Origin of the sequence: Acinetobacter sp. ANC 3929, assembly GCF_000369405.1 — a bacterium.
In the GTDB taxonomy this organism is placed as follows: domain Bacteria; phylum Pseudomonadota; class Gammaproteobacteria; order Pseudomonadales; family Moraxellaceae; genus Acinetobacter.
Window position 1 is genome coordinate 114,482 of record NZ_KB849999.1, and the last position, 230,686, is coordinate 345,167.

205 protein-coding genes, 6 tRNA genes, 5 pseudogenes and 1 riboswitch (1 of these 217 only partly in view) are annotated in these 230,686 nt (G+C 41.1%); of the genes and pseudogenes, 111 read left to right on the forward strand and 105 right to left on the reverse strand.

Features of this window, described 5'->3' with window-relative positions:
* Window positions 1-95: 95 nt before the first annotated feature.
* A complete protein-coding gene (locus F909_RS12095) occupies window positions 96-410 on the reverse strand; it encodes a winged helix-turn-helix transcriptional regulator (RefSeq protein WP_005149907.1) in 315 nt (104 codons plus the stop codon).
* A 108-nt stretch (window positions 411-518) separates the two neighbouring features.
* Between F909_RS12095 and F909_RS12090 the strand changes: the two genes are divergently transcribed.
* Both F909_RS12090 and F909_RS12085 read left to right on the forward strand, forming a co-directional pair.
* The gene (locus F909_RS12090; protein WP_005149909.1) at window positions 519-935 is read left to right on the forward strand and encodes a carboxymuconolactone decarboxylase family protein; all 417 of its coding nucleotides are present in this window, start codon (window positions 519-521) and stop codon (window positions 933-935) included.
* A gap of 167 nt (window positions 936-1,102) precedes the next feature.
* Window positions 1,103-2,566, forward strand: a complete 1,464-nt coding sequence (locus tag F909_RS12085) for a phospholipase D family protein (protein ID WP_171067284.1) — start codon at window positions 1,103-1,105, stop codon at window positions 2,564-2,566.
* 33 nt (window positions 2,567-2,599) lie between these two features.
* On the opposite strand, the gene F909_RS12080 is transcribed toward F909_RS12085, so the two are convergent.
* Window positions 2,600-3,040, reverse strand: a complete 441-nt coding sequence (locus F909_RS12080; RefSeq protein WP_005149913.1) for a hypothetical protein — start codon at window positions 3,038-3,040, stop codon at window positions 2,600-2,602.
* Window positions 3,041-3,218: 178 nt separating this feature from the next.
* Here F909_RS12080 and F909_RS12075 point away from each other — a divergent pair, with 178 nt between their 5' ends.
* On the forward strand, window positions 3,219-3,710 hold the full coding sequence (locus F909_RS12075; RefSeq protein WP_005149916.1) for an RcnB family protein: 492 nt from the start codon (window positions 3,219-3,221) through the stop codon (window positions 3,708-3,710).
* 153 nt (window positions 3,711-3,863) lie between these two features.
* The gene (locus F909_RS12070; protein WP_005149918.1) at window positions 3,864-4,235 is read left to right on the forward strand and encodes an RcnB family protein; all 372 of its coding nucleotides are present in this window, start codon (window positions 3,864-3,866) and stop codon (window positions 4,233-4,235) included.
* Between the two features lie 41 nt (window positions 4,236-4,276).
* Here F909_RS12070 and F909_RS12065 read toward each other — a convergent pair whose 3' ends face one another.
* The 4 genes from F909_RS12065 to F909_RS12050 form a co-directional block, all read right to left on the reverse strand.
* Window positions 4,277-4,774, reverse strand: a complete 498-nt coding sequence (locus F909_RS12065) for a phosphate-starvation-inducible protein PsiE (RefSeq protein WP_005149920.1) — start codon at window positions 4,772-4,774, stop codon at window positions 4,277-4,279.
* A 121-nt stretch (window positions 4,775-4,895) separates the two neighbouring features.
* On the reverse strand, window positions 4,896-6,677 hold the full coding sequence (locus tag F909_RS12060; protein WP_005149924.1) for an acyl-CoA dehydrogenase C-terminal domain-containing protein: 1,782 nt from the start codon (window positions 6,675-6,677) through the stop codon (window positions 4,896-4,898).
* Window positions 6,678-6,839: 162 nt separating this feature from the next.
* Entirely contained in the window at window positions 6,840-8,642 is a 1,803-nt protein-coding gene (locus tag F909_RS12055; protein WP_005149927.1) for an acyl-CoA dehydrogenase C-terminal domain-containing protein, read from the reverse strand.
* A 312-nt stretch (window positions 8,643-8,954) separates the two neighbouring features.
* The gene (locus tag F909_RS12050; protein ID WP_005149929.1) at window positions 8,955-9,329 is read right to left on the reverse strand and encodes a hypothetical protein; all 375 of its coding nucleotides are present in this window, start codon (window positions 9,327-9,329) and stop codon (window positions 8,955-8,957) included.
* A gap of 131 nt (window positions 9,330-9,460) precedes the next feature.
* On the opposite strand from F909_RS12050, the gene baeS reads away from it, so the two are divergent.
* Both baeS and F909_RS12040 read left to right on the forward strand, forming a co-directional pair.
* Complete coding sequence (gene baeS, locus F909_RS12045; protein ID WP_005149931.1) at window positions 9,461-11,131, forward strand: sensor histidine kinase efflux regulator BaeS; 1,671 nt, start codon at window positions 9,461-9,463, stop codon at window positions 11,129-11,131.
* Between the two features lie 45 nt (window positions 11,132-11,176).
* Window positions 11,177-11,863, forward strand: coding sequence for a response regulator (locus tag F909_RS12040; RefSeq protein ID WP_005149936.1), 687 nt, complete (start codon window positions 11,177-11,179; stop codon window positions 11,861-11,863).
* 591 nt (window positions 11,864-12,454) lie between these two features.
* Here F909_RS12040 and F909_RS12035 read toward each other — a convergent pair.
* The 3 genes from F909_RS12035 to F909_RS12025 all read right to left on the reverse strand — a co-directional run bounded on the left by F909_RS12035 (window position 12,455) and on the right by F909_RS12025 (window position 15,857).
* Entirely contained in the window at window positions 12,455-13,036 is a 582-nt protein-coding gene (locus tag F909_RS12035) for a L,D-transpeptidase family protein (protein ID WP_005149939.1), read from the reverse strand.
* 73 nt (window positions 13,037-13,109) lie between these two features.
* Window positions 13,110-14,552 (reverse strand): protein adenylyltransferase SelO, encoded by a 1,443-nt coding sequence (locus F909_RS12030; RefSeq protein ID WP_005149941.1) that lies wholly within the window; start codon window positions 14,550-14,552, stop codon window positions 13,110-13,112.
* A gap of 135 nt (window positions 14,553-14,687) precedes the next feature.
* The gene (locus F909_RS12025; protein ID WP_005149942.1) at window positions 14,688-15,857 is read right to left on the reverse strand and encodes an acyl-CoA desaturase; all 1,170 of its coding nucleotides are present in this window, start codon (window positions 15,855-15,857) and stop codon (window positions 14,688-14,690) included.
* 211 nt (window positions 15,858-16,068) lie between these two features.
* Between F909_RS12025 and F909_RS12020 the strand changes: the two genes are divergently transcribed.
* Window positions 16,069-16,596: an META domain-containing protein gene (locus tag F909_RS12020; RefSeq protein ID WP_005149943.1), complete on the forward strand. Its 528-nt coding sequence runs from the start codon at window positions 16,069-16,071 to the stop codon at window positions 16,594-16,596.
* 34 nt (window positions 16,597-16,630) lie between these two features.
* Here the strand turns inward: F909_RS12020 and F909_RS12015 are convergent, their stop codons facing one another.
* The 3 genes from F909_RS12015 to F909_RS12005 form a co-directional block, all read right to left on the reverse strand.
* Window positions 16,631-17,347, reverse strand: coding sequence for a glycerophosphodiester phosphodiesterase (locus F909_RS12015; protein ID WP_005149946.1), 717 nt, complete (start codon window positions 17,345-17,347; stop codon window positions 16,631-16,633).
* A 22-nt stretch (window positions 17,348-17,369) separates the two neighbouring features.
* Window positions 17,370-17,957, reverse strand: a complete 588-nt coding sequence (locus tag F909_RS12010) for a cob(I)yrinic acid a,c-diamide adenosyltransferase (protein ID WP_005149948.1) — start codon at window positions 17,955-17,957, stop codon at window positions 17,370-17,372.
* Between the two features lie 103 nt (window positions 17,958-18,060).
* Complete coding sequence (locus F909_RS12005) at window positions 18,061-19,884, reverse strand: TonB-dependent receptor plug domain-containing protein (protein WP_005149950.1); 1,824 nt, start codon at window positions 19,882-19,884, stop codon at window positions 18,061-18,063.
* 36 nt (window positions 19,885-19,920) lie between these two features.
* A riboswitch (cobalamin riboswitch) is annotated at window positions 19,921-20,135 on the reverse strand.
* 119 nt (window positions 20,136-20,254) lie between these two features.
* Here F909_RS12005 and F909_RS12000 point away from each other — a divergent pair.
* From F909_RS12000 to F909_RS11990, 3 genes are read left to right on the forward strand one after another with little or no spacing between them, the layout of a single operon-like run.
* Window positions 20,255-20,911 carry a phosphoribosylanthranilate isomerase gene (locus tag F909_RS12000; RefSeq protein ID WP_005149952.1) on the forward strand — a complete coding sequence of 219 codons (657 nt, stop codon included), beginning with the start codon at window positions 20,255-20,257 and terminating at the stop codon, window positions 20,909-20,911.
* Complete coding sequence (trpB, locus tag F909_RS11995; RefSeq protein ID WP_005149954.1) at window positions 20,895-22,124, forward strand: tryptophan synthase subunit beta; 1,230 nt, start codon at window positions 20,895-20,897, stop codon at window positions 22,122-22,124. Before F909_RS12000 ends, trpB begins: the two co-directional genes overlap by 17 nt.
* Window positions 22,125-22,133: 9 nt before the next feature.
* Entirely contained in the window at window positions 22,134-22,661 is a 528-nt protein-coding gene (locus tag F909_RS11990; RefSeq protein ID WP_032877842.1) for a DUF1543 domain-containing protein, read from the forward strand.
* A gap of 45 nt (window positions 22,662-22,706) precedes the next feature.
* Here the strand turns inward: F909_RS11990 and F909_RS11985 are convergent, their stop codons facing one another.
* Window positions 22,707-24,485, reverse strand: a complete 1,779-nt coding sequence (locus tag F909_RS11985) for a bifunctional metallophosphatase/5'-nucleotidase (protein ID WP_005149956.1) — start codon at window positions 24,483-24,485, stop codon at window positions 22,707-22,709.
* A gap of 213 nt (window positions 24,486-24,698) precedes the next feature.
* On the opposite strand from F909_RS11985, the gene F909_RS11980 reads away from it, so the two are divergent.
* On the forward strand, window positions 24,699-25,694 hold the full coding sequence (locus F909_RS11980) for a DUF2804 domain-containing protein (RefSeq protein ID WP_005149957.1): 996 nt from the start codon (window positions 24,699-24,701) through the stop codon (window positions 25,692-25,694).
* Window positions 25,695-25,749: 55 nt separating this feature from the next.
* On the opposite strand, the gene F909_RS11975 is transcribed toward F909_RS11980, so the two are convergent.
* A complete protein-coding gene (locus F909_RS11975) occupies window positions 25,750-26,625 on the reverse strand; it encodes a metal-dependent hydrolase (protein WP_005149958.1) in 876 nt (291 codons plus the stop codon).
* A 116-nt stretch (window positions 26,626-26,741) separates the two neighbouring features.
* Here F909_RS11975 and F909_RS11970 point away from each other — a divergent pair, with 116 nt between their 5' ends.
* Window positions 26,742-27,764: an AraC family transcriptional regulator gene (locus tag F909_RS11970; RefSeq protein ID WP_005149959.1), complete on the forward strand. Its 1,023-nt coding sequence runs from the start codon at window positions 26,742-26,744 to the stop codon at window positions 27,762-27,764.
* A gap of 255 nt (window positions 27,765-28,019) precedes the next feature.
* On the opposite strand, the gene F909_RS11965 is transcribed toward F909_RS11970, so the two are convergent.
* The gene (locus F909_RS11965) at window positions 28,020-29,351 is read right to left on the reverse strand and encodes a Na+/H+ antiporter NhaC family protein (protein WP_005149960.1); all 1,332 of its coding nucleotides are present in this window, start codon (window positions 29,349-29,351) and stop codon (window positions 28,020-28,022) included.
* 275 nt (window positions 29,352-29,626) lie between these two features.
* Here F909_RS11965 and trpA point away from each other — a divergent pair, with 275 nt between their 5' ends.
* From trpA to F909_RS11940, 5 genes are all read left to right on the forward strand, one after another.
* Window positions 29,627-30,430 carry a tryptophan synthase subunit alpha gene (gene trpA, locus F909_RS11960; RefSeq protein WP_005149961.1) on the forward strand — a complete coding sequence of 268 codons (804 nt, stop codon included), beginning with the start codon at window positions 29,627-29,629 and terminating at the stop codon, window positions 30,428-30,430.
* On the forward strand, window positions 30,427-31,323 hold the full coding sequence (gene accD, locus F909_RS11955; protein ID WP_005149964.1) for an acetyl-CoA carboxylase, carboxyltransferase subunit beta: 897 nt from the start codon (window positions 30,427-30,429) through the stop codon (window positions 31,321-31,323). The genes trpA and accD overlap by 4 nt, the downstream gene beginning before the upstream one ends.
* Window positions 31,320-32,606: a bifunctional tetrahydrofolate synthase/dihydrofolate synthase gene (gene folC / locus F909_RS11950; RefSeq protein ID WP_005149967.1), complete on the forward strand. Its 1,287-nt coding sequence runs from the start codon at window positions 31,320-31,322 to the stop codon at window positions 32,604-32,606. The genes accD and folC overlap by 4 nt, the downstream gene beginning before the upstream one ends.
* A complete protein-coding gene (locus F909_RS11945) occupies window positions 32,597-33,673 on the forward strand; it encodes an SPOR domain-containing protein (protein WP_005149969.1) in 1,077 nt (358 codons plus the stop codon). Before folC ends, F909_RS11945 begins: the two co-directional genes overlap by 10 nt.
* 94 nt (window positions 33,674-33,767) lie before the next feature.
* Window positions 33,768-34,706, forward strand: coding sequence for a DUF6929 family protein (locus F909_RS11940; RefSeq protein WP_005149972.1), 939 nt, complete (start codon window positions 33,768-33,770; stop codon window positions 34,704-34,706).
* A gap of 132 nt (window positions 34,707-34,838) precedes the next feature.
* On the opposite strand, the gene F909_RS11935 is transcribed toward F909_RS11940, so the two are convergent.
* From F909_RS11935 to F909_RS11925, 3 genes are all read right to left on the reverse strand, one after another.
* The gene (locus tag F909_RS11935) at window positions 34,839-35,423 is read right to left on the reverse strand and encodes a dual specificity protein phosphatase family protein (protein WP_005149973.1); all 585 of its coding nucleotides are present in this window, start codon (window positions 35,421-35,423) and stop codon (window positions 34,839-34,841) included.
* The gene (locus F909_RS11930; RefSeq protein ID WP_005149975.1) at window positions 35,420-36,238 is read right to left on the reverse strand and encodes an MBL fold metallo-hydrolase; all 819 of its coding nucleotides are present in this window, start codon (window positions 36,236-36,238) and stop codon (window positions 35,420-35,422) included. Before F909_RS11930 ends, F909_RS11935 begins: the two co-directional genes overlap by 4 nt.
* Before the next feature lie 292 nt (window positions 36,239-36,530).
* On the reverse strand, window positions 36,531-37,166 hold the full coding sequence (locus tag F909_RS11925; protein ID WP_005149976.1) for a peroxiredoxin: 636 nt from the start codon (window positions 37,164-37,166) through the stop codon (window positions 36,531-36,533).
* 362 nt (window positions 37,167-37,528) lie between these two features.
* Between F909_RS11925 and secA the strand changes: the two genes are divergently transcribed.
* Both secA and F909_RS11915 read left to right on the forward strand, forming a co-directional pair.
* Window positions 37,529-40,252, forward strand: a complete 2,724-nt coding sequence (secA, locus tag F909_RS11920) for a preprotein translocase subunit SecA (RefSeq protein ID WP_005149978.1) — start codon at window positions 37,529-37,531, stop codon at window positions 40,250-40,252.
* A 147-nt stretch (window positions 40,253-40,399) separates the two neighbouring features.
* A complete protein-coding gene (locus F909_RS11915) occupies window positions 40,400-40,789 on the forward strand; it encodes a thioredoxin domain-containing protein (protein ID WP_005149979.1) in 390 nt (129 codons plus the stop codon).
* Window positions 40,790-40,851: 62 nt separating this feature from the next.
* Here the strand turns inward: F909_RS11915 and lpxO are convergent, their stop codons facing one another.
* From lpxO to trhA, 3 genes are all read right to left on the reverse strand, one after another.
* Window positions 40,852-41,757, reverse strand: a complete 906-nt coding sequence (gene lpxO, locus F909_RS11910) for a lipid A hydroxylase LpxO (protein ID WP_005149980.1) — start codon at window positions 41,755-41,757, stop codon at window positions 40,852-40,854.
* Between the two features lie 164 nt (window positions 41,758-41,921).
* Window positions 41,922-43,232, reverse strand: coding sequence for an MFS transporter (locus tag F909_RS11905; protein ID WP_005149981.1), 1,311 nt, complete (start codon window positions 43,230-43,232; stop codon window positions 41,922-41,924).
* 371 nt (window positions 43,233-43,603) lie between these two features.
* Window positions 43,604-44,245 carry a PAQR family membrane homeostasis protein TrhA gene (gene trhA / locus F909_RS11900; RefSeq protein WP_005149983.1) on the reverse strand — a complete coding sequence of 214 codons (642 nt, stop codon included), beginning with the start codon at window positions 44,243-44,245 and terminating at the stop codon, window positions 43,604-43,606.
* A gap of 101 nt (window positions 44,246-44,346) precedes the next feature.
* On the opposite strand from trhA, the gene F909_RS11895 reads away from it, so the two are divergent.
* Together F909_RS11895 and F909_RS11890 are read left to right on the forward strand one after the other, a co-directional pair.
* The gene (locus F909_RS11895; RefSeq protein WP_005149985.1) at window positions 44,347-45,564 is read left to right on the forward strand and encodes a class I SAM-dependent methyltransferase; all 1,218 of its coding nucleotides are present in this window, start codon (window positions 44,347-44,349) and stop codon (window positions 45,562-45,564) included.
* 17 nt (window positions 45,565-45,581) lie between these two features.
* Window positions 45,582-46,009 (forward strand): annotated as a pseudogene (locus F909_RS11890) (GNAT family N-acetyltransferase).
* Between the two features lie 14 nt (window positions 46,010-46,023).
* On the opposite strand, the gene F909_RS11885 reads toward F909_RS11890, so the two are convergent.
* The 5 genes from F909_RS11885 to F909_RS11865 all read right to left on the reverse strand — a co-directional run bounded on the left by F909_RS11885 (window position 46,024) and on the right by F909_RS11865 (window position 51,126).
* Complete coding sequence (locus F909_RS11885; RefSeq protein WP_005149991.1) at window positions 46,024-46,260, reverse strand: hypothetical protein; 237 nt, start codon at window positions 46,258-46,260, stop codon at window positions 46,024-46,026.
* Window positions 46,261-46,462: 202 nt separating this feature from the next.
* Window positions 46,463-47,317, reverse strand: a complete 855-nt coding sequence (locus F909_RS11880) for a patatin-like phospholipase family protein (protein ID WP_005149995.1) — start codon at window positions 47,315-47,317, stop codon at window positions 46,463-46,465.
* Between the two features lie 65 nt (window positions 47,318-47,382).
* Window positions 47,383-47,607 carry a hypothetical protein gene (locus F909_RS11875; protein WP_005149997.1) on the reverse strand — a complete coding sequence of 75 codons (225 nt, stop codon included), beginning with the start codon at window positions 47,605-47,607 and terminating at the stop codon, window positions 47,383-47,385.
* Between the two features lie 167 nt (window positions 47,608-47,774).
* On the reverse strand, window positions 47,775-49,910 hold the full coding sequence (locus tag F909_RS11870; protein ID WP_005150000.1) for a 3-hydroxyacyl-CoA dehydrogenase NAD-binding domain-containing protein: 2,136 nt from the start codon (window positions 49,908-49,910) through the stop codon (window positions 47,775-47,777).
* A 10-nt stretch (window positions 49,911-49,920) separates the two neighbouring features.
* Window positions 49,921-51,126, reverse strand: coding sequence for an acetyl-CoA C-acetyltransferase (locus F909_RS11865; RefSeq protein WP_005150002.1), 1,206 nt, complete (start codon window positions 51,124-51,126; stop codon window positions 49,921-49,923).
* Between the two features lie 226 nt (window positions 51,127-51,352).
* On the opposite strand from F909_RS11865, the gene F909_RS11860 reads away from it, so the two are divergent.
* Window positions 51,353-52,450: an agmatine deiminase family protein gene (locus F909_RS11860; protein WP_032877933.1), complete on the forward strand. Its 1,098-nt coding sequence runs from the start codon at window positions 51,353-51,355 to the stop codon at window positions 52,448-52,450.
* Between the two features lie 128 nt (window positions 52,451-52,578).
* Here the strand turns inward: F909_RS11860 and F909_RS11855 are convergent, their stop codons facing one another.
* Both F909_RS11855 and F909_RS11850 read right to left on the reverse strand, forming a co-directional pair.
* Window positions 52,579-53,049 carry a GNAT family N-acetyltransferase gene (locus F909_RS11855; RefSeq protein WP_005150006.1) on the reverse strand — a complete coding sequence of 157 codons (471 nt, stop codon included), beginning with the start codon at window positions 53,047-53,049 and terminating at the stop codon, window positions 52,579-52,581.
* Window positions 53,050-53,141: 92 nt separating this feature from the next.
* Entirely contained in the window at window positions 53,142-54,155 is a 1,014-nt protein-coding gene (locus tag F909_RS11850) for an AraC family transcriptional regulator (protein ID WP_005150007.1), read from the reverse strand.
* Window positions 54,156-54,368: 213 nt separating this feature from the next.
* Here F909_RS11850 and F909_RS11845 point away from each other — a divergent pair, with 213 nt between their 5' ends.
* The 6 genes from F909_RS11845 (at window position 54,369) to F909_RS11820 (ending at window position 62,173) form a co-directional block, all read left to right on the forward strand.
* Entirely contained in the window at window positions 54,369-55,487 is a 1,119-nt protein-coding gene (locus F909_RS11845) for a CaiB/BaiF CoA transferase family protein (RefSeq protein WP_005150009.1), read from the forward strand.
* A gap of 144 nt (window positions 55,488-55,631) precedes the next feature.
* Window positions 55,632-56,855 carry a carbohydrate porin gene (locus F909_RS11840; RefSeq protein ID WP_171067294.1) on the forward strand — a complete coding sequence of 408 codons (1,224 nt, stop codon included), beginning with the start codon at window positions 55,632-55,634 and terminating at the stop codon, window positions 56,853-56,855.
* A 140-nt stretch (window positions 56,856-56,995) separates the two neighbouring features.
* On the forward strand, window positions 56,996-59,392 hold the full coding sequence (locus tag F909_RS11835) for a glucose/quinate/shikimate family membrane-bound PQQ-dependent dehydrogenase (protein WP_005150011.1): 2,397 nt from the start codon (window positions 56,996-56,998) through the stop codon (window positions 59,390-59,392).
* A 221-nt stretch (window positions 59,393-59,613) separates the two neighbouring features.
* A complete protein-coding gene (locus tag F909_RS11830; protein ID WP_005150012.1) occupies window positions 59,614-61,257 on the forward strand; it encodes a nitrite/sulfite reductase in 1,644 nt (547 codons plus the stop codon).
* Window positions 61,250-61,735, forward strand: a complete 486-nt coding sequence (locus tag F909_RS11825) for a DUF934 domain-containing protein (RefSeq protein WP_005150013.1) — start codon at window positions 61,250-61,252, stop codon at window positions 61,733-61,735. The genes F909_RS11830 and F909_RS11825 overlap by 8 nt, the downstream gene beginning before the upstream one ends.
* 84 nt (window positions 61,736-61,819) lie before the next feature.
* A complete protein-coding gene (locus F909_RS11820) occupies window positions 61,820-62,173 on the forward strand; it encodes a DMT family transporter (RefSeq protein ID WP_005150014.1) in 354 nt (117 codons plus the stop codon).
* Window positions 62,174-62,227: 54 nt separating this feature from the next.
* Here F909_RS11820 and F909_RS11815 read toward each other — a convergent pair whose 3' ends face one another.
* The 3 genes from F909_RS11815 to F909_RS11805 form a co-directional block, all read right to left on the reverse strand.
* Complete coding sequence (locus F909_RS11815) at window positions 62,228-62,671, reverse strand: VOC family protein (protein WP_005150016.1); 444 nt, start codon at window positions 62,669-62,671, stop codon at window positions 62,228-62,230.
* A 133-nt stretch (window positions 62,672-62,804) separates the two neighbouring features.
* Window positions 62,805-63,980 (reverse strand): thiolase family protein, encoded by a 1,176-nt coding sequence (locus tag F909_RS11810; RefSeq protein WP_005150018.1) that lies wholly within the window; start codon window positions 63,978-63,980, stop codon window positions 62,805-62,807.
* A 110-nt stretch (window positions 63,981-64,090) separates the two neighbouring features.
* Window positions 64,091-64,606, reverse strand: a complete 516-nt coding sequence (locus F909_RS11805; RefSeq protein ID WP_005150022.1) for a GspH/FimT family protein — start codon at window positions 64,604-64,606, stop codon at window positions 64,091-64,093.
* A gap of 365 nt (window positions 64,607-64,971) precedes the next feature.
* On the opposite strand from F909_RS11805, the gene omp38 (F909_RS11800) reads away from it, so the two are divergent.
* The gene (gene omp38, locus F909_RS11800; protein WP_005150024.1) at window positions 64,972-66,015 is read left to right on the forward strand and encodes an outer membrane protein Omp38; all 1,044 of its coding nucleotides are present in this window, start codon (window positions 64,972-64,974) and stop codon (window positions 66,013-66,015) included.
* Between the two features lie 445 nt (window positions 66,016-66,460).
* Window positions 66,461-67,489 (forward strand): outer membrane protein Omp38, encoded by a 1,029-nt coding sequence (gene omp38, locus F909_RS11795; protein WP_005150025.1) that lies wholly within the window; start codon window positions 66,461-66,463, stop codon window positions 67,487-67,489.
* A 131-nt stretch (window positions 67,490-67,620) separates the two neighbouring features.
* Here the strand turns inward: omp38 (F909_RS11795) and F909_RS21255 are convergent, their stop codons facing one another.
* From F909_RS21255 to F909_RS11775, 5 genes are all read right to left on the reverse strand, one after another.
* Window positions 67,621-67,779: a hypothetical protein gene (locus F909_RS21255; protein ID WP_005150027.1), complete on the reverse strand. Its 159-nt coding sequence runs from the start codon at window positions 67,777-67,779 to the stop codon at window positions 67,621-67,623.
* Window positions 67,780-67,783: 4 nt separating this feature from the next.
* A complete protein-coding gene (locus F909_RS11790; protein ID WP_005150028.1) occupies window positions 67,784-68,989 on the reverse strand; it encodes an RtcB family protein in 1,206 nt (401 codons plus the stop codon).
* A gap of 253 nt (window positions 68,990-69,242) precedes the next feature.
* Complete coding sequence (locus F909_RS11785) at window positions 69,243-70,700, reverse strand: amino acid permease (protein ID WP_005150030.1); 1,458 nt, start codon at window positions 70,698-70,700, stop codon at window positions 69,243-69,245.
* Window positions 70,701-70,718: 18 nt separating this feature from the next.
* Window positions 70,719-71,735: a methyltransferase gene (locus F909_RS11780; protein ID WP_005150034.1), complete on the reverse strand. Its 1,017-nt coding sequence runs from the start codon at window positions 71,733-71,735 to the stop codon at window positions 70,719-70,721.
* 62 nt (window positions 71,736-71,797) lie between these two features.
* Window positions 71,798-73,156 (reverse strand): uracil-xanthine permease family protein, encoded by a 1,359-nt coding sequence (locus F909_RS11775; RefSeq protein ID WP_005150035.1) that lies wholly within the window; start codon window positions 73,154-73,156, stop codon window positions 71,798-71,800.
* 176 nt (window positions 73,157-73,332) lie between these two features.
* On the opposite strand from F909_RS11775, the gene typA reads away from it, so the two are divergent.
* The 3 genes from typA to F909_RS11760 all read left to right on the forward strand — a co-directional run bounded on the left by typA (window position 73,333) and on the right by F909_RS11760 (window position 76,332).
* Window positions 73,333-75,168, forward strand: coding sequence for a translational GTPase TypA (gene typA, locus F909_RS11770; RefSeq protein ID WP_005150036.1), 1,836 nt, complete (start codon window positions 73,333-73,335; stop codon window positions 75,166-75,168).
* A gap of 245 nt (window positions 75,169-75,413) precedes the next feature.
* A complete protein-coding gene (gene mscL, locus F909_RS11765; RefSeq protein WP_005150037.1) occupies window positions 75,414-75,845 on the forward strand; it encodes a large conductance mechanosensitive channel protein MscL in 432 nt (143 codons plus the stop codon).
* A 154-nt stretch (window positions 75,846-75,999) separates the two neighbouring features.
* Window positions 76,000-76,332, forward strand: coding sequence for a gamma-glutamylcyclotransferase family protein (locus tag F909_RS11760; protein ID WP_005150038.1), 333 nt, complete (start codon window positions 76,000-76,002; stop codon window positions 76,330-76,332).
* A 63-nt stretch (window positions 76,333-76,395) separates the two neighbouring features.
* Here F909_RS11760 and F909_RS11755 read toward each other — a convergent pair whose 3' ends face one another.
* On the reverse strand, window positions 76,396-76,686 hold the full coding sequence (locus tag F909_RS11755; RefSeq protein WP_005150039.1) for a peptidylprolyl isomerase: 291 nt from the start codon (window positions 76,684-76,686) through the stop codon (window positions 76,396-76,398).
* Window positions 76,687-76,717: 31 nt separating this feature from the next.
* Window positions 76,718-77,539, reverse strand: coding sequence for a bifunctional DNA-formamidopyrimidine glycosylase/DNA-(apurinic or apyrimidinic site) lyase (gene mutM / locus F909_RS11750; RefSeq protein WP_005150041.1), 822 nt, complete (start codon window positions 77,537-77,539; stop codon window positions 76,718-76,720).
* A 207-nt stretch (window positions 77,540-77,746) separates the two neighbouring features.
* Here mutM and F909_RS11745 point away from each other — a divergent pair, with 207 nt between their 5' ends.
* Window positions 77,747-79,876 (forward strand): TonB-dependent receptor, encoded by a 2,130-nt coding sequence (locus F909_RS11745; RefSeq protein ID WP_005150044.1) that lies wholly within the window; start codon window positions 77,747-77,749, stop codon window positions 79,874-79,876.
* Between the two features lie 44 nt (window positions 79,877-79,920).
* Here F909_RS11745 and F909_RS11740 read toward each other — a convergent pair whose 3' ends face one another.
* From F909_RS11740 to F909_RS11725, 5 genes and pseudogenes are all read right to left on the reverse strand, one after another.
* Window positions 79,921-80,733, reverse strand: coding sequence for a tetratricopeptide repeat protein (locus F909_RS11740; RefSeq protein WP_005150047.1), 813 nt, complete (start codon window positions 80,731-80,733; stop codon window positions 79,921-79,923).
* Window positions 80,734-80,989: 256 nt separating this feature from the next.
* Window positions 80,990-81,715, reverse strand: coding sequence for a DsbC family protein (locus tag F909_RS11735; RefSeq protein ID WP_081401911.1), 726 nt, complete (start codon window positions 81,713-81,715; stop codon window positions 80,990-80,992).
* 74 nt (window positions 81,716-81,789) lie between these two features.
* Entirely contained in the window at window positions 81,790-82,143 is a 354-nt protein-coding gene (locus tag F909_RS11730) for a low molecular weight protein tyrosine phosphatase family protein (protein WP_005150052.1), read from the reverse strand.
* Window positions 82,115-82,333 (reverse strand): annotated as a pseudogene (locus tag F909_RS21515) (hypothetical protein); the annotation flags it as partial. The gene F909_RS11730 and the pseudogene F909_RS21515, both read right to left, overlap by 29 nt.
* 102 nt (window positions 82,334-82,435) lie before the next feature.
* Complete coding sequence (locus F909_RS11725; protein WP_005150053.1) at window positions 82,436-83,158, reverse strand: CAF17-like 4Fe-4S cluster assembly/insertion protein YgfZ; 723 nt, start codon at window positions 83,156-83,158, stop codon at window positions 82,436-82,438.
* Between the two features lie 182 nt (window positions 83,159-83,340).
* Between F909_RS11725 and F909_RS11720 the strand changes: the two genes are divergently transcribed.
* From F909_RS11720 to F909_RS11700, 5 genes are all read left to right on the forward strand, one after another.
* Window positions 83,341-83,793: an SRPBCC family protein gene (locus F909_RS11720; protein ID WP_171067296.1), complete on the forward strand. Its 453-nt coding sequence runs from the start codon at window positions 83,341-83,343 to the stop codon at window positions 83,791-83,793.
* Window positions 83,794-83,824: 31 nt separating this feature from the next.
* A complete protein-coding gene (locus tag F909_RS11715; protein ID WP_032877847.1) occupies window positions 83,825-84,187 on the forward strand; it encodes a DUF2004 domain-containing protein in 363 nt (120 codons plus the stop codon).
* A 24-nt stretch (window positions 84,188-84,211) separates the two neighbouring features.
* Window positions 84,212-84,568 carry a DUF488 domain-containing protein gene (locus F909_RS11710; protein ID WP_005150062.1) on the forward strand — a complete coding sequence of 119 codons (357 nt, stop codon included), beginning with the start codon at window positions 84,212-84,214 and terminating at the stop codon, window positions 84,566-84,568.
* Window positions 84,569-84,620: 52 nt separating this feature from the next.
* The gene (locus tag F909_RS11705) at window positions 84,621-84,965 is read left to right on the forward strand and encodes a zinc ribbon domain-containing protein YjdM (protein WP_005150064.1); all 345 of its coding nucleotides are present in this window, start codon (window positions 84,621-84,623) and stop codon (window positions 84,963-84,965) included.
* A gap of 150 nt (window positions 84,966-85,115) precedes the next feature.
* Complete coding sequence (locus tag F909_RS11700) at window positions 85,116-85,451, forward strand: YegP family protein (protein ID WP_005150067.1); 336 nt, start codon at window positions 85,116-85,118, stop codon at window positions 85,449-85,451.
* A gap of 56 nt (window positions 85,452-85,507) precedes the next feature.
* On the opposite strand, the gene F909_RS11695 is transcribed toward F909_RS11700, so the two are convergent.
* Both F909_RS11695 and F909_RS11690 read right to left on the reverse strand, forming a co-directional pair.
* On the reverse strand, window positions 85,508-87,223 hold the full coding sequence (locus tag F909_RS11695; RefSeq protein ID WP_005150069.1) for a proline--tRNA ligase: 1,716 nt from the start codon (window positions 87,221-87,223) through the stop codon (window positions 85,508-85,510).
* Between the two features lie 198 nt (window positions 87,224-87,421).
* Window positions 87,422-88,075, reverse strand: coding sequence for a hypothetical protein (locus F909_RS11690; RefSeq protein ID WP_005150070.1), 654 nt, complete (start codon window positions 88,073-88,075; stop codon window positions 87,422-87,424).
* 279 nt (window positions 88,076-88,354) lie between these two features.
* Between F909_RS11690 and pilG the strand changes: the two genes are divergently transcribed.
* The 6 genes from pilG to F909_RS11660 all read left to right on the forward strand — a co-directional run bounded on the left by pilG (window position 88,355) and on the right by F909_RS11660 (window position 97,549).
* Window positions 88,355-88,738: a twitching motility response regulator PilG gene (gene pilG, locus F909_RS11685; protein WP_004652356.1), complete on the forward strand. Its 384-nt coding sequence runs from the start codon at window positions 88,355-88,357 to the stop codon at window positions 88,736-88,738.
* 20 nt (window positions 88,739-88,758) lie between these two features.
* Window positions 88,759-89,121, forward strand: coding sequence for a response regulator (locus F909_RS11680; RefSeq protein WP_004652355.1), 363 nt, complete (start codon window positions 88,759-88,761; stop codon window positions 89,119-89,121).
* Window positions 89,122-89,161: 40 nt separating this feature from the next.
* Window positions 89,162-89,698, forward strand: a complete 537-nt coding sequence (locus F909_RS11675; protein ID WP_005150072.1) for a chemotaxis protein CheW — start codon at window positions 89,162-89,164, stop codon at window positions 89,696-89,698.
* 46 nt (window positions 89,699-89,744) lie between these two features.
* A complete protein-coding gene (locus tag F909_RS11670; RefSeq protein WP_005150074.1) occupies window positions 89,745-91,829 on the forward strand; it encodes a methyl-accepting chemotaxis protein in 2,085 nt (694 codons plus the stop codon).
* Between the two features lie 157 nt (window positions 91,830-91,986).
* Window positions 91,987-97,080: an Hpt domain-containing protein gene (locus F909_RS11665; protein WP_005150077.1), complete on the forward strand. Its 5,094-nt coding sequence runs from the start codon at window positions 91,987-91,989 to the stop codon at window positions 97,078-97,080.
* 13 nt (window positions 97,081-97,093) lie between these two features.
* Window positions 97,094-97,549: a hypothetical protein gene (locus tag F909_RS11660; RefSeq protein WP_005150080.1), complete on the forward strand. Its 456-nt coding sequence runs from the start codon at window positions 97,094-97,096 to the stop codon at window positions 97,547-97,549.
* A 49-nt stretch (window positions 97,550-97,598) separates the two neighbouring features.
* Here F909_RS11660 and dapE read toward each other — a convergent pair whose 3' ends face one another.
* The 3 genes from dapE to F909_RS11645 form a co-directional block, all read right to left on the reverse strand.
* Entirely contained in the window at window positions 97,599-98,732 is a 1,134-nt protein-coding gene (dapE, locus tag F909_RS11655; protein ID WP_005150082.1) for a succinyl-diaminopimelate desuccinylase, read from the reverse strand.
* A 123-nt stretch (window positions 98,733-98,855) separates the two neighbouring features.
* Window positions 98,856-98,999: an entericidin A/B family lipoprotein gene (locus tag F909_RS11650; protein WP_168926886.1), complete on the reverse strand. Its 144-nt coding sequence runs from the start codon at window positions 98,997-98,999 to the stop codon at window positions 98,856-98,858.
* A gap of 121 nt (window positions 99,000-99,120) precedes the next feature.
* Complete coding sequence (locus F909_RS11645) at window positions 99,121-99,978, reverse strand: DUF1853 family protein (protein WP_005150085.1); 858 nt, start codon at window positions 99,976-99,978, stop codon at window positions 99,121-99,123.
* A gap of 100 nt (window positions 99,979-100,078) precedes the next feature.
* Here F909_RS11645 and F909_RS11640 point away from each other — a divergent pair, with 100 nt between their 5' ends.
* The 8 genes from F909_RS11640 (at window position 100,079) to F909_RS11605 (ending at window position 102,668) form a co-directional block, all read left to right on the forward strand.
* Window positions 100,079-100,444 (forward strand): YbaN family protein, encoded by a 366-nt coding sequence (locus tag F909_RS11640; RefSeq protein ID WP_005150086.1) that lies wholly within the window; start codon window positions 100,079-100,081, stop codon window positions 100,442-100,444.
* Between the two features lie 342 nt (window positions 100,445-100,786).
* Window positions 100,787-101,296 (forward strand): cell wall-recycling L,D-carboxypeptidase ElsL, encoded by a 510-nt coding sequence (gene elsL / locus F909_RS11635; RefSeq protein WP_005150089.1) that lies wholly within the window; start codon window positions 100,787-100,789, stop codon window positions 101,294-101,296.
* 163 nt (window positions 101,297-101,459) lie between these two features.
* Window positions 101,460-101,535 (forward strand) — tRNA-Val (locus tag F909_RS11630).
* Window positions 101,536-101,557: 22 nt separating this feature from the next.
* Window positions 101,558-101,634 (forward strand) — tRNA-Asp (locus F909_RS11625).
* A gap of 93 nt (window positions 101,635-101,727) precedes the next feature.
* Window positions 101,728-101,803, forward strand: a tRNA-Val gene (locus F909_RS11620).
* A gap of 40 nt (window positions 101,804-101,843) precedes the next feature.
* Window positions 101,844-101,920, forward strand: a tRNA-Asp gene (locus F909_RS11615).
* Between the two features lie 101 nt (window positions 101,921-102,021).
* A tRNA-Val gene (locus F909_RS11610) sits at window positions 102,022-102,097 on the forward strand.
* Between the two features lie 88 nt (window positions 102,098-102,185).
* Window positions 102,186-102,668 (forward strand): DUF2750 domain-containing protein, encoded by a 483-nt coding sequence (locus F909_RS11605; RefSeq protein ID WP_005150091.1) that lies wholly within the window; start codon window positions 102,186-102,188, stop codon window positions 102,666-102,668.
* 22 nt (window positions 102,669-102,690) lie between these two features.
* Here F909_RS11605 and F909_RS11600 read toward each other — a convergent pair whose 3' ends face one another.
* The 4 genes from F909_RS11600 to yccS form a co-directional block, all read right to left on the reverse strand.
* Window positions 102,691-103,476 (reverse strand): YdcF family protein, encoded by a 786-nt coding sequence (locus F909_RS11600; protein WP_005150093.1) that lies wholly within the window; start codon window positions 103,474-103,476, stop codon window positions 102,691-102,693.
* A gap of 121 nt (window positions 103,477-103,597) precedes the next feature.
* Window positions 103,598-106,135, reverse strand: coding sequence for a PepSY domain-containing protein (locus F909_RS11595; protein WP_005150096.1), 2,538 nt, complete (start codon window positions 106,133-106,135; stop codon window positions 103,598-103,600).
* Window positions 106,136-106,299: 164 nt separating this feature from the next.
* Window positions 106,300-106,881 carry a YcxB family protein gene (locus F909_RS11590; protein ID WP_005150099.1) on the reverse strand — a complete coding sequence of 194 codons (582 nt, stop codon included), beginning with the start codon at window positions 106,879-106,881 and terminating at the stop codon, window positions 106,300-106,302.
* A gap of 106 nt (window positions 106,882-106,987) precedes the next feature.
* Window positions 106,988-109,162, reverse strand: a complete 2,175-nt coding sequence (gene yccS, locus F909_RS11585) for a YccS family putative transporter (RefSeq protein WP_005150100.1) — start codon at window positions 109,160-109,162, stop codon at window positions 106,988-106,990.
* A gap of 107 nt (window positions 109,163-109,269) precedes the next feature.
* Here yccS and F909_RS11580 point away from each other — a divergent pair, with 107 nt between their 5' ends.
* Complete coding sequence (locus tag F909_RS11580; protein ID WP_005150102.1) at window positions 109,270-110,484, forward strand: multidrug effflux MFS transporter; 1,215 nt, start codon at window positions 109,270-109,272, stop codon at window positions 110,482-110,484.
* Window positions 110,485-110,506: 22 nt separating this feature from the next.
* Here the strand turns inward: F909_RS11580 and F909_RS11575 are convergent, their stop codons facing one another.
* On the reverse strand, window positions 110,507-111,211 hold the full coding sequence (locus tag F909_RS11575) for a nitroreductase (protein ID WP_005150104.1): 705 nt from the start codon (window positions 111,209-111,211) through the stop codon (window positions 110,507-110,509).
* Between the two features lie 424 nt (window positions 111,212-111,635).
* Between F909_RS11575 and F909_RS11570 the strand changes: the two genes are divergently transcribed.
* The 6 genes from F909_RS11570 (at window position 111,636) to F909_RS11545 (ending at window position 120,803) form a co-directional block, all read left to right on the forward strand.
* Entirely contained in the window at window positions 111,636-112,988 is a 1,353-nt protein-coding gene (locus F909_RS11570; RefSeq protein WP_005150105.1) for a DcaP family trimeric outer membrane transporter, read from the forward strand.
* Between the two features lie 189 nt (window positions 112,989-113,177).
* Window positions 113,178-114,413 carry a sodium/glutamate symporter gene (gene gltS / locus F909_RS11565; protein WP_005150107.1) on the forward strand — a complete coding sequence of 412 codons (1,236 nt, stop codon included), beginning with the start codon at window positions 113,178-113,180 and terminating at the stop codon, window positions 114,411-114,413.
* A gap of 94 nt (window positions 114,414-114,507) precedes the next feature.
* Window positions 114,508-115,989 carry an alanine/glycine:cation symporter family protein gene (locus tag F909_RS11560; protein WP_005150112.1) on the forward strand — a complete coding sequence of 494 codons (1,482 nt, stop codon included), beginning with the start codon at window positions 114,508-114,510 and terminating at the stop codon, window positions 115,987-115,989.
* A gap of 157 nt (window positions 115,990-116,146) precedes the next feature.
* Complete coding sequence (locus tag F909_RS11555) at window positions 116,147-117,130, forward strand: patatin-like phospholipase family protein (RefSeq protein WP_005150113.1); 984 nt, start codon at window positions 116,147-116,149, stop codon at window positions 117,128-117,130.
* A 223-nt stretch (window positions 117,131-117,353) separates the two neighbouring features.
* On the forward strand, window positions 117,354-118,547 hold the full coding sequence (sbmA, locus tag F909_RS11550; RefSeq protein ID WP_005150114.1) for a peptide antibiotic transporter SbmA: 1,194 nt from the start codon (window positions 117,354-117,356) through the stop codon (window positions 118,545-118,547).
* Between the two features lie 204 nt (window positions 118,548-118,751).
* Window positions 118,752-120,803, forward strand: coding sequence for a M13 family metallopeptidase (locus F909_RS11545; RefSeq protein ID WP_005150116.1), 2,052 nt, complete (start codon window positions 118,752-118,754; stop codon window positions 120,801-120,803).
* A gap of 56 nt (window positions 120,804-120,859) precedes the next feature.
* On the opposite strand, the gene F909_RS11540 is transcribed toward F909_RS11545, so the two are convergent.
* Both F909_RS11540 and F909_RS11535 read right to left on the reverse strand, forming a co-directional pair.
* Window positions 120,860-121,375 (reverse strand): chromate transporter, encoded by a 516-nt coding sequence (locus F909_RS11540; RefSeq protein ID WP_005150118.1) that lies wholly within the window; start codon window positions 121,373-121,375, stop codon window positions 120,860-120,862.
* A complete protein-coding gene (locus F909_RS11535) occupies window positions 121,372-121,944 on the reverse strand; it encodes a chromate transporter (protein WP_005150120.1) in 573 nt (190 codons plus the stop codon). Before F909_RS11535 ends, F909_RS11540 begins: the two co-directional genes overlap by 4 nt.
* A gap of 99 nt (window positions 121,945-122,043) precedes the next feature.
* Between F909_RS11535 and F909_RS11530 the strand changes: the two genes are divergently transcribed.
* Window positions 122,044-122,943, forward strand: a complete 900-nt coding sequence (locus F909_RS11530; RefSeq protein WP_005150123.1) for a LysR family transcriptional regulator — start codon at window positions 122,044-122,046, stop codon at window positions 122,941-122,943.
* A gap of 13 nt (window positions 122,944-122,956) precedes the next feature.
* Here F909_RS11530 and F909_RS11525 read toward each other — a convergent pair whose 3' ends face one another.
* The gene (locus tag F909_RS11525) at window positions 122,957-123,706 is read right to left on the reverse strand and encodes a DUF4850 domain-containing protein (RefSeq protein ID WP_005150124.1); all 750 of its coding nucleotides are present in this window, start codon (window positions 123,704-123,706) and stop codon (window positions 122,957-122,959) included.
* 133 nt (window positions 123,707-123,839) lie between these two features.
* On the opposite strand from F909_RS11525, the gene F909_RS11520 reads away from it, so the two are divergent.
* The 3 genes from F909_RS11520 to F909_RS11510 all read left to right on the forward strand — a co-directional run bounded on the left by F909_RS11520 (window position 123,840) and on the right by F909_RS11510 (window position 126,366).
* Entirely contained in the window at window positions 123,840-124,904 is a 1,065-nt protein-coding gene (locus F909_RS11520; protein WP_005150125.1) for a DUF1176 domain-containing protein, read from the forward strand.
* Window positions 124,905-124,940: 36 nt separating this feature from the next.
* Window positions 124,941-125,711 carry a hypothetical protein gene (locus tag F909_RS11515; protein WP_005150126.1) on the forward strand — a complete coding sequence of 257 codons (771 nt, stop codon included), beginning with the start codon at window positions 124,941-124,943 and terminating at the stop codon, window positions 125,709-125,711.
* A gap of 136 nt (window positions 125,712-125,847) precedes the next feature.
* Complete coding sequence (locus F909_RS11510) at window positions 125,848-126,366, forward strand: hypothetical protein (protein WP_005150127.1); 519 nt, start codon at window positions 125,848-125,850, stop codon at window positions 126,364-126,366.
* A 63-nt stretch (window positions 126,367-126,429) separates the two neighbouring features.
* On the opposite strand, the gene F909_RS11505 is transcribed toward F909_RS11510, so the two are convergent.
* Window positions 126,430-127,296, reverse strand: coding sequence for a metal-dependent hydrolase (locus F909_RS11505; protein ID WP_005150129.1), 867 nt, complete (start codon window positions 127,294-127,296; stop codon window positions 126,430-126,432).
* Window positions 127,297-127,407: 111 nt separating this feature from the next.
* On the opposite strand from F909_RS11505, the gene F909_RS11500 reads away from it, so the two are divergent.
* The gene (locus F909_RS11500; protein ID WP_005150131.1) at window positions 127,408-128,028 is read left to right on the forward strand and encodes a TetR/AcrR family transcriptional regulator; all 621 of its coding nucleotides are present in this window, start codon (window positions 127,408-127,410) and stop codon (window positions 128,026-128,028) included.
* Between the two features lie 44 nt (window positions 128,029-128,072).
* Here the strand turns inward: F909_RS11500 and gatB are convergent, their stop codons facing one another.
* Genes gatB through gatC form a run of 3 tightly spaced genes read right to left on the reverse strand, consistent with a single transcriptional unit; the run spans window position 128,073 to window position 131,391 of the window.
* On the reverse strand, window positions 128,073-129,542 hold the full coding sequence (gene gatB, locus F909_RS11495) for an Asp-tRNA(Asn)/Glu-tRNA(Gln) amidotransferase subunit GatB (protein WP_005150133.1): 1,470 nt from the start codon (window positions 129,540-129,542) through the stop codon (window positions 128,073-128,075).
* Window positions 129,542-131,020, reverse strand: coding sequence for an Asp-tRNA(Asn)/Glu-tRNA(Gln) amidotransferase subunit GatA (gene gatA, locus F909_RS11490; RefSeq protein ID WP_005150134.1), 1,479 nt, complete (start codon window positions 131,018-131,020; stop codon window positions 129,542-129,544). The genes gatB and gatA overlap by 1 nt, the downstream gene beginning before the upstream one ends.
* Before the next feature lie 53 nt (window positions 131,021-131,073).
* Window positions 131,074-131,391: an Asp-tRNA(Asn)/Glu-tRNA(Gln) amidotransferase subunit GatC gene (gatC, locus tag F909_RS11485; RefSeq protein WP_004652310.1), complete on the reverse strand. Its 318-nt coding sequence runs from the start codon at window positions 131,389-131,391 to the stop codon at window positions 131,074-131,076.
* Window positions 131,392-131,523: 132 nt separating this feature from the next.
* Here gatC and F909_RS11480 point away from each other — a divergent pair, with 132 nt between their 5' ends.
* From F909_RS11480 to F909_RS21030, 6 genes are all read left to right on the forward strand, one after another.
* Complete coding sequence (locus F909_RS11480; protein ID WP_004652309.1) at window positions 131,524-132,564, forward strand: rod shape-determining protein; 1,041 nt, start codon at window positions 131,524-131,526, stop codon at window positions 132,562-132,564.
* A gap of 17 nt (window positions 132,565-132,581) precedes the next feature.
* Window positions 132,582-133,439 carry a rod shape-determining protein MreC gene (mreC, locus tag F909_RS11475; protein WP_005150135.1) on the forward strand — a complete coding sequence of 286 codons (858 nt, stop codon included), beginning with the start codon at window positions 132,582-132,584 and terminating at the stop codon, window positions 133,437-133,439.
* Window positions 133,426-133,917, forward strand: a complete 492-nt coding sequence (gene mreD / locus F909_RS11470; RefSeq protein ID WP_005150136.1) for a rod shape-determining protein MreD — start codon at window positions 133,426-133,428, stop codon at window positions 133,915-133,917. The genes mreC and mreD overlap by 14 nt, the downstream gene beginning before the upstream one ends.
* Entirely contained in the window at window positions 133,905-134,465 is a 561-nt protein-coding gene (locus F909_RS11465) for a Maf-like protein (protein ID WP_005150137.1), read from the forward strand. Before mreD ends, F909_RS11465 begins: the two co-directional genes overlap by 13 nt.
* A 63-nt stretch (window positions 134,466-134,528) precedes the next feature.
* Window positions 134,529-135,983 carry a ribonuclease G gene (rng, locus tag F909_RS11460; RefSeq protein WP_005150143.1) on the forward strand — a complete coding sequence of 485 codons (1,455 nt, stop codon included), beginning with the start codon at window positions 134,529-134,531 and terminating at the stop codon, window positions 135,981-135,983.
* A gap of 135 nt (window positions 135,984-136,118) precedes the next feature.
* Window positions 136,119-136,292, forward strand: a complete 174-nt coding sequence (locus F909_RS21030) for a PA1571 family protein (RefSeq protein ID WP_005150146.1) — start codon at window positions 136,119-136,121, stop codon at window positions 136,290-136,292.
* A 36-nt stretch (window positions 136,293-136,328) separates the two neighbouring features.
* On the opposite strand, the gene F909_RS11455 is transcribed toward F909_RS21030, so the two are convergent.
* Both F909_RS11455 and F909_RS11450 read right to left on the reverse strand, forming a co-directional pair.
* Window positions 136,329-137,714, reverse strand: a complete 1,386-nt coding sequence (locus tag F909_RS11455; protein WP_005150147.1) for a WS/DGAT/MGAT family O-acyltransferase — start codon at window positions 137,712-137,714, stop codon at window positions 136,329-136,331.
* A 186-nt stretch (window positions 137,715-137,900) separates the two neighbouring features.
* Entirely contained in the window at window positions 137,901-138,632 is a 732-nt protein-coding gene (locus F909_RS11450) for a phosphoadenylyl-sulfate reductase (RefSeq protein ID WP_005150148.1), read from the reverse strand.
* Window positions 138,633-138,805: 173 nt separating this feature from the next.
* Here F909_RS11450 and thrH point away from each other — a divergent pair, with 173 nt between their 5' ends.
* Window positions 138,806-139,423, forward strand: a complete 618-nt coding sequence (gene thrH / locus F909_RS11445) for a bifunctional phosphoserine phosphatase/homoserine phosphotransferase ThrH (protein WP_004652299.1) — start codon at window positions 138,806-138,808, stop codon at window positions 139,421-139,423.
* 76 nt (window positions 139,424-139,499) lie between these two features.
* On the opposite strand, the gene F909_RS11440 is transcribed toward thrH, so the two are convergent.
* Together F909_RS11440 and F909_RS11435 are read right to left on the reverse strand one after the other, a co-directional pair.
* Window positions 139,500-140,729, reverse strand: a complete 1,230-nt coding sequence (locus F909_RS11440) for an OmpP1/FadL family transporter (RefSeq protein ID WP_005150149.1) — start codon at window positions 140,727-140,729, stop codon at window positions 139,500-139,502.
* A gap of 252 nt (window positions 140,730-140,981) precedes the next feature.
* Window positions 140,982-142,499, reverse strand: a complete 1,518-nt coding sequence (locus F909_RS11435) for a hypothetical protein (RefSeq protein WP_005150150.1) — start codon at window positions 142,497-142,499, stop codon at window positions 140,982-140,984.
* 487 nt (window positions 142,500-142,986) lie between these two features.
* Here F909_RS11435 and kdpA point away from each other — a divergent pair, with 487 nt between their 5' ends.
* The 5 genes from kdpA to F909_RS11410 are packed head-to-tail and all read left to right on the forward strand — an operon-like array spanning window position 142,987 to window position 150,705.
* The gene (kdpA, locus tag F909_RS11430; protein WP_032877852.1) at window positions 142,987-144,684 is read left to right on the forward strand and encodes a potassium-transporting ATPase subunit KdpA; all 1,698 of its coding nucleotides are present in this window, start codon (window positions 142,987-142,989) and stop codon (window positions 144,682-144,684) included.
* A gap of 16 nt (window positions 144,685-144,700) precedes the next feature.
* Complete coding sequence (gene kdpB, locus F909_RS11425; RefSeq protein WP_005150155.1) at window positions 144,701-146,713, forward strand: potassium-transporting ATPase subunit KdpB; 2,013 nt, start codon at window positions 144,701-144,703, stop codon at window positions 146,711-146,713.
* Window positions 146,714-146,722: 9 nt separating this feature from the next.
* Window positions 146,723-147,334 (forward strand): potassium-transporting ATPase subunit KdpC, encoded by a 612-nt coding sequence (gene kdpC / locus F909_RS11420; protein ID WP_005150157.1) that lies wholly within the window; start codon window positions 146,723-146,725, stop codon window positions 147,332-147,334.
* A 12-nt stretch (window positions 147,335-147,346) separates the two neighbouring features.
* A complete protein-coding gene (locus tag F909_RS11415) occupies window positions 147,347-149,995 on the forward strand; it encodes a sensor histidine kinase (protein WP_005150159.1) in 2,649 nt (882 codons plus the stop codon).
* Between the two features lie 11 nt (window positions 149,996-150,006).
* Window positions 150,007-150,705 (forward strand): response regulator, encoded by a 699-nt coding sequence (locus tag F909_RS11410; RefSeq protein ID WP_005150160.1) that lies wholly within the window; start codon window positions 150,007-150,009, stop codon window positions 150,703-150,705.
* A gap of 29 nt (window positions 150,706-150,734) precedes the next feature.
* On the opposite strand, the gene F909_RS11405 is transcribed toward F909_RS11410, so the two are convergent.
* Complete coding sequence (locus tag F909_RS11405; RefSeq protein WP_005150163.1) at window positions 150,735-152,360, reverse strand: long-chain fatty acid--CoA ligase; 1,626 nt, start codon at window positions 152,358-152,360, stop codon at window positions 150,735-150,737.
* Window positions 152,361-152,536: 176 nt separating this feature from the next.
* Here F909_RS11405 and F909_RS21130 point away from each other — a divergent pair, with 176 nt between their 5' ends.
* The 4 genes from F909_RS21130 (at window position 152,537) to F909_RS11390 (ending at window position 154,686) form a co-directional block, all read left to right on the forward strand.
* On the forward strand, window positions 152,537-152,683 hold the full coding sequence (locus F909_RS21130; protein WP_005150164.1) for a hypothetical protein: 147 nt from the start codon (window positions 152,537-152,539) through the stop codon (window positions 152,681-152,683).
* A gap of 271 nt (window positions 152,684-152,954) precedes the next feature.
* On the forward strand, window positions 152,955-153,626 hold the full coding sequence (locus F909_RS11400) for a CsgG/HfaB family protein (RefSeq protein WP_005150166.1): 672 nt from the start codon (window positions 152,955-152,957) through the stop codon (window positions 153,624-153,626).
* A 17-nt stretch (window positions 153,627-153,643) separates the two neighbouring features.
* Window positions 153,644-154,012 (forward strand): DUF4810 domain-containing protein, encoded by a 369-nt coding sequence (locus F909_RS11395; RefSeq protein ID WP_005150168.1) that lies wholly within the window; start codon window positions 153,644-153,646, stop codon window positions 154,010-154,012.
* Window positions 154,009-154,686 (forward strand): DUF799 domain-containing protein, encoded by a 678-nt coding sequence (locus tag F909_RS11390; RefSeq protein WP_005150170.1) that lies wholly within the window; start codon window positions 154,009-154,011, stop codon window positions 154,684-154,686. The genes F909_RS11395 and F909_RS11390 overlap by 4 nt, the downstream gene beginning before the upstream one ends.
* A 61-nt stretch (window positions 154,687-154,747) precedes the next feature.
* Here the strand turns inward: F909_RS11390 and F909_RS11385 are convergent, their stop codons facing one another.
* On the reverse strand, window positions 154,748-156,208 hold the full coding sequence (locus F909_RS11385) for a coniferyl aldehyde dehydrogenase (protein ID WP_005150172.1): 1,461 nt from the start codon (window positions 156,206-156,208) through the stop codon (window positions 154,748-154,750).
* Between the two features lie 131 nt (window positions 156,209-156,339).
* Between F909_RS11385 and F909_RS11380 the strand changes: the two genes are divergently transcribed.
* From F909_RS11380 to F909_RS11365, 4 genes and pseudogenes are all read left to right on the forward strand, one after another.
* Window positions 156,340-157,410 (forward strand): AraC family transcriptional regulator, encoded by a 1,071-nt coding sequence (locus F909_RS11380; protein WP_005150174.1) that lies wholly within the window; start codon window positions 156,340-156,342, stop codon window positions 157,408-157,410.
* A gap of 478 nt (window positions 157,411-157,888) precedes the next feature.
* Window positions 157,889-159,226 carry a CitMHS family transporter gene (locus F909_RS11375; RefSeq protein ID WP_005150175.1) on the forward strand — a complete coding sequence of 446 codons (1,338 nt, stop codon included), beginning with the start codon at window positions 157,889-157,891 and terminating at the stop codon, window positions 159,224-159,226.
* A gap of 141 nt (window positions 159,227-159,367) precedes the next feature.
* A complete protein-coding gene (locus F909_RS11370) occupies window positions 159,368-160,477 on the forward strand; it encodes a porin (RefSeq protein WP_005150177.1) in 1,110 nt (369 codons plus the stop codon).
* A 213-nt stretch (window positions 160,478-160,690) separates the two neighbouring features.
* Window positions 160,691-161,134 (forward strand): annotated as a pseudogene (locus F909_RS11365) (phosphatase PAP2 family protein); the annotation flags it as partial.
* A 41-nt stretch (window positions 161,135-161,175) separates the two neighbouring features.
* On the opposite strand, the gene F909_RS11360 reads toward F909_RS11365, so the two are convergent.
* A protein-coding gene (locus F909_RS11360; protein WP_085940850.1) for an IS3-like element ISAba21 family transposase occupies window positions 161,176-162,341 on the reverse strand; the annotation gives its coding sequence in 2 pieces (ribosomal slippage) (window positions 161,176-162,083 and window positions 162,083-162,341; 1,167 coding nt in all).
* Between the two features lie 49 nt (window positions 162,342-162,390).
* Here F909_RS11360 and F909_RS21520 point away from each other — a divergent pair.
* Both F909_RS21520 and F909_RS11350 read left to right on the forward strand, forming a co-directional pair.
* A pseudogene (locus tag F909_RS21520) lies at window positions 162,391-162,528 on the forward strand (phosphatase PAP2 family protein); the annotation flags it as partial.
* 172 nt (window positions 162,529-162,700) lie between these two features.
* Window positions 162,701-164,113: a glutamine synthetase family protein gene (locus tag F909_RS11350; protein WP_005150189.1), complete on the forward strand. Its 1,413-nt coding sequence runs from the start codon at window positions 162,701-162,703 to the stop codon at window positions 164,111-164,113.
* Window positions 164,114-164,151: 38 nt separating this feature from the next.
* Here F909_RS11350 and F909_RS11345 read toward each other — a convergent pair.
* The 4 genes from F909_RS11345 to F909_RS11330 all read right to left on the reverse strand — a co-directional run bounded on the left by F909_RS11345 (window position 164,152) and on the right by F909_RS11330 (window position 167,389).
* Window positions 164,152-164,224: transfer RNA gene (locus tag F909_RS11345), tRNA-Arg, on the reverse strand.
* A 114-nt stretch (window positions 164,225-164,338) separates the two neighbouring features.
* On the reverse strand, window positions 164,339-164,992 hold the full coding sequence (locus F909_RS11340) for a hypothetical protein (protein ID WP_005150197.1): 654 nt from the start codon (window positions 164,990-164,992) through the stop codon (window positions 164,339-164,341).
* Window positions 164,989-165,828: a PAAR domain-containing protein gene (locus F909_RS11335; RefSeq protein ID WP_005150199.1), complete on the reverse strand. Its 840-nt coding sequence runs from the start codon at window positions 165,826-165,828 to the stop codon at window positions 164,989-164,991. The genes F909_RS11340 and F909_RS11335 overlap by 4 nt, the downstream gene beginning before the upstream one ends.
* 202 nt (window positions 165,829-166,030) lie before the next feature.
* Window positions 166,031-167,389: an amino acid permease gene (locus F909_RS11330; protein ID WP_005150200.1), complete on the reverse strand. Its 1,359-nt coding sequence runs from the start codon at window positions 167,387-167,389 to the stop codon at window positions 166,031-166,033.
* 372 nt (window positions 167,390-167,761) lie between these two features.
* Here F909_RS11330 and prpF point away from each other — a divergent pair, with 372 nt between their 5' ends.
* From prpF to F909_RS11315, 3 genes are all read left to right on the forward strand, one after another.
* On the forward strand, window positions 167,762-168,949 hold the full coding sequence (prpF, locus tag F909_RS11325) for a 2-methylaconitate cis-trans isomerase PrpF (RefSeq protein WP_005150201.1): 1,188 nt from the start codon (window positions 167,762-167,764) through the stop codon (window positions 168,947-168,949).
* A 168-nt stretch (window positions 168,950-169,117) separates the two neighbouring features.
* On the forward strand, window positions 169,118-170,035 hold the full coding sequence (locus F909_RS11320; protein ID WP_005150202.1) for a polyprenyl synthetase family protein: 918 nt from the start codon (window positions 169,118-169,120) through the stop codon (window positions 170,033-170,035).
* A 197-nt stretch (window positions 170,036-170,232) separates the two neighbouring features.
* The gene (locus F909_RS11315) at window positions 170,233-170,601 is read left to right on the forward strand and encodes an MmcQ/YjbR family DNA-binding protein (protein ID WP_005150203.1); all 369 of its coding nucleotides are present in this window, start codon (window positions 170,233-170,235) and stop codon (window positions 170,599-170,601) included.
* A 48-nt stretch (window positions 170,602-170,649) separates the two neighbouring features.
* Here the strand turns inward: F909_RS11315 and F909_RS11310 are convergent, their stop codons facing one another.
* The 4 genes from F909_RS11310 to F909_RS11295 all read right to left on the reverse strand — a co-directional run bounded on the left by F909_RS11310 (window position 170,650) and on the right by F909_RS11295 (window position 173,771).
* A complete protein-coding gene (locus F909_RS11310) occupies window positions 170,650-171,501 on the reverse strand; it encodes an SPFH domain-containing protein (protein WP_005150204.1) in 852 nt (283 codons plus the stop codon).
* A gap of 19 nt (window positions 171,502-171,520) precedes the next feature.
* A complete protein-coding gene (locus F909_RS11305) occupies window positions 171,521-171,982 on the reverse strand; it encodes an NfeD family protein (protein ID WP_005150207.1) in 462 nt (153 codons plus the stop codon).
* A 182-nt stretch (window positions 171,983-172,164) separates the two neighbouring features.
* A complete protein-coding gene (locus F909_RS11300; protein ID WP_005150210.1) occupies window positions 172,165-173,082 on the reverse strand; it encodes a patatin-like phospholipase family protein in 918 nt (305 codons plus the stop codon).
* A 62-nt stretch (window positions 173,083-173,144) separates the two neighbouring features.
* The gene (locus F909_RS11295) at window positions 173,145-173,771 is read right to left on the reverse strand and encodes a lysophospholipid acyltransferase family protein (protein WP_005150213.1); all 627 of its coding nucleotides are present in this window, start codon (window positions 173,769-173,771) and stop codon (window positions 173,145-173,147) included.
* Window positions 173,772-173,916: 145 nt separating this feature from the next.
* Here F909_RS11295 and F909_RS11290 point away from each other — a divergent pair, with 145 nt between their 5' ends.
* From F909_RS11290 to F909_RS11270, 5 genes are all read left to right on the forward strand, one after another.
* Complete coding sequence (locus F909_RS11290; RefSeq protein ID WP_005150216.1) at window positions 173,917-175,164, forward strand: MFS transporter; 1,248 nt, start codon at window positions 173,917-173,919, stop codon at window positions 175,162-175,164.
* A 336-nt stretch (window positions 175,165-175,500) separates the two neighbouring features.
* Window positions 175,501-176,607 (forward strand): porin, encoded by a 1,107-nt coding sequence (locus F909_RS11285; protein ID WP_005150218.1) that lies wholly within the window; start codon window positions 175,501-175,503, stop codon window positions 176,605-176,607.
* A gap of 295 nt (window positions 176,608-176,902) precedes the next feature.
* Window positions 176,903-178,540: a phosphoethanolamine transferase gene (locus tag F909_RS11280; RefSeq protein ID WP_005150219.1), complete on the forward strand. Its 1,638-nt coding sequence runs from the start codon at window positions 176,903-176,905 to the stop codon at window positions 178,538-178,540.
* Between the two features lie 14 nt (window positions 178,541-178,554).
* Entirely contained in the window at window positions 178,555-179,232 is a 678-nt protein-coding gene (locus F909_RS11275; protein WP_005150223.1) for a DNA-binding response regulator PmrA, read from the forward strand.
* A 4-nt stretch (window positions 179,233-179,236) separates the two neighbouring features.
* Window positions 179,237-180,580, forward strand: coding sequence for an ATP-binding protein (locus F909_RS11270; RefSeq protein ID WP_005150225.1), 1,344 nt, complete (start codon window positions 179,237-179,239; stop codon window positions 180,578-180,580).
* Window positions 180,581-180,607: 27 nt separating this feature from the next.
* On the opposite strand, the gene F909_RS11265 is transcribed toward F909_RS11270, so the two are convergent.
* The 11 genes from F909_RS11265 to F909_RS11215 form a co-directional block, all read right to left on the reverse strand.
* Window positions 180,608-181,420 (reverse strand): BUD32 family EKC/KEOPS complex subunit, encoded by an 813-nt coding sequence (locus F909_RS11265; RefSeq protein WP_005150228.1) that lies wholly within the window; start codon window positions 181,418-181,420, stop codon window positions 180,608-180,610.
* 74 nt (window positions 181,421-181,494) lie between these two features.
* Window positions 181,495-182,199 (reverse strand): phosphatase PAP2 family protein, encoded by a 705-nt coding sequence (locus F909_RS11260; RefSeq protein ID WP_005150230.1) that lies wholly within the window; start codon window positions 182,197-182,199, stop codon window positions 181,495-181,497.
* A 243-nt stretch (window positions 182,200-182,442) separates the two neighbouring features.
* The gene (locus tag F909_RS11255; protein WP_171067168.1) at window positions 182,443-183,168 is read right to left on the reverse strand and encodes an amino acid ABC transporter ATP-binding protein; all 726 of its coding nucleotides are present in this window, start codon (window positions 183,166-183,168) and stop codon (window positions 182,443-182,445) included.
* Between the two features lie 14 nt (window positions 183,169-183,182).
* Window positions 183,183-183,866, reverse strand: coding sequence for an ABC transporter permease subunit (locus F909_RS11250; protein ID WP_005150234.1), 684 nt, complete (start codon window positions 183,864-183,866; stop codon window positions 183,183-183,185).
* 1 nt (window position 183,867) lies between these two features.
* Window positions 183,868-184,611, reverse strand: coding sequence for an amino acid ABC transporter permease (locus F909_RS11245; protein ID WP_005150235.1), 744 nt, complete (start codon window positions 184,609-184,611; stop codon window positions 183,868-183,870).
* Window positions 184,612-184,687: 76 nt separating this feature from the next.
* Window positions 184,688-185,632 carry a transporter substrate-binding domain-containing protein gene (locus tag F909_RS11240; protein WP_005150236.1) on the reverse strand — a complete coding sequence of 315 codons (945 nt, stop codon included), beginning with the start codon at window positions 185,630-185,632 and terminating at the stop codon, window positions 184,688-184,690.
* Between the two features lie 423 nt (window positions 185,633-186,055).
* Entirely contained in the window at window positions 186,056-187,243 is a 1,188-nt protein-coding gene (locus tag F909_RS11235) for an ammonium transporter (protein WP_005150238.1), read from the reverse strand.
* A 354-nt stretch (window positions 187,244-187,597) separates the two neighbouring features.
* Window positions 187,598-189,007: a short-chain fatty acid transporter gene (locus F909_RS11230; RefSeq protein ID WP_005150244.1), complete on the reverse strand. Its 1,410-nt coding sequence runs from the start codon at window positions 189,005-189,007 to the stop codon at window positions 187,598-187,600.
* A gap of 135 nt (window positions 189,008-189,142) precedes the next feature.
* Window positions 189,143-189,784, reverse strand: coding sequence for a CoA transferase subunit B (locus F909_RS11225; RefSeq protein ID WP_005150245.1), 642 nt, complete (start codon window positions 189,782-189,784; stop codon window positions 189,143-189,145).
* A 2-nt stretch (window positions 189,785-189,786) separates the two neighbouring features.
* A complete protein-coding gene (locus tag F909_RS11220; protein WP_005150247.1) occupies window positions 189,787-190,491 on the reverse strand; it encodes a CoA transferase subunit A in 705 nt (234 codons plus the stop codon).
* 144 nt (window positions 190,492-190,635) lie between these two features.
* Entirely contained in the window at window positions 190,636-191,520 is an 885-nt protein-coding gene (locus F909_RS11215) for a LysR family transcriptional regulator (RefSeq protein ID WP_005150248.1), read from the reverse strand.
* Between the two features lie 491 nt (window positions 191,521-192,011).
* On the opposite strand from F909_RS11215, the gene F909_RS11210 reads away from it, so the two are divergent.
* The 3 genes from F909_RS11210 (at window position 192,012) to F909_RS11200 (ending at window position 195,441) form a co-directional block, all read left to right on the forward strand.
* Complete coding sequence (locus F909_RS11210) at window positions 192,012-193,436, forward strand: GntP family permease (protein WP_005150253.1); 1,425 nt, start codon at window positions 192,012-192,014, stop codon at window positions 193,434-193,436.
* Between the two features lie 72 nt (window positions 193,437-193,508).
* Complete coding sequence (locus tag F909_RS11205) at window positions 193,509-194,294, forward strand: 3-hydroxybutyrate dehydrogenase (RefSeq protein ID WP_005150255.1); 786 nt, start codon at window positions 193,509-193,511, stop codon at window positions 194,292-194,294.
* 127 nt (window positions 194,295-194,421) lie between these two features.
* Window positions 194,422-195,441 carry a coiled-coil domain-containing protein gene (locus F909_RS11200; RefSeq protein WP_005150257.1) on the forward strand — a complete coding sequence of 340 codons (1,020 nt, stop codon included), beginning with the start codon at window positions 194,422-194,424 and terminating at the stop codon, window positions 195,439-195,441.
* Between the two features lie 191 nt (window positions 195,442-195,632).
* Here the strand turns inward: F909_RS11200 and F909_RS11195 are convergent, their stop codons facing one another.
* Complete coding sequence (locus F909_RS11195; RefSeq protein WP_005150258.1) at window positions 195,633-198,533, reverse strand: valine--tRNA ligase; 2,901 nt, start codon at window positions 198,531-198,533, stop codon at window positions 195,633-195,635.
* 372 nt (window positions 198,534-198,905) lie between these two features.
* Between F909_RS11195 and F909_RS11190 the strand changes: the two genes are divergently transcribed.
* The 5 genes and pseudogenes from F909_RS11190 to F909_RS0120235 all read left to right on the forward strand — a co-directional run bounded on the left by F909_RS11190 (window position 198,906) and on the right by F909_RS0120235 (window position 204,194).
* Window positions 198,906-199,586: a hypothetical protein gene (locus tag F909_RS11190; RefSeq protein ID WP_005150259.1), complete on the forward strand. Its 681-nt coding sequence runs from the start codon at window positions 198,906-198,908 to the stop codon at window positions 199,584-199,586.
* A 112-nt stretch (window positions 199,587-199,698) separates the two neighbouring features.
* A complete protein-coding gene (locus F909_RS11185) occupies window positions 199,699-200,361 on the forward strand; it encodes a hypothetical protein (RefSeq protein ID WP_005150261.1) in 663 nt (220 codons plus the stop codon).
* Window positions 200,362-200,374: 13 nt separating this feature from the next.
* Window positions 200,375-201,181 (forward strand): SDR family NAD(P)-dependent oxidoreductase, encoded by an 807-nt coding sequence (locus tag F909_RS11180; RefSeq protein WP_005150264.1) that lies wholly within the window; start codon window positions 200,375-200,377, stop codon window positions 201,179-201,181.
* Window positions 201,178-201,885 carry a Dph6-related ATP pyrophosphatase gene (locus F909_RS11175; RefSeq protein WP_005150267.1) on the forward strand — a complete coding sequence of 236 codons (708 nt, stop codon included), beginning with the start codon at window positions 201,178-201,180 and terminating at the stop codon, window positions 201,883-201,885. Before F909_RS11180 ends, F909_RS11175 begins: the two co-directional genes overlap by 4 nt.
* A 680-nt stretch (window positions 201,886-202,565) precedes the next feature.
* Window positions 202,566-204,194 (forward strand): annotated as a pseudogene (locus F909_RS0120235) (OFA family MFS transporter).
* Between the two features lie 94 nt (window positions 204,195-204,288).
* Here F909_RS0120235 and F909_RS11170 read toward each other — a convergent pair.
* The 8 genes from F909_RS11170 to sdsA form a co-directional block, all read right to left on the reverse strand.
* Window positions 204,289-204,732, reverse strand: coding sequence for a YbjQ family protein (locus F909_RS11170; RefSeq protein WP_005150272.1), 444 nt, complete (start codon window positions 204,730-204,732; stop codon window positions 204,289-204,291).
* Window positions 204,733-204,740: 8 nt separating this feature from the next.
* Entirely contained in the window at window positions 204,741-205,091 is a 351-nt protein-coding gene (locus F909_RS11165) for a YbjQ family protein (RefSeq protein WP_032877939.1), read from the reverse strand.
* 107 nt (window positions 205,092-205,198) lie between these two features.
* Window positions 205,199-206,662 carry a multidrug efflux RND transporter AdeIJK outer membrane channel subunit AdeK gene (adeK, locus tag F909_RS11160; RefSeq protein WP_005150275.1) on the reverse strand — a complete coding sequence of 488 codons (1,464 nt, stop codon included), beginning with the start codon at window positions 206,660-206,662 and terminating at the stop codon, window positions 205,199-205,201.
* Between the two features lie 5 nt (window positions 206,663-206,667).
* The gene (locus tag F909_RS11155) at window positions 206,668-209,841 is read right to left on the reverse strand and encodes an efflux RND transporter permease subunit (RefSeq protein ID WP_005150276.1); all 3,174 of its coding nucleotides are present in this window, start codon (window positions 209,839-209,841) and stop codon (window positions 206,668-206,670) included.
* A 12-nt stretch (window positions 209,842-209,853) separates the two neighbouring features.
* The gene (locus tag F909_RS11150) at window positions 209,854-211,107 is read right to left on the reverse strand and encodes an efflux RND transporter periplasmic adaptor subunit (protein WP_005150278.1); all 1,254 of its coding nucleotides are present in this window, start codon (window positions 211,105-211,107) and stop codon (window positions 209,854-209,856) included.
* Window positions 211,094-211,744 (reverse strand): phosphatase PAP2 family protein, encoded by a 651-nt coding sequence (locus tag F909_RS11145; RefSeq protein WP_032877857.1) that lies wholly within the window; start codon window positions 211,742-211,744, stop codon window positions 211,094-211,096. The genes F909_RS11150 and F909_RS11145 overlap by 14 nt, the downstream gene beginning before the upstream one ends.
* A gap of 535 nt (window positions 211,745-212,279) precedes the next feature.
* Window positions 212,280-214,328 carry a site-specific recombinase gene (locus tag F909_RS11140; protein ID WP_005150285.1) on the reverse strand — a complete coding sequence of 683 codons (2,049 nt, stop codon included), beginning with the start codon at window positions 214,326-214,328 and terminating at the stop codon, window positions 212,280-212,282.
* Window positions 214,329-214,342: 14 nt separating this feature from the next.
* Window positions 214,343-215,320, reverse strand: coding sequence for an All-trans-nonaprenyl-diphosphate synthase (gene sdsA, locus F909_RS11135; RefSeq protein ID WP_005150289.1), 978 nt, complete (start codon window positions 215,318-215,320; stop codon window positions 214,343-214,345).
* A 449-nt stretch (window positions 215,321-215,769) separates the two neighbouring features.
* On the opposite strand from sdsA, the gene rplU reads away from it, so the two are divergent.
* The gene (gene rplU, locus F909_RS11130) at window positions 215,770-216,081 is read left to right on the forward strand and encodes a 50S ribosomal protein L21 (RefSeq protein ID WP_004652230.1); all 312 of its coding nucleotides are present in this window, start codon (window positions 215,770-215,772) and stop codon (window positions 216,079-216,081) included.
* An 18-nt stretch (window positions 216,082-216,099) separates the two neighbouring features.
* Entirely contained in the window at window positions 216,100-216,354 is a 255-nt protein-coding gene (rpmA, locus tag F909_RS11125; protein WP_004640422.1) for a 50S ribosomal protein L27, read from the forward strand.
* Window positions 216,355-216,425: 71 nt separating this feature from the next.
* Here the strand turns inward: rpmA and F909_RS11120 are convergent, their stop codons facing one another.
* Complete coding sequence (locus F909_RS11120; protein ID WP_005150292.1) at window positions 216,426-217,289, reverse strand: pirin family protein; 864 nt, start codon at window positions 217,287-217,289, stop codon at window positions 216,426-216,428.
* 290 nt (window positions 217,290-217,579) lie between these two features.
* On the opposite strand from F909_RS11120, the gene lolA reads away from it, so the two are divergent.
* The 5 genes from lolA (at window position 217,580) to F909_RS11095 (ending at window position 222,602) form a co-directional block, all read left to right on the forward strand.
* Window positions 217,580-218,284, forward strand: coding sequence for an outer membrane lipoprotein periplasmic chaperone LolA (lolA, locus tag F909_RS11115; RefSeq protein WP_005150301.1), 705 nt, complete (start codon window positions 217,580-217,582; stop codon window positions 218,282-218,284).
* Window positions 218,285-218,409: 125 nt separating this feature from the next.
* Window positions 218,410-219,174 (forward strand): RsiV family protein, encoded by a 765-nt coding sequence (locus F909_RS11110; protein ID WP_005150304.1) that lies wholly within the window; start codon window positions 218,410-218,412, stop codon window positions 219,172-219,174.
* Between the two features lie 108 nt (window positions 219,175-219,282).
* Window positions 219,283-220,554 carry a serine--tRNA ligase gene (gene serS / locus F909_RS11105; RefSeq protein ID WP_005150306.1) on the forward strand — a complete coding sequence of 424 codons (1,272 nt, stop codon included), beginning with the start codon at window positions 219,283-219,285 and terminating at the stop codon, window positions 220,552-220,554.
* Window positions 220,555-220,621: 67 nt separating this feature from the next.
* Window positions 220,622-221,998: a siroheme synthase CysG gene (gene cysG / locus F909_RS11100; protein ID WP_005150307.1), complete on the forward strand. Its 1,377-nt coding sequence runs from the start codon at window positions 220,622-220,624 to the stop codon at window positions 221,996-221,998.
* Window positions 221,999-222,131: 133 nt separating this feature from the next.
* The gene (locus tag F909_RS11095) at window positions 222,132-222,602 is read left to right on the forward strand and encodes a tRNA (cytidine(34)-2'-O)-methyltransferase (protein WP_004652223.1); all 471 of its coding nucleotides are present in this window, start codon (window positions 222,132-222,134) and stop codon (window positions 222,600-222,602) included.
* Here the strand turns inward: F909_RS11095 and F909_RS11090 are convergent, their stop codons facing one another.
* Window positions 222,603-222,983 carry a VOC family protein gene (locus tag F909_RS11090; protein ID WP_005150309.1) on the reverse strand — a complete coding sequence of 127 codons (381 nt, stop codon included), beginning with the start codon at window positions 222,981-222,983 and terminating at the stop codon, window positions 222,603-222,605.
* Window positions 222,984-223,007: 24 nt separating this feature from the next.
* A complete protein-coding gene (locus F909_RS11085) occupies window positions 223,008-223,382 on the reverse strand; it encodes a winged helix-turn-helix transcriptional regulator (RefSeq protein ID WP_005150311.1) in 375 nt (124 codons plus the stop codon).
* A 116-nt stretch (window positions 223,383-223,498) separates the two neighbouring features.
* Between F909_RS11085 and F909_RS11080 the strand changes: the two genes are divergently transcribed.
* Entirely contained in the window at window positions 223,499-224,053 is a 555-nt protein-coding gene (locus F909_RS11080) for a flavodoxin family protein (protein WP_005150312.1), read from the forward strand.
* 58 nt (window positions 224,054-224,111) lie between these two features.
* Here F909_RS11080 and F909_RS11075 read toward each other — a convergent pair whose 3' ends face one another.
* The 7 genes from F909_RS11075 to rpoD all read right to left on the reverse strand — a co-directional run.
* Window positions 224,112-225,506, reverse strand: coding sequence for an APC family permease (locus tag F909_RS11075; RefSeq protein ID WP_032862964.1), 1,395 nt, complete (start codon window positions 225,504-225,506; stop codon window positions 224,112-224,114).
* Window positions 225,507-225,793: 287 nt separating this feature from the next.
* Complete coding sequence (locus F909_RS11070; protein WP_005150317.1) at window positions 225,794-225,982, reverse strand: glycine zipper domain-containing protein; 189 nt, start codon at window positions 225,980-225,982, stop codon at window positions 225,794-225,796.
* Between the two features lie 65 nt (window positions 225,983-226,047).
* Window positions 226,048-227,232 (reverse strand): iron-containing alcohol dehydrogenase, encoded by a 1,185-nt coding sequence (locus F909_RS11065; protein WP_005150319.1) that lies wholly within the window; start codon window positions 227,230-227,232, stop codon window positions 226,048-226,050.
* 1 nt (window position 227,233) lies between these two features.
* On the reverse strand, window positions 227,234-227,767 hold the full coding sequence (locus F909_RS11060) for a hypothetical protein (protein WP_005150325.1): 534 nt from the start codon (window positions 227,765-227,767) through the stop codon (window positions 227,234-227,236).
* Window positions 227,768-227,848: 81 nt separating this feature from the next.
* Window positions 227,849-228,502, reverse strand: a complete 654-nt coding sequence (gene lipB / locus F909_RS11055; protein ID WP_005150327.1) for a lipoyl(octanoyl) transferase LipB — start codon at window positions 228,500-228,502, stop codon at window positions 227,849-227,851.
* 150 nt (window positions 228,503-228,652) lie between these two features.
* Entirely contained in the window at window positions 228,653-228,940 is a 288-nt protein-coding gene (locus F909_RS11050) for a YbeD family protein (protein ID WP_004652212.1), read from the reverse strand.
* A 129-nt stretch (window positions 228,941-229,069) separates the two neighbouring features.
* Window positions 229,070-230,686 carry the 3' portion of an RNA polymerase sigma factor RpoD gene (gene rpoD, locus F909_RS11045; protein ID WP_005150328.1) on the reverse strand. The gene runs 270 nt beyond the window's last position, so only the last 1,617 of its 1,887 coding nucleotides appear in the window; its start codon lies off the right edge, out of view — the gene reads right to left on this strand; the stop codon is at window positions 229,070-229,072.

Here is a 230,686-nt window from a genome sequence, read left to right on the forward strand (position 1 = left end):
GACAGTATAAGGTTGTATTATTCTGCGAATGGCTTTTTTATTTAGGATATAAATTACAAGCAAGTGCTTTCGAAATAGATAAATACCGACTGCTATTATCTTGATTTTAGCCATAAGCCAACTTCTTGTAAGGTATTGACCAGTTTATTGAGTTTTTGACCTTCAGCCGTGATGGAATATTCAACTTTAACCGGAACTTGTGCATATACTTCTCTTAAAATTAAGCCTTCTTCTTCTAGAAATCGTAGTTCTAAGGTCAGCATTCTTTGCGATATATTTGGAATCGCTCGGCGTAATTCGTTGAAACGCATTGGTTTCTCTAACAGAAACGAAATAATAAGCATACGCCAACGTCCACCTAATACAGTCATCGCTTCTTCTACAGAGCACCCTGAAATATTATCTTTCATTGTAAATTTAAGTATAAAAAAGTTACCTATATAACAAATTAATGCCTAATTTACAATCTATACCAGATCCTCAATAATGGTTTTTCCTTCTGTATAAGTGATGTCGCGATGGACTATAAAGAAATTGCAAAGAAGACAATTCAGCATTTGTACTCAGCTCATACTTCAATTAGAGCGTCAGGTATAGACCCTAGCTTGATTGCATTGGCTGAGCTATACGTTTCTCAGGTGAATGGTTGTGCTTATTGTTGCGCTTACCATGCACAAGAGTTGAGAGATATGGGGCATGAACAAGGGCTGATTGATAAAATTCCAGGCTATAAACATTCAAATGCTTTTTCAAAAAAGCAAAAGCTGGTGCTTGAATGGGCTGAAGCAACTACGACTTTATCTGACAAAGTTGAATATATTAAAGCTCAGTTAGCGGAGCATTTTAATGAAAGAGAAATTGTTGAGTTGACGACGAGCATTGCATTAATGGGGGCTTTGAATCGACTAAGAATTACTTTGGGTGATCTAGTTTAGTTGTTTTCCATCGATTAACTTTGCGTTGTTGAGAAGTGTGTAGGGTTGAACAAATACCAATAGATTAAGGGAAAGATTAATTCTTTATACAATCACCAAATTAGCATTGAAAAATCAAAGCATAAGCTCTAGCCTTAACCCATTAGGCTAGGGCTTTTTTTGTTTATATGCGTATCTTCCAACGAATTCATCGAAAATTAAACTGGTCAGGTCGACGTTACATGGCAGTCATATTGAGTATTTTTGCGATTGGGTACATTGCTTCGGCAGTCTATCACACCGTAAAACCCCTCCCAAAGGGATTGGATTTTACTGGGCAATTACGTCATGCCAATGTGAAATTCTTAGCCGATCAGACTTATATCGATGCACAAGGTCAACAACAGGTTGATCAGCATATCTTCAAAGAAGTATTCCAGTTGATTGATCAGGCACAAAGTACGATTGTGCTGGATATGTTCCTATTTAATCAGGAAGTGGGAAAGTCAAAGGTTAAGCAGTTTCCTTTGATGCAGGAGTTGACAGATGCACTGATCGTGAAGCGTCGCTTACATCCAAATGTCGAAGTTGTGGTGATTACTGATCCGATTAATTCGGTTTATGGTGGGTTAACTCCAAAGCATTATCTACAACTACGCCAAGCAGGTGTGGATGTTATCGAAACAGATTTAAAACCATTGCGTGCTTCGAATCCACTGTGGTCAGGTCTCTGGTATATCTGCTGTCAAAACTTAGGTAATAATCCAGAAGGTGGCTGGCTTAGCAGTCCATTCGGTAATGATAAAATTACCTTAAGAAGTTATCTGGAATTGTTTAATTTCAAAGCCAATCATCGTAAAACCTTGGTGGTTGATACTGCGGAAGGTTGGAAAAGCTTAGTAACTTCGGCAAATCCGCATGATGGTAGTTCACATCATGGTAATGTGGCCTTGGTAGTAGACGGGCCAACAGCGATTGATGTTTTACAAACTGAACAAGCTGTGGCCAATATGTCAAAAGGCTCTAGCCCATTTGTGATTATGGGGGGATTGGCTGAAGACAAAAGCCTGCCACAAGTACAAGTGCTGACTGAAAAAGCAATTTATGATGCTGTCTTAAAAATGATTCAGACTGCGAAGAGCAAAGAACATTTGGATATGGCGATGTTCTATTTATCGGAGCGCAATATCATTGATGCACTCAAGCAGGCACAGCAAAGAGGTGTCAACATTCGTATTATGATTGACCCGAATAAAGATGCATTTGGTCGTCAAAAGAATGGGATTCCCAATCGTCAAGTGGCTTCGGAATTGAATGCTGTCGGTATTCCAATTCGCTGGTGTGATACCCGTGGCGAACAATGTCATAGCAAAATGCTGCTCAAATACAATGCACAGCAAGCAGAGATCATTCTCGGTTCAGCCAACTTAACTGCACGTAATCTGAAAAACTATAATCTTGAAACCGATATGCGTGTGATTGGCGCAGCACAAGCGCCAGTGTTTAAAGATGCAGGACAGTATTTTGATGCAGCATGGACAAACGCAAACGGCCGTCAAATCTCGGTTGATTATGCAAAATATGCTGATGAATCGAAAGTGAAATACTGGATCTATCGTTTTATGGAATGGTCAGGTTTATCGACATTCTAAGGCAATAAAAAAAGAGGCTTTAAGCCTCTTTTTTTATTGTGGGTTCGGTGGAATCAATTGATCTAAATCCTTATCAGCCATTTGCTCGAGTTCACTGATATCTGTTTTGATTTTCCACTGACTTTCATCATCGACAGGATTCGGTAAACGCGCTTCTAACCAGTCACAGACGATATCAGGGCCGAATTCTGGATGATTACACTGAATTATCCAAGCCAGAAAATCTTTGGCTTCACCGTTCATATAGGGCGGTGGTGATACGGGGAAGAATTGGGTCGGTAAACGTTCATTGGTGGATAAGTAATTGAGAACATGTCCAAGTTCTTGAACGGTTTGCCATGCGAGAGGATGCTCAACATCAATGTTAAATTTAAACCACCATGCGTGTTGACCATCAGCACCATGCGCAACAATTCGTGCTTCTTGTACACTCGGAACTTTGCAAAAGAACTGATAAAGACGATCAAAATTCATTTCAGCCACAGACGTTGTCTCAAAAGCAAAAAAATGATTTTAGCATATCTAGGTAAGGGTACAGATAGATGCAGTTTATCTCAGGAATTGGACAGTTAGTCTGAAAAAATATTATTACAACAGTGGTGTTTGTTTTTTATTCTAAAATGAAGAGATACTCTGATTTTGGGAGACCTCGATGAAGTACACTAAACTTTATAGCTATGGCTTGACTGCTGTGTTGGGCTATCTCCCTATGATGGCTTTTGCAGACAATGCGTGGAGTGGCTATAGCGGGGTAGAGCGTCGTTCCTATCATCAGACCACACCTGCCTATCAGCAGCCCGCACAAGATCCATTTGCTTTTTCGAATCAGCGTTATACACCGACAGCGCCGCCGAAGGGCTACTACTATCAACCCAATCAAAATAACTACTATCCTCATCCGAATCATCGACCGGGTGTTCGTGTCGAATATTATCCAGAGACTCAATATGACCGTAGCTATCGCCGTGAGTCTTTTGTCGTGGGCAATGAATTACCAGGTGAGTTCCGTAATGAGCGTTATGTGGTTCGGGACTGGGACTATTATTCCTTACGAGAACCTCCACGTGGCAGACATTGGGTCGTCGTTGATGGACGTTATCTGTTAGTGACCGATGATAATTTTACCATTGAGATTATTCGCTGATTTTTGATGGGCTTTTAAAATTAAGCCGCTAGTGGATTCTCCATAATTTCTCGCTATTCATTACAAAGCTTTGCAATGTCGTCAGTTTTATTCATGCTTTCTCCTTGAGTTTTTCTTAATCTGATTTCAGATCGAAAAACAGAGGATTAAACAATGAAAAAGACAGTGGTATTGCTTGTATCAACACTTATGTTGGGTGTTTCTGCCTCAGCTATGGCCGATTCAAATCGTTGGAATCATGATCATAAAGATCGCTACGATAACCGCTATGATCGTTATGACCACCGTTATGATCATAGTGAACAGCCGCGCTGGTCGAATGGCGACCGTGGTAATCATTATGGTCAACGTATTAACTTCAAGCGTGGTGAGCGTTTACCATCAGAATTCCGTAGTAACCGCTATGTGGTTTCGAACTATCGTACTCACCGTTTATATGAACCACCGCGAGGCTATAACTGGATGCAGGTACAAGGCAAATATGTTTTAGTCGACTCGAAATATCGTGTTTTCCGAGTTGCATAACAAATGCAATAAAAAAGCAGGCCATGTGCCTGCTTTTTTATTTATGCCAGTTCATCATCTTGTGGTTGAGGTGTTTTGTTGGAAGGCAATTGTTGTTCTTGATCCTTGCCACGGATTACTGAAGGGTAGTTCCACGATGCAAAACGTACCACCAAAATTGCGAACGCCAAAATCAAGATCGAACCTGTGGTAATCACTAAATCCATCGATGCTTTATGATTGTGCTGAATATCGGCAATCAGTAAACGGGTGAGTGCGGTAATCGCGACATAAATCAAAAAGCGCACTGGCATATGATTGGTCTTGAAATAAATCCCGACCATGGCGCCTAGTTCCAGATAGATAAACAGCAATAAGATGTCATCAATGGTGGCGTACTGTTTCACCGTCAGAATTTCAATCACGGTATGCACGGCTGACCATGCAATCATACAGCCAATAATAAACAAGGCTAAGTAATGGAAGGCTTCAACCGCGTAGTGACCGAAGCGGTCTAGTAGACGAGGTAAGCCTTCAAGCTTCTCTTTAGAGTTCGACATAGAGATTTATATTCTCGACAAGATCATTAGAATATTATGCAAGTTTTATGCTGGTTTTATTATAGCCATAAAAAAACTGCCTCAACCAAATGATTGAGGCAGTTTTTATTACCAAGCTAAATTAAGCTTGATTGGTGAAGTAATCTTCGCTGAAGTTCATGATCAAGTCAGAACCCGCTTTGATTTTCGCTAAACGCGCATCTAATTCAGGCAAGATACGGTCTACAAAGTATTGCGCTAATGCAATTTTGTTTTGGTAGAAATCACCAGACTTGTCTTTTGCAGCAGCAGCGATTTTTGCAAACATATAGGCAAAGCTGAGTAAACCAACGGCATGTAAGTAATCAACCGCAGCAGCATTCGGGAAATCGACATTTTCAGCCGCTTGCTCAATGATGAACTGGGTGATCGCTTCAATTTCAGTTGCAGCATCTAAAGTTGCATCTTTAATGAAGTTCAAATCAGTATCTAATGCGTTGGCAAAGTCACGAATTTCACTGATGTACTCGGCAATGAATGCACCACCACATTTAATCGTTTTACGGCCAATTAAATCTTGAGACTGAACGCCATTTGTACCTTCGTAAATCTGAGCAATACGAAGATCGCGGATGCATTGTTCCATACCCCATTCACGGATATAGCCGTGACCACCAAACACCATTTGTGCATCTAAAGTTGCTTGGAATGCAGTATCGGTGAGGTAAGCTTTCGCAATTGGTGTCAAAAGTGCAACGCGATCATTGGCTTTCTTCACAGCTTCAGCATCAGTTGAGAATTTAGTGATGTCCAGTTGTTGACCCACATAGACTGCAAATGCGCGTGATGCTTCGTTATTGGCACGTACGTTCAGTAACATACGACGTACATCACCGTGAACTAAAATGCTGTCCGCTGGTTTATTTGGTGATTGAACGCCTGCTGCGCTACGACCTTGCAAACGGTCAGTCGCGTACTGTGCTGCATTTTGATAAGCAAATTCAGAAGCACCGAGACCTTGAATACCCATCGACAAACGTTCGTAGTTCATCATTACGAACATCGCAGCAAGACCTTCGTTTTCTTTACCCACGAGGTAGCCTTTCGCACCATCAAAGTTCATTACGCAAGTTGCAGAGGCTTTAATCCCCATCTTGTGTTCGATTGAACCTGGGCCAACTGGGTTACGTTCGCCTAAAGAACCATCTGCATTGACCAAGAATTTCGGTACGATGAATAACGAGATACCACGTGAACCCGCAGGTGCATTTGGTGTTTTAGCAAGTACCAAGTGAATAATGTTTTCAGCGAGGTCATTATCACCGCCAGTGATGAAGATTTTCGTACCAGTAATGTTATAGGTACCATCTTCATTAGGTTCAGCTTTCGTCTTGATGATCCCTAAATCTGTACCTGCATGTGGTTCAGTTAAGCACATGGTGCCTGACCATTCGCCAGAGTAGATTTTAGGTAAATAGGTTTCTTTTTGCTCTTGTGATGCATAGCTGTTTAAAGCCATACCTGCACCCACAGAAAGAAGCGGGTAGAGCATGAATGATGGATTGGTTGCGAATAGCATTTCATCAGACAGTACAGTCAGCATTTTTGGCATGGCCTGACCGCCCCATTCTTCGTCTGCACCTAAGCCGATCCAGCCGCCTTCAGCGTATTGACGGAATGCTTCTTTAAAACCTGCTGGGGTGAAAACTTCACCATTTTCCCAACGTGCGCCTTCTTCATCACCCGTACGGTTTAACGGATGTGTCACGTTTTGGGCAAACTTCGCCATTTCTTCTAAAATTGCTTCAGCTGTTGCAGCATCTACATGAGCCAGGTTTTCATTCGCCTGCCAAAATTGTTCTGCTTTAAATACATCATTTAAGATGAATTTCATGTCTGCTAGAGGAGCATTGTAAATTGGCATAATCGTTCCTTTCTACGCACAGCGTCATGTGCAAAATGATCAAATAAAACGAACAAATAAATTGAATCGTATAAATTTAGCATTGATTAAACAAAAAAAGGACGGTCAAAACTGACCAGTCCTTTTTCTGTGATGAACGTTGCATCTCATTCTAAACTATGTTTAGAAAGCGAAGTGTTCCGCATCGAGTTCAAACAATGGCGCAACGCCAGTTGAAAGTACGTCTACATGCGAGCGAACACGTGGCAAGATCTTCTTGAAGTAGAAGCGAGCAGTCGTCACTTTTGCATTGTAGAAGTCAACTTCAGTTGTACCTTCAGCTAATTTTTCTTGTGCAACAAGTGCCATGCGGGCCCATAAGTAGGCAAGCGTTACATAGCCAGAGAAGTATAGGTAGTCAACCGCAGCTGCGCCTACTTCATCCGGGTTTTGCATCGCACGCATACCGATTTGCATGGTGATGTCGCCCCATTCTTTGTTTGCAGCAGCCAATGGCGCAACGAATTCTTGCATCGCAGCATTGTCCTTGTTTGCTTCAACAAATTTGTGGATGATCTTGGTGAAGTCTTTCAACATTGCACCTTGAGTTTGCAAGACTTTACGACCTAACAAGTCAAGTGCTTGAATCTCAGTTGTTCCTTCGTATAAGCAAGCGATACGTGTATCACGTACGATTTGCTCCATACCGTGTTCAGAAATAAAGCCGTGACCACCAAAGACTTGTACGCCGTGTTTCGCAGATTCAGAACCTGTTTCAGTTAAGAATGCTTTTGCAATTGGCGTTAACAAAGACAAAATATTGTCAGCAAATTTACGCTCTTCTTCAGTTTCGCCTTTTTCAACGATGTCTGCATATTGAGCCAATAAGTAAACCAGTGCACGACCGCCTTCAGCAAATGATTTTTGCGTTAAAAGCATGTTGCGAACAGCAGGGTGAACGATAATTGGGTCAGCTTCTTTTTCAGGTGCTTTAGGACCAGAAAGAGAACGCATTGCTAAACGGTCTTTCGCATACGCCAAAGCGCCTTGGAAAGAAGATTCAGATGCAGATAAACCTTGAACCGCTGTACCAATACGTGCAGTGTTCATGAATGTGAACATGCAGTTTAAGCCACGGTTTTCAGGTCCGATCAAATAACCTTTTGCTTGGTCAAAGTTAATGACACAAGTTGCGTTACCATGGATACCCATTTTGTGTTCGATTGAACCACAACGAACCGCATTACGCTCGCCAACTGAACCGTCAGCATTCACGTGGAATTTAGGTACGATGAATAATGAGATCCCTTTAGTGCCTTTTGGTGCGCCAGGTAAACGTGCAAGTACGATATGGATGATGTTCTCAGCCATGTCATGCTCACCAGCAGAGATAAAGATTTTCTCGCCAGAGATTGCATAGCTGCCATCAGCATTTGGTTCTGCTTTAGAACGGATGATACCTAAGTCAGAACCTGCATGAGATTCAGTCAAACACATGGTACCTGTCCAAACACCTGAAACAAGGTTTGGCAAGTAAGTGTTCTTTTGCTCATCAGAACCGTGGTGTTCTAAAGTACGCACAGCACCGTGAGATAGACCAGGGTACATACCCCATGACCAGTTTGCAGTACCCACCATTTCAGAGATTGCGATCCCTAAAGAGTTTGGTAATGCTTGACCGCCAAATTCTTCATCAGCAGATAGAGATGGGAAGCCAAGTTCGATATATTTTTGATACGCTTCTTTAAAGCCTGTAGGTGTCGTTACAACACCATCATTCCAAGTACAACCTTCACGGTCGCCGACTTGGTTTAACGGAGAAAGTTCATTCTCACAGAAATCAGCCGCTGCTTCTAAATATTGATCAACCAATTCACGGCTTACAGTGTCTTGAAATGCAGGAAGTTTCGCGTAATGTGCTTCAGCATTTAATAATTCGTGCAATACGAACTGCATATCACGTAAGGGTGCTTTGTATTGTGGCATAGCGGGTTCCTCAATACTGGTTAAACCAGAGTTATAATCTTAGTCAATGATAAATGTGCCCAACGGCACCATTTTGTACTGCTAATCGTGCAACAAGTTATAGTTCGGTACAAGCTTTTGCAGGTCATTTCTTAGTGACTGCTAAGTCAAAGTTTATGATTCAATCTGCTTAAGCGTATAGATTGTAGGTGGTTTTCATACTTTTGAGTTAAACTGCTGATGTAAAATCGTAAGCAGCTGTGTAATTTAAAATGAACGCTCTTTGGCCATAAAAAAAGGCGCTTTAGAAGCGCCGATGAGGAAGATGGGGAATTAAGTCGATGCGTTGGCTTGACGCTTGAATTGTGATTTGTCTGGGGTAAAACGAACTTCACAGGTGCCTTCAATTACGCGCTTATTCCACTGAATATTCACACGATCACCAATACGTTTCCCTTGGCAAGCTTGTTCAATCTGAGCGCGTTGTGCTTGATGTTCTTGGCGCATTTGTTCACGCTGCTCTAGGCGTTGTTCTCGTTTGGCTTGCCATTCAGCACGTTGTTCTGGTGTCAGGGGGGAACGTTGCATATTATGGCGGTGGTGGTCACGGTTCATCGACTGTTCTGCTGGCGTTGTCGATTGACAGGCAGCTAAGCCTAAAACAGAACCGAGTAAGGTAGTCATCATTACGATTTTTGTCTTGTTCATTGTTTTATCCAGCATTGTCAGTGTTGATTTGATGGTTAAAGATTAGATAATAAAGATGAAGAAACAATGGAGAGTTTTTTTCGACCATGTTGGTTACAATCCATAAATAGAACACTATTGAGAATCTGCTTTTGAATGTTCGTCGCGTGCCTTTAGCCTTACGTTTGTTTTTAACGGTATTACTTACGACCTTGTTGATCGCTACGATTAGCTTGGGAGTCTTGCATTGGACCATGCAAAAGAACTTTGCACGTTATGTGGCTGATGTCGAAATGCAGAAATTGGACCGGTTGATTACGAACTTAGGCAATGTCTATACGGTTTACCATGACTGGGGCAATGCGATTCAGGCACAGATTCTACAAATTGAGGGACATGCGGCTCCTGACGATTATGATCGATTGTCGCAATGGTGGCTACGTCGGCAGTATGATATCGCCTTACAGCAACGTTATTTTAATGACCATACCTTGTTAAGCCTCTCTCCAACATTGGCGCAAAATAATGTCGAAATCAAAAACCGCCAAATCTTTAATGATGAAGAGTTAAAAATTCTCAAACAGAACTTGCCTTCAGAATATCAGCCTTTTGAAGGTTTGCGTTTTCCTTTAAGCCAAAGTCAATTCCGTTTAAAGAAAGAGAGTAATGACGCTAAGCAAGAAAACAAACTCAATACGCCTGCTGAACACGGCAAAAAGCGTTTTGTCTCGATTCCTGACCGTTTGGGCCTAAGCTCGCGTTTGTCTTTATATGATGAAAAACAGCAATTTATTGTGGGTGAACCTGCAACGGATCAAATTGCCTTCCGTCCCATTATCGTCGGGCAAAAGGTGGTTGGCTATTTAGGATTGAAGCCTGTTTTAGATCAAGATGATGCATCGAGTATTAATTTCTTTAGCAATCAGAAACGTTATCTACTTTTGGTCTATGCACTTACGGTACTTTCGAGTCTAGTTGCCGCCTTGCTAATGGCGACTTATTTTAAAAAACCGATTCAGCGTTTGCTGAACGCAACTCGTGAACTTACGCGCGGTAATTATCAACATCAAGTGAAGATCAGACGGAATGATGAATTAGGTGATTTATCCAATCAGCTCAACCATTTGGCTGATATCTTGCATCATCATGAAGAATCACGCCGTCAGTGGGTATCTGATACCTCGCATGAATTAAAAACACCATTGGCGGTCTTGCAGGCGCAGATCGAGGCGATGCAGGATGGCATTCGTAAAGCCACACCTGAACATCTCGATGCGATGATGCGTCAAGTCAGCAGCCTGAAAAAACTAACTCAGGACTTGGCTGATCTGGCACAAGCCGACGCACAACAACTGAAATGCTATTTTGCTGATGTTAACCCGTGGGATGTAGTGCTGCAAGAAGTTGAAAACTTTAGATCTACATTTGAGCAAAACCAACTCGAGGTAGCATTGTCTGGCGAAGGTGCTGTCCTATCTTTAGACCGAGATCGTTTTAAACAGATTATTGTCAATTTATTGGGGAACTGTGTTCGCTATACAGAGCAAGGTGGAAAAATACAGATTCACACTCAACAAAATGAGCAACAATGGATAATGTATGTGGATGATAGTCCATTGGGTGTGAACGATGAGCAGCTTTCACGCTTAGGCGAGCGTTTCTATCGTGTCGATGATTCGCGTACCCGAAGTACGGGTGGTACCGGTTTAGGTTTGGCTTTGTCGTGTAAACTGGCGCAGGCTTTAGGTGGTTCACTGACTTTTGACCATTCACCTTTGGGTGGATTGCGTTGTGTACTGACGTTTCCAAAACAGATTAAATAACTTTTAAGTCCTCTTTGGTGGGGGATGATGGATAGGATGAAGACCATGAAACATATTATGTTGGTTGAAGATGAAGTTGAACTCGCACAGTTGGTTCGTGACTATTTAGAAGCTGCTGGGTTTGAAGTCAGTATGTTCCATGATGGTCAAGATGCTTATGCTCAGTTTCAACAACGTAAACCAAGTTTGATGATTTTAGACTTGATGGTCCCACGTATGGATGGTTTGACCATTTGCCGTAAAGTACGTGAGCAGTCTGATCTGCCGATCATTATGGTCACCGCTCGCACCGAGGAAATTGACCGTGTATTAGGCTTAAATATGGGGGCAGATGACTATATCTGTAAGCCATTTAGTCCAAAAGAATTGGTTGCCCGTGTGCAAGCTGTTTTACGTCGTTTGGAGCGTAAAGCTGAGCCTGAACAAAATGATTTGTTCCGTATTGATAAAGCACAACAACGGATTTGGTATCAACAAAAAGCATTGACATTGACACCAACCGAATTCCGTTTGCTAGAGTTGTTTTTAGAACATTTAGGTCAAGTGTATTCACGTGCACAATTGCTCGATCATATCAATCCAGATAGCTTTGATGTTGCGGACCGTGTGATTGATAGCCATATTAAAAACCTGCGCCGTAAAATTACTGAAGCTGCGGATACAGGTAATCGCCATGAGTGGATTCAAGCAGTTTATGGTGTTGGATATCGCTTCGAATATCCTGATGAGTAATTGAGTTTACGTTATCCTGTGGCTACCCCTTGCGCCGCTACAACGCGGCTCATATCCAAGAAAATGTGGAATAGTTTCTACAGATGAACTTATCTCTTTCCCTTTGGATAGAGAGGCTGATATGAGATGAGTTTTGATGACGATAAAGGGTGAAGCACTGTAAAAAATTTTATCCTGTGGATAACCCTTGCGCCGCTAAAACGCGGCTCATATCCAAGAAAATATGAAATAGTTTCTACAGATGAACTTAGCTTTTTCCCTTCGTATAGAGAGACTGACATGGGATGAGTTCTGATGAGGATAAAGGGTGGAGCACTGCAAAAAGTTTTATCCTGTGGATAACCACAGCGTTATCCACAGAAAATGTGGATAGTTTCGCAAAGATTTTGTAGAAATTATCCGCTGTTAGGTTGTTAATTAAGAAATTGGCATCTTATCCATCCAAAAATATTACATTACTTTACAAAAGGTTGTGATGATCTTGTGAGCCTAATTGAGATCAATTCTCTTTATATAACTTATCCCCTGAATAAGCCTTGCTCGGTTTAATCACCGTCTTTATCCGCAAAGCCAGCCTAAACGTTTAACTTATTATGGATGAATAATAATAGAGGTATGATCAGGGACTAGTTGCCATATTTCATCTATATCTGAGTTGGTCACTGCAATACAGCCTAAGGTCCAGTCTTTGCGTGGCATATAGCTTGCGCTTTTAGGTATCGAGGTTGCTCGTGTCGGAACCGTACCATGAATCATGACATCGCCACCTGCCGAACGCTGATGTTGTTTCGCATAAGCTCTATCTTCTTGGTTGGGATAGGAGATGTGCAAAGACTTGTAATACGCGCTCTGTGGATTGCGCCAATCAATAGAATAAGTTCCCTCAGGTGTTTTACCATCAGCTTCAAACTGCTTATGTCCGATCGGATCAAAGCCTAAGCGCATGGGATAGCTGCGAATGACTTCCTGTTGATGTTTTAATTGCAGAATACGCTGACTCTTAAAGACTTCAATTGAGGTTATAGGTTTATTCTGTTTGAGCTGCTGTATGTCTTCGGCTGAAAGCGGTGTATGTGTTGCTGCAAAGGTTGGGATGAACTTCCCATATTGATAAAAAGTCAGTGCCAATAAAATAATGAGAACAACACATCCAACAATCAATCCAGTTTTCATTATTTTCTTCTTTTAAAATAAATAGCTCACCTGAGCCGCGATAGAGACCCAAGCGAATCACGACAATTCAAAATTAAGATGAACAGCTCACCATCACCTCAGGTACATCACTGGGTAAAGGTGCGGTATCTGATTCATTTTCCAGATCAGGCTGTTTTTGATACGGCTGATTCAATAGCTTAAATAGACGATCAACCTCACCAAAATCACCACGCTCTGCAAGTTCAATGGCCTTCTGTGCCATATGATTGCGTAGAATATATTGTGGATTGACTTGCTGCATGGTTCGATTTAATTCATTGGTATCTTGATGCTGTCGGATATTTTGATAGTGCGTCAGGAAGCCATCAAATTGCTGGACATCAATACAGTCATCTCTTAAAGCTTTGTAATCTTGTTGTTGCAGACGAATAAAGCTTTGAGTGTAATCTAGTTGTTCGGTTTGCAAAATTCTCAGAAAGGCAAAGCTGCAATCCAGACTGTCTTTATGGAAATGCGGTAATCCCATTTTTTCACATAGACCCTGACCATAATGCTGCAAAAAGGTTGGTTCAAATTTTTCTAGGCAGGTCGCCAGATCCATTTTGAACTGTTCTTTATCTTCGGCTGAAGCCAATGGAATCAGATTATTCAGCCATGTCCAAAGATTCCAGTGTCCAATACTTGGCTGGTTCTGATAGGTGTATCGTCCCTTATAATCGGAGTGGTTGTTAATCCAGTTTGGACGGAAACGTTCCATAAAACCATAAGGGCCAAAGTCGAGTGTTGAACCTGTAATATTAAGATTATCGGTATTCATGACACCATGCGCAAAGCCAACCAATTGCCATTTAGCAATCATAATCGCGGTTCTCTCAATCACAGCTTCTGCGAAAGCCAGAATTGGATTTTCGGCGTTCAGGCATTCTGGAGAATGCCATTCAATACATTTCTGGGTGAATTCAGCCAAAAGTTCAGGTGCATATTGATTAATCCACTCAAAATGCCCCAAACGAATATGGCATTCGGAGGTACGTAATAGCATCGCACCTAGCTCTAGGGTTTCGCGCTGTACGCCTTGCGTAGAGCTGGTAAAACCCACTGCATGACTGGATGCAACGCCCAAAGCATTTAAGGCATGTCCCGCTAAATATTCACGAATCACGGAACGTAGCACAGCACGACCATCACCCATGCGCGAATAGGGAGTAGAGCCTGCACCTTTTAGATGGAGATCAATGGTTTTGCCTTGCTGATTCAGGATTTGTCCGATCAACAAGCCTCGACCATCACCGAGTTGTCCCGCCCATTGTCCAAATTGATGCCCTGCATAGACCATGGCGAGGGGAGGAAACTCAGCAAAGGTTTTTTGACCGCTACAGATTTCAACCCAGTTGGCTTTATCTTCGTCGCTCCACTGCAATTCATTGGCGAGTGCTTCATTAAAATGACCTGCTTTAGCACCACACAACGGACTCGGTTGTTGTTGGTGATAGAGCTTGGGGTTGAGGGAAGCATAGCGGGGATTGAATTGCATAACTGAAACATCATGTCGAGCTGAATCATGACTATAGCAAATATAACGATGAAAGAGTGAATCGTCGGAAATAGATAACAAGATCTACAGACATAAAAAATGGCCTCTAAAGAGACCATTTTTCACAAGTATGCTTTATTCAGAAATAGGCGCTTTTTTGATGTTACGCATTAAGGTTTCTAAACATTCACGGTGGTGACTTAAGCGATGTTCAAGCAATTGGAAATCAACTTTAAGTTTGTGATCCATTTGATGGATTTTTTCAGCCATCGCTGCTTTTTTCGCTTGAAGCTCTTGCTCTTTTAACTTTGCCCAATCATTTAAGGTATGGGTGAAAGCTTCATATTCTTGTGCAATACGTTGTTTCATTTGCACGATGTCGGTATTCACATCATGACCATAAATCGCCAAGTCACGTTCAGCATATTTAAACTTCATCGCAAGTTCAGCTTTCTTGATATTAAAGCTTGGAATACGACGTAAATTTTTAGCTAAACCTAGTTTTGAGCTGGTCCAAATTAACCATTTGGTTGGGTCATATTGCCACCATTTCACCCCATTACGATAGTCGTATTGGAAAATGTGGTGGTAGTTATGGTAGCCCTCACCCCAAGTGAAAATAGCCAAGACAAAGTTGTCACGCGCTGTATTTTCATCTGTATAAGGACGTTTGCCCCACATATGACACAGCGAGTTAATGAAGAAGGTGACATGATGGCTGATAATTAAACGTAATAAACCACCGAGCAGGATTACACCCCAGATATCGCCAGTTGCCCAACCAATTAAGCCTAATACACCTACGTGAACAGCGATCACCATTGGTACATAGTAGTTGTGTTGGAACATCACTAATTTGTCATTCAGCAAATCAGGTGCATTTTTAAAATCAGGTTTAGAGGGAGAGTGATCGCGAATCATCCAACCTAAATGCGCATACCAAAAGCCACGTTTGATTGAATACGGGTCTTCATCAACATCATCGACATGACGGTGATGGGTACGGTGACCTGAAGCCCAGAACAAAATACTGTTTTGAACTGCAAAGGTGCCGCCAATCATGAGTAAAATTTTAAGCGGTAATGCCGCTTCATAAGCACGATGTGCCCAAAGACGATGATAACCTGCTGTAATTCCTAGGCTACTAAGTGCCAAAAGGAAAATCATACTTACCCATGCACTTACACTAAAATCATAATAATAGGCGTACAAAGGAATTAATATAGCAGCAAGAATTGGTGTTCCAATTAAGGTAATGCTAGCAGTCCAGTTAATGGGTGCTTTTTTGAGTGGGGCGGAAGTCATATCCGTCAGCGCTCCTAAAAACCTTGTTTGCACAAGATAATAAAACTAAACGAGATAGCAAAACCAATCATGACGATATATTGCTATTTTATCACTGATATTAGCATGTCCAAATCGATTAGCACTAGCATTATTCTACAGTTGTATCGAAAGAACAGTAACAGAATTCATTTGTAAAATTAATCAATGAATTAAAAGGTGAAATAAATCAATGTCTGAGCAAATTACTATGAAAAATCCCATTTTTTCTTTGAAGGCATTTTTTAACAAAACTTTAATATTCTCTGCTGCAGTCATGCTTGCTGCGTGTCAAAGCCAGCCAAAACCTGTGCAAAAAAACACCTTGCAGCCCAAGCGAGTAACTCAGCCACCAGCAATGCAAGTGCGTAAGAGTACAGATGGTGTTCAGGATATCGAATGGCAGATTACAACGATTCAGGGCAAGCGGGCACTGTTTTTTAACCAGTATCCAAGCTTCATGCTTAACTCTGTTTCAAAAATGGTGACAGGGCATACAGGTTGCAACAATATTTATGGTCGTTATAAATACGATTTCACCCAACGTAAACTGGACTTTGATGTAATGGCACAACATCAAAGTTGTAATCGCGCTTTGGCACAAGAAGCTGACTTGATGGATTCGATTCAACGGGTTGAGCGCTTCCAGTTGGATGGCGCAAACTTATATTTATTGGATTCAAAAGGGCAACGTCTTATTCAGGCGCAACGTAAAAAATAGAATAAAAAAAGGCGGAATTTATTCCGCCTTTCGTTTACTTCAAATTCTGCAACATTGTGGTGGGTAGATCGGTAATCAAACCTTGAATGCCTAATTGTTGAAGATGCTTGGCGCGTTCAACTTCATTCACCGTCCAGACACTAATCTCAAGATTGGCCTGTTGGGTACGTTGAATAACTTCATCGGTTGCCAGAGCATCGCCCCAACCAATTTGACCGCAACCATATTGATGCGCCAGTTCAATCGCATATTCTCCAATTGGAATTTCAACCAGCAGCCCACGCTTAAAATGACTTTGATGACGCTGTAATGCAGCCAAAATTTTGACATCAAAACTGGTAATGGTTGCCGTTTTTTCCAAGCCCTTCAAATCTTGATGTAACTGATGAATTATGCGTTCAGCTGCGGCATCATCTGTAACCGCTTTGACTTCTACTTCAATATGCTCAAAGTCAGTAAGGCAATCCAAAACATGCGGCAGGCTCGGTGTGTATTCTTCAAAAGCCCATGCTTGCCATTGATGGCGATGATCGAATTGCTGAGCTTCGAATAAACTACAGCTTTCAACCTGTTGCGACCGGCCAGCGGTACGGACAAAGTCATCATCATGGATGACCACCAATTGACCATCTTTCAGTTGTCGCACATCAAATTCGACTGCACGCACACCTAAATCGTGCAAATAGCGAAAACCACCTAAAGTGTTCTCAGGTGCTTCACCACGTGCACCACGATGACCAATAATTCGCATTCGTTTCTGCCTTATTGAAAAGTTATGCTTGATCGATACTGTCGTTAATATTTTTCTGCCAAAGCACTTCGCTACCACCTTCAGCACGTTGCAGAGCACGTGAGGCAACAAATAACCAGTCTGACAAGCGATTGAGTAATTGTAATGCGGTTGCCTGAATGTTTTGGTCGCGATTATGTACTGATAATAAGGCACGTTCAGCACGACGACAGACGGCACGAGCTTGATGTGCATAGCTGCATGCCAAACTACCTGATGGCAAAATGAAATCTTTCAACATGGGTAAAGATTCATTCATATGATCAATTTCTTTTTCGAGGAACTCGATGCATACAGGTTGAAGTAAGTGATAATTTGGAATACATACTTCGCCGCCTAAGTCGAACAGCCAGTGTTGAATAAGACTTAAGCTTTTATCCCAATCCACTTTATTTTCAACTTGGCTGGTACTGATTTGTGCGCGCAGTACACCAATGGTTGCATTGAGTTCATCGACATCACCTAGCGCCGCAATACGTAAATCATCTTTGGCAACACGTGAGCCATCTCCCAGACCTGTTGTACCTGAGTCACCTGTACGTGTATAGATTTTACTTAAACGATGTCCCATAGTTCTGTTTCTCTGATCCTGAAAATAAAAAGGGGATAATGTCGGTCAGAACATTACCCCGAAACTGGAGTTAAGAAAATATTTTTATTATTTTAGCGCGTGATTAATAACGGAATGTGACACCCGCAGAAGCTAGGCGACCACCGTTGATATAGTAACTACCGCTACCATAGGCTGTACGATATTTTGAATCGCCAACATTTTGAATGTTTGCAAAAACATCTACATTTTTATTCACTTTGTATTGTCCATGCATATCTACACGGAAGTGCCCAGGGATTTGAACATTGTCAAAAGCACTGTTGTCGTAATCACCATTCGCTAACATTGTAGTCGAGAAGGTATATTGTTCATCTGTCCAACCAGCAGTCAACGCAATATTTTGACGAGGACGACGACTTAAATCTTCATCATTTTTCTTGTCTTTAGCGCGAACATAGTTATAGCTTAAATTGGTAAACAGGTTTTCACCTTGCCATTTCACATATAGCTCACTACCTTCCATTTTAGCTTTTTCAAGGTTTCTCATTTGATTGAGAACACCGTCAAAATCAATGAGATTGTCAACTTCAGTGGTATATAAAGATAAACCTGTTGAAATATTGTAGGCCAGTTTTTGGTCTAAACCGATTTCATAAGACAAGCTTTCTTCTGGTTTAAGGTCTGGGTTGCCGCCATAAGCATACATATCATTCAGCGTTGGAGCTTTAAAAGCTGAACCAATATTTGCATAAATGCTAGTTAATGGTAGAACTTGATAACGAACAGATCCCTGAGCAACGGTATGAGTGCCGAACTTTTCATTATCTTCAACACGGACACCAACTTGGGTATTTAACCCAGCTTGGTCATATTTGTGTTGGATATAATAACCTGTTGAGTCAATATCTTCTTGGTATGGTGAGCCATAAGAAAGAACATCACCATCAATATTACGGTGTGTTACACCAACCAAAATCTGTTGATTTGGAGTAAAGCCCCATTGACCATAGATTTCAGATTCTTGTGTTTTACTATGCACAAAATCCGTTGAATTATTTTGATCTATTTCATCTTTGAATTGAGAGAAACGGGCATGTACAGCTAAATTCTCAAGAATATTTAAACGTCCTTTGACGTTAATGATTTCATTTTTAAAATCTTGAGAAACGAGTTTGCCAGAGATATCGTAATCGCTAGAACCTTGGTTCTCACTATAATCAACCGAAGCCGCATATTGTTCTTTATCAACGCCAACTTTTGCACTATAGCCTTTTTGATCAAATGAAGCATCAGTTGCATTTTTGACGTCTTTTACAGGTGTACCATCTGTTTCTAAGCGTTGTCCACGAATTTGTGCATAGAAACCATTTTCAGCCAGATCTGCACCGATTACAGATTTATAGGTTTTATTTTCACCAATTTCGCCTGTCACAAATGCAGAGGTTTTTTCTGGTGTTTTAGAAATAAGTTGAACGACACCTGAGATTGCATCAGTACCATATAAAACTGATGCAGGACCTTTTAATACTTCGATCTGCTTAATATCAGTTGTATCAATAAATGGTAAAGAGGCTGTACCAGAAGTTGCTGAATTCAGGCGAACGCCGTCTCTTAAAACAAGCGTTTGGTTTGAATTACCACCACGTAGGAAGATAGAGGCAGCTTGTCCATAGCCACCGCTTTGTACCATATTAATAGATGCATCTGTTTGTAGTAGTTGTGGTAAAGCAGCAATTGGAGATTGCTCTAGAATTTTTGGTTCAATAATATTAATACGTGCTGGCACGTTTTTAATTGATTCGGGTGTTTTGGATGCCGTCACAACAATCGTATCTAGCGTCGCAGTTTTATCGCTGGATTGATCTTGAGCAAAAGCAGGTGAAGAAAACCCCATCGCAATAGCGATAGCACCAACTAAATGAGTCGGTTGAAAAGCAGTAGACATGATGTCGCTCCAGACATTCACCCTTCGTGAATGATAATGTGGAAATACACAACAAGCAGGTCTCCGGACTCCACTATAATCATCAAACGAATGATGTTACTCATCATCTTCCCACATCATACCGATGCAGTGATTTGGCGTTGAGCTAAGATGAGTGATTCGGTGTTACCGTTGCGAGGGCAGTGTTGGAATTCCACCAACTTCCCTATAAGCAAAAGAATTTGCTTTAGACTTGTTGCAAGATTACGCAAAGTATAAAGTGTTAACGTTTTTTAAACAATTGCATTTCCGAATGAACTTTGCCCAAAGTGGGTCAAATTGCATTACAATGCGAGAGTTTCAAAAATATTCAGTTTAAATTGGACAGCTCATGCGCCAAAGCCAAATGCGAACCCGCGCCAAGATTTGTGGAATTACCCGAGTACAAGATATTCATGCAGTTGTACAATCAGGTGCAGATGCAATCGGTTTTGTATTTTTCCCGCCCAGTCCACGTCATGTCAGCATTGAACACGCTCAAATATTGGCACAACAAGTTCCTCCTTATGTACAGTTGGTCGGCTTATTTGTAAACGCAAGTGCTGAAGAAATTCAAACGGTGCTTGATTCCGTTCCTTTGGATGTATTACAACTACATGGCGATGAAACGCCAGAACAATGTCAATTAATTGCAGCACACTGTAAACGCCGTTGGTATAAGGCCATTCAAGTCAAACCTGATTTAGATGTTGTGGCTGAAATCCAGCGCTATCAAGCAGCGGGAGCCAGTGCAGTTTTATTAGATGCATGGCATCCTGAGCTAAAAGGTGGGACAGGGCATCGCTTTGATTGGGATCAATTCCCTCAACTCGATATTCCACTCATTTTGGCAGGCGGATTAACCCCCGAAAATGTCAGTGAAGCTATTGATACTACAGCTGCTTTTGCTGTGGATGTCAGCGGAGGCGTCGAGTCCGCAAAAGGTATAAAAGACCAACAACTCATTGAAAAATTTATGCAAGGAGTCCAACGTGGATCAGCAAAATAACGTGATTGACTACACCCAGTTTCCTGATGCTCAAGGGCATTTCGGTATTCATGGTGGACGTTTTGTATCAGAAACGCTGATGGCTGCACTTGAAGACCTCGAAAGTCTTTATGGTCGTATGAAGAATGATGCACAGTTTTTAGCAGAGTTTGATCGTGATCTTGCGTTCTATGTTGGTCGTCCTAGTCCGCTTTATTATGCTGAACGATGGTCTCAGCACCTCGGCGGTGCGCAAATTTACCTGAAACGTGAAGACTTGAACCACACGGGTTCGCATAAAGTGAATAACACCATTGGTCAGGCTTTATTGGCAAAGCTTTCAGGTAAGAAGCGCATCATCGCGGAAACAGGAGCAGGTCAGCACGGTGTGGCGACGGCTACCATTGCAGCACGTTTGGGTATGGAATGTGTGGTGTACATGGGCGCTGAAGACGTGAAACGTCAGGCCATGAATGTCTACCGTATGCGCTTGTTAGGCGCGACGGTTGTGCCTGTACAAAGTGGTTCAAAAACTTTGAAAGATGCCATGAACGAGGCAATGCGTGACTGGGTGACCAATGTCGATAGTACTTATTATGTGATTGGTACAGTGGCAGGTCCACATCCATATCCGCAACTCGTTCGTGATTTCCAGTCGATTATTGGTCGTGAAGCTCGCCAGCAGATCCAAGACCAAGCAGGCCGTTTGCCAGATGCTTTAGTGGCGTGTGTGGGCGGTGGTTCAAATGCGATGGGCTTGTTCTATCCATTCCTGAATGATCAAGACGTGAAAATGTATGGTGTTGAAGCGGCAGGTTATGGCATTGAAACGGGCAAACACTCTGCGCCATTAAATGCAGGGCATGTGGGCGTGTTACATGGTAACCGTACTTATTTGATGTCGGATGAACAAGGTCAGATCATTGAAACACATAGTATTTCAGCTGGTTTGGACTATCCAGGAGTAGGCCCTGAGCACAGTTTCTTAAAAGATATGAACCGTGTGGAATATGTGCCGATCAATGATGATGAAGCCTTACAGGGTTTCCGTGATCTCACTCAAATCGAAGGGATTATTCCTGCGCTTGAAAGCTCACATGCGATGGCTTATGTCACTAAACTTGCGCCAACCATGTCAAAGGATCAAATCATTATTGCGACGGTTTCAGGTCGTGGTGATAAAGATTTGATGACGGTTGCGCGTATTGATGGCGTTGAAATGGTCGAGATGTAAGTTTTCACAATGCCAAGTTTGTTTATGGTGATGTTGGGTGGCCGACATGCCAGAGCCAATACCGAAGTCCATGATGTAGTAATGGCAATAGGTGAATCATTGTCTGAAGTCATACCTCAGTTAAAACAGGCTTGGTTTGGTGAATCGAAAGGCTTACATATCGATGCTTGGGCACAGATTTCAGGTGTTCAATCACAAGGCTTGAATTATCAAATTCAGTTTTCCGATGCTGCACCGTCTGCTTTGGATGAAAAATTATATTTGATTAATTTAGGTGGATATACACCGAATACGTTTGGTGAGGTGCATAGTTACCATCTTGTCGTTGCGTCTGATGCTGTGATTGCAAAACAGTTGGGTAAACAATTTATTGAGCAACACTGGGATAAGCCGCATACGGATCGTGTGTTGGATGTTGATGATTGTATTCCAATAGATCATGTTGCAGGGCGTTATATCCATTTGGTTCAAGGCGAGTTTAGGCCCACAATTTGGGAAAATACCTATCTGACTTTGGATTCATCCAATATGAAATGAAAATAGGGAAGCAGTGGCTTCCCTATTTTTTATTATGGATACAGCTTATGGTAGTAATTTGATTCGATCTGTTTTTGGTGCAGTTAATGGAGAATACTGAGACACATATTTTTCTAGTGCATCTATATCTTGTCCACCACCGACAGGATTTTTACCTTCTTTTAATACCGTGAAGTTATCACCGCCATCGGCAAGGAAACTGTTCACCGTAACACGATAAACCTTAGTATCATTTAGAGCTTGTCCTGCCACTAAGATATTGCTGGCACGTGGTGAAGTCGAATTATCCTTTTTATAGGAATAACTGAACTCTTTAGACGGTTGTAAGATACGTACCGTGGCTGTATTGGCGCCAGACCATTGCTGTTCTAACACATCGCGAATCTGTTTGCCTGTTAGGCTAAGAGTCACTATCGAATTGCCGAATGGCTGTACTGTAAATACATCACCAAAAGTGATCTGATTACTGCTGTTCACCAATAAGTCGGCACGAACACCACCCGGATTCATCAGGGTAAAGTCAGAACCTTGATTACTTGCAGTTAATGCCATGGCTTGTTGTGCATCGGCAATCAAATTACCGAGTGCGCTTTCACCACTTTCTGTTGCATTACGATTAATGACACCATTGGCTGTACCCACCACACGTGCCGAAATGGTGGTGACAGCTTGGCGATATTTATTCAGGATCGCTTCAATGCTTGGCGTTTTATTAAACTTCTCATAGAGATCCGTTAAGTTCACTGTGGTTGAGCCAGAGGTATAGGCTTCACTTTGAATCGGAACTTGTTTGGCATCCTTTTTAATGACATTACCCGTTTTGCCATCCAGTTCTAATTGGATATTGGTAATCGCCGTGCCATATTGTCCCGCAGACGTCAATAAAAACGGTTTTTGTGGATTCTTGGTTGAGTAATCACAAATATAAGATTGGTGCGTATGACCAGAAACGACGACATCAACCGCAGGATCTAAACGATCAAGGATACCGAGTAATGGACCGCTGAGACCATCACAGGTTTTTTTATTAAATTTGGTACTTGGTGCAACACCTTCATGCACCACCACCACAATCGCTTCAATGCCTTGTTTCTTTAACTCTGGAATTAAGGCATTTACGGTATCCGCTTCATCATTAAAGTTGACATCTTTGATGCCCGCAGCTGACACAATGCTCGGTGTCGCTTTCAAGGTCATGCCAATAAAGGCAACAGGAATTCCACCATAGGTTTTGACTTTATAAGCAGGAAACAAGGTTTTGTTTGGATCCGCCTTCATCGAGACATTGGCAGCCAAGAAATTGAATTTAGCACCAGGAAATTCTTTATTAATCTGACACGGTTTGGCACTGGTGAATTGCTGACAGCCACCATTTTGCAAACGACGAAGTTCATCGGTTCCACGGTCGAATTCATGATTACCCACCGCATTGAAATCAATCTGGATATCGTTCATGGTTTCGATGGTCGGTTCATCTAAAAACAGCGATGAAGTGAGGGGAGAGGCGCTAATCAAGTCACCTGCTGAAACCACAGCATTGTTGGGGTATTGGGAGCGTAACTTTTTTATCGCATCTGCAAAGTAACTGACCCCACCGACAGGAACACGTACTGTTTTACTACTATCGCTTGGATCATCTGCTTCGATAAAGCGTTTTGGTGGCTCCAGATTACCGTGAAAATCATTGAAGGCGAGGATATTGATACTTTGATTTTTGCGTTCTGGCGTTGGTACTTCGTTATCATTATTGTCATCATTACACGCCGTTAAAGACAGTATCATGAGACAGAGTACATTTGCTTTTAATAATTGTTGAGTCATCATGGTTTTTGATCGAGTGGTATAAGATTGTTTTTAAAATAAAACTTCTGTATGAATTTTTGATGAAATGATGAGCTGAAAAAGTTCGTTAGGGGCTTGGCTTATTCGGATAAAATGTGAAGTACGAGGTATTTTAAAAGATAAAAATAGTAGTAAATTTGATCACTTACCGTCTATTATGAGCATAGATGTGACCTCGCAATCATGGAATATAAAATGGATTTGATACAAGCCAATGGTCAACCTCGTTATGGACGTTTTGAGCAAGTGCCTTCACGGATTAACTTGGAGGACTATATCTATAAAACGCCTTATGGGCAGATACTGAAAGGTTGGCGCAAACAGCTTAAATATAAGAAGTTTAAATTCTGTGGTTTGCAACATGAGCATTACAGTATTGGCGTGGCGATTGTTGATTTATCTTGGGCAGGACATGGTTTCTTTTATGTCTATGATCATCAAACTCAAAAAGTGATTGAGTGGAATGCGATTCAGCCACTGGCATTCAAAACACAACTTGATGAGCAACCGTTATTTAGTCAAAGCCATTTTAAGAAATCAGCCTATCAATTCGATATGCAACATGCCAATGGCGTGCGTTATATCCAAGTCACCAAACATGGCGAAATCCAGTTAAAAGCACGGATTTTTTGTGCGGGCACGGATGTACTCAGTTTATGCAGTCCAACGGGGATTAATGGTTGGACCTATACCCAGAAACAAACCACGCTGGCAGTTGAAGGGTTCTTTATTCGTCCTGATCAACAACAGATTGAATTCAATGCGCATAGCCTTGCAGCATTAGATGATACCTGTGGTTTTCTTCGACCTGAAACGGCTTGGTTCTGGCTATCTTGCCAGTTTCGTGATGCGCAGGATCGGCGTATTGGATTGAACCTTGCATCTGGGGTCAATGAAAGTTTTGGTAATGAAAATGCTTTGTGGGTGAATGGTCGTTTGTATCCACTGACGGATGTCCTATTTGAACAGAAAAATGAAAACACGTGGTCGATTCGTTCTTTGGGGGGATGTTTAAATCTAGTAGTGGAAACAGGTTGGTGTCGTTTTGAGAATATTAACTTGCGTTTGATTGGCAGTCAGTTCAATCAATGGCAGGCCAAAGTCAGCGGTACCATTGCACATGAGCAGGTTGAGTTGGTGACCTTAGATAAGCAATATGGCTTGCTGGAACAACATTACGCGAAGTGGTAACAACGGAAATAAAAAATCCCCTCAATCGAAAGGAGATTTTTTTATGGGTAATGAATTAAAGTCCTGCTTGCCAAAAAGCTTCACCCGCAGCAATAGGATCATTGGTTTTAGCCAAAGTATCAATCCAGACATCGTATTGGCGAATCACTGGGTGTTGATTTGGATGGAAATCTTTTTTAAACCAGTCGCTATATTGTGCTCTTTTCGCAGTCAAAATACCGTTACGACCAAAGAACCACGGTAAACCTTTACGTGCCATATCAAAACGTTGTCTCAAGTTAAAACCATCGGTTTTAAGCATCACATCGGTACGATATAGAGTAAAACCAAACATCATCACTGTGGTAAAGACCAAGGCAAAGCGACGGGTTGCTTCAGGCACTTCACCAACTTCTCGCATCACATCAAATGCGACATCACGATGTTCCATTTCCTCAATCGCATGCCAAGCAAACAATGCACGGACAAAAGGATCTGCTTCTGCCAACGTTTCTTTTTTACTATAAAACGTATCTGCCATCAGTGCGGTTAAATGCTCGGCTGCTGCGGTCATGGCAATGTTGTATTGGGGAGAGCGATTGTTAAGTTCAAATCTAAAAATTTTCTTTAAGCGAGTGGTGAATTGATCCACAGGCATGCCTTGATCTTTCATGACCTGATTCATTTTGTCATGTGCAATGCCATGTTGTGCTTCCTGACGGATAAAATCAGCGACACGTTCCTGCAAGTCTGGATCATCAATTTTGTCACGGAATAAACGGACACATTCAATAAAATAACGCTCGCCATCGGGGAAGGTCAGGCTGAGCGCATCAAACATACGGGTACGGAACGGGTCTCCCCCAAACCAGAAGCGTGGTGCTTGATCGAGATGGAAGTCCAACTTTGTTCTCACCACAGGATCAACTTGATAGGAAACATGTGCATTCATCTTGACTATTCCTTGTTTTTCTTCATGAACTCAGTATGAAAAAACTCCGATGAAATGTTTTGACAGTTACAGCCAAGTTTTATACAAATAACGACAGATCAGGATGAGATTGGCGTATGTCAGTTAAAATAATCATTGGATATTTGCGATTGTTTAATCGTGTTTTACAACAGGAACAAATTGATTTGTCTAAAGTTGTTGCGCCTGAACTTTGGCAAGCCTTTCAAGCCTGTTTAGAAAATCCAGATGAAAAAGACTTTGATGTTGAACGTTATGCCTTATTGCTACAGGCTGCTCAGCCACACTTTACTCGTCCAATTACGTTGGTCCTGGCTGAACATGCCAACCTACAAGATCTGGGGTTAATGGGCTATTTGGCATCGACCAGTATCGATCTACAGCAAGCCCTGCAATTATTACAACGTTATTATTCTCTGGTCTTTAAGCAAACCAATTTAGAGCAGCTCGATGTACAACAATTTTCTGAATATATTCAAATCGTTTGGAGTGCATCCTACAGCGATTATCGGGAAATGTATGAGTTGAATCTGGCCTTGATCTTTAAAATTTCTCAATCGATTGTGCAAGATGCTTTGGTTCCCCCTCAGATGATTCAATTTGGTTATGCACCGCATACTGCGCTTTATCATTTTGAAAAATTTTATGGTTGTCCGATTCAAATTCAGCAGGGGCAATATGCCATCCGCTTTTCCAATCAAATTTTAAAGGCAAAAAGTATTGCCGCAGATCAGCAACTGAACCATGTGCTATCCAATCAGGCACAACAGTCATTGAACAGTGTCAGTTCTTTTGAGGTTCAGCAGCAGCAGTTTCGTCAGAAGATACAGAGCTTTATTGAGCAAGGCTTAGTGCAGCAGGAAGAGGTGTTGCAAAGTTATGTCGCCAAGCGTCTGCATTGTTCGGAGCGAACTTTACAACGTCAGCTTAAAGCCTATGAACTGAATTTTCAGGATGTGTTGGATCAGTATCGTTTGGAGCAAAGTAAGTTGTATTTACAACAAGGGAAGTCTTTTTCTGAGATTGCGGAGCGACTCAATTATGCGGATCAGAGTGCATTTGGACGGGCATTTAAGCGTTGGACAGGGCTTACACCAAAACAGTTTTTAAAATCTCTGTAGATTTAAAATGAATCTTTTCACTAGATCCTTATTTAAATGGGGGAGGCTCAACGGAGTCATGTTGTATTCTCATCTAATTATTGGATAAACCTTCGGTTCGACCTACTTTTGTTTTGGCAAAAGTAGGCAAAACCATTGTCATTCACAAAACCTGTTCACTTCTTATATTTCTTTCATTATTTCGCAGAAACAGCATCTTGCTGAGACCACGCAGGTTGTGAACGACATTTTCGAGTCTCATATTCGTACAGGATTTTAACGTGTTTTTAGGCGTGGATAATTAAAGACGATGGCAAGGACTGCGCAAATCGCAAGAATCCAGCAATAGTAGATATTGCCAATCAATTCAACGGGTGAGAGTTTGGCAATCGAACAGGCAAGTAGTAACTGCGCACCGTAGGGGATCATTCCTTGAACTACACAAGAAAAAATATCGAGCAATGCCGCACTACGCTTGGGGTCAACACCATATTCTTTAGCCACTTCACGTGCCATATCGCCCGATAAAATAATCGCGACAGTGTTATTGGCCACAAACAAATTCGAGAAGACCACCAGAAAGCTAATGCCGAATTCACCTGCACGTTGTTTGCCGAATTTAAATAGGTGAGTAATGGCATAGATGCGTTGAATCAGCCACTGCAAACCACCTTCTTTTTGCATCAAAGTCGATAATCCACCCAATAACATGGAAAGTAATGCCACCTCAAACATGCCGACAAAACCATCATAAATCGCGCTATTTAACTTAAGTAAGTCAAAGTCAGGTTTTTCAATCAGTCCCATCAAGCCCGATAAAATCACACCGATCATCAATACTGCCAGAACATGTAAACGGGTAAAAGCAAGGAAAAATACAGCCAAATAGGGCAGAATCAGCCAGATATCATAAGGTATTGATTGAATCGCTTTCGCTTGGTGGCTCATTGAAATATAAACCATTAAAGTCATGATAGCAGCGGGGAATGCAATCCAGATATTGACTCTAAATTTATCTCGAAGTTCAACATTTTGGCTACGTGTTGCCGCAATCGTGGTGTCGGAGATCATCGATAAATTATCGCCAAACATGGCACCACCAACCACAGCACCAATCGCATAGATAGGCGCAATATCAGTGGCTTGGGCAAAACCAAAGGCAATCGGAGCACACGCTGCAATGGTACCCATAGAGGTCCCCATTGCGGTTGCAATAAATGCTGCAATAATAAACAGCATGGGCAAGACATATTCAGCTGAAATCAGTGAGAGTCCGAGCTGTACAGTTGCATCGACACTGCCAATGGCACTGGAGACACTGGCAAAAGCACCTGCCAGCATAAAGACCATAAACATTAGAATCAGGTTGGGATGACTGGCACCCTGTAAGAACTCTTCAATTGCTGCATTGAGTTTTTGTTTGTATAGCAGCAACGCCAAAATCACGGCTGGAATTGCAGCCACAGGTGCTTTGACCTGATAAAAGGCAAATTCTGTTCCGATTATTGAATGATAGACACCACTCCCGAGAAAGATGATCAAAAATACCAATAGCGGTAGCAAAGCAAGAGCATTACTTTGTACGTTTTCCTGAGTGTGGGCAGACATAAAAATAAAAAGAAAACTTAAAAATTGCGGCTAGTATAAAGGAGCTTGGCGTATTTCTAAAATGCGATGCGATAAGCCTAAAATTAGGAAGCTTTGATCATTGAGAAAAAACTCAAAATATAGATAAATGTAGCAAGGCTGTTGTAAGTAGCAAGATTCACTGTCTCAATCACGTCAAACTCTGTTCAATGAACAAAAAATAGCGTTACAATGCAGTGTTTTTGTATGACTACAAACAACTCCTTAATTTATATAAATCAGGAAAGCATAATCCTATGTCACGTCTTGCCACTCGTTTTGAACAGCTTAAATCTCAGCAACGTAAAGCGCTTGTTTCTTATGTGATGGCAGGTGATCCGCATCCGCAGGTAACTGTTCCATTGCTTCATCAAATGGTGGAAGCAGGTGTCGATGTGATTGAATTGGGTCTCCCATTCTCTGACCCGATGGCGGATGGCCCTGTGATTGCTTTAGCTGCTGAGCGTGCTTTGGCAGGTGGAACCAATACACTTGATGCCTTGGATATGGTGAAAACCTTTCGTGAAAAAGATCAAACAACACCAGTGGTATTGATGGGATATTTAAATCCTGTTGAAGTGATTGGTTATGAAAAGTTTGTTGCTTATGCGAAAGACTGTGGTGTTGATGGTGTGCTTTTGGTGGATTTACCACCAGAAGAATCGAAGCAATTAGGTGAAGTTCTTAAACAAAATGGAATGGATCAGATCTTCTTGCTTGCGCCAACGTCAACCGACCAACGTATTCAACATGTGGTGAATCAAGCCAGTGGCTTTGTTTACTATGTGTCATTAAAGGGTGTGACCGGTGCAGCAACGTTAGATACCTCTGAAGCAGCAGCACGTATTGCCAAAATTAAGTCTAAGACCAATGTGCCAGTGGGCGTCGGTTTTGGAATTAGTGATGCTGCGTCTGCAAAAGCCATGGGTCAAGTTGCCGATGCCGTCATTGTAGGAAGTGCTTTCGTTAAATCTTTTGCGACATTGCCAGCAGATGAAGCTGCGCAACAGACGGTGAATAAAGTGAAGGAGCTTCGAGCGGCGCTCGATGAGTTAGTATGAGTCAAGAGTTAACATCAGGGAAGGTTCTTAACCCTTCAACACCTTGGACCGATCGTCATGTCCCTGGTATTCAGGTTGCAGATCAACAGCAGATATTTAAATCGACTTTTACTGAGCCTACGATTGAATGTCCAGAGTGTCATGCACTGGTGACACGTACTGCCATGTCATTTAATGCCTATGTGTGTCCTCAATGTGATGAACACTTACATATGCGTGCGCGTGATCGTTTGAACTGGTTCTTTGATCAAGTGAATGGTGAGTTAGGTCAAGAATTTAATGCCAAAGATCCATTAAAATTTGTAGATAGCAGACCTTATCCAGATCGCATTCGTGAAGCACAAGACAAAACAGATGAAACCGAAGCACTTGTGGTGATGCAGGGCTCTTTAAAAGGTCTAGATTTGATTGCGTGTGCCTTTGAATTTGATTTTATGGCGGGTTCAATGGGAACTGTTGTTGGTGACCGTTTTGTACAAGCAGCTGAACGCGCAATCGCATTACATCAACCGATGATCTGTTTTGCTGCTTCTGGTGGCGCGCGTATGCAGGAAGGCATGCTGTCTTTGATGCAAATGGCACGTACAGCAGCTGCAATCCAAAAAATGAAAGAAGCACGTGTTCCGTATCTGGTGGTATTAACCCATCCTGTGTATGGCGGTGTGACTGCATCATTGGCGATGCTGGGTGATGTGCATATTGCTGAACCGAAAGCGATGATTGGCTTTGCAGGTAAACGCGTGATTGAACAAACCGTACGTGAAAAACTGGAAGAACCATTCCAGCGCGCAGAATATTTGCTTGATCATGGTGTGGTCGATCAGATCGTTCATCGTCATGCATTACGTGATACTGTATACAGACTTGTCGCTAAGCTGATGAATTTACCTTGAAACCACTCGCTCCACATTCAACAGACACATTAACAACATGGCTCGATTATTGGGGCCATGTTCATGTTACAGGCATTGATTTAGGTTTAGAACGCGTCATTCCCGTTGCTGAAAAGCTTGGTGTGATGCAACCTCAAGCGAAGGTGTTTACCGTCGCTGGCACCAATGGTAAAGGTTCAACCACTACGACCTTGGCTGCGATTTTAAATGCGCAAGGCTACAAGGTTGGCCTATATCAATCACCGCATATTTATCGTTTTAATGAAAGGGTAAAGCTGGCGGGTGTTGAAGTTGATGATCGACGTCTGGTTGATGCTTTTGTTCTAGTAGATCAAGCACGACGTGAATGTGGTTTAAGTTTATCTTTTTTTGAAGCAACCACTTTGGCTGCTTTTTTGATTTTTAAACAGCAACAATGTGATGTTTGGGTACTTGAAGTCGGTCTTGGCGGTCGTCTCGATGTGGTCAATGTCATTGATCCTGATGTCGCAGTAATTACCAATATTGGTTTAGACCATGTGGATTGGCTCGGTGATACGGTCGAAAAAATTGCATTTGAAAAAGCAGGGATTATTCGTCCGAATATTCCCGTGGTTTTTGCAGGTCAACAAACATTACCACAAGCTGTTCAAAATAAAGTGGCTGAAACTCAGGCCCAGTTATATACGTTGAATCGTGATTATTTTTATGAGCTGAATGATGATGGCCAAACTTGGTCCTTTGCGTCTTCTGGAACCACATTGCAACTGCCTATTGGACAGCTTGCACTAGACAATATATCTACCGCAGTTGCCGCTGTATTGGCGAGTGGTGTTGAGGTTTCGCAAGCAGCGATTGCAACGGGTATTCAACAAGCACGTTTACAAGGTCGTTTTGAAATACGACAAATCCAAGATAAAACTGTGATTTTTGATGCTGGGCATAATGCGCATGGTGTCGAATTTTTATTGAAGCAGTTGCGAAAATTCTTAAAATACAATAAACAGTACACAGACGTTGTTGCAGTATTTTCCATGCTGGCAGATAAAGACATTGCTTCTGTCACCGATTTACTAAAAACAACAGTAAAAGATTGGTTTATTGCTAATTTAGATGTGCCTAGAGCCGCACCAGTGCAACAGATACATAATGCATTGCAAGGGCAACAGGTATACGAGTTCGGCAGTATCCAGCAAGCGTTTGAAACTGTGCTGAAACAAAGTAATAACAATCAGCTGATTTTAGTCTGTGGTTCGTTTCATACCTTAGAAGCGGTCTGGGAGTATTTAGAAGAATGTCGATGAATAACAAACAACGTTGGATGGGCGGCGTTGTTCTACTCGGTGGTGGTGTTTTATTAGCTGCATTGCTGTTAAAGGGCAATGATGAAATTGAGCAAGATCACACGCAAGCTCCAGTTACTCATCCGATTCCCAAAACTGAGTCTAAACCGAAAACCGCACAGCCAGCACAAGACAGTGAAATGGTGTCATTACAACCATTGGCTGTCGATGTGGAAACAGAAAAGCGTTTACTGGAAGAGCAGCGTCGTTCACGTGAGAAAGCAGTAGCTGAACAAGAAGCACGTGCAGCTGAGTTCTTAAAGATGCAGCAACAGGCTGAAGCCGCAGCGGCACGTAAAGCCGCGGAAGAATATGCAGCGATTAATGCGCGTCGTACCGCAGCGCAAGAAAGTTCGGATAATATTCCACCAGAATTGGTTGAAGACGAAAAAGCCAAGGCTCAGCGACTTGCGGATGAAAAGCGTAAAGCAGATGAAAAGAAGCGCGCTGAACAGCAAAAAACAGATCAACAAAAATCTGATGCTGATAAGAAATTAGCGGAAGACAAGCGTAAAGCAGAAGCTGACAAAAAAGCAGCCGAAGACAAACGTAAGGCGGAAGCGGATAAGAAAGCAGCGGAAGACAAGCGTAAAGCAGAAGCAGCAGACAAGAAAGCCGCTGAAGATAAACGTAAAGCAGAAGCTGACAAAAAAGCAGCAGAAGATAAGCGTAAAGCAGAAGCTGATAAAAAAGCAGCCGATGAGAAAAAACGTAAAGCTGATGAAGATAGCAAGAAGAAAGCTGAGGCTGAGAAAGCACGTGATCTGATGGAAAATGGCGATAAAAAGTGGATGGTCCAAGTGGCTTTGGCTGCAAACCAAGCCAATGCAGACGCCGTTGTATCGAAATTACGTGCAAAGGGCTACAAGGTAACCACCAGTCAGACCTCGAAAGGGATTCGTATTATGGTTGGACCAGCCAAAGATCGTGATACCGCAGATAACACGCGTAAGAAAATCACAACGGATGAAAGCTTAAATATGAAATCTGCTTGGGTGATTGATTGGGTTCCGCTTGACCAACGATAAACCTTGATCATCCCTTAGATCAAATCAGGAACACATCATAGGCTTTACTCAAGCTGTGAGTGTTCCATTAAAATTAAATAGGGGACTCGCGATCATGAATACAGCGATCAGAATATTAGAACGATTTGTTTTTTCACAAGATTCTGATGTTAGTGCACTGTCTGGTGTCGCCAGTATAGGAGACGATGTTTATTTTGTTGGTGACGATGTCCGTTACTTACTCAAAACCAGTCGAAACAACAACATAGATAGTGCAATAGTTTTTGAAAAAGTTCCGTTATCTGAGTCGTCTGAGCAAATATCACTTAGCGTATTGAGCAAAGCAAAAAAGCCTGATTTTGAAGCATTAAGTTGCATAACCTTAGATGAGCAACAGCAATTACTGGTGATGGGATCAGGTTCTACTGAAAATCGGAAACAAGCATTACTTTATAATCCATCTAATAATCAAATTAGTATTTTTCTGGATGCAGTCGATTATCACTTTTTAGAAAGCAGCGCTGAATTAACGGGTGGGGCTGATCTCAATATAGAAGCCATCTGTTCAGACCATGATCATCTCTATATCTTTCAACGTGGCAATATTAATCGCCATCATGGTGTTCTAGTCTTTGATTTAGCTAGAATTCAAGCAGGAAAATCGTTAGAAAATGCGCTTATCAACTCGCTTAGTCTCAACTTGCCTGAGATTGAGGGGACTGCAAGTGGTATTTCTGATGCCTATTTCTTTGTGGATAAAAATCTAATTGTTGCCACAGCAGCGGTTGAGCAAACATTAAATACCTATGACGATGGTGATGTGTTGGGTAGTTTTATTTTGCTGTTCTCGCCAGATGGTCAAGCGTTATCGAGTTATTTGATTCAGGATAATGAAGGTAAAACGCTCGCTATTAAAGTAGAAGGGTTGACTTGGCTAGAGTCGCGATCTGATGGCGAAGTATTTTTATTGGTCACCGACAGTGATGGTGGTGATTCTGAAGTTTTGAAGGTATTGCTGGCTCATTCGGCTTTTGAAAATCAGACGTTTAAATGAAAATTACTGAATGGTTATGCAATTTTGAGCAATATGCTTTGCAGGCTGCTCGATAATAACAGGATAAGTTCGTTGGTTTAATAAGCTCTATTTCTTAATAAATAGAGCTTCATCTACAATAAATCCAATATTTTAACGAGATGGGTTCGACAGTTGCTGTTGAATCCATTTTACGTTTTCAGGGGTAAATAAGTGATCAATATTTTTCCAGATCACATGAAAGCCATATCCGCCTTGTTTCATCTCTTTTACTGCATCTTCAATCGACCAGTTTTCAAAGATAATACGATACATGGCAATCGTTGCACCAGTACGGTCAGATCCATGATAGCAATGGACTAAAATTTTATGATTCTTTTGTTTGGCAGTTTGAATGGCCTGCATTGTATGTAACAGGTCTTCACGATTAATCGCCCAGGTATAAATCGGAATATGCACAAGATTAAAGGGTTGATCTTTTAAAACCTTAGCATCTTCATTTCTGGCGCGTAAATTAATCACTGTATCGATTTGATATTGTTTTAATGTTGGGATTAATGCATTACTAGGCTGATCACTGCGGAACACATCATTACTGATTTGATAAAAATTGTGCGTGTTGGAGATCAGTGTGCCCCAGTTTTTTGGACGTTGCTCATCATCCAAACTTGGGTGTTTCATACACCCGCCAAGTGTTAAGGTTGAAACAAGAGCAACGGTAATGAGTGTTTTTTTCATAGGCTTGACTGATAACGATTGAATTCGACTGGATCGTGCGCACAAATTAACTCAATGCTTGGCTCATGTTGAGCGAGATATTGTAACTGTTTCAGGTTTTGCAGACGTAGTTGGTTATCCTCGGCCAACAATCGCTCAGTCAGGTCTAGCGCTCTGAGTTTATTTTTCGGATTGAGTTCTAAATGGGTGTAATAAGCATCACCACAGAATAAAACCCAACCATCCGACTTCTTAATGGCAATACCACAATGTCCAGCCGTGTGTCCTATCATGGGAATCATCAGGATTTCATCTTGAAATAGAGCCAATCCTTTAACTTTGTGTAGATTAAACCAAGATTCGCCCTCGCTATGTTCGGCAAAGTTCCAGTATCGATGTTGTTTAAATTGCTCGGTTTTATAACGAAGCCTGCCTTTTGCGGTAAGCGATTGTGTGGCATTAAATTCGGCGGCTAAAAGGTGCACTGTGGCATTGGGAAAATCGGAAATACCACCTGCATGGTCAAAATCCAGATGGGTCACAAAAATATGTTTTACATCATTCGGATTAAATCCGAGTTGTTGAATTTGTTGGATGGCGGTGAGTTTTAAATTCGGGACAATCGAACCAAACTGTTTGAGTAAACGGCCTAAGCGTTGTTCAGTATGCAAATAGTCTTGAAGCCCTAAGCCAGTATCAATTAGGACTAAGCCACGATCAGTTTCAATCAATAGACAATGACAGACCAGATGCGCTTTCCAGCCTTTTTGTCCAAACAATGGCGCGCAGGTCGGGCAGAAACTGCCACAATGCAGATGATGGATATTGTAGATCATGATGCTTTTTTTATTGTGTAGCGGATCGAATTATTTTTATAACCGATTGATTCCGAAATACCAAAACAATTTTAGCTTGGATATAAAAAAGCCTATCTAGTGGATAGGCTGAGATGCATGTTATTCAGTTTAAATATTATTTTATTATGATTCAGTTTTCTCTTATACACAGTTCGTTTGTCTTGCACTGCGATTAAAGCATACGCTTTAATTTCTTAACTCACAGCATAGCTGTTCGACTTCTTACGAAGCTTTAGTTGCTTCTCAGGAACGAGCGTTGCTCGTTTGATCCTCACTCAGGCTGTGGGGTTAGTCTTAAATAAGGTTTGACGGCCTTATAGCCTTTAGGGAAGCGTTGTTTTATTTCTTCCTCATCTTTCAATGAAGGAACAATCACCACATCTTCACCATGTTGCCAGTTCGCCGGTGTTGCCACTTTGTGCTTGTCGGTCAATTGCAGTGAGTCAACTACACGCAACACTTCATTAAAGTTACGACCTGTCGAGGCTGGATAAGTAATAATCAGGCGAACTTTTTTATTTGGATCAATAATTACCAAAGAACGTACGGTTAATGTTTCGCTGGCATTTGGGTGGATGAAATCATAGAGCTCAGATACTTTACGATCTTTATCTGCAATGATTGGAAAATTAACAGTCGTATTCTGTGTTTCGTTAATGTCCTGAATCCAGTTGTGATGTGATTCAACATCATCAACCGAAAGAGCAATGGCTTTGACACCACGCTTGCTAAATTCATCTTTGAGTTTGGCGGTGAAGCCAAGCTCTGTGGTGCAGACAGGCGTAAAGTCTGCTGGGTGTGAAAATAAAATTCCCCAACCATCACCTAAAAATTCATAAAAATCAATGTTACCTTCACTTGATTGTTGTTGGAAATTCGGGGCGATGTCGCCTAAACGTAGTGTCATGATCAGTCCTCAATACATTCTTTATGTTTTTGTCTGTATTCAATATGCAGCATCTACTTTATAAATAAAAAGATTGTTTTTTCATTTTATTATGAGTTTTTGAGATATTGATTGGTGGCTATGCTAAAAAATGATCAGAAATACACATTCAAATCGATGTAAGTTCAGGGCAAATTTGCTACATTAACGCTCTTTGGTTGTGTGATGTCAGAATCGCCTCGCAGATTTTTTTACCTGTTTGGATGCAAAGCACTTGTAGTTCTTATTTCTGACTCCATAATAACAGCTAAGAAAAAATTAACCGACCTAGGGTTTGTTGAAATTGACAAACCTTATAACAAACAGGATTAGAGAGTTTATTCATGTTGGCAAGTCTGATCGGAGGTATCTTCGGTACAAAAAATGAGCGTGAGCTCAAACGCATGCGTAAAATTGTTGAACAAATCAATGCGCTTGAACCGACGATATCTGCTCTTAACGATGCAGACCTCTCTGCAAAAACTCCAGAATTCAAACAACGTTTTAATAATGGCGAAAGTTTAGATAAATTATTACCAGAAGCTTTTGCGGTTTGCCGTGAAGCAGCAAAACGTGTCATGGGCATGCGTCACTATGACGTGCAGCTCATCGGTGGTATTACCTTACACGAAGGTAAAATTGCTGAAATGCGTACAGGTGAAGGTAAAACCCTGATGGGTACTTTGGCTTGTTATCTCAATGCATTAAGTGGTAACGGTGTTCATGTGATTACCGTGAATGATTACTTGGCACAACGTGATGCTGAGTTGAACCGCCCGTTATTCGAATTCTTAGGTCTCAGTATTGGTGTGATTTACTCCATGCAGATGCCTGATGAAAAAGCACAGGCGTATATCGCTGATATCACCTATGGTACCAACAACGAATTTGGTTTCGATTATCTACGCGACAACATGGTGTTTTCTCTACAAGAGAAAAAACAACGTGGTTTAAGCTATGCCATTATTGATGAAGTTGACTCAATTTTAATTGATGAAGCGCGTACACCATTGATCATTTCTGGTCAAAGTGAAGATTCATCGCAGCTTTATCAACTGATTAACAGTATTCCTCCAACGTTGCGCCCTCAAAAAGAAGAGAAAGTGGCTGATGGCGGACATTTCTGGGTGGACGAGAAACAACGTTCAGTTGAAATGACTGAAGTGGGTTATGAAACGGTTGAGCAGAAACTCATTGAAATGGGGCTGTTGGCTGAAGGTGAAAGCCTGTATTCAGCAACCAATTTGAATTTGGTTCACCATGTAACTGCTGCGATTCGTGCGCATTATCTCTATCAAAAGAACGTGCACTACATCATTGGTGTGAATCCACAGACTCAAAAAGAAGAAGTCATTATTGTGGATGAGAGCACGGGGCGTACCATGCCTGGTCGTCGTTGGTCAGAAGGTTTGCACCAAGCGGTTGAAGCCAAAGAAAACATGGAAATTCAACCTGAAAACCAAACGCTTGCAACCACAACTTTCCAGAATTATTTCCGTCTGTATAAAAAGCTTTCAGGTATGACTGGTACTGCCGATACCGAAGCTTCGGAAATGAAAGAAATCTATGGTTTAGATGTCGTGATTATTCCGACACACCGTCCAATGGTACGTGTCGATCATAACGACTTAATTTATTTAAACCGTAATGGTAAATACACTGCGATTATTGAAGAAATTACCAATATTCGTCAGCAAGGTGTTGCACCGATCTTGATTGGTACAGCAACCATTGAAGCAAGTGAAATCCTTTCTTCTAAGTTGTTACAAGCAGGTATCCATCACGAAGTCTTGAATGCGAAGCAGCATGAGCGTGAAGCGGATATTATTGCACAGGCGGGTAGTCCAAATGCCGTGACCATTGCAACCAACATGGCAGGTCGTGGTACGGATATTTTGCTGGGTGGCAACTGGAAAGCTAAACTTGCCAAAATTGAAAACCCAACCCCTGAAGATGAAGCACGTTTACAGGCGCAATGGGAAAAAGATCACGAAGACGTTTTAAGTTCGGGTGGTTTACATATCATTGGTTCTGAGCGCCATGAATCTCGTCGTATTGATAACCAGTTGCGTGGTCGTGCAGGTCGTCAAGGTGATCCTGGTGTATCGCGTTTCTATTTATCACTTGAAGATGATTTGATGCGTATCTTCGCGGGTGATCGTGTGGTTGCCATGATGCGTGCAATGGGCTTGCAAGAAAGTGAAGCCATTGAACATAAAATGGTCAGTCGTTCAATCGAGAATGCACAACGTAAAGTTGAAGCGCGTAACTTTGATATTCGTAAGAACTTATTGAAGTATGATGATGTCAACAACGAGCAACGTAAGATCATTTACTCGCAACGTGATGATGTCTTGGCTGAGAGCTCACTACAAGACTATATCGAAGAAATGCATCATGAAGTGATTAAGGGTTTAATTGCTAACTTTATTCCACCAGAGTCAATCCATGATCAATGGGATATTGAAGGTTTGGAAAATGCCTTGCATGCAGATTTAGGCATTGAATTACCAGTACAACAATGGTTAGACCAAGATCGTCGTTTAGACGAAGAAGGTCTAGTGGCACGTATTTCTGATGAAGTGATTGCGCGTTATCGTCAACGTCGTGAACAAATGGGGGATGAGTCAGCAGCAATGCTTGAGCGTCACTTCATGTTGAATTCACTTGATCGTCATTGGAAAGATCATTTGGCTGCGATGGATTATCTACGCCAAGGGATTCACTTACGTGGCTACGCACAGAAAAATCCTGAGCAAGAATACAAAAAAGAAGCATTCAACTTATTTGTAAATATGTTGGGTGTCATTAAGTCGGATGTTGTGACTGATTTATCTCGTGTGCATGTACCGACTGCGGAAGAGTTAGCTGAGTTAGAAGTACAGCAGCAACGTCAAGCTGAATCGATGCGTTTGTCTTTCGAGCATGATGATGTAGATGGCTTAACGGGTGAAGTCACTGTTTCTGAAGAAATTGTTGACCATACTTTCCCAGTACCAGAAAGTCGTAATGCGCCATGTCCATGTGGCTCTGGTTTAAAGTACAAGCAATGTCACGGTAAAATCTAAGTTTCGACGTAGATTAAGCTGAAATAAAAAAGCAGAGCATTGGTCTCTGCTTTTTTTACGAGAATTTACTTGAGTCCAAGCACGCTTTGTAGTTTCATTATTGGACTTATAGATCTTGATTGAGTTCGCATTAAAAGCGGGAAGACAATGAAAAAACCATTACAACTTTTAATTTTGGCAAGTGCGGCGGTATCTGGTTTTGCATTTGCAAATGATGCCCCACAAACCACGACTGTGGATAAAGTGTTGGCAGCAAAAGGTACAAATACAGCAGAAGCACAAATTAAACGTGAAGTGACTACAGTGATTAGCCCACGTACTGGCATTCGCTATACGCTAGGCGATACAGGTAATCGCCCAATCGTATTGCAAACGGCTGCAATTGCACCTGCAAATTCTGCCAATATCAATCGTATTGTGGCATCAAACCCTGCATTATCTGCACAAAGCCAAGAGAAAGCTAAGATTGCTTTAATTGGTGAAACAGCTGTTCAAGCAGCCAATGCTGCAGCTGCGCAAACAGCAAAAGTAAATTAATTACGATTTGTTTAAAATAAAAAAGAGATGCAATTGCATCTCTTTTTTATGGAAGAATATTTTTATAAAAAACTTGGTAATAAAATTAGGCCAATCAAAATAGCAAATAGCAACCACTTAGACACATAGTAGAGTGGGCGATTACGCTCTTTTAAGCCACGGCCATAATGATGCACTGCATAACCATATTTGAAAATACGGTTAATAAAACCAGTTTTGTCTTGATCATCATTGGGTGAGCTGGCTGCAGACATCACATTACGACCAAACCAATAATTTAACTTTTGTGCCCAACCCCATTTCATCGGGCGTTCAATATCACAGAATAAGATAATACGGGTTTCATCGGTCTTGTTTTCAGCCCAATGCACAAAGGTTTCATCAAACACGGTAGCTTCGCCATCTCGCCAGCTATAACGCTCTTGATCAACCTCAATAAAGCACTCATCGCTATTTGGTGTGACCAAACCCAAGTGATAACGCACTGAACCTGCATAAGGATCACGATGTTTGCCTAAGTAACTGCCAGAAGGGAGTTCAGTAAACATTGCTGCTTTGACTGAAGGAATGCTTTCCAGCAGAGCCACTGTTTTTGGGCAGAGTTGCTGTGCTGAAGGATGGCTGTCTTGATACCATTTTAGATAAAAACGTTTCCATCCACGTTTAAAGAAGGTGTTAAAACCTGCATCATTATTTTTTTCAGACGCTTTAATTTGGTTTTGCAGTTGAATTGCTTCTTCTCGAATCACTTGCCAATTGTCTTGCAATGGTTTCAGTTCTGGAAACTGTGCCACATCGAAGAAGGGCTGGTTCGGCAATTTAGAAAACCCCGTCATGAACATGTTCACGGGTGCTAAAAATGTCGAATGGTCAAATAATTGTCGAGATGCTTTTAATCGTTCTTTACCTCGGAAATAGGTATATAAAAAGCTGATTAAAAATACGGCAACGATAATCACTGCGTACATAACACAATCGTCTAAAGAAAAATGAAGGCGGTTATTTTAGCACAAAAAATATTTGGAAGAATGCTGTTATAAAAGCAACTTTATAAGATAAAAACTATGGAATTAAATGGTATTTCAGATGATCTGAGTCGGTGTTTTGCACAGATCATCTGAAAGAATGACGATTAGATTTGGTTATTCACATCATCATTTTTGGTTTCACGCATCAGTAAGAAGGCGATTAAAGACAGGATTGAAGCCAAGCTAAGATATAGACCGACTGCACCCAGACCATAACTTTCTGCGAGTTTAGTCGCAATATAAGGTGCAAAAGAGGCACCAAAGATACCAGCCAAGTTAAAAGTCAGCGCTGAACCCGTATAGCGAACTGAGGTTGGGAAAATTTCAGACAGGACGGTACCAATTGGTCCATAGGTTAAACCCATAATGGAGAGGCCGATACACAAGAACAAGAACACCAAAATAGGACTACCAGAACCTAATAGCGGTGCAAAACACAATCCGAACAGTGCTGAAAGAATACAAACCGCGATCGAGGTATTTTTACGACCAAACTTCTCGGCAAATATTGCAGACAAGGGAATAAAGGCGGCAAAACAGAGGGTGGCAAACAGTTGTAACACCAAGAAGTCACCACGTGCATAGCCAAGTTTCGTGGTGCCCCAGTTCAAGGCAAATACGGTGGTGAGATAAAACACCACAAAGGTACAGATCGCTGCAACGGTCCCGAGCACCAACATTGGAAAATGTTTAGTCATCACTTCTTTAAAAGGGACATTCACTTCTTTCTGTTTATTTAACACCTTTTGGAAGGCGGGTGTTTCATGCAGCTTTAAACGGATATATAAACCGACCAGCACCAAGACTGCACTTGCAATAAATGGAATACGCCATCCCCAAGTCATAAATGCTTGTTCAGACATAAAGGCATTCAGTAACAGGAATGAGCCAGTCGCAAGAATAAAACCGATTGGTGCACCGAGTTGCGGGAACATGCCATACCAAGCACGTTTCCCTTCTGGTGCGTTCTCAGTCGCCAGTAAGACTGCACCACTCCATTCACCACCTAAGCCCAAACCTTGTCCTAAACGGCATAGGGCAAGCAGCAATGGGGCTGCCAGACCAATTTGTGCATAGGTTGGTAATAGGCCAATACAAACTGTAGAAATACCCATCGTGAGCAAGGCTGCAACTAGTGTGGCTTTACGTCCGATGCGATCACCGAGATGTCCAAAAATTGCTGCGCCAATCGGGCGGGCAATAAAAGCAATTGCAAAGGTTGCAAGTGATTTGAGTACTGCTGCGCCGTCACTACTTTCAGGGAAAAATAAATGTGGAAAAATCAGCACAGCTGCTGTGGCATAAATATAAAAGTCGAAAAACTCAATGGTAGTGCCGACAAGGCTGGCAAATAATACTCGTACTTTTGAATTGCTGGCCACTTCAGTGGTGGCAGTCGTAGTGCTTGACGACATACAAGACCTTCATGTTATTCATTCAAGAAAGTATAGGGGCTGTTGACATTTCACCGATACTTGCGACAGAGGACGTTTTTTAGACGATACAAGGAATGTTTTGCGAAACTTAGTGACGCTAAGTAAGCACGACATAACGCAGTAACGGCAAAAAACAGCCCTGTCCCGCAGGGTTATAGCTAAAACTTCCCTAAACTACGTTATGAAACTTGACAAGGGGAGCACCATTGCCTGCGTTTCATGCCTTGTTTATGTCGTTTTAGCCAATAACGCAATGTATGGATGAAACGTCAAAAGACCCTAAAGACTGTCTTGAAAAATTCCTTTTGAATGTGCAGTCTCACCCTGAAAACTTAATGTTATATATAGATTTATAATACATAACAGTAGATTGCCAAAAAGTGTAATCCTGCCCCTAATAGCACAAAAACATGCCAAATTGCGTGGGTATATCTTACCTTTTTTAAGGCATAAAACAATGTGCCGATGGTATAGGCCAAGCCGCCTGCAATCAGCAACTGCACAGCATCTTTGGAAAGGTAACGCTGCATATCATCCATGACTAAAACAGCTAACCATCCCATGGCCAAATAAGCTGCTAAAGAAATTTTTTGGAAACGGTGAATAAACACCAATTTGAATAGTGTGCCGATCAAGGCGATTGCCCATAATGCAATCAGTAAATAATGTGCTTTGGCCGTTGGAATCGCGATACTCAAAAATGGGGTATAGGTACCTGCGATGAGATAATAGATCGCAGTATGATCCAATTTTTTATACCAATAGCGCTTACGTTCATCCACAGCAAAGTGATACAGCATAGAACTCGCAAGCAAGAGGACTAGACTAAAACCATAGACCCATAAACTGATCCATTGCCCCAACGGCAAATACTGACCTTTAATAATCATGAAGATCGAGGCAATTAAAGCCAGTGCAGCACCAATACCATGACTATAGGCATTAATCAGCTCTTCTTTCGGGTCATAGTCTAGCAATGTTTTTGTGTTCATCAAGCGTTCAGATTGAATAAAAATACAACTGTATCGTAATGCAATTTCCCTTTTAAAGTAAGACGCTTTAAAATTTAGTTTCTATTTGTTAGGTTTTCATTATGTTTGCGCCGAAATTTTCTTTTGAACAAGAACAGCAGTTTTTCTTGGATATCCAGCAATCTATTGAAAATAAAAGCTTTGATCGCCTTATTCTGAGTCAGTATAAAGGTGAAATGGCACAATTAGAAAAGATAACATTTCGTGTGATTGAACTGCAAGGACAAGCCATGTTGTCTGGTTTATATCATCATGCCACGCAAGATGTGACCAAAAACTATACGATTGATGAAGGTCTGGAAAAAATTGCTGAGTTATTGAGCCAGTGTAAACAGGCCAATCTATTTAGCTTGGACCAAGACATTCAGCTCAAGAAAAATAAAAAGAAGGCGATGCTAAATAGCCAGAAAAAACAGGTATCTACCACCAAATCAGAACAACAACAGCATGATCGTGAAAAGCAGCGTTATGTACAGCAGCAGAGTCCATTTTTAAAGTATCTGGGGATTACTGATGAAAAAGGGCAAATCATTCCAAGCATGGCGCGTAAGTGGAAACAGATTAATAAATTTATTGAAATCTTTTCGCATGCTTATGAGCAGATTGATGCTTCACAGCAAGAATTGAATATTGTGGATTTTGGTTCGGGTAAAGGCTATCTCACTTTTGCTCTATATGATTATTTACAAGCCCAGCATAAAACGCCTTTAATTACGGGTGTTGAGTTACGTTCAAACTTGGTTGAGTTTTGCCAGAATGTTGCTGATCAGGCCAGTTTCAGCCATCTCGACTTTTTTGAAGGTGACGTACGTAGTTATCAGCCAGAAAAACTGGATGTGATGATTGCGTTGCATGCGTGTGATATTGCCACTGATTTTGCCATTCATACAGGTATCCGCTTAAATGCGTCGATGATTATGTGCGCACCATGCTGCCATAAAGAACTACGTCCACAATTACAAAGTCCTGAAGTTTTACAGCCGATGCTTCAGTTTGGCATTCACGCAGGGCAGCAGGCAGAAATGTTGACTGATACCTTGCGTGCTTTGTTGCTGAAAGCCTATGGCTATGAAACCAAAGTATTCGAGTTTGTATCTTTGGAACATACCAGCAAAAATAAAATGATTTTGGCGACTAAACGTAAACAGATGCAGCAGCCTGATGCAAAGATTATGCAGCAAATTCAAGCTTTGAAAGCCATGTATGGTATTGAAAAGCAGAGTCTGGAATTATTATTACAAGATCAAATGCCGATCGAAAATATAGGCTGTAAGTGTTAATGATGTCCGAGGAACATATGCTTCGAGTTGAACGAGGAAGTTGGGATCAATTACAGCAACCTGCAAAATTGATTCGAGAAAAGGTTTTATTGCTGAGCAGGGTATTCCAGAAGCGGATGAATGGGATGAGCAAGATGCGATTTCTCTGCATTTTGTCATCTTCGAACAAGATCAGCCGATTGCGACAGCACGCTTATTGCAAAATAATAGTGTTGGGCGTGTTGCTGTGCTGAAAACCTATCGTGGGCAAGGCATTGGTCAAATGATGATGTTAGACATTATTGACTACGCACGACAACAGTCTCGACCTTTCCTGTATTTGTCTTCACAAGTCCATGCGATGTCATTTTATCAGCAGCTTGGTTTTGTGGTGCAAGGCGATGAGTACGATGAATGTGGCATCCCCCATATAGAAATGCAGATGCCAATCAGGGTGGAAATTTAAACCCATGAGGTTGTTTATGGATGCTGTTCAGTAACCACTTCCGATGTTGCTGAATTTGTGTCCTGTTGAGACAGTTCTTTTTGTTGTTGTGCCTTACGCTGTGCGCCTGGCATATAGTCAGGCTCTTGGCTCATAGCCAAATAAAAAAAGCTTAAAAAGATGGTGCTGAGCACCCCGACAATAATCACAAATTTCCATCCCAATACTGTTTCTTCATTTGAATCTTTTTGTGGGGATGGTTGGCTACTCATTATAAATTCCAAAAATAACAAAATATAAAACGAGATTTTGCGCCTTTTTGGCAGAACTTGCCAAGAGGGGATACTGAATTCTTCATTATTTTAAGCTCAAGCATGTTTTGAGTTGAGGGTACGCTCCACTTCGTTTCGACATTGTGAACACAGCCAAGAAGAAACCTACCCATCACTTATTATTTTAATGGTTTAACTGGAACTAGAGCTTGTTCCAGTCTTCAATCGCCTTAAATCCTGTTTCTATCCCGACATCATAGCTATAGCGGATTTTCGCTTTGTTCTTTGAAAGTCGGCCTGCCATGTTTTTTAAATCAGGTGGACAGACCTCCAAAATTTTTTGTTCTGATGCCGATCGCACAAATGCGACAGAATCATTGTAGCGTTGTGTTCGAGTCAATAAACTTTGTGCAAAGCCCCGTTGTTGCTTAAATAGGTATTTTGCAAGGAACTGATCACCTTTGCTGGTGGCTTTATAATAATTTTTAGGACGTGTTCTAAGCACCATTAACTTGGAAACATCATGTTGTTGTGCAGCCCAATGGATGGGTAAAGCATCTGCTACACCGCCATCAAAATAGGGTTCACCAAAGACATCAACCGCTTGGCGAGTAAGTACTGGAATGGAGCTAGATGCTCTTAAACCATCAAGAATGTTATCTCTAGATGCTTTGATATAGGCTGCTTCGCCTGAGAGCGCATGCGTAAGCACCATGTAAAATTCAGGATGATTGGCAAATAAATGCTCTTGATTAAGTGGATTTTCCTGTTCTACAGCGTCCCACATCCATTTTAAATCCAGTAAGTCACCACCTTTAAAAAAGCGGCCATAATGGATGAATTCAGAGCGGAGAGAGTGATCTAAATAAATTTGGAGAATACGACCTTGTTGCGCTGCCAGATAACTTGCAACATTGGTAGAGCCAGAAGAGACACCAACACAAAGGTCAAAGGGATTAAATTGTTGTTGTAAAAATGCATCTAACACACCACAGGTGAACGCACCCCGCATTCCACCGCCTTCAACGACCAGTGCCTGACGATTTTGTTGAAGCATTGAATATCTCGAATAACATGATAAATCCATGTTAAACAGGATTTATCATGTTTGACAATAACACTTTAGTGATTGTGCTGATGAGCTTCTGGAGCGTTTGTTTCTGAGCTCATTGAAGATTGTGACATTTCAGCAGGGGTTGCTGCTTTCTTTTGGTTCATCGGCATATAGTCTGGTTCATTGTTAATCGCCAAATAGAAAATCACCATAAACAGCAAACTAAGAATAGTGGTGATAATTAATGCTTTCCAACCCCAAGGTGAAGTTTCTGGACAGAGTTTTTCAGACATAATAGATTTCCCAATGATGCAAAAAATAAAGCAGAATTCTGCAACTTATAGCATAAATTGTGATGTATTACTCAGATGTTTTGCTGTGATTTTGTCGAGAAAACAAAAAAGCCCGTACAGACAAGGAGTTCCATACGGGCTTCTATGTGAGGCGTTAAAGAAAGTAATTATTGAATAATTTCTTTCTTATCAGCTTTTTCTTTCAATAATTGTGGTGGAGTGAAACGTTCGCCATATTGAGCCGCTAACTGTTGTGCACGTTGCAATGATTTTTCAATCCCATTTTGATTTAGGAATTGAATCGCTCCACCGGTCCAAGGTGCAAAACCAATTCCAAAAATCGAACCGACATTGGCATCAATCACAGACTCTAAAACACCTTCTTCATAGCAGCGTAAAGTATCCAGTGCTTGCACAAATAGGAAGCGGTCAATCATATCCTGTTCAGAAATGCTGTTGTCTTTCTGCCAACGGCTAAGCCCATCCCATAAATGCTTTTTGCCATTTTCAGGATAGTCATAGAAACCCGCACCTGCCGCTTTACCTTTACGGTTCAGCTCGTGAATCATGGTGTGAACGACGTCATCCACAGGGGTTTTTGGCAAATCTTTACCTTCAGCTTGCAGGGCTTTACGGGTTTCGCCAGCCACATGCTCCGTCAAGGTTAAAGAGACTTCATCCTGAATTGCGAGTGGTCCAACTGGCATACCTGCTTTCAATGCTGCCATTTCAATTTTGGCAGGGTGAACGCCTTCTGCAAGTAAACGCATACCTTCCTGAATAAAGGTTCCGAACACACGGCTGGTAAAGAAGCCTCGACTGTCATTGACCACGATTGGTGTCTTGGCAATTTGCTGAACAAAATCATAGGCTTTAGCCAATGTATCAGCAGAAGTTTCTTTGCCTTTGATAATTTCAACCAATTGCATTTTGTCCACTGGGCTAAAGAAGTGTAGTCCAATGAATTTCTTAGCATCTTTACTTGCTGTTGCCAAACCAGTGATTGGTAGGGTTGAGGTATTTGATGCAAAAATTCCACCTTCAGCTAAATATTGTTCAGCTTCTTGTGTCACTTTGGCTTTCAGTTCCTGATTCTCAAATACTGCTTCAATAATCAAATCACAGCCTTGTAGATCTGCGGCATCGGCTGTTGCTGTAATCAGTGATAACACTTGATCACGTTTTTCAGCCGTCATACGACCTTGTGAAACTCGTTTATCGAGAAGCTTTTGCGAATAGGCTTTACCTTTCTCTGCATTTTCAACGGATACATCTTTAAGTACCACAGGGATGCCTTTGATCGCGGTTGAGTAGGCGATACCAGCACCCATCATGCCTGCACCTAATACACCCACTTTGCTGGCTTGCCATTTTGCAACATCCGCAGGACGACTCGCACCTGATTTGATTGCATTCAGACCATGCCAGAAGGTACCGATCATATTCTTGGAAATTTGGCCCACAGTAAGCTGGGTGAAGTAACGCGATTCGATACGCAAAGCGGTATCGACATCAACTTGTGCACCTTCAACAGCGGCAGCCATAATTGCCTCTGGCGCAGGGTAGCAACCTTTGGTCTTGTCGCGCAGCATGGCTGGCGCAATCGCCAGCACTTGCGCAACAGCAGGAGTTTTCGGATCACCACCTGGAATCTTGTAACCTTTGACATCGAATGGTTGTTGCGATTTCGGATTGGCTTTGACCCAAGCAATTGCTTTGTCTAAAAGCGCTTGTTCGTTCTCAGCAGTGTCATGTACCAAACCCAGTGATTTTGCTTTATCGACACCAAACTGCTTGCCTTCCATCAAGAACGGGAACGCATTTTGTAAACCAAGTAGGCGAACCATACGGACGATACCACCACCACCTGGCAACAAACCTAAAGTCACCTCTGGTAAACCAAATTTGGTTTTTGGATCGTTAATGGCAATACGATAATGACAGCCTAAAGCGATTTCCCAACCGCCACCGAGTGCGGTGCCGTTTAATGCGGCAACCACGGGAACACCTAGTGTTTCAATAGCACGTAAATCACCTTTGAGCTCTTCAATCATTTTGAAAAACTCAGTGGCATGTTCTGGTTGAACTTGAATCAACTCATCCAAGTCACCGCCTGCAAAGAAAGTTTTCTTGGCAGAACGGAAAATAATGCCTTTCAGATCCGTTTCAGCTTTGAGCTTTTGACTAACTTCTTGTAGAGAAGTACGGAATTCTGCATTCATGGTGTTGGCAGATTGACCCGACGAATCAAGGGTAAGAATTACAATATTGTCAGCGTTTTTTTCGTATTTAATAGCGCTCATGTTGTTCTCCTTACACCAACTCAATAATGGTGGCGATCCCCATTCCACCACCCACACATAATGTGGCTAAGCCACGTTTTTTTCCTTGACGCTCTAACTCATCAAGTAAAGTTCCTAAAATCATGGCACCCGTAGCACCCAATGGATGACCCATGGCAATTGCACCACCATTGACATTGACTTTCTCGGCAGGAACTTTGAGCTCATTGATAAAACGCATCACGACTGCGGCAAAGGCTTCATTGACTTCAAACAGGTCAATATCATCAATCGTCAGGCCTGCTTTAGCCAAGGCTTTACGAGCAGCGGGGGCAGGGCCTGTGAGCATGATTGTTGGGTCAGTACCCACCAAAGCAGTTGCCAGTACTTTGGCACGTGGTTTTAAGCCTTGCTCTTTGACTGCTTTTTCAGAAGCCAGTAACACCACAGCAGCTCCATCAACGATACCTGATGAATTACCTGCATGATGCACATGGTTAATTTTTTGCGCTTCTGGATATTTTTGTAATGCAACGGCATCGAAGCCCATTTGTCCCATCATTTCGAAGCTAGCATTCAGTTTTGCCAAGCCTTCAACAGTGGTATTACCTTTAATAAATTCATCTTTTTCTAAAATCAGCACCCCTGAATGATCTTTAACAGGCACGACTGATTTGTCGAAATAACCGTTTGCTTGAGCCGCCGCCGCTTTTTGTTGTGAACCGACTGCAAAAGCATCGACATCTTCACGACTATAGCCATCTAAGGTTGCAATCAAGTCTGCACCAACACCTTGTGGCACAAAAGACGATTTTAAGTTGGTTTCAGGATCAAGTGCCCACGGACCACCATCAGAACCCATTGCAATACGTGACATTGATTCAACGCCACCTGCGACAACGACATCTTCCCAACCTGAACGGACTTTTTGTGCCGCCAAGTTGACTGCTTCTAAACCAGATGCACAGAAACGGTTGATTTGAACGCCTGCAACATCATCATTCCAACCTGCTGCAATCGCTGCGGTTTTGGCAATATCACCACCTTGGTCAGCAATCGGCGTGACGCAACCCAAAACGATATCATCCACTTTTGAAGTATCGAGTTGGTGGCGTTGTTGTAATTCATTTAATAATGATGTGAGTAAAGTAATTGGTTTGACTTCATGCAGTGAGCCATCTTTTTTTCCTTTTCCGCGTGGCGTGCGAATGGCATCAATAATGTAGGCCTCGCTCATAGGTTTTCCTTGTATCACCTTAAAATTGTTGTTTATCGAGTGTACTCAATTTAAGTGTCAGCGCAATGATGATAAACATTGGCAAGTTTGATGTTTTTCGCCAATTTGATTGATTTATATATTGAGCAAGCAAATACCTACTTTGGGTGTTTTTCTGTGTGGCTTGTTCTGTCTTCGATTAGACTAGGGCTTAGAAATGATTGACAGAAAAGATGGGCAAAAGTACATGATAAAATTAAAGCGTCACTATGCCGCGATGGCATTGATCTTGTCACTTTTTGGATGTGATTCATCTGGACGGAATGTGGACAATAAAAATGTAGCTGAGGATAAAAATAAGGTGAGTCAAACGTATTCAAATCAAGTTGCGGACGACAAAATGTTATTGGTGTTATCTGCACCTTCTGTGCATGATCCATATTACAAATCTGCGTTTCACCGGATTATCAATTTTCAGATTGACTATGCAAAGTCGATTTTGGGCAATGATAACGTGGTAATTTTAGTGGATAAAGACACCAAGCCTTATTTCGCGGGCAAAGTTCCAGAAGATATTTTATTGGTGGATGATGTGCGTGATATCTGGATGCGTGACTTCACTACGGTCAACCCAATGCAGCCGGTGCAATTTACTTATACTTGGGCTTCAATGACGCAGAAGCAGAGTAAAGACGTACAAAAAAGCTTTAACCGTTTTGCAGATCATTATCAGATTCAAAGAGCTAAGACCGATTTGATGCTGGATGGTGGCAATCTGGTGGATGATTATGCAGGACGTGTGATTACGACCACCCGTTTTATGGAAGATAATGAGCTTAGCTACAATGAAGCTAAACAAGAGTTAAAAGCGACTTTGAGTGCGAAAGAGGTTGCCATTCTAGAGCCTGATGAAGAGGTGCTGGCACATTCAGATGGTATGGTCAGTTGGGTAGATCAAAATACATTGTTGGTCAATGACTATTCCAAAACACCTGCATTTAGAACAACTGTAATGGATGAGTTGAAAGCTTCATTTCCAACTGCGAAAATTGTCGAAGTTCCTGTTGAATATAAAACCAATCCAAAAGGTGAGTGGGAAGGCTTTGAATCGGCATGTGGTGTTAATCTGAATGCTACAGTCACGCATAACAATATTTATGTCCCGACTTTTAATATGCCGCATGATCAAAAAGCACTCACGATCATCAAGCAAAACACCCGCAAGAAAGTGATTCCTGTAAATGCTGAATCCGTTTGTCCAATGGGGGGGAGTGTGCGTTGTCTTACTTGGCAGTTGACAGGGGCCAATGCAGTGAAACTCATCCAAGCAGCGAGAGATAAGTGACAGATGTCTCATTCTTTAAATAGGAAGATAAGAAATGTTGAGTATTTATGAATAATGTCGAGAAACCAATATCCTGTTTATCCAAGAGGAATTGAACACTGGCTATTTAAGTAATCGTTTATCTAGTTTCATGCTGAATTATTCGATAACGATAAGTGAAAAAATTGGTTATAGGGCGATTCAGTATATTCCGCAAACGGCTCACCTTGAACAAAACCAAATTGCTTATAAAGGCCAATCGCGGCATCAAAGTGAGTATCTTTTCCTGTTTCTAAACTGACGCGTTGATATTGACGTTGTTGAGCAACTTTCAATAGATGCACCAGCAATTGCTTTGCGACACCTTGGCGCAAATGGTCGGGATGAGTCCGCATTGATTTGAGCTCAGCATGTTGAGGTGTCAGCTCTTGAATCGCGCCACAACCAAGAAGTTGGTCATTATTCCAAAGAGTATAAAAGCTTATAGAATCATCTTGGAGATGGGAGAGGTCTAACGCAAAACTATGCTCAATAGGTGTGTTTTGATGCAGGCCATGCAAATGAATATGAATCAAATTTTGCACTTGAGGATGGGAGAAGTCGCCTTTTTTAATAATCATGGTCGTTCAAGCTGATTGCTGAATTATGCTTGATTATTACCATATTTAAAAAGCAGTGTTCAACTTATAAAATTGAACACTGCATGCCATGATTAGTTGTGATGACCGTGTAATTGGCGATATAGACCAGGGGTAACACCTGTCCATTTCTTAAAGGCACGGTGGAAAGTACTGGTTTCACTAAAACCCACTTGTTGCGCTACATCTTCAAGCGTCAAGTTTGGTGTGAGTAATAAGTGAATTGCTGCATCACGACGTAACGCATCTTTCACACCTTGATAGCTTTTACCTTCCGCAGCCAAACGACGACGCAAAGTTTGTGGCGATAAATACAACATTGCCGCGACATCGTTGAGTGTTGGCATTTCTTCGCCAATCTGGCTCTTTAATACATCACGAATACGCGAAGTCAATGAGTTGGTGTTTTTGAATTTCACCAAGAGTTGTGCAGGTGCTGCTTTTAAGAATTCTTCTAAAGTCTTTTCGTCTTGACGGATTGGAAGATCAAGATAATCAGCAGCAAAGGTGATTTCGGTACGTGGTGCATCAAACTGCATGACAGGTGCAAAGAACAATGCATCATATTCATCGGCGTGATTTGGACGTTCATAACCAAAATGAACACGCTCCAAAGGTAGACGACGTTCAATTAACCATGAAGCCAAACCATGCCAGATCATCAGCATGCTTTCAGTAATGAAATGGTCTGGATCTAAAGCTTTGGGAATATGTGGCACTAAACGGGCTTCATGCTTGTCACGTTCTAAGCTAACCGACCATTCATCTCCAAACAGTTTGTAGAATTGAGAAGAAAGTTCGAGTGCCTGTCCGAGTGTTTTGGAATGGATAATCAATTGAGACATGATCGCAAATGTACCCAAACGACGTGGCTGTACATCGAAACCGACGTGTTCGTCTTGGGTGACCATCCATAACATTTTTACAAAACGGGTGTACTGCTCTGGGGAGATTCGAGCCTTCGGTTGGCGCAGTAACTCTGCTTCTATGCCGACATGTGAAAGTAATGTTTCAACGTCCATGCCTAGGCGTTTAACACCTGTTAAAGCCGCATTCACGAAGTGGATGCTGATCGTATCACGGCTCATATTGAATCCTTCAGTTTCTTTACTATTCACGATAATTGACCTAAATAACCGTCTAAAATATCAAATTGGGCAATTGACAAGAAAAATAATTGCGCCCTGTATACATGTTAAATTGCCGAAACTATCAAGGTAAATGGCTGAACATGACATTGTTTTTGTGTTTATCCACACCTAGTATAAAAGAAAATTTGAACAAATTGAGTAAAAATTATTATGCCATCTGCATTAAAGGGATTGAAAGTCCTAGATTTTTCGACTTTATTACCAGGACCATTTGCCAGTATGTATCTTGCAGACATGGGTGCAGAAGTTATCCATGTTGAATCACCGACACGTCCAGACCTTGTACGGATTATGCCACCCTATGCCAATGGTCAGGCCACTGCGCATAGTTATCTGAATCGGAATAAGCAGTCGATTGCACTCGACCTTAAAGATGCAGCGAATATTGAGCTCATCAAAAATAAAATTTCTGAATTCGATATTGTATTAGAGCAGTTTCGTCCCGATGTCATGCGCCGTTTGGGTTTGGATTATGAAACGTTGGCTGAGATTAACCCACGTTTAATCTATTGCTCCATTACAGGGTATGGGCAGACAGGAGCTTATAAAGATCGGGCAGGGCACGATATTAACTATCTTGCACTTGCAGGCATTTCTGGACATAGCGGTCGTCAAGACAGTGGGCCACCACCTTTAGGGATTCAGATTGCCGATGTGGCGGGCGGTTCTTTACATGCGGTGATTGGTATTCTTGCAGCTGTGGTTGAACGCCAACGCAGCGGTCTAGGTCAATATCTTGATATTTCGATGACGGACTGTGTGGCGAGTTTAAATAGTATGGCCGCTTCAGCTAGTCTGGCTGGGCAAACGCCACAAGCACCTGAAGCTGGCATGCTGAATGGGGCAAGCTTCTATGATTATTATCAAACTAAAGATGGTCGCTATTTTTCAGTGGGCAGTTTGGAGCCTCAATTCATGGCAGGTCTGGCTACGGCTTTAGAACTACCTGTGTTGCTTGCAAAAGGAACCTCATTTGATCCTGAAGATCGCGAAATAGTAAAACAGGCCTTGCAAGAAAAGTTCAAAACTCAAGACTTTGCAGCATGGCAACATTTATTCCAAAGCTTGGATATTTGTGTTGAACCTGTACTCAGTCTGGATGAAGCATTAGTTTCACCGATGGCAAAGCAACGTGGTTGGGTGGTTGATGTACCTGTATCGGAAAATGCATCACAAACTGAACCTCAGTTGGCCTGTCCAATCAAATTTTCCCGTTCGCAAATGAAGTATGAATTTATTGGTCAGGGCTTAGGTGAGGGCAAATGGTAGAAAATATGTGCGACTAATCACTGATTGTTAAAATATTGTACAGATTGTTAACATTTTGAATAAGTTGTAATTTAAAAATGAGAGTAACCTTTTATACACAATAACATAAAAGGTTACGTAAACATGACAATCTCTAAATCTTTGATTGTTTCTTGTTTATCCGTTCTATCATTGAGTCTTTTCACACAACATACTCAAGCAGCATCTTCCGCATTTGACCCAAATGGTCAATGGCTGTTTGGTGATTGGAACGGTCAACGCACAGCGTTGCAAGAACAGGGTTACAAATTTTCTGCTGATTACACAGGTGAATTTGCAGGGGTTTTAGATTCTAAACAATACTCAAGCCATGGCAGTGAATTTACTGGGCAATTGGCTTTAGGTACTAACTTCGATCTAAATAAAATTTTAGGTTGGCAAGATACGGAAGCGCAGATCACGGTGACTTATCGTGATGGGCAGTCTTTGTCACAAACCGCAGATGGCTTACAAGGTCATCAAAGTTCTGTACAAGAAGTTTGGGGCCGTGGTCAAACGTGGCGCTTAACTGACCTGTGGATCAAAAAGAAATTTTTAGATCAAGCTTTAGATATTAAAGTGGGTCGTTTTGGTGAAGGCGAAGACTTCAACAGCTTTAACTGTGATTTCCAGAACTTATCCCTATGCGGTTCTCAGGTGGGTAACTGGGTTGGTGACCAATGGTACAACTGGCCTGTGAGCCAATGGGCATTGCGTGTCAAATATAACCTACAGCCAGATCTTTATGCACAAATTGGGGCATATGAATATAACCCTGCGAACTTACAGCGCGGCAAAGGTTTTAACCTAAGTACAGATGGTTCTCGTGGTGCGATTATTCCAGCAGAAGTGGTCTGGAATCCTAAACTGGGTGCACTTGCTCTGCCAGGTGAATATCGCTTTGGTTATTACTACAGCACAGCGGATGCCGCAGAAATCGAGAATCCTGCCAAGACTGGACATAAACAGGGTGGTTGGTTTACTGCGAAACAACAATTGACTCGTCATGATGGTCAGTCAGATCGTGGTTTGACTGGTTTTGTGAATGTCACAGTGCATGATTCAAAAACCAATGCTGTTAAAGATATGCAAAATGTCGGTTTAGTCTATAAAGGCTTACTTGATCAACGTCCGCAAGATGAACTTGCATTAGGCGTGGCGCGTATTCATGCCAATGACAAAAACAATAGTCTTTTGGATGAAGAATACAACACAGAGTTGTATTACGGCATCCACGCAACCAATTGGTTGACGATTCGTCCAAATATTCAATATGTCCATCATGTGGGTGCATTGAAAGATGGCGATAAGACCTGGGTTGGCGGTATTAAGTTCCAAACGATTTTCTAATTTCGATACTCGAGCAATTTTGCAGATTAAGTTCATCACATGGGCTGCATCTGCAAAGTTGCTGTGATTTGAACTCGGCCATTAAATAGATAAGTCATCTTTTTAGTGGATCCAAAATATAAAAGATGCAAGGTGATCTTATGAATCAATCTGCTTCAAAATCTGGGCTTAGAACCTTGACGGTGGTTATTATCGCCCTCATTGCATTGTTCTTGCTCGTTGGCGGTATCTGGCTCGCAGCAATTGGCGGGTCTTTTTATTATGTAATTGCAGGCATGCTGTTACTCATTGTAGCAGTGCAACTCTATAAACGTGCCTCAGGTCCATTATGGGTTTATGCGGCATTGATGTTAGGTAGTGTGGTTTGGGGTGTTTGGGAAGTTGGGACTGACTTCTGGGCACTGGCACCACGTCTTGATATCCTTGGTATCTTAGGTTTGTGGTTACTCATTCCAGCGGTGACGCGTGGGATTGATAACCTCACTTCAAGTAAAGTGGCATTGTCATCGACTTTAGCTATTGCGATTGTGGTGATGGTGTACTCGATCTTTAATGATCCACAAGAAATCAATGGTGTGATTCAAACGCCACAGCCAGCACAAGCCAAAGCAGTGGATGGCATTGCCCCTGAAGATTGGCCTGCATATGGTCGTAGTCAGGGGGGTGAACGTTACTCTCCATTGACACAGATCAACGATAAGAATGTCAAAGATCTTAAAGTGGCTTGGACATTACGTACTGGTGATTTCCGAACTGAAAATGATTCGGGTGAAACCACCAACCAAGTCACGCCAATCAAGATTGGCAATAACATGTTTATGTGTACGCCACATCAACATTTAATTTCGATTGACCCTGCAACTGGTAAGGAAAAATGGCGTTTTGATCCAAAACTCAAAACCGATAAAACCTTCCAGCATTTAACCTGTCGTGGTGTGATGTACTACGATGCTGCAAATACGACTGAATTTGCAACCAGCTTACAGGCGAAAAAGTCGACCTCTACCGAGTGTCCACGTAAAGTCTTTGTTCCTGTGAATGATGGTCGTTTAGTTGCCGTGAATGCAGATACAGGTAAAGCATGTTCTGACTTTGGTCAAAATGGTGAAGTGAACTTGCAAGAGTTCATGCCGTATGCGTATCCGGGTGGCTATAACCCAACATCTCCAGGTGTGGTCTCAGGTACTACTGTGGTGATTGCGGGTTCAGTGACCGATAACCATTCGAATAAAGAGCCATCAGGCGTGATTCGTGGTTATGATGTGAATACTGGTAAGTTACTGTGGGTGTTTGATACAGGCGCAGCTGATCCAAATGCAATGCCTGGCCAAGACACGCAGTTTGTTCATAACTCACCAAATGCATGGGCACCACTTGCCTATGATCCTAAACTTGATATCGTTTATGTCCCAACGGGTGTGGGTACACCAGATATCTGGGGGGGTGATCGTACCGAGTTGAAAGAGCGTTATGCCAATTCAATGCTAGCGATTAATGCGACCACGGGTAAATTGGTATGGCATTTCCAAACCACACATCATGATTTGTGGGATATGGATGTACCATCACAACCTTCATTGGCGGATATTCAAGATAAATCAGGCCAAACGGTTCCTGCTATTTATGTGTTGACTAAAACGGGGAATGCTTTTGTTTTAGACCGTCGTAATGGTCAGGCGATTGTTCCAATCAATGAAAAACCAGTTCCACAAACGGTGAAATGGGGACCACAAACTAAAGGTGAGTTCTATTCAAAAACTCAACCATTCTCTGATCTTAATTTAGCACCGAAAGATAAATTAACGGATAAAGACATGTGGGGTGCCACAATGTTTGATCAGTTAATGTGTCGTGTGAAATTTAAACGTCTGAACTATGATGGTATTTATACACCACCTTCAGAAAACGGAACTTTAGTTTTCCCTGGTAACCTCGGTGTATTTGAGTGGGGAGGTATGTCGGTAAATGCGGATCGTCAGGTCGCAGTCATGAACCCGATTGGCTTGCCATTTGTGAGCCGTTTAATTCCAGCAGATCCAAACCGCCAACCTGTAGCACGTGGTGCGGGTACTGAGCAGGGCATGCAACCCATGTATGGTACGCCGTATGGTGTTAATATCAGTCCGTTCCTGTCACCATTCGGTTTGCCATGTAAGCAACCGGGTTGGGGTTTTGTTGCCGGTGTAGACTTAAAAACACATGAAGTGGTTTGGAAAAAACGTATTGGTACTATTCGTGACAGCTTGCCACAATTGTTCCAATTACCACCAGTGAAAATTGGTGTACCTGGTCTAGGTGGTTCTATTTCGACTGCGGGTAATGTGATGTTTGTTGGTGCAACACAAGATAACTATATTCGCGCATTTAATGTTTCAAATGGTGACAAGTTATGGGAAGCACGTTTACCTGCGGGTGGACAAGCAACACCAATGACTTATGAAGCCAATGGCAAACAATATGTGGTGATTATGGCGGGTGGACATGGTTCATTCGGTACCAAAATGGGTGATTATCTCGTGGCTTATGCATTGCCTTAAATCCCTCCCAACCTCCCTTTTAGAAAGGGAGGAGTTCCCCTCTTTTATAAAGAGGGGTTAGGGGAGATTAAAAGTCCAGATAGATCTGGGCTTTTTCTTTTTGTGGCAATTAGATAGGCTTATCAATAAAACCGTTATTAAATATGCAAAAAAAGCATTTTGTTGATGAATAAAAGCTCGTTATGCTAGTCGCCTTTATAATGAATGACTAGCCATACGCCATGTATTTATATACGGATTTCGATCAACAACTGATTAACCAACGTGTTGCTCAGTTTCGCGATCAAACAGAACGCTATTTAGCAGGAAAATTAACAGAAGACGAATATCGTCCACTACGTTTGCAAAATGGTTTATACGTGCAACGCTATGCGCCTATGCTTCGTATTGCTGTGCCGTATGGCTTGATGAATACTAAACAACTCAGAAAAATTGCTGAAATTGCGAAAGAGTACGATCGTGGTTATGCTCACGTTTCTACCCGCCAAAATATTCAGTTGAACTGGCCTGCATTAGAAAATGTACCTGATATCCTTGCTGAGCTCGCGACGGTTCAAATGCACGCAGTACAAACCTCAGGTAACTGTATCCGTAATACAACCACTGACCAGTTTGCAGGTGTCGTTGCAGGTGAGATTGCTGATCCACGTCCTACCTGTGAATTGATTCGTCAGTGGAGTACGTTCCACCCTGAATTTGCCTTCTTGCCACGTAAGTTCAAAATTGCAGTTTCTGCATTGGAAGAAAAAGACCGTGCTGCAACGGCATTCCACGACATCGGTGTATATCTGGTTCGTAATGACGCAGGTGAAATGGGTTATAAAATCATGGTTGGTGGTGGTTTGGGCCGTACTCCGATTATTGGTAGTGTGATCCGTGAGTTTTTACCACGCGAAGATTTAATTGCTTATTTAGAAGCGACGTTGCGTGTTTATAACCTGCATGGCCGTCGTGATAATAAATACAAAGCACGTATCAAAATTTTAGTGAAAGCATTAACACCAGCGGTGTTTGCACAAAAAGTGGAAGCTGAATTTGAGCATACGCGTGAAGCATTGAAGATTCAGCCTGAGATCTTGAAAAAATTGGATGAAGAATTTACCCCATTTGATTATCAAGATTTAGAAGATCAGGATTTCACAGACTTATTCGCTGCACATCCGAAATTCAAACAATGGTTCAACGTTAATACCAATGCACATAAAGTAAAAGGCTATCGTATCGTTACGATTTCTTTGAAGCGTGCAGGTATTGCACCAGGTGATGTCACCTCTGAAGAAATGAATTTAATTGCTGACTTAGCCGATAAATATACTTTCGGTGAGTTCCGTACTACGCACGAACAGAACATTTCATTGGTGGATGTACCACAGAAAGATTTATTCGAATTGTGGAAAACGCTTGAACATAGCGACATGGCACGTGCTCATATCGGCTTTATTACCGATATTATCTGCTGCCCAGGTGGTGATTTCTGTTCATTGGCCAATGCGAAATCGATTCCAATTTCAGAAGCAATCAGCCGTCGTTTTGATGATCTAGATACCATCTATAACTTAGGTGAACTGGATTTGAATATTTCGGGTTGTATGAATGCTTGTGGTCACCACCATGTCGGCAATATCGGTATTCTTGGTGTTGATAAGAAAGGCGCAGAATTCTATCAAATTACTTTAGGTGGTCATGCAGATCATGATGCATCTTTGGGTGATATTTTAGGACCGTCATTCGCAGCCGACGTTGTGCCAGATGTGATTGATGAAATCTTGAATACTTACCTTGATTTACGTACAGAAGGTGAACGCTTCATTGATACGTATCGCCGTGTTGGTATTCAACCATTTAAGGAGCGTGCTTATGCTTAATACAACGCTACAAGTGCTCTCTAAAGATGGCACAATTACAGATAATACTTATCAAGTTATTACTGAAGATGGCGTGCTTCCACAAGGTGATGTGGTTGTAACAACTGAACAGTTGGATCAATTGGCAAATGTACAAGGCAAAAAAGCCCTTTACCTCACAGTCAATGATTCTCCTGAAACACATCAATTTCCATTAAATGAGCTAGATGCCATTTTTATTGAATTTGCTGGTTTCAATGATGGCCGTGGTTATTCATTCGCTGCGTTATTACGTCGCCAAGGGTACCAAGGTGAATTGCGTGCGGTGGGTGATATCTTTAAGGATGTTTTAAATTATTTAAAACGTTCTGGCTTTGATACTTTTGTGGTGAAAGAAGGTAAAGATATTCATGAAGCTGCTGCTGGGCTTCAAGATTTCACCAATCCTTATCAAGCTTCAACAGCAGTACCTAAAGCAAGCTATCAGACTGGCGCATAAGTCAGTCGCCAGTGATTAAAACAGCTGAACTACGGTTCAGCTTTTTTATGATTCATGGTTTTAGCCACTTAATTGAAGAATAAAATGTTGAACGTTATTTTAAAAATAAATCCTGGGGTGGTGTGGTTACTCTTTGCGATCGCAACGGATGTACTCTCGACATTTTACTCGGCAAAGGGTAATGGTCTGGTCAATAAGCCTGATCAAGGCATTGCTCTAGTTTTGTATATTATTTCTTTTACCTGTGCTGCCATTGCTTTGAAATATATGCAAGCTGGGATCTTATATGTGCTTTGGTCGGGTATTGGTGTTATTGCAACAGCCGCTTTAGCGAAGCTGTTTTTAGGGCAGCATATTGATTTAGCAGGCTGGGTTGGTATTGGCTTTATTACCATTGGCCTTATGATTATCGCGCAGTATTCCAATATTGATGTGTAATACTTCCTAGAAATAACCATGTACTTCTAGGAAGCCGTGTTTGATTAATTTAGCTTATCCATCTAACTGGCAATTGATCATCCATTTGATACCGAACTGATCCGTGAAAGCACCATAGAGTGCACCCCAGAAGGTTTTTTCTAACGGCATTTCAATTTGACCATTTGCCGATAGGTTGTCAAATAGTCTTTGTGCTTCATCCAATTCATCTGGGTCTAGGTTAATTGAAATATAGTGGTTATTACCTTGCGTAAAGACACTGTTCTGTGCACAAAATTGATCATTGACATCCGACGCCATCAGTACAGTGAACTCATTGATTGGTAAAGAGACATGTAAAATGAGGTTCTTATCTGCATCTGAAAGGGTAACACCTTCGGTTGGTGGCATATCACCATAACGGCTGATCATGGCAAATTCACCACCAAACACAGATTTATAAAAATTAAATGCTTGCTCTGTTTGTCCTTTAAAATTTAGATAATGATTGAGTTGCATGTTGGACTCCTTGTTGTTTTTTTATACACAGCATAACTTATCGATATTTTGACTATAGGTGCATTATTTTTTGTAATCCTAAAAATAAAAAATCCTGCATCGAGCAGGATTTTTTGAACAGATTGAAAAAGATTTAGATCAATTCAATTGCAACAGCTGTTGCTTCGCCACCACCGATACACAATGCAGCAACGCCTTTTTTACCGCCAGTACGTTTAAGTGCATGAATGAGCGTAAGAATGATACGAGAGCCTGTAGAACCCACTGGGTGGCCCAATGCACAAGCACCACCATTGATATTCACTTTTTCAGCGTCTAATTTAAAGTCATCGATAGGGCACATGGTGACCATGGCAAAGGCTTCGTTGATTTCCCAAAGATCAACCTCTTGAGCATCCCAACCTGCCTTTTTCAATACTTTCTCAATTGCGCCTACTGGTGCAATAGTAAATTCAGAAGGGTGTTGTGAGTTTGAAGCAGTTGCAAGAATTTTTGCCAAAGGTTGTAAACCACGTTGCGCAGCAACATCACTTGAGGTTAATACCAGTGCAGAAGCACCATCAGAAATTGAACTCGCGTTTGCAGCGGTAATCGTACCATCTTTTGCAAATGCTGGTTTTAATGATGGAATCTTGTCGATTTTTGCACTTAAAGGTTGTTCATCTTGGTCAACAACCACATCACCTTTACGAGTTGAAACCGTTACAGGAGTGATCTCATCTTTAAAGTAACCTTCAGTAATCGCTTTTTGCGCACGTTGTAATGAACGAATAGCAAAGTCATCCATTTGTTCGCGAGTATAGCTGCGCTTATTTGCCATATCTTGAGCAAATGAACCCATTAACCGACCTGTTTCTGCATCTTCTAAACCATCAAGGAACATGTGGTCTTTAATTTCACCGTGGCCCATACGGTAGCCAGCACGTGCTTTCGGTAACACATATGGCGCATTGGTCATCGATTCCATGCCACCAGCAACAACAATTTCAGCACTTCCTGCTTTAATCATGTCTGCCGCTTGCATCACTGCTTTCATGCCAGAACCACAAAGCTTGTTAATGGTCACAGCACCTGTTGAGTCTGGCAAACCTGCTTTGCGCATGGCTTGACGCGCTGGACCTTGTTTTAAGCCTGCTGGTAAAACACAACCCATGATGACTTCTTCTACATCAGTTGGTTGTAGACCAGAACGCGCAATTGCTTCTTTAATGGTAACCGCACCTAATTCTGGCGCAGTTACGCCAGATAATGCACCTTGGAAGCCGCCCATTGCTGTACGCGCGCCATTCACAATTACGATATCAGTCATTCTGTGTCTCCACACTTATAATTTATAAAAATGTTCCAAACTTAAGCAGTATAGTAAAAAAAGAATCGGAATAAAGGGTTTTAACTGTTTTAGGCTAGACTGAAGAGTTTTTAGCAGGATGAAATCTTCTCTGTACGAGTGTTGCCCATTCTGCTTAAAACGATTTTAGTATGGTGCTGTGGGGATTCTGAACAATAGATAAAACTTCCATTGGAGGCGAAGGGTAAGCCGTTTTCTGCCTGAAATATAAGATAATTAGGTGATCGTCCAAAAGATTTAAAATTGAGGTCACCATATTTGATATTGAGAGAGGTACTAAACAGTAAAATTTCGCCAGAATCACGACGCTGATTCCGGTTGGTATCAATAAATCCGATAAAGCCCTTATTCCAATCTTTATAACAGTTCTCAAAATCTGAACTTGGGCATAGCATCACATTTTTATGATAAAGTTGTGCATCAGTTTTTGCTTTTTGTATATGAATTGTGAGAGTTCTTTTGAGAGAGTTCGCTTCATTTGAAATCAATATTTCACGAAAGTAGGGGACCGCAAGGGTACACAGAATAGTCAAGATTCCAATGGTGATGATGAGTTCAATTAAGGTAAAGCCAGAAGCCTTAAACATATTTCACCTATCTATTTTTATTAACTTTTTTATTAACAATATGTTAAATGCAAATCTTGTTTAGCGAGTGAATCTTTCTAAAGAATAAATTAAGATATACTAAAACATAAGTTCTAGAACAGTAATTCATTCAGATATGTGAAGGGAATTGAAAATTTACTGAACTACAACGGAAATTGTAAGAAATTTTGTCAATAATTTACGAGGTTAAAGTTATCAAGCACTTGGAAAATTCGTCAAGTGTTTGTATGATTCAAAGTGAAGTGAATGGCTTAAAATAATGCTGTAGAACATTATTGTTCTAGGGGCGAAAAATCATAGGCTTAGCTTACACAACAAACAATTGTTATCTCTGGAGGATATCCATGAAATTGAGTCGTATTGCACTTGCTATGCTTGTTGCTGCTCCTTTAGCTGCTGCGAATGCGGGCGTAACAGTAACTCCGTTAATGCTTGGTTACACATTCCAAGACACTAAACATAATAATGGCGATAAGCATTTAACAAATGGTCCTGAGCTTCAGGACGATTTATTTGTTGGTGCTGCGTTAGGTATCGAATTAACCCCATGGTTAGGTTTCGAAGCTGAATATAACCAAGTTAAAGGTGATGTTGATGCTGCAGCTGCAAATGCTGAATACAAGCAACAACAAATCAACGGTAACTTCTATGTTACTTCTGACTTGATCACTAAAAACTATGATAGCAAAATCAAACCGTATGTATTGTTAGGTGCTGGTCACTACAAATATACATTTGATGATGTAAACCGTGGTACTCGTGGTAATAAAGAAGAAGGTACTTTAGGTAATGCTGGTTTTGGTGCTTTCTGGCGCTTAAACGATGCTTTATCTCTTCGTACAGAAGCTCGTGGTACATATAACATCGATGAAGACTTCTGGAACTATACAGCGCTTGCTGGCTTAAACGTAGTTCTTGGTGGTCACTTGAAACCAGCTGCTGCAGTAGTAGAAGTTGCGCCAGTTGAACCAACTCCAGTTGCTCCACAGCCACAAGAGTTGACCGAAGACCTTAACATGGAACTTCGCGTATTCTTCGATACGAACAAGTCTGACATCAAGCCACAGTACAAGTCTGAAATTGCTAAAGTAGCAGAGAAGTTAGCTGAATACCCGAATGCGACAGCTCGTATTGAAGGTCATACAGATAACACTGGTCCACGTAAGTTAAACGAACGTTTATCTTTAGCGCGTGCTAACTCTGTTAAATCTGCACTTGTAAATGAATACAATGTGAACGCAACTCGTTTGACAACTCAAGGTTTTGCTTGGGATCAACCGATTGCAGACAACAAAACTAAAGAAGGTCGTGCTATGAACCGTCGCGTATTTGCTGCGATTTCTGGTAGCCGTACTGTTCTAGTACAACCAGGTCAACAAGCTCAATAATTTGAGTTTTTGAACTGAATAAAAAAGCGACTCGTCAGAGTCGCTTTTTTATCGATATATGTTTTTGTAGCATTGATGTAAAACTCAAATATAATAGCTAAAAACTGGCATAATCTTGCCTTAACTCTAGGTAGATTGTGGGAACTATTTAGTTTTATTGAAAAGATTTTGATAACTTGTTAAAATTTTGATTAAAAAGTGATAAGCTCTCACAGCTTTGTTGGATGCTGTTAAATTAGAGTTTTCTGGCTTTTTGGGCGGGAAATAAGTCAGTTTTAGTTGCTGCTGGCTAAATGTTGTTCAATACTTGGAAAGTTTATCGAGTATTTGTATGATTCAACATAAGGTGAATGGCTGAAAAAGATACAATAAGACTATTTCTCAGTATTCAAAAGCTATTAGAATTTAGAGAACAAACAATTTTTTGTTTTTTTGGAGGATATCCATGAAATTGAGTCGTATTGCACTTGCTATGCTTGTTGCTGCTCCTTTAGCTGCTGCGAACGCGGGCGTGACTGTAACTCCATTAATGCTTGGTTATACAATGTTCGATACTGAACATAACAACCGTGGCGATAAAGGTCAGTTAACTCCAGGTGCTGAACTTGAAGATGATTTATTCGTTGGTGCTGCGCTTGGTGTTGAAATCACGCCATGGTTAGGTGCTGAAGTTGAATATAGTCAAATTAAAGGTGATACAAGTACCAATAACGACTATAAAGGTCGTAATATTGCTGCAAATGCTTATGTAACATCTGATTTGATTACTAAAAACTATGATAGCAAAATCAAGCCATACGTATTAGCTGGTGCTGGTCACTATAAATACGAAGGTGATGACATTTATGGTGGTAAGCAAGAGGGTACATTAGCGAATGCTGGTGGTGGTGTATTCTGGCGTTTAAACGATGCTTTGTCTCTTCGTACAGAAGCTCGTGGTACTTACCATTTTGATGAGAAGTTCTGGAACTATACAGCGCTTGCTGGCTTAAACGTAGTTCTTGGTGGTCATTTGAAACCGGCTGCGCCAGTAGTAGAAGTTGCGCCAGTTGAACCAACTCCAGTTGCTCCACAGCCACAAGAGTTGACCGAAGACCTTAATATGGAACTTCGCGTATTCTTCGATACGAACAAGTCTGACATCAAGCCACAGTACAAGTCTGAAATTGCTAAAGTAGCAGAGAAGTTAGCTGAATACCCGAATGCGACAGCTCGTATTGAAGGTCATACAGATAATACTGGTCCACGTAAGTTAAACGAACGTTTATCTTTAGCGCGTGCTAACTCTGTTAAATCTGCACTTGTAAATGAATACAATGTGAACGCAACTCGTTTGACAACTCAAGGTTTTGCTTGGGATCAACCGATTGCAGACAACAAAACTAAAGAAGGTCGTGCTATGAACCGTCGCGTATTTGCTGCGATCACTGGTAGCCGTACTGTTCTAGTACAACCAGGTCAACAAGCTCAATAATTTGAGTTTTTGAACTGAATAAAAAAAGCGACTCGTCAGAGTCGCTTTTTTTATTTGCATAATTTAGGTGGTTAGACATTTTGATTACTCCTGAATGATGAGGTGTCTACTTAAGCGGTATTGCTTACAAGTTACCAAACTTCCTTTTTAAGCTGCTGTTTCGTGTTTTGTCTTTCACGACGATGCTGTGCTCGAGGCTTCTCAGTTTCATGCACTCCGCCTTTATGCAGTAAGGGGGAGAGTACGACAGGATTACGTACTTTGATTTTAGGCATTTGTTTAAGTTTCATTTGATTATCCTTTGATACATAAAATTTGCTTGAGTGTATGCACGATCTCGATCAAATCTGATTGGTTTGCCATGACTTGATCAATGTCTTTATATGCACTTGGTATTTCATCAATAACGCCACTATCTTTTCGGCATTCGATACCTTGAGTTTGCTGAATCAAGTCATCTTGGTTAAAAAGTAGTTTTGCTTTACTTCGGCTCATTTTTCGCCCTGCGCCATGTGAACATGAGCAGAATGACTCAGGATTGGCTTTACCTTTAACGATATAGGAACGTGCGCCCATTGAACCGGGGATTATTCCTAATTCACCTTGACCCGCACGAATGGCACCTTTGCGTGTGATCAGTAAGTTCTCACCAAAATGATTTTCTCGACTGACATAATTGTGATGACAGTTAATTGCTTCTTTGGTCATTTGAAATGGAGGTAGCAGCGGACGAATCGCTTCTAAAATCAGCCGCATCATTTCACGTCTATTTTCAAAAGCATATTCTTGTGCCCACTCAACCGCTTCAATATAATCATTAAAACTATTCGAACCTTCCGCGAAGTAGCTCAAATCTTTATCTGGTACATGTCCAAAGCGATGTTGAGCTTCTTTCTTTGCAAGTTCAATGAAATAGGTGCCAATTACATTGCCTAAGCCACGACTGCCTGAATGTAGCATCACCCAGATATCTTGATTTTCATCAAGGCAGAGTTCGATAAAGTGATTACCGCCACCTAAAGTTCCCAGTTGTTTTTGCCAAGTTGCATCAAACTTTCTTAACATTCGAACCAAGCCGGGATGTTTTTTAATGATGGGTTGTAAGCGTTTTTCAAGTGGAATGATACTTGAAGCTTTTGCTTTCACCTGTTTGTGTAATTCAAAACCCACAGGGACTTTGCGTTCGATCGCATGACGCAGGGGTGCAAGGTTATCTGGAAGCTGTGAAGCTTTTAGATTAAGCCGTATTGCGTTCATACCACAACCAATATCCACACCTACAGCAGCAGGAATGATTGCATGCTTGGTCGGGATTACGCTGCCTACAGTCGCACCTTTGCCAACGTGTACATCAGGCATCACAGCAATATGTGAATAAACAAATTGTAGTTGTGCCATCTTTTTTAGCTGTTCAATGCTTTCGCTATCAATATCGTTGGTGAAAATTTTCACTGGAACGCCATATTGAGCATCAGCATTAAGTATTTTTTGTATGCCCATTTTCTTGTCTCGGGATATTTTAATTTTTCGTCCGAATAGGCATAAAAAAACCTAGCGAATGCTAGGTTGAATAGAGCATTCGGACAAGTGATCAATCGATTTGTACACTTGTCCGTGAGTCGACAGTGCCAAACCTTATTGTGTAGTTCCTTGTGGTAATAGCATGTTGTCGTCCTCCTATCATGTGGTGCCGTTGAAAATATGAGCGAGATTCTACTCATATTTTCAATTAGGTCAAGTAAAAAGCGGTTTTTTATTCGCCTTCTTTCACATTCATATCTTTATATGCAATCAGTTTGGTCTTGTGTTTCCACTTATAACCCAGCCAGATCACCAAGAATAATGGAATGCTAATATAGGTTGAAATTAAACCTAACCAGTCAATTTTTCCGCCAAGTAAAGCTTGGTAGTTTTGACCTAAGATGATGATTGAACAAAGAATAAATGCAAACCAAGGTGCAAATGGGAAGAATTTGGCACGGTAAGCCAGATCTTCAACTTTATAACCTTGAGCAATATAACCTTTACGGAAACGGTAGTGTGAAATCGCAATACCTAACCAGACGATGAAACCACACATCCCAGACATGTTGAGTAACCAGTTAAAGACCTGTTTCTCCCCAATAAAGGTGGTCAGGAAGCATAGTGCAGCAACAGCAGTGGTCGCATAGAGTGCATTCATTGGTACGCCGCGGCCATCTAGCCTTGAGAACCATTTAGGTGCACGGCCTTGTTTTGCCATATCGAATAGCATACGGGTAGAAGAGTACATGCCCGAGTTACCCGCAGATAAAATCGCACTGAGAATCACTGCGTTCATCAAACTTGCTGCAAAGGCAAAACCTGCTTTTTCATACAATAAAGTGAATGGCGAAAGTGCGATATCTTCACTTTGTGCTGCTTTTAACAATAGTGGATCATCATAGCTCACCAATGTTCCGATGATGAAAATACACAGGATATAGAACAGTAAAATACGCCAGAAAATTTGTTTGATCGCCAATGGAATGGTCTTTTTAGGATCTTTGGATTCACCTGCGGCAACACCCACCATCTCGGTCCCTTGGAATGAGAATCCGGCAATCATGGCAACCCCGATTAAGGCTTGTAAACCACCGACAAAAGGCGCTTCTTTATAAGTCCAGTGCTGAAATACCGATACATTTGGCGTCATCATGATTTTAAAAATCATCCAGATACCAATGATGATAAACACAATAATCGCAATGACTTTGATTAAAGAGAATAAAAATTCACTTTCACCAAAGCCTTTGACCGTTAAAGCGTTAATTCCAAAAATAATGGCAAGGAAAATTGCACTCCAGTAGAAGCCTGGAATATCAGGGAACCAAAACTTCATGATGAACTGAACAGCAACCAGTTCAAAGGCAACGGTAATGGCCCAGTTATACCAATAGTTCCAACCTAAGGCGAAACCAAAGCCATCTTCGACATAGCGGCTGCCATAGGTAAAGAATGCACCTGATGTCGGGTTGTGCGTGGCTAACTCTCCTAAGCTGGTCATCAAGAAATAAATCATGATCCCGATGAGGGCATAGGCCAATAACGCACCACCTGGACCCGCAGTGGCAATGGTTGAACCTGAAGCAAGGAATAAGCCTGTGCCGATCGATCCACCAATGGCAATCATGTTCAGGTGTCGAGCCCCGAGCTTCCGCTGAAGGTGTTGAGGAGCAGATGTATCGCTCATAAAAATTCCTTAAAATGTTTATTTTGCACAGGCATATAACACCTTGAATCCTTGTTGATCGGCTTTCACCAGACATTCACCAAAGTTCTGTTCAATGAGAGGAGAGTAGTTTAGAAAACGATTTGCCACGATCCATAATTCACCTGAATTTTTCAGATGCCTTATCGCACGGTGGCAAAGTTCCTCACTCGCATCGTAATTGGTATGAATTCCTTGATGAAAAGGCGGATTGCTGACGATCGCATCTAAATCATTCGGTGCATCCACAAAACCTGTAACAGCTTGGAGATTTAACTGAGTTAAATTCAAACCATTTCGTTGAAAGGTCATCTCAGTAGACCGTAATGCAAATGCATCAACATCAAGTGCAAAAATTTGCCGATTCGAATCTAGTTTGGCCAAATAAGCACTAATAATTCCAGCGCCACAACCAAAGTCGGCAATCTTACCTGATTTTACTTGACTAAGGTAAGGGACTAATACGGCTGTTCCGACATCTAAATGATCTTGACTAAACACACCAGGTAGCGCGCAAACTTCTAATTGTTCTTGATTTACTTGAACTTTATAGCTTTTTAACCAATATTCAAGAGGTTTCAACTGCTCAGTTTTTTCAATTTTCATTTGCCATAATTGGCAGTGACGTGCACTGTCAAGTTTTAGTGTTTTGCCATATTGCAATAATTGTTTTGCTGCCCGTTCAACGCCGCCTTTTTTCTCACCAACCAGAAAAACGTTTTGATTGAGTTTTAAGTGGCTGACTACAACGTGCAGAAGATAATTTAGTAATTCTTTCGACTTAGGAACGAAAATAATAACTTGATCAAACGTTGCTTGTGGGAATTCCACGGAAAAATGAGAGCTAATTCCAGAGTGGATAAAACCTTGATGATCAGCATAATTCCAAGTCCATACTGAGGCCTGGACTTTATCGGGTAAATTTTTGGCGAGTTGATCATTTGGGGCATTAATCAGTAAAACTTGCCCGGTTAAATAATCTTGCTGTCTGATGACAACTTCACTACGTGGATCCATTTTGATCTCTCATCAAAAACAAAGCCCAGTCGTGAAACTGGGCACTTGTGATGGTTGGATGATTATTTATGTGTTTCAGGTAAAACAATATTCAAAATCAAGGCTGCAATACCGCCTGTTGCGACGCCTGAACTAAAAATATTCTTAAATAATTCTGGGAGATGTTCAAGAATTTGAGGAACTTGTGCAACACCTAAACCCAAAGCGAGCGAAATCGCAATAATTAACAAAGCACGACGGTCGAGGTGAATACTGGAAAGAATATTGATCCCAGACGCAGCGACTGCACCAAACATGACCATGACAGCACCACCAAGCACGGCTTGTGGCACGGCTTGAATAACAGCAGCAACAGCAGGGAACAGTCCTAAAATAATCAATAACACCGCAATCCATATGCCGACATAGCGGCTTGCAACACCAGTGAGTTGAATGACACCATTGTTTTGTGCAAACACTGAGCTCGGGAAGGTGTTGAAGATACCCGCTAAGAAAGAGTTAGCACCATTGACTAGTACGCCACCTTTAATTCGTTGCATCCAGATTGGGCCATCAACAGGCTCATTTGAAATTTTACTGGTTGCCGTAACATCCCCAATCGCTTCAAGTGAGGTGACTAAATAGATAAATGCCATTGGAATGAATAAGCTCCAAGAGAAGCTCAAACCAAAATGCATTGGGGTTGGAATTTGAATTAAAGGCGCATCATTGAGTACTGAAAAGTTTAAATGGCCCATGAACCCAGCAAGAATATAGCCAATCACGAGTGCAATTAAAATTGCTGAACTTTTCACCCAAATAATTTTGATACGATTTAACAGGATAATAATGCCAAGTACGGTGCATGACATAATCAGGTTATCTGCATTGGCAAAAGTATTGTCTTGCATGGCAGTATAGCCGCCACCCATGCTGATCAAGCCTTCTTTAATCAAGGTTAGGCCAATCAGAAGTACAACAATACCCGTCACCAGTGGCGTGATCAGCCTTTTAACCCAAGGTAGAATTCGCGAAACACCCATTTCAATAAACGAACCTGCAATCACAACACCAAAAATGGCTGCCATGACTTGTTCAACAGGTGTACCAGCAGCAACCATTGCACTACCAATACCAATAATTGGACCGATAAAATTAAAACTTGTGCCCTGAACAATTAAAAGTCCTGCACCAAAGGGACCAACTTTCTTACATTGTAAAAAGGTTGCAATTCCTGAGATGATCAAGGACATTGATAAGATCATATTGGTGTCTTCGCGCGACACACCTAATGCCAAACAGATCAGTAAACCTGGGGTGACAATCGGGACTAAAATCGCTAAAAGATGTTGAAGTGCGGCTAAAAATGCAACAAAAGGTTTCGGACGATCATTGAGCCCGTAGACTAGATCAAGCTGTTGCTGAGGTTGTGAATTCGACATGGGAGTATAAAAAGCCAGAAGCATTAGTGGAATATTCTAATAGAGTTAGCTCGCTTTACCAACGATTCTATAACACTTCGTCAGAAAAAAAGTGCTCTGTCAATAAACTGTCACTACTAAAGTTTAGGATTCTTCTGTATAATTTGCCCTCAAATTTAAAGCGTATCGAATTTTACATGTCAGATATTAAAACTCTCCGTAACATTGCCATTATTGCGCACGTCGATCATGGTAAGACGACTCTTGTAGACAAACTTTTACAACAATCAGGTGCTCTTGGTGATCGCGCAGGCGAGATTGAACGTGTTATGGATTCTAACGCGCTTGAGTCTGAACGCGGTATTACCATTCTTGCAAAAAACACTGCAATCAAATGGTTAGATGCCCGTACAAACACCGAATACCGCATTAACATTGTGGACACCCCAGGACACGCCGACTTCGGTGGTGAAGTGGAACGTGTAATGTCGATGGTTGACTGTGTATTGCTCCTTGTAGACTCACAAGAAGGTCCAATGCCACAAACTCGTTTCGTAACGCAAAAAGCGTTCGCACGTGGTTTGAAGCCAATCGTGATTATCAACAAAGTCGACAAGCCAAGCGCTCGTCCAGACTGGGTTATCGATCAAGTTTTTGATTTGTTTGATAATCTTGGTGGTACTGACGAACAGTTAGACTTCCCAATCGTTTATGCTTCAGGCTTACGCGGTGTTGCTGGTCCTTCACCAGAAGAATTAGCGGAAGATATGACGCCGTTGTTCCAAACCATCGTAGATATCGTTGAACCACCAGCAGTTGATGTTGATGGTCCATTCCAAATGCAGATTTCATCACTTGACTATAACAGTTTCGTAGGTGTTATCGGTGTTGGTCGTATCCAACGTGGTTCAGTAAAATTAAACACTCAAGTTACTGTAATTGATAAAGAAGGTAAGACTCGTAACGGTCGTATCTTAAAAATCATGGGTTACCACGGTTTAGAGCGTGTTGATGTTGAAACAGCATCTGCAGGCGATATCGTATGTATTACAGGTATTGATGCATTAAATATTTCTGACACGATTTGTGATCCGAAAAATGTAGAAGCTTTGCCGCCATTGTCTGTAGATGAACCTACAGTTTCGATGACATTCCAGGTAAACAACTCTCCTTTTGCTGGTAAAGAAGGGAAATTTGTAACTTCACGTAACATTCGTGAGCGTCTTGATCGTGAGTTAATTCACAACGTAGCATTACGTGTTGAAGATACTGACAGTCCAGACCGTTTCAAAGTTTCTGGTCGTGGTGAACTTCACCTTTCAGTTCTTATTGAAAATATGCGTCGTGAAGGCTTCGAAATGGGCGTATCACGTCCACAAGTGATCATGAAAGAAATCGATGGCGAAAAACAAGAGCCATTCGAAAACGTAACTTTTGACGTTGAAGAACAACACCAAGGTTCTGTAATGGAACAAATGGGCTTCCGTAAAGGTGAGATGACCAATATGGAAGTTGACGGTAAAGGCCGTATCCGTATTGAAGCAACTGTACCTTCACGTGGTTTGATTGGTTTCCGTTCAGAATTCTTAACCATGACTTCTGGTACAGGGATCATGACATCAAGCTTCTCGCATTACGGTCCAGCAAAAGCAGGTACTGTTGCGAAGCGTCAAAATGGTGTGTTGATCTCTATGGTTCAAGGTACTTGCTTGGGCTATGCTCTTTTCACACTTCAAGACCGTGGTCGTTTATTTGCTAAACCACAGTTAGAAGTATATGAAGGTATGATCATCGGTATTAACTCTCGTTCTGATGATATGGTTGTTAACCCAACTAAAGCGAAACAGTTAACTAACGTTCGTGCATCAGGTACGGATGAAGCCTTGACTTTAACACCTGCAATGGAATATACGCTTGAACAAGCGCTTGAATTCATTGAAGATGATGAGTTAGTAGAAGTTACTCCAAAATCGATTCGTATTCGTAAACGTTACTTGACTGAAAACGAACGTAAGCGTAACCGTGACAAATAATTTTTCTTTATTGAAAAATGAAAAAACCGCTAAATTTATTTAGCGGTTTTTTATTGCATAAAATAAATCACTGTTTCATTCTTAAGTTCATATTTTTATTAAAATAAAATATGTTGTTAAAGTGTGAAATAACTTTCTTTTTTTGATAAAAATATTAAATTATCATCATTATCATGAATAACTGTACCTGTGTAATAAAGAATGCAAAAACAGGCTGCGATCAAGTCAACTCTGGAGAGTTATAGATGAGTATTATTAAAGAATTTAAAGAATTCGCCATCAAAGGCAACATGATGGATTTAGCGATAGGTGTCATCATTGGTGGCGCATTCGGTAAAATCATTGATTCATTAGTGAAAGATATTGTGATGCCAGTGATCTCATGGATCTTGGGTGGCGATGTTGATTATAGTAATTGGTTCCTCGTGCTTGGAGATAATCCAAATAATCTGACAAGCTTAAAGGCAGCTCAGGATGCGGGGTTAAATATCTTCGCTTATGGTAATTTCTTAACCATCTTAATTAACTTCTTGTTATTGGCATGGGTGGTGTTCTTGTTGGTGAAAGTGATGAACCGTATCCGCAAACAAGAACAAGCTGCGCCTGAGCCAGAAGCGACTCCAGAAGATGTTCAATTGTTGCGTGAAATCCGTGATGAATTGAAAAAACAAGGCTAAACCATCTTGAGTTAAAAACGGCATTTTGATGCCGTTTTTTTATTGTCTATTGGAGCAAGACGCTGCTGAATACTGAGGTGAAAATAGTCGTTTTTACGTAGAAAAATTGCTGCTTTCATTTTAAGATGCTGTGCATATTGAGAGGGGATCAATCATGAATCGACTATTTGTTTACGGCACACTTTGCCCAAATCGAGAAAATGCCCATATTTTGGGTGAGATTGGTGGGGAATGGCAGCAGGCTTTTGTACATGGCACGGTTCATATTTTAGATTGGGGTCCAGATCAAGGTTTACCTGCAATCGTATTGAATGATGCAGACCCTCTGGTTGAGGGTTATTTATTTAGCACAAAAAAATTAGAGCAGAACTGGCAGATGCTGGATGATTTTGAAGGGATGCAATACCAAAGAGCGGTTGTAGACGTCAAATTGGCTACAGGTGAGACAATCCAAGCATGGACCTATGTGATGAAAGCCCGTGACTAGAATAATGAGTAAGTAGGCCAAATCGTGTGATTGAGCTTAAATCGAAACTTAAGCTCAAGCTTATTATCTCAGGCTATCCATGCGAAATTTAACTTCGACCAAGTGGAAACCAAATTGACTTTTAATGGGACCGTGTAAAATACGTTCAGCAGCAGTGAATACCAGCTTATCGATCACTGAAACTAGCTGTCCCTTTTTTACTTCGCCAAGTTCACCGCCGCGTTTTGCAGAGTTACAGGTCGAATATTGTTTGGCAACTTTAGCAAAATCAGCACCTGACTGAATGCGCTTTTTCAGTTGCTCAGCTAAATCTTTATCTTTAACTAGAATGTGTCGAACAATCGCTGTTTGCATGATTTGTTCTCCTTGTTACATATCAATTCGCTTACGCTTTCTTTAACTTCAGTGGTTGGCATTGTGGGCAGAATACGCTGGCACGTTGTCCTAGCTTCAAGTTTTCCAAGGTGGTCTCACAATTCACGCACATCTCGCCCGCACGACCATATGCCAAAAGAGTTTGCTGGAAATAACCATTTTCGCCCATGGCATTGCTATAGTCACGTAACGTTGACCCGCCTAAATCAATTGCTTGTTTTAAGATGCGTTTAACCTCAATGACCAACTTTTCCACTTGTGTTTTGCTCAGCGTCGAAGCAGGTTGTGCTGGATGTACTCCGATATTGAATAAACTTTCAGTCGCATAAATATTGCCGACACCAACCACCACATGATTATCCATTAAAGCAATTTTAATGCCGACATTTTTTTTACTGAGCTTTTCGCGTAAATAAGCTGCGTTAAAGTCTTCACTGAGTGGTTCAGGGCCGAGTGTATCGATCAACTTAGTTTGATTCTGTTGGTCTAACCACAAAATACATCCAAAGCGTCGTGGGTCGTGGTAACGAAGTTGCTGATCATCAAAGTCAATGATGAGGTGATCATGTTTTCTCAATTCATCACTCGGTTGGCAAAGACGAAAGCTACCAGACATTCCCAAGTGCCAAAGCATCTGATCTTGTTCAAATTCTGCCAAGATATATTTAGAACGACGTTTAAGATGAATTAAGCGTTGTCCAATTAATTTATCAAGATCATTGGGAATCGGCCAACGTAAGCTTGCATTCAATACTTTAACGGCTTGAACGCGTTGCTCTAACAAAGGGAGTAGGCTGGTTTTAGTAGTTTCAACTTCAGGAAGTTCGGGCATAATGAGCTCAAGTTGTTTCAACAACAATACAATGAGGGTAAATGTTTCACTTACAATTATGACGGTATTTAATTTTATTTGCTAATGCAGATCAGTAACGTGATTGATGGTTTTAGCTAAAGTTAAATGTGTAAGATAAATATAAAATAATCAGACTCTTACTTTTAAAAAGCCTTTCTTTGAAATTTTGAGAAATAAGGAATCTTCATGCCTTCACCGAAAATTAACCTTTTATACGGTTGTGTTGCAATGTGTATGGGGTTAAGCAACTCCCTTGTTTGGGCTGCTGCACCTAATGCAGAACCAGCCATACAGCTTCCAACGATTAAAGTTGAAGCAACACGTACCGATACCACTTATATGGAAACACCTGCATCAATTTTTAGGGTTGATATACCTCAAAATGCTCAATCTACGCAGGTCAATTTAACTGAAGTGGTGAAAGGTATTCCAAGTGTGCAATTACGCAATCGTGAAAACTATGCTCAAGACTTGCAGCTCTCGATGCGTGGTTTTGGTGCGCGTTCTACCTTTGGTGTGCGTGGGATCCGCTTGTATAACGATGGTATTCCAGCCACGATGCCAGATGGTCAGGGCCAAACCTCCAATATTGATTTAAGTAGCTTAAGCCATCTTGAAGTACTAACAGGCCCATTTTCTTCGTTGTATGGCAACTCATCAGGTGGTGCGATTCTCGCAACAACCAGAGAGGGGCAAGGCAAAGATTCAATTGAGATGAGTTATGCGGGTGGCAGCCATAACAAAAATCGTGCAGGTCTGGTGTTACAGGGTGGTGCAAAAAATCAAAATGAACCGAGCTATATCATTAGTTCCTCGTATTTTGATACCGATGGCTATCGTGATCATAGCAGTGCAGAAAAAGTCTTAAACAATGCGAAACTGACGTGGAACTTGGATGACGGCAGTAAAATTAATTGGATCACCAACTATGTCAAGATTCATGCCGATGATCCCCAAGGCTTAAATAGAACCCAATGGCAGCAAAATCCACGTCAGGTGAATGATGCGAAGAATATCTACAATGTTCGTAAAGATATTGAACAAACGCAAACGGGTGTGACTTGGTCTAAACCAATTAGTGATCAGCATGAGCTGTATGCCATGGCTTATTTTGGCAATCGTCAGGTGACTCAATACCAATCAATACCTCAATCTGCACAAAAAAATCCTAATCATGCTGGTGGTGTGATTGATTTTGAACGTAATTATTATGGTGCTGATTTCCGCTGGACAGGTAAAGAACTGTTACCGAATACAACCTTCAGCGCAGGGCTTGCTGTGGATAGCATGGATGAAGACCGTAAAGGTTATGAAAACTTTAATCTACAAAATGGTCAGCCATCTTATGGGGTAAAAGGTACATTGCGTCGTGATGAAGACAATACTTTGTGGAATGTTGATCCCTATTTACAAGCGTCGTGGCAATTCTTACCAGCTTGGCGTATAGATACGGGGGTACGTTATAGCAATGTACATTATAAATCTAAGGATCACTATTTAAGTAACGGGAATGATAGTGATAAAACGGATTACAATAAGGTCTTGCCTTCAGCCGCTTTAAGTTGGCAAATTGCACCTGAGTTATTGGCCTATGCCAGCTATGCCAAAGGTTTTGAAACACCGACTTTCACGGAAATGGCTTATCAAGCCGATCCTAAAAAGTCTGGGTTTAACTTCGATCTAAAACCCTCTACAAGTGATAACTATGAAGTGGGTGTGAAGTCGCAAAACCCATTTGGTGATTTCACTTTGGCTGTTTTTCAGAGCAAGACTCAGAATGATATTGTTTCAGCAGGTACTTCTGATGGTCGTTCAACGTTTAGGAATGCGGATAAAACAACACGTCAAGGTGCTGAATTCGCATGGAATAAAAAGCTTTGGAAAGACTTGGAAATGAATGCCAGTTATGGTTATTTGGATGCCAAATTTGATGCTGCTATTCCAGCAATTGGTGCTGTAAAGGCCGTTGAAAAGGGCAATGCGATTCCTGGTATTGCCAAGAATCAAGCCTTTATTGGATTGGCTTGGAAACCAGAGCAGGGTTTCTATGCAGGACTTGATACTCAATACATGGATAAGGTCTATGTTGATGATATCAATAGTGATGCAGCTGAAAGTTATACGATTGCCTCAGCTTATACAGGCTATGCATGGAAATATGCAGATTGGGGGATTAATGGCTTTGCGCGTGTAGATAACCTTTTTGATAAAAACTATGCCGGTTCTGTTATTGTAAATGATAGCAACAGCCGATTCTTTGAGCCTGCCGATGGGCGTAATTGGAGTGCTGGAATTAAAGTCAGCAAGCAATTCTAGAAAAAGAAAAACAGCAGCTTAATATTGAGCTGCTGTTTACTGGTTTATTTCTTCGGTGTTGGAGCTGGTGCGGCTTTTTTTGCAGCGATTGCTTCCTCAACTTTGGCTAATGATTCTTGTGCATTTGGATAATTTACTTTAGCCAAGCGAGAAAAAATATTTTTCGCCTGCTCTAGGTCCTGATCGATAATTGTTCCATTGGCCAGCATATTACCAAGAATCACGAGAGAAGGCGCATAGTCTTTTTTAGCCAAATCCTTTAAACTTTCAATGGCTTGCTGTTGCATGAATGGATTTTTATTCTTCACTCCAATCCCAAGATCATAAACAGCTTTTAAGTTTTTGGCAGGATAGTAATCTTTACGAAGTAACGGTAAAAGCTTTTGAATAGCCAATTGGTCATATTCAGGTTTTCCTTGTCTGAATAGTAAATCAGCAAATTCAACGGTTGCTTCATCTGAGCCTTGAACAGATGCTTTTTCTAAATACTGTTTATATTTTTGTGGGTCTTTGGCAAGACCTAATGTGCCTTTATGATAGGCTTGAGCCAAGCTATAACTTGCTGGTCCATAGCCTTTATTAGAAGCATCTTGATAATATTGCAGCGCTTTTTTTTCGTCACGTGTAGTGCCTTGCCCAGCTTGAGTCATATAACCGAGGTTATAGATGGCTTGCTTGTTGCCTGTATTGGCCAAACGTTGCATTTCTTGAAAAGCAGCAGGATAGTCCTTTGCTTCATAGAGTTGAGTTGCTTTGGTAAACAGTGGATCTACTTTAGTGGTTGGGGTTTTACTGTCTGCGGCGAATGCTGCATGGCTTGCAATAGTGATTAAACTCGCAATGAGCAATTTTTTCATCTTTCTTTTCCTTTCACGTTGATCTGCTTTCATCCTTTGCATAGCAGAACTCAATATGCTGTTCCCATCATAAAAGCTTACCGTAAAATGTAAATAAGGATTTTGTATAAATCGTGACGAAGCAAGACGGGGCGGGGAATCTTTATTTTTATTAAAACTTTTAAAAATCAATTGAATAATATTGAAATTTAAAAGAAGGGCTTGCGAGTCATTTGTGGCAAAATGGTCAACAAGCCTTTATATTTGATCTATATTTCTAGCGACTGGCTTCTTGTAAGAGCTGCTCAATTTGTTCAGCATTTTGTGGACTGCCAGAGAGGCGCACACCATTTTGCAAGAATAAGGTTGGTGTGCCATCGATCTGTAATTTTTGACCTAGGGCGAGATTCTTCTGTATAGGAGTCTCACACTGTGCCGCATTTTCAGGTGCTTTGCGGTGCAACATATAATCTTCCCAAGCTTCATACTGATTTTTCGAGCACCAAATTTTATTGGCAACTGCTTCAGCTTGTGGGTGTAATTTCTTAAGCGGGAACAAGAACAGATACACGGTGACATTATCAACCGAAGTCATGTGCTGCTCGAGCTTTTGGCAATAAGGACAATCAGGGTCACTAAAGACGTAGAGGGTACGTGCTCCATTGCCTTTTACATATTTAATTGCCTGATCGAGTGGCAGTTGTTTGACATCAATTTTACCAAATTCAGCCAAACGCTCTTCGGTTAGATTTTTCTTGTTTTTGACATCAAGGAGATTGCCAAAAAACAGGTATTTGGCTGTTTCATCTGTATAGATAATTTTACCCGCGGCATAGACTTCATAAATACCAGGTAAAGGAGAGGAGCTGACGGATTTGACTGGAATATCTGGATAATTCTGTTTGAAGTTTCGTTCCAGTGTTTTGCTATCGGCATGTAGGCTTTGTACGCTGAGCAGACTCAAGCTGAGTACAGATAACCAGGTCTTGATCATTATTTTCATTGTGCATTTAGGTTGATGAGAATCATTGAACAATAACGTTCATTTTTGTTTTCGACAAGAATCTAGAGCAAACTTTATTTCAAATAAGGCTGCATTGCCAAGTGCAGCAATTCGATCAGTTCAGGATCCATGTATTGATAGTCATCAGGGATGTCGAGGACAAACACTTTTTTATGCAGCAATTGTTTTGAAAATTTTTCTTTGATCTGTTGTTTATGTCGTGATTCCATCACAAAAATTTGCTCGGCCCAAGCAATATCTTTGAATGAAATTGTATGTTGAGCATGACGACTGGTTCCTGCTGAACGAGTATGTAGACCATACCCTTGAGCGAAAATACGTTCGGCAGTTGGACTGCGCCATTGATTGCGGCTACAAATGAAAAGTGTGTTCAGTATTTTAAATCCAAGAATTGAACTGGGCTTCACGTAAATATCTTGCGTTAGAAATTCGAGGATATTCGATTCCTAATTGTCTGGCACGTGCAAGTTTGTCTTGTCGCGTATACAGATATTTCCATTGTTTAGGGGACTTCCAACACAGAGATGTATGCCTGCAGTCTCGACCACGAAATAGAAATTTTTGCTTACTCCGCCATGCTCGATGACGTTGTTGTGATCAATCATCCATATTAAAAAAACTCATGAGTTGATCAGGTTCAGCAGCCGCGATAACACATGAGTTTTTAATATAAAATCAAAGCCTAACTTTTACAAGTATTTAGCTTGGTCGCGCCACATCGCCATTGAGTGGTTCTGGGAGTTCTAACACCGTCACACCAAGTTCTTCCAGTGCAGCTGGTTTAGCAATGACCAAAGCCAAATAGCCTTCTTCAAAAGCAATACTATTCACTACTTCGATGTCTTTACTAAGTTGCGTTGCAGGCGCTGGTACTGCATCTTTGGCTTGAATTAAATGCAACCAGTGTTTTGGCTTTGCTTTGAACCAAAGACGTGCCACGATTTCTTGACCAAGGTAACAGCCTTTATCAAAATGCACGCCATCACGTTGATGTAAACGTAATTCTTGAGGTTGAAACAAATGCTCCGTGGTTTGGCTGATCCAAGCTTGTCCAGATTGGATTGCTTGAATTTGCCAAGTTGTGATATCTGTAGCTGTTGCAGAGAACTCGGTTTGCGTACCGATAACAGTTGGATAAACTGTTCCAACTTCTTCTAACTTCATTTTAGAAAAAGCACCAAACTTTTTGATGTGTTTAGACAATTCTTCAGCTTGATCTTGAGTGGCTACAAGCTCAAAGCTTTCTGGATTTAATCTTTTAAGCCATAAACCAAAATGAATACGTCCTTTTAAATCACAAATAGCAGTATAGCGACTTTCATTCTCAGGCAAGCGTTCTACATGAACAGTCACTTGACCTTGCAAAAATTTTTGTGCATCGACACCATTTAAACTAAAAGCAGTAAAAGCAAGCTGACTCATAGATCAATCCTAAATCTGCGTTCTGAACACTAAAATATGGACTGTTATTTTGCGCCATTTTTCACAAAAAAGCAGCTTGAGATTCTCGATATTCGTGCTCAAATGGGCGATTGAAGGCATAGCATTTGTACAATAAATCGCTATGATGAATCGATCCAACAGAATAATAGAGATATTGGAGAATAAGAATGACAGGTACAGTTCAATTACATCGTGTATTTAATGCGCCACCTGCACGGGTTTATCAGGCATTTCTTGATCCTGATGCCTTGGTTAAATGGTTGCCACCGCATGGATTTACCGCAAAAGTGCATCATTTAGACCCACAACAGGGTGGGACTTATAAAATGTCATTTACCAATTTCTCAACAGGGAGTTCACATTCCTTTGGTGGCACCTATGTTGAGCTGGTACCCAACGAACTTCTGCGTTATACCGATCGCTTTGACGATCCGAATTTACCAGGTGACATTCAAGTCACAATTCAATTGAAGCAAGTATTGGTCGGTACAGAAATACAGATTACGCAAGCGGGAATCCCTGATGTGATTCCTATTGAGGCCTGTTATCTCGGTTGGCAAGAATCACTTTATTTATTAGGCTTGTTGGTACAAGCACAAATACCAGATCAATAATGCAAACAACTTAATCTTAACTACAGAGTTTATGATGATTACATCGGGGGATGCTATGTCAGAACAAGCGATTGTTGAACGCCGTGAACAACTTGCACGTATTGCCATGCGTGAAGCTTTGGAAAACCAACAAGCCGAAGATAGTGTGGAATTGTTTATTCAACACCATTTGGAAGAAGTGGAGCCAGCGTATTGGAAAAAACACTTTGCAACGTCAACACCAACACCTATGCAGGTGCTAGAATTTTTGGTGCTTGCTCACCAATGGGAAGATGAGGACATAGACTGTCATAACATGTTGGATTTTACCTTGCCAGATGACATTACTAACTATGTGATTTGCGTGAGTTTCGATGCTAAAGGGCAAGTGATCGATATATCAATGGAAAGTTGAACGGAGAAGCTGTAGGAGAATCGCGTGCAAGTTGAGATTAAACGTATTTATGATCCTGTAGAGCCAAGTGACGGGCAACGTGTATTGGTTGATCGTTTGTGGCCAAGGGGAATGTCTAAAGCGCGCGCGCATTTAAATCTATGGGTGAAGGAAATTGCACCATCGACAGAACTACGACAAGCTTTTTGTCACAAGGCTGAGCATTGGCTGAGTTTTCAGGAGGGATATTATCAAGAGCTTAAAGAGAATCCTTCTGTGCAGCAGCTCCGAGAAATGGCACAGCAACAGCAATTGACGCTGATTTATGCCGCCAAAGATCCACAACTTAATCATGCTTTGGTACTTAAAAATTATTTACTTGGCAAAGCGATTCAAACCTAAAATTTTGAAAAACTGCATCTATCCATCATAATAGTCGTTTTGAGTTTCTTTTATGTCTTTTCCACATTGCCCACAATGCCAATCAGAATATACTTACCAAGATGGCGACTTATTGATTTGTCCTGAATGTTCACATGAATGGAAGGAAGGGGAAGCAGCAGCTTCAGAATTACAAGACATCATTAAAGATGCCAATGGTAACGTTTTGGCTGATGGAGATAGCGTTACGGTTGTTAAAGATTTAAAAATTAAAGGCTCTTCATCTGTGGTTAAAGTCGGAACGAAGGTGAAGAGTATTCGTTTGGTACCAGATGCAAGTGATGGCCATAACATTGATTGTAAAATTGATGGTGTGGGTGCAATGAAATTAAAATCTGAATTTGTGAAAAAAGTTTAGTTTATTTTTATTTGGGAGCATGAAAATGCTCCTTTTTATTCATTACATAAATTACCAAAAATGAACAAAATTTAATCTTCTTAAACGGCAATTGCTGATCTATATTGGATGAGATAACAATCAATAGTAACTCCAAAAATAGAGGTCTTTATGTCAGGATGGTTTGAAGTGAGTCAGGCGAGTGATGGGCAATATCGCTTCGTATTAAAAGCAGGAAACAGTGAGACTGTTTTAACAAGTGAATTATATAAAACCAAAGCAGCTGCATTGAACGGGATTGCATCAGTACAAAAAAATAGTCCAGATGATGGCCGTTATGAACGATTAACATCTAAAAATGAGAAGCCGTATTTTAATTTAAAAGCTGCAAACCATCAGGTGATTGGTAACAGTCAGTTATACTCGAGTGAGCAGTCACGTGAGAAGGGGATTGAGTCTGTGAAAAAGAATGGACCATCGGAAACCATTAAAGACCTCACTGTTTAGTCTTCAAATAAAAAAGCCGTTTCATTGAAACGGCTTTTTTAGATTCAGAATTTCAATTAGCGAATAAATTTGGCTAATAGTTCTTCTTTATTCAAGTTGCTGGCTTCAGCATCACGACGGCCTTTGTATTCAAAAGTACCCGCATCCAAACCTTTCTCACCAATCACAATACGATGAGGAATACCCATCAACTCAAGATCAGAGAATTTCACACCTGGACGCTCATTACGATCATCGAGCAATACGTCATAACCTTGTGCTTGTAATTCAGCATAGAGTGCTTCAGCCGCTTCAAGCGTACGTGGTGATTTATGCGCATTCATTGGCACAATTGCAACTTCAAAAGGAGCAATCGCTTGTGGCCAGATAATGCCTTTGTCATCAAAGTTTTGTTCGATTGCTGCTGCAACCACACGCGTAACCCCGATACCATAGCAACCCATGGTGACGGTAAATGGTTTGCCATCTTCACCTAAAACTTTACAGCCTAAAGCTTCAGAATACTTTGTACCCAGTTGGAAAATATGACCGACTTCAATACCACGTTTGATTAAAATCGTCCCTTTACCATCTGGAGATGGATCGCCTTCAACCACATTACGAAGGTCGAAGATTTCTGTAAATTTCGCATCACGATCCCAATTGACACCGATTGCATGCTTGTCGACTTCGTTGGCACCCGCCACAAAGTCAGATAAGACCGATGCAGCACGATCTACAATCACAGTTAAGCCTTTTTCAACCAAGCCTTGAGGACCACAGAAACCTGCAGTTAAGCCATGTTGCTGTAATTGCTCTTCAGTTGCGAACGTTAACGGTGATGCAATCAGTGGATGCTTTTCAGCTTTAATATCATTCAGTTCATGATCACCACGGAGAAACAATGCAACAACTGGTGTATTGCCTTTATCATCGGTTGGACCTTGTACTAATAATGCTTTAACAGACTGTTTCGCATCAGCATTTAAGAACTGGCACACATCAGCAATGGTTTTCTGGTTTGGTGTATCCACCAAGGTCAATGCTTGAGTTGCAGCAGCACGCTCACCGACTAAAAGCGCTTCTGCCATTTCAACGTTTGCGGCAAAGTCAGATTCTGTCGAGAAAGCGATGTCATCTTCACCACTTGATGCAAGTACATGGAATTCGTGCGATGCAGAGCCACCAATTGAACCTGTATCTGCTTGTACTGGACGGAAATCCAAGCCTAAGCGTGTAAAGATACGGCTATAGGTGTCATACATGACATCATAGGTTTCTTGTAATGAGGCTTGGTCAGCATGGAAAGAATAAGCATCTTTCATGATAAATTCACGCGAGCGCATGACACCAAAACGTGGACGAATTTCATCACGGAATTTGGTTTGAATTTGATAGAAATTCAATGGCAGTTGCTTATAGCTTTTTAGCTCATTACGCGCGAGGTCGGTAATGACTTCTTCATGTGTTGGGCCCAACACGAATGGATTGTCATGACGATCTTTAAAACGTAATAACTCTGGGCCATATTGTTCGAAACGACCAGATTCTTCCCAAAGCGCAGCAGGTTGTGTAACAGGCATGAACACTTCTAATGCGCCAGAACGGTTCATTTCTTCGCGAACAATGGCATCCACTTTCTTTAAAACGCGCGTTCCCATGGGCAACCAAGAGTATAAGCCAGAAGCGAGTTTACGAATCATCCCCGCACGTAACATGAGCTGGTGTGAAATGACCTCAGCATCATTTGGGGTTTCTCTTAACGTTGCAAATAAAAAGCGGCTTGCGCGCATGGAAACTGTCCTAAAGTTAAGTGTTATTTAAAAAGTGCTATAAAATGAGCAAAATAATGGGCTCAGTTTTGAGCAATTGGCATTATGACATGAATCATTCAATTTCGCGCAGTATAAAGTACCGCAAAGACTGTAAATATTGGAATTGGTTAAAGATTAATGTCGAGATGGGAAAGCAATTTATTGAATATCGATAGCTTAAGTTGAACCCAGCGCATTTAAACGATTAATAATGTCGCTATATTCTACTTCGGTCTTGTGATAGGCATTGCGTAAGCTTTCAACGGTTTTTTTTACATTTTCAATATTTTGAGCGTTATTTTCCAGATTACTTTTAAGCTGTGCGGGCAGCATTTCGCCTTTACGGTGATATTCCATTTCTTGGCGTTTAAAACCAATTTTGTCCTTCTGTAATTGTTGCAATTGTTCTTGTTGATAGTTCAGCTGTTTTTTTAAGTTTGCTAAAATCTGATCTCGTTTCGCTGCTGCAATTTGCGGACTGCCATAGGCACGTTTTAGTTTCAGATCCTGTTCACGGCGACGAGCAACCGATTCTCGTTGAGAGGATTGCTGAGCATCGACGGTAGCATTATACGGCCGATTACGTTTGATCACTTGCATATTACGATCAAGTGCTTCATAACCATAGCGGATATGTTCTGGTGTGACTGAGGTGCTGACATTGGCAACTTTGTTTTTGTCATAATAACGATACCAAACAGCTTTAGACTGTTCAGTCGTTGCAAAAGATGAACTGCTCATAAATAGCAAAAGGAAAAAACAACAAATGTAAGTACGAGTAAGCGTTGTAAAGTGACGAATGCGGAAACCGCACTTTAACGAACCAGTCATTACATTCCCCGTAAAAAAGTTAATTAAATCACTTATTTTTAAATAATAATCAGTTGTATATTAGTGCTAATTTATACATTTAAAAATAGTTATCCAGCAAAAAAAATAGGAATTTAATTAAAAGTGTGAACTGTTTAGGATTGTTTAGAGAAACTGATAGATTGGTTCAAAAAACTTCATTGATAATGCAAGTAAAGATATGTTAAAAATATCAACTAATCTGTATAAAACAAATTAAACCAACCATAATTTGTATTGAGTATTGGGGCAGGACAATAAATGGAAGATAAATTTCAAAATTTAAAGGTGATGGTGATTGACGATTCAAAAACGATTCGCCGTACAGCTGAGACCTTGTTGCAACGTGAAGGTTGTGAGGTCATTACTGCTGTTGATGGCTTTGAAGCATTATCAAAAATCGCAGAAGCCAATCCAGATATCGTTTTTGTAGACATCATGATGCCTCGTTTAGACGGTTATCAAACCTGTGCATTAATTAAAAATTCTCTAAATTATCAAAATATTCCAGTGATTATGTTATCAAGCAAAGACGGTTTGTTTGATCAGGCTAAAGGGCGTGTTGTGGGGTCGGATGAATATTTAACCAAGCCATTTAGCAAAGATGAGCTGTTAAATGCGATTCGCAACCACGTTAGCGCATAAAATTAAAGATTGAGGAAAAAATGGCTCGTATACTTATTGTAGATGATTCACCTACTGAAACATTTCGCTTTAGAGAAATTTTGACGAAGCACGGTTATGACGTTATAGAAGCGACCAATGGTGCTGATGGGGTGACCATGGCGCAGGCAGAACTTCCTGACTTGGTGCTGATGGATGTAGTCATGCCAGGGATGAATGGTTTTCAGGCGACACGCCAAATCAGTAAAGGCAAAGACACACAGCATATTCCTGTTGTGATCGTTAGTACAAAAGATCAGGCTACAGATCGTGTATGGGGCAAGCGTCAAGGGGCTTGTGATTATTTGACCAAGCCGATTGATGAACAGCAGTTGATCGATGTCATTAAACAATTATTAAGTTAATTTTTTGCTCAAGATGAGCCTTCTCAATACGGGATAGGGTATGGCAGCAAATGGATTTATCGAATTGCTTCGCTTATCCAAGCGAGGTAACAAGCAATACACTGCAACTCAAAATGAAGTCAGCCGTTGGTCTGGTATTGCATTTGAGATGTTGGGGCAATATTTTGTTGCGCCTTTAGGGGAAATTTCAGAGGTCATTTATCCTCCGAAATATACACCTGTACCAAATACTCAGGCGTGGGTACGTGGTTTGGCCAATATTCGTGGACGACTACTTTCGGTTTCTGATTTAACACATTTTATTTCAGGGCAACGAAGTCAGTTTTCCCCGACGCAAAAAGTTATTTGTATTAGCCATCAGGACCATTATGTGGGGTTGGTCGTTGATCAGGTTTTGGGAATTCAGCACTTTAATAAGAAGAGTTTTTTCTCCCAAAATAATGAGTTGGACAATAAATTGAAAGATTATTGCCAAGGTCATTTCCATCAACATAATCAACAATGGCATGTATTTTTATTGAGTCGTTTGTTAAACAATCCTCAGTACATGAATGCATCAATAAAATTTATAAACTAATTTAATACGCTACGGAAGATAAACGCGTATTTGGGGAGAAGCTGATATGGGCTTTAAACTTAAAAAAAAGAACGGCAATGGCGATAGTGCAGGGCTGAAAAAAGGCGGTGTGTTCTTAGATAATATTCGAACACAGCTTGACCAGTTTTCACGCTTATTCGGTGAAACTGAGAAATCAAAACCGATTATCTATCGTGCTTTAATTGCGTTGGCCCTTGCAGTCATCCTCTTAATATACTTATTCGTTAGCGTACCGCGTTCGAATCAATTGACTCGTAGTTTGGGTGAGTTGCGTTTGTTATCGCAAACGATTTCACGTCAAGCGACTGAAGCAACGGCCTCTGGTACGCCAGAAGCAATGAAAAAATTGGTTGAGTCAGAAAAGCAGTTTGCTGAAAACTTAGACACAGTTGAAAGTGTCTATGGTAAAGGCTCAGATGAATATAAAAAGGTGAGTGGGCTTTGGGACAATGTCTCAAAGAATATTGATCTGATTGCATCGCAACAAAAAGTCATTAACCAACTTTACGATACCAACATCTCGATCAGTGAAACGATTCCTGAAATTCAGGCGGAATATAACTTGATGGTCGACCAGATGGTTCGTGAAAACATGCCAAGTAGTCAGGTAATTATCACCAAAAACCAAGTGTTCATTGCAGAACGTATTTTGCGTTCAATCAACTCGGTGCTGGTTGGTACAGACAACTCTAGCGTGTCAGCAAATGACTTTGGTGCCGATATTGATACCTTTGGTGTTTATCTGAATGCACAATTAAACGGTAGCTCTGAGCTTGGTGTAGACCGTATTAGTTCTTCTGCTTTACGTGAATCAGTCGATAGCATCAAATCTGATTATGACGCTGTATTGAAATCTGCGGCAGCAACCGTATTGCAAAACGCCAACCAGATTGTTCGCGTACGTCAGGCATCTTCACAAATTTTCTCTCAGTCTGATGCACTTTTGACATCCTTGAATGATTTGTCGAATAAAGCAGAAGGCGGTTGGGGTAACGTAATCGCAGGTATTGTGCTGATTGGTGCTTTAGGTTTACTTGTATTTTCTGCACTACAATTACTTGCACTACGTAGTAATACTGATAAAGAGCGTGTGACACGCTTACAAGATGAATATGACCGTAACCAGAACGCGATTTTACGTTTACTGGATGAGATTGCCGACTTAGCGGACGGTGACTTGCGTTCATATGCAACGGTATCGGAAGACTTTACGGGTGCGATTGCCGACTCGATTAACTTCGCGATTGACCAGTTACGTGACCTTGTATCTCGAATTACAGATACTTCGCAAGAAGTTGCACGTTATACTCAAGATACGCAAAGCATTACCAACCAGTTGGCGGAAGCTTCTGAACATCAGGCGCAAGAAATTGCAGGCGCATCTGCGGCGATGAACGAAATGGCATTGTCGATTGACCAAGTATCTGCCAACGCTTCTGAGTCTGCTGATGTAGCACAACGTTCGGTACAAATTGCAACCAATGGTGCGCAAGTGGTAAACCGTTCGATTGAAGGTATGGATCACATTCGTGAACAGATTCAAGAGACTTCAAAACGTATTAAACGTTTGGGTGAATCTTCGCAGGAGATTGGTAACATCGTCTCGTTGATTAACGATATTGCCGACCAAACTAACATCTTGGCATTAAATGCTGCAATTCAAGCATCGATGGCAGGTGAAGCGGGTCGTGGTTTCGCGGTCGTAGCGGATGAAGTACAACGTCTTGCAGAACGTTCTGCATCAGCAACCAAACAGATCGAGAGCTTAGTAAAAACCATTCAAACAGATACCAACGAAGCTGTAATTTCAATGGAACAAACCACGTCGGAAGTTGTACGTGGTGCGAACTTGGCAAAAGATGCGGGGATTGCACTGGATGAAATTCAGACTGTATCGGGTGACTTGGCAAAACTGATTGCAAGCATTTCGGATGCAGCAAAACTTCAGTCTGCTTCTGCCAGTCATATTGCCACAACGATGAATGTCGTGCAGGAAATTACTTCACAAACGACAACTGCAACGTTTGATACAGCGCGCTCAGTTTCTGAGTTGGCAAATATGGCTGAATCATTACGTGAATCAGTAACTGACTTTAAGTTACCTGATTAAACCGAATTGGAAAGGCAGATGGGGGTGTCTCTCTTTCCATTTATTTTAGAGATGTTGGATATCTCAACAAGGTGATGGCGAAATGGAACTACATCTTGTGTGATAGATATACGTAATTTTTACCCACGATTGGTGGATAAAAACGAAAGAAGCAGCTATGAAACAAATATTAAAAACGTTAGTTGAAACGATGACGCTTCCTGAAGACAGTTATCTTGAACAAGATGCAGAGATTCTTGAAATTTTTATTGAAGAATTAGATGAAATCTTTGTTGAGTTAGAACCATTATTAGTTCAATGGACGGAACAGCCACATCAGCAAGATGTGCTTACAGATATTCGTCGCCATTTCCATACGCTGAAAGGCTCTGGAAGAATGGTGGGGGCGAAGTCGTCTGGAGAGTTGGCGTGGACGGTTGAAGATACTTTAAATCGTGTCATTGCAGGTACGATTACCTTAAATACCGATATCCAACGCTATATACAAGCAGTTTTTAATCTTTACCGTTTTAAACTGATTCATGATTTTAAAGCAGTTCAAAGTCATCTGATCGATTTCAGACCACTGGTTTTATTGGGACAACAATTACAACAACAGCAAAGTCCTGAGCCGGCATTGGCCGAGTTATTTAAACTTGCTACTGATCTGACACATGACGATGTACTGACAGGTCTTGAATGGACTGATGCAGAAACAGTTGAAGAAACAGCAACTGACGTCCCTGCAATCGAAGCCCTACCTGCTGATACAATAGTTCATACGGATGATGAGGTACTTGCGAAGGAAACTTTGGCCATCTTCTTGGAAGAAGCCGAAGAACATCTTGCCACGATTGATCAATTCTTGGTGAATGAACGTCCAAGTAATGATCAATATAATACACTGATTCGAGCATTGCATACCCTGCGTGGTAGTTCTGCTATGGCACATGTTGATCATGTATTTGAGGCCAGCTCAAAAGTTGAGAATCTGTTTAAAACATTATTACAAGAAGAATTGGATTCAAGTTCAGATGAAACCGCCTTACTCACGCATTATGCTCAATTCGTGCGTGATTATTTACATACATTGAAACAGCAGGGTACACAGCAGAAATTTGATGAAATCTATGCAACCTTCAATGTTGCGTGGGATAGCTACGATTTCCAATTAGAAGAAAAGAATGGGACGACTGTCCGACCGCAAGGTTTGGTTTCTGAGTTACTCGAGCTCAATATTAATGATCTCTTAGACGTCGAGTTTGATTTTGAAAAACGTGCACGTCATGAGTTTCCTCAATATATTCAGCTACTCAGTCAGCAAACTGAGACCTTGTTGCAGCATACCCATCACCATGCAACCATTGGCATGTATCAATATACCAGTCAGTTGCGTTCTAGCTATCAAGATATTCTCTTTAAGCCAAGCCTACTTAATCTTGATTATGCATTTGAGCTTTATCATCAAGTCCATCAACAGTTTATCCAACTGTTTGATACCTTGGCGGCAGGACAGCGTGTTACCTTAAGCAAAGCGCATGAACTTGTTTTGAATGAATTAAGTTCATTCACGCAACAAAATGTTGAGTCTCTGGAAACACCTGCTGTTGAAGTGACTGAGGCCGTTGAAGAGAAAAATACAGTTGAACTTCAACAACAGGCAACTACGCCTGTTATTGCCAGCACCGATTTAGCCGCTCAATTTGCTTTAGATAAGCAACAGTTACAGTCGGATGATGCGAATCGAGACTTTGATCCTGATCTATTGGATATCTTCCTTGAGGAAGCTGATGAATTACTGGGTGGGATTGATACTGATCTGAATACATGGACTGCGGACCATCAAAATATCAATGCCTTGAAAAATTTGATGCGCTATTTGCACACCTTAAAAGGTGGTTCAAATATGATCCAAGCGCGTCATATTGGTTTGATTGCGCATGAATTAGAAACCATTTATGAAAAGTTGATCAACCAACAGATTCAGGCATCACCACAACTGATTGCTACGATTCGTTCAGTGCAAGATGATATTGCTGATCGAATTCAGACCATTCGTGATCAAAAAATTGATTATCCATCAACGCATACTTTAACTGTTCTAGCTGACTTAGCCCAAACAGTGCCTGCTGCTAATCTGGCTGAAACTGAATCTGAAAGCATAGACGTAGAAGATCAGTTTGAATCCATTCAAGACGATACTATAGAAGCAGAAACGATTGTTTCTGCGGCACCTGTTCAACTTGAAGCATCATCATCTACCACGATTGATGTCACTGCATTCGCTGCTCAGTTGGCTCTGGATAAGCAACAGTTACAATCCAGTGATGCAAACCGAGACTTTGATCCAGACTTATTGGATATCTTCTTAGAAGAAGCCGATGAGTTGATGGGTGGAATTGATGCCGATCTCAATACATGGACTGGTGATCATCAGAATATCAATGCCTTAAAGAATTTGATGCGTTATTTGCACACCCTTAAAGGTGGTTCAAATATGATTCAAGCGCGTCATATTGGTTTGATTGCACATGAATTGGAAACGATTTATGAAAAGCTGATCAACCAACAGATTCAGGCAACGCCACAACTGATTGCGATTATTCGTTTAGTCCAAGATGATATTGCCGATCGTATTCAAACCATTCGTGATCAGCAAATAGATTATCCATCAACCCATGTGGTGCAGCTACTTCAACAGGCAGATCAAGCCGTTGTTTCAGCTACTGTTGAACCTGTACTTGACACTGTAGACAAACTGGAAACGGCTGAAACTGAGACACTCGAGACTCAAACGGAAACTCTTGAACTGGTCGAAGCTGGAATTGAAGTACAGTTGACAGCACTTGAAGAGCAAGTCAACAGCGTTGATGTCGAAGAGGACGTGCTGGAAGATACTACAGCAACTCAAACGGTTGAGACAGAGACAGTATCGGCTGAAGATGATGTTCGCTCTCTGGTTGAACAAACCTTCCTTGAAGAAGCGGAAGAGTTAATAGAGCAGGCCCAAGGCTTATTAAAACAATGGTTTGATCAACGCGGTAACCGTAGTTTACTGTTGCAGTTACAGCGTAATGCCCACAGTCTTAAGGGTGGGGCGCGTATGGCAGAAATGGATGCAATTGCCATTATTGCCTACCACCTAGAAAATGCTTTCGAGCAATTTGGTGTACATCATTTCAACTCGAATGTGTATGACAATCTGCTGAACACTGCATTTGCATGGCTTGAGGATGCAATCTCTAAACGCCAATATGCGAACTTTGATGGTTTAAAACAAAGTTTAGAGAAGATGGAGTTTGTGGACGTTTCTGCACAACTGCCACAGAAGCTTTCTGCGAAAGATATCTTTACCCCTGACTATACAATGGAGTTTGTTCAGGGTGATGGTACTGAGCCACCGTCAATGCTCGGCGAGTGGGAAACTACAGAACGCATTGAACAGAATAATGAAATGATCCGTGTTTCTGCTGACGTCATCGAGAAGATGATTGATTTGTCAGGAGAGAATGCGATCAACCGTTCACGTATCGAGATGGACTTAGGTCAGTTAGGCGGTACCTTGACGGAAATGGAATTGGCGATCAAGCGTTTGGCCGATCAGTTACGCCGAATGGAAGGTGAGCTAGAAAGTCAGATTATTGCGCGCCATGGTGGTGAGAATTCGCGTTATGCAGACTTTGACCCATTGGAAATGGACCAATATTCATCGTTGAATCAATTGTCCAAGTCTTTGGCTGAGTCTGCATCAGATTTGGTTGACTTCAAAACTACACTGTCTGAAAAGATTCGTGATACCGAAGGTTTGTTATTACAGCAGTCTCGTATCCAAGCTGAAATTCAAGAAAGTTTGATGCGGACCCGTCTGGTGCCATTCTCACGCCTATTGCCGCGTTTACAACGGATCGTGCGCCAAACAGCTTCAACGTTAAACCGTCCAACAGAGTTGGTGGTCAATAATACCGAAGGTGAATTAGACCGCAGTATTCTTGAGCGTTTGGTGTCACCATTTGAGCATATGTTACGTAACGCGATTGACCACGGCATTGAAGATCGTGAGCAACGTTTACAGGCACAAAAGCCAGAAACTGGGCATATCGTACTGAACATTGGCCGTCAAGGCACGGATGTTGTCGTGACCTTTAGTGACGATGGTAAAGGGATTGATGTTAACCGCATTAAAGAAAAAGCCTTACAAACGGGTTTGATGACCAAAGATCAGAAGTTGGATCAGGAAGAAATTCTACAATTTATCTTCCATCCAGGCTTTAGTACCGCAGCACAAGTCACTCAAATTTCTGGACGTGGTGTCGGTCTGGATGTGGTGCAAAGTGATATTAAAACCTTGGGTGGTCACGTTAGTGTCGACTCAACTTTAGGCAAAGGAACGACCTTTACCATTCGTGTTCCAACCACCGTGGCAGTAAGCGATGCCTTGATGGTAAAAGCAGGCGACCAACAATTTGCTTTCCCATTGGCACAGATCGATCGTATTGTCCGTATTTCGCCAATGGCATTAGAGCAGTACTTCGATAGTCAAGAAGACTACTTCAGTATTGACCAAGAACGCTATCGTTTACGTTATTTGTCGGAGTTTGTTGCAGGGCAGCCAATTCCACGCTTGAGCGGTGTAGTTCACTCATTACCTGTGCTGTTGATTAAAGGTGCGCAAGGTCAAACCACAGCCTTGCTAGTCGACCAACTGATTGGTTCACGAGGCCAAATTGTGGTTAAACCTGTTGGTCAACAGTTCTCAAGTATTGGGGTCATTGCGGGTGCAACGATTCTCGGTGATGGTCAAGTCTGTTTGATTCTAGATGGTCAAAACATTGCTCGACAAGCACAGTCGACTGCCCGCAGTAAACAAGCGGATGAGACTTATACTAAGCAGCGTTATGATGAGCGTCGTCTGATTATGATTGTCGATGACTCGGTAACGGTACGTAAGGTGACATCACGGTTGCTAGAACGTCAAGGTTATGATGTGGTGACTGCGAAAGATGGTGTTGATGCCATCGAACAACTTGAGACGATTAAGCCAGATCTGATGTTGCTGGATATCGAGATGCCGCGTATGGATGGCTTTGAAGTATCGAATCTGGTACGACACCATGAAATACACCGAGATCTACCAATCATTATGATTACATCACGTACGGGTGAGAAGCATCGTGAACGTGCATTATCGCTCGGTGTAAACCAATATATGGGTAAACCATTCCAAGAAGAGGCACTTTTGGAAAATATTGAAAGCTTACTGGCTGTGCGCTAAGAGGTGAAAAATAATGGCTAAGAAAAGCGCAAATTCGACACTGGGGCAGATTGACCAGCAAGAGTTGCAACATTTAATCACGGTTTCAACGGGATTTATTGATGCATATATTATTCAATGCCATCAAAAAGTGCCGATGCTGTTACCACAAAATATTGTGCTATCAGCAATGGATACACAAACCAATGTAGATCATATCGAATGGCATGATCTCAAACTTCCTGTCTATGCGGTGAATGATCCGAAGCAGAAACAAGGGGTTGCATTGGTGATTGAAGGGGATGATGTTTCTGAGCGATTTGCCCTTGTCTGTAATGAGATGCCTGAATCGATTCGTGTGCGTATTTCGGAGATTGTGGATGAAGAGCGCGAAGCCGATGACGATAAAGTCTTTAAATATGTAAAAATGGGTGAACATGAATTCTATGTTCCCCATCTGCAAAATATACAGACCCAACTTGGGTTGTAATAAAAAAGGAGCTCATTTGAGTTCCTTTTTTATTGATATGTTTTTATTTTTAAGCAAGCAGCTCGATTAAGATCTGTTCATAGATTTCAGCCAATGGTTCAAGCTCTGCCACATTGACATGCTCATTGATCTGATGAATCGTGGCATTCAATACGCCTAATTCAAGCACTTGTGCGCCTGTGGGTGCAATAAAGCGGCCATCTGACGTTCCACCGCTGGTTGAAAGTACAGTATCAATGCCCGTGACACTTTTAATTGCAGTTTTTGCTGCATTCACCAATTCACCGACAGGGGTGAGGAATGGCAAACCCGATAAAGTCCACTGAATATCATAATTCAGTTGATGCTTGTCTAAGGTCTCAAGTACACGCTGTTTTAAGATATCAGCAGTGACTTCGGTTGAATAACGGAAGTTGAAAGTGACTTTTAAGGTGCCGGGAATAACGTTGGTTGCGCCTGTGCCTGCTTGAATATTGGAAATTTGAAATGAAGTTGCAGGGAAATATTCATTGCCATTGTCCCAGAGAGTTTCACACAATTCATTGATGGCTTTAGAAGCAGAGTGAATTGGGTTTTCAGCTAGATGTGGATAGGCAACATGACCTTGCTTACCATGAACAGTAAGTACGGCATTTAAAGAGCCACGACGACCATTCTTGACGATATCACCCAATTGATTTGTGCTCGATGGTTCACCCACCAAACACCAAGTCATCTTTTCATTACGCGCTTCTAATGTTTCCACGACTTTAACGGTACCGTTAATCGATGGGCCTTCTTCATCAGAGGTGATCAGATAGGCGATCGAGCCTTTATGATTTGGATGCTTTGCAACAAAGCGTTCAGATGCAACGACCATTGCAGCCAAAGCTGTTTTCATGTCCGCTGAACCACGACCATACAACTTACCATCGCGAATGCTCGGCAGGAATGGATCTGAATTCCATGCATCTAAATGGCCAGTGGGTACCACATCAGTATGTCCTGCAAAGCAGAATACTGGATTTTCAGTACCGCGACGTGCCCATAAATTATCAACATCTTCAAAACGCATGTGTTCGATATTAAAGCCAATCTTTGCCAATCGTTCAGCCATGATGTTCTGACAATCATGGTCTACAGGAGTAACAGAAGGTTGACGTAGGAGTTGTAAACTAAGTTCAAGCGTATCGGAATGGTTCATGCGAGATGTTGCTAAATCTGGTGAAATGTGAACCGATATAATAGGGGAATATGCAGCAGAAAGGTATGGAAAAATAAACCTTATCTAGGTTTAGATAAGGTTTTGGTAAGTTGCTTTCAGGGATTACATTTTATTTTGTGTTTTCTCCGCAGTTTGTGTGACTTTATCACCTGCCTTAGACACATCTTTACCAATACCTTTGAATGTATTACAGCCAGTTAAAACAAAAGCAGTCATGATTGAAGCAACTAAAATTTTTTTCATCATCGTCTCCATTTCAATTTAATTATGATGTACTTAAGAGGCTAAAAAAGTTAACAGGAAATGACCATGTGGGTTTGATGGTAGATATGTTATAAAATGTTAATTTGTAGAATAATAATTCACTTTATTGCATAAATAAAAGTGAAGGTTGGCGAAACATATAAAAAGTACAGGTGGGAGTCTTTTGATAATAAAGCCCATTGGTCCACCAGACTGCTGTTTCTGATGAAGGCTCTAAATCAGGACAGAGCCATTCATGCCGTTGCAAGCGATAATAAGGTGTTTGCGGGATGAATGTCCCCCATTGCCCTAAACGTCGTGATGCATTGATCCAAGAGGGTAAATTTAAGTTATTTTGCTCTTGGGGGAGATAGAGTTGGCCTTTCATCACGGCAAACTTTCTTTGAATGTGATGATGATTGGCTTCTGAAAACTGGAATTGACGTTCAGTAAAATGTTTTAATTTTCGATGCAGGGTATCTTCTCGGTTTAGGCCGTACCATTCCGCTAAATCTAATTTGTTTTCACCTAGGTAATATTTTAAAGCCACTTCCCAGTGTTCAATTTCATCTGTCTGTGTATTCAGTACAACAAAATCAAGTTCACCTAAGGTCACGGCACCTGCAATTTTTTGGATACTATGCCCTAACAGTTGATAAGGATGGTAAGCATCATCTTGTAGCCAAAACCACAATAAATTTTCAAAACGCAAACCGAGGCGTGTACTTTTTAATTGTGCAAGAAAATCAATCAGTGGCTGGGGCTGCTGATCGAGCTGCTTCAATCTCTGTTCATAGTTTTGGTAATGGCTGTGCCAAATCGAATCGTGATGAAGTTCAAAATGATGCTTTACATTCAGGTCATTGGGAATTTGAGCCAAAATATTAGGACTGGCAATACAAAACGCTAAATGCCGCACGATAGGATGCTTAAACTGTAACCACGGTTCAAAATAACTGGAAGTGGCAATCAGATTAGACATGAATTAACTCAATCATTGAAATAATAAGTGAAGTTTAAGAAAGAACGATAAAAACGCTTTATACTAGCACGGTTGTAAATCGGTGTTGGTTAATTGCTCAATGAAAACATTATTCTGGCGTAGTTTAGTCGTGATTTTTATTACGTTAGGAATTATTGGGGCAATTCTACCGGGGATGCCAACCACTGTATTTCTGATTTTGGCAGCATGGGCTGCTTCGAAAGGCTGGCCTGAAATGGATGCATGGTTATTGAATCATCCTAAATATGGTCCGACCTTACGCAATTGGCGCGAACATGGCACGGTTCCTCGCAAAGCAAAATGGATCGCCAGTATCATGATGTTGATTAGCGGTATCTTAATGCTATTTACCAATGCGCCATTTTGGGTAAAAGTCTTTACTGATGTCACTATGTTTATCGTTGCTGTGTGGTTGTGGTTAAGACCCGAGCCTGAGCGAGGATAAACAAAGCAACGCTTTGTCCGAGTGCAAGACGAGAACTATGTTCGAGTAAATACGTTAAGAAAGTAACGCTCTTGCGGAATATATTCCTCATGCACAAGACCTTACGCCAAATATGGCTCATATGCCGCGAGTGGCGAGTTAAGAAAAGAAATCCTTTGTTCTGAGAGTTGATTAAAGTACTGCTTTTCGCCGATCCAAAAAGGTCTGAGCAAGATCAAATCATGCCGCATTATTTTGTTTCTATATTTAAAACCAGCGAGCAATGAAAACTACCTAAAAATACAAGAAAAAGATTGCGGTCTATGTTGAAATAAAACTGTTCTATCATCTATCGAGATAAAAATGAGCTATACCCTAGATCAGGCAGACATCGTCATTGATTTAGCAAAACAAACCTTACATTTGCCAAAACATAATAAATTTTATGTGATCTCTTCTGGTAAGAACGGTATTGGCGAACAAGAAAATAGTGGTAAGACTCCAAGAGGTTGGCATCAGATTGCACAAAAAATTGGGGGAGATGCGCCTAAAAATGCCGTCTTTATTGCACGTCAGCTTACAGGCGAAGTGTATAACCAACAATTAGCACAACAATTTCCACAACGAGATTGGATTTTATCTCGTATCTTATGGTTGGATGGTTTAGAGAACGGTTTTAATCATGGGGAAGGGTGTGACACTTTTAAGCGTTATATCTATATTCATGGTACACCAGATACAGAACCGATGGGCATCCCGATGTCGCATGGCTGTATTCGGATGAAGAATGATGAAATTCTTGAATTGTATGAACTCGTTTCTGAGCAAGCTGTGGTTTATATTTCTGAACAAGCCTTGGAAAATAATGCATGAAAATGCAAATAAGTGCTTAAATAAAATACGGAAATGTTGATTTTTTCAAAGAATTACTTATTTTTTAATCATTCGTGCGGTTTTTTAGGAAAACAGTGGCAAAAGCGTTTGACAGGCTGTAAAGATTCTCTATAATGCACCTCACAAACGATGAAGACGTTAAGGGCGCTTAGCTCAGTTGGTAGAGCGTCTGCCTTACAAGCAGAATGTCGGCGGTTCGATCCCGTCAGCGCCCACCAGCCTTTACGTTAAAACTCAAGTGCAGCGGTAGTTCAGTTGGTTAGAATATCGGCCTGTCACGCCGAGGGTCGCGGGTTCGAGCCCCGTCCGCTGCGCCACTTAAATTTGCAAGAATGAACACCTTGGGATACAAGATGATAATTTTTATCTTGCGTCATAAAGATTGATAGTTAGTCAGTTTTTATTCCTTAGGGCGCTTAGCTCAGTTGGTAGAGCGTCTGCCTTACAAGCAGAATGTCGGCGGTTCGATCCCGTCAGCGCCCACCATAATTTGTGACATTTACTTCTTACTATGAAGTAATCCAGTGCAGCGGTAGTTCAGTTGGTTAGAATATCGGCCTGTCACGCCGAGGGTCGCGGGTTCGAGCCCCGTCCGCTGCGCCATTCTCTTGATTCCCTGTTCAAGAGGGTGATAATGTAAGACACTACGCACTCCGTTTGTCTTGCGTCATAAAAATTGATATTCAATCAATTTTTATTCCTCAGGGCGCTTAGCTCAGTTGGTAGAGCGTCTGCCTTACAAGCAGAATGTCGGCGGTTCGATCCCGTCAGCGCCCACCATATCTCTCTTCAAATCTTAGATCATTGTAATCCATACAAAGTTATTCTATGATTAGCGTCAATAATGATTCTAATATTGAAGTACTTTATGAGAAATCCATATCAACGCAAGGCTGCGTCGAAATCTCAAACTACACCTTCTGGTTCTTCACTCAAAGACGCTTATCGTCAGTTTATTCAAAATATTATTATGCAACGCCATGTGATTGCGCTTTATCATGAGGGGTGGGCTTTATGCTCAACACCATCAGGACAGCATGCGCTATCAGTCTGGCAGAATAAAAGTCTGGCAAAATTACTGATTAAAGATAATTGGGCACAATACGAAATTCAGGAAGTGCCCTTACTGGCTTTTATTGAAAAGTTGATTCCATTTTTAAAAGAAAATAATACGATTTTATCTTTAGATTTAACCCCAGAGGGAAATAATCTGTTGGTTTCCCCTGATGCGTTATTATTGGATATTAAGAATTTTTTATATCAAGTTTATTTACAACGCCCAGATGTATTTGCTGAGTTAAAACTACCATTACCACGTGATATTCGTTTGCATAACTCAGCATCATCCTGAAATTGAAAGAATAATCTCTCAATCAATACTCATTTAAGAACCAACCACTGGCATAGGCAAAGTATTCTCTTAACCATGCGTTATAACGTGTCGCCAAAGGTGTGGTTGCACCCAGCATGGTGATATTGCGATAGCCTTGTTTCTTGGCAATTGCTGAGGCGCGTAGGGTATGGAAATCACTCGTCACAATTGCAATTGGCTGTTGAATATTGATGTGTTGTGCTTGCAATAAGGTCTGACTATTTTTGAGATTTAGCTCAGTGCTGGTGCTTTTATCTTCCAAAATGATTTGTGATGCAGGAATGCGATAGTGCTGTTGTACGTAACGTGACATCACCACGGCTTCGCTATCAGTTTCACCAAAATCAATACCACCTGTCATGACTAATTTTGCTTGAGGCTGAGCTAAAGCAAGAGGTGCAGCACGATCTAGACGTTTTGCGAGTGTTGCAGATGGTTGTCCTTTTTCCACGCCACTGCCAAGTACGATAATCGCTTTAACTGCAGGGATGTTTTGAGTTTTGGCATTATTATCTGAAAGATAATCAAAGAAATAGCCTAAGCTAATGACCCAAATCCAGAAACACAGCCAACCGAAACGCCAGATTGAATGCAAACGGAAATGATAGAAAAAGAAACGTTCAATATGATAATAGAAATAAGCATAGAGACAGAAAAATAGCCCAAGTAGCAGTGGCAGTACGGTTCCGATATGAATCTTTTTAAAAGCGATCAGAATTGCGCCATCTAAGAACAGCACTGAACCGATAAGGGCTAAAACAATACGAACCCATGAACTTATTTGCATAATCTTAATTGTGTCGATTTGAACCGTGCTAAGTGTATGCAAAATTCTAAGAAAGGCAAATTCTCTTATCGTCTTATGAAAAAAAACGAGTGACTAACACTCGTTTTTAGATTGAAAAGAATTAATACACGTCTCGACGATAACGCCCAGCTTGTCTTAATGCATCAAGTTTTTCTTCACTCAGGATATCAATCAATGCTTGATCAACACCTGAAGCCATATTTTCAATGCTGCCACAGACATAAATCACAGCACCTTGCTCAATCCATTTTATTAGCTCATTGGCATTGTTGCGCAAAATATCTTGAACGTAGATTCGTTGTTCTTGGTCACGAGAGAAAGCCAGATCTAAACGCTGTAGAGTTCCCATGTTTTTCCACGCTTCGATGGTTTCCTGATAGAAGAAATCATGTTCACGTTTGCGTTCACCAAAAATGAGCCAGTTGGCCGTGTAATTTTGTCGATTACGTTGCTGCAACAAGCTCATGAGACCTGCGATACCGGTACCATTACCAATACAGATAATCGGTCGGTTATCGTCAATTAAATGGAAGGATTCATTGGTCCGAATACGTAAAGCAATCGTTTGCTTAAGCTCTGCAAATTCGGTTAACCAACCAGAACCAAGACCGAGCTGATCATTTTCATCGCGTTTTTGTCGAACCACCAATCGTAGTATTTGTTGCGATGGAATACTGGCAATTGAATATTCACGAGTTGGTAGAGTCGGCAACTGTTCAAGTAAGTCTTCAAGTGTACTAAAAGGCTTGATTTCAACTCGCAGATTTCTATCCCAAAGTAGTTGTTCAATATTTTGGTTTAATGATTTTACGATACTATGTGCTGGGGTCTGATGCTTGATCAAGAAATTCTGAATTTCAGCTAAGCTATTGGCTGGTTGAATTTCAGCAATATCGCCGGCATGCCATGTCATGTCAGAAGTTGTGGTGAGTTCGATGTTATAGGCTGCTTGCCCTAAACTGTCTGGATTGAGCAGGGTACGCTCGCTTAGGGTCCATTGATCAAATACTTTCTCAATATTCATTGCATGTAGTTCATGCTTGGTCACTACCGAAAGAGCTTGATTCCATTGCTGAATATCGTTGCTATTGGCATTATCTACTTTGATCAATTCGAACAACGGTTGTGCTTTGCATTGTTTTAGCCATGTATCTACGGCATAACCAAAGCTGCAATAGCTATCTGGATATTCTTTTGATCCGAGTGCCAAGACTGCATAATGCATTTGACTGAGATCAAGGTTTTGTTGCATTAATTTCTTGCTGAAACTTGTGGCGAGATCGGGTGCCTCACCTGTACCATAAGTACTTACAACAAATAGAACGTACTCTGTTTTTAATAGGTCTTGCTCAGTGAGCTGTTGAATGGGTTTAACCGTCGTTGGCTGTTGCGCTTCCTGCAAGCTGGTCGCAGTACGCCATGCTAATTGTTCAGCCACACCTGTTTGCGTCGCATAAGTGATCAGCCAAGGCTTGGCATTTGGATCCATCTGTTGTGCACTGATTGACTGACGTGCAGCTTGGGTCAGCTTCTTCTGCTTGCGACGTTTTAGATATAACATCCAACCTGTTATAAAGAACAGTGGCATTGCCAATGAAGCCAACATGGCAATAAATTGATAAGTTGAACCAAAGAAACTACCACGATGCACCGGTAGCATACTGCTCATGATTTTTTCATTGAGCTTCTTGGTTTCATAAAGTTCGAATTTTTCGAATTTATTGTCTTGATAGTTATAGATCGCTTGGTTGCGTGCGCGCTCATGTTGAGGAATGAGATCGACAAATGAAATTTCAACCTTGGCATCATCACGTTTAGGAATATTTAAAGTCAGGCTAGAATATTCACGGCCAATCTGTGCATTTACCCCTGTCCATGTTTGCGTCAGGATAGTATTGACCTGCGTTTTTTCTAGTGCTGGTTGTTTATCTTTGCCGCGGTCATTATTTTGTTGGTTACGTTGTGGTTGTTCCACTCCCATGACTTTGAACATGCCGGCACGCCACCAGTCATAAGACCAATATAAGCCTGTACATGCAAAGAGTAGATAGAATACAACCACCCAAGTTCCCACCACTGCATGTAGATCCCAAATAAAATTACGACCTTTCAGTTTGGGTTTAATAAAGAACCATTGTTTAAGGCTATGTTTCTTTGGAAAGCGTAGATAGATGCCACTCAATACAAAGAAAATCAGCATTAGGGTCGATGCCCCAGTAATTTGTGCGCCAAACTCACCAGCGGTTAAATTACGGTGTAAACGCTGAATAAATTGTAGCGTGTCGCGACCTTTAACTTCAGGTAAGACTGCCGCTGTATACGGGTTTACCATCATGTTATAACCACGACGCGCACCTTCTTTTTTAATATTGATGGTTGACGATTCGGTTGGATCAGAAGCGATGGTGATGCTATTAATTTCAATCTCGGGTTGTTGTTGATTGAAATGTTGATATAGCTCGGCAGGGGTGAGTTTTGGTGTTTGAGCGACCTCAACCACATAACTGTCTTGGTTGATCCATTTTAGAATCTGTGGTTCGTATGAGTAGATTGCACCAGTGACTCCCATTAAAGAGAGAATGAGCCCCGCGGTAATCCCTAAAAACCAATGGATTTGGAAGAAAACTTTTTTAAGCATGGTCAAAAAATGGAAAGATAATGAAATTCATGTAAAAAATTATAACCTAAGATTAAGTACATAATATGGATTTTGCAGGTAATATTGATTTTGATTCTCATTTATTTAATGGCCATTAAAAAACCTCTCATGAGGAGAGGTTTTTTTAAGTCAGAGACTAAAACTTAGATTGATTTAGGTGCACCAACTGTTTCATTCAGATGTCTACGTACGGTATTGAACGAGAAATTTTTCGAGTCCATACGCTTTGGTAAAATATAGGCACCTTGTTGTTCTTCGCCTTTTGTTTTTACCTTGAAGTTCACCAAAATAAAGTCAGGTGAACTATACCATTCGTAAATATCTTTCCAGCCAATCGTTGCGGTGCCTTCCTGAAGCCCCATTTTTTGGCGCATCACGATACCATGAGGTTGTACACCTAAACGGAGTCCTTTGATTTCTTGAACAGGGAATTCAGTCATCTTGCGTTTGACATACCATTCCAAACCAAATCGTTTGATCAGGTAGAAAAGTGCCACACCGATAATCACCACCCAACAAATCACAGTTGAGTAAGTGGAGTAATATTTAATAAGTCCTGCAGCAACCAAAGAAAGCACCACTAGTGCAATCATAATCATCCATGCTTTGCGGCTGAATTTGTTAGTACTACGCCAAATCATAAGTTGAGCTTGACGTTGTTCAGCTTCAGAAACTTCGTAAGGAACAGGTTGTAGCGTATAAGCGTATAGCGTTTTGGCGGTCATAATATAGAAAACGAGTATATAACTGGGTTAAGTTTAACACCTATTGGCATGCAAAGATATTATGCCAAAGGTGAATCCTGGCGGGCTGCTGCAATCTTAGCAGCCTTTAAAGTGAAGCAAATTCGGTACCATCTTCATTAGGCTCATGACTGAGGCTTTGTTTTAACATGCTTAAACGTGTTAACACACTGAGCATGAGTGAGAGTTGCTGCAAAATAATCAGCGATTTTGGATCATTATCTTCATTGCGGCTGAGACGGTCACGAATGGTTTGCATTAGATTTTGTGCTGATAAATCAGGGACTTCATCTCTGAGCAGCGCACCTTGGATATCATCTAAAGCTTGATCGAGTAAACCCAATACTTCCTGATCTAGGATTTGCTCACGATGCGCGCCTAATGCTGCGATATAGCTTAAAAAAGTATGGCTCAAGCATAAAAACTCAAAAGCTAAACTTTTTTGATTCACGTCAATATTTGGTTCGGTTGCAATGGTTGAAATCAGGGAAGCCACTTCAGCATCGGTATTATGTGCAGCACGTCGAACCACACGATAATTCAGGGCATTATTACGGCCTTGATGGTATTGCTCTACCACCTCGGCAAGATATTTACATTGTGCCTGTAGAGAACGTTGAATCGAACGCGGTAGTCTGCGGAATTTCCAGTCTGGCCAAATAAAGCTGACACCAAACCATGCCAAGGCACAACCAATGACGGTGTCAATAAAACGTGGTAAACCTGCTGCAAATGCAGAACCGTCCAGATTAAAGTTGATTAAAGCAAGAATAGTAATAAAAGCAGTGGCTTGGGCATATTGCTTACTGCGTAGTTCCAGAAACAGTACACCGCTCAGAATTAACATCACCAATTGACCTTCGATTGAAGGAATAAAATAAATGATGGCAAGACCAATGATAATACCGACCAATGTTCCGACGATCCGTAGATATAAACGTCGTTTGGTGGCATTGAAGTTGGGTTGGCATACAAATAATGCGGTGAGTAGAATCCAGTAGCCATACGCAATATTCGTAAGTTGAATAAACAGATAGCCAATAAACAATACGATAGATAAACGTACCGCATGACGGAACAATACTGATTCTGGTGTGAGATGTTGTTTCACTCGCACCATCATGTCATTCCAGCCTTTTAGATCATCATCTTTTAATTGGCTTTCGGTATGTTGTGCATTGATCTTTTGCAGATTTCTTTCTGTTTCAAGATTTTGTAGCTGTGCATCAATCGACTTTAGGTTTTGATAAAGTGCAAATAAGGCATTAATTCTGACTTGATCATAGTATCCATCTTTGCGCAGTTTTTCCAACGATAGACGCAAGTTCTCAAAACTATGTTTAAAGCGCTTGTTATGCACATAACGAGTGCGACTTAAAATAGATTGAGCCAAATCCTGACAGGCTTTACCTTGGATTGATAAGATCCTTTGAAAGCGAAATAAAATATCACTGTGTTGAAACACTTTTGCCAGTTTTTGATAATCGATATGTGCTGAATCGGCACGCTCATGAATATCTTGAGCGACAAAGTAATATTGCAGACTTCGTCGAGTTCCTTTTTGTCCACGGTCGCCTTTTAATCGTGTCAATAGAGACATCCGCATATCGTTAAAGATTGCGACCAATTTGCCATTTTCCATGGCGATATCAATCATACTTTGTTGATAGCTAGAGGGTGTCATATCTACATCAAATAAGTTTGATTTAGCGAATAAGAAACTCCCTAAGGCGGTGTAGGATGCAGCCAGCTGATCTTGAACTTTACGTACAGGGAACAAGAGAAAGCTGATGGTTGAAAGTAAACCATACCAAGCTGCACCAACAACAAGAAGAGCAGGTTGCAGATACCATTGTTCAAATAAATGTACGCCCAACATGGAATAGACTGAAATGACCAGACAACCATAGGCAATGGTGGCATAGCGACGGCCTAAAGAGCCCAATAATATCCAGCCGATACAAGAGGCGATTAATCCAATTGCAAAGGCGATCGGATAGGGGAATAACAGTTGAACCGAAGCCGCTGTAATGAAGAACCCGATATAGGTATAAATCAGGTTCATGATGCGCACAGAAAAGCGGTCATCAATATCACTAATGGCTGCTGCAACGACACCGAGTGTTAAAGGAATCGTTGCCAATTGATAATCTAAAAGATAGGGAACAAAAGCAGTCCCCGTAAAGGCGATTAACATCCGCACGTTGTACATAAACGTGGTGTTATAGGTTGCTTGTCTTAAACGTCCGAACCAAGGATTCAAAGTTTGTCCTTTTTGTATTCTGCAATCAATTTTCTGATTCTTATTATGCACAAATATGTTGAGGATGCTAAGCTTAGAATCTAGTAATAAGTGAAAAGTAGTGCATTATGCAGGCCGAGCAAACCAATCAACGTCAATATTCAACAGCATGGATTTTGTTGCTTGCTTTGTTAACCGCATTAGGACCGCTGTCGATTGATATGTATTTACCCGCTTTGCCTCAAATGGCAGAAGAGTTTGGGGTAAGTACGCAAATGGTGGCGAATACCTTACCCGCGTATTTCTTGGGGTTGGCAATTGGACAACTGATTTATGGGCCTGTCAGTGACCGTATTGGACGTAAAAAGCCTTTATATTTTGGCTTGGGACTTTATGCAATCGCCAGTTTAGCCTGTGTATTTGCAACCAATGAATGGGCTTTGATTGCAGCTCGTATCTTTCAAGCTTTAGGTGGCTGTGTCGGTGTGGTCATGGCGCGAGCAACCATTCGTGATCGTTTGGATATGCACGGTTCTGCACAAGCCTTTTCCAGCATGATGATTGTGATGGGGCTGGCACCGATTCTGGCGCCAATCTTTGGTGCATGGATTCTTAATTTCTTTCCATGGCAAGCGATTTTTATCACTTTATCGATGATTGGTGTGGTGTGTTGGCTCTGTGTACATTTCTTCTTTAAAGAGTCACTGCCTGTTGAACGCCGTTTAAAATTATCGGCTTATCAAGTGACCACACTCTATGCTGCTATTTTCAAAGATGAGAGCTTTAGAGTACCAATGTTTGCAGGTTGTTTAACTGGCGCAGCCTTGTTCTGCTATATCAGCTCTGCTTCCGAAGTGTTCATGGGGCAATATGGACTGTCACAGCAGCATTTCTCCTATGCATTTGCGTTGAATGCAGCAGGGATCATGTTGATGTCCTCGCTTAATAAACATCTGAATACCCGAATGGGAATTTTTCAGCGGTTACGTCTTGGCGGTTTAATTCAGTGTTTTGGGGCATTGATTGTGCTGAGTGCAGGACTTATGGCGGATGCACCGTTATTACTGTTAATGTCAGGCTTATTCTTGGTGGTGTCCGGGATTGGTTTAACTGGTCCGAATGCTATGGCTTTGGCGATGTCTCAACAAGGCGCACGTGCAGGGACGGCTAGTGCGATTATGGGGAGTATGCAATTTGCCTGCGGTTTATTGGCAGGAATTATTTTGAACTTCTTGGTGTGGAAGGCATCTTTGAATATGGGAATCATGATGCTGTTGTTTACCAGTGCGGGATTGTTTGCCATTTTAAAAGTCGGAAAACAGCAAAGCAGTCTCTCGGCTTAGAGAAACTGCTTTATCTACATGCTTAATCGAGAAACACCGTAAAGTTTTCAACGGGCTCGCGTGGTGTAATGAAGGTATTTACAATATGCGCTGGGTCGGCATAACCTAAAGCCACGGCACAGATTAGTTCTTCGTCTTCTGGTGCACCCAAAATATCGAGTACGATTGGATGGAAATGATTCCATGCTGCTTGCGGGCAAGTATCTAAGCCACGCGCTTTGGCAGCAACCATGACATTCTGGATCATCATGGCAATATCCATTTTTGAACCAATCCCCATGACTTTATTGACGGTAAAATATAAGGCAACAGGCGCATCGAACAACTGGAAGTTACGCAGTTGTTGCGCTGCCATCTTTTCTTTTTCGCCTTTTTGAATACCGAGTAGACCGTAGAGTCCCCAACCATTGGCACGACGACGGTCAATAAAAGGGGAAATCCATGTTTCAGGATAATAGGCGAAAGTCTCTTGATATTGTGCTGCAAGCTCAGGTTTTTGTAATAGTTCAATTTGGGCTGTGCAGACACGGTCAATCATCTCTGCGCGTTTTTGCCCTGTAACCACATAGACTTTCCAAGGCTGAACATTGGTGCCAGAAGGCGCACGACTTGCTACCGCTAAAATATCTTTGATGGTTTGTGTTTCGACAGGGGTATCTAAAAATGCACGGACTGAATGACGAGATGTAATCGCTTCATCTACATAGCGGACTTGTTCCGTGTTCATAAAAAAACTCCTCATCATTTTGATCTTTTAATGTGTGCTGACTATAAATCAATAAATAGTTTTTGCAGATAGTTTTTCACATACAATTTTAGCTGTGTTTAAAAAATAAGCATAAAAAGAATGCTTTAAGATAAGTTGTAGTGTGTTTTATGTGTTTTGTTTGGTTTGTGTGAAAAAGAAAACTATTAGTAACATAATGAAATCGAAAAACTATTTTTTTATTCTCGCGAAAATGATGAGAACTCCTTAAATAAAAAGTACACACAATATTCGAAATTTATGCATAATACGCCCTTTTTAAAAAACTGATTGGGCTTTCCTTACTGATAAGGTGAGGGGGATTTTCTATCCTCGGCATAGCAAATTTATCCAATTTTATGCCGCTAGAAAATGTTGAAATATACACAGATACAAGGAGCTTCTCATGAGTGTATCTCTCATCCGTAAGCCGTTCGTACTGCAAGGTTTAGCAATCACTGTTGTAGCCTTAATGATGAACAATGCACACGCTGCTAGTGAGCAAGAACAGATTCAACAACTTCGTGATGAAGTGAAGGAATTAAAAGCTTTATTACAGCAATATGTTCCCCAAGCAAAACAAAAAAATGACCTTGCTCCTGTACAGGAACATTCTAATTTTAAAGAAACACATCCAGATCATCCTGCAAATGTAGCTGTGTCACCCGCTGTCGTCCCTAAAAAGTCGCAATTGGTGTTTAACACGGCTTCTGGTGCAGAAGTTAAATTACACGGTTTCTTACGTGGTGATGCTTCTTATCAATCTAAAGGTGGTGACGGGATATTTAACCGCATCAATAAGGTTGATTTAGAAGGCGCTGAAAAGAACAGTGATCGCTTCTACAGCACTGCAACAGTTACCCGTTTGGGGCTCGATTTTAAAGCACCAGTCGAAGGTGCTGAGGTGGGCGGTAAGTTAGAAGTCGATTTCCGTGGTGGTAGTAGCAATGATACCATTCGTATTCGCCATGCTTATTTAACAATGAATGATTGGCTATTTGGTCAAACCACTTCAACGTTCTTGGCAACTGACTTACAGCCAGAAATGCTTGATTTTAACTCGCCTTTGGGGATCGGTACTTATCGTACGCCAATGGTTCGTTACAGCGGTGCACTTAATCCAGCTACACATTATTTTGTTGCCTTGGAAAAAGGGAATGACGATAACCGAGCACCCGCTTTAACTTCAAAATTAAAATATGATTTTGCAGAAGGTAAGGGTACAAGTTCGGCACGTGCATTGATTACTGAAGCACGCAGTCGAGCTGCTTATAATAATGACAAACAACTCAGTGCTAATGATTCAGAATTGGGTTGGGGTGTCGCTGTTGGTGCAAAATATAAGTTCACTGATGCATTACAAGCCATGATTGACTATTCGCATGTCAAAGGTGATAGCAAATTCTTGCTGTATACCAACAATGCCTACAAGGTAAATCCAAATAATTTCGGTTTAAATCTGAATGAGTTCGATGCTCTAACCCTAGGGGCGACTTATCAAATTAACCCTAAATTGCGCAGTACCTTGGCGTATGGCGCAATGTTTGCTGATGACAGTAATGACTTTGCTAAGCAGGCTGTTATCGCAAAAGATGTTGCACAGAATAAAACTTTGCAACAAGGTTGGTGGAATATCATGTATTCGCCAGTTACACCGATTACGTTTGGTCTAGAGTATATCTATGGCGAGCGTAAAACCTTTGATGGACAAAAAGGTAAGGATAATCGTGTAGGGGCAATGGCCCGCTATAACTTCTAAGCCATCTATCTTGTTGGTGTAATCATCGGGGAAACGGAACAACTGAAATATGGCTAAGGTTCTGGCTTGGAACTGTATGCTTTTTATTAAGTTGATTGAGTTTTCACTCATTTTGAGAGTTACTATTTTATGAGTTTTGAGATGGTGAAAAAGCCATCGGCATAACTGATAAAATAAACGGAAGAAGATATGGAATTTACTTTTAATGGTTTCTATACCCTAATTTCGGCGGTTATCGTTTTGTTATTAGGGCGTTTGCTCGTTAATAAAATTGACTTCTTAAGACGCTATAACATTCCTGAACCTGTTGCAGGTGGTTTAGTTGCGGCAGTACTTTCACTACTTGTACACTCATTTTGGGGATACAGCATTGTCTTTAGTAGTGAATTACAAACCAGTTTTATGTTGATCTTCTTTGCTTCTATTGGTTTAAGTGCCAATTTTATGAAACTCAAGGAAGGTGGTATTGGATTAGTGATTTTCCTGATCTGTGTCGCATCATTCATTGTGGTACAGAACGCTGTCGGTATAAGTCTTGCGACATTGTTGGGTATTGATCCGTTGGTTGGTCTTATTGCAGGTTCAATCACATTGACAGGTGGTCATGGTACCGCAGGTGCGTGGGGTGAAATTCTTGAGACTCAGCATGGGATTCAAGGTGCGTTGGCTTTAGGTATGGCGAGTGCAACTTTTGGTCTGATTATCGGTGGTATTATCGGTGGTCCATTGGCTAAATTGTTGATTAACCGCTATAGCCTTTCTCAAGCACAGACCCCAGCAGAGATCAAGGATCGTGATACACATTTAGATCAACATCCTGACGAGTTGGCACCATTCGAAAATCCACATCAAGTCCGTTTAATCACTGCGGACAATGCCATTACTACTTTGGGTATGTTTGCTGCATGTTTAGCATTTGCAGAATTCATGACCGGTTTTAGTAAAGGTACTTGGTTCGAGTTACCAACATTCGTTTGGGCACTTGGCGGTGGTGTAATTTTACGTAATATCTTAGAAAGCATATTAAAAATTGATATTTTTGATCGTGCGATTGATGTCTTTGGTAATGCATCATTATCACTTTATTTAGCAATGGCATTGCTATCGTTGAAATTATGGCAATTGGCTGATTTAGCTGGTCCGCTTGTCGTAATTTTAGGCGCGCAAACCATTACTATGGCATTGTATGCAGCATTCGTGACCTTCCGCGTCATGGGTAAAAACTACGATGCAGCAGTCCTGGCAGCAGGCCACTGTGGTTTTGGTATGGGGGCAACACCAACTGCAGTTGCAAACATGCAAGCGATTACCAATATGTATGGACCATCTCATAAAGCATTCTTGATTGTTCCGCTTTGTGGTGCGTTCTTCGTTGATTTAATTAACGCAACAGTAATTCAATTAATTTTGAAATTCTTTGCCTAAGTCGGATCAAAAGCCCCAAGTGGGGCTTTTTTGATTCATCCATTGTTATCGTATATGTACGGATGTACATAAAATATTTAAAAGCGAATAAGTGATGAATGAAAAATTAAATGACACCCTGATGGCTTGGGTAAGTTTTTTCAATGATCCTTTATGGGACTTCCTTGTTGTTTTCCTGCTTGCTGTAGGTGTTTTCTATACTGTTGCGACCAAAGCTGTACAGATTAGAATGTTCTTCCACAGTATCAAGGTGATGAAGAGCAGTCGCAGCAAAGGTGAAGAGAAAGATTCACATGGACTTACACCTTTTCAGGCTTTTGTAACGGGGTTAGCAAGTCGTGTTGGTGTAGGTAACATTGCGGGTGTTGCAATCGCAATCGCGATTGGTGGACCTGGTGCAGTGTTTTGGATGTGGTTTACTGCGATTCTCGGGATGAGCTCAGCATTTATCGAATCCTCACTCGCGCAATTGTTTAAAGTCAGAGACAGTAACAGTAAGCAATTCCGCGGTGGACCAGCTTATTATATTACTCAAGGATTACGCAGCAAAACCTTTGGTGTGATCTTCGCACTTGCATTGATCTTTACCTATGGTTTTGTATTCAACTCGGTTCAGATCAATGCGATTGCCAATGCATCTTCACATGCATGGGGGTGGGACAAAGCTAATCTCATCGCTCACTTAGGCGGTGTAGATTTAGAAATCTCATGGGTCGGTTTGGCACTTGTTGTCTTGGTTGCTCTCGCTATTTTTGGTGGTATTAAACGTATTGCTAAATTTGCAGAAATGTTTGTACCATTAAAGGCAGGTCTTTATCTCGCAGTTGCTTTGTATATTGCGATCAGTAATTACGAACTTCTACCAGGTATCTTCAAACTGATCTTCACTGAAGCATTCCAGTTTAATGCGGCAGCGGGTGGTTTCTTCGGTGCAATGATCTCGATGGCAATGATGCAAGGGATCAAGCGCGGTTTGTTCTCAAATGAAGCAGGTATGGGTTCTGCACCGAATGCGGCAGCAGCATCTGATGTAAAACATCCAGTGAACCAAGGTTTGGTTCAAATGCTGGGTGTATTCGTCGATACTTTCATTGTGTGTACCAGTACAGCGATCATTATCTTGGTATCAGGGGTCTACCATGATGCGGGCTTCGTTGGTGTTGAACTGACACAACGTGCATTGGAGACACAAGTCGGTAGTTGGGGCGGTGACTTCCTTGCGATCTTGTTATTCTTATTCTGTTACTCAGCTGTTCTAGGCAACTATGCTTATGCAGAAAGTAATGTGCAGTTTATTAATAACAACCCGAAAGTAATGTTCATCTTCCGAATCTTTGTATTGGTGATGGTGTATTTCGGTGCAATCGGCAGCGTTCCATTGGTTTGGTCAATGGCGGACTTGTTCATGGGTATCATGGCAACCATTAACTTGATTGCGATCTTGCTGTTAACGCCGATGGCGCGAACTTTATTGAAAGACTATACCTCGCAGCTTAAGAAAGGTATTAAAGAACCTGAGTTTAAGATTGATAATTACCCAGAGTTGAAGAAAAGAGTTGATTCTGATATTTGGTAATTTGAGTTAACTCAAGCTGAGTTATATTAAAAAGCTCCTTTCGAGGAGCTTTTTTTATGAAGTTTTTATGAAAAATACAAAAAATTGATACAGCATTTAGGCTTGGTAAACGCTAAAATTTAGCCAAGAAATATGGTTAATATGGCAATTGTTGCGTATGAAACAGCTTAAATTATGGATGCTTGGCCTTTCAGTGACGGTTTTGACAGCTTGTCAGACCACATCACAATTAGCACCTGTCATTGACGATGCACAAGCCCATGCTGTCAACCAACCATTTACCTCAATTAAACAACAGCAAAAACGCCCTGTGATTGCATTGGTATTGGGCAGCGGCGGTGCACGTGGCTATGCACATATCGGTGTGATTGAAGTATTGGAGCGACAAGGTATTCGCCCTGACTTTATTGTTGGAACCAGTGCAGGAAGTATTGTTGGCTCAATCTATGCCAGCGGTAAAAGTCCTGCTGAATTACGCGATATTGCGTTAAAACTCAAAGCCAATGATGTTCGTGAAGTGAATGTCAGTTTAAAGGGCTTTTTTGATGGTAAGAAGGTTGAAGACTATATCAATCAACAAGTTCATAACATGCCATTAGAAAAGATGAAAATCCCAATGTATGTGGTCGCGACTGAATTAAAAGATGGCACTAGAACAGTCTTTAACTATGGCAATACAGGTCAGGCAGTACGTGCTTCTGCATCCATCCCAAGCATGTTTGTTCCGACCAAAATTCATGATGTCGAGTATGTCGATGGCGGTTTGGTCAGTCCAGTACCTGTTCAGGTTGCGCGTGAGCTTGGCGCAGATGTGGTGATTGCGGTCGATATTTTGGCTCAGCCAATCCATACCGAGACGAGCAATGTATGGGGATTGTTCAACCAAAACATCAATATCATGCAAGGGCGGTTGGCTGAAGAAGAGCTAAAAGATGCAGATATTGTGATTCAACCTGACCTACGTGAAAAGGCACATATTTTTGATGTGAAAGGGCGTGAGATGACCATGCAGGCTGGTGCGGATGCAGCAAATGAAAAGTTAGCTGAAATCCAATGGGCAATTCAAAGTAAGACTTATCCAACACAAACTGAACGGCAAGATATTGCCTTGAAAATGAGTACGGCATCACCGCGTCAATAAGTCTAGGGTAGGCTTCGAATGGGCTTAACTGATTGAGTCCATTTACTAAACTGATATTCAGGCAAAAAACAAATTGTAAATCATCAACAAAAAGCTATTAAAAAATTGAAAAAACAGGTAAATAACTACAAATCATAAAACTTTTTTATCAGTTAATTTTAAGTTTTAGGTCATAGGATGACCTATACGATTAATTGCAACACGACAAGGATTGTTAAACACGATGTTTAAGTCATTCTTTCCAAGCCCACGCCTGTTTTTTATTTCAGTGCTTGTGTGGTTAGCACTCAATATGCTGATTTGGTATACAGGCGGTCATAGTTGGGGTGAATATCTAGGTTTTCCCAAAGGCTATGCTGAGGCAGAGTTGCCCGTTGGCATTAATCGATTTTGGGAGCCTTCTTCACTCTGGTTCTATCTGTGGTTTATCACAGCAACGGCATTATTTGCCGGGTTTTGGCGGATATTTTCAGACAATAAATGGCAGCGGTGGTCGATTTGGGGCTCTGCATTTATCTTGTTTAATATCTGGTTTGGGGTACAGGTGAGCCTTGCTGTAAATGCGTGGTATGTCCCGTTTTGGGATATGATTCAAAATATGCTTACCAATGGTGGGGGAAGTATTACCGATTTATATAAAGAAACGATGGTGTTTTTATATATTGCTATGGTCGGTGTAACCCTAGCTGTTATAAATGCTTTTTTTACTAGTCATTATGTATTCCGTTGGCGTACGGCAATGAATGAATATTATACCGAACACTGGCCTAAGCTACGCCATGTTGAAGGTGCGGCACAACGTGTGCAGGAAGATACCATGCGTTTTGCAACGATTGTTGAAGACTTGGGTGTTGAGTTGGTCAAAGCAATCATGACACTGATTGCATTTTTGCCTTTATTATTCCAACTTTCAAAGCATGTCCCAGTAATACCTGTGATAGGTGAGCTGCAATATTCGCTGGTTTGGGCTGCAATCTTGTGGGCAATCTTTGGTACGGTGTTGCTCATGGTAGTTGGGATAAAACTACCAGGTCTGCAATTCAATAACCAAAAAGTTGAAGCTGCATTTCGTAAGGAATTGGTTTATGGAGAAGATCATGAAGATCGAGCACAACCCGCAACTTTAAAAGAGCTATTTAGTCGTGTTCGTCAAAATTATTTTCGTCTATATTTTCACTATACCTATTTTAATTTAACGGCAACGTGGTATGGACAACTGGATATTCTTTATAACCTATTTGTGTTATTCCCTGCGATTGCAGCAGGTAAGTTAACCCTTGGTTTAATCAATCAGATTGGTGGGGTTTTTGGAAAGGTTCGTGAATCCTTCCAATACTTAATTAGCTCATGGAAAACAATTATCGAATTATTGTCGATCCATAAACGTCTTAAGGCTTTTGAAAAAATACTAGATTAGTTCAAACGATTTAAATTGAGAAAGCCTTAGTCTGATGCTAAGGCTTTTTCATTTCATTTGTTTCTTACGTGACGTTTGCATATGTATTTCTGTGAAAATTACTTTATTTGAGCGTGTAGTTTCACTATAGTCCCTTGATAAAATTAATGATCTTTTTTCATTTCTCTCTTGCATAGCTTAGAACTTAAATAAATAGGATAAATCATGAAACCTGCATTGCTCAAAAGTGCATTAGCGCTTGCACTGACTGCTTGTACCGTACATGTATGGGCAGACCAAGCAATTAAATCCTCTCCAACTCAAAAAATCTCAGGTATAGACCAACAATATATCGATCCGAGTGTAAGTGCCAATCAGGATTTCTATGATTATGTGAATGGAACATGGCTTAAAAAAACTGAAATTCCAGCCGATAAATCACGTTGGGGCGCATTCAATGAATTACATGAATTATCGACTAATCAGCTGCATGCTATTGTTGAAGAACTCAACACACAAAAATGGGCAATCGGAACAGTTGAGCAAAAAGTTTCAAGTCTGTATGCCAGCTTTATGGATGAAAAAGCGATTGAAGCTCAAGGCATCAAACCTTTGCAACAGGAGTTGGCACGGGTTGATGCACTTCAAAAGAAACAAGATTTTGCTCAATTAATGGGGCATTTCTCTCGCATCGGGGTCAGAACACCATTTGATGTCAGTATCGATCAAGATATGAAACGCTCTGATGTGATGATTGCAGGTCTGGCGCAGCGTCGACTTGGTTTACCAGATCGCGATTATTATTTAAAAGATGATAAAAAGTTTGTCGAAACGCGTGCCAAATATCTCAAGCATATTGAACGAATGCTTCAACTGGCAGGTGATCAGCAAGCCGCTCAGCATGCAAAAGACATTCTAAAGCTTGAAACGGAATTGGCCAAAATCCAGTGGAGCAATGTTCAGAATCGTGATTTATCTAAGCGTTACAATATTTATCCGCTCAAAGACTTAAATAAGTTAAGTCATCGCTTTGATTGGGATACTTATCTAACGACTGTGGGGGTAAAGGATAAAGTTCAGACGATTCAAGTTCATCAGCTCAGCTATTTTAAAGCACTTGACCCTGTGATCAATAAAACCCCTTTAAATGTTTGGAAAGCCTATTTCAAATGGAACTTGATCAGTAATTTTTCGCCGTTCTTAAACAAAGCGTTTGTAGATGAGAGTTTTGAGTTTTACGGTAAAACTTTACGTGATGTCGCAGAGCAAGAGGTTCGCTGGAAGCGTGGTGTACAAACCGTGAATGCAGTATTGGGTGATGGTCTGGGCAAAATCTATGTGGAAAAACATTTTTCTGCAGATAAGAAACAGCGTATGGATACATTGGTTCAGAATCTGATACAGGCTTATGATCAAAGTATTAGCCAACTGGATTGGATGAGTCCTGAAACCAAAGTACAGGCCAAAAAGAAATTAGCCAGCTTATCGATTAAAGTGGGCTATCCAAAGAAATGGCGTGATTATTCAGCACTGGATATTAAAGAGGGTGATTTGATTGGCAACGTGATTCGTGCCAGAGAGTTTGAACATCAAGATGATTTAGATAAGTTAGGGAAGCCTGTAGATCGTGATGAGTGGTTTATGACCCCTCAAACCGTAAACGCTTATTACAATCCATCCTCAAATGAAATTGTATTTCCTGCCGCGATTTTACAACCGCCATTTTTTAATATCGATGCTGATGATGCGGTGAATTATGGTGGAATCGGCAGCGTCATTGGTCATGAGATTAGTCATGGGTTTGATGATCAGGGCAGTCAGTTTGATGAATTGGGCAATATGCGTAATTGGTGGACCGCGCAAGATCACAAACGTTTTAAAGCCAAAACACAGGCTTTGGTGGCGCAGTACAATGCTTATGAACCAATTGCAGGTTATCACGTCAATGGTGAACTGACTTTGGGTGAAAATATTGCAGATAACTCAGGTTTATCGATTGCTTATAAAGCCTATCAGATTTCCTTAGCAAGCAAGCCCGCACCCGTGATTGATGGGCAAACAGGTGAGCAGCGTTTTTATATGGGCTGGGCGCAAGTTTGGCGTGCAAAAACCCGTGAAGCTCAAGCGATTGTGTATTTAAAAACAGATCCACATGCTCCTGATAAAGTTCGTGCCAATGGTGCTTTAGTCAATCAAGCACCATTCTACGATGCTTTCAAAATCAAAGAAGGGGATAAAATGTATTTGGCACCTGAAAAGCGTGTCAGTATTTGGTAGTTCAATTTTTAGCAATAAAAAAACCTGCATCGGGCAGGTTTTTTATTGCTGCTGACTTAAAGGAAGGCGACTCCAAGTCCTGCACCCGCAGCCATCACCCAGAGCGGATGAATCTTTTTAAACATGCCGAGGATTGCAGTAACGATCACGATCATCACTAGCAGCAGGTTTTGTGCAGATGCATCGGCAATCAACCAAGCACTGACCAGAACCAAACCTACGGTAATCGGTTTCAAGGCTTTTTCAAAACGAGCGCGTAACGGATTGGCTTTGAAACGCTCCCAGAATTTAAGTGCATAAATGGTAATAATTGAAGAGGGACCAAACTTGGCTAGAGAGGTGACCAATAATCCTGCCGGCCCTGCAACATGCCAACCAACCAAAGGTACAATCATCATATTAGGACCAGGGGCGGCCTGCGCCATGGCAAACAGTGAACTGAATTGTTCTGCGCTCATCCATTGATGTACGGTCACTACTTGGTGCTGCATCTCAGGCAAAATGGCATTACCACCACCAAAAGCCAGTAGAGAAAGTTGAGTGAATACAATGGCAAGTGTCATTAAAATCATGATTTTTTCACTCCTAAAACCAACATGTTAATTGCCAGTAGAATGGCTAAAGTCAGTGCTAAGGGCAGCTTGATCCAAATCATAAACACGAAGGTTAATCCAATCGTGAAAATAGTCAGATAACTTTTTAAAATGGGTCTGAGCATTTTAAATCCTGTTGCAAACAGTAAGCCTGCTGCCGCTGCAGCTAGACCTTGGATCATATGTTTGACTGCGGGGAGGTATTGAAAATACTCGTAGACTTGGTAGATGATCAGGACGATTGCCGTTGGTGCGGAGATCAAACCAAGCACTGAACTAATTGCACCTTTTACACCTTGGAATTCCATGCCGATTGCAACTGACATGTTGATGATGTTTCCACCCGGTAATAATTGGCAGACACCGAGTAAGTCGGTAAATTTACCTTCATCAATCCATTTGTGTTCTTCAACGATGATACGATGTGCCAAGGGTAAAACACCACCAAAACCCATCAATCCCAATTTCATAAACCCCGTGAATAGTGCCTTACAATCAGGAGCAGTGGTGAGTGGCTCATTCTGTATTGATAGGGCTTGGGTTTTCATTGGACGACCTTTTGTTCAACCTTGTGAGCTATAGAATGGATGATTTGTGGTATATTCACAAATGCTATTTTTGCTGTTATCTATACTTTTAGGGTATGTATGATTGATATTCATAAGCTCAATGCATTTGTTGCTGTGGTCGAGGAAAGTAATATTTCTAAAGCTGCCGTCCGACTGCACATGCAGCAACCGCCACTGACTCGCTTGATTAAAAGTTTGGAAGAGGAGCTGGATACCGCATTGCTGAAACGTTTGCCACGAGGCGTGGAAGTAACGGAAGCGGGTAAAGCTTTATATCAAGAAGCAATCACAATTTTGGCGCATGCCCAGTCGATTCCGAAACGGGTAAAAAACATTGCCCAAGGCTTGGAAGGTCAGATCAATATCGGTTTTACCAACTCCGCAGGCTTGCATCCCTTTCTTCCTGCATTATTGCGTCAATTTAGGGAGAAGTTTCCTGCTGTCGCCATTCATTTAGAAGAGGATAGCAGTACGGCTTTAACTGATGCCGTGATCAATGAAAAACTGGATATCGTATTTTTACGCAAACCCGCGCCCATTCATGCACAAGTACAAAGTATTCATGTCTTGAATGAACCGTTGATTGTGGCTTTGCCGAGTAATCATCCATTAACAGACAAAGGTGGGGTAATCCGCTTAGTCGATTTAGAGCCATATGAGTTCGTGCTGTATCGCCGTATTGCAGGGCAAGATCTGTTTGATAATATTCTTGCAAATTGCTATCAGGCAGGGTTTAGTCCCAATATCGTACAAGAGGCACCACGCTTAACTTCCAGCTTGAATTTGATTGCTGCTGGGATTGGGCTTTCGATTGTGCCAGCTTCGATTCAGGACTTTTGGAATAAACAGATTATCTATCGACCTTTAGAAGCAAAGAAACCTTGTATTGCACCGATTTATGCGATTTGTCGAGCCAAAGAAAATAATATTCGGGTTGAACATTTCTTAAGTTTGCTCAGGGCTAGTCAAGCCGATTAAAAAATAGCGATTGTTAATGGCTAAAGTGATAGAAATTTAAAATTGGTCCAACCAAGTGCTGTTGTGACTGATCCAGTGTCACGATAATTTGTCTAAAATTAAAGGTGTCTTCATCATGGTATTTCGCGACGCCATGGGTTTTATTATTCAAATTTGGAATTTGATAACTAAAGAAAGCCACTTGTTTCGATGGATGAACCACATTGATTAATTTCTGCGAATCTTTATAGCCGCCAAACTCATTTTGAATACTTTCTTTTAACAGGTTAGGAAAATAAAGCGTGGCATAGGGCATGCCGCAACCGACACAGAAAGATGAATCGTATAATTCTATAGCCTGTTTTTGATTTGGGCTCATTAGCAGGGCTGATCCCGTACCATTTGCGCCAGCACTTGCTTCTGCATCACTCCAATTTTTAGGTACAAGTACAAGGCCAATTTCAGGAAGCGCAAATAATTTCAGTTGTTTGGCCTGATGTACATCCAGTTTAAAATCAAAATGACAGCTTTTTGCGGTACAGCTTTTAAAGTCTTTGAGTAGACCGTCATCGGCAGGATTAAGTGCAGTAACCCCATAAAAGGGAACACGGACATCGTTGGCAAAGGACACTTCACCAAGTGCATATATCTGATTTTCGGCTTGGCGTTGCTGTACTGTATTTGAGAATTTGGGAAAGATCGGTTTGAAATTATGTATCTCAGCATGCACCATCGCAGTTGAGCCAGACAGTAAAATAATAGAGACGGTGTAGACTATTTTCATTTTTAATTCAGTGTTTTGAGTTTCAGTTCAAATTAACATATTCTTGAATACAAGAACCTACAACCAGATCAATTGAAAAGATTTAGAATATTTTGAATGAATAATAAATAAATTGCATTGAGAAATACGTCTTATGAACAAGATATTTTCAGCCTGTTGCTTTATTGCGATGAGTTCTAGTGCTTTTGCCCAAGACATCAAAGGAATTTCATTCTCGCATCAAGATTGGGAAATTTATTGCAGCAACACAGGCACTTGTCGTGCCGCAGGTTATCAGAATGAAGAATATCGTAATGAACCTGCTTCTCTACTTTTGACGCGTCAGGCGGGCGCACGACAGCCTGTTCAAGTGGAATTTGCACTGGCGCGATATGAAGAGCCTTCTTTTCCTGCAGCCAAACTTAAAAATATTCATTTCTATGTGAATGGGAAAGATTTTGGTGTGGTCTCATTTGAAGGAACTGAATTTCCGTTAATGGGGCGATTATCTGGGCAACAGGTCAATGCCTTATTGCAGCAATCCAAGAAAAACACCGAAATCATCTTTAAAAATGCGAACTTGCAATGGCAAATATCAGATTTGGGGATGACGGCTGTATTGCTCAAAATGGATGATTTTCAAAAACGTCTTGGTACCGTTGGTGCATTAATTAAAAAGGGCAAAACGGATGAGTCGCATGTCTTAACTGCACAGCCAAAATTCACGGTAAAACAGATCAAAACTCCGAATAAGCCTTATCTGACTTTGCAGCCAAATAATAAACGTTATGCTGCGTTATATCGTAATTTAATGGCAGCTCAGGCTATCCCCAAACAGGAGGGATTTTGTGAAGGAATTTATGATGGTGATGCAACAAAGCCTCAACCGATTGAGTTGTATAAACTGACCAATAAGAAAGTGTTGGCGATGACTTTATGTTGGCGTGGTGCCTATAACGAAGGTTATGGCGCATGGGTTTTGGATGAATCACTCGTAAACAAAGCCAGCTTTGTTACTGAACATGCTTCAGAGTTTTATGCAGGTATTATCAGTAGTTCACAAAAAGGTCGTGGCATTGGTGACTGTTGGTCGAGTGATGAATGGGTGTGGGATGGACTGAAGTTTGTACATACTAAAGATATGTGGACGGGGATGTGTAAAGGACTTGCTGCGGGTGGCGTATGGGAGCTCGATCAAGTTGAAGCGATTATCAAATAATGTGGTAAGTCTATAAAAATAACCTAAGGAAGTACCATGCTTAAAAATAAGATGACTTTGAGAGCAATGATTCTGGTTGGCATATCCACCAGTTTTAGCCCCTCTACTTTTGCTGCTCCTTTACAGATTCTTGAATTTAAAAAGGGACAACTGAGCCAGTCAGAACAAAAACAACTCTGTGAGCAAGTCAAAGATTTTTGTACGCAGCAAGCAAAGTGGCAGAGCCTGAAAACGCCAGATCAAGCTTTATGGTTGTTATCTAAGGGAAATATTGTCCAATTTAATTACTCAAATTCTGGCTTTAAATTATTGAAGCAATGGCATATTCCATTAATGCCAGCGGAAGAGGTGAAAAGATCAGGACAGTATATTTTTCCTAAACTCTTTCCGATGGATCAGAATCGTTATGCCATTGCGGTGATTGATACTTTCTCTGAAATGTATTCAGGTGGTGGGGCTGGGATTGAGCGTGCCAGCTTTTATGAATTAAAGGATTCAGGCAAAACCCATCGCTTTATTGAAAATTATCCTTTTAGTTTTAATCGTATGATTCGGGCCTGTTTTTCTGAACAGGATTATGAAAGCTCAAAAGGTAAGTGCCATGATGAAGATGGTCTGAGTCTGGATATTCGTCCGATCAAGCCGATGGTTTGGCAATTCCGTTATCGCTACAGTTTGGATGTATCACCTGCATCAGATTCGGGTGAGAAATCGTTTAAAGGTAGTCGCAATCTGAATATTGATTTAAATAAAGCGCCTGAGCAGCCAAATATTCCAGCAGAGTGGGATTATGAAGGTGCGGGTTGAGTGATTTGTCATCTTCATGGTTTTTACACTTTGCCAAAGCTTTAACTGCGTGGACTTACGCAATTTACAGCGTCATAACAGATGATCTAGACAGAGCGTGGTACAAAGGGAAAGATTGCAATTTGGAACTGTGCTTATGTCTCGTGTTTATTATACTTCTGCCCGCCGTAAATTTTCTCATTTGAGTCGTTCTGTATTGATGGCTGCGGCTGTGTTGGGTACGACCCAAGTGGCAATGGCAGGACCAACAGTCGATCAACTCAGTGATTGTTTGGTGAAAGCCACCACCGCAGCGGATAAAACCACAGTTTTGCAATGGACTTTTAGTGCTTTGGCAGCACATCCTGATTTAAAGGCGTTTAGTAATGTTACGCCTGAGCAGAAAACGCAGTTGGATCAGAAGTTAGCACAGGTGTTACAGCGTGTGATTGTGGAGCAGTGTTCAACTCAGACCAAAGCTGTGATCCAAGCTGAAGGTGTGAAGGCGGTTGGAGAGGCTTTCCAGCAGTTAGGACAGAGTGCTGGGCAGGATATTGTGAAAGACCCTGCGGTAAGACAGCAGTTGCAAGGTACGTTACGTTATATTGATTTAAATAAGTTGGTCATGACTTTTTTAACGCCTGATATCTGGAATAAGTTGGGTATTACAAGATAAGTTTTTTGAAAAGGAATTGAATAAAAAAGCTGTTTTGTTGTAAATAAAAACAGCTTTTTTTACTTAGTTTTTGAGATTTTCTGTTAGTAGACCCTTTTCACCAAATAATTTTTCTCGGTATTCTGTTTCGAGTTGTTCAGTCTGCATGTGCAGGGGATTGAAATCTCTATCTCGTACATCCAACATCTCAAACATGGCTTTAGTGATAATGCCTACACGATTAATTCCTCCAAAGCCCAGATATACACCATCTTTGAGCTCCCGAAGAGAAAACTGAATATCACTGCGTTTTAATATTTTGATCCAGTAATGAAAAAGTACTGGGGAAAGAAGTTTAGCAACCCTGCTTAGTGCAATCCTTCTGTTTTTAGCTGTATTGCCACCTACAGCATTCAATACATCAAATGCAACAGATTTATGTTCTAACTCTTCTAGTGCATGCCATTCCCAAAGGTTTCTACTTTCTTGCGTCGTTCTCTGTTTAATTAACGGATCAGTTAACAATAAGCGTGCAAGCGTCGCTGTATAGTGTTCCATCACCACTGTTGCAGCTAATTGTTCAACTTTAGGAAGTTTACGAAATTCATCTAACTTCGCTTTGGTCTTGGCTTCTATTTCTACAACTTCTGGATAGTCCGAATGGATAAGATGCTCATTTAGGGATTGATGTTCCCGACTGTGAAAAGCCTCTTGTGCAATAAAATTGCGGATGTCTTCTAGTAATTTTTCATCTTTAATTTGATCACGAACATTTCGAATACTTTCGATAAAAAACATTTCGCCCGGCGGAAACATGGCGGAAAGAACCACAAATAATGAGGTAACAACGAGGTTATCTTCATAATAAAAAGAAAATTTTTTGCTTTTATCAAAAGGAATAATCACATTACGACGAATGATTTTTTGTAGAGATTGTGCCGCTATATTCATTTTCTTTTTCCTCAGTGGTCGATGATAATTTGAACGGTTTTAAGTTTGTCGATATAATCTATCAATGAATTTATACGGAAAAAAGACGGATTTTATAAGGAGAATTTTAAAGTGGTAACTATAAGAAAACCAAAGCAAAGTAGATCAAAAAATACCTATAATTCTATAGTTGATGCAGGATTTATATCAGTAAAAAATAACGGGTTAGATCATACAACTGTGCTGAAAGTCTGTGAGATTGCAGGGGTTGGGTCAGGAAGTTTTTATGAGTATTTCAAAAACAAAGAGGCGCTGTTTATCGAGATGCAGCAACATTTCATTGCTGAGTTGGCGAATGTGATTTATGCAGTCATTCCAGAGATTCAGGATATGCAAATCCCTGACGCGATCAGATCAATTTTTTTGAAAATTGGTGATTTTTTGGCGAAGGATGATAATAAATATTTTTATTGGGTGAGTGTTTCTAGTAAATATAGTACCGAAGCCAGCCATGTGAAGGCAGTCAAAGCTATCAATACCTTAGCGATTGAATATGCGGTAAAACATCCAGAGGTTTTGAGAATAAAAAATCTGAAATTGATGGTTTATATTTTAATTAACTCAAGTGTTGCGCTCACGATGAACTTCTTTTCATCTCAAAATACAGGCTTTACGTTTGAAGACTTAATTGATTGCTTAATTGATATTACGATGTCTTATATTGATGATGATCGCAATAAGTTAAAAATATAAAAAAACCCGCTCTAAAGCGGGTTTTCTTTTAAAATTAGATTAGTTTAACCAATCAATTTCTTCATTAATTCATTCACTTGAGCTGGGTTGGCTTTACCTTTTGCAGCTTTCATGACTTGACCAACGAGACCATTAAAGGCTTTTTCTTTACCAGACTTGTACTCTTCGACCATTTTTTCATTGGCTGCAAGCACGTCTTTGATGATCGCTTCAATCGCACCTGTATCGGTTTCTTGCTTCAAGCCTTTCTCAGCAATAATGTCATCCGCAGATTTTCCTTCTGCTTCCCACATAAATCCAAACACTTGCTTCGCAATTTTGCCGTTAATGGTATTGTCGACAATACGTGCAATCATGCCACCTAATTGCGCAGCTGAAACAGGAGAGTCCGCCAATTCTAGGCCTGCTTTGTTTAAAGCACCTGAAAATTCACCCATCACCCAGTTTGCAGACACTTTACCTTGCTTCGCACCGCCCGCAGCAGCCACAACCGCTTCGTAGAAGTCCGCCATTTCGCGTGACAGCGTCAATACGTGTGCATCGTACTCAGTCACAGCGAAGTCCGCGATAAAACGCGCACGACGTGCTTTAGGCAGTTCTGGAAGGGCAGCGCGTGCCGCTTCGATTTGCTCATCAGCAATGATCACGGGTAATAAGTCTGGATCTGGGAAGTAGCGATAGTCGTTCGCTTCTTCTTTCGAACGCATTGAACGGGTTTCCATCTTGTTCGGGTCGAACAAACGGGTTTCCTGATCGATCGTGCCGCCGTATTCCAAAATTTCCATTTGGCGTTCGATTTCAACATTGATCGCTTGCTCAATGAAACGGAATGAGTTGAGGTTTTTCAACTCGCAGCGTGTACCGAACGGTTGACCTGGACGACGCAATGACACGTTACAGTCGGCACGGAATGAACCTTCTGCCATGTTACCGTCAGAAATACCTAACCAACGCACGAGCGTGTGAATCGACTTGATATAGGCAACCGCTTCTTCAACCGAACGCATATCTGGCTCAGATACGATTTCAAGCAATGGTGTACCTGCACGGTTTAAGTCGATACCCGACATACCTTCGAACTGGTCATGGATCGATTTACCTGCATCTTCTTCAAGATGGGCACGAGTCACGCCAATACGCTTCACCGTGCCATCTTCAAGCTGGATGTCGATATGACCCAAGCCGACAATCGGATTGTCCATCTGGCTGATCTGGTAGCCTTTTGGAGAGTCTGGGTAGAAATAGTTTTTACGCGCGAATACAGAAGCTTGGTCGATATAGGCATCGATACCCAAACCGAAGCGAATCGCAAGATCAACCACTTCCGCATTTAATACAGGCAATACACCCGGCATGGCTAAATCAACAAGGCTGGCTTGTGTATTTGGGTCTTGACCAAATTCAGTCGATGAGCCTGAGAAGATTTTAGACTTGGTCGCCAATTGCGTGTGGATCTCGATCCCGATAACGACTTCCCAACCGTCAATTAACTTTAACTTTTGAGCTTCAGCCATTATGCATTCTCCTCAGCAATTGCCGCACGTTTGGTATGCCAGTCTGTATTTTGTTGATATTGATGCACAATCGAAAGCAATTGTGATTCTGACCAATAGTTACCAATCAACTGTAAGCCTACAGGCAAGCTGTCTTTATCAAAACCAACAGGTGCGTTGATGGCTGGTAGACCTGCCAAGTTCACAGCAAGCGTATAGATATCGCCTAAATACATTTCAGTCGGGCTGAGATTCGCACCGATTTTGTAGGCAGTGGTTGGCGCAGATGGCGCAGCAATCACGTCAACATTTTCAAATGCTTTCAAGAAATCTTGTTGAATCAAACGACGTACTTTTTGTGCCTTGACGTAGTACGCATCGTAATAACCTGCAGAAAGGGCATAGGTCCCGATCAGGATACGACGTTGTACTTCTGCACCAAAACCTTCTGAACGTGAACGTTTGTATAAGTCCATCAGGTCCACTGGATTTTCACAACGGTAGCCATAACGAACGCCATCAAAACGTGACAGGTTTGAAGAGGCTTCCGCAGGTGCAATCAAGTAGTAAGTTGGTACATAGGCTTCAGTCATGTTGAGGTCAATCTCAACCAAGATTGCGCCCATTTCCTCTAACTTTTTCAATGACTCTTCAACGCGTGCTTTCACATCTGCATCTAAACCAGCAACATTGAAATACTGTTTTGGAATACCAATACGTAGGCCTTTCACTGCTGTGCTGTTTAGGTTTGCAATGTAGTCATCGACTTCTTTATTGATCGAAGTCGAGTCTTTGGCGTCATGACCAGCAATCACATTCATCAAATACGCACAGTCTTCCGCTGAGCGTGCCATTGGGCCGCCTTGATCCAATGATGATGCATACGCAATCATACCGAAGCGAGATACACGACCATAGGTCGGTTTTAAGCCTGTTAAGCCGCAGAATGATGCAGGTTGACGAATTGAGCCACCTGTATCGGTACCTGTTGCGATTGGCGCAAGATCAGCCGCAACAGCCGCTGCTGAACCACCAGATGAACCACCTGGAACATGATCCAGTGCCCAAGGGTTAGCCGTTGCACCGACATAAGAGTTTTCAGAAGTTGAACCCATGGCGAATTCATCCATGTTCACCTTACCTAGAGTCACGAGACCCGCAGCTTTCGCTTTTGCAACGACGGTTGCATCGTAAGGAGAAATGAAGTTATCCAGCATTTTTGAACCGGCAGTGGTTTTAATGCCTTGGGTACAAAAAATATCTTTGTGGGCAAGTGGAATACCCGCCAACGCATGTGTATGACCTGCTTTCAGTGCAGCATCGGCAGCATTCGCTTCAGCAAGTGCCTGTTCTGCAGTCACTGTCACATAACTTTTTACTTTTGGGTCAATGTGCGCAATACGCTTTAAATAATGTTCAGTCAATTCGCGTGATGAAAATTGGGCTGTTTTTAAGCCTTCAGAGAGTTCACGGATTGATAAGCGATGTAAATCTGTCATATGAAAAATTTCTTTACATTCTAAATATAAAATATTGACTAATTGAATAAATCTTATTCAATTACGCGAGGTACGAGGTACAAACCTGCTTCTGTAGCAGGCGCGACCGCTTGATATTCATCACGATGGTTGCTTTCAGTTACAACATCAGCGCGTAAGGGTTGCGGGTTGTCAAATGGGCTCTTTAAAGGCTCAACATCATCGGTATTAATGCCTTTCAAGCTTTCCATCATGCCAAGGATTTTATTTAAACTTTGAGCATATTCAGCAGATTGCGTGTCATTGAGAGATAAACGTGCAAGGTGTGCAATTTGCGAGACCGTTTGCGCATTTAAGTCTGTTGTCTGCTGAGCATCTGATGATGTAGACATAACTTTACCTAATTCAGTATTAAAAAATTTCAAAATTCGTGCGTTATAATAAGCGATTGACTTGTTCAAATCATCACATTTAGTTAAAGTTGCCACCTTGTATTCACACAAAGTTTAATTGAGAACGCCCCCGTGATTCTAAAACGACTAATTGGCTTGTTTTCGCCGGATTTAGCCATTGATTTAGGTACTGCAAATACACTTATTTATGCACCAGGCCGTGGCATTATATTAAATGAACCAACTGTTGTGGCAATTCGCCATAGTGGTTCACAAAAAATTGTTGCCGCTGTAGGTATTGATGCTAAACAAATGTTAGGCCGTACACCAGCGAATATTTCAGCAATTCGTCCGATGAAAGACGGTGTGATTGCTGATTTCGAAGTCACTGAGACCATGTTGAATCAGTTTATTGGCAAAGTGCATGAAAAGCGGTTATTCCCGCCAGCGCCGCGTGTGGTTGTCTGCGTACCTTGCAAATCAACCCTGGTTGAGCGTCGTGCGATTCGTGAAGCTGTATTTAATGCAGGTGCGCGAGATGTACGTTTGATCGAAGAGCCAATGGCGGCTGCAATTGGTGCAGGTATGCCAGTTGAGCAAGCATGTGGTTCGATGGTTGTCGATGTCGGTGGTGGTACTACTGAAATCGCAATTATTTCATTACAAGGTTGCGTCTATGCTGATTCATTACGTATCGGTGGTGATGTATTTGATGAGCAAATCATCAATTATGTGCGTAAGGCACACGGTTGTGTGATCGGGGAAACAACAGCCGAAGTCATTAAAAAAGAAGTGGGTATGGCCGTTGCTGACGGCAAGACCCTCGAGATTGAAGTTCGTGGTCGTAACTTGGCAGAGGGTGTACCTCGCGCGATTACCGTGACTTCTGATGAAATCACTCAGGCAATTTCTGATCCGTTACAAAGTATTGTCAGCGCTGTAAAATCTGCACTTGAACAAACACCACCTGAATTATCTTCGGATATTGCAGAGCGTGGTATCGTGTTGACAGGTGGTGGTGCATTATTGCGTAACCTTGATAAATTACTTGCGCAAGAAACAGGTTTGCCTGTAATTGTTGCAGATGATCCTTTAACTTGTGTCACTCGTGGCGGCGGTAAAGTATTAGAGTTCTTTGACAATCCAAACCACGACATGCTTTTCGTTGGTTAAATCATAAGGACTAGGCGGTGCAACCGAATCTTTTTTCAAGACAACCGCCATCTTTTCGCTCATTTGTCATTGCGGTGATTACATGCTTGGTGGTGCTTTTCTTTGATTGGCGCATGCCTTATGTGATTCAACCTGCAAGGGATGTCTTGTACGCCGCGTATAATCCTATTTATGCGCTGGCAAGCTATCCTGTACTATCGCGAGAATGGCTTAACCAACAAACCAAATCTGAAGCGCAATTGCGACGTGAAAACACCGCAATGCAAGCTGAACTGCTACAAGCACAAGTCCGCCTCCAAAAACTTTCAGAACTTTCTGCGGAAAATAATCGTTTGAGAGGGCTTTTGGATACGCCATTAATTATTGATGGACGTATGCAGATCGCGGAAGTGATTGGGACGGATGCTGATCCATTACGCCATATTATTATCATTAACCGTGGTTCAGTGGATCATTTAAGTACGGGACAAACTGTTCTAGATGATAAAGGGATTATGGGGCAGATCATTAATGTCTATCCACATAGTGCCCGTATCATGTTGCTGTCTGATAAAGAGCATTCATTGTCTGTGCGTTTAGAGCGTACTGGAATGCGTGCGATTATTTCGGGTACTGGCGATTTGGGTCAACTCAAAATGGAATATGTGCCAACGAGTGCTAATATTCAGGTTGGGGACAAAGTCTTTAGTTCCGGTTTAGGCGAACATTTCCCGGCAGGTTATTTAGTGGGAACGGTGTCTAAAGTCAGTCGTCATACTTCAGGTGAATTTGCCGAAATTGATGTCACACCTGCGGCTCAACTTGCCAGTGGTCATCATGTTGTGGTGCTCTTCTCTGAATCCTTAGCGCAGGAGCAACCGTATGCCGATCGCTAAGCTTAATTACGAGAAACGCAAAGATCCACTTTGGATGATTATCCTCTCCATCGTGATTGGTTCTGTATTGATGGTTTATCCGATGGCCTATGAGGCCTCAGGTTGGCGACCATCAATCATGCTGATGATTATGCTGTTCTGGATTCTTTATCAGCCTGTATGGTGCGGTGTCTGGTTTGCTTTTGGCATGGGGCTTTTTACTGACTTGCTGTTGGATGCACCCTTTGGCCTAAATGCACTGAGTTTCGTGCTGATCAGTTTTGGCATTCGCTATTTAATTCGTGAGCGCCGTATTCTGACGTTTGGGAATTCGTGGGTCATCGCTGTGATTGCGGTTGTGACACACATTACGTTCCTCTGGATGAGCCAGACCATTTCAGGCACACATTTTTCGATTGCACGCCATTGGCAACCAGTCGTGACAAGTGTACTGATATGGCCACTGGTTTATTATTGCTTACATAAATGGCGCATATAATTCTCGCATCAAGCTCGCCTCGTCGGCAGGAGCTATTGCAGCAACTGGGGCTGGACTTTGAAATTTATAGTCCCGATATCGATGAGGCGGTGCATGATGGAGAGGCAGTTGAGCATTATGTTGAACGCTTGGCGCGAGATAAGGCACAAGTAGTTTTAAATAAATATGCTGACGCAATTGTGATTGCGGCAGATACCAGTTTAAGTTTTGCTGGACAGATCATTGGTAAGCCAGAGTCAAAGCAACACGCTTTTTCAATTTGGTCGATGCTTTCTGGCCAATGGCATGATGTCTATTCCGGAATTTGTGTCGCAAGTTCGGCTCAGATATTGAGTCGCGTGGTGAGAACTCAAGTTGAGTTACAGCAGCTCAGTCATGCGGAAATGGAAAAATATTGGGCAACAGGCGAACCGATAGGTAAAGCAGGTGCTTATGCGATACAAGGAATTGCGGCACAATATATTCCACAAATTCGAGGCAGTTATAGTAATGTCGTCGGTTTACCTTTGCATGAGATCGCACAGTTATTAGAAAGCGTTAAAGCCTAAGTATTTCAATACAGGGAACGACACTTTCGGGTATAAGAATTTTTATAAAATTTTGAGTTTGTTATGGCAGAAGAGTTGCTGATTAACGTCACGCCGATGGAATGTCGTGTGGCCTTGATTGAAAATGGTACGGTCAATGAATTATTCGTTGAGCGGACTGTAAAACGTGGGTTAGTGGGTAATATCTACAAAGGTAAAGTGGTTCGTGTATTGCCAGGTATGCAAGCTGCCTTTGTCGATATTGGTTTGTCTCGAACCGCTTTTTTGCATATTAACGATATGGTGTGGTCGCGTTCTCAACCAACGCCAAACGTTTTTGAGCTGCTACATCCGGGGCAGATGCTCACTGTCCAAGTTATGAAAGATATGTTGGGTACCAAAGGTGCTCGTCTAAGTACTGATCTATCTATCCCATCGCGCTATCTCGTTCTCATGCCTTATGGCAATCACATTGGTGTGTCACAGCGAATTGAGTCAGAAGAAGAGCGCGACCGTTTACGTGGTATTATTGAACATATTCAGGCAGAACATAATTTGCCAGGTAGTGTTATTGTTCGTACTGCGGCAGAAGGCGTCGATGAAGCTGCGATAGCACAAGACATGTGTTATCTCAGTAAACTGTGGGAGTTTATTCAGCGCAAACAAAAAGAAGCGGCAACTGCTGAACTGATCTTTGAGGAACTCCCTTTACCGCAACGTATCATTAGAGATTTAGCTAGTGATGAAACTGCAAAAATCTATGTCGATTCACGCGAGATTCATGGCAAGCTCAGCGAGTTTGTAGATGAGTTTGTTCCGACGATTCAAAATCGATTAATTCATTATCCTGGTGAAAAGCCGCTTTTCGATTTGTATAACGTCGAAGAAGATATTCAAAAAGCGTTGCAGACCCGTGTGGCACTCAAGTCTGGTGGCTATCTGATGATTGATCAGACTGAAGCCATGACTACGATTGATGTCAACACAGGCTCATATGTTGGCGGACGTAGTTTAGAAGACACCGTATTTAAAACCAATATGGAAGCAACCCAAGTGATCGCACGACAACTTCGTCTGCGTAATTTAGGTGGTATTCTGATTATTGATTTTATTGACATGCAAGAAGCTGAGCATCGTGAAGAAGTAATGCGTCAGTTTGAAAGAATGCTGGAACGCGATCATGCAAAAACTAAAATTACCCAAGTTTCGGAGCTGGGCTTAGTTGAAATGACACGTAAAAGGACCCGTGAATCATTGGAGCATTTGCTTTGTGAATCATGTCCAACCTGCCAAGGGCGGGGCTATGTGAAAACAGCAGAGACAGTGTGTTACGAAATATTTCGAGAGATCATGCGTTATGCGCGTGCATTTGATTCCAAGGGTGGCTTTACTGTCGTTGCCCATCCAGCCGTGATAGATCGGTTATTAACAGCAGAAGCCCCAGCTGTCGCGGATTTAGAACATTTTGTGAATCGTGTGATCAAATTCCAAGTGGAAAATCTATATACGCAAGAGCAATACGATATCATTTTGACCTAAAGTTGTAACAAGATTTCGCTTAATCCTTGTTACAACTGAAATTTTACTTTCTATCATGAATTTTAAATACTAGACCCATAGAATGAGCCATAGGTACTTTTCGGTGCCTTAGCTAATAATATGAGGTATCTAATTATGAATGTAAGTGAAAGATTAGTAAGTCACGGTTTTAAGCATGTATTAGACAGTAACCCTGTAAACACATGTTATATGGTAGATAGCCAAGGTAAAGAAGTTCCAATTACCACGGCAATGATTCGTTCAGCCTGCCATCAGCTTTTACAGCGTTGTCGCACAATTAAAAAATAAGGGGCTATTCGAAGCCCCTTAATTTTTTCTCTACAATTAATTTGCAACTTTGTGTTGTGACAAGTTTTGAATAGCTTGTTCAAAACGTTGAATTTCTTCTTCTAAATGTGTCAGTAAGTTCTGCATTTTAGGCAAAGCATTACGACATGCAATCAAACCCACTTCTAGTTTATCTAAATAACTGGTCATGGTGATATTCAGTGCCTGACCATCCATCACAATTGATGCAGGGTAGAGCGCATCGAGTTTGGCACCATTCCAGTATAGCGGTTCACGTGGACCTGGTACGTTTGAGATGACAAGATTAAATGCCTGACGTTTAGGTAACATGCCCGATGCAATGTTTAAACCAGCTGGGCCATACACAACCGCACTATAATTTAAAATTTCATTGGCAGTCATGCGGCTAAAACGTTGTTTCGAGTTCTGTACGCTACGACGAATAATTTCTAAACGCTCAATTGGATCTTCAATATGAGTCGCAAGATTTGCCAGAATCATGGTAATGCGGTTACTGACATCTGAATCATCTGTCCGAAGTGATGCAGGCACCATCGCAATTAACGGTTTCTTCGGCAAGCTATTGTGACTGATTAAATATTCACGCAAAGCGCCAGAGCATACCGCTAAGATGACGTCATTCAGCGTTACACCCAAAGATTTAGCAATACGACGGAAACGGCCCAGTTCAAAAGATTGCGCTGCAAAACGACGTGAAGAGCTTACACGTTGATTAAGAATTGATGGTGGAGCTTGGAAGGTTGAGACATAATCAGGATTTTTGCCAATCTCTTTGAAGATGGTTTGAGAAAGCTCTTGCATCACTTTCGGTGCAACTTCAAGTTGAGATTTAATCCCTGCCATGACACTCTTAATTTTGCTTACAGTCGGTGGTTTAGGGGCTTTTAAACGCTTGGTCCGTTTTCCTTCAACACACCAAAGTGGGACAACATGCTTTTCATTTGGATCATGAGAGAGTGATTTTTCAATCAGGCGCATACCCGCCACGCCATCTACCATGGCATGATGGATTTTGAAATACATGGCAAAGCGATTACCTTCAATGCCTTCAATAACATCACAGGTCCAGAGCGGCTTGGCACGATCGATTAACGAGCTATGCTGCTGCGAAATATACACAAGTAATTCGCGAATACGTCCTGGATTAGGTAAAGCGATATGACGGAAATGATGGTCGATATCAAACTCGCTATCTTCACCCCAAAACAAACCATTCAACTGATTGTTAAATGGCGGAACAGGAATGCTTTTTGATTGGCGAATTTCATTGACTAGATCATGCACAAATGTGGGTGAAGCGTTCTCTGGAAGCTCGAATAAAAACAATCCACCTACATGCATAGGTTGTTGCCTTTTCTCTAGCGAGAGAAAGATAAAATCAATCGGGTGTAGTGGGCGCATAGCAGATCTAGCCTCTCATCGCATTTTTTCTAAGATACTCTCATGGAGCTCTTGTTAGAATTATTGGAACCGTTCTGCGCAGTATATACTGTTTGTTCTGGTTAAAATATGACTTTAGACAAGCGAGTCAGGAAAAATAAAACCACTGACGAATCAGTGGTTTTAATATACCAAATCTGTAATTGATTATTTTTTGAGGTTGCCTGCGTGCAAGCCACATTCTTTATGTGTAGCCTCTTCCCACCACCAACGACCTTCGCGTTCGTGTTGATTTGGCAGCACTGCACGTGTACATGGTTCGCAACCAATTGAAATAAAGCCTCGTTCGTGCAATGGGTTATATGGAATTTCCATCATGCGGATATAACTCCAAACATCGGCACTGCTCCAATTCGCAAGCGGATTATATTTGATCAACTGTTTGCCTTCACCAGAAAAACCAGCATCAGCTTGAACCACAGGTACCTCGCTACGGGTTGGACTTTGATCCTTGCGTTGGCCAGTAATCCATCCATCCAATGTTGCCAGTTTCTTGCGTAGAGGTTGTACTTTACGGATTCCACAACATTCCTGATGTCCATCTTCAAAAAAGCTAAACAAGCCTTTTTCGGTCACGAATTGCTGAACAGCAGTAGACTCAGGGAAGCAAATTTCAATATCGATCTTATAGTGCTTACGAACAGTTTCAATGAATTGGTAAGTCTCTGCATGTAAACGTCCCGTATCCAAGCTAAAAACACGGAAGGGTTTACCAAGACGTGAAGCAATATCAATTAAAACAACATCTTCTGCACCTGAAAATGAAATTGCAATTTCACCTTCTTGGCTTAATGCAAGTTCTAAAATTTCTCGTGGCGATTTATCTGCATATTCAGCAGCGAGCGCATCTACAAGGTCAATAGTCGGAATAACAGTCATGGATGTTCCTGGCGATAGGCTTGGGCACAATTGTAAATCAATCGAAGCAAAGCAGTGTGCTTGTTATTGATTTTAATCTTGCAGAATAAAATGATTTTATTCAACAACAGAGCAAAAATTGAATAATCTTAGTGCTATGATACAGCAATTTTTAACCAACATTGGACGCATTCATGGAAATCGTATGCCTAGATCTTGAAGGGGTTTTAGTTCCAGAAATCTGGATTAACTTTGCAAAAAAAACAGGGATTAAAGAACTTGAGGCAACCACACGTGATATTCCAGATTACGATGTGTTAATGACTCAACGTTTGAATATCTTAAAACAGCATGGTTTGGGCTTAAATGATATTCAAGCTGTGATTGCAGATATGGGACCTTTTGAAGGGGCAAAAGAGTTTGTTGAATGGGTGCGTACTCATTTTCAACTGATTATTTTATCTGATACTTTCTATGAGTTTGCTCACCCACTCATGAAGCAATTGGGATGGCCAACGATTTTCTGTCATAAACTTGAGACAGATGAAAATGGCATGATTACCGCGTATAAATTGCGTCAACCTGATCAAAAACGTCAGGCAGTAAAAGCATTACATGGCTTGAACTTTCGTGTCATTGCGGCAGGTGATTCTTATAATGATACTACTATGCTGGGTGAAGCTGATCATGGCTTCTTGTTTGATGCGCCAGCAAATGTGATTGCTGAGTTTCCACAATTCCCACCATTACATGGTTATGAAGCGTTAAAACAAGCGATTCGCTCTGTATCACAACGTGATATCCCAGAATAATGAATCCTCTCTAGCCCTCCTTTTCTAAAGGAGGGAGCTACCCCCTCTTTAATAAAGAGGGGGTAGGGGAGATTGCTTAGAACTTATAGCCAATTTTTAAGCCATAAGCGATTGCATTGTTATTTTCAAATTCAGCTACATAGCCTGGCGTATTGAATTGAGAACCTGATTGCGCTTTCGCATCGCCGAGCCAGAAGTATTTCACACCACCCGCAATAAAGGTCGCAGGAGTCGGGCTATATTGAACACCTACACCAACATTCCAGTAACCTTCTGTTGGACCTAATGTAGTGACAGGATTACCCGCACCAGAGTCCCAACCCACTGATAGATTACCTGCCCATTGGTCATTGATTTTACGACCTACACCTGCCGTAATCGAGTATTGGTCTTCGGTATAAGCAACAAGATCAAAACCGTCTTTTTTGCCTGTATTGCTTACAATTGGAGGTAGAGTCGAAGCTGCACCAAATTTATAAGGACGGATAGCAAAGTCTTTCCAATTCACCCAACGTAAGTTTGCAAATGCGACTGTGTTCTCCATAATCCCTGTTTGGAAATCAAGATTAACCGATTGAGGGGTGGTGATTTCAGTTGTGCCTGTTGAATGATTGATTTTATTTAATATTGCATCAAAACCGGCATTGCCTGTCATACCTGCAATGCCATGCGTTTCGTAAGCATTCATTTCATGCTTGATTTTGGCACGATAGGTCAAAGAGGTTTTGAGTGCGATTTCAGGAATTTGATAAGCAACACCAGCTAACCAACCTACAGCTTCATCACGACCTGTTTTAAAATCATAGCCACTGTAAGCACTATAGCTTTGGCCACGTAATAATACGGTGCTGTCTAAAGTTTGATAAACTGCACCTGCATAGAGGTTCCAGTTTTGATTCGGTTGGTAACCAAATAACAGGTTTAAGTTTTCAGTATCAACTGTAACGGATGTACCACCTTTAAATGGAACAGGGCGACTTTCGATAAAATTATTTTTGCCCGTATATTCTGCATCTGCCCCATAAGGCTGGTCATAAATAAGACCAATCGAAAATTTATCCGTTGCTTGAATTTTTAAGGCCGCATTCGGCGAGTAGTAATGATTCGCCATATTCCCAGTATTGTTTTGAGATATGTCCTTACCTGATACATTTGGATCAAGAACTGTGATACCCGCTTCAAAATAATTGTTTGGCTGTAAAAAAGCTGCAATCGATTGACCTGAGCGATCCAGTGCTGCGGCAAATGTTGTCGTTGTTGGGACTAAGCTAAGTAGTAGAGCCGTTTGAATAGCATTCAGCTTCATTAATATGTTCTCTCAAATCACTTTGTAACAGAATGGCGCGGAAAGTAACATAATTTTTATTCGCTTAAATATTTTACAAATGTCAATAAATGAACTGATAAGGTCACGAAAAATAGTTGAGCATTCAAGTTTTATCTTGGTGGCTTTGAGGTTTGAAATGAGCTAAGGGAGTTGAGCTATTATTTTGATTTTATTTATTAAAGCACAATAAAAAAGGTCACCCGAAGATGACCTTTGTTTTATAAATTCTGATTAGAATTTATAACCAATTTTTAAGCCGTATGCGATTGCATTGTTATCTTCAAACTTAGCAACATAGTCATTACTACCTGCTTGAGCACCTGTTTGTGCCTTAGCATCGCCTAACCAGAAGTATTTCACACCACCAGCAATAAATGTTGCAGGAGTAGGGCTATATTGAAGACCTACACCTACGTTCCAATAACCTTCTGTTGGACCAAGTGTAGTTACAGGGTTACCTGCACCTGAATCCCAACCTACAGAAACGTTACCCGCCCATTGCTCGCTCAGTTTACGGCCAACACCTGCGTTTACAGACCATTGGTCATCAGAATATTCAACTAGGTTAAAGCCATTTGCTTTACCTGGTACTAAGCCTGCACCACCTAATACTTTAGATAACTCGCCAAATTTATAAGGTTGGATAGAGAAGTCTTTCCAGTTTACCCAACGGACATTTGCGAATGCAACCGTGTTCGCCATGATCCCAGTTTGGAAATCTAAGTTAACCGATTGAGGGGTTGTAATTTTTGTTTTCTTATCGGCATTTAATCCTGCAAGTTTAGTTGGATCAACGCCTAAACCTGTAAGTACATTTGTTAAACCAGGAAAAGCTAATAAAGATAGATCTTCTTTGATATTTACATCATGATCGATTTCTGAACGATAAGTCACAGATGCTTTTAACGCAATTTCAGGAATTTGGTATGCAGCACCTGCTAACCAACCCACACCAGTTGTTTCTTTAATATTTGCATCATAGCCATTATAAACACTGTATGCTTCACCACGAAGGCTGACATTCCCTTTTACAGTTTGAAGCACTGGACCTGCATAGAAATTTAGGTTTTTATTTGGTTGGAAACCAAAAACAAAAGAAAGGTTTTGAGTGTCGACTTCAACTTGTGTGCTATTTGAACCTGTGCTTGAGCCAAGATAGCCTTTTGCTGCATTTAACGCTGCTTGAGTTTGCTGTAGTTTTTGAAGACCAGCACCTACAGCAACATTACCACCTAGCGCAACTCGTTGTAACGCACCTAAAATTTCTTGTTGAGTAGGATTTTTTGGGTCTTTTGCAACTTGTTGAAGAGCTGGTCCGAATGAAGATCCAGCAGCTTGAACTAACTGACCAACAGATTTGGTTGATAAATCGTTTAGAGATTTTTGATTTAAAACACCATCAGTTGGGCTAGAAACGAATACATTATTACCAGTATATCTTGCATCGGCACCAAATGGTTGGTCATAAAGAAGACCAAAAGAAACATTGTCAGTCAGTTGAAGTTTTAATGCAGCACTTGGGAAGTAATAATCATCACCCATATCACCGATTTTACGTGTTGTTGATGATGTACCCGCTTCTTGACCTTTAACTGTAGGGTCTAAAACCGAAATACCGGCTTCAAAATAATTACCCGGTTGTAAAAATGCAGACATAGATTGACCTGAACGGTCTAACGCGGCTGCAAATACTCCAGTTGCAGGTAGCGTTGCTAAGATCATGGCAGTGCTAAGATGTTTTAATTTCATTGTAATCTTTCCTTGAACTTCAAGATTCTTAAGTGTTAAGAAGCTATGATTTGACAACAAAAAAGTTATCTATCGTGATTGGCTATAACTTCATGTAACAAAAATACCATAATTAAAATAAGAGTAAATGTTCTAAATGAACTAAGCAGTACGCAGGATTAGATGAAAATGGACAAAAATAAATCTTAAAAAATTTATATACATATGTGTTTTTATTTATAAAATAATGATAAATATAGATTATTATTTAAAAATAAGAATCATTATTTTTTGCAATTTTCAAAAAAAGTTTTTTCATATGGTCAAAGATTTTTTGTAAAAAGTAGGATTTATTTCTCCATATTTACTTTTTAGGTATTTTTTTAAACACTTTTGATCTCGCTCAAATAATTTACGCAAAATTTACGCCTTCCGATTCTTTCAATATAGAGAATTTACGTCCCTAATTTCCATACTAAAGCTGACCTATTTTTAAATGGCATTTGCTATGTGGGAATTTATTTCTGTATTTGTCCTTTCCTTGCTGTTGGCTTATCCGCTCGGTGCTTATCTTGCTGATGTGATGCAAGCAAAGCCAATGAAAAGTGACCGATTGTTTAACTGGATCGAGCAGCCAATTTATGCCGTACTTGGCGTAAAGCATCGTGGTATGAACTGGCGTCAATATCTTGCTGCTTTTCTTTTTAGCAATATTTTACTGCTTGGAGCAAGTGTCTCAATCCTGATGACACAGGCATGGCTACCGCTAAATCCAGATCATATCCCCAATATGAACTGGGATTTAGCATTGCATACCACGATTTCATTTCTGACTAATACCAATCAGCAGCATTATTCAGGGCAGGCTCAACTGTCTTATTTATCACAAATGACCGTGATTGTGGGTTTGCAATATTTATCGCCAATTATTGGGCTTGCATTATTAGCAGCAATGCTAAGAGCTTTATTTTTGCAATCAGGTAAAAAAGATGATTCAGATCAAAATAATTGGAATCAGATTAATCTTGGTAATTACTGGATGGATATCATCCGACCATTGTTTAGATTTTTCATCCCATTAGGCCTTATTTTTTCTTTACTGCTCACTTTTCAAGGTGTCCCAGCGACACTTTCAGCAGGTCCAACAGCGCAGGTCTTAGATCAAAGCGCTGAGGTGAAAACACAACATATTCCACTTGGTCCAGTTGCGCCGATGGTTGCCATTAAACAGCTTGGCAGTAACGGCGGTGGTTGGTATGGCCCAAATAGTAGTGTGCCTCTAGAAAACCCAACACCGTTGTCCAATGTGATTGAGATGATTGCGATCTTACTGATCCCGTTGTCAGTGGTGTTTATGGTCGGACGCTTTATCCAGCGTAAAAAACTGATGTGGATGATTTTTGGCAGTATGTTACTGATGTCATTGATTTCTACCTCACTGACTTTCTGGACTGAAAAATCATCTTTGATTGCTAATGCAGCCTTGATGGAAGGCAAGGAAGTCCGTTTTGGTGCGGATGCATCGGCACTTTGGGCAAGTCTCACCACACAAGTGAACAATGGTTCAGTCAACATGATGCATGACTCAGCCTCACCACTGACGGGCTTGGTTGAACTGTGCAATATGCTGATCAATGCCATATGGGGTGGGATTGGCTGTGGTTTATTGCAGTTCTTTATTTATCTATTCTTAGCAGTATTTATCGCGGGCTTAATGACAGGGCGGACCCCTGAACTATTTGGTCGAAAAGTAGAAGTCACTGAAATCAAGCTTTTGGCTTTTGTGATCTTATTACAACCTGTGGTGATTCTTGGTTTGACTGCGATCGCAATCGCATTTCCAACCCTGACAGGCAATTCCAATCCAGCGTTTCATGGCATTAGCCAAGTGTTTTATGAATATGTCTCTGCCTATGCCAACAATGGCTCTGGTTTTGAAGGGTTAGGCGATAACACCTTATGGTGGAATCTGAGTGCCAGTGTGGCTTTATTGGCAGGTCGTTATAGCGTGTTGATTATTCCTGTTTTGATTGCTGTCAGTCTAGCAACCAAACCTCAAGCTGCAGAAAGCAAAGGATCTTTGCACATCGAGTCACCCACATTTGCACTCACCTTAATCGGGATCGTGTTGATTCTCACCTTATTACAATTCATGCCAGTGTTGGTGATCGGACCAATTGCTGACTATCTGTCTATAAAAGTTTAAGTGTGGAGCAAGCACAATGAAACATTCAAATGCGACACAACACATGGATATTTTAAATAAAGAAATCCTGCAACAAACTTTTTATAAGCTGTTACCGCAATATGCCTTTAAGAATCCAGTCATGGCATGTGTATGGGTGGGTACACTCTTAACCATTGCAGCGACCTTAATGGGAAGTACCAGCTTAGGTTTTGGTTTAGTACTGAGCTTGATCCTATTGGTCACCGTATTATTCGCCAATTATGCTGAAGCAGTTGCAGAAGAAAAAGGACGTGGACAGGCAGCATCCTTACGTCAAGCGCGTGAGAACTTAACGGCTAATCGTATCTCCGATTTAAATGCTGTACCGAACACGATTTCCGCCAATCTACTCAAAAAAGATGATTTGGTGATTGTTAAAGCCGGTGAAATTGTCCCTGCTGATGGGGAGATTATTCAAGGTTTCGCTACGATTAATGAGTCTGCGGTTACTGGTGAGTCTGCGCCTGTATTGCGTGAAGCCAATACTGACCGTTCAGGTGTCATTGGTGGGACCAAAGTTTTATCTGATGAAATTATTATTCGGGTGAGTAATGAAGCCGGACATAGCTTTCTAGACCGTATGATTGCATTGGTTGAAGGGGCTAATCGTCAAAAAACACCAAATGAGATTGCACTGAGTATCTTACTCAATATCATGACTATTACTTTTATTGTTGTGGTTGCGACCTTGCCATTCATCGGAGCAATGGTCGGGATCAAAATCAGTCTAGTCTTGTTGATTGCTTTACTAGTGTGTTTGATTCCAACCACGATTGGAGGATTACTGCCTGCGATTGGGATTGCAGGCATGAACCGCGCCTTAAAAGCCAATGTTCTTGCTAAATCAGGCAAAGCCGTCGAAGTTGCTGGTGATATTGATGTGCTGCTCCTAGATAAAACAGGCACGATCACCTATGGCGATCGTCAAGCCACTGCCTTTTATCCTTTGGCAGGCGTAAGCCCAAGTGAGTTGCGCCAAGCCGCCATGTTAACTTCTTTTGCCGACCCAACTCCTGAAGGGAAGTCCGTGGTGAGTCTAGGCAAAGAATTGGGTGAAAGCATTAAAGAACCAGCAGCTGCGGAATTTATCCAGTTTAGTGCTGCAACACGATTGTCTGGAGTGAATTTAGTGATGGGGCAAAGCATTCGTAAAGGTGCTGTGGACGCTATTCTTAAATTTACCAACCAAGACATCAAGGATAACGTTGAGCTTAAAACCCGCGTGGAACAGGTTGCATCGAAAGGTGCAACACCACTCGTGGTTGCTTCGAATCATAGTATTTTAGGGGTGATTGAACTCTCAGATGTGATTAAACAAGGCATTAAAGAACGCTTTGCACTATTACGTGAGATGGGTATTAAAACCATTATGGTCACAGGGGATAACCCATTGACTGCCGCTGCGATTGCAGCTGAAGCAGGGGTGGATGATTATATTGCTGAAGCACGGCCTGAAGATAAACTGGCTTGCATTCGTAAAGAACAAGCGGCTGGTAAATTGGTGGCGATGGTGGGTGACGGAACCAATGATGCGCCTGCTTTGGCTCAAGCAGATATTGGCTTGGCCATGAATTCAGGCACCCAAGCAGCCAAAGAAGCAGGCAATATGGTGGATCTCGACTCAGATCCAACCAAACTGCTCGATGTCGTGGAAATTGGGAAGCAGCAGTTAATCACACGCGGTGCGTTAACCACCTTTTCTTTGGCAAATGATGTATCTAAGTACTTTGTGATTTTACCTGCATTGTTTGCTGTGGCAATTCCTGAACTTGGGGTGCTCAATATTTTGCAGTTGAGCAGTCCAAGCAGTGCTGTGATTTCAGCCTTGATCTTTAATGCGCTAATTATTCCGATGTTGATTCCATTGGCATTAAAAGGGGTGCAGTTTAAGCCTGCCAGTGCCTTGCAATTATTACGCCGTAATATGCTGATCTATGGTGTAGGTGGAGTAATTTTTCCTTTTATTGCGATCAAGTTGATTGACCTTGTTGTGTCATTGTGGATTTAGGAGAGAGAAATGAATACATTAGAAAATCTGCCCTTATCAACCGAAGACCAGTCTGCGCTACGTCCGAGTATTGGGATGATCTTGGTTGGCTTTTTGATTGCAGGCGTGTTGTATAGTGTTGTAAGCGTTTCTATCGCTCAATTGATCTTTCCAAATCAGGCGAATGGTAGTTTGATTGAGCTGAATGGACAGGTTGTCGGTTCGAGTTTAGTTGGGCAGAATTTCGTGAGTGAACAATATTTTCATGCTCGCCCCAGCGCGGTAAGTTACAGTGTAGATGGAATGGCAGGGAGTAATTTGGCGGTCTCTAATCCTGACTTACAAAAACAAATTAAAGAAAGAACACTACAATTTGCACTGCATAATCGGATTGCTGAGCAGCAGGTGCCACTGGACATGATCACTGCATCAGGCAGTGGGATTGACCCAGATATTTCACCTGAAAGTGCCTTATTACAGGTGAAACGCGTAGCACAGCAGCGTCATTTGTCAGAGTCACAGGTTAAAGATTTAGTAGTGCAACAGATTCAGCCTGCACAGTTAGGTTTATATGGACAGGCACGAGTCAATGTTTTACAACTGAATTTGACCCTAGATCAATTGTCATCAACCACACGGTGATAGAGCGTAATTATGCAGATCGACCGTAATAACAAAGCGGATGCATGGCTGGCACATAGTCAGCGTGAACAGTCTGGACGTCTGACCATTTTCTTGGGGGCTGCACCAGGTGTAGGGAAAACCTATGCGATGCTGACACGAGCACATGAGTTGATGCAGCAAGGGCAGCATGTTGTGATTGGATTGGTAGAAACCCACGGTCGATCTGATACAGAACGTTTGATTCAGGGGCTGAATGTTATTCCTAGAAAAATTATGGAATATCAAGGGCGAGACTTGGAAGAGATGGATCTCGACCAAATTCTTAAGTTAAAACCTGAAATTGTGTTGGTTGATGAGCTGGCACATCGGAATGTACCAAATAGTCGGCATGAATATCGCTGGCAGGATGTGAATGAATTATTGGATGCGGGTATCGATGTCTATAGCACCTTAAATATTCAGCATCTGGAAAGTCTCAATGATGTGGTGTATCAGATCACGGGGATTCGGGTTAGCGAAACTGTACCTGATGCGTTGTTAAAACGTTTGAAAGATATTCGTCTGGTCGATCTACCTGTGCCTGAATTATTAGAACGTATGAATCATGGCAAGATTTATTTGGCTGATGTTGCACCGCATGCACTGCAAGGTTTTTTTAAACCTGCACATTTAACCGCCTTACGTGATTTAGCCATTCAAACCGTTGCAGGACAAGTTGAAATTGATTATCGGGAAAAGTTTGTCGCACAAGGACAGATTATCCCGATTCAGAATCATGTCATGTTGGCGATTGATGGGTCAGAGTTTTCGGAGGACTTGGTACGTCGGGCGCATCGTATTGCCGAAAGGCGCAATGCAGCTTGGAGTGTGATTTCGATTCAAAAAAGCCAGAATTCCAATACACAAGTTTTTGCAGTGACCAAAGCCTTTAATCTAGCACGTAAACTGGGTGCGGATACCTATTTGCTCTATAGCAATCATATTGCGTCGACCATTTTACAGGCGGCCTATGATTATGGTGCATCGAATATTCTGCTCGGTAAAAGTCCTCAAAAATCATTATGGCAGCGTTTATTCTCAGATCATATTGCCGATCAATTATTAGAGAAGCAGCATCCTTTTGAAATTACTTTTGTTCAACCTTTAAAAACTAAAAATCATGAAATGAAGCAGCGGGTCGATAGCACTGCTTCATCATGGTCGAAGCAAGTACTGACGTTTCATCCACGTGAAATGATAGAAAGTATTTTGATCGTGTTGTTGGGGTTAATTGCTGCAACGGTGAGCGATCATTTTATTGGTTATAGTGAGTTGGCTTTAATTTTTGTGGTCACGGTACTTGTAGTTGCGATGCGTGCAAGGATGTTTATCACGATTCTAAGTGTCCTGATTTGTTTCTTGCTCTATAACTATTTCTTTATCGAACCTCGTTTTACCTTTCGAATTAGTGCTGAGCGTGGGGTGATGACGATTGTCATCTTTATCGTTTCAGCCCTGCTGGTGGGACGTTTAGCCAATCAGTTACGTGCTCAGGTATTGAGTTTACGCGCGGCGAACTCGCTCTCTTTACAGCTACAAGAATTGGAGCGGAAATTATCCAGCTGTGTTGATATTGAACAAGTCTTAAGTGTCGCCAAACAACATTTGGAAAGTTCTTTAAATGCTGTGGTTTGGCTTCGGATCGGAACACAGGAATTGGGTGATCATTCTGTATTTAATGAAAAAGATCAAATTGCAGCAAATTGGACTCAGAAAAATGCCAAGCCTTGTGGCCGTTTTACCAATACCTTAACCCAGTCTGAATGGTGGTTTAATCCGCTTAATCTCGTCGGTGGGTTTGGGGTGATTGCGATACGTTTTCAGCAAAATGCAGAAAATATCAGTTTTGAACAACAACGTCTGGCTGAGTTGATGATCGATGATATTGCCCAAACGGCTTCTCGAGTACAGTTGTCTTTACAGTTAGAAAATTCACGAGTGGTGGCTGAAACTGAAAAGTTACGTTCTGCGCTATTGTCTTCGGTTTCGCATGACCTACGCTCACCGTTGGCTGCGATGATTGGTTCTGCTGATAGTCTGAAATACTACGGCGAGCAAATGTCAGAACAAGATCGACATGAATTGTTAGATACCATTCATGTTGAAGGTGAACGCTTGGACCGTTATATTCAAAACTTATTGGATATGACCCGACTTGGTCACCAAGGTTTAAGTTTAAGCCGAGACTGGATTGGGGTTGAAGAACTGATTGGTTCTGCCACCCAACGATTGAAACGCTATCAACCTAAGGTCAATATTGATGTGGCTTTGAGTGAGGATTTACCCCAACTCTATGTTCATCCAGCCTTGATTGAACAAGCAGTTTTTAATGTATTAGAAAATGCTGCCAAGTTTTCACCTGATGATGTTCCGATCGAAGTAACAATTAAACAAGAGGGTAGTTTCCTGCAAATTGATATCGTCGATCAAGGTGTCGGGATTCCCGAAGATGAACGTGAGCAAATCTTTGATATGTTTTATACCATGCAACGTGGAGATCGTGGTAAAACAGGAACAGGCTTAGGTCTCGCCATTGTAAAAGCCATTATCGGGGCGCATATGGGCAGTATTGAAGCCTTGGCAGGCACGTATGGTCAGGGCACCTTGATTAGAATACGATTACCACTTCATCAGGATTAAAATCATCATTTATGCCGCAAACATTCAATCAGCATGCTTCTATTCTCATTATTGATGATGAGCCACAAATTCGGAAATTTCTAGATATCGCTTTGCGTGCACAAGGCTATCAAGTGAATGTCGCTGAAAATGGGATGAAAGGGTTGGAGACCTTGGCGACACGTGGTGCTGATCTGTTGATTCTAGATCTGGGTTTACCTGATATTGAAGGACAAGAGGTTTTAACTGAATTGCGACAGTGGTCGGATATTCCTGTCATCGTATTATCGGCACGTCCAGACGAAAATCAAAAAATTAAACTGCTGGATTCAGGTGCCAATGATTATGTCACCAAGCCCTTTAGCATTCAGGAGTTATGTGCTCGTATTCGTGTGATGTTTCGAAATAAACCACAGCACTCAGAGCAAAATACTGTGTTTAATGATGGGCAGCTTTGGGTTGATGTCGCAGAACATGCAGCCAAACTGGCAGATGAAGAAATTGCTTTAACCAAAAAAGAATTTCAGCTATTGGCGTTGCTGATCCGACATCAAGGCAAGATCGTAACACAAAAACAGATCATGACCGAGTTATGGGGGATTAGCCATGAAGAAGATACCCACTATCTGAGAATATTGGTGAAAAAACTCAGAACTAAAATAGGCGATTCCGCAATGACACCAAAGTATATTTTTACCATTGCTGGGGTTGGATTACGCTTTGGCGAATAGTGAGTTTCTTCTGTCGTGGTATTCAGTCATTACGATTTTAGTAAAAAATCACCATATTTTTCGCGTAGTTCAGCTTTAACAATTTTCCCTGTTCCATTGATAGGTAGAGCATCAACAAAAATCACAGCATCTGGAACCTGCCAAGATGCAATTTTATCTGCAAAATATGCAAGCACATCTTGTTCGGTTAAAGAAGCGTGCTCGTGTTTCACAGCAATTAAAATTGGACGTTCATCCCATTTTGGATGGCGCGCTGCAATGGCTGCTGCCATACGAATTTCAGGATGGCCCACGGCAATATTCTCTAATTCAACGGATGAAATCCACTCACCACCAGATTTGATTAAATCTTTGGCACGATCACGAATGGTCATGTATCCATCCGAATCAATGGTTGCAATATCACCTGTATCAAACCAACCGTCTGAAGTAAGAGAACTTTTCGCTTGATTAAAATAGTGATCAACGACCCATGGACCGCGAACTTGAAGGTTTCCTTGGGTGTGCCCATCATTTGCTAGTGGTGTGATGCTATTTTCATCAACAATGCGTAGTTCTATACCAAAAGGTGGACGACCTTGGCTTTGTCGCAATTTCTCAAGTTCTTCTGGATTTAACGCATCATGTTTTGCTTTGGGTTGATTGGCTGTGCCCAGTGGGCTTATTTCTGACATCCCCCATGCATGAATCGTGTCGCAATGATACGTGTTTTTAAATTCACGGATGATTGAAGGTGGGCAAGTCGCACCTCCAACAACATTGCGTTGCATACTTTCCAAGCTACTGCCTATTTTTTTAGCAGCAACCAATAGGCCTTGCCAAATGGTCGGCACACCCAAAGCCACGGTCACTTTATAATCGTCAATCAAGTGAACGAGGCTCTCGCCATCTAAATTTGGTCCAGGCAAAACTAAAGAGCTACCCACCATCGCGGCTGCATAGGGGATGCCCCAGGCATTGACATGGAACATGGGAACCACAGGCATGACAATATCTCGAGCAGAAATATTTAATGAGTCAGGCAGTGCAATCGCCATACTATGTAGTAAGGTCGAACGATGGCTATATAAGACACCCTTAGGATTGCCTGTCGTACCAGAGGTATAGCATAAGGAACTCGGTGTTTCTTCTTTGAATTGTGGCCAATCAAATTCAACCGATTGATCTTGAATTAACGCATCATAGAAAATAATGTTTGGAAGTGCAGCAGTGACGCTTTCCTCATACGCGCTTAAACAGATAAATTTCTCAACTGAAGGTACTTTATCTTTAAGGGCGCTGATTAATGGCAAAAATGTAATGTCGAAGAAGATAATTTTATCTTGAGCATCATTAATAATGAAGGTTAATTGCTCTAGAAATAATCGGGGGTTAATGGTGTGGCAAACATAACCACATCCAGAAATGGCATACCATGATTCTAAATGGCGATGGTTATTCCATGCAATTGTTGCAATACGATCGCCCTCTGTTAAGTTAAATGCCTTGAAAGCATTTGCTAAGCGTTTGGTATTTTGCTGAATATGTTTCCAATCCGTTTTGTACAGTTGACCATCGACTTCACGTGAAAAAATAGCAGTATCTGCATGGTATTTTGCTGCATGCTCAATTAAGTTACTGATCAATAAATCCTGATGTATCATTTTTCCAAACATTTTTTATCCTTTTTCGCGGGTTGGTGTATTGAATTATGAGCTGAGCATGAGGTTGATTATGTTGCTATTTATCGTTACTAACTGAAATAAAATGATATTTAAAAGGCAAGCTCAGGACAAATGCGTGATCTAGAAACCTACCATATTGGTATAGAGAAAATTTGAGGTATGGCAAAATGAAAGTAGCATTGAGAAAAATAGTGGTCAATATGAACGCAAATTTTATTCATATTTATCATACAAACGCTGAAGAGCTTGATGCATTTCAGTTCACTGATTTACAGCAATTTTATCTAGGTGATAAGATTAAAACAGTTAAATAAGATTTTAGGAAATAAAAGAAAATTTAAAATATACCTTTGAAACTCAAATTGTCATTTAATTGATTGAGCTAAGAAATAGGGTTGCATAGCTAGTCCATCACAGCGTATTGAGCGATCATCAGGTACCTATAATGTGTGAAATTGTTGAAGGTATAAAATAAATTTTTATTATAATTAATAGTAGTTTAGCTTTTTTACTGTTATAGGCTATATTCAGTTTTTTAGTATATACTGCCGAGACTTTTTTTATGTCTTGCTGATTAGAGTCAAAATGAAAAAATTATTAGCGATTACTGCATTCAGTACTTTAGGTTTAATGGCCTGTTCAACCACAGAAACTTCAAAATCAATCCAAAGCCCACAAGTGACGGCAGCAGTACAACAAATTAAATATAACGGGGTGAAAGTACCTGTTTCAATTGGCAAGTTTGATAATCGCTCAAGTTATATGAGAGGAATATTTTCAGATAATGTCGATCGTCTTGGCGGACAGGCAAAAACTATTTTAGAAACACATCTACAGCAAACGGGTTATTTCTCGGTTTTAAATCGAGACAATCTTTCTGAACTCAAACAGGAAGTCGGTTATAGCAATTCGACTCAAGCCATTAAAGGCGCACGTTACGTCATTACAGGTGATGTATCTGAGTTCGGTCGAAAAGAAGTCGGTGACCAACAGTTATTCGGTATTTTAGGCCGCGGCAAACAGCAAATTGCCTATGCAAAAGTGAACTTAAATATTGTAGATGTGAAAACCTCAGAGATTGTTCATTCTGTGCAAGGTGCAGGCGAATACGCATTGAGCGCGCGTGAAGTGCTCGGTTTTGGTTCTACAGCATCTTATGATTCTACTTTAAACGGTAAAGTCTTAGACTTGGCGGTACGTGAAGCAGTCAACAATTTGGTTACCGATATTCAGAATAACCGCTGGACTGCACAATAAGACTGGGCCGCTGTAACATGAAAAAAATTCTTTTTGCCAGTCTGATGGCGATTGGATTGGTTGGCTGCGCTGCTGGGCCTCAACCTTTATATAGTTGGGGTTCCTATACACAGCAAACCTATCTGATGTATAACGCGCCTGAAAAAGCAACGCCTAATACACAAATGATCAAGTTGGAAGCAGAAATAGAGAAAGCGAAAGCAAAAAATCTGGCGGTTCCACCAGGATTATATGCACATCTAGGGTTGTTGTCTTTACAGCAAAATAATGCACAAAAGGCAGTTGAATATTTTCAATTGGAGCGACAGGTCTACCCTGAATCTACGATATTGATGGATCGTTTGTTGCAGAAAATGAATGCCAGTGCAGGGGGCCAAAAGCCATGATCAAGGCATTTTTAGTTTCGAGTCTACTGCTCACGGGCGTGCTCATGACGGGATGTGCATCATCTCCTGCGGTGAATAAGGATATGACTGTTTATAAACAGCATATGCCGAAATCCATTTTGGTATTACCCCCTGTAAATGATTCTCCTGATGTTAAGGCCACCTATAGTTATTGGCCCACGGTGATTACGCCAGTTGCTGAAGCAGGATACTATGTCTTTCCAATTTCTGTGGTCGATTCGATGTTCAAAGAGAACGGTGTGACCAATGGTCATGATGCTCAAAGCATTTCACCGCAGAAATTACAGCAAATTTTTGGGGCTGATGCGGCCTTATATATTCGAATCAAAGAATATGGATCAAAATATCAAGTCATTCAAAGTGTTGCTACAGTAAGTGTGGAAGCCAAACTGGTTGATCTAAAGACCAATGAAACTATTTGGACAGGCGAGAAGAAAGCGGTTCAATCGAGTAATAATGGCAACAACGATTTACTGACGTCGTTAGTGGGGGCATTGGTTGAACAAATTGCAGGGAGTGTTAATGATCGCGCTTATCCTTTGGCAACGATTGTAAATACCCAGTTATTTACACCAACACAGCACAATCCTGGATTAGGGTTGCTGTATGGACCTCGCTCACCCAAATATCAGCAAGATGGCATGATGAAGTAAGTTATTTACTTGCATCTAAAAATAAAAAAGCCTCTTCTAGAGGCTTTTTTATTTTCAGTGATTATTTAATATTTGGATCGCCCTGTTTCAAGAAGAAACGTATAGCCAGTTTTTGTACCCAAGTGCCATAAGGAGGGTAGAACAGTTGGGTTGGGAAGAAGCGATGACGGGCAAATACGGTTTTCGCGTGGGAAAGTTCACGGAAACCTTCTTCGCCATGATAAGTTCCCATACCTGAGTTACCAATCCCACCGAATGGGGCATCATGGTTCACCACATGCCAGCCCCAATCATTGACTGTGACTCCACCTGAGTGAGTCCGTTTTAAAATATAATCAAGTTCGTTGGCATCATGGCTAAAGCAATATAAAGCTAATGGCCTTTCGCCTGCTTGAATATATTGAATCGCATCATCTAATGCCTCATATGCGACGATAGGTAAAACAGGACCAAACAGTTCTTCTTTTAAAATACGCATGTCTGGTGTGCAATTCAGTACGATATGCACAGGCATACGACGTGCATCTTGGTTGCGGTCATATTCACCACAGGCAATGACTTGTGCGCCTTTGGCTTTGGCGTCATCCAGAATTTCGAGCAAACGTTTCAGATGGCGGTCATTCACAATCGAGGTGTAATTGTCGTTATTGCGAATACTTTTACCATACATGCTGGTGAAATTTGCTTGGCATTCTGCGACAAATTGATCGATTTTTTCTTTTGGTACCAGTGCATAGTCGGGTGCAACACAGATTTGACCACAGTTCGTTGCTTTACCATGTAAAACGCGTTTTGCAGCATCGGCTAGAGGATAATTACGGCTGATCAATGCAGGAGATTTACCACCCAGTTCCAAGGTGACTGGGGTTAAATTATCTGCTGCCGCGCGCATGACCACACGACCAATTGCTGGCGAACCTGTAAATACAATATGGTTGAATGGAAGTGAGGTGAATTGTGCTGGATCAAGGATTTCTTCACCAAAAACAGCAACTTCATCTTCATGAAAGATTTCAGCCAACATCCGTTTAACCACCGTATTGGTGGCTGGAGTCACTTCAGGTAACTTGATCATCACACGATTGCCTGCTGCTATTGCCGCAACCAATGGACCAAGTGCTAAATAAACAGGGAAGTTCCATGGGACAATGACACCAACGACGCCTTTGGGTTGGTATTGAACGCGTAAACGATTCGATAAAAATAGCAATTCGGTGCTACGTTTGCTTGGTCGCATCCAACGTCTCAAATGACGGATTGCATGTTCTGCTTCAAGCACAGAACCGAGCAAATCAAGCAGTTTGGATTCATCTACAGAGCGTGAACTAAAATCAGTATTAATTGCAGCCGCAATCACATCTTGATAACGGATAATCTGCTTTTTTATTTTCAGTAATTTGGTGCGTCGATCATCGAGATCAGGATAGGGCTGAGCATCAAAAGCAGCACGCTGTTGATTAAATACCGAATACATATGTTCGGTTGCAGGATCACTGAATTGTTGTGAAGTTGAAAGTGTCATTGTTGCTCCTTTCATGCTTATTAGTAGAATAGACTTTATGATTGATGAGATTTGTAGTCGATGTTAAATTGAGACAACAAAAGGTAATTTAGTGCCATTATGCATCATCACTCAAGGGATGAGGTGAAAAAATGCGTAAACAGGATGTGAACTCGAAGACGATTGAAGCACGATATGATCATAATCAATTGGGTCAAGGCACAGCGATCTTAGGTTTGACCAGCCTGCTTGAAGCAATGCAACAACAAGGTTATAGCTTAGCTGAAATATTAAAAGGTACAGGTATCGCCCATGATGCACTGAGCAGCGCAGCTTCCCAGATTTCACCCTATCAAAAATTACAGCTTTTTCAGACGATTCAGCATTTATCAAAAGATCCTTTGATTGGTATGCGAGCAGGACAAAAACAGAAACTCTCAGACTTTGGTGTCTATGGTTATGCACTTTATTCTTCTCGTAACTTTCAACAGGCGGTCGAGTTTGGGATTCGCCATATTAAGCTTGCTGCACCAGTATTAAAGAAATCATTTTCTATTCAGAAGCATGCTGCAGTATTTGAAGGGAGTGAAATTATTGCATTGGGTAAATTATTGCCTTTGGTCTGTGAGTTTTGGTTTAGTTCAATGCAAACTTTGATTGAGTGTGTATTAGAAGCACCGTTTCAAGCTCAAAAATTATTGTTGCCTTATCCTGCACCTGACTATGCCGATGAATACCAAAAGGTATTCCGCTGTCCAGTTGAATTTGATGCAGAGGTAATGCAGTGGCATTTTGATCTTGACTGGCTAGACAAGCCTTGCCCAAATGCCAATCCGATTACGGCGGATATGTGTCAGTCATTCTGTGAGCGAATGTTAGGTACAGATGAGCATGAAGAACCCGAATTGGTTCGTAGTATTCGGCTGCTATTGTTAGATGCAGTAGGCAGCTTTCCTACAGCACAACAGATGGCAGATCAATTGCATTTATCTAAAAGAACACTCTATCGTCGTTTAGCTGATATTGAGGTCAGTTATCAGGACATTCTAGATAGTACCAGAAGGCGACTTGCTGATGAGTATTTAGCTGCTACAACATTAAGTATTGATGAAATTGCAGCAAGATTAGGTTTTTCTGATACCTCGAATTTTAGGAAAGCGTATCGAAATTGGGTGGGGATTTCACCAAATGAATATCGAGTGTATCAAACTAACCGTATTTAGTTTTAACCAGTGCTATTATTCTCAAGATATGAGTTTTTTATTTTATTTTTAATATGAAATAAAAAGCATTGTTGTTATAATTTTTTCGTAATTTCGAATAATGCTATTTTCGCTTGGATTTTAATCAGCTTGGTTGCCTGATAAATAAATGCGATTTATTTTGATTATCATTCCCTTATGTTTGTTAAATTTTAATCAAAAAATGCACCATAATATGACATTCTTTTCTTGAATATAGTTCATTAAAAAAGCTGATTTTGATTGAATGGTATATATATTAAAAATAAAATTAATTATAAATCATAATCTTATATTGAAAGTATATTTGCATACTTTTAAGGTATTTTTCATGTGAATGGGTGCTTTAGACATATAACTAAATTAAATGAATTGACCAAAGTTAAATCGCATAGAATCTGTGCTGGATTAGGGTAGGTCTACCCATTAAAAAAACTTATTATGCTAAGGATTGCTTTAAATGCTGACTTTTTTAGGTATCAGCATGATCATGTGCTTTATGTATTTGATCATGTCAAAACGTCTCAGTGCATTAGTTGCATTAATTTTAATCCCATTCATATTCGCTATTATCGCTTGGGGCTTAGGTTTTTATTTTGAGAGCTTAAGCCATATTCAATTGGCCGAACTTGGCAATACCATGTTAGAGGGGATTAAAAAGTTAGCACCAACAGGCGTAATGCTTCTTTTCGCTATTTTATATTTTGCATTAATGATTGATTCGGGGCTATTTGACCCCTCGGTAAGATGGATTTTAAAGAAAGTAAAAGGCGATCCATTAAAAATCACTTTAGGTACTGTTTTTCTAACATTATTGGTTTCTTTAGATGGTGATGGTTCAACCACGTATATGATTTGTGTGGCAGCAATGATGCCACTGTATAAACGTGTTGGTATGAATCCATTGATCATGACCTGCTTGATGCTGCTTTGTAGTGGGGTCATGAATTTGACACCGTGGGGTGGACCAACAGCACGTGCTGCAAGTGCACTTCAGGTCGATGCCAGTGAAGTCTTCATTCCAATGATCCCATCGATGATGATTGCGGCTGCTTGGTTATTCTTCTTGGCCTATCTGTATGGCATGTATGAACGCAAACGTTTAGGCGTGATTGAACTGGTCGATATTAGCCATGCGGATGACATCTCTATTTCAAAAGATCCTGAAGCACAACGTCCACATTTACGCTGGTTTAACGGTATCTTGACCTTAGTCTTAATGGCTTCTTTGGTAAAAGGGATTTTACCAATGTCGATCCTGTTCATGCTGGGTTTCTGTATTGCTTTAGTCGTGAACTATCCATGCGTCAACATGCAGAAAAAACGTATTGCCATGCATGCAGATAGCGTACTCGCAGTCGTCGGTGTGATCTTTGCTGCAGGTGTTTTTACCGGGATTCTATCTGGAACAGGCATGGTTGAAGCGATGTCTAAAGGTTTCGTGGCTGTGATCCCACCCAGCATGGGACCTTATTTGGCACCAATTACTGGTGTCTTAAGTATGCCTTTGACCTTCTTTATGTCTAATGATGCCTTTTATTTTGGTGTTTTACCGATTCTTGCGGAAGCTGCATCGCATTATGGAATTTCACCTGTTGAAATTGCACGTGCTTCGATTATTGGGCAGCCGATTCACTTGTTATCACCTTTAGTTCCTTCAACTTATTTGTTATGTGGTCTGGCTGCTGTAGAAATGGGTGATCATCAGAAATTCACGTTGAAATGGGCATTTATTACTTGCTGCGTGTTGATGGGCAGTGCCTTAATATTTGGTGTATTTCCATTTTATAATATGTAAATCAATTTGTTATAATGCTTTTATATTCATGAGAATATAAAAGCATACTTATTTACGCATTCCCACTTAATTTAAAATTTTGCTTGAAATACAGCGAAATAGAGACTTTTTTACACTTTTTTAGATGGTTAGGAAATAAAAATGAAGATGAAACTTGCGCTTGCGACAATCATAAGTATTGCAACCAGTTCTGCATTTGCAGCACCAAAATTATATGGAGAAATTGACGCAAGTTTAGATTATTTACCAGAAGTAAATGCCAATTCATCAGACCGTGATGTATGGAAAATAAATAGTAATAGTTCATTTGTTGGGATTAAAGGTGAAGAAAAATTAACCGAAAATTTGAGTGCGGTTTATTTAGCAGAATGGGCATTTTATGCAGATGGCGACAAAACGGATTGGTCGCAACGTAATCGTTTTGTCGGATTAAAAGATGATCGTTTTGGTACAGTCAAAATTGGTAAACATAATACACCGCTAAAAGATTTATCGAGTCCTGTTGATAGTTTTAATAACTATATTAGTAATAAAGCAGATATCACGGGCATTATGACGGGTGAAAACCGTGTGAATAATGCGGTGGTATATGATTCTCCTGAAATTGCGTTGAATGGCGGTAATTTGGAAGCAAGTGTCTTGCTTGCAACAGGGGAAAGCCGAGGGATTGAAGATGATAAACGCGGTGGAGTTAACACCGCAGGACGTGGCTTAGGTGATGCATGGTCTGCATCGCTCAGTTATAGTCATCCATTATTTTTAGTTGGTTTGGGCTACGATAAAGCGATTCCAAGTGACTTCTTGGGGCATGGATTATTGAATTCTACCGATACCGAAACGCAAGTGGATGAAGTGTTTGCTGCTGCGAATACCGTGCGTGTGATTGGTCGCTTGATGCCAATTGAAGGACTGGCATTAAAAACGTTATATCAGACCTCTAAGGTTGCTGATAAAAAAGGAAATGATGACGCTGCGATCAATATTGATGATTCGCAAGGCTGGCTCATTGGTGCTGAATACAAGTTACCGAATCAATCAAAATGGACGCTAAAAGCGCAATATAGCCAAAATAGCACCAGCTTTAAAAGCAATGAGTCCGATTTTGATGCCAAGCAACTTTTGTTAGGTGCAGACTACTCATTTACTAAGCAAGCAAAAGTTTATGGTTACGCAGGTTATTCAACTTTTGAGCAAGCAAGTGCCAAAGATAAACAACCGATTGCGGGTACAGGTTTAGAATTTAAGTTCTAAATTTCCGCCAATTAACATCAATAAATAGGATAAGTTTATTCTATTTATTGATGAGTTTAGTTGATGGATTTTGTTAACCAATTGAGCAATACTTGACTTAATTCCTTTTATAATATGTGAATAATAAAATATAAAAATTATTAATAATTTCTTCATTATTATCCTGTATATTGAGCGCATTGATCTTCATGGATAGTGTGGATAGAAAAGGAAATGATTTTTAAAGAATTAAATATCGCTTTGTTTAATAGTATAAATTCTTTTGCAAGGGAACAGGCAGTTTTAGACAAAGTCGCGATTTTTCTAGCTGAAGATCTCAATACTGTATTTATCAGTTTTCTTGTATTTTTGTTAGTGACACAATGGAAAATCTATAACCTGCTGTTCGCAAAAACATTGGTGATCGTCCTGTTTTCTTTACTGCTCAGCGACATCATTGAGTTTTTTTATCATCATCCACGCCCATTTCAGATTGATTTAGGTCATAAATTGATTGGCCACGGTTCAAGTTCATCCTTCCCAAGTCAACATACGCTAACCATTGTTATTATTGCATTTTCATATTTATTGGCAGGTTTCAAAAAGATTGGGATCATTGGGTTGATCTTGAGTGTGATTGTTGGTTTATCACGGGTTTTTGTTGGAGTACATTTCCCTGATATGTGCTGAATTAGCAGGAGACTTTCACTTGGGATATGCTAGGCAGCTAACCGATAAAAGTTCTCTGCTATTTGATTTGGCGTTTTAAAATCCAAACTCTTTTGAATTCTTCGCTGATTATAAAATAACACAATGTATTTTGTAATATCTGCTTTAGCTTCATCTCTGGTTTTATAGTTGCAATGATGCACTAATTCATTCTTGAGTATGCCCCAGAAACTTTCAATCGGTGCATTATCGTAACAGTCCCCACGTTTGCTCATTGAACCTTGAAAATCACATTTTTCCAGTATCTTTCGATATTCATGGCTGCAATATTGGCTGCCTCTGTCCGAATGAACAATTAAGCCTTTCGTTGGTTTTTGATTACGAATCGCCATAGTCAGTGCATTGCAAACAAGTTGTGCGGTCATACGCTCATTTAAGCTATAGCCAACCACTTGTTTCGTGTACAGGTCTTTTACTGCTGCCAAGTATAACCAACCTTCAGCAGTCCAAATGTATGTAATATCGCTTGACCATGCAAGATTGGGCTTAGTCATTGAAAACTGTTGCTCTAGTAAATTTGCGTAGATCGCTCGATTATGATCACTCTTCGTAGTTCTTTTGAAACGCTTATGACGCTTACAATACAGCTGGTTGAGCTTTTTTATTTGACGTACAGCATACGTACTGATTTTGATACCTTGCGCTTGTAAATGCTTAGTTAATCGAATATAGCCATAGCTTTGTTTAGTTTCCTCATGAGCTATTTTGACCAAAATTGTCTGTTGATTTCGCTGAACCAATCTTTTATTCATGCCTCGTTTTAGCCAATCATAAAATCGTGACACTGAAACGTGAAGTAATCTAGCCATAAAGCTAATCGGGAATAAATGTCTTTGCTGTTTCATATAGGCGTACCTTACTGACTTTCTTTCGCAAAGTACGCTGCTGCCTTTTTTAGAAATTCACGTTCCATTTCAGCTGTTTTGAGCTGTTGTTTGAGCTTTTTATTTTCTTCGAGTAAGGCATTTAGATCAGGTGAATATTGTTTAGTGCCTGCTAAGGTGCCAGTCTTTGCTTTATTATTCCAATTTGAAAGAGTTTGCATTGAAATGCCAAGTTGTCTGGCTGTTTCCGATACATTGCCTTGATTGGCTTCAATCAATTTTATTGCTTCAACTTTAAATTCTGCGGTGTAAGTCTTCTGTTTCTTGCTCATGGTAAACTCCTGATGAGTGTCTATAGTTTACCAAGTTAAAACCTCCTGTTTTCTCAGCACACATCACCCCTTTGATGTGATTGGTTCGTTTGTGATTGGTTTCCTACTAGTTGTTTCGATCAATTATGCATTGAAAGAATTGGCTGTAAGATTAAGACGATTAAAGTCTGTTAGGGTTCTCGACTAAGCATCAAGAATAAATTGATTTATTGTTTTAAAAACGGAGTCTAACTCCGTTTTTTATTGCTCTTTTTTATGAAAAATTTATCTAGTACCACAAGTAGTTTACGCACTGTTTACGTTACTTATATCGAGGCTTGTTCTAAGCTGAATCTATCGAATAACTAGAGTTTTCAGCTATGAGTGCTGTACTTGTTGAGATCAACCGTCCATTTACATTTAAAACGTATATTCATACCACAGCCTCGAAAAATGATGTTGATGGTCATACGCAAAAACAACGATTTATAGAAGAAGTTGAGGCCTATTTACAACAGTATCCAAATACTCAACATGTCGATGTGTACTTATGTGATTTGAATGGGCACTTGCGAGGCAAAAGAATTGATATCGGGTGTCTAAGAAATCTGACCAAAGGCTGTTATTTCCCTTTGTCAATTTACGCTATGAGCTTAGATGGGAAGGTGATTGAAGAGACTGGATTGGGAAAATATATCGGAGAGCCGGATCATTTGTGTGAACCTATTTTAGGGTCTCTACAACCTCATCCCACCGACCCTGAGCATAATGCACAGGTGCTTCTCAGTATGAAAGATGATCATGGAAAAGATTGTATATACGAACCTCGGAATGTGCTGAAAAAGATCCTGTATCAACTGCATGAAAAAAATTATTATCCTTGTATTGCAGCAGAAATAGAGTTTTATTTACATCCTTTAAGCACCGCCAGAGAAGTTGAAGAAACGGTAACGCAATGCTTTGACATTAATACTTCTGACCATTATCAAAATATTCTGAATGAGATTGAATCGGTTGCAAAATTACAGAACATTCAGATTACAGGCATCGTTTCTGAGTCGTCATCGGGGCAATATGAGATTAATCTGCAACATACAACTGATCTTTTGATTTTGTGTGACCAGATTATGTTGTTGAAGAGAACCATCAAACAGATTGCGAATAAGCATGGTCTACGTGCGAACTTCCTTGCTAAGCCTGATATGCATAAAGCGGGTAGTGGCATGCATTTTCATATGAGCATTTTAGATCAGAATCAGAAAAATATTTTTAGCTCATTAGAAGGCAATATAGCTGATGGATTATTAAAAGCAGTAAGTGGATTATTGTTATTGATGCCAGATTCGATGGCAATTTTAGCACCAAACCTAAACTCTTTCCGTCGCTTTAAGTTGGGTAATCATGTACCACTCGAAGCCAATTGGGGGCTGAATAATCGGAATGTTGCGATTCGTATTCCATGCTCAGATCAAGAAAATCAGCGTTTGGAATATCGCGTAGCAGGAGCAGACTGTAATCCTTATTTGGCGGTAACTACAATTTTGATAGGTGCTTTGCATGGTTTGACCCACCAGTTAACACTGCCTAAGCAAGCACATCAATTAAAACTGAAAAGTGAGCATGTGTTATTGCCAACTGAGCAAATTCAAGCACTGAGCTTATTGAAAGCTAATAAATATTTAACTGAATATCTAGGCGAAGCCTTTGTTGAGCTTTGGTGTACGGTGAAACAGGCAGAGTACCAAAGTGTATATAGCCAAATTACCGCCATCGAAAAGAACTGGGATATTTAATTTTCTTTTAGTTTAAATATAAAAGATCTAAGAGAGCATGCGCTCAGCGGGACTCGAACCCACGTCGGTCGCTTAGGAGGCAACTGCTCTATCCAGTTAAGCTATAAGCGCATAATTTTATGATTATAAACAAAAAAGTGATTGCAGAAGCAATCACTTTTTAATGAAACCGATCAGCTGTTAAAGAGAAAATACCAATTCTGAAGAGTTGGTATTTTTTACGCCTTATTTATTTAGGATCTCATCATCAAATGCGGTTTGTAAATTAGATTTAATTTTAGTATCCGATGTAGATTGGATGAGATTTAGCATTTTCTCTTTGTATTCAGGATGGCCTGCTTGATACATGTAGAAGTAATATGACCATTGTGAATATGGATAGTCTGGATTTTTTTTGGCTTCAGGATGGCTAAGCTCTTTTTTTAATAATCCTGCCGCAGTTTCATAACATGTAGGTAGATCTTCTTTTTTATTGAGTTGCTTTAAAAGGAAGCACTGAAATTCTTGCTTATCCGATGATGGATTCTTTTGTAATAGCTTTTCATTAAGATCAAAGGCATCTTGATTCATTTCCAACTGAGTATAAACATTCATTAAAATTAAATTGCGCTGCTTATCATCTGAGATAGTCTTAATTTGGGGTATAAGTGCTTTGATCTGATTATGAAACCCTGCTACATCACCCGTTGTAATAAGATCAGTTGCCTGATTGTACTCATTTACAATTTCTTGATCTTTGGCATTTAGTTTTTCATGTACTTCTAAATTGTCTTTTTTACTTGAGACAGTTGAAGGCTCAATACTATTTGCTGAGTTATTACATGCTAACAGGGCAAAAGAACAGAATATTAATATTGGAAATGTAAACTTTTTAATCATTTTACTCGCCTAGTTGCTGAATTTAGATCAAATTTAAAAGTAGTAGTTGGTGGCATGGGAATAATGAGGCCAACGTCAAATTTTGCTCTGTAGCCAGCCGTCAATTCAACTGTGATAGTTTGTAGGTTAGGTTCGGGTAATTCAATTGTGCATGATCCTACTGGCTGTTTATCTCTTGATGTATCCCAAAAACCTCCACCAACTTTTAATGTCGATTGATTAATTTTCTGTCCTTCGTGATAAAGATTAATAGTTCCAAAAGGAAAAATTGTTGCGTCATTTTTTAAACGTGGTGGAATCATAGAAACACTTATAAACAGTTTCTTTCCAGTTAAATCATAGTCTAAAACAAAATCTGCTGTACCTGAAAGTACTTGAGACATAACGCCCTTGGCGCTTTTTCGGTCTTCATCATAAGGCGTTACGAAAGTCTTAAATTTAATATATTCAGTTTTTTGACGTTCAATATAGTAATTTTCGTATTTTCCTTTGTCTTCATAAAAATTATTTGTTTGTGACTCTGTGATTAATGATCTAGTGTTTTTTGATGTGATAGATCTAACTGAAGCACCATTATCTTGAACAACGAGATTTTGCTTTGGCAATAGTTTACAACCACAAGATAAACTGTCCCCCACACGTGCGGCTAGTTTGCCAAAAATATTCATGTGAGGATCGCCAGTAATGATGGTCGCAAGAACTTTATGTTTAGGGCAGGTTGCTTGATCGCCAGTACAGGCTATTGGGACACCTTCAATCTGAAAAAGGCTGTTTCCAGTCAGTACTTTGCCCCCACCAGTAGTAGGGCAACCAATCGTTATATAAGATGTTGCCATAAATAATTTTACCCTCTTAATTTTTATAGGGGGATAATAGCAACCAATATACAGAACATACTGTTTAGTTTTTTTAACAGATATTTAAAGTTAAATTTTTTAATCTCCTGAAATGTTTTAGCCATCAAAACTAAAATTTTTGATTGCTAAAACAAAAAAGTGATTGCCAAAGCAATCACTTTTTTATCAAACCGATCAACTGTTAATGTTCAGTTTTGCGATTTAAAATTTTATAGAAAATAAACATGCCTACGATCCAAATCGGAATCATCAGTACAGATTCTTTAAAGCCTTGTTGCCACATGATATAGAGTACAACAGCAATGAATGCTAAGACTAAATAGTTGCTGAATGGAGACCATAATGCTGGATAAGAGGTTTTAATTTGAGCTTTTTTGATATGACTTCTATATTTCAAATGGGTCAAGCTGATCATGGCCCAGTTTAAAACCAGAGCCCCAACAACGACATACATCAAATGACCTAAGGCATCTTCAGGCACAAAGTAGTTGAGTAATACACAACCAAAAATCAGGAATGCTGAGAGGAGTACCGCTGGAACAGGGACACCTTGTTTATTGGTTTTGGTAAATACTTTCGGTGCATTACCTTGTTGCGCTAGACCGAACACCATACGGCTGTTGGCATACATACCACTGTTATAAACTGATAATGCTGCCGTCAGGATAATAAAGTTAAGTAGATGTGCTGCCCAAGCAATGCCCATTTGACTGAAAATCATCACGAATGGACTTTTATCTAAGCCACCTAGGTCCAGTTGGTTCCAAGGCACCAGCGACAATAGAATGGTCAGTGAGCCCACGTAGAAAACCAGAATACGAATAACGACTTGGTTAATCGCTTTAGGAATAGTTGTCTTTGGATCCTTGGCTTCTGCTGCGGCCATACCAATCAGTTCGATGCCACCAAAAGCAAACATCAAGAAAGCCAACATATAAAACAGGCCATCAAAGCCATGCGGAAAAAAGCCGCCATGTGACCAGAGGTTGCTAAATGAAGCGGTTGAGTTTGCATCCGCAGTGAAGAGCAGGAATAAACCAAACAAGATCATGGCAACCACGGCAGTGACCTTGATGATCGCTAACCAGAACTCTGACTCACCATAGAATTTAACATTGGTCAGGTTGACTGCTGTAATCACGACAAAGAAAAATAATACAGACTGCCAAGCGGGGATTTGAGGCCACCAGTAATTAATATATTTACCTACCGCCGTTAACTCAGTCATTGCTACGAGGATATAGAGCACCCAATAGTTCCAGCCTGTGATAAAGCCTGGAAATTTACCCCAATACTTATAAGCAAAATGACTAAATGAACCTGCAACAGGCTCTTCGACAATCATTTCACCTAAATGACGCATGATGAGAAAAACAATCAAGCCGCCAATTGCATACCCCAAAATAATAGATGGTCCAGCAGACTGAATAATTTGCGCAGAACCTAAAAATAAGCCCGTACCAATTGCTCCACCCATCGCGATGAGTTGGATATGGCGGTTTTTTAGTCCACGCTGAAGTTGAGAAGAATCGTTGTTCAAAGGACTGAGCTCGACGAGGAATTAACTGGATTATTCTAATAGATTGAAAGATTTTCGCCTAGTAAAAGTACAGCGATGCTATGACTGGAAAGTTGTTTTTAAAAGTTATTTAAAATCTTATATTTATATGAATATTAAAATGAAATATGCTGTAATTTTATACAGTTGGAAAATGTCCCTGCTTTTCCCGACGGATGGATCATTATTTCTACCATGATGAAAGCCTTGAAATCTACTCACTAAAATGCACAGATTCCAGGCATTACGACCAATCCCAAAACAATTGGTCGTATGGTATTTTTGATGGCAGTACAGTACCTTTAAATTCAAAATTTATCTGCATCAAGAACATGATAAAAGGAAGACATTGACATGAGCTCAGTACCGCAAATTAAAGTCCCAGCAACCTATATGCGTGGTGGCACAAGTAAAGGTGTATTTTTCAAACTGGATGATTTACCCGAAGCGGCACAAGTAGCAGGCAAAGCACGTGATCAACTTCTTCTGCGTGTGATTGGTAGTCCAGATCCTTATGGTAAGCAGATTGATGGAATGGGTGCTGCAACTTCAAGTACCAGTAAAACCGTGATTTTGGCAAAAAGTTCACAGCCAGAACACGATGTTGATTATCTATTTGGTCAAGTTTCGATTGATCAACCATTTGTCGACTGGAGTGGTAACTGTGGCAATCTAACTGCGGCAGTGGGTTCATTTGCGATTTCAAATGGTTTGGTGGATGCAGCGCATATTCCTGAAAATGGGATTTGTACAGTACGGATTTGGCAGAAAAATATTGCAAAAACGATTATTGCACATGTTCCTGTGACCAACGGTCAAGTTCAGGAAACAGGTGATTTTGAACTGGATGGCGTGACCTTTCCCGCTGCTGAAGTACAAATTGAATTTTTAGACCCTGCTGATGATGGCGAAGAAGGGGGCGATATGTTCCCGACAGGAAATGTTGTGGATCAGTTGGTTGTTCCTGAGGTGGGGACTTTTCAGGCAACATTTATCAATGCAGGTATTCCAACCATTTTCTTAAATGCTGAAGACATTGGTTATCAAGGGACAGAATTACAAGATCAGATTAATGGTGATGCGGCTGCTTTAGCGCGGTTTGAAAAAATCCGTGCTTATGGCGCAGTACACATGGGTTTGATTAAAGATATTTCAGAAGCTGCTGCACGTCAGCATACGCCTAAAATTGCTTTTGTATCACAGCCAAAGCGTTATAGCTCATCGAGTGGTAAAACAGTTGAAGCGACTGACGTGGATTTATTGGTGCGTGCGTTGTCGATGGGTAAATTGCATCATGCCATGATGGGAACTGCAGCGGTTGCGATTGGTACAGCAGCAGCCATTCCGGGGACCTTGGTAAATTTAGCCGCGGGTGGTGGTGAGCGTGAAGCGGTACGTTTCGGTCATCCTTCTGGAACCTTACGTGTTGGTGCTCAAGCAGAGTTGATTGATGGTAAATGGTCTGTAAAAAAAGCCATCATGAGCCGTAGTGCACGTGTATTGATGGAAGGTTGGGTTCGTGTACCGGGCGATGCCTTCTAATTTATTTTGTTTTTAATTTATGCCTAAAGCCTTCATTTGAAGGCTTTATTATTTTGAATCTATTAAAAATACAAACACAATTTCATGAGATAAATAATGTTATGATGTTGCCATTCTGACAAGTCTTGTCATTTTACTCTTCCATTCAGATTTCCTGAGGCAACAACTGTGTCATCTATTTCTCAAGTTAATGCGGATGTCCTAAAACAAGCTCAACAACGTATTCAACAGGATTTATTGACAGCATTGGCTGCATTTTCAATTCCAGAACCTTTAAAAGCTGCCGTTCACCATACGGTGATGTTGGGGGGGAAACGTGTTCGCCCAGCTTTGTGTTATGCAGCAGCTTCACTGCAAGCCAATCATAACTTTGCAGCGGCACGACGCGCGGCGGTTGCCGTTGAATTGATTCATTGCTATTCGTTGGCACATGATGATTTGCCTTGTATGGATAATGATTTACTGCGTCGTGGGCAACCGACTTGTCATGTGGCATTTGGTGAAGATACTGCTTTATTGGCTGGTGATATTTTACAGTCGATGGCCTTTGAAATTTTGGGCAGCCGTTTGTTTGATGAACAGGGCCAAGGTACGGAAGCAGCTATTGTCTTAAAACAAGTACAAATCTTAGCAACAGCAAGTTCAAGAATGGTTTGCGGTCAGGTATTGGATTTACAGGCTGAAGGGGAAGGAAAGCAAGTTGATCAAGCTGAATTGGAAAATATTCACCGCAATAAAACAGGTGCTTTGATTCAAGCGGCGATTATGATGGGTGCGGTGACCATTTTTAATGGAACTGATCAGGCAATTCCAAAATTACGCCAATTTGGACAAACGATTGGTTTAGCCTTCCAAGTGCAGGATGATATTTTGGATGTGACTGCGAGTACTGAAACTTTAGGCAAGACTGCTGGTAAAGATCAACAAGTTCAGAAATCGACTTATCCATCGTTGATGGGCTTAGCGCAAGCACAAGCTTATGCACAAACTTTACATGATCAAGCCTTTGAAGCCTTGGCGTATTTTGGTGATGATGCCAAAGAGCTGGTGGCAATCTCGCAATTTTTGTTGGCACGTAAAAGTTGATATTTCGTTAACTTTAATCAATTCTTATTAAGTGTTATAAAAGACCATCTTTGTATGGTCTTTATTTTTTTGGGGAGGTGTACACCTGAATATGAGCAATAGAATGGATTTAAGTGGTTTATAAATTATTGTTTTAAGATAAAAGCGAATCTAAGATAAATAAATGATCTATATAGATAACAATAGGGCAGCACTTTATGAATGATGATCAACTAGAACAATGTGCGCTTGAATACGGTCAACAACTGGCTTTTTCTATCCAGTCACAACCTTTTGGTCCAGACTGTGAGGTTTTTAAGGTCTTTGACAAGGTATTCATGTTGATTGGTGCTTATTCAGGTAAGCTGCTGGTGACGATTAAATGTAAGCCTGAGAAAAGTTTGGAATATCAGGAACTGTATTCTTCAATTTCGGCAGGTTACCATATGAATAAGAAACACTGGATTTCGATTGCAAGTGGCCCAGAGATTACCGCTGATTTGCTGCAAGACCTGATTAAAGATTCTTATGATTTGGTGGTGGGGAAATTGCCCGTTAAAGATCGAAAACTGATTCAGAATGCATAAAAAAATAAAGCAGCGATAACGCTGCTTTATTTTGATTTGAAAATGGGTTTAATGTTTGCCCATAATTCCACGAATAGCATTCAGTACATCGGCTGGAAGTACCACAGTTTTTGCATTGCTTGATTTAGAAAGATCCTGCATCGCTTTTACGTACTGCTCACCAAGTAAGTAAGCAACAGGAATTTCTTTATCGCCTACCGCAGTAGTGACCATTTCAATCGCACGTTGTGATGACTCAGCAAGTACAACCTGTGCTTCTGCATCACGACGAGAAGCTTCTAAACGACCATCCGCTTCTAAAATTGCAGCTTGTTTCTCACCATCCGCTTTAGTCACAGTCGCACGACGTTGACGTTCAGCAGCAGCTTGAGCCTCCATTGCTGCTTGCATGGTATGAGATGGTTGAATATCTTGGATTTCAACTGTTTTAAGCGTAATCCCCCAATCTGAAATATCATCAGAAATGGCAGCTTTCAATTTCGCTTTAATATGATCACGTGAAGATAATGCATCATCCAAGTCCATTTCACCCACAATTGAACGGAGTGAGGTTTGAACAAGGTTTTGAATTGCCCACGTATAGTTTTCAATCCCGTACACCGCTTTTTCTGGTGTTGTCAGGTTGATATAAGCTACGGCATTCATCACCAGTACGGCATTGTCTCGGGTAATTACTTCTTGTGAAGGAATATCTAAAACAATATCTTTGGTGGTAATTTTATAAGCAACCTCGTCTACATAAGGAATAACGAAATTGAGACCAGGATTCAACGTGGTATGATATTTACCTAAACGTTGAACAATCCATTTATAACCTTGGGGAACAATACGAACCCCTTTAAAAATGGTTATAGCAATAAAGGCTAAAAGCGCTAAAACAACAATAGTACCGACAGACATTGAAAACCCTCTTTTGTGTTTATGACGTGCTATGCGGTTGAACGACTAAATCATTACCCAAAATATCAATAACTCGAACGCGATCGCCAACTTGTACGGGTACAGTGCAGCGACAATTCCATTCATCATTACCTAAAACAGGCATCGGAAAGCGCACAATAATTTGTCCATGTTCAAGCCCAGTTTGGATGACCATACCGACTTGACCAATGGTTGCTTCACGAGGAAGTCCTGCTTTGGTTTTATCGATGGAGAGAGGTTTGATAAATTTGAACCAAAGAATCGTGCATAAAATAGATAAAATTCCCCAAGTAATCACTTGGGTCGTAAAGCCCATCATCGGGAAAAGCCACAGTAAAATACAGACCATGACTGCTGCTATGCCAAACCATAATGCAGCAAAAGCAGGCAAAATTAACTCTGAAAGAATCAGTAAAATCCCTAATACAAACCAGTGCCAAGGTTCAACTACAAATTCCATAGATTTGCTCGCATCATTAAACGGAGTGGAGGTGAAAAAACATTCACCTTTAGCACTCTAGCAGATCATTATCTTTATGAATATACAAAGATTGTTTTTTTAGAATTTGGGGCTGATGGTCACGAGAAATCGTGCTTAGATTGTAAGTCGTTCTGTAGATCAACAGCCCTTGAAGAGGATTTTTAGAATTTAGATTTTGGCGCGGGCTTAAGGGCAGCGGGAGAGTTTTTAAATGTAGTAATCGCATTTCGAATAGCAGTGATCTTAGCTTGAGCAGCTTTTTCACCTTCCAAAATTGCTTCATTACTTGATTTAAGATCAAGTGCGCCGAGATGACCAACTTTAGGTTGAATCACGACAGTGGCTTGATTAAGCTCCTCATTGATACTTTGTTGCCCCATAATATTAATGGTCTGATCTAATAGGCCCCACATACTGAGGGGTTTACCACCGACTGGACGAGCAGAAATATCGACAGCAATCACAATATCTGCCCCCATATCTTTGGCTGTTTTGACGGGAATTGGGCTGACTAAGCCACCATCTACATATTTGGTATTGCCAATCACAGCAGGGACAAACACGTTTGGAATACTACAGGACGCACGTACCGCTTGGCCTGCATTGCCTTTGATAAACTCTGCTTTTTTCCCACTGTCTAAGCGCGTTGCGACCGCAGCAAAACGAATCGGGAATTGCTCGATCGGTTTATTGCCGACTTGTGTATTCACATAGTTTTGTAGTTTTTGACCGAGGATAATTCCTTGGCTATTGAGGGTTAGATCACGCAAATCAGATTCTTGCAGTTTTAAAGCTAGATTTTGCATTTGATAAGGTGTTTGACCGCTGGCGTAAATGCTGCCCACGAAGCTACCTGCACTGGTACCTGTCACAATTTTGGCTTTAATGCCATGAGATTCTAAAACTTTGATCACACCAATATGCGCGAAGCCCTTGGCACCGCCACCGCCTAAGGCTAGTGCAATCACGGGTTCACGGGCTTTAATTGCCGTTGTGGAGGGGGCTTTCTTTGCTGTTTGATCACAACCAAATAAAGCCAAGCTAAGAATAGCTAGGCAAGACAGTCGAGCAATTTTCATATCAGGTGCAGATAAAATGTACAAAAAGATGGGCACATCAGAGCAGATTTGCCTTCAACTTTCTAGTTTTTTTTCACAAGTTTTTGTAAGGGTTCAGCCAGCCAATCTGGATTCTTTGGTGAGAAGTGTCCCACATAGCATTGCATGATTTGCTCTAGGTCTTGTTGATAGTGACCTGTCGGAGTAAAAGCACCTAAGCAGTAAATGGTTTTATGATCGTAATCAAAGGCAAACATCACAATGGGAATCCCAGCGGCATGCGCGATATGATAAAAGCCACTCTTCATTTTTTCGGCTTTTTTGCGCGTACCTTCTGGGGCCATGCCAATCCAGATTTTATCATGCTGATGAATCGTAGCAACCACTTGCTCAGTTAAACCATGGGCACTATCCCGATGAACAGGAATCAATCCTGCCCAATCTAAAAAAGGCTTAAATGGCGGTTTAAACAAAGTATCTTTGCCTAACACGGTAATTTTTAAACCCAAACCACCAATGGCAAGAAAGCCATACCAACCATCAATATTAGAGGTATGCGGGGAGATAATTGCAACAGCTTTGGGTAAGTTTGGTATTTCACCAACGACCGTCCAGCCTTGCCCAAGAAAAATCTTTTTACACAGTGCACGGCTATAAGCGGTCCCGCGTTGTGGAACCAGCGGAGGTAAATCAGGAAAATGTTGTGGCATAAATCACGATATGTAATGACAACTATAATCATGTTAAACGCTCATTACGGGTACTGCATTGGCAAAAAATAAGATTTTATTGCCATGAAGATGAAAGGATTAGATACTTGAGCGACTTCATCGTATCGCCATGGAAAACGCAAAAATGACTAATCTTAGACAGGTTTACATTTTATTGTTTTCTTTATATTGGGCTCAGGGTTTACCTGTGGGATTTATGACCCATGCTTTACCCGTGATCTTAAGAGCGCAAGGCGTATCTTTGGCGCATATCGGCGGTTTCGGCTTATTGATGTTGCCTTGGTCGATTAAGATTTTTTGGGCAGCTTATGTGGATCGTTTTGCTGTATCAAAGTTAGGGCATTACCGTAGCTGGATCATTCCAACGCAACTTTGCAGCGTTGTTATTTTGATTGTCCTATCATTTTTTCCTATTCATGCTTTGGATCAACCGAGTTATCTGCTGATTTTCTTTGTGTTGCTACTTTTGATGAATTTAACTGGAGCAACCCAAGACATTGCAACTGATGGCTTGGCGGTGAATCTACTCAAAGGTGATCAACAGCATTGGGGCAATACCTTTCAAGTGATTGGATCTCGGTTAGGCTTTATTGTTGGGGGCGGAGCTGTACTCTGGTGCTTGGACTGGCTGCATTGGCAAAATACATTTCTGGCTTTAGCTGTTTTAGTTTTTTTAAATACATTGCCTGTTTTATGCTACCGAGAACCACAACACCAAAGCAAAACCACACCTGATAGAGTTGCTTCACAATCATTTATACACGCGGTGAAGACCTATTTAAATTATTTTCAATCCTCCAAAGAACTAAAAGCATGGTTGTTGGTGCTGATCAGTTTTAAAGTGGCTGATGGCCTCGCTGGTCCATTATTAAAACCTTTAATGGTCGATATGGGACTGGACTTCACTCAGATTGGTGTGTTTATTACCATGTTGGGTGCCGTGGCTGCATTGTTGGGCGCTGCTGTAGCAGGCTTATTATTGAAGCATTATTCCAGAATACATTGCTTACTGGTGTTTTCAGTTCTGAAAATCATCAGTTTAGGAGGATATACAGTTCTCGCTTATTACTATGAGGTTCAGAATCACATCACACCGATCTGGCTTTATGTCGTGAATGCATTCGAAGATGCCTGCTCAGCGATGTTATTGGTGGTGATGCTGACCCTGGTCATGCAGTACAGCCGTAAGAAATTTGCAGGAACAGACTTTACTTTCCAAGTCTCTATTATGGCAACGATAAGCGGATTGCTCTATTTATTCAGTGGCGTGATTGGCGATTGGCTTGGATACTATCGCTATTTGATCGTGATTTGTATCGTTTCGATGCTTTGTTTGGCACCAATTTATTATTGGAAAAATAAAGCAAGATAAAGATCATCTTTTATTACAATTTTTGTATTAAGCAGATACTTTGTGAAACAGAAAGTATTGGCTTAGAAGGGAATAGGATGATATTCGTCGGATTTTTTTGTTTTTTTGAATATAGAAAATAATAAGAAAAAATAGTTAATCGGAGGATATTAATTAATTGATATTGCAATTGATTTATTCATAAATAAAAGCATAAAAATGTTTTGTGCTCATAAAAAGTGAATGTATAAAAATTAAACTTTAGTCGAAATTGGAATAAATTAATAAGATTTTAATCGTTTTGTCATATAAAGTTAATGTGTAGGATTTGTTACAAATTTAACCAGGATGTAAACAATGAAAATCAAAATTGTAACAGCAGCAGTGCTTAGTTTACTTGCAACCACCACTTTTGCCGCACCAACATTTTATGGTGAGATCGATGCTAGTATTGATTATTTACCAGAAAAAAATGCGAAAAAGTCAAATAAAGACGTTTGGGAAATTAGCTCAAACAGCTCATTCCTTGGATTAAAGGGTGATGAAAAGCTGACTGAACGCTTAAGCGCAGTTTATGCGATTGAATGGGGCTTTAGTGCTGATGGCGATAGCAATGATTGGACGCAACGTAACCGTTTTGTCGGTTTAAAAGATGCACAATTAGGTACCCTGAAAATTGGTAAGCATGATACGCCTGTAAAACAATTATCAAGTGTGGTTGATACTTTCAACAACTATGTTGCTAATAAAGCAGATATCACAGGTATTTTTACGGGTGAAAACCGTATTGATAATGCCGTGGTTTATGAATCTCCAGCAGTAAAATTACTAGATGGTGCATTTAAATTTAATGCTTTACTAGCAACAGGTGAGTCTTCTGGTATTAAAGCAACCAGTGGTGGTGCAAAAGTTGCAGGTCGTGGTTTAGGTGATGCATGGTCAGCAACTGTAACTTACGAAAATCCACTCTTTGTTGCTGGTATCGGTTATGACAAAGCGATTCCAAGTAACTTTTTAGGTCGTGGTTTTTTAAATGCCTCAGATAAAGCGATTTCAGGAGATCAATTGTTTGCTGCTGCAAATACCTTACGTGCAATTGGTAAAGTAACGCCAATTGATGGTTTGGCATTAAAAGCTCTCTATCAAACTTCAGAAGTTGAAAAAGCAGAAGGGAACGCTGTTGGTTCAGAAAATATTGATGATACTCAAGGCTGGTTATTGGGTGCGGAATATAATATCCCACAAGCAAAAAACTGGACAGTGAAAGGTCAATATAGCCAGAATGACACCAGCTTTAAAACCAATACTGCTGATTTTAAAGCAAAACAAATTATTGCAGGTGCGGACTATGCTTTTAACAAACAAGTTAAAACCTATGGTTATGCTGGTTATTTGACACTTGAACAAGCAAGCAAAAAAGATAAGCAACCTGTTGCTGGTCTAGGTTTAGAATTCAAATTCTAATTTATTTTTGTTTGAAAACGCCCTTTAAGTTTGCTTAAAGGGCGTTTTTGTTTATATTGTTTTTCTTTAAATAGAATATTTATTCTCGTTAAACTCTAGGCTAGCGGATGGAGGGGTGCTTCGATACGGATTTATAAAAAAAAGACATTACTCATACTTTAATTAATTCAACTCTTAATTAACTCAATTTTTAACCTGTCTTTTTTGGGTTCCTATTGTTTTGTTTAAGTCATTTTTAAGTTTTTATTCTTATCTTTAAAAAAGCTAAGAAATTTATTTTTAGATTGTGATGCTTATGTTGCTAAAAAGACTCAAAACCAAGACCATTTCATTACTCGCCTTCAATGTGCTACTTGCAGTTTGGTTAGGGGTTTTTCTAAATTTTGCATTTTATGAAAAGATGCAGACACTTACACCTTATACAGGGATTAAGGCGGGACTCTTTTTAGCCGCCTCTGTTGCTGTGGTGACTGCTTTATATTTCTTTATTTTCCAAATATTAAACTGGAAGTGGACAGCAAAACCCGTTGCAATTGTTTTGGTGTTTATTGGTGGTTTTGCATCTTATGCTGTCAGTTCTCTAGGGGTCTGGATTACCTCTGATCAGATTCAAAACTTAATGCAAACAGATATCGCAGAAGCAAAAGATACTTGGTCTTGGCATTTGGTTGAATGGACGCTAGGGATGACTATTTTGCCAATCATTGCTATTTTGATGGTTAAAATTAAATCAGAACCTATTGTTAAACAGATATTGACAAAGTTGATTGCCTCTGTTGTTTCTTTAGTTATGATTGGCGGTTTATTATTTGTTTTTTATGTTGATTTTGCTGCAATATTTCGTGAAAATCGTGATTTGAAGGGCATGATTTCCCCTCAAAATATGATTGCCTCATTTGTTTCTTATTATAAAAAGAAAGCACCTAAAGAAAACTTACCTTTAGTTATTTATGGCGAAGATGCCCAAGTGATCCAAACTGCGAAAGGTTTACCGAAACTGATCGTGTTGGTGGTAGGTGAAACTGCACGTGCAGAAAATTTCTCTTTAAATGGTTATGCAAAGAATACAAATCCTAAATTATCCAAACAAGATATTTTGAATTTCTCTCAAGTGAGCTCTTGTGGTACAGCTACGGCGGTTTCAGTCCCGTGTATGTTTTCGGGCATGAAAAGAGAAGATTATGATGAGCGTTTAGCAAGTCATCGTGAAGGACTACTCGATATTGCGAAACGAGCAGGTTATCAAGTGACTTGGATTGATAATAACTCAGGTTGTAAAGGGACTTGCGATCGTGTGGAGTTGTATAAAATTCCTGAACCTATTCAGAAAAAATGGTGTAAGGATGGTGAATGTCTTGATGATATTTTAATTGACAGTTTAAAAGCATATATAACAACGATTCCAAAAGAGGATACACGTCCTCGCTTAGTTGTTTTGCATCAAATGGGCAGCCATGGTCCTGCGTATTATAAACGGATACCACCAGAATATCGTGTTTTTAAGCCGACTTGCGATACCAATGCAATTCAAGGTTGTACTCAACAAGCTTTGGTGAACAGCTATGATAATACTTTGCTTTATACGGATTATGTTTTAGATTCATTGATTGAAACACTAAAAAACACAACGCAATATCAAACGGGTTTGTGGTATTTGTCTGATCATGGCGAGTCGACAGGTGAGCGCGGTATGTATTTGCATGGAGCACCATATGCTATTGCACCTTCTCAGCAAACTCATGTTCCAATGGTGATGTGGTTTTCTCAGGCATGGCAGCAACAAGCGGCTAAGCAAATGAGTTGTTTGGCTCAGCAAAGTAAAAACAAGCTCAGTCAAGATAATTTATTTCCAACCATGCTCAGTTTGCTTGATATAAAAACCAAAGTAATTAACGCTAAAGATGACATGTTGCAAACATGTGCTAACCCATAAGGTGAAATGAAATCATGACCAAGATATTGATGATAGAAGATGATTTTATGATTGCAGAGTCAACATTGACTTTATTGCGATATCATCAGTTTGATGTGGAATGGGTCAATAATGGGGTTGATGGGCTGGCTTTGTTAACCAAGCAATCATTTGATTTGGTGTTGTTAGATTTGGGCCTGCCATTAATGGATGGTATGCAAATACTCAAACAGATCCGCCAACGTAGTACTGTTCCTGTTCTGATTATTTCTGCTCGAGACCAGTTGCAGAATCGGGTTGATGGATTAAACCAAGGGGCAGATGATTATTTGATCAAGCCTTATGAGTTTGACGAGCTGCTTGCGCGGATTAATGCCTTGTTACGCCGTGGTAGTAATGAAGCTGCACAGCTAAAAAGCCAGTCTCAGTTGTTAAAAAGTGGTGAGCTGACTTTGGATGTAGAACAGCATTTAGCGACCTTTAAGGGACAGCAGATCGAGCTTTCTAATCGGGAATGGGCGATTCTGATTCCGATGGTGTCCCATCCAAACAAGATTTTCTCAAAAGCTAATTTGGAAGACAAGTTGTACGATTTTGATAGTGAAGTAACCAGTAATACGATTGAGGTGTATGTGCATCATCTGCGTGCCAAACTTGGTAAGGACTTTATACGTACGATTCGTGGCTTAGGTTATCGTTTGGGGCAAGCTTAAATTGATGAAAACAACAAAGCATTATTCACTCAAAAAAAGACTGATTTGGGGAACATCCATTTTCAGTATTGTGCTGGGTTGTTTTTTAATTTTAGCGGCATATAAGATTTCATTGCATGAAGTCGATGAAATTTTAGATACGCAAATGCAATATATGGCGGAGCGTTCTACGTATAAGCCCTTGACCCCGATTGCCAGTCGGGTTGAGTTACATCGTACCTATCATGAAGAAGATTTACTCATAGATATTTGGGCTTATAAAGATCAAAGTCACTTATGGCATCAGACACATTTATTGGTTCCTCCTGTAAAGCAAGCAGGGTTTTATACCCAAAATACACCGCAAGGTAAGTGGCGTGTTTATGTCATTCCTTTAGAAGATTATCAGATTCAAGTAAGCCAGCAAGAGGACGTTCGCCATGCTTTTGCATGGGAACTCGCGGGGAGTATGTTTGTTCCATATATACTCTTGTTGCCAATTGCAATTATCGTTTTGGCATTTATTATTCGTCTAAGTCTAAAACCTTTGGATGATTTTAAAGAGGAACTCATCCAGCGTGATTCTGATGGATTATCACCTATCGATATTAAAGATTATCCACAAGAATTATTACCTACTATTGAAGAAATGAATCGTTTATTTGAACGAATTCAACATGCGCAGACGGAACAGAAGCAATTCATTGCAGATGCGGCACATGAGCTCAGAACACCTGTGACGGCATTGAATTTGCAAACTCGCATCCTGATTAGCCAATTTCCTGAACATGAAGCTTTACAGAATCTGAGCAAGGGTTTAGCCCGTATTCAACATTTGGTTACTCAACTTTTAGCTTTGGCAAAACAAGATGTTGCGCTGAGCTTAATCGAACCAAATACACATTTTAAACTCAATGATGTAGCTTTAAATTGTGTAGAGCAATTGGTGAATTTAGCCATGCAAAAGGAGATTGATTTAGGTTTTGAGCGTAATGATCCAATTGAGATGCAGAGTCTTGAATCAACCGTACATTCGATTATTTTTAATTTGATTGATAACGCAATTAAATACACACCCAATCAAGGAATTATAAATATTTCAGTATATAGCGATACCGATGATTTTGCTTATATTCAAATTGAGGACAGTGGTACGGGTATTGATCCTGAACAATACGACAAAGTGCTGAAACGTTTTTACCGCGTGCATCATCATTTAGAAGTGGGTAGTGGGTTGGGACTCTCTATTGTGGATAAAGCCACGCAGCGTTTAGGTGGCATTTTAACTTTGTCGAGAAGTATTGAATTGGGTGGCTTGAGTGTATTGGTCAAGCTCCCTAAAAAAATGGCACATCATGAACAGCATTAATAATGATGAAAGCAGCTCATCTAGTTTTTATTCGCTATTCGTGACTTCGGCTTGATCTTTTAAATAACGAAGGAACAGCACACATTTTTGAATGCGTTTGCCATCATTACCCACTTTACTCACATTCAAACGCAATACCCAGTTCAAACGTTTTCCAACTTTACAAATATCTTTGTAAACTTGAGGTTCATCTTGCAAAGCTTGGTAAAGTATCTGACTGGCTTGCTCCAGTTGTTCAAACTCAAAATGATACGCGGTTGAAAAAATAAATAGCAACCAGTCACGCACAAAACAATCATGTAGGCTAAGGACATCTTGTGGATCAGTCTCAAAATCAATAAAAGTGAATTGATTTTGTTGATCAACCAAAATATTCCGAGCGAAGGCTTCGCTTAAATAACCTTGTTGTTGATGTAATTGGCTAATCGATTGAATTGCTTTATAAAAAAGTTTGAATTGTTCTTCGGCATGATCTTTCAAGCTTCCTAACTTTTGATCGAGCTGACTAACAGGACTTTGGCGCTGAGAACCAACATCTTCCAATAAGATGCCTTTTTTAGACAGAGCCAACACATTCGGGGTTGAAATCCCCAACGCTTTGAGCTGTTGGATGCGCTTGAATTCACATTGGATTGCAGCAGATCCCCCTTGGTTGGGAACAGGGGTAATTGAACCTAAATTGAATATTTTTGCTAGCCATTTCAATGGAGTATAAAGCCATAATCCATGACGTTCAGATGCTTTTTTCAGCCAGACTTTACGTGAATCTAGTTCATAAGATTGAATAGAGTCGGATTGAGTCGTTAAAGTGGATTCTAAAAACGTTTGGTAGTCAGACATACGGCAGCAAAAATAATCCTAATGTGAGCGTCGAACGTACTCGTTCAATGAGTACGGGCGTCCACTTTACCACATCAGATGTTGGAAACGGTACTGGAATTGCGATTTGTAACGTCTTGATGATGCTTATAAGTCAATGCATAACAGACCAAGTTAATTGCCACGCAGAACCAAGCGGTCCAGAGGTTATGACTCAGGAAATGTGCGCCGCGCATCATTTGTGCCCAGCCCATGGCGAAACCAATAATCATGGCTGCAATTAGATAAAACCAAGCACGCTGTGTTTGATCTAATCGATAGACAAAATAACCCGTGACCAGTGCAAAACCTGTGCTGGCATGTCCGCCAGGAAAACAATGTCCAGCAGTAGCAGAAAAATCCCAAATAAAACCTGTTGCAGTTTCATGGGTCATGTACCACGGACAAGCATGAGAAGAGTGGGCTTTGAATAGTCCTACAATACAGGTGCAGAGCATACTGACCCAAAACATATAGCCATATTGCCAACGTCGAGCTTTTAGTTTTTCTACTTTAAAAGAAGCACACCATAAAAGGAAAAAACAGACATAAACGATGGTTAATAGTTGTTTGACATAAGTGTGGTTAAGTTTATCGAGGAACCAATCATTTTTATAAGGAAACGATCCATGTATGCTGACCCAAGGCTGAATGAGATGTAAGTCAATTGCGCCACCGACAGGAAATACGAATAACAAGATGAAAAAGCTGATCAATAATATAAAGCTCGTCAATGCGAAAAAAGGTGTTTTCAGAATCATAGAACGTATTATTAAGGTCAGATGAAAATTGTGTTATTTAATGTGAATAAGCTTAATTGGTTCTTAAATAATCATAAAAATGTAATAATAGCTGATAATCAAAAAAAAACATATTTTATTTTAAGTATATGAAATATTTAAATTCATATTGCTATATTTTCAGCCATGAGCGGAATTATTCTATTATTAAAAAAATAAAGCAGCCAAAACGCTGCTATATTTTTTTTAGTGAGTAAGATTGGCTTAATGTAGGATCTTATCCAGAAATTGTTGGGCACGTTCGCCACGTGGTGTGCCAAAGAATTCATCTTTAGAGCAGTCTTCTACAATTTTTCCTTGATCCATGAAAATAATACGATTGGCTACCTGACGGGCAAAGCCCATTTCATGCGTTACACACATCATGGTCATGCCTTCTTTGGCCAGTCCGACCATCACATCGAGTACTTCATTGATCATTTCAGGGTCAAGTGCAGAAGTTGGTTCATCAAACAGCATCGCAATCGGGTCCATACTGAGTGCACGAGCAATTGCAACTCGCTGTTGTTGCCCGCCTGAAAGCTGAGCAGGGTATTTATTTGCATGGGCACTCAACCCAACCCGATCCAGATAGGCTAGTCCTTTCTTATTTGCTTCCGCTTCTGAACGACCAAGCACCTTGATTTGTGCAATAGTCAGGTTTTCGGTAATGCTCAAGTGTGGAAACAGTTCAAAGTGTTGGAAGACCATACCTACTCGGCTACGTAGTTTCGTCATATCGGTTTTGGGTTCGTGAACAGGCACTCCATCCACAAAGATTTTACCTTGTTGAAATGGTTCTAGGCCGTTCACGGTTTTAATTAGGGTTGATTTTCCCGAACCAGATGGACCGCAGACCACCACCACTTCGCCTTGACAGATTTGAGTCGTACATTCAGTTAGTACCTGAAATTGTTCGTACCATTTACTGACATTTTGGAGGTCAATCATTACTTTATTGTCGTTCATACACTTAACCTCCTTTGTAAGCGTTTCACTGTGAATGTTGCTAAAGCACTGATGGTGAAGTACACCAGTCCTGCAAATAAAATATATTGGGTAAGTAAGGACATTAAATCGCCACGAACATAATTTGTTCTGAAAAAATCAAGTAAACCAATGGCATAAACCATGGTTGAATCTTGAAACAGGATAATTGTTTGCTGAAGCAGTAACGGTGTCATTTTTCTGAATGCCTGGGGCAGAATAATCAGTCGCATGGATTGGCCATAACTCATGCCCAATGCAGAAGCCGCAGCAGCTTGACCTTTGGGGATCGACTGAATACCAGCACGTACAATTTCAGAAAAATATGCAGCTTCAAATAGCATGAACGCCACGATACTTGAAACCAAAGCAGTATCAATGGTCAGGTATTGACCTGTGATCGCGGTATAAAGAAACGGAACGGCAAAGTAAAACCACATCAACACCAGCAGTAGGGGAATCGAGCGGAACAGGTCGACATAAGCCTGCGCAATCCAGTTCAGAATTTTGATCGAAGAGAGGCGCATCAGTGCCAGTATTGTACCAATCACAATACCGCCTATCGTTGCGATAACAACGACTTTTAAGGTAATGCTGAAACCATACCAAAGCGCAGGCCCAGACTGCTGTAAATCATTAAGAAAAGAAGTTAACCATTCCATACTACTTTCCTCCTGATATTAAACCAGGAATACGTAGACGTTTTTCCAGCAGGTTCATACTAAAAATAAGACAGACATTGATCACAATGAAAATGATGGTGACGTAGGTGTAAATTTCGATGGTGTTCTGGGTATATTCACTAATGGTTTTCATCTGCGAAATAATTTCTGCTACTCCAACCAAAGAGGCGACTGAGGTATTTTTTACGCAGTTGGTCAACTCTGAACTCAGCGGCGGTAAAATGGTGCGAAAAGACTGTGGCAGAATGATATAGCGATAGAGTTGTGCCGTGGAAAACCCCATGGCATAACCTGCATTAATTTGCCCCTTGGGTAAGGCTTCAATACCTGTCCGCACCTGTTCACATACACGTGCAGCCGTGAATAGTCCGAGCCCAACACTGGCAGAAATCAGGGCAGTGGTATTGGCACCCAGATCATTCATCCACCAGCTTTTGATGGGCGCAGGGAGAAAATTGGGAACCACATAAAACCAGATAAATAACTGAACAAGTAAAGGCACATTCCTGAACAGCGTGACATAGACTGTACCAACGGCTCTGGCGGTTTTATTCGGGAGCGTACGCATAATGCCAAGGATGCTGCCGAGAAGCATGGCAATGCTCCATGCGACAATCGCAATCACCACAAGCCATCCCAGACCCGTTATAATCCAGCTAAGGTAGGTTGTATCCCCGATACCTGTAGATTGCCACAAAACTCCCCAGTTCCAGCTATAATTCATAATAACTCCTGAGAAGAAGCGGGAGAACATCCACTGTTCCCCGGTTCCATAATAAGATTTTGGTTATAAGGACAAATTATTGATCCCGATCATGTGGATTGCTGATTAAGGCTTTGAGTTGATCAGACATGGCAAAGTTCAAATTAATGTTCTTTGGTGGAATCGGTTGCTGGAACCATTTTTCATACATCTTGTTGATTTCACCAGAGGCATAGGTTGCTTTAATAGCATCATCGACGACTTGTTTAAAACCTGTATCACCCTTACGCAGCATACAACCATAGATTTCATGAATCGGCGCAGTACCAACGATGTCCCATTGATTTGGGTCTTTGGCTTTGGATTTTTCACCTGCCAGTAGGATATCGTCCATCATAAAGGCCACAGCACGGCCATTTTGCAGCATCAAGAAAGATTCGGCATGGTCCTTGGCAGAAATGATTTCACCAATACCAAGTTCTTGCTGGTGTTGACGGATATAGCGTTCAGAGGTGGTTCCTGCTGTGGTCACCAGTTTTTTGCCTTTTAAATCTGAAAAATCTTTAATTCCAGAGTTTTTGGCAGTGAGCAATCGAGAGCCGACCTCAAAGAAACCAACAGAAAAATCAACCTGTTGCTGACGCTCTTTATTGTTGGTGGTCGAGCCACATTCCAGATCTACTGTACCATTCGATACTAAGGGAATACGGTTCTGGCTGGTCACAAGGTTGTAGCGGATTTTCAAATCTGGCATGTTGAGCTTTTGCTTCAATGCTTCAACAACTTTAAGTTGCAGATCATGCGCATAACCTACAGGCTGATTGGGGGTAGAGGCAATATAGGAAAATGGAATAGATGAATCACGATAACCGAGCACAATCGTGCCAGAGCTTTTGATTTTGTTTAACGTACCAGAGGTGGAAGCACTGCCTTCAGCAGCTTTTTCACCAGCTGCGGGTGCTTTATTGTCACTACAGGCACTTAAGCCGAGCATCAAGGCGCTTGCACAAAGCAGGGAGGTCATGGTGCGTTTAGGTGTCATATACAAAACTCCTTTTGTATCGTTATGATCGCATTCGTAATTGTTGCGGTTTAACCGTTCATTGTTATGAAAAATAATGTGCTCTTTTTATGCATAAAAAATACATTATTTTTCATCTTAATAGACTTCAATACGATTGCTCAAGCGATATTCTTTACCGTTTTGTTAATAGTAACTGTCGATGAATTAAGCAATTTTTAAATGAATGAATTACATTAAAAATTGCAAGAAACGTAAAGCATAATATGTGCCATGATTGTTATTTTGATTTCAAATGCAACCAAGAGTTGCTGTGTGGCACATGGGCTATCAAATAGTTTCTGGTGCTGACAGAGGCGCATCAATTGCAGTGTAAAAGCACTCATTTTTTAATCAAACATAAAAAAAGCGGCATGGATAGCCGCTTAAATAGACTGAAAAAGACTAGAACATTGATTCTTCAGAGTTGGCTGAAATTTTGTGAATGGAAAGGTCTGCACCACGGTATTCATCCTCTTGAGAAAGGCGAATTCCTATGGTTACTTTGAGTAGACCATACACAATGAAACCGCCTGCAAGTGCAATGCCGATACCTAAGCTGGTGCCAATGATCTGAGAAATGATCGACACGCCACCGAGACCGCCAAGTGCTTGTTGCCCAAAGATTCCTGCAGCAATACCGCCTAATGCGCCACATACGCCGTGTAATGGCCACACCCCAAGTACATCATCTACTTTCAGCTTGTTTTGAGTGTAAGTAAATAAGTAAACAAAGAGTGCACCAGCAGTACCTCCAATTACCAATGCACCAATTGGGTGCACAATATCTGAGCCTGCACAGATCGCCACTAGTCCAGCCAATGGACCATTGTGTAAGAAACCAGGGTCATCTTTACCCATAAAGTTTGCAGCTAAGGTTCCACCGACCATTGCCATCAAAGAATTGATTGCAACGAGACCAGAAATTGCTTCGACACGTTGTGCACTCATCACGTTAAACCCAAACCAACCAACGATCAGAATCCATGAACCTAATGCAAGGAATGGAATCGATGAAGGTGGGTGTGCACTGACACGACCATCATTTTTATAACGGCCATGACGTGCACCGAGTAAAATTACAGCAGCCAAGGCAATCCATCCACCCATTGCATGCACGACAACTGAGCCTGCAAAGTCATGGAAACTTGCACCAAAAGAGCTCTCTAACCATTTTTGCAGACCATAGTTACCATTCCAGATCATGCCTTCGAAAAAAGGATAGATCAATGCAACCAAGATCAGTGTTGCAATCGCTTGAGCGCGCATTTTGGCACGTTCTGCAATGCCACCTGAGATAATGGCTGGAATTGCAGCGGCAAAGGTGAGTAAGAAGAAGCAGCGCATCAGGTTATAGCCATGATCGGCTGCTAAGGTGCTGCCTGCATGGAAAAAGTTTTGACCATATGCAATCCAATAGCCTACAAAGAAATAGGCAATCGCTGAAATGGCAAAATCTGTAAGGATTTTACTCAGTGCATTGACTTGGTTTTTATGGCGGACTGTGCCTAATTCCAAGAACGCAAAGCCAGCGTGCATTGCTAATACCAGTACTGCACCGAGCAGTAAGAAAAATAGATCTACGTTTTGCATAGTGGTGCTCAAAAAAAGTGCTAAATTTAAGTTTGGTGCAAATATTTGATTCATTTTTTGCACCAAAATAGATTTAGTAAATCTAAAAACTCAAGCTGTCTTAAAACAACTCAATTTGATGAGATTTATAAAGCAAAAAACGCACCAATATAGAAACTAAATTGTAATTTTGGTGAAAAGTGGTGCAATTTGCTTGAAAATAGCACAGTTTTTGGGTGTGGATAGAATTCAATACCAGAGTATAGATTTGATTTGTTTAGAGTTATGAACAATCGCGGACCATAATAAAACACCGTAACGTTTCACCCTGATCAGATTAAAGATGAAAGGTTACGGTGGATAATCATGACGTGGCTACATCACGGGTGGGGTATAGGTTAAGGTACGCCCTAAAATCCAAAGCAAGAACAACACCAAAGGAAGATGGAACACCAATTGAGTGACGGTAAAACCAATCACATCTTTGGCCTTGAGTTTCAAAATCCCCAACATCGGAAGCATAAAGAACGGATTGATCAGATTTGGCAATGCTTCAGCAGCATTATAAATTTGTACCGACCAGCCCAAATGTACTTGCAAATCATTGGCTGCTTGCATCACATAAGGTGCTTCAATAATCCATTTACCACCGCCAGATGGCACAAAGAAGCCCAGCACTGCAGAGTAGATACCCATCACAATCGCAAAGGTTTCTTTTGAAGCAATTGAAACAAAAAACTCTGCAATATAGTGCGATAGTGATAAATCCTGACTATTCAATGCTTGGGTCATAATGAAAGCAATACTGCCGTAGAGAGGGAACTGGATTAGAATCCCCGACACCGCAGGCACCGCCTGACTGACGGCATTAAGAAAGTTACGTGGGGTACGATGTAGTGCAAGACCGAGCATCAAGAACACAAAGTTATAGGTATTGAGGCTGGAAATGGCGATGATGGGATTGGTTTTAGAAAACTCGATAAACATCCAGATCAAGCCTAACGCCACCACAATAATGGTTAATAATGGGGAGTTCTCTAACCAATCCCCAGGCCGAGTCGATTTGACTTCGGTTTTTTCTTCTTCATCAAAGTTGAGCTCAAAATCCTGCATGGTTTTGACATTGTCACCTTTCGGTGCAGACCAATAGGCAATCGCAATCGAGACAATGACCAAGATCAAGGTCATGAGCATCGATTGCCATAGGAAGATGGTTTCGGTAAATGGAATCACTCCCGTTAAGTTGTAGATGGACTCGGGCAGGCTGGCTTTATTGGCTTGTAATTGTGCCGCAGACGAACTGATCCCTAGTGCCCAAGTTGCGCCCATACCAATAATTGCAGCAGCAGCGGCAGCACGGTAGTCCATTTGTAGCTCTTTACGCTTAGCCAACGCAATCACCAACAATGCGGTCAAAATGGTACTGACTGCCCAATTGACCAGAGAAATCAATAAACTGACTGTGGCCACCAATACGATCGCACTACGACCTGAGTGCGGAATACGTGCCATCTTCTGAATCAGTTTTTTCACAGGAGCAGAAACAGAAACCACATAACCGACAATAATCAGCATGGTCATTTGTAGGGTGAAGGGGATTAAACTCCAGAAACCATTCCCAAATGAACTGGCGACATCTTGTACAGATGCTCCAATACTGATGGCAGCAAAGGAAACAATAATCACACCGAGGAGGGCAAATATGTAGGAGTCGGGAAACCATTTTTCCGACCAATTACTAATATGCAAGGCAAAACGTTCTAACAAAGCAGGTTGTTTATTCATCTTCAGCATCCATCTTTGATTTTGTTGTATCTCATTCATTTGTCCTAAATGAATTTCTGCTGTTGAAAAGCAGCGAAAAGTGATGCTCCTAAAAAGCATCACTTCAATAAGAAAAATAAGATTGAAAAAGTTTGATTAAGCTTTGGCTTCAATCAAAAGTTCGACGCCCGTTGCAGCTTGAATCTGTTGTTCAGTCACATCAGGTGCTAATTCCACCAGTTTGATGCCGTCAGCAACGACATCCAAAACACCTAAGTCACTAATAATGCGATGCACGACTTTTTGACCTGTTAATGGCAAGCTGCATTGTTTAACGATTTTGGCAGTGCCATCTTTGGCATTGTGTTCCATCAACACCACCACACGCTGTACGCCTGCGACCAAATCCATCGCACCCCCCATACCTTTGACTTTCTTGCCCGGAATCATCCAGTTGGCCAAGTCACCTTGCTCGGAGACTTCCATTGCACCCAAAATGGCAATATTGACGTGTCCGCCACGAATCATGGCAAAGGATTCACTGCTTGAGAAAAATGCCGCACCTGCACGCGCGGTGACGGTTTGTTTGCCTGCATTGATTAAATCGGGGTCGAGTTGCTGTTCGGTTGGAAACTCACCAATGCCGAGTAAGCCATTTTCCGATTGCAGCCACACATCCATATCCTCTGGAATGTAGTTGGCAACTAGAGTTGGCAGGCCAATACCGAGGTTGACGTAGAAACCATCTTGTAATTCTTGTGCGGCACGTTGTGCCATTTGTTCACGTGTCCATGCCATGATTATGCGTCCTGTGCTTTTAGGGTTTTTTGTTCGATCCGTTTTTCTGGCGTGGCATTCAGAACCACACGATTGACATAAATCCCTGCTAAATGGATTTCATCTGGATCCAGTTCGCCAATTTCAACAATGTGTTCAACTTCGGCAATGGTGATTTTTCCAGCCATTGCACATTCTGGGTTAAAGTTTTGTGCAGTTTTACGAAACACTAGATTGCCAGCTTTGTCTGCTTTATAGGCTTTGACCAGTGCCACATCCGCAGTGAGAGATGGTTCCAGAATATAGGTACGGCCATTAAATTCGCGCTGTTCCTTACCTTCAGCGATCAATGTGCCTGCACCTGTTGCGGTATAAAAGGCAGGAATACCTGCGCCGCCAGCACGTAATTTTTCCGCCAATGTGCCTTGCGGGGTGAGTTCAACTTCAAGTTCGCCATTTAGATATTGGCGTTCGAATTCTTTATTTTCGCCCACATAAGAAGAAATCATTTTTTTAATTTGCCGGGTCTTGAGCAAGACACCTAAGCCAAAATCATCAATACCAGCATTATTGGAGATACAGGTCAGGCCCGTGACTCCTGTTTCTTTAAGCGCCTGAATCAAGGCCTCAGGAATACCGCATAAGCCAAAACCGCCAACCGCAAAAGTCTGCTGATCTTGCACCACATCTTGTAGCGCCAGTGCTGCCGTTGAATAGACTTTATTCATTTTTTCACCTGTAAATTCCTTGGTTTCTATTAGTTTTAGCACTCAAGGATTATTTACAGAAGTTTAAATTTTTAAAGGATTAATGAGGGAAACTCATTAATATAAGAAAATTCATATATTTCACTAACGGGACTCTGACGGGATTTAGCCAAAATCATGTTGCAGCAAGATCTCGATAAACTCGGCCGAAATATTGGACAGCTCAAAGTCCTTGTTATACACAATACCAATTGCTTGAGGCAATTTGCCATCCTCAATCTCAATCAGCACATTATGTTCTTTGTCGATGAAGTTCTGAAAATGGCGTGGAATAGCACTAACCCCCATATCTAGGGCAACAAAGCTGGAGAGGGAACTGATCTGATGGCATTCGACTTTTAAATCCAAAGTCAGATGGTTTTTAAGACAGTTTTCTTCAATCAGATGTCGCACAATCGATGGGTGTTGTAAGGTGACAAAGGGATTGGCACATAGTTGTTTCCAACTGATTGAATCTGCACTGGCCAGTGGATGTGTTTTGGGGAGCAAAGCAAGAAAGTCTTCTTTAAATAACGGCTTAAATTCCAGTTGATCATTGCGTGGCGGTTCAAAGCAAATACCAATTTCAAAAATACCATCCTGTACATTTTCTAGGACTTTTTCATTGGGAATATCATGAATGGAAAAGCAGATATTGGGATGCTTGGCTAAAAAGCTATGGATCACCTGCGGCAAAATCGCATGCGTGACAAAAGGCATCGACGCAATGTTCAGGGTGCCGCGATTGAGCTTAAAACGTTGTTTGACGTCTTTTTCCATATCTTCCCAATTGGCCAATAATTTCTTGGCATAGGGAATCAGCGACTTTCCTTCCTGTGTCAGTTCAACCCGACGGGTATTGCGCTTAAACAGCTTGCCACCCAACTCTTCTTCCAGTGATTTAATACTTAGACTTAAAGCAGATTGACTGAGATGCAATTCAGCAGAGGCATTTGCATAATTCAGGGTACGAGTCAAAGCCAGAAATGCTTTGAGTTGCTTTAAAGTCATGGTGGACGACCTATGAGAAAAGTTTTTGATTTATATGATGTAATTTATAAAAAAAACAGCACATTGTGACTGGCATTTTTGTTAATTTGGTATTGCACAGCAAGCTATTTATTTTAAATAAGTCATCGTTAGATTATTGCTTAATTCTCTCTAAATATCGAAAAATGAATTTTAAAATAAAGAGCTAAATATACTTTGAATGGATTGATGAGTATTTTTGAATAGTTAATTTGTTTTATTAATCAATCAAAATAATTAAGCTTTATTTTTATAGGTATTTGATTTTTATTATTAATTTAATTTATTATTTTTGTTTTAATGATATTGTTTTTTATGATTTTAATGCTATTTTAAAATGCGTCTTTGCTTTAGATTCTGTACTGTATTCGCAGTATTTTAATTTTATTTATGGTTAGGATAACCACCACACAGTATAAAAAAAATAATTTGGTTGACCCTGACATATATTCTTTGGAATGGAGTAAAAGAATATGTGGGACTTATTTGTCATTCTGCTGTCTTTAGGCTTGCTGATGTATACCGCCTATCGCGGTTTTTCTGTGATTTTGATGGCACCGTTGTGTGCATTGTTGGCGGTTTTTCTGATTAACCCCGTCAATGTACTGCCGTTTTATTCAGGCGTTTTCATGCCGAAAATGGTCAATTTTATCAAAGATTATTTTCTGGTGTTCTTACTGGGCGCGATCTTTGGCAAAGTGGTGGAAATGTCAGGTATTGCCGAGTCGATTGCCCGTACTATCGTCAATTTGATTGGCGCAAAGAAAGCCATTTTAACCGTGGTTTTACTCGGTGCTATTCTGACGTATAGCGGTGTTAGCCTATTTGTGGCGGTATTTGCGATCTATCCATTTGCTAATCAGTTGTTCCAACAAGCCAATATTCCAAAACGTTTGATTCCCGGTACCATTGCCCTGGGCGCATTTACATTCACCATGGATGCCTTGCCGGGCACACCACAAATTCAGAACGTGATTCCAACCACGTTCTTTGGCACCAATATCTATGCAGCACCGTTTCTCGGTGTGATCGGTGCGATCTTCGTCTTGAGTATGGGCCTTTTGTATCTGGAGTCACGTCGTAAAGCTGCGGCACGTGCAGGTGAAGGCTATGCAGGCTTTGCTACTGCGGATAAAGTCACGCAAGCGACGACCGATGTTGAGGCATCGACTCCGATTCATGGTTCGGCATTACGTCAATGTATGGCCTTTGTTCCATTGATTTTAGTTGCGGTCATGAACCGTTATCTATCTACGGCAATCAAAGAATGGTATCCGAATGGCTTTGATTTTAATGCAATTGGTTTAGCGAATTACAGCGTGGATGTGGCAAAAACAGGCGCAATCTGGGCAGTTGGTTTGGCCTTGATTGTCGGGATTATTGCGGCGATCTTGTTTGACTATCAGCGCGTGGTGACCAACTTTAAAGAAGGTGTAAATGCCAGTATTGGTGGGTCATTGCTGGCAGTGATGAATACCGCTTCTGAATATGGTTTCGGTGCGATCATTGCGGCATTGCCAGGCTTTGCTTTGATTAGCCATGCATTGGGTACTACCTTTACCAATCCGTTGGTGAATGGTGCGGTCACGACGACTGTGCTGGCAGGGATTACAGGTTCGGCTTCTGGCGGGATGAGTATTGCCCTGAGTGCGATGGCCGAAACTTATAACGCTGCCATTGTGGCTGCGGGCATTCCACCCGAAGTAATGCATCGCGTGGTAGCGATGGCGTCAGGTGGCATGGACACGCTTCCACATAATGGTGCCGTGATTACCTTACTCGCGGTGACAGGCTTAACCCATAAACAATCCTATAAAGATATTTTTGCAGTGACCGTGATTAAGACCTTAGCGGTATTTGTAGTGATTGCTGCATTTACATGGTTCGGTATTGTCTAAGACGAATTTTAATTTTAGCTTGCCCATATTGATTGGCGAGCAATCAAGATCATTAAGAATAGGAGTAGTACAGTGACCCAACAACTCGAAGCCAAAGTGGCATTTATTACTGGTTCAGCGAGCGGTATTGGTTTAGAAATTGCGAAAAAATTTGCTCAGGAAGGCGCGAAAGTAGTGATTTCTGATGTCAACGCAGAAAAATGTCAGCAAGCGGTTGAGCAGTTAAAACTGCAAGGTTTTCAGGCTTTGTCTGCGCCTTGTGATGTGACCGATGAACAGGCCTATAAAGCGGCAATTGACTTGACCCTGCAAAGCTTCGGTCGTCTGGATATCCTGATCAATAATGCGGGTTTTCAGCATGTCGCAGCGATTGAGGATTTCTCAACGGATATTTATCAGAAACTGGTACAGGTGATGCTGACAGGTTCATTTATCGGGATTAAACATGCATTTCCGATTATGAAAGCGCAAAAATATGGTCGGATTATCAATATGTCTTCGATCAATGGCTTGATTGGCTTTGCTGGTAAGGCGGGTTATAACAGTGCCAAGCATGGAGTCATTGGCTTAACCAAAGTGGCAGCTTTGGAATGTGCGCGTGACGGGATTACCGTGAATGCATTATGCCCGGGTTATGTCGATACACCGTTGGTACGTGGGCAAATTGCCGACTTGGCGAAAACCCGAAATGTGAGTCTGGAAAGTGCTTTGGAAGATGTGATTTTAGCCATGGTACCGCAGAAGCGTTTACTCAGCGTAGAGGAAATTGCGGATTATGCGATTTTCCTTGCCAGCAGCAAAGGGGCAGGGATTACAGGGCAGGCGGTGGTGATGGATGGTGGTTACACCGCACAGTAACCTGTTTCTGTCATTGAAAAGCCGCCCAATTGAGCGGCTTTATTTTTTGATGCAGTTCATTCATTGTCGAACGCTACTTTCGCCGTCCGATTATTGCTACACTTTTTCTATTTCAGGCGGATGTGTGATGTCTTTTGATCTTAAAGTCAGTTTAAAGCAAAGGGCTGAACCTTCCTCACAGCAGAAAAAGCTGAATCGCCTGATTGATCAAATAGAACAGCAAAAAATCAGCCTTGCTACATGGCAGAGTGCTCAAGCCGAGATTCAACAACATACACGGCAAAAACTGATGCCTGTGTATAGCGAGCTGCATGAAGTCTTGTTTCAGCAGTTAGATCAACTTTGGACGCTATTACAACAGCATGCGTTTTCCAAAACTGATATGCAGCAACTGGATGAAAAAATTGCCCAGCTTGCACAGTTGTTAAAACGCTCCAAAATGTTGAAGGGTGAACAGTTAAAGCTGGTCAAGCAGATCGATACTTTTTATCAGCAACATGCCCAGCAATCGACTAAAAAGAATAAAAAAGTACAGTCAATAAGATTTGAACAGGATGAAAATTTTGAGCAGGATGTAGAACTAGAACAAACTGACTTTGAGCAATATGCGGCTGAACAGCAACAGGCACGGGAACAAGCCAAGCAACTTCGACAACAGCAGAAACGTGAGCAAGCTGAGCAGATGGCAGCGCAGTCGTTGAAAACCGTGTATTTAAAAATTGCTGCCATGATTCATCCTGACCGTGAGCAAGATGAAACCAAGAAAGAAGAAAAAACTGAGTTGTTCCAACAGGCGAGTCAGGCTTATGAGCAGCAGGATTTGTTTTATTTATTGAAACTTCAATTACAGCTTGAACAGAATAAAGGTGTAGGCGCTAAAGAGCTATCGGCAGAGCAAGTGAAGTTTTATAAACTGGCGTTGGATGCACAAAGTCAGCAGCTTGAAAGCCAAATTGACGAAATTTTAGATTCTTTTCAGTTGGCGAAAAAAGTCAAAGCCGAGCATCTGCATATTAGTGATGTATATAAAGCTATAGATACAGATTGTGCTGAGTTAAAGCAGCAGTTGAAGTGGGAAAAGGAACGTTTAAAGCATATGAAAAAAGTGAGTGGGGTGGAGATGTTGTTGGGGCATGGGGCGTTATAAGTTTCCCTCGGCCCCTTGTGGAGTTGTACTCCTCATCCCTTAAGGAGAGGGAATACTGCATATCAGGTATAGGACAACATTTCGCAACTTGAAAGGAATCTAAGAGCCTAAAGCTTGGATTTATTTTTTAATGTATAAAGGGCTGAATAATCAGCCCTTTATATTACAGATTAAATTGTAGCCTTTAAGGATTAAAGCGCAGCAATCTGCTCCATACTTTGCTTAATCTTCATTAATTGATCAGCGAACTCAGCCAGTTTCACTTTTTCACCTTCAACCACGGCTGCTGGTGCTTTCGCTACAAAGCCTTCATTCGAAAGTTTATTGGCAATTTGATCATGTTGCTTTTGAACTTTATCCAAGTCTTTCTGCAAACGGCCCAATTCAGCTTTAGGATCAATCAAGCCTTTCATTGGTACAAATACCGAAGCATGGCTGACAACGCTAGAGCAAGACAACGGTGGCTCTTGCTCATTGCTTAAGAACTCAATGCTTTCAACTTTAGCCAATGCTTTGAATAAAGCTTCGATACGGATGATTTGCTCACGCTCAGCATCAGAAATATTCTTGAGTAATACAGGCAATAAACGCGCATTACCTAAGCCCATTTCACCACGAATATTACGTACTGCACCAATCAAACCTTGTAACCACTGCATATCTGCTTCAGCTTGATCATTCACTTTCGCTTGATCAGGCACAGGGTATTGCGCAGTCATAATCGTCGCACCGCCTTTGCCTAACATCGGCGCAAGCGTTTGCCAGATTTCTTCAGTCAAATACGGCATCAACGGATGTGCCAAACGTAAAGACGCTTCCATTACCGCAAGTAACACACGGCGAACTTCCGCTTTACGCTCTTCAGATACATTGGCATCGTTCAAAACAGGTTTGGTTAACTCAACGTACCAGTCACAGTATTCATTCCAGATAAAGTCATAGATCGCTTGCGCAGCAAGGTCTAAACGATACGTAGCGAATGCTTGATGTACCGCAGCTTCTGCTTTTTGCAAACGGCTCATGATCCATTTTTCTGGAAGTTCCCACAGCTCAGGACGCGCTTCTTGAGCAACCGTTTGACCTTCAACATTCATCAGCACGAAACGGGTCGCGTTCCAGATTTTGTTGGCAAAGTTACGGTAACCTTCAACACGTTTCATATCAAACTTAATGTCACGACCTGTATTCGCCAATGCACAGAACGTGAAACGAACTGCATCGGTACCATAAGCTTGAATGCCTTCTGGAAATTCTTTACGGGTTGATTTTTCAATCTTCGCCGCTTGTTTCGGATTCATTAGACCTGTAGTACGTTTTTGTACCAAAGTCTCAAGGTCAACACCGTCAATCAAGTCCAGTGGATCAAGTACGTTACCCTTAGACTTCGACATTTTTTGACCTTCGCCATCACGAACCAGACCGTGAACATAGACCGTTTTAAACGGGACTTGTGGTGTACCATCTTCATTCTTCATGAAGTGCATCGTAAACATGATCATACGAGCAACCCAGAAGAAGATGATGTCAAAGCCTGTCACCAATACATCAGTTGGGTGGAACGTATTGAGGAAATAGTTTTCCGCATCTTTCTTGGCATCGCCAGTCCAACCTAAAGTTGAGAACGTCCAAAGCGCAGAAGAGAACCACGTATCCAGTACATCTTCATCTTGGCTTAACACAACATCAGCAGGGATGTTGTTTTTAGCACGGACTTCCGCTTCGTCACGACCAACATAGATGTTACCTTCAGCGTCGTACCAAGCTGGGATACGGTGACCCCACCAAAGCTGACGAGAGATACACCAGTCTTGGATGTTGTTCATCCACGCCATGTACATGTTGCTGTACTGTTCAGGAACAAACTTGATACGACCATCTTGAACTGCTTCAATTGCAGGTTGAGCCAATGGTGCAATTTTTACATACCATTGGTCTGTCAATAACGGCTCAACGATTACACCTGAACGGTCACCGCGAGGTGGCTTCAAGGTATAAGGTTGGATTTGATCTAACCAGCCTTCAGCTTCGGCTTGTTCAACCAGTTTTTTACGTGCGTCAAAACGCTCTAAACCGATATAGTCCGCAGGGGCAGGGATGGTTTTAGAAATTTGTTCGCCTGCTTTCGCGATGTATTCAAACTCAGCCAATACTTCTGCATTTTTATTGAAGATATTGATGATTGGCAATTCACAACGCTTACCGACTTCATAGTCGTTAAAGTCATGTGCAGGAGTGATTTTCACACAGCCTGTACCGAATTCTTTATCGACATATTCGTCTTTAACGATTGGAACAGCACGGCCTGTAATTGGCAGGATAATGTTCTGACCCACAAGGTGTGAATAGCGTTCATCATCAAGTGCCACAGCAACCGCAGTATCACCTAACAAGGTTTCAGGACGAGTTGTAGCGACAACGATATGGTCTTTGCCATCGTGGGTACGTAGGTTTTTATCTTCAAAGAAATATTTGAAGTGCCACAATGAACCTGCTTCTTCTTTATCTGATTCAACTTCTAAGTCGGATAGGGCCGTTTGTAGTTTCGGGTCCCAGTTGACTAAGCGTTTGCCACGATAGATCAAGCCATCTTCATGCAGTTTAACGAAGACTTCTTTGACAGCATTCGACAAACCTTCATCCATAGTGAAGCGTTCACGCGACCAGTCCACTGAAGAACCTAGGCGACGGATCTGACGGGTGATGGTATCGCCCGATTGCTCTTTCCATTCCCAGATCTTTTCGATGAATTTTTCACGACCTAAGTCATGACGGCTGACACCTTGTGCACCCAATTGACGCTCGACCACCATCTGCGTTGCAATCCCCGCATGGTCAGTCCCTGGTTGCCATAAGGTATTTTTACCCATCATACGGTTGTAACGAGTCAATGCATCCATGATGGCATTGTTAAAACCATGCCCCATGTGCAAGCTACCGGTGACGTTCGGTGGCGGAATCATGATACAGAATGATTCACCTTGACCTGAAGGCTTGAAGTAACCTTGTTGTTCCCAGATTTGATACCATTTCTTCTCGATCTCGGTTGGATCGTAAGTGGTTGCAATATTTTGAGCAGATTGAGCGTCAGTCATAGTACAGAAGATTAAAATTGAATAAAAAATTGCATCTATTGTAGCAAAAAATCCTCGCTTCTGTAGGCATTTCAGCCTGACCTGATGTGAATGATAAAAGCCGTCTAAATAATGGCTAAATTGAGGCTTCTTGAGCTTTGATAGATCAGATGTTTAGTACATCTTCATAATCTGGCTTTGATTACTGGTGATCGACTGATCAATCTGGATAAATGCTTTATAGATTTCATTTTTCTCTGAAAAAGCCGATGAAAGGCGTTGGATTTTTATATAAATAGGGTTAGATTTGTGTAATGCATCACATAACTTAAAAATATTGATGCTCAAAACAACAATATAAGAATGCGAAAAACTAAAAAAGGGATACTTCTCATGAGTTATTCAATCCTGTTGAAAATTAATGACGTCACACATGGGCAATTTGAAACGATCCGCCAACAGCTCAACGCAGGTACGCATGAGAGTCAATCCCGTATCTTGGGGGAGGTGCTATCCGAAATTGCCTGCGATATTGTTGAGCAAGTATTTTCTGTACTCTTGATTCAGAATCGTCAGCCAACACAATTGACACATAAGTACACTGTTGAGTCCGAAAAAGTGATTCAACAGATTATTGGTGCGGTACGTAAATATATGCCGTGGTCAATTGCACTGTTTGGTAATGAGCGTCTCTGTCCATTTGCCAATTACTTTTCCAATATGATCAAGTACCACGATGAGCAGGTTTATGTATCTTATCCGATTGATCGACAGTTAGTACAGCAGGTACATGTACTGGTCACGAAACTAAAAAACAATGAAATCAGTGACATGGTTGATGTATTTCAAACCTTGATTCAAATTGTTGATTTGGGGGTAACCAACTTGATTCGTGAACCGAAAAAATGCCTTAACTTTAATAGGGTAGTGGATAAAACCTTAAATGGGGTGATTAATATGACCGCGCATTTAAGTTATAAGCGTTTAGAGAAAATGGGTAACCAAGTCGATACTGGTACTGCGACGGATTGCGTTAATCATTTTTTAGCATTTATGCATGTCGATACAGAATAGAGTGTGATAAATTCGGCGTGTACAATGCCAAAAATGTAGAAAAATAGATTGAATTAAAGGGCTTGTTAAACAAGCTCTTTTTTTATGGAATCTTACAATTAGGGTTATGAAAATGAACACCGCCGTTTTTTTAAATATTCATGCGGATACATACGCAAGGTTTGCGTATATTCGAACGCAATTGTTGCAAGGAACTACGGAAAGCCAAGCCAGTGCACTAGGCAATGTCTTATCAGAAATTGCTTGTGAAGTGATTGAACAAGTATTTATGGTGCTATTACAAGAAAATCAGCACTATTCACAAACAGGTGAATCTGAGAAAGTCATCCAACAAATTTTAGAAGCGATTCGCAAATATATGCCATGGTCGATTTCATTCTTTGGGAATGACCGTTTAATTCCGTTGGTTGAATATCTTTCAAAGACCTTACAGATTGAAGATGAACAGGTGTACATGACCTATCCTGTCGAGCAGCATTTAGCACAGAAAGTCATTGCGTCGAGCCAAAAGTTGGGGGATGGAGATCATCGAGAAATTACCAATGCACTGAAACTTCTCACTGAAGTGATTGATTCAGGCGTGACGCATTTGATTCGCGAACCGAAAAAATGCCTCAAGTTCAATTTTGTGGTCGATAAAACCCTCAATGGCGTAATTAATATGACCACACATTTGGGTTATAAACGTTTGGAAAAACTAGGGACTCAAATTGATCAGCAAGTAGCGGCAACATATGTAGATTACTTCCTGAAATTTATGCGTCATCAAGCATAGGTAGGACATGGAAATGGCAAAACTCAAAACTCTTGAAAATAAAGTGGTCTGGATTACAGGTGCATCTTCTGGTTTAGGTAAAGCTTTAGCCCGCGAATGTGCATTACAAGGTGCACAAGTGGTGCTGACCTCACGTCGTTATGATGAATTAGAAGCAGTGCGTGTCGGTTTACTCAAACCAGAACAGCATATTTCGATTGCTGCGGACATTACCGATGAAGCCCAAGTTCGCCATGCACATGAACAGGTTCTAGCCAGCAAAGGGCGTATTGATTGGCTCATCAATAATGCAGGCTTGAGTCAACGTGCCTTGATCCAAGACACCACCATGCAAACTGAACGTGCCATCATGGAAGTTGACTACTTCTCGCAAGTGTTCTTTACCAAAACCGTGTTGCCGACCTTGTTAAAACAAAAATCAGGTCGGGTGGTCTTTGTTTCCAGTGTGGCGGGTTTGTTAGGTACGCAATATCGCGCTACTTATTCGGCTGCTAAAGGCGCGATTCATTTATGGGCCAACAGCTTGCGTGCTGAAGTATCTAAAGACGGTATTGAAGTCTCTGTGGTGTTCCCAGGGTTTGTGAAAACCAATGTATCTTTCAATGCTTTAAATGGCGAAGGCAAGCCACAAGGACATCAAGATGAAGCCATTGAAAATGGTTTAGATGCCGATGTATTCGCCGAACGTGTGGTGGAGTCGTTGATGGCAGGGGATGAATATATTGTGGTAGGTGGGAAAAAAGAGCAACTGGGTGTGCTGGTTTCTCGTTTGTCGCCAAGCTTGTTGTATAAAATGATCCGAAAAATGAAAGTGAAATGAGTGTGAATAACAGCAAGAAAGCCGTTTTCAATTGGAGTGGTGGTAAAGATTCATCTTTGGCATTGTACAAAGTTTTACAGCAGAGTGAATTCGAGGTGGTTGCCTTATTAACCACGGTGAATGAAGAAACTGAGTTGTCTTCGATGCATGCGATTCCACATAAATTGCTCGAAAAGCAGGCTGAAAGTATTGGTATTCCACTCTATCCAGTGTTTTTGCCAAAGAATCTCCCCGTATATGAACAGCGTATGTTGGATGCTGCCAATCATTTTAGAGCACAGGGTGTTGAGCATTTTATCTTTGGTGATATTTATTTAAGCGATGTGCGCAAATATCGGGAAGACCGTTTACATCCTTTGGGCATTGAAGTGGTTGAGCCAATATGGAATCTGAACTCGACTGAAGTAATGCAGGATTTCTTGGATTCAGGCATTAAAACCAAGATCATCGTGACAGATGCCAGCAAACTGGATCAGTCATTTATTGGCCAAGATATCGATGCGGATCTGATTGAACGGATGCCAAGCGGAGTTGATGTCTGTGGCGAGAACGGTGAATATCACACCTTTGCTTATGCAGGTGGTTTATTTAAGCATCCTGTTGTGTTTGAAATTGCTGAAACGCGTCAGATGTCATACGAGTTTAAGTTAGAAAATGGGGAAGAAAAAAACTATCACTATTGGCAAGCGATTTTTGCCGAGTAGGGTAGAGTTTTTTTAACCTTGATCTCACAAAGTATTTATTTTTGATTTTTGGCTAAAAAATGATACTCGCAAATGTCATCTACAACCTGCGCGGTCTTTATAAAAATGATGTTTTTTCAATACGGATATGAAAATGAAAGGAGTGAACAGTTTTTGTAGATGACGATGGTTTTGCCTACTTTTTCCGGAAGAAAAGTAGGTCCAACCGAAGGTTTATTTTAAAACAGGATGGGCACTCAATATGACTCTGTTGTGATTATTCTTTCAATGTGTTGAAAGAATCGTCGAACTTATGCTACTTATTTAAAATAGCTGTTCGATATGAAAACGCTTAAATTGTCCTATCTTGTCTCACTAAGGTTGTGGTACCTAATCGAATTCTTATAAACTGACCAGCGTATAGAGCATATGTGTTTTCTGCTGGATGGAATGAACAGAGCATAAAGATAAGATGATGAGTTCGTAAAAGCATCAATATTTTTAAAAATCATTAAACCCGTTATTTACTTTTTATTAAAAAAAGCTACTTGATAAAAACCAGACATTTTTTGCACAATCATTCGATTGGTCTTCACTGAAAAATAAGCATAATACAAAGCTCTGGCATTAGCGTGAATCGCTGCCTAGATCCAAATGAATAATACTCACCTCTCTTCGCAGTGAAGGCATGGAGATAGTACATGGAACGACGACTTTCACTTTTGGCAAAGGAACGCACGATTGCCCATTCTGGTTATAACCGTTGGCTATTACCTCCTGCCGCACTCGCGATTCATCTCAGTATTGGTATGGCATATGGTTTTTCCGTATTTTGGTTACCATTATCAAAAGCCTTGGGAATTGATGCGCCAATCGAATGTAAAAATATAGGTCTGCTTGAGCAGTTGTTCACTACAACCTGTGACTGGAGTGTGTCTACATTAAGCATTATGTACACACTATTTTTTGTATTTCTCGGTTCGTCTGCTTTTTTGTTTGGTGGTTGGCTTGAGCATGCTGGACCTCGAAAGGCGGGTGTGGTTGCGGCATTTTGCTGGGCAAGTGGTTTGATTTTGTCTGCGTTAGGTGTTTATACACACCAGCTATGGTTGATGTGGTTAGGCGGAGGTGTGGGCGGAATAGGGCTTGGGCTTGGCTATATTTCACCTGTATCTACCCTGATTAAGTGGTTTCCAGACCGCCGTGGTTTAGCAACAGGTCTTGCCATTATGGGCTTTGGTGGAGGTGCCATGATTGGTGCGCCACTCGCAGATAAATTGATGAAGTTGTTTGCAACAGATACTTCTGTGGGTGTGTGGCAAACGTTTTTGGTACTGGCTGCTGTTTATTTTATTTTTATGATGGGAGGAGCATTTGGTTATCGAATTCCACCTTCAAATTGGAAACCGAGTGGCTGGCAACCAAGCGCAACGCATACGACGGCTTTAGTCACCAATCGGCACGTACATTTAAATAAAGCATGGAAAACCAAACAGTTTTGGCTCATTTGGGGGGTACTCTGCTTAAATGTTTCTGCGGGGATTGGTATTCTAGCCATGGCTTCACCCTTGTTGCAGGAGGTGTTTGGTGGACGTCTTATTGGTTTAGATTTGGGAATCAATGAGTTAAATACCGAGCAGAAAATGCAGATCGCAACTTTTGCAGCAGGTTTCACGGGTTTACTGTCATTATTTAATATTGCAGGGCGTTTCTTTTGGGCATCGGCATCGGACTTTATTGGTCGTAAAACCACATATTTCATTTTTCTGGCATTGGGCTTTTTGTTATATGTCTCGATTCCACAACTTGCTCATGCGGAAAATCTACCTTTATTCGTTTTAGCTTTCTGCGTCATTCTATCAATGTATGGCGGGGGCTTTGCTACGGTTCCTACTTATCTAGCGGATATTTTTGGTACACAAATGGTCGGGGCAATTCATGGCCGTTTGCTGACAGCATGGTCTGTGGCAGGCGTATAGGGGACATTATTGATAACCAATATTCGTGATTATCAACTGGCGCATGGCGTGGCTCAAGCGCAATCTTATGATACGACGATGTATATTTTGGCGGCTATGCTAGCCATTGGATTTGTACTCAATTTAATGGTCAAACCAGTTGATGAAGATAAATACATGACAGAGGCTGAATTGGCTGCTGAAAAGGCTTTGGCACATGAGAAATTACCGCAAGATTTAAGCCTGAATCATGATGTAGCACATGAACCTTCCAAGACAATTACTGTGGTACTGGCTTGGCTGGTTGTCGGCCTACCTTTGCTAGCAGGTATTTGGTTTACCTTACAGAAGGCAGTTGTTTTATTCCATTAACTAAAATATGTCTTACCATAAAAAATGCCTCATTGTGACTGAGGCATTTTTATTCTGTTGTTCTCTATAGTAACTCCAGAATAGGATACTGTTATCAGTGTGGAGCGTTTACTATAGCGGTTCCATAGGCAAAGACTTCAACCATACCACCTTGCATTCCCAATTCTGTGGTACTGAGTCGCACCCCCATAATCTGATTGGCACCCATGGCATGGGCTTCTTGCTTGAGTCGAATCATGGCTTCACGACGTGCACGTTCTACCACGCTTTCATAGCTGACTAAACGACCACCAAAGAAGTTGCGAATGGTTGCCAGTACGTACTTAAAATAATCGTGGGAGATTACCACATTGCTGCTGACCATTTGCCCATAGGCTGAGCTTTCTACAAAGCGATTGGTATCGATACGAATATGGGAAAATTGCTTTTCTTTCTGATCAAGCTCACGTAAGTGCTTTTGCTCGATATGGCGACCAAACCCCCAACCGACTGAAAATAGGATCAGAAACAGGACAATCTGAAAAATTAATCCATCCATAATTTTGCCTATGCGCTGAATGGATCAGGAAGTTTAGGTGCAATGGGTTGAACCACAACCGCTGTACCATAGACAAATAACTCCGATGCGCCTTGGGCAATATTCGAAGTCGAGAAACGAATACCGACAATGGCATTGGCACCTAAAGCTTTTGCCTTATCAATCATCCGTTGTGTCGCTTCTTGGCGAGATTCTTCAAGGAGCTCGGTATAACCTGTTAATTCACCCCCAACAATATTCTTTAAACCTGCCATCAAATCACGACCAACGTGTTTACTACGAACGGTGCTGCCATAAACGACATCCAACTGACGTAAGATTTCATGACCTGGTACAGACTCTAAACTGCTTAATAACATCGTATTTTCTAAATCATCAATATATTGAGTTTGAAGATAAGAAATATTGGCAATGGTTGCAATAAAAAAGCCCACCGAAGTGAGCTTTTTATTCGCAAAAGATGAAATTATTTTTTTGCGTAGTGTTGTTCTGAGCTAGATGGTTGATGAGCTACCGTTTCACTGGTTGAGGCTTTGAGACCACCACCAAGTGTTTTGTACAGCTCAACTTGGTTATTCAAGTTTGCTTGTTGCAGCAGTAATAAGCCTTGTTCAGCTGAATAAGCTGAGCGTTGTGCATCTAATACAGTCAAATAACTATCAATACCAGCACGGAAGCGGGCATTTGAAAGCTTGTATGTTGTATTGGTTGCATCAACCAAACGACGCTGAGCAGTCAAACGATCCCCAATGTTGGCACGTGTTGCCAAAGCATCATTTACTTCACGGAAAGCTGACTGTACTGACTTCTCATAGTTAGCAAGTGCAATTTTCTGATCAGTTTCAGAGATCTTGACATTGGCCTTACGTGTACCCCAATCAAAGATAGGGATATTCAAGCTCGGACCAATTGACCATAACGCATTTCCTGATTTGAATAAGTCACTCAAATCAGTTGATGCATAACCTGCAGAACCAGTCAGGCTAATGGTTGGGAAAAGTTGGGCTTTCGCAGCACCAATATTCGCGCCCGCAGCACTTAACTGGTATTCAGATGCTTTCACATCGGGGCGGTTGTTGAGCAAGTCACTTGGTAAGCCAGCGCTAAACACGTTTTGTTGCGTGATACTCGCTACTTGTTGTTGAGGAAGCAAGTTCTGAGGAACAGGCTGACCAACCAGCAAGTTCAACAAGTTTTGAGCTTGAGCAACTTGAGTTTTGTAGTTCGCGACATCATTACGTGCAGTTTCAACTGAAATTTGTGCTTGGCGCACAGGGATTTCGCTATCAATACCCACATCGAAACGTTTTTTGTTTAAGTTAAACGAGTCTTGTTGAGCTTTTAGCGTTTGATCCGCAAGTTTCAATTGCGCGTTCGCGTATGAGTAGTTTAACCATGCTTGAGTGACTTGGCTGATTAAACTGATCTGCGTTGCATCACGCGAGCTTTGTGTTGCGAGGTAGCTATCTAAAGCTGCATCTTTCAAGCTACGGACACGGCCCCAAAAATCTAACTCATATGCAGTTAGGCCCAAACCGACTTGATAAGTTGAATAAGGGTTATTGGGGTCACGGGTAGGGGTGACTTGACGAACAGCACTACCGCTTGCCCCAATGGTTGGCAATTGGTTGTTTTCCGAAATTTGATATTGCTGTTGCGCTTTTTGAATGTTCAACGTAGCAGTACGTAAATCACGGTTATTTGCAAGTGCTAGATCAAGCACTTGTAGTAAACGTTGGTCAGCAAAGAAGTCTTTGTAACCTTGTTCCGCAATTGATTTTCCAGAAGCATTACCATAAGACGCGAAGCTTTCAGGAACATCTGAACTCACAACAGGCTCTGGCCCGCGCATGCTTTGGCAGGCAGCCAAAGATAGCGCGAGTGCAGAGATTGCAATGCCACGACTGGAAATAGACCATACAGTTTGCATCACGATCAATGCTCCTGAGTATTTAAAGTTTTAGGTTTGTACTTAAAGATACTACGAATCCACACGAAGAATACAGGGATAAAGAAGATACCTAAAAGTGTTGAAGAAATTACACCACCAAGTACACCATAACCGACAGAGTGTTGGCTACCCGCACCCGCACCGCTTGCCAAGGCTAATGGTAATACACCAAAACCAAATGCAAGTGTGGTCATAATAATTGGACGTAAACGCATTTTCGCAGCATGTAATGTTGCTTCAAATAGTTCTTCGCCTTGTTCCTGTAATTCTTTCGCAAATTCGACGATCAAGATCGCATTTTTCGCGGATAGACCAATTACGGCAACAATCGCAACCTGGAAGTAAATGTTAAAGGATAAGTTTGGATCGCCTTTAATAATCATACCTAACCATGTCAATGTAAATGCACCAACGATACCTAAAGGTACAACCAGTAATACCGAAACAGGTACTGACCAGCTTTCATAGAGTGCAGCAAGACACAGGAATACGATTAATAATGAAAGAACCAAGAGTGGAGCCGTTTGGCTACCAGAATCACGTTCTTCTAAAGATAAACCACTCCATTCATAGTCGAAACCGGTTAAGCCCATTGACGGTAACTTACCAATAATTTCTTCCATGGCGATCATTGCATCACCAGAGCTGACGCCCGGTGCAGGTGTACCTTGAATATTGACAGATGATACGCCGTTATAACGCTCTAGACGAGGAGAACCATAAGTCCATTCACCCTTGGCAAAACCAGAGAATGGAACCATTTCGCCTTTGTTATTACGTACATACCACTTGTTTAAATCTTCAGGCATCATGCGAGTATTCGCTTCACCCTGAACATAAACTTTCTTCACGCGACCACGGTCAACGAAGTCATTGATATATGAACCACCCCAAGCCATGCTCATGGTGCTATTAATATCTGCCAGGCTAACACCCATTGCACCTGCTTGCGCTTGATCAATGGTGATCTGGTACTGCGGTGTATCTTCTTGACCATTTGGACGCACACCTGCAAGACGTTTGTCTTGTGATGCCATGCCTAATACCGCATTACGTGCAGCAATCAGTTTCTCATGACCTTGACCGCTTACATCTTTCAACTGGATATCGAAACCAGAAGCGACACCTAATTCAGGCATTGCTGGTAACTGTAATGGCATGATGTACGATGCATCTTTCACAATCATGTTCAATGCCATACCACGTTGAATAATGGCACCGATCTGTGATTCAGGCGATGTACGCTCGCTCCAGTCTTTTAACTTAATAAAGGCAAGACCCGCGTTTTGACCAACCCCTGTGAATGAGAAACCAGCAACTGTAAAGATCGAATCTACATTTTCTTTTTCTTTATTCAAGAAGTAGCCTGTCATGGTGTCAATGACTTTATCGGTACGTTCCAAGCTTGCGCTCGGTGGTAACTGAACTAAGGTCATGACCACACCTTGGTCTTCTTCTGGCAAGAATGAAGATGGCAACATCTTGTAGATGCCGACCAAAGCAGCGATCACCGCAATATAAAGTACCCCAGAGAATAACTTGTGGTGTGTCATGCGATTGACACCACCTTGGTATTTCTCTGCAACTTTTTCGAAGCTACGGTTAAACCAGCGGAAGAAACGCGCAAAAATATTATTGCTTTCTTCTTTGTTTGGATCATGTTGCTTTAACAGGGTTGCACACAGGGCAGGGGTAAAGGTTAATGCCACGATCAAAGAAAGGATCATCGCCGTAACCAACGTGATAGAGAACTGACGGTAAATTACACCAGTCGTACCACTAAAGAATGCCATTGGTACGAATACCGCTGTTAACACACTGGTAATACCGACTAAGGCACCAGAAATCTGATTCATTGATTTTTCAGTCGCAGGAACAGGTTCCAGATGTTCTTCCTGCATGACCCGTTCAACGTTCTCGACCACAACGATGGCATCATCCACCAGAAGACCGATGGCAAGTACCATGGCAAACATGGTCAAGGTGTTAATCGAGAAACCGAAGATATTAATGACCGCAAATGTACCGAGTACAACTACAGGTACTGCCAGCGTTGGAATAATCGTTGCACGCCAGTTCTGCAAGAACAAGAACATGACGAGGAATACTAAGACCACTGCTTCGATCAGGGTATGTACAACACTTTCAATCGATAAACGAATAAATGGAGTGGTGTCATATGCAAGTTTGTCTTTTAAACCGCTTGGATAGTTATGACGTAGCTCAGATAAGCGTTTTTCAACCGCTGCTGCCGTATCAAGCGCGTTGGCACCAGTTGCAAGTTTGATTGCAACACCACCCGCAGGGCTACCATTAAATTTCGAGTCGAATTGGTAGTTATCAGAACCAAGTTCCACACGTGCAACATCACCTAAACGAACTTGAGCACCACCTGAAGTATTTTTCAGGAAGATGTTTTTAAACTGTTCAGGTGTTTGCAACATAGTTTGCGCATTCACGGTTGCGTTGAGTACTTGACCCGCAGTCGCTGGCGCACCACCGAGTTGACCCACTGCGACTTGAGAGTTTTGCGCACGAATCGCAGTTGCTACATCATTAGGTGTCAAGTTAAAGCTAGTCAGCTTTGCTGGATCTAACCAGATACGCATTGCGTATGAACCACCAAACACTTGAAGCTCACCCACACCCGCAACACGACTGAGTGGCTCAGAAATATTTGAGTTCACATAGTCTTTAATGTCAGATGCAGAAAGGCTGTTATCTGGCGAATAAAATGCAATAACTTGTAAGAAGCTTGCACCAGACTTGGTCACCTTTACACCTTGACGTTGTACGTCAGCAGGTAAAAGTGCTGTTGCCGATTGCAGTTTGTTTTGAACTTGAACCTGCGCGATATCTGGATCGATACCTTGTGCGAAGTTCAAATTAATCGATGCTTGACCATTACCCGCACTGTTCGATGAAATGTAACGTAAGCCATCCAAACCATTCATTTGTTGTTCAATGATTTGGGTAACTGTATTTTCAACGGTTTGAGCAGAAGCCCCAGGATAAGTTGCAGAAATGGTTACCGTGGGGGGAGCAATTGTCGGATATTGTGCAACTGGCATTTTTGTTAGCGTGATAATACCCGCCAACATAATGACCAGTGCAATCACCCAAGCGAAAATTGGGCGATGGATAAAAAATTGAGCCATGCAATCTACCCCTTAAGCTTCTGAAGTTGCTTTTTGTTCAGCTTTTGGTGAATTGGCTTGCTTTTGTTGTTCAGCAGCTTTGGGTGCTGCATTTTGACCTTCAGCTGCTTTTGGTTGATAAGGCTTAGCGGAAACTTCTTGTCCTTCTTTTACCTTGGCAACACCATCAACAACAACTTTATCACCAGCCTGTAAGCCTTCAGTGACAATCCAGTCTTGACCCTTTACACCCACAGTTTTAACTGGGCGTGTTTCGATCGCACCTTTAGCATTTACCACTAAAGCAATTGCTTGTCCTGTTGGTAAACGAGACACCGCAGCTTGAGGGATCAGGTAAGCGTTAGGTAAAACTGCTTGCGAAATTTTAGCCGTTGCGTACATACCTGGTAATAGCAAATGGTTTGGATTTGAGAAGACTGCACGTAAAGTCACAGTACCTGTATCTGGATTCACGCTTGCATCAGAGAAAGCGAGTTGGCCTTCCACTGGGTATTCAGAACCATCTTCAAGTGTGATTTTGACACGGGTATTGTTACTGTTATTTAAACTGCCTTTGCTCAATTGTTGGCGTAGACGCAATAACTCAGCACTTGATTGATTGATATCAACATAGATTGGATCTAGTTGTTGAATCGTCACCAAAGGATCAGCTTGGTTTGCAGTCACCAACGCACCAGGCGTTACCGAAGAACGGCTAGACTGACCTGAAATAGGTGCGCGTACAGTTGAGTAACCTAAAGTAATTTCAGCATTTTTTAATGCAGCTTCAGATGCAGCAACATCAGCTTCAGCCAATTTTACTTGAGCATTGATATCATCATATTCTTGTTTTGAAACAGCATTTGTTCCGACAAGCTGACGATAACGGCCTTCTTTCACACGTAACGAATTTAAGTTCGCTTGTTGACGCAATAACGCTGCACGTGCACTGTCTGCCGTTGCTCGGTTAGTATTGGCATCAATTTGATAAAGGGCTTGACCCGCCTGAACGTAGCTTCCTTCAGCAAATAATCGTTTTAAGATGACGCCACCTGTTTGTGGGCGTACTTCCGAAACTTGATATGCTGAGGTTCGTCCTGACAGTTCGACGTTTTGTTCAACGCTTTGTGGTTGAGCAACAATGACACCAACTTCTGGAGGTGGCATTTTTTGAGAAGCAGCAGCTTGCTGTGCATCTTTAGGTTCTTTGCTACAACCAACAAGCGCAATGCTTGTTGCTAATGCGCAAGCAGTTAGGGCAGGAGCCCAAAGCTTAGCCGACATCATTATTCCACCTCAATTTAGATTTCTTATCTAAAAACAAATTGTTGCTGAAATTGCTTTGAAACAGCCAAAACCAAAGCAACGAAGTCCAAATCAACCCAATTCCCCAACCAGCAAGAACGTCAGTTGGATAGTGAACCCCTGCATAAACTCTAGATATCCCCATGGAAATAAACCATAAAGTAGATACTAAAATGACACTATTGCGATGCTTATATTGTCGACATAACAACATCGCTAAACTTGCAAGGATTGCAGCATAAAGGCTATGAGCACTTGGGAAGGATGCACCATAACTTTGAACCAAGTGATAAAACTCTAAAGGTCTTGGCCGATCAATGCTCCATTTCAGAAGCCAACCAATCACAATACTTCCACCCACACTGAATGAGATAAAAATCACATTCTTATAGTTCTTCATCCATATTTGGTAAATACACAAAAATGTAGTCAAAAATAATAAAAATGGCATCCCACCTAAGCGAGAGAGTAAAATTGTCACATGGTTAAGCGTAAATGAACGGTGCTCAAATAAAGCTTGAACACTAAAAAGGTCTAAAGTTGATGCGTTGGAATTCATTAATCCAATCACACCGGATCCTAAAAAAAAGCAACCAATACAAAGTAATAGGTATGGCATGCGGAACTCATTATGTGCTTAACCATTGTTCAGGGTTGTCGAGTGTTTGAAAGTGTACTCGTGAGTACACTTTTGGTCAAGTCTTGAAATTTTATGATAATTTCATTTTTATGTTTTTTTAAGGTCTAGTAAAAAAACATAACAAAATTTGATGTATATCTCATTTTAAATAGATCTATGCATTTAGTAAAAGAAGCTGTTTTCCAGCTGTTCGCCTAATTATGTAAGTCAGAATATCTGCGATATAACATGATTAAGCTAAAGTAAAAAACAAACCATTTATTCAAAATACATCATAAAATTTTTACGTCGTTAGTGATATAGAAGTATTGTTTTGATCTCTATCATTCAAATCGAGATAAGGACTCAGGTCATCGTATCTACTTGTGTAAAGTCGATACCACAGCGGAGAAGTGATCTATTGAATAATAAAAGCTGGGAATACCAACCCATTTGAACTATTTTGGGTAGATTGATTATACGTAAAAATAGTTCAAATGTTAGACTTGTACTTCGCTGTTTTTTCTGTACAAAGTTATTGATGTGAAGATGCGTTTTTAGTTTGCTCTTCAACTTCTACGGGTTGCTTAGGTGGCCAGAAAAAATCACTTGGTCGAGTTAAGAAATGTGTTATCACTAACTTAGCTAAAGGCTTCCATTGTGCAAAACGAACACGACGTGCGCGTAGAGCAACAATAATCGTCAAGGTAAAGCTCACAAATAAGTTTGTTAGGCCTATCAGCATAACACCTAAGAATGACACTAAAATTAAACCAATGTCAGGACCACCAATCGTCATCAAACCTTGAATGAAATTGGCAGAAGCAAAGGCAATATGACGAATATCTAAAGGTAAGCCGAGAATAAATCCGATCGTTCCCATACTTCCCAGCATAATCCCGAACAGGAAATTACCTGCCAATGCACCGAGATTAGTCTCAATATAAGCAGCAAATTTATCTAAGCGTTGTTGTCCCATCCAGCGTTTTAAACGTCGATGTTGCTTTAAGCGCGGACCGACTTTACGGTAAACCGCCAAGTTATCGAAATAACCTGCAATCAATCCAGAAAAGAACAAACAGACGCCTGCAATTGCTGCATGAGGAATTGCTAAAGAGGTAAAGGGATTGAGGCTATGTAACAGTGCAGCTGATTTGGTGTGATTGAGCAGGGGCTCACCTAAGTTATATTGCCATAGAAAGGTAATCAGGGCTGCGGTTGGAATCGCAATCGAGATATTTCCTAAGATCGCAATAAACTGGGTACGGATAATATTAATAATCAATGCAGCGAGTTCTGCAATCTGGGCGGTCTTGCTGCCTTTCTGTTGCTGTACTGTTGAGGCAAGTGCAGCCGCGGTCATCGCAGGCTGTTTGGTTGCAACAGTAAAATGTAGAACATGAATCAACATAAAGCCAAGTGCGTAGTTCATGCTATATAAAAAGGCATGTCCAAATGGTGCGAGTACCAAGCGGGCCGTTAAAATTTTTAGCGTTGCCATAGTGGCAATAATCGCACCTGCACCTGCAGCCGCTTTGTACATGCCAAAGAAGCCAGCTTTGTCGGTACTTACATAATGTTCGCCTGTTTTACTGGCATTTTCGGTCACCTGTAAGGCAATCAGTTCACTGGTTGAAGTGAGTAAATGACGGACACTTTTTTCATTGTAGTGCGCCTTGGTCAAATCAGTGATGAGTTCGCCTAATGCAGTATATCGGGCATCATTTTTACTGGCCAATATGGTGAGTAATAGTTCAATACGGTCAATGGCTTGCTCAAGCAAAGACAATAAGTAGGTTAAACTAATACTGACACCGATACGCTTAGTGGCACGACGAATTTTCAGTACCACTTCACGGCACTGATCCAGCATTACAAATGCTTGAGATGCATCGGGTGGTGGCAATACAACGACTGCGTCTTGATCATCAATTTGTTTTTTATATTTTTCAATGAACTCTACAATTTCTCTGTTTTGTACCAGAAAAGGGGATTCATATTCAGTAATTTCGGGCTGAGCATTAATAAACTCGGGATATAGGCCAATACCACTAATTCGGTAAGAAAGAACCGTAATGGCTTTAATCAGCTCATTTTTTGAAACTTGCTTTTCTCGGGTATTGCTTTGGCTTTCACCCAATAGATTGAAGAGCGTAATCCAGTCTTGATTCTCGATGAGATCTAACCATTCACTGTCATTTTCTTGATGGAACACTTTTCCAATCAAGGTTTTCAGTTGTTGACCATCCTCGACTAAAGGCAGGAAATGTGCACCCAGGCGTTGGCTCAATTGGTTCCAAAAACCATCAAGTGAAAGAATGCCGCTATCGGCATATAAGCTAAGCTGTTTATATTGGCTGATCAGCTTAAGTAAAAAGTTTTGAAGCAGTATTGCCGAAGTCGGAGTGAGCAATAATATTTTGATCAGCGCATGAATACGCTGTTTGACTTCATCTGCATCATTTGGATTTTTTGGTCGTATACGATTGACGAACTCGATCAAGAGGTTTTCATCAAGCACAGCTTGGGGGTGATCCAGCTGTTCCTGCATGTTTGAAAAAAGATCAGATAATGTTAAATGCATAGGCACTCAGAAAATTATTGTAGTCGATGTAAGGCCATTAAGGTCAAATTAACAAGTGCTTGTCGATATTCATTATCTGGTAGCGCTTTTAATGCCTCTAAAGCAGCATCCGTTTCTTGTTGGGCACGTTTTTGACAGTAATCTAAGCCGCCTGAGTGATGAACAATCTCGATCACTTTATCTAAATGTTCAACACCACCTGTTGCAATACTGTGACGAATGATCGCGTGATCCTCACCTGTTGAATGGGCTAATGCTGAAATTAAAGGTAAAGTTGGTTTACCTTCCATTAAATCATCACCGATATTTTTACCTAATGTTTCTGCATCAGAGGTGTAATCTAAAATATCATCGATTATTTGAAAGGCATTGCCAAAATGACCTGCAAAGCGGCGTAACGGTTCACGATATTCTTCGGCTCCCGCTAAAATTGCAGCACCTTCTGTCGCAAGTTCAAATAAACGAGAGGTTTTCCCGTGAATAATTCGGAGATAGGTTTCTTCAGTCGTTTCTGGTTGATGCTGGGACTGCAGTTGGAGTACTTCACCTTCCGCAATTTCACAGGTTCCTGTCGAGAAATCTTTTAATAAGGTCATGTTGTTTAAGTCGACCAATAAATCAAAAGCTCGTGAGATGAGGAAGTCACCAACTAAAACCGCAGTTTGATTGTTCCAAGTTGCATTTGCTGTTGGACGACCACGGCGTAGGCTTGATTCGTCTACGACATCATCATGAACTAAGGTCGCAGTATGCAACATTTCAATGACAGCCGCTAAATGCTGTGCTTGTTGCATATTGGCTAAACCACAGGCGCGCGCTGCAAGTAAGCACATGATCGGGCGCATGCGTTTGCCACCCGCTTCAACAACATGTTTACTCACCGACATAACTAAACCAACTTTAGAGCTAATTCCTTCATTGATCAGGTGATCCATCGCAGCAAAATCTGTCGCAACTGGAGAAAGAATGTCTTGCTTAAAATCGATAACCATATGAAGGAAAACCTCGTACAGGTGAGTAATGTTGCCAAGTGTATCAATTAATCTGTGACTAAACAGTTATACAACCTGTCTAATCTGCCATTTAAAACATAATGCTGAGCTCTTTGGTTTTAAATTAGACAGAAAAAGTAAAGTCCTCATCTTGTATCTTGACTTTACTTATGGCGCTGTAAAAACACAGCTTGTTATATGTCACAATTTGTTTTCAAGAAACGATTTCAAATTCTGATACGAATCAATCAAAACAGTTCGCCATCAATCTAATTGATTTTACTTGAAAATCCAAGCAAGTTATCATTATGTGTGCATTTGTGCAAAATAACTTGTTGTTTGATCAATTTTCACTTAAAATTTGTCCCCTTGAATAACCCCAGTGGCGTTCGTCTTAAGATCGATATATCCCTTTATCGGCACGAAGACACGGGCAAGTTGGAGTACATATGTACGCAGTAATCCAAAGCGGTGGTAAACAGCACCGTGTTGTTGAGGGTGAAACCCTTAAAGTAGAATTATTGAAAGCTGAAACTGGCGCGACTATTACGTTTGATGACGTATTAATGGTTGTTAACGGTGACAACATTCAAATCGGTGCTCCAGTTGTAGCTGGCGCAAAAGTAACTGCAGAAGTAGTTGGCCATGGTCGTCACGACAAAATCCGCATTATCAAAATGCGTCGTCGTAAACATTACCGTAAGCAACAAGGTCACCGTCAATGGTTTACCGAGTTGAAAATTACTGGTATCGCAGGCTAACACGAGGAGTAAATAGACATGGCAACTAAAAAAGCCGGTGGATCGACGAAGAACGGTCGTGATTCGAATCCTAAGATGTTAGGTGTTAAAGTTTACGGTGGTCAAACTGTAACTGCTGGTAACATCATCGTTCGTCAACGTGGTACTGAGTTCCACGCTGGTGCAAATGTTGGTATGGGCCGTGACCATACTTTATTTGCTACTGCTGACGGCGTAGTAAAATTTGAAGTGAAAGGTCAATTTGGCCGTCGCTATGTAACTGTTGAAGCTTAAGTTTTAATAGTTCGAAAAAACCCGCTTTGAGCGGGTTTTTTTATGCCTGCTGGATTTTAAGGTGGGGATTTTTATGGTTTTCCAAATTGCCCTGTTTTCAAATCGTCATAGGCCTGAAGAATTTCCTCATAACTGTTCATCACAAAAAAGCCATGCCCGTTGATCGGCTCTTGTAGTGGCGGGGCGGATAAAAATAATAGATCGCAATTTTCTAAAGCAGTAACTGCTACATCATTGTCGAAACTAGACATGATTGCCAAAGCTTGTTCTTCTAAAATTTCTTCATCAGTAGAGAATTGAAGCTTTCCATTACGTAAATAAATTAAGGTACTGTCACCATGACTGGCGGGGAGTATAAGATGCTGTCCTTTAGCCAGATGGACATCAAATACATTCATTGGGCTAAAGGTTTGAGCGATACCTTGTGTATTCTGAAATTGTCCTGCCACGATACGAACATAGCCTGCATTATCCTTGAGTATGACTTTTGGGATATTGTGATTCAATAAGCTTTGATAATGTGGTGCGGACATTTTATCTTTGGCTGGCAGGTTGACCCATAATTGCACCATTTCAAAGAATCCACCTTGCTCACGAAAGGCAGGACTGAAATGTTCAATATGCTGTATACCCGATGCCGCTGTCATCCACTGCACATCACCTTGGCTAATCACGCTACCACTTCCTGTCGAGTCTTGATGTTGCAGTTCCCCCGCAAAAACAAAGGTGACTGTTTCAAAACCACGATGCGGATGTTCATTGACTCCTTTTTTGGTGCTTTTAGGTGGCAAACGCCCAGGTCCGATATGGTCTAGAAGTAAAAATGGGGAGGTAGTATTGCCAAGTTCCTGATAAGAAAAGACCGAAAGAGCAGGATAAAAATCACCAATGGCAAATCGAGTGTCATTACGATGGATAAAGGCAAGGCTTTTCATGGACGGTGCTTTTTAAAATTATTGGTTTCAGGTTATCAAACTCTTATTTTTCGTCTAGAGCATTGTTGATGAATAATTTCTCTGATCTGGCATTGACGTCCTTAATCGGTGATATGGTCGAAAAGTTGATTTTCATCCTTACAATCTCTACATAAAGCCCGCAACTTCATACATAATGCAGAACTTTGCGACACGAATTACACAAAACCGTTGCTTTTCTTCATTTTTTTAATGATCAAAAACAGTAAGATGTCGTCATACCAGTAGAAATCTGATAGAAGGTTGTTTTTATGAATTTCGTAAAAAAAATGGCTTATGCTGCAACATTAAGTGCAATGACACTTGCTCCAGTTGTGAGTAGTCAGGTATTCGCTGCACCTGTAGCTGCATCGGCTCAGCAAGCAACCACAAGTTTGGTTCAACAGTTATCTGGCTTGCAACGATTCACCGCAGATTTTGAACAAACCACAAAAGTCGCACCTAGCAATAGTAATAAAGTCGCACAGAAAAAGGGCTTAACTGCTCAACATATGAATCAGACATTCAAAGGGACCATGAAAGTTGAACGTCCTGGGAAATTCTATTGGGAAACCACGAGTCCTGCTAAACAAACCATTGTGACCACAGGTAAAGTGGTGTGGATTTATGATCCAGACTTACAACAAGCAGTACGTCAAAGCTTGGACGATCAAATTGCTAATACGCCTGCATTATTGTTATCAGGTAATACCAATCAGATCATGCAATCATATCGTGTGACTCAGCCTGACCGTAGCAAACTGTATTACACTTTATATCCAAAACAGGAAGATGGTGCATTCCAAAGCTTAACCATTAGTTTTGGTAGTAATAAAGCACCAAACTTGATGGTGTTACAAGACTCTTTAGGCCAAACCACTTATGTCCGTTTTAGCAATATTAAAGTGAATCCAACGATTCCTGCCTCGGTGTTTAATTTCACGCCGCCTAAAGGTACGGATATTATTGATCAGTAATTCTTGGTCGAACTTTAAAAAAGCCGCACCTGTTGCGGCTTTTTTTGATGTGAAGCTTGGATACATTTTTTAATTTCATCTCAAGGCAAGGCTTTGTATAGTGAAGAAAAACATCAGAGACTTGCATGACGATGAAGACTTCACAATTATCAAAAATTATTCCACTGCTCCCAATTTTGACGGTTGTTGGATTAGCAGGCTGCCAACCTAAAAAAGAGAGCACTGCGACCACTGAAAAAGTCGATATTCCTCTGATTCAAGCTAAAGTCGTAGCCGTCAAAATCCCAAAACAAAAAGTCTGTTTGGAGGATGGCTGTACCAATTATGATTTACAAACAGTTGAAACCAATCAGAAATGGATTGATGAGTATTTTGTAAACCGGATGAAGAAAGCAGAACCGAATGCATTTTCAAATGTTGCAGATCAAAAAGTAAAAGTTCCTGCGGATGAACCATCACAGAGTGAAAGCAGTACCTATGTACGCTTTATTGGGCAAAACTATAATCTGGCGACGTTTGCGATTCAGACCTATTCTTATTCTGCAGGTGCAGCACATGGCATGTCACATCAAGAATTTGTGAATTTTGACTTGAGCAATAAAAAGCACATCACGGTTAGTGAATTACTCAAACCTGATATGAATATCAAATTACGTGATGAACTGTATGCATCCAATCAAAACTGGTTAGAAGATCATAGTATTAAAAAAGAGCAATTACAGGTCAGCGATAACTATTACTATGGCGTAAATGGCATCGTCTTTGTCTATCCATTGTATGAGTTGGCGTCTTATGCGGAAGGGATGAGTGAATTGACCTTGCCGTACTACGCAGCTAAACAGTTTGTGAAGGCTGAATATTTACCGAGCCTGCCAAAAGATCCGAACTAGTTTCGATACAGCATTTACATATGATGTGTAGATGCTGCGCAATCACTGTATTTTTTTAGGTTAAAGCCTTACACTATAGCCAGTTTTTTTCTCTATTCATGATTGATTATGATCGACCCAAAATTACTTAGAAATAATATTGAAGCAGTCAATGCTGCTTTGGCAAAACGTGGTATTCAGCTCGATGTGCAAGAGTGGGCTGATTTAGAAGCTCGCCGTAAAGATTTGCAATCCAAAGCTGAAAACTTACAAGCAGAGCGTAATGCTGGTGCGAAACAAGTCGGTCAAATCAAAAAGTCGGGTGGAGATGCTTCTGAAATCATGGCGCATATGGCGGCCATTGGTGATGAAATCAAAGCTGCAGAAGTGGCTTTGGCGGAGTTACAAGCTGAGCTTGAACAAAAGTCATTGGCGATTCCAAACCTGCCAGATGAATCTGTTCCATTTGGTAAAGATGAAAGCGATAACCTTGAAATCTTGAAGTGGGGTACACCTCGCCAATTTGATTTTGAGATTAAAGATCATACCGATCTTGGTGAAATGATGGGTGGTCTGGAGTTTGAAACAGCGACCAAACTAACAGGTTCACGTTTCAGCGTATTGAAAGGACCTTTGGCGCGTTTACAACGTGCTTTAGCCCAGTTCATGCTCGATACACACACGCTTAAAAATGGTTATACCGAAGCTTATGTGCCGTATTTGGTCAATGCAGACAGCTTACGTGGTACAGGTCAGCTCCCTAAGTTTGAAGAAGATCTATTCAAGCTACAAGGTGAAAAAGAGTATTACCTGATTCCAACGGCAGAAGTACCAGTAACGAACTTCGTTCGTGATGAAATTATTGATGCGGATCGTTTACCACTGAAATATTCTGCACATACGCCATGTTTCCGTAGTGAAGCGGGTTCTTATGGTCGTGATACCCGTGGTTTGATTCGTCAACATCAATTCGACAAAGTCGAAATGGTGCAAATCGTAAAACCAGAGCACTCTATGCAGGCACTTGAAGAATTGACTGCCCACGCAGAGGGTATTTTGCAGGCATTAGGCTTACCGTATCGTAAAATTTTGCTCTGTGGTGGGGATATGGGCTTTGGCGCAGTCAAAACCTATGACCTAGAAGTCTGGGTGCCAAGCCAAGATACTTATCGTGAAATCTCAAGTTGCTCTAATGTGGGGGATTTCCAAGCACGCCGTATGAAAGCACGCTACCGCGTTGATCAGAAGAAGATCGAATTGGTGCATACTTTGAATGGTTCAGGCTTGGCTGTTGGTCGTACCTTACTTGCGGTGATGGAAAACTATCAACGTGCTGATGGTTCAATCGAGATTCCAGAAGTTTTACGTCCATATATGGGCGGTGTTAGCTACATCGACTAAACTTTGCATCGACTTTGTGCATAGTTTTTGCTTGAGCTCAATCAGATTGAAAATATAGAGGCGTGATGTGGAAATTTTCCCAATCTCTTTAAGGTTGCAGCAGCAACGTTGTCTGATTGTGGGTGGTGGGCATATCGCCTACCGCAAAGCAAACCTGCTCGTCAAAGCTGGTGCAATTGTTGATGTGGTTGCACCAGAGATCATTTTTGAATTACGTCAACTTGTTGAGCAATCAACAGGGCAATATATTCAATCGCCTTTCACTGAAGCCGTTCTGGCAACAGCTTATCGCTTAGTGATTGCGGCAACTGATCAGCCTGACGTCAATAAAAACGTATTTGAACAGTGTGAACAGCGTAATCTACTCGTGAACAGTGTCGATGATATTCCACATTGTCGTTTCATGGTGCCAGCAATTATTGATCGCTCACCCTTGGTGATTTCGGTCGCTTCTAATGGCGCATCGCCTGTTTTATCCAGACAATTACGCACTCAGATTGAAACCATTGTGCCGCATGGTATGGGCAAGCTGGCTGAGTTTTCTGGTCTCTGGCGCAAGCAAGTCAAAGCAAAAATTGCTAATCCCGATGAGCGTCGTATCTTTTGGGAAAACCTGTATGCCAGTCCGCTGAAAGAACAGGTTTTCAATGACAATATTGATGTGGCCAATGATCTGATTCAGCAAGCTTTGACTGAATGGATGGCACCGAAAGGCGAGGTGTATTTGGTCGGTGCAGGGCCGGGTGATCCTGAGCTTTTGACTTTAAAAGCATTACGTTTGATGCAACAAGCGGATGTGGTGATTTATGATCGTCTTGTATCTGCACCTATTTTGGATTTATGCCGTCGCGATGCTGAAAAAATCTATGTCGGTAAGGCACGTTCAAATCACTCCGTTCCACAAGATGGCATCAACGCCTTATTGGTGGAATATGCGCAACAAGGTAAACGTGTTTGCCGCTTAAAAGGTGGTGATCCTTTTATCTTTGGTCGTGGTGGTGAAGAGATTCAGGAATTGGTTGAAGCCAATGTGACCTTTCAGGTCGTTCCTGGTATTACCGCAGCTTCAGGTTGTTCTGCTTATGCAGGTATTCCACTCACGCATCGTGATTATGCACAAAGTGTGCGATTCTTGACGGGTCATTTAAAAGAAGGTTCACCTGAACTACCTTGGAATGAACTGGTCTATGAAAACCAGACCTTGGTGTTATACATGGGCTTGGTCGGTTTGGCGCGTATTTGTGAGCAACTGATTGTACATGGTCAACGTCCAAACATGCCTGTGGCTTTAATTTCAAAAGGCACCACCCCTGAGCAAAAAGTCGTGGTTGGCACATTGGCAGATATCGCGACCAAAGTATCTGAACATCAGATCGTAGCACCAACTTTAACCATTATTGGTGAAGTGGTGAGTCTACGTGAACAGTTAAAATGGCATGAGTGAGGAGAAGCAGCGATTGATTATCGCTGTCCGAACGCAAGACGAAGGCTATGCCTGAGTGAAGCTAATGGCCATATTTTTTAGTAAATTAGGTTCTGTACCAAGCTAGCCAATATATGTATAAGTGAGTAATTAAGTGATTCATGTCGTCCTATACGAGCCTGAGATTCCAGCGAATACAGGTAATATCATTCGTCTATGTGCCAATACTGGTGCGCAACTACATTTGGTCAAACCTTTGGGTTTTGAGCTGGATGACAAAAAGTTGAAACGTGCAGGATTGGATTACCACGAATGGGCGAGAATGCAAATTTGGGACACTATTGAACTCTGCCTTGCTGATTTAAAAGCGAAGGGTGTGGAGCATGTTTTCCCACTCACCACTAAAGGGACAGCAACACCGCATACGGTTGATCTGAATCGTCCAGTTGCCTTGCTGATGGGGCCTGAAACCCGTGGTCTGCCTGAGCAAGTGCGTTTAATGTTCCCGCAAGAGCAATGGATTCGTTTACCGATGGCAGAAAATTCAAGAAGCTTAAACCTCTCTAATGCAACCGCTGTCATTGTATACGAGGCATGGAGACAGCAAGGTTTTAAACAACTCTAATTAAAGATCGCCATATGGACTTGCTACAACCAGCGTATAGCCATTCAGGTCCTTAAACCAAATTTCGCGATGATGCGCGTTAGGGTTATATTTCGGTCCTTCCAAAATTTCGATTTGATGAGTTTGTAGTTTTTCAACAATCTCATCAAATTGATTGCTTTCAAACCACAATAAAACTCCATTCCCAATTAATCGTTTCGGGTCTCCAATATGTGAGTGGTCATGGGCTTGCCATTGATGCAGTTGTAACACCATACGCTGTTCATACAACAACTGTTCGTATTCTTTTCCGCCATGACTGCTTTCTAAACCAAGTATTGTTTGATACCACAGACTGGTTTTCTCAACATCTGCAACTGCAATTAAAGGTTGTGGATACATACGAACCTCACCATATCGTTTTGTTTATTCTTCTTGAATTGAATCAAACCGTTGTTGGGCATAGATGACTTGTTCGATATTACTTTCAGCCCAATCTTTCAATTGATATGCCATTTCCGCTACTTCTAAACCGAGTGCGGTGAGCGAGTAATCAACTCGAATTGGTGCAGTATCTTGTACCTGTCGCTCAATAAAACCATCGCGTTCAAGCATTTTTAGTTTTTGAGACAATACTTTGGGTGAAATGCCTTGAATACTTTTTTTCAATAAATTGAAATGTTGGGTTTCTCGAGCAAGCACATTGATAATCATCAGTACCCATTTGTCTGCAATTTTTTCAAAAAATAACCGAGCAGGGCAATGTTGTTGATAAATATCATATTTTAGTGCCTGATTCATAGCTAAAACCTTAAATTTCCAATTGAATGTCCATAGTTACTTTTTGGTAACTAATTGACACCTAGTTTCTAAAATATATCATTAAATCGAACTTTTTAAAAATTTTGGATGATCTCATGACACAAATTGCAGTTGTTTACTTCTCTGGCTATGGCCATACCAAAGTTGTTGCTGAAACTTTTGCGGGTGCAATAGACGCCTCTTTAATTGAAATTGATCAGAATGGAGAGATTACAGAGCAAGACTGGCAAACTTTAAATGAGGCACAAGGTATTGTTTTTGGAGCGCCAACCTACATGGCAGCAACGCCTTGGCAGTTTAAAAAGTTTGCCGATGCTTCTTCAAAAATCTGGTTTACCCGTGGCTGGCAGGATAAAGTCTTTGCAGGCTTTACCAATAGCGCGAGTTTGAATGGTGATAAGCAAGTTACCTTGATTCAATTACAAACTTTAGCTTCTCAGCATGGTGGAATTTGGGTGAGCTTGGGATTATTGCCTGCTAATACTAAAAATGCTAAACGTGAAGATGTGAATAATTTAGGTGGTTCTGTCGGATTATTGGTTCAATCACCATCAGATGCCAGTACTGATGAGATCCCAACCGGGGACTTGGAAACGGCGAAGCTTTACGCACAAAGAGTGAAAACAATTGTTGAAAAGCTGCATGGTTAAATTAGCAAGTCATAAAAAAAGGCGCATTTAGCGCCTTTTTTTATATCAGGTTGTCAGATTAGTGTCTGTCATCAAATTCATTATGCTGTGGTGCATTGTATTTGAAGCCCTTGGTTTTATAAGCAAGATAACCGACACCGATGACGGCCCAAGCCAAGCCAATCTGTAAAGCCAATTTATCAATTTCTAACCACATCATAAACACGCTGGCGAAACCGAGTGTAGGAATGATGATGTAACTGATAATGTCTTTTGGTGTCTTGTTCTTACCATCTCTCAACGCGTAACGAGAAATTACCGAGAAATTAACAAAGCTAAATGCGGTTAAAGCACCGAAGCTAATCAAGTTCACGATATGCTCAAGATCAAGGAAACCTGCAGACAACGCAACAACACCCACAATCAAGATATTGTAAGTTGGAGTATGCAAGCGTGGGCTAATATGACCGAATAATTTCTTATTGATCACGCCATCACGACCCATCACATACATTAAACGCGATACACCTGCATGTGCCGAAATACCCGATGCCATTACTGCTACGACTGCAAAGTATAAAACCATGGTCTTAAATGCAAGGCTACCAATCGCTGCAACCATGACTGGTTGAGATTCATCCAGTGGGTTGAAGTAGGTATTCGGATTGCTAGGGAAGTAAAGCTGAATAAAGTAGGTGCTGACAATAAAGATGATCCCTGCAAGTAATGCAGTGGTGAAAATTGCACGTGGCAACGTTTTTTCGGCATCTTTGGTTTCTTCTGCAAGTGAAGATAAAGCATCAAAACCAGTAAATGAGAAGCACAGAACAGTTGCACCTGCAATTAATGCCCCGACAGAGGTCATTTCATTCCAGAATGGCGCGAGTGACCATAGTTCAGCTTTGTCTGGATTTAGTGTGCCATCAGCATAGACGCCTTGTGTCAGCAGAACATAGACCTGATATACAAAGTAGAAAATAACACCGAGCTGGATCACTACAATGGTACTGTTAAAACGTGCAACGAAACGTGCACCAAACAGGTTGATCACCGTCATAAGTACGGTTAAACCAATGACCCAAATCCAATTATTTACTTCTGGGAAGAGTGCTCTCAAATAAATATCTGCAAGGATGATATTGACCAGAGGAGAAAGCAGATAATCTAACCACGAAGACCAACCCACCATAAAACCAACATTAGGGTGAATTGACTTTTGGGCATAGGTATATGCAGAACCAGAAGATGGATAACGACGAATCATGTGACCATAACTGATTGACGTTAAAAGGATTGCAACTAAGGCAAATATGTAGGAAGTCGGTACATGACCACCACTTCTTTCAGATACTAAACCAAATGTATCAAATAAAGTTAATGGTTGAATATAAGCTAAGCCAATAATGATAATGTGCCAAAGCACAAGATTCTTTTGCAGCTTCGCTGTTGGTTGAGTCCCGGATGGATTTGTCAACGGCGTTATCCTCATAATCGTTGATCAAAGATCAGCTTTTAGTGTTAAGGATCGTTTGAGACGAAAACGATCCCCCGTACAAAAAACGAAAGTGCGCCAATCTATCCTAAAACGCTATAAATTGTCAGTACTTTTATGCTTTTTTTAGCAATTTTTTTGCCAAAAAGCGAAACAAATCGATGAATAAAGATTCATTTAAAAGCAAAAGATATGGGTAAGCTTACTTATATTAGAAAGTTAGTGATAGTGGTTTGTGTTGAATGGAAAAGAACTGAATTGCGAATGGCTTATTTATTATCATAGGAATCAGGATCTTGATTGCTTCTACGACTCCGATAGGCGGTAAATAGAGTCGTAGAGATGAGACCAAAAGCAATGCCAATCGCAACTTGATTGAACGCCACCCCTAGAGCAGCGCCAAAAGCTATACCTAAGGCGATGTATTTGCCAGATTGTTGTGTATTATTCTCTGCCATGAAAATAACAACCGCCTTAGATGTGCTTAATTAAACTCTTGCATCACTTTTGTTTACTGAGTGAATTACCACGCTTTTTGTAAAATAGCGCGAATATCTTGCAAACTTGCTTCTTTTGGATTGTAAATGATTGAGCCATCATTTAAAGCCTTTTCTGCAACCTCATCTAACTGAGCTTCAGTGATTTTAGCTGTTTCACGTAAAGTACGAGGAAGTTTGGTCAGGCTAAACAAGCGATCACGCATTGCAAGAATCGTGGCAATGGCTTTATCGGCACGTAGGTTAGCAGGTGTTTGTGCATAAATATCTGCGCCAGCGAGTGGAAGTAGCAATTCACCAATCTTATCGCCATTAATCTCTTTGTTATATTCAAGCACGTATGGCAGGAATAAGTTCATGCATAGACCATGGGGAAGGTGGGCAACTGCACCAAGTGCATGGCCAAGTGAATGGACTAAGCCCACCATTGAGTTCGAGAAGGCGATACCAGCCATAGTTGATGCTTGAGCAAGTTCTAGGCGACCTTGTGCATCACTTGGATTGTCTAAAACTTTAAATAAGTTTTCGCTAATTTTTTTGATACCTGCACTAGCATAGGCATCGCTCAAAGGATTGGCTGCCAAGCAAGTATAGGCTTCAACACAGTGTGTCAGTGCATCCATACCTGTCATTGCAGTCAAATGAGGTGGGAGTGTCTGTGTCATGCGTGGATCAAGAATGGCGGCATGCGGCATCAGGTAATACGATGCAAATGCCAGCTTCACATTCTTTTGTGTATCAGAAACCACAGCAACCATGGTTGCTTCAGATCCTGTACCCGATGTCGTTGGAATCACGAAGAATGGTTTAAGTGGTTTTGGTAGGTTATGTGCACCTGAATATTGCAGGAGATCGTCACCACCTTCAGACACCAAAATATTGGTTGCTTTAGAGGTATCAATGACTGAGCCACCGCCAATCGCAATGATCGCATCACATTTCTGTTTGCGGTAAAGCTCTGCCGCTAAGCGAACCACCTCCAAGCTTGAATCTGGTGGAACGTCATCAAAAATCGCGCCAACCACAGCATCAGTGGTACTGAAAGCCGCTTCGATTGGAGCAAGCAAGCCATTGGCACGCACACCTTTATCGGTAATGATCATCGGGCGTTTTGCACCAAGTGTCGCAAGTTCAAAAGGAATGTGCTCTAACGCAGCGTTACCAGCAATGACTTTTACAGGACAGAAAAACTCGTAATAAGGCTTAGCCATGTTATGCGCTCCGTTTGAGATATGATTTTGCGACTTTAAGATAGATATTTTTTGCACCCGTGAATTTTTCTTTGAATGTTAATTCAGCTGGGTAGCGTTTTACGGCAAGTGAAGCAATCAATTTAGGTAAGATCAAGGCTTCCATTTTATTCAGGCAGCGTACAAGACGGATGGCACTTGAGACATCGCCATCGGCGATCATACGGTCATTGGCGAAGGCTTGAGCTGTACTTTCCTGAAATGAAAAAACCAAGAAAGCATGAGTTAGATGCTTGAACGTAATGGTTAAATCAGGCTTACCTTTATAATTTGGCAAAAGCTCTAATTGTTTTTCTTCGGTTACTCGAGCAATAAATGCTGGCCCATTTGGAAAAACATTCATTGAAAGAATAAAACCAATAGGAAACTTTGAGACTTCCTGTTGGACTTCACTGTCTACTTGGCTTGCCATGACTAGGCCACGACCCACGACATCCATCATGAGTTTGACATAGGCAAATTGCAAAGTGGGCTTCACTGCTTTGGTCGAAATCACTTGCGTTTCCCTTGTTAAAATTATGCAAAAGCTAATTTAGAGTATTTACTCTAATTTATTTTATTAGAATTGAAAAGTAAATTATTCAGATTTGACTATAAGGTCATTAAAGAAATCTGTATTTTTTAGATAAGCGACGAAATCATGGTACAGTTGTTCAAAGCTTGGGTAATCTTGTAGCAAGTCTCGTAAGCGCACCATTTCTAAACCTGCATAGCCGCAAGGGTTAATGGTTTGAAAACCTGTTAGGTCGCAGTCGATATTAAGTGCAAGGCCGTGATAGCTACGACCGCGACGGATTTTAAAACCGAGCGAACCAATCTTTCGTCCGTCTACATAAACCCCAGGTGCATCTGGTTTGGCGTATGCATCGATATTGTATTGTTTGAGCAGATCAATCATGGCTTGCTCAGCAAACGTGACTAGAGTACGGACATGCCACTTCAAACGATTGAGATCTAAAAGAAAATAAGCCACCAACTGACCTTTGCCATGCCAAGTAACTTGACCGCCACGATCTGTATGAACAATTGGAAGGTTACTGTGCAGGAGGATATGCTCGGCTTTACCAGCTTGACCTTGAGTCAAAACATCTTGGTGTTGCAATAACCAAACTTCATCAGGTGTAGTTTCATCACGATGTGTTGTAAAGTCTTTCATTGCTTCAAAACGAGCCGTGTAATCTTGTAGATCATTGAAACAACGAATGATTAAGGTGGGTTTCGCAGCACTCATTACAGCAGAACTTCCTTTACAGTTTTTAATGGATCAATAGCTTAATTATGTAATGATTTGGGGAAGATAAATAGCTATTTATCAAAATGTTGAAGCTTATTTTTTAGTGCAAAAAAAATCCAAAACACTTTCGTATTTTGGACTTCTTTATTAAAGCGCTGTCTTAATTAAAGGACAGGCTGCAAGATCAGCGTATAAGGCATGAACTTGTTCCAACTCTTCAAAACGCAATTGTGCAGTTAAAGAGTGGTATTTGCCTGTACGTGATGGCTGAACTTTCACTGTGTCGCCATCAAATTCAGGGAAGTGCTTCTGCAAAATATCAACAACAGCCACTCGAAGTTCATCCCCTGCATTACCAATCAATTTGATCGGATAGTCCATCGGGAAAACCCAAAGATGTTCTTGCAATTCACGAGAAGGAGTGCGGTCTAACATGAGCAACCTCTTAATTTGAAACGCCTGCATCAGTGCAGGCGCTTTTGATCTAATACATAAATGGGGATGAAGTGTTGAACTTCAAGTCTTAAGTCAGGGCTTTAACCCTCACTCAAGATATCCCAAAGATTAGTCATTTTCCAAGAAAGAACGTAAGTGTTCTGAACGAGAAGGGTGGCGAAGTTTACGTAATGCTTTCGCTTCAATCTGACGAATACGTTCACGTGTTACATCAAACTGTTTACCAACTTCTTCTAAAGTATGATCGGTTGGCATATCAATACCAAAACGCATTTTCAATACTTTTGCTTCACGTTCAGTTAAGTTTTCAAGTACTTCACGTGTCGCTTCTTTTAAGCCTTCTGAAGTTGCAGCATCAATTGGAGAAGTGATGTTGCCATCTTCAATGAAGTCACCAAGATGCGAATCTTCATCATCACCGATCGGTGTTTCCATCGAAATTGGTTCTTTTGCGATTTTAAGTACTTTACGAACTTTAACTTCGTCCATTTCCAGACGTTCGCCTAATTCTTCAGGAGTTGGTTCACGGCCCATTTCTTGAAGAAGTTGACGAGAAACACGGTTGATCTTGTTGATTGTCTCAATCATGTGTACTGGAATACGAATGGTACGTGCTTGGTCTGCAATCGAACGTGTAATCGCCTGACGAATCCACCAAGTTGCATACGTCGAGAATTTATAACCACGACGGTATTCAAACTTGTCTACGGCTTTCATCAAACCGATGTTACCTTCTTGAATTAGATCGAGGAATTGCAAGCCACGGTTGGTGTATTTCTTCGCAATCGAAATTACCAAACGTAAGTTTGCTTCAACCATCTCTTTCTTGGCACGACGTGCTTTTGCTTCACCAACTGTCATACGTTTAGAGATATCTTTGATATCTTTAACATTTAGGCCAAGATCTTTCTCAATATCAGCAATCTTTTGTTGGAATGCCAATACATCAGGGCGAACTTTTTCTAAATGACCTTTGGTTTCCGCAGGCGCTTTTGCAATTTGTTCATCTAACCAAGCTAGATTTGATTCTTGCTCAGGGAAGCTAAGACGGAACTGATTACGATCCATACGACCACGACGTACGGCATAACGCATGATTTCACGTTCGTTTGAACGAATTTGCTCATGCGTACCACGAATCATTTCTGAAATGATTTCAAATAAACGAGGTGTGAATTTGAACATCATAAACACAGCAGCAAGCGACTCAAGCGCAGCGTCCGCTTCAGCACTGTTACGGCCGTGTTTTACGATGATTGCTTTGGTCTCATTCCAAGCATTTTCTAGCTCAGTGAAACGTGCTTTTGCAATTTCAGGGTCTGGACCAGAGTCACCTTCAGAATCATCATCACCTTCAGACTCTTCTTCTTCGTCATCATCATCCAGTTTGACATCTTTTGCTTTAGATGGAGATTTTTCATCCTCTTCTTCAAGCTCAGCTTCTTCTTCAAGAACTTCAGGAATTTCTTCATCAGATTCTGGATCTAAATAGCCAGAGAGAATATCGGCAAGACGACGCTCACCTGTTAAAAAGTCATTATATTCTTGTAAAACAACTTCAACCGCATTTGGCCAGTAAGCAATCGAATGTAAAACGTCACGAATGCCTTCTTCGATACGTTTTGCAATGCTAATTTCGCCTTCACGCGTAAGAAGTTCAACCGTACCCATTTCACGCATATACATACGCACAGGGTCAGTGGTACGACCAGGCTCACTTTCAAC

Bases quoted from the DNA above. Each gene is read 5' to 3' on its own strand.
- F909_RS12095 (WP_005149907.1), bottom strand. From the start codon at position 410: ATGAAAGATAATATTTCAGGGTGCTCTGTAGAAGAAGCGATGACTGTA.
- F909_RS12090 (WP_005149909.1), top strand. From the start codon at position 519: ATGGACTATAAAGAAATTGCAAAGAAGACAATTCAGCATTTGTACTCA.
- F909_RS12085 (WP_171067284.1), top strand. From the start codon at position 1,103: ATGCGTATCTTCCAACGAATTCATCGAAAATTAAACTGGTCAGGTCGA.
- F909_RS12080 (WP_005149913.1), bottom strand. From the start codon at position 3,040: ATGAATTTTGATCGTCTTTATCAGTTCTTTTGCAAAGTTCCGAGTGTA.
- F909_RS12075 (WP_005149916.1), top strand. From the start codon at position 3,219: ATGAAGTACACTAAACTTTATAGCTATGGCTTGACTGCTGTGTTGGGC.
- F909_RS12070 (WP_005149918.1), top strand. From the start codon at position 3,864: ATGAAAAAGACAGTGGTATTGCTTGTATCAACACTTATGTTGGGTGTT.
- F909_RS12065 (WP_005149920.1), bottom strand. From the start codon at position 4,774: ATGTCGAACTCTAAAGAGAAGCTTGAAGGCTTACCTCGTCTACTAGAC.
- F909_RS12060 (WP_005149924.1), bottom strand. From the start codon at position 6,677: ATGCCAATTTACAATGCTCCTCTAGCAGACATGAAATTCATCTTAAAT.
- F909_RS12055 (WP_005149927.1), bottom strand. From the start codon at position 8,642: ATGCCACAATACAAAGCACCCTTACGTGATATGCAGTTCGTATTGCAC.
- F909_RS12050 (WP_005149929.1), bottom strand. From the start codon at position 9,329: ATGAACAAGACAAAAATCGTAATGATGACTACCTTACTCGGTTCTGTT.
- F909_RS12040 (WP_005149936.1), top strand. From the start codon at position 11,177: ATGAAACATATTATGTTGGTTGAAGATGAAGTTGAACTCGCACAGTTG.
- F909_RS12035 (WP_005149939.1), bottom strand. From the start codon at position 13,036: ATGAAAACTGGATTGATTGTTGGATGTGTTGTTCTCATTATTTTATTG.
- F909_RS12030 (WP_005149941.1), bottom strand. From the start codon at position 14,552: ATGCAATTCAATCCCCGCTATGCTTCCCTCAACCCCAAGCTCTATCAC.
- F909_RS12025 (WP_005149942.1), bottom strand. From the start codon at position 15,857: ATGACTTCCGCCCCACTCAAAAAAGCACCCATTAACTGGACTGCTAGC.
- F909_RS12020 (WP_005149943.1), top strand. From the start codon at position 16,069: ATGTCTGAGCAAATTACTATGAAAAATCCCATTTTTTCTTTGAAGGCA.
- F909_RS12015 (WP_005149946.1), bottom strand. From the start codon at position 17,347: ATGCGAATTATTGGTCATCGTGGTGCACGTGGTGAAGCACCTGAGAAC.
- F909_RS12010 (WP_005149948.1), bottom strand. From the start codon at position 17,957: ATGGGACATCGTTTAAGTAAAATCTATACACGTACAGGTGACTCAGGT.
- F909_RS12005 (WP_005149950.1), bottom strand. From the start codon at position 19,884: ATGTCTACTGCTTTTCAACCGACTCATTTAGTTGGTGCTATCGCTATT.
- F909_RS12000 (WP_005149952.1), top strand. From the start codon at position 20,255: ATGCGCCAAAGCCAAATGCGAACCCGCGCCAAGATTTGTGGAATTACC.
- F909_RS11990 (WP_032877842.1), top strand. From the start codon at position 22,134: ATGCCAAGTTTGTTTATGGTGATGTTGGGTGGCCGACATGCCAGAGCC.
- F909_RS11985 (WP_005149956.1), bottom strand. From the start codon at position 24,485: ATGATGACTCAACAATTATTAAAAGCAAATGTACTCTGTCTCATGATA.
- F909_RS11980 (WP_005149957.1), top strand. From the start codon at position 24,699: ATGGATTTGATACAAGCCAATGGTCAACCTCGTTATGGACGTTTTGAG.
- F909_RS11975 (WP_005149958.1), bottom strand. From the start codon at position 26,625: ATGAATGCACATGTTTCCTATCAAGTTGATCCTGTGGTGAGAACAAAG.
- F909_RS11970 (WP_005149959.1), top strand. From the start codon at position 26,742: ATGTCAGTTAAAATAATCATTGGATATTTGCGATTGTTTAATCGTGTT.
- F909_RS11965 (WP_005149960.1), bottom strand. From the start codon at position 29,351: ATGTCTGCCCACACTCAGGAAAACGTACAAAGTAATGCTCTTGCTTTG.
- trpA (WP_005149961.1), top strand. From the start codon at position 29,627: ATGTCACGTCTTGCCACTCGTTTTGAACAGCTTAAATCTCAGCAACGT.
- accD (WP_005149964.1), top strand. From the start codon at position 30,427: ATGAGTCAAGAGTTAACATCAGGGAAGGTTCTTAACCCTTCAACACCT.
- F909_RS11945 (WP_005149969.1), top strand. From the start codon at position 32,597: ATGTCGATGAATAACAAACAACGTTGGATGGGCGGCGTTGTTCTACTC.
- F909_RS11940 (WP_005149972.1), top strand. From the start codon at position 33,768: ATGAATACAGCGATCAGAATATTAGAACGATTTGTTTTTTCACAAGAT.
- F909_RS11935 (WP_005149973.1), bottom strand. From the start codon at position 35,423: ATGAAAAAAACACTCATTACCGTTGCTCTTGTTTCAACCTTAACACTT.
- F909_RS11930 (WP_005149975.1), bottom strand. From the start codon at position 36,238: ATGATCTACAATATCCATCATCTGCATTGTGGCAGTTTCTGCCCGACC.
- F909_RS11925 (WP_005149976.1), bottom strand. From the start codon at position 37,166: ATGACACTACGTTTAGGCGACATCGCCCCGAATTTCCAACAACAATCA.
- secA (WP_005149978.1), top strand. From the start codon at position 37,529: ATGTTGGCAAGTCTGATCGGAGGTATCTTCGGTACAAAAAATGAGCGT.
- F909_RS11915 (WP_005149979.1), top strand. From the start codon at position 40,400: ATGAAAAAACCATTACAACTTTTAATTTTGGCAAGTGCGGCGGTATCT.
- lpxO (WP_005149980.1), bottom strand. From the start codon at position 41,757: ATGTACGCAGTGATTATCGTTGCCGTATTTTTAATCAGCTTTTTATAT.
- F909_RS11905 (WP_005149981.1), bottom strand. From the start codon at position 43,232: ATGTCGTCAAGCACTACGACTGCCACCACTGAAGTGGCCAGCAATTCA.
- trhA (WP_005149983.1), bottom strand. From the start codon at position 44,245: ATGAACACAAAAACATTGCTAGACTATGACCCGAAAGAAGAGCTGATT.
- F909_RS11895 (WP_005149985.1), top strand. From the start codon at position 44,347: ATGTTTGCGCCGAAATTTTCTTTTGAACAAGAACAGCAGTTTTTCTTG.
- F909_RS11885 (WP_005149991.1), bottom strand. From the start codon at position 46,260: ATGAGTAGCCAACCATCCCCACAAAAAGATTCAAATGAAGAAACAGTA.
- F909_RS11880 (WP_005149995.1), bottom strand. From the start codon at position 47,317: ATGCTTCAACAAAATCGTCAGGCACTGGTCGTTGAAGGCGGTGGAATG.
- F909_RS11875 (WP_005149997.1), bottom strand. From the start codon at position 47,607: ATGTCTGAAAAACTCTGTCCAGAAACTTCACCTTGGGGTTGGAAAGCA.
- F909_RS11870 (WP_005150000.1), bottom strand. From the start codon at position 49,910: ATGAGCGCTATTAAATACGAAAAAAACGCTGACAATATTGTAATTCTT.
- F909_RS11865 (WP_005150002.1), bottom strand. From the start codon at position 51,126: ATGAGCGAGGCCTACATTATTGATGCCATTCGCACGCCACGCGGAAAA.
- F909_RS11860 (WP_032877933.1), top strand. From the start codon at position 51,353: ATGATAAAATTAAAGCGTCACTATGCCGCGATGGCATTGATCTTGTCA.
- F909_RS11855 (WP_005150006.1), bottom strand. From the start codon at position 53,049: ATGATTATTAAAAAAGGCGACTTCTCCCATCCTCAAGTGCAAAATTTG.
- F909_RS11850 (WP_005150007.1), bottom strand. From the start codon at position 54,155: ATGAGCCGTGATACGATCAGCATCCACTTCGTGAATGCGGCTTTAACA.
- F909_RS11845 (WP_005150009.1), top strand. From the start codon at position 54,369: ATGCCATCTGCATTAAAGGGATTGAAAGTCCTAGATTTTTCGACTTTA.
- F909_RS11835 (WP_005150011.1), top strand. From the start codon at position 56,996: ATGAATCAATCTGCTTCAAAATCTGGGCTTAGAACCTTGACGGTGGTT.
- F909_RS11830 (WP_005150012.1), top strand. From the start codon at position 59,614: ATGTATTTATATACGGATTTCGATCAACAACTGATTAACCAACGTGTT.
- F909_RS11825 (WP_005150013.1), top strand. From the start codon at position 61,250: ATGCTTAATACAACGCTACAAGTGCTCTCTAAAGATGGCACAATTACA.
- F909_RS11820 (WP_005150014.1), top strand. From the start codon at position 61,820: ATGTTGAACGTTATTTTAAAAATAAATCCTGGGGTGGTGTGGTTACTC.
- F909_RS11815 (WP_005150016.1), bottom strand. From the start codon at position 62,671: ATGCAACTCAATCATTATCTAAATTTTAAAGGACAAACAGAGCAAGCA.
- F909_RS11810 (WP_005150018.1), bottom strand. From the start codon at position 63,980: ATGACTGATATCGTAATTGTGAATGGCGCGCGTACAGCAATGGGCGGC.
- F909_RS11805 (WP_005150022.1), bottom strand. From the start codon at position 64,606: ATGTTTAAGGCTTCTGGCTTTACCTTAATTGAACTCATCATCACCATT.
- omp38 (WP_005150024.1), top strand. From the start codon at position 64,972: ATGAAATTGAGTCGTATTGCACTTGCTATGCTTGTTGCTGCTCCTTTA.
- omp38 (WP_005150025.1), top strand. From the start codon at position 66,461: ATGAAATTGAGTCGTATTGCACTTGCTATGCTTGTTGCTGCTCCTTTA.
- F909_RS21255 (WP_005150027.1), bottom strand. From the start codon at position 67,779: ATGAAACTTAAACAAATGCCTAAAATCAAAGTACGTAATCCTGTCGTA.
- F909_RS11790 (WP_005150028.1), bottom strand. From the start codon at position 68,989: ATGGGCATACAAAAAATACTTAATGCTGATGCTCAATATGGCGTTCCA.
- F909_RS11785 (WP_005150030.1), bottom strand. From the start codon at position 70,700: ATGAGCGATACATCTGCTCCTCAACACCTTCAGCGGAAGCTCGGGGCT.
- F909_RS11780 (WP_005150034.1), bottom strand. From the start codon at position 71,735: ATGGATCCACGTAGTGAAGTTGTCATCAGACAGCAAGATTATTTAACC.
- F909_RS11775 (WP_005150035.1), bottom strand. From the start codon at position 73,156: ATGTCGAATTCACAACCTCAGCAACAGCTTGATCTAGTCTACGGGCTC.
- typA (WP_005150036.1), top strand. From the start codon at position 73,333: ATGTCAGATATTAAAACTCTCCGTAACATTGCCATTATTGCGCACGTC.
- mscL (WP_005150037.1), top strand. From the start codon at position 75,414: ATGAGTATTATTAAAGAATTTAAAGAATTCGCCATCAAAGGCAACATG.
- F909_RS11760 (WP_005150038.1), top strand. From the start codon at position 76,000: ATGAATCGACTATTTGTTTACGGCACACTTTGCCCAAATCGAGAAAAT.
- F909_RS11755 (WP_005150039.1), bottom strand. From the start codon at position 76,686: ATGCAAACAGCGATTGTTCGACACATTCTAGTTAAAGATAAAGATTTA.
- mutM (WP_005150041.1), bottom strand. From the start codon at position 77,539: ATGCCCGAACTTCCTGAAGTTGAAACTACTAAAACCAGCCTACTCCCT.
- F909_RS11745 (WP_005150044.1), top strand. From the start codon at position 77,747: ATGCCTTCACCGAAAATTAACCTTTTATACGGTTGTGTTGCAATGTGT.
- F909_RS11740 (WP_005150047.1), bottom strand. From the start codon at position 80,733: ATGAAAAAATTGCTCATTGCGAGTTTAATCACTATTGCAAGCCATGCA.
- F909_RS11735 (WP_081401911.1), bottom strand. From the start codon at position 81,715: ATGAAAATAATGATCAAGACCTGGTTATCTGTACTCAGCTTGAGTCTG.
- F909_RS11725 (WP_005150053.1), bottom strand. From the start codon at position 83,158: ATGAGTCAGCTTGCTTTTACTGCTTTTAGTTTAAATGGTGTCGATGCA.
- F909_RS11715 (WP_032877847.1), top strand. From the start codon at position 83,825: ATGATGATTACATCGGGGGATGCTATGTCAGAACAAGCGATTGTTGAA.
- F909_RS11705 (WP_005150064.1), top strand. From the start codon at position 84,621: ATGTCTTTTCCACATTGCCCACAATGCCAATCAGAATATACTTACCAA.
- F909_RS11700 (WP_005150067.1), top strand. From the start codon at position 85,116: ATGTCAGGATGGTTTGAAGTGAGTCAGGCGAGTGATGGGCAATATCGC.
- F909_RS11695 (WP_005150069.1), bottom strand. From the start codon at position 87,223: ATGCGCGCAAGCCGCTTTTTATTTGCAACGTTAAGAGAAACCCCAAAT.
- F909_RS11690 (WP_005150070.1), bottom strand. From the start codon at position 88,075: ATGACTGGTTCGTTAAAGTGCGGTTTCCGCATTCGTCACTTTACAACG.
- pilG (WP_004652356.1), top strand. From the start codon at position 88,355: ATGGAAGATAAATTTCAAAATTTAAAGGTGATGGTGATTGACGATTCA.
- F909_RS11680 (WP_004652355.1), top strand. From the start codon at position 88,759: ATGGCTCGTATACTTATTGTAGATGATTCACCTACTGAAACATTTCGC.
- F909_RS11675 (WP_005150072.1), top strand. From the start codon at position 89,162: ATGGCAGCAAATGGATTTATCGAATTGCTTCGCTTATCCAAGCGAGGT.
- F909_RS11670 (WP_005150074.1), top strand. From the start codon at position 89,745: ATGGGCTTTAAACTTAAAAAAAAGAACGGCAATGGCGATAGTGCAGGG.
- F909_RS11665 (WP_005150077.1), top strand. From the start codon at position 91,987: ATGAAACAAATATTAAAAACGTTAGTTGAAACGATGACGCTTCCTGAA.
- F909_RS11660 (WP_005150080.1), top strand. From the start codon at position 97,094: ATGGCTAAGAAAAGCGCAAATTCGACACTGGGGCAGATTGACCAGCAA.
- dapE (WP_005150082.1), bottom strand. From the start codon at position 98,732: ATGAACCATTCCGATACGCTTGAACTTAGTTTACAACTCCTACGTCAA.
- F909_RS11650 (WP_168926886.1), bottom strand. From the start codon at position 98,999: ATGATGAAAAAAATTTTAGTTGCTTCAATCATGACTGCTTTTGTTTTA.
- F909_RS11645 (WP_005150085.1), bottom strand. From the start codon at position 99,978: ATGTCTAATCTGATTGCCACTTCCAGTTATTTTGAACCGTGGTTACAG.
- F909_RS11640 (WP_005150086.1), top strand. From the start codon at position 100,079: ATGAAAACATTATTCTGGCGTAGTTTAGTCGTGATTTTTATTACGTTA.
- elsL (WP_005150089.1), top strand. From the start codon at position 100,787: ATGAGCTATACCCTAGATCAGGCAGACATCGTCATTGATTTAGCAAAA.
- F909_RS11605 (WP_005150091.1), top strand. From the start codon at position 102,186: ATGAGAAATCCATATCAACGCAAGGCTGCGTCGAAATCTCAAACTACA.
- F909_RS11600 (WP_005150093.1), bottom strand. From the start codon at position 103,476: ATGCAAATAAGTTCATGGGTTCGTATTGTTTTAGCCCTTATCGGTTCA.
- F909_RS11595 (WP_005150096.1), bottom strand. From the start codon at position 106,135: ATGCTTAAAAAAGTTTTCTTCCAAATCCATTGGTTTTTAGGGATTACC.
- F909_RS11590 (WP_005150099.1), bottom strand. From the start codon at position 106,881: ATGACCGCCAAAACGCTATACGCTTATACGCTACAACCTGTTCCTTAC.
- F909_RS11580 (WP_005150102.1), top strand. From the start codon at position 109,270: ATGCAGGCCGAGCAAACCAATCAACGTCAATATTCAACAGCATGGATT.
- F909_RS11575 (WP_005150104.1), bottom strand. From the start codon at position 111,211: ATGAACACGGAACAAGTCCGCTATGTAGATGAAGCGATTACATCTCGT.
- F909_RS11570 (WP_005150105.1), top strand. From the start codon at position 111,636: ATGAGTGTATCTCTCATCCGTAAGCCGTTCGTACTGCAAGGTTTAGCA.
- gltS (WP_005150107.1), top strand. From the start codon at position 113,178: ATGGAATTTACTTTTAATGGTTTCTATACCCTAATTTCGGCGGTTATC.
- F909_RS11560 (WP_005150112.1), top strand. From the start codon at position 114,508: ATGAATGAAAAATTAAATGACACCCTGATGGCTTGGGTAAGTTTTTTC.
- F909_RS11555 (WP_005150113.1), top strand. From the start codon at position 116,147: ATGAAACAGCTTAAATTATGGATGCTTGGCCTTTCAGTGACGGTTTTG.
- sbmA (WP_005150114.1), top strand. From the start codon at position 117,354: ATGTTTAAGTCATTCTTTCCAAGCCCACGCCTGTTTTTTATTTCAGTG.
- F909_RS11545 (WP_005150116.1), top strand. From the start codon at position 118,752: ATGAAACCTGCATTGCTCAAAAGTGCATTAGCGCTTGCACTGACTGCT.
- F909_RS11540 (WP_005150118.1), bottom strand. From the start codon at position 121,375: ATGATTTTAATGACACTTGCCATTGTATTCACTCAACTTTCTCTACTG.
- F909_RS11535 (WP_005150120.1), bottom strand. From the start codon at position 121,944: ATGAAAACCCAAGCCCTATCAATACAGAATGAGCCACTCACCACTGCT.
- F909_RS11530 (WP_005150123.1), top strand. From the start codon at position 122,044: ATGATTGATATTCATAAGCTCAATGCATTTGTTGCTGTGGTCGAGGAA.
- F909_RS11525 (WP_005150124.1), bottom strand. From the start codon at position 123,706: ATGAAAATAGTCTACACCGTCTCTATTATTTTACTGTCTGGCTCAACT.
- F909_RS11520 (WP_005150125.1), top strand. From the start codon at position 123,840: ATGAACAAGATATTTTCAGCCTGTTGCTTTATTGCGATGAGTTCTAGT.
- F909_RS11515 (WP_005150126.1), top strand. From the start codon at position 124,941: ATGCTTAAAAATAAGATGACTTTGAGAGCAATGATTCTGGTTGGCATA.
- F909_RS11510 (WP_005150127.1), top strand. From the start codon at position 125,848: ATGTCTCGTGTTTATTATACTTCTGCCCGCCGTAAATTTTCTCATTTG.
- F909_RS11505 (WP_005150129.1), bottom strand. From the start codon at position 127,296: ATGAATATAGCGGCACAATCTCTACAAAAAATCATTCGTCGTAATGTG.
- gatB (WP_005150133.1), bottom strand. From the start codon at position 129,542: ATGGCTGAAGCTCAAAAGTTAAAGTTAATTGACGGTTGGGAAGTCGTT.
- gatA (WP_005150134.1), bottom strand. From the start codon at position 131,020: ATGACAGATTTACATCGCTTATCAATCCGTGAACTCTCTGAAGGCTTA.
- gatC (WP_004652310.1), bottom strand. From the start codon at position 131,391: ATGTCTACATCATCAGATGCTCAGCAGACAACAGACTTAAATGCGCAA.
- mreD (WP_005150136.1), top strand. From the start codon at position 133,426: ATGCCGATCGCTAAGCTTAATTACGAGAAACGCAAAGATCCACTTTGG.
- F909_RS11465 (WP_005150137.1), top strand. From the start codon at position 133,905: ATGGCGCATATAATTCTCGCATCAAGCTCGCCTCGTCGGCAGGAGCTA.
- rng (WP_005150143.1), top strand. From the start codon at position 134,529: ATGGCAGAAGAGTTGCTGATTAACGTCACGCCGATGGAATGTCGTGTG.
- F909_RS21030 (WP_005150146.1), top strand. From the start codon at position 136,119: ATGAATGTAAGTGAAAGATTAGTAAGTCACGGTTTTAAGCATGTATTA.
- F909_RS11455 (WP_005150147.1), bottom strand. From the start codon at position 137,714: ATGCGCCCACTACACCCGATTGATTTTATCTTTCTCTCGCTAGAGAAA.
- F909_RS11450 (WP_005150148.1), bottom strand. From the start codon at position 138,632: ATGACTGTTATTCCGACTATTGACCTTGTAGATGCGCTCGCTGCTGAA.
- thrH (WP_004652299.1), top strand. From the start codon at position 138,806: ATGGAAATCGTATGCCTAGATCTTGAAGGGGTTTTAGTTCCAGAAATC.
- F909_RS11440 (WP_005150149.1), bottom strand. From the start codon at position 140,729: ATGAAGCTGAATGCTATTCAAACGGCTCTACTACTTAGCTTAGTCCCA.
- F909_RS11435 (WP_005150150.1), bottom strand. From the start codon at position 142,499: ATGAAATTAAAACATCTTAGCACTGCCATGATCTTAGCAACGCTACCT.
- kdpA (WP_032877852.1), top strand. From the start codon at position 142,987: ATGTGGGAATTTATTTCTGTATTTGTCCTTTCCTTGCTGTTGGCTTAT.
- kdpB (WP_005150155.1), top strand. From the start codon at position 144,701: ATGAAACATTCAAATGCGACACAACACATGGATATTTTAAATAAAGAA.
- kdpC (WP_005150157.1), top strand. From the start codon at position 146,723: ATGAATACATTAGAAAATCTGCCCTTATCAACCGAAGACCAGTCTGCG.
- F909_RS11415 (WP_005150159.1), top strand. From the start codon at position 147,347: ATGCAGATCGACCGTAATAACAAAGCGGATGCATGGCTGGCACATAGT.
- F909_RS11410 (WP_005150160.1), top strand. From the start codon at position 150,007: ATGCCGCAAACATTCAATCAGCATGCTTCTATTCTCATTATTGATGAT.
- F909_RS11405 (WP_005150163.1), bottom strand. From the start codon at position 152,360: ATGTTTGGAAAAATGATACATCAGGATTTATTGATCAGTAACTTAATT.
- F909_RS21130 (WP_005150164.1), top strand. From the start codon at position 152,537: ATGAAAGTAGCATTGAGAAAAATAGTGGTCAATATGAACGCAAATTTT.
- F909_RS11400 (WP_005150166.1), top strand. From the start codon at position 152,955: ATGAAAAAATTATTAGCGATTACTGCATTCAGTACTTTAGGTTTAATG.
- F909_RS11395 (WP_005150168.1), top strand. From the start codon at position 153,644: ATGAAAAAAATTCTTTTTGCCAGTCTGATGGCGATTGGATTGGTTGGC.
- F909_RS11390 (WP_005150170.1), top strand. From the start codon at position 154,009: ATGATCAAGGCATTTTTAGTTTCGAGTCTACTGCTCACGGGCGTGCTC.
- F909_RS11385 (WP_005150172.1), bottom strand. From the start codon at position 156,208: ATGACACTTTCAACTTCACAACAATTCAGTGATCCTGCAACCGAACAT.
- F909_RS11380 (WP_005150174.1), top strand. From the start codon at position 156,340: ATGCGTAAACAGGATGTGAACTCGAAGACGATTGAAGCACGATATGAT.
- F909_RS11375 (WP_005150175.1), top strand. From the start codon at position 157,889: ATGCTGACTTTTTTAGGTATCAGCATGATCATGTGCTTTATGTATTTG.
- F909_RS11370 (WP_005150177.1), top strand. From the start codon at position 159,368: ATGAAGATGAAACTTGCGCTTGCGACAATCATAAGTATTGCAACCAGT.
- F909_RS11350 (WP_005150189.1), top strand. From the start codon at position 162,701: ATGAGTGCTGTACTTGTTGAGATCAACCGTCCATTTACATTTAAAACG.
- F909_RS11340 (WP_005150197.1), bottom strand. From the start codon at position 164,992: ATGATTAAAAAGTTTACATTTCCAATATTAATATTCTGTTCTTTTGCC.
- F909_RS11335 (WP_005150199.1), bottom strand. From the start codon at position 165,828: ATGGCAACATCTTATATAACGATTGGTTGCCCTACTACTGGTGGGGGC.
- prpF (WP_005150201.1), top strand. From the start codon at position 167,762: ATGAGCTCAGTACCGCAAATTAAAGTCCCAGCAACCTATATGCGTGGT.
- F909_RS11315 (WP_005150203.1), top strand. From the start codon at position 170,233: ATGAATGATGATCAACTAGAACAATGTGCGCTTGAATACGGTCAACAA.
- F909_RS11310 (WP_005150204.1), bottom strand. From the start codon at position 171,501: ATGTCTGTCGGTACTATTGTTGTTTTAGCGCTTTTAGCCTTTATTGCT.
- F909_RS11305 (WP_005150207.1), bottom strand. From the start codon at position 171,982: ATGGAATTTGTAGTTGAACCTTGGCACTGGTTTGTATTAGGGATTTTA.
- F909_RS11300 (WP_005150210.1), bottom strand. From the start codon at position 173,082: ATGAAAATTGCTCGACTGTCTTGCCTAGCTATTCTTAGCTTGGCTTTA.
- F909_RS11295 (WP_005150213.1), bottom strand. From the start codon at position 173,771: ATGCCACAACATTTTCCTGATTTACCTCCGCTGGTTCCACAACGCGGG.
- F909_RS11290 (WP_005150216.1), top strand. From the start codon at position 173,917: ATGACTAATCTTAGACAGGTTTACATTTTATTGTTTTCTTTATATTGG.
- F909_RS11285 (WP_005150218.1), top strand. From the start codon at position 175,501: ATGAAAATCAAAATTGTAACAGCAGCAGTGCTTAGTTTACTTGCAACC.
- F909_RS11280 (WP_005150219.1), top strand. From the start codon at position 176,903: ATGTTGCTAAAAAGACTCAAAACCAAGACCATTTCATTACTCGCCTTC.
- F909_RS11275 (WP_005150223.1), top strand. From the start codon at position 178,555: ATGACCAAGATATTGATGATAGAAGATGATTTTATGATTGCAGAGTCA.
- F909_RS11270 (WP_005150225.1), top strand. From the start codon at position 179,237: ATGAAAACAACAAAGCATTATTCACTCAAAAAAAGACTGATTTGGGGA.
- F909_RS11265 (WP_005150228.1), bottom strand. From the start codon at position 181,420: ATGTCTGACTACCAAACGTTTTTAGAATCCACTTTAACGACTCAATCC.
- F909_RS11260 (WP_005150230.1), bottom strand. From the start codon at position 182,199: ATGATTCTGAAAACACCTTTTTTCGCATTGACGAGCTTTATATTATTG.
- F909_RS11255 (WP_171067168.1), bottom strand. From the start codon at position 183,168: ATGATTGACCTCCAAAATGTCAGTAAATGGTACGAACAATTTCAGGTA.
- F909_RS11250 (WP_005150234.1), bottom strand. From the start codon at position 183,866: ATGGAATGGTTAACTTCTTTTCTTAATGATTTACAGCAGTCTGGGCCT.
- F909_RS11245 (WP_005150235.1), bottom strand. From the start codon at position 184,611: ATGAATTATAGCTGGAACTGGGGAGTTTTGTGGCAATCTACAGGTATC.
- F909_RS11240 (WP_005150236.1), bottom strand. From the start codon at position 185,632: ATGACACCTAAACGCACCATGACCTCCCTGCTTTGTGCAAGCGCCTTG.
- F909_RS11235 (WP_005150238.1), bottom strand. From the start codon at position 187,243: ATGCAAAACGTAGATCTATTTTTCTTACTGCTCGGTGCAGTACTGGTA.
- F909_RS11230 (WP_005150244.1), bottom strand. From the start codon at position 189,007: ATGAATAAACAACCTGCTTTGTTAGAACGTTTTGCCTTGCATATTAGT.
- F909_RS11225 (WP_005150245.1), bottom strand. From the start codon at position 189,784: ATGGCATGGACACGTGAACAAATGGCACAACGTGCCGCACAAGAATTA.
- F909_RS11220 (WP_005150247.1), bottom strand. From the start codon at position 190,491: ATGAATAAAGTCTATTCAACGGCAGCACTGGCGCTACAAGATGTGGTG.
- F909_RS11215 (WP_005150248.1), bottom strand. From the start codon at position 191,520: ATGACTTTAAAGCAACTCAAAGCATTTCTGGCTTTGACTCGTACCCTG.
- F909_RS11210 (WP_005150253.1), top strand. From the start codon at position 192,012: ATGTGGGACTTATTTGTCATTCTGCTGTCTTTAGGCTTGCTGATGTAT.
- F909_RS11200 (WP_005150257.1), top strand. From the start codon at position 194,422: ATGTCTTTTGATCTTAAAGTCAGTTTAAAGCAAAGGGCTGAACCTTCC.
- F909_RS11195 (WP_005150258.1), bottom strand. From the start codon at position 198,533: ATGACTGACGCTCAATCTGCTCAAAATATTGCAACCACTTACGATCCA.
- F909_RS11190 (WP_005150259.1), top strand. From the start codon at position 198,906: ATGAGTTATTCAATCCTGTTGAAAATTAATGACGTCACACATGGGCAA.
- F909_RS11185 (WP_005150261.1), top strand. From the start codon at position 199,699: ATGAACACCGCCGTTTTTTTAAATATTCATGCGGATACATACGCAAGG.
- F909_RS11180 (WP_005150264.1), top strand. From the start codon at position 200,375: ATGGCAAAACTCAAAACTCTTGAAAATAAAGTGGTCTGGATTACAGGT.
- F909_RS11175 (WP_005150267.1), top strand. From the start codon at position 201,178: ATGAGTGTGAATAACAGCAAGAAAGCCGTTTTCAATTGGAGTGGTGGT.
- F909_RS11170 (WP_005150272.1), bottom strand. From the start codon at position 204,732: ATGGATGGATTAATTTTTCAGATTGTCCTGTTTCTGATCCTATTTTCA.
- F909_RS11165 (WP_032877939.1), bottom strand. From the start codon at position 205,091: ATGTTATTAAGCAGTTTAGAGTCTGTACCAGGTCATGAAATCTTACGT.
- adeK (WP_005150275.1), bottom strand. From the start codon at position 206,662: ATGCAAACTGTATGGTCTATTTCCAGTCGTGGCATTGCAATCTCTGCA.
- F909_RS11155 (WP_005150276.1), bottom strand. From the start codon at position 209,841: ATGGCTCAATTTTTTATCCATCGCCCAATTTTCGCTTGGGTGATTGCA.
- F909_RS11150 (WP_005150278.1), bottom strand. From the start codon at position 211,107: ATGATGTCGGCTAAGCTTTGGGCTCCTGCCCTAACTGCTTGCGCATTA.
- F909_RS11145 (WP_032877857.1), bottom strand. From the start codon at position 211,744: ATGCCATACCTATTACTTTGTATTGGTTGCTTTTTTTTAGGATCCGGT.
- F909_RS11140 (WP_005150285.1), bottom strand. From the start codon at position 214,328: ATGCATTTAACATTATCTGATCTTTTTTCAAACATGCAGGAACAGCTG.
- sdsA (WP_005150289.1), bottom strand. From the start codon at position 215,320: ATGGTTATCGATTTTAAGCAAGACATTCTTTCTCCAGTTGCGACAGAT.
- rplU (WP_004652230.1), top strand. From the start codon at position 215,770: ATGTACGCAGTAATCCAAAGCGGTGGTAAACAGCACCGTGTTGTTGAG.
- rpmA (WP_004640422.1), top strand. From the start codon at position 216,100: ATGGCAACTAAAAAAGCCGGTGGATCGACGAAGAACGGTCGTGATTCG.
- F909_RS11120 (WP_005150292.1), bottom strand. From the start codon at position 217,289: ATGAAAAGCCTTGCCTTTATCCATCGTAATGACACTCGATTTGCCATT.
- lolA (WP_005150301.1), top strand. From the start codon at position 217,580: ATGAATTTCGTAAAAAAAATGGCTTATGCTGCAACATTAAGTGCAATG.
- F909_RS11110 (WP_005150304.1), top strand. From the start codon at position 218,410: ATGACGATGAAGACTTCACAATTATCAAAAATTATTCCACTGCTCCCA.
- serS (WP_005150306.1), top strand. From the start codon at position 219,283: ATGATCGACCCAAAATTACTTAGAAATAATATTGAAGCAGTCAATGCT.
- F909_RS11090 (WP_005150309.1), bottom strand. From the start codon at position 222,983: ATGTATCCACAACCTTTAATTGCAGTTGCAGATGTTGAGAAAACCAGT.
- F909_RS11085 (WP_005150311.1), bottom strand. From the start codon at position 223,382: ATGAATCAGGCACTAAAATATGATATTTATCAACAACATTGCCCTGCT.
- F909_RS11080 (WP_005150312.1), top strand. From the start codon at position 223,499: ATGACACAAATTGCAGTTGTTTACTTCTCTGGCTATGGCCATACCAAA.
- F909_RS11070 (WP_005150317.1), bottom strand. From the start codon at position 225,982: ATGGCAGAGAATAATACACAACAATCTGGCAAATACATCGCCTTAGGT.
- F909_RS11065 (WP_005150319.1), bottom strand. From the start codon at position 227,232: ATGGCTAAGCCTTATTACGAGTTTTTCTGTCCTGTAAAAGTCATTGCT.
- lipB (WP_005150327.1), bottom strand. From the start codon at position 228,502: ATGAGTGCTGCGAAACCCACCTTAATCATTCGTTGTTTCAATGATCTA.
- F909_RS11050 (WP_004652212.1), bottom strand. From the start codon at position 228,940: ATGTTAGACCGCACTCCTTCTCGTGAATTGCAAGAACATCTTTGGGTT.